This window comes from Hydrogenophaga atypica, from assembly GCF_042665215.1.
Taxonomy (GTDB): Bacteria; Pseudomonadota; Gammaproteobacteria; order Burkholderiales; family Burkholderiaceae_C; genus Hydrogenophaga; species Hydrogenophaga defluvii_A.
Window position 1 is genome coordinate 110820 of the sequence record NZ_JBHTCA010000003.1, and the last position, 226477, is coordinate 337296.

Sequence of the window (226477 nt, forward strand, 5' to 3'; positions counted from 1 at the left end):
GCCGAGCATTGGCTGGCCAACCCCTCGCTCGTGTTGTCCACCAAGGCCACCAGCCGGTCCACCGTGCACCGCCCCTCCTGGCTGGACGTGGTCAGCGTCAAACGCCTGGACGCCGCCGGCCAACTGCAGGGTGAGAGCCGTTTTCTGGGCCTCTACACCTCGGCGGCCTACGCCACCTCGGTAGAGCAGATCCCCATCGTGCGGCAGCACGTTGCGCGTGTCATTGCCAACGCGGGCGTGGTCAAGGGTGGGCACGCCCACAAGGCCTTGCAGGCCATTCTGGAGACCTACCCACGCGACGAAATGCTGCAGATCGACGCGGCCACGCTGGAGCAGCACACCATGGGCATTCTGCGGCTGCAGGAACGTCAGCGCGTGCGCCTGTTTGTCCGCCGCGACCCCCACGGCAGCATGGCCTCGCTGCTGGTTTACGTGCCACGCGACGTCTACACCACCGAGCTGCGGGTCAAGCTCGGCAGCCTGTTCACCGAGGCCTTTGATGCCGCCTCGGTGGAGTTCACCCCCATGCTGACCGACAGCGCGTTGGCGCGCATTCACTACACCGTGCGTGCCAAGGACAGGCTGCCCGAGCACGTGGACCTCGTGCAACTGGAAGCCCAGGTGGCCCAGGCCTGCAAACGCTGGGTCGATGGTGTCAACGCCGTGCTGCTGGCACAAGGCGCACCGGTGTCCAGCGGATTGCAGGACTGGGTGGCGGCTTTCCCCACCGCCTACCGCGAGCATTTCGACGCCGAAACCGCCGCCACCGACGCGGCCATCCTCAGCGGCCTGGGTGCGCAGCAGCCGCTGGCCTTGCAGCTGTACAGCCGTCAAGGGCAGTTGCGCTTCAAAACCTACGCCACCCACAAGATCACCTTGTCCGACGCCATGCCGGTGCTGGAGTCCATGGGGGCACGCGTGATCGACGAACACCCCTACCAGCTGATCGGGCGGGAATGCTGGATTCACGATTGGGGCCTGCAGTTCGATCAGCCGCTGGATGTGGCCTGGCTCAAGGCACGCTTCGAGGCCTTGTTCCTTGCGGTCTGGCGCCAGAACGTGGAGAGTGACGCCCTCAACCGCCTGGTGCTGTCCACCGAACTCGATGCCCGCGCCATCGCCGTCTTGCGTGCCTACGTGCGTTATTTCAAGCAGCTCGGATTTCCTTTCAGCCAGAGCTACATCGAAGACACGCTCAACCGCAACCCCGCCATCGCACAAGGCTTGGCCGAGCTGTTTGCTTTGCGCTTTGACCCGGCGCGCGCCGAGCAACGCGAGGCACGGGTGGCCGACCAGGTGTTGGCGCTGGAAGCCCAGCTGACCGATGTGGCCAGCCTGGAAGAGGACCGCGTGTTGCGCCAGTTTCTGGGCACGCTCAATGGCACCCTGCGCACCAACGCCTACCAGCGCGGCAAGGCCTGCATGAGCTTCAAGTTCAGCCCGCGCGACATCCCCAACGTCCCCGAACCCAAGCCCCTGTTTGAAATCTGGGTCTACTCGCCTCGGGTGGAAGGTGTGCACCTGCGCGGTGGCAAGGTGGCGCGCGGCGGTCTGCGCTGGTCCGACCGACGTGAGGACTTCCGCACCGAGATCCTGGGCCTGGTCAAGGCGCAGATGGTGAAAAACACGGTCATCGTGCCGGTGGGCTCCAAGGGCGGGTTTGTGCTCAAGAAGGCGCCGCCCGCCAGCGACCGCGAGGCCTACCTGGCCGAAGGCGTGGCCTGCTACAAAACCTTTCTGTCGGGCCTGCTCGACATCACCGACAACCTGGTCAAGGGCGCGGTGTTGCCGCCGCCCGACGTGGTGCGCCACGACGAGGACGACCCCTACCTGGTGGTGGCCGCCGACAAGGGAACGGCCACCTTCAGCGACATCGCCAACAGCGTCAGCGCCGACTACGGCTTCTGGCTGGGCGACGCCTTTGCCTCGGGTGGTTCGGTGGGCTACGACCACAAGAAGATGGGCATCACCGCGCGCGGCGCCTGGGAGTCGGTCAAACGCCATTTCCGTGGCCTGGGTGTGGACACGCAGACCCAGCCCTTCACCGTGGCCGGCATCGGCGACATGTCGGGCGATGTGTTTGGCAACGGCATGTTGTTGTCCACCCAGATCAAGCTGGTGCTGGCCTTTGACCACCGCCACATCTTCATCGACCCCAACCCCGATGTGGCGATCAGTTTCAAGGAGCGCGAGCGACTCTTCAAGCTGCCCCGCTCCAGCTGGGACGACTACAACAAAGCCCTCATCAGCGAAGGTGGTGGTGTGTACCCCCGCAGCGCCAAGTCGATCCCGCTGAGCCCGCAGGCGCGCGCCGTCATCGGCACCGTCGCCAGCGCGATGTCCCCCAACGAGTTGCTCAACGCCATCCTCAAGGCCCCAGTGGACTTGGTCTACAACGGCGGTATCGGCACCTACGTCAAGGCCAGCTTCGAGAGCCACGCCCAGGTGGGCGACAAAGCCGGCGACGCCTTCCGCGTCAATGGCAACGAACTGCGCTGCAAGGTGTTGGGCGAAGGCGGTAACCTCGGTTGCACCCAAAACGGGCGCATCGAATTTGCCCAGGCCGGTGGGCTGATCTACACCGACGCCATCGACAACTCGGCCGGTGTGGACTGCTCCGACCACGAGGTCAACATCAAGATCCTGCTGGGTGCCGTGTTGGAGGCCGGCGGCCTCACGCTGGACAGCCGCAACGCCTTGCTGGCCAGCATGACGGAGGAGGTGGGCCGCCTGGTGCTGCAGGACAACTACTACCAGACGCAGCAGATCGAGTTGGCCGCGTCGCGTCCGGTCTACCTGCTGGATGGGCAACAAACCCTGATGCGCTGGCTCGAAGGCACGGGCCTGCTCAAGCGCGGCATCGAGTTCCTGCCCAGCGACGACGAGCTGGCCCGCCGCAAACGCGAAGGGCGTGGCCTCACACGGCCTGAGAACGCCGTGCTCATGGCCTATGCCAAGATGAACCTGTTCGACGAGTTGTGCGCCAGCAGCCTGCCCGACGACCCTTTCTACGCGCGGGTGCTGACCATGTACTTCCCGGGCGTGTTGGGCGAGCGCTATGCCGATGCCATCGCAGCCCACCCGCTCAAACGCGAGATCGTCGCCACCTTCATGACCAACACCGTGGTCAACCGCGTGGGCGCCACCTTCGTCAATTTCCTGGCCAACGAGGCGTCGTGCACCGCTGCCGAGGTGGTCAGCGCCTACACCCTGGCGCGCGAGGTGTTCGGGCTCGAACCCCTCTGGGACCAGATCGACGCACTCGACAACAAGGTCACCACCGAGCTGCAACTGGGTCTGCTCACACAACTCGCTGCGGTGGCCCAGCGTGCCAGCCGCTGGATGTTGCGCCACCGTGGTCAGGGCGATCTGCCGACCCTGATCGCCAAGTACCGGCCCGCGGCTCAGACCCTGCGCCAGCACGTGGCGCAGTGGCTGCCGGCCACCGCGCTGGAGCAGTGGAAGGCCGCCAGCGCGCGCCTGGCAGCGGCGGGTGTGGATGCCCGCCTGGCCGACGATCTGACCGTGCTCGACCACCTGTACCCGGTGCTCGATCTGGTGGACGTGGCGGACAAGGCTGGCAGCAGCCTGGAGCAGGCCGCGCGCACTTACTTCACCGTTGAAAACGCGTTGGGCCTCGACCGCTGGCGTTTGCAGATCGGCCAATTGCCGACCGACACCCTGTGGCAGACCCAGGCCCGCGCCAGCGCACGCGACGATGTCTATTCGATTGCTGGCCAGGTGGTGTTGTCGCTGCTGAGCACACAACAAGCCCCGGCCCAATGGCAGGAGCGCCACGCCAAGGCCATCGAACGGATTGCGGCCATGTACGACAGCATGGCGGGGCAGGCGCCCGATCTGGCACCGGTGTCGGTCGCGCTGAGGGAACTGCGCCAGCTGGCCTGATCAGACGTTGAACTGCAGCGCCGCCAGTCCGGCGTACAGCCCGCCGTGTGCCACCAGTTCGGCGTGGCTGCCGTGTTCCACTACCCGGCCGTGGTCCATCACCACAATCACATCGGCCTTTTGCACGGTGGCCAGGCGGTGGGCGATGACGATGGTGGTGCGGCCCAGCATGGCCGTTTCCAGCGCGGCCTGCACCGCTTGTTCGCTGTGCGCGTCCAGCGCACTGGTGGCCTCGTCCAGCAGCAGCAAGGGCGCGTTCTTCAGCATGGCACGGGCAATCGCCAGGCGCTGGCGTTGACCGCCGGAAAGGCGCACGCCACGTTCGCCCAGAAAGGTGTCGTAGCCCTGCGGCAACTCGCGCAGAAAGCCGTCGGCGTGCGCCGCCTGCGCTGCGGCCACCACCTCGGCGTCGCTGGCCAGTGGGCGGCCGTAGCGGATGTTGTCCATGGCGCTGGCCGAAAAAATCACCGGCTCCTGGGGCACGATGGCGATGCGCTCGCGCAGCGCCGACAGCGACAGCTCGTGGATGGGCACCCCATCGAGCAGAATGCGCCCGGCCTGCGGGTCGTAGAAGCGCAGCAGCAGCGACAAAACGGTCGTCTTGCCGGCACCGCTGGGGCCCACCAGCGCCACCGTCTGGCCCGCCTGCACACGCAGGTCGAGCCCGCGCAACGAGGGGTGCTGTGGGCGCGAGGGGTAGTGGAAGTCCACCGCCTCAAAAGCCACGGTGCTGCCGCTGACCACCAGCGGCAGCGTGCGCGGCTGAGGCGGCGACTGCACCGGCGAGCGCTGGTGCAGCAACTCCATCAAGCGCTCGGTGGCGCCTGCCGCGCGCAGCCAGTCGCCATAGACCTCGCCCAGTACGGCAACGGCACCGGCCAGCAGAATCACATACACCACCGCCTGGCCCAGCTCGCCAGCGCTCAGGTCGCCCGCGATCACCGCCTGTGTGCCTTGGTGCAGCCCCCACAGCAGCAGCCCGGCGTTGGCGATGATGATGAAGGCCACCAGTGCCGCGCGCGCACGGCTGCGCTTGACGGCACTGTCGAACGAACGCTGGTTGGCCGCCGCGAACCGGTCGGCCTCGCGCTGTTCGGCCACGTGGCTTTGCACCACCGGCATGGCGTTGAGCACCTCGGCGGCGATGGCGCTGGAGTCGGCCATGCGGTCCTGACTGGCGCGCGAGAGGCGACGCACCCGCCGCCCAAACCACAGCGTGGGCAACACCACGCCCACCACCACCGCCACCACCTGCAACATCACATAGGGGTGGGACCACACCAGCATGATCAGTGCACCGCCGCCCATGACCAGGTTGCGCAGCCCCATGGACAAGGACGAGCCCACCAGGGTCTGCACCAGTGTGGTGTCGGTGCCCAGGCGCGACAACACCTCCCCCGTCTGCGTGGTTTCAAAAAATGCCGGGCTCTGCCGCAGCACATGAGCGTACACGGCCTGGCGCAGATCGGTCATCACGCGTTCGCCGAGCCAGCTCACCATGTAGAAGCGCAAGGCGGAGAACAGGCCCAGCGCCACCGCGATGCCAAACAGCGCCACAAAATGCTGGCCCAACAAGGCCTGACCCAGCGCGTTTTTGTCGCCTGAGAGCCCGCCATCGATCAGCTGGCGCAGCGCGACGGGAAAAAGCAAGGTGGTGGCTGCGGCCGCCACGAGAAAAACGCCCGCCCAGGCCATGCGTGCCCGGTAGGGTTTCATGAATGGCCACAGGCCGGACAGGCCCTTGGGCGGCGCAGCGGTTGGGTGGGGGTTGGCGTGCATGGATTTCAGTATCGCTCAGCGCGTTGCCACACCCTGCCTGCTGCACAAACGAAACTGGCCCATCCAAGTGGGCCAGTTGGTGGGGTTGGGGCGGCTCAGGGTTTTTTGGCCGCTGGTTCTTCGGGCTTGACCGCAACAGCAGCCGGCTTGTTGCTGGATTTGGCCGCCACCGGCGTGGTGGCTGTGTAGGTTTGGCCGTTGATGGTCAGTCCGTTGTCCGACAGTTTGGCTGCGCTGCCGGGACCAATACCGCGCACCCGCGCCACAAAGTCGGCCCAATCCTTGAAGGGGCCGGCCTTGCGGGCTTCTACGATGCGGCTGGACGTGCTCGGCCCAATGCCTTTGACGCTGTCGAGATCGGCCACGTTGGCGGTGTTGGCCTCCACCGCGGCCGCAGCCAGCACACTCCACAGGCCCCAAGCGCCGAGCAACAAACACTGGATGATGCGTTTCATGTTGAACTTCCTCCCTGCGAATGGCGCGCCACGCGCGCCTGGCGGGCAAAATCGCCCACAACCACTGTACGGCGGCGTTTGCACGCTGTGCCACCGCACAAAACGCGAAAATTGTTTCCTCGCCGGCGGCGCTCGCCACCGCGAGGGCTCTGAGCAACCCAGTTGGATTCCCCATGGCCGTGTCCATTGATCCCCGTGCCGTGCCGGTGGCCGGCACCGATGCCCACCTGTTGGCCGTGCCCGCCACGCAACTCACCGCCGAGGCATTGCGCGCTCGCTTTGCCCAGCCGCCCGTGTGGGAGCCCGAAATCTGGCGTGAACGCAAGTTCGGTGAACGTGCACCGGCCGATGCGGCGGTGCTGCTGCCCGTGGTGTTGCGCCAACGGCCCACCTTGTTGTTGACGCAGCGCACGGCGCACTTGTCTACCCACTCTGGGCAGGTCGCGTTTCCGGGCGGGCGTGTGGACGAGGAAGACACCGACGCGGTGGCCGCAGCCCTGCGCGAGGCCCATGAGGAGGTGGGCCTGTTGCCCGAGTTTGTGGAGGTGCTGGGCACCTTGCCCACCTACACCACCGGCACCGCCTTTGTGGTCACGCCGGTGGTGGCGCTGGTGCGTCCGGGCTTTGTGCTCCAGCCCAACCCGCACGAGGTGGCCGATGCCTTTGAGGTGCCGCTGGACTTCCTGATGAACCCCGCCCACCACCGCCGCCATGTGGCCGAGTGGGAAGGGGTGCGGCGGGAATGGTTCTCCATGCCTTACGACGACGCGGGGCGCGAGCGCTACATCTGGGGCGCCACCGCCGGCATGCTGCGCAATTTCTACCGCCTGTTGATCGCTTGACGCCATGCGCCGGTGGGCGCCGAGCACCGCTATCATGCCGCCATGACATTTTTCGCGATTCTTCTCGCCCTGCTGGTCGAGCAGGCGCGCCCACTGGGGTTTGACAACCCCGTGCACGCCGGGTTGCGCGGCTGGGCCCGGTGGGCGCGGCGCAGTCTGGACACCGGCCAAGCCCGTCAAGGGGCCATCGCCTGGGTCGTGGCCGTGCTGGCGCCCGCTGCGCTGGCCGCCCTGGTGTACTGGCTGCTGTGGCAGCTCAGCGTGCTGCTGGCCTTTGTGTGGACGGTGGTGGTGCTGTACCACACGGTGGGGTTTCGCCAGTTCAGCCACCACTTCACTGAAATCCGCGACGCGCTGGAGGCGGGCGACGAGGTGGCAGCACGCCAGGCGCTGGCGCGTTGGCAGCGGGTGGAGGTGAGCCAGATCGCCCGCGACGAGTTGTTGCGCCATGCCATCGAACATTCGGTGCTGGCCGCCCACCGCCATGTGTTCGGTGTGCTGGTGTGGTTTCTGGTGCTGGCTTTGCTGGGCCTGGGGCCGGCTGGAGCGGTGTTGTACCGCCTGGCCGAATACCTCTCGCGCAACTGGCAGGCGCGGCCCGATGGCACGCCCAGCGCACACCTGCAACGCGCGGCCGCCGTTGCCTGGCAATGGGTGGACCATGTGCCGGTGCGTGTGACCGCGTTGGCCTTTGCGGTGGTGGGCAATTTCGAGGATGCCGTGGCCAGTTGGCGCCAGGACGCGGCGCGTTTTCCCAATCCCAACGACGGCGTGGTGTTGGCTGCCACCGCCGGTGCCATCAACGTGCGACTGGGTGGGCGTGCTCTGGGTGAGCCGCTGCCCTTGCCCGGTCCGGGTGTCTCAACGGCCACACCGCCCGAACCTGCCGCTGCGGTGTCCACCGACGGCCGTGAGCCGCAGCTGGCCCACCTGGGCAGCGTGGTGGGCCTGGTGTGGCGCAGTGTGGTGATGTGGATGCTGCTGTTGGCGCTGCTCACGCTGGCGCGCCTGCCTTGAACAACACATTCGCCGCCGGGCCGCCCCAAGGCGAATCGGCCCCCTTGGGGGGCAGCGACCCGTGTAACGACGGAGCGTGGGGGGCCGTGCTCAGTAGCGGGTGGCCGAGAGTTCTTCGAACAAGCCTTGGTAGATCGCGTAGCGCTGTGGCGTGATGCGCGGTGCCTCCGGGCGGTTCAGTGCCTCGCGCACGGCGCAGCCCGGCTCGTGCAAGTGGGTGCAGTTGTAAAAGCGGCAGCCGCCCAGCAGCGGCGCGAAATCGCGCATCAAGGCCGGCAGCCGGGTGGCGTCGATGTGGTGCAGCCCAAATTCCTGGAAACCCGGCGAATCGATCAGCGCGGTCTGACGGCTCACATCCACCCAGTACCAGGTGGTGCTGGTGGTGGTGTGTTTGCCCGAGTTCAGGGCGCGTGAGACTTCGCCAGTCTGTGCCCCGGCTGTGGGCACCAGCCGGTTGATGAGCGTGCTTTTGCCCGCGCCTGAAGGGCCCAGCACCAGCGTGGTTTTGCCCGCCAGGCGGGCTTGCAGATCGGCCAGCGAGTCGTCGGGCGCGGCGCCGCCCTTGAGGCCTAGTTGCAGCACCGTGTGGCCCATGTCGCGGTAGGGCGCGAGGCGCGCCCAGGCGCGTGCGTAAGCCTCGCCCAGATCCATCTTGTTGAGCACCACCAGCGGCTCGATGCCTTCGGCCTCGGCGGCGATGAGGGCGCGGCTGAGCTGGCTCTCCGAAAACTCGGGGTCGGCGGCCAGCAGCACCAGCACCTGGTCGAGGTTGGCGGCGAAGGACTTGGTGCGGATTTCGTCCTGGCGGTAGAAGAGGTTGCGCCGGGCATCCACTTTTTCTACCGTGCCCTCGTCCTGGCTGGCCAGCCAGCGCACGCGGTCACCCACCACCACCTGGCTTTTTTTGCCACGCGGGTGGCAGATGAGCCGGCTGCCGTCGGGCGATTCCACCAGGCAGTGCCGGCCGTGGGCGGCCACCACCAGGCCGGGGAGCAGGGCGGGCGCGTTCAAGCCGGGCCCATCACAGCGGCGCCGGCCACGGTGCCCAGCCTCGCCAGGCGTTCGCTGGCAGGGGGGTGCGAGTAGTAAAAGCGCGCAAACACCGGGTCGGGCGTCAAGGTGCTGGCGTTGTCCTTGTACAGCTTGAGCAGCGCGCTGCCCAGGTCTGCGCCGCTGGTCTGCGCCACCGCGTAGGCGTCCGCTTCAAACTCGTGTTGGCGCGAGAGCTGCGCCGCCAGGGGCGACAGGAAATAGCTCAGCAGCGGCACGGCCAGCATGAACAGCAACAGGGCCAGCGCGTCATTGGGGGCGTCCATGGCGGGCACCACGCCCAGCCCGAAGTAAAACCAGACCTGCTGGCTGACCCAACCCAAGGCGGCAAAACCGAGCAGACTGAAGCCGAACAAGGCCACGATGCGTTTGACGATGTGGCGGTGCTTGAAGTGGCCCAGCTCGTGCGCCAGCACGGCGTCCACTTCGGCGGGGTTCAGCTGTTGCAGCAGGGTGTCGAAAAACACCACCCGCTTGGCCGCGCCAAAACCGGTGAAGTAGGCGTTCGCGTGGGCGCTGCGTCGGCTGCCGTCCATCACGAACAACCCCTTCGCCGCGAAACCGCAGCGTTGCATCAGCGCGGTCACGCGGGCTTTCAGGGTTTCGTCTTCCAGCGGTTTGAATTGGTTGAAAAGTGGTGCGATCACGGTGGGGTAGAGCACCAGCATCAGCAGGTTGAAACCCATCCACACGCCCCATGCCCACAGCCACCACACCGAACCCGCAGAGGCCATCAGCCACAGCACCAATGCCGCAATGGGCAGGCCAATGGCCGCGCCCAGCAGCGTGGACTTGACCAGGTCACTCAGCCACAGCGCCGGGGTGTTTTTGTTGAAGCCAAAACGCTGCTCCAGCCGGAAGGTGCTGTACCAGGACAGGGGCAGTTCAATCAAGCCGCCGATCAACACAAACGTGGCCAGCAGCGCCAGCTGTTGCCACATGCCCGGGCCCATCCACGACAGCAGGGTTTGGTTGAGCAGGTTCAGTCCACCCAGCAGCGTCCAGCCCAGTGTCACCGCGGCGCTCAGAGCCACATCAATGAGGCCAAGGCGTGCCTTGGCAATGGTGTAGTCGGCCGCTTTCTGGTGAGCGCTCAGGGGCACCTGATGGACAAAGGCGGCGGGCACGGCGTTGCGGTGCTGGGCAACGTGGCGCACCTGGCGGGCGGCCAGCCAGAAACGCACGGCCACCTGCAACAGCAGCAGGGCGCAAAACACCAGCGAAAAAACAAGGGCGGAAGAGGGCATGGGGTCCGAGTCTATCGAAATGGGGTGGGCAGGCGCCACATCGGCGAAAATCCCTCCCATGAACACGCAATCCCCCGAGGCGGCCAACAGCGCCCCAGCCCTTGATGCCGCGCCCACGCTGGCGCGAAGCGACCAGAACCTGGTCTGGATCGACTGTGAGATGACCGGGCTGGACCCGGAGGTTGAGCGCCTGATCGAAATCGCCGTGGTCGTGACCGGCCCCAACCTGACGCCGCGCATCGAAGGCCCGGTGATTGTCATCCACCAAAGTGATGCCGTGCTCGACGCCATGGACGCCTGGAACAAGGGCACACACGGGCGCAGTGGCCTGATCGACAAGGTCAAGGCCAGCACCGTGACCGAGGCCGAGGCCGAGGCCGAGCTCATCGCATTCATTTCGCAATACGTGCCCAAGGGCAAGTCGCCCATGTGTGGCAACACCATCGGGCAGGACCGCCGCTTCCTGGTCAAGTACATGCCCAAGCTGGAAGACTTTTTGCACTACCGCAACCTGGACGTGAGCACCTTGAAGGAACTCGCCAAACGCTGGCGGCCCGAGGCCTATGCCAGTTTCAAGAAGCGGCAGTTGCACACCGCGCTGGCCGACGTGCACGAGTCCATCGACGAACTCGAACATTACCGCGAGCATTTGCTGAAATAAAAAACGGGGCCACCAAGGCCCCGTTTTGTATGGCACGCGTGATGGCTTCTCAGAACAACGTGAAGCTGATCCAGTAGGCCACGGCCGCCACAAAGGCTGATGCGGGGATGGTCAGCACCCAGGCCCACACGATGTTACCGGCCACACCCCAGCGCACGGCACTGGCGCGCTGCACCGAACCCACGCCCACGATGGCGCCGGTGATGGTGTGGGTGGTGGACACAGGCACACCCAGCAGGGTGGCCAGGAACAGGGTCATGGCGCCGCCGGTTTCGGCGCAAAAACCGCCCACCGGCTTGAGCTTGGTGATCTTCTGGCCCATGGTCTTGACGATGCGCCAGCCGCCAAACATGGTGCCCAACGCGATGGCCGCGTAACACGCGATGATGACCCAGGTGGGTGGTGCGGAATCGCCCTGGGCCGCGTAGCCGGTCGCGATCAGCAACATCCAGATGATGCCAATCGTCTTTTGTGCATCGTTGCCCCCGTGGCCCAGGCTGTAGGCACCTGCTGACACCAGCTGCAGGCGGCGGAACCAGCCATCCACATTGGAGGGGCGGGTGCGCCGGAACAGCCAGGCCACCGCCACCATCATCAGCGAGCCCAGCGTGAAGCCCAGAAAGGGCGACACGAAGATGAAGGCCACCGTGCGCATGATGCCACTGGCCACCAGCGCACCGGCGCCGGCCTTGGCGATCACCGCGCCCACGATGCCGCCGATCAGCGCGTGCGAGGAGCTGCTGGGGATGCCGTAGTACCAGGTGATCACGTTCCAGGTGATGGCGCCGATCAGCGCGCCAAACACCACGTGCACGTCGATCACGCTCGGGTCGGCGATGCCTTTGCCCACCGTGGCCGCCACGCTGAGGTGGAACACAAAGATGGCCACAAAATTGAAGAAGGCCGCAAACACCACCGCCTGGCCCGGCTTGAGCACGCCGGTGGAGACCACCGTTGCAATCGAGTTGGCCGCGTCGTGAAAGCCGTTCATGAAGTCGAACACCAGGGCCAGGGCCACCAGCATCACCACGACCCACAGGGCCGCCTGAACCGTTGTCATGGTCGAGGCTCCGGTATCAGGCGTTTTCGAGGACGATGCCCTCGATCTCGTTGGCCACGTCTTCGCACTTGTCGGTGATGGTCTCCAGCAGCTCGTAAATGGCCTTGAGCTTGATGACCTCGCGCACGTCGGGCTCTTCGCGGAACAGCTTGCTCATGGCGGTGCGCATCACGCGGTCGGCGTCCGATTCGAGCTTGTCGATTTCCTCGCAGGTCTTGAGCGCCGCTTCGGCGGTTTTCTGGTCGCCGATCTTGCCCAGCATGCCCACCACGTCCTTGAGACGTTCACAGCATTTGACGCTTAGTTCGGTCAGGCGGGTGATCTCGACCGTCATGTGGCGCACGTCGTACAAGGCCATGGTTTCGGCCGAGTCCTGGATCAGGTCGGCCACGTCGTCCATGGTGTTGATCAGCGAGTGGATTTGCTCGCGGTCGATGGGCGTGATGAAGGTGGTGTGGATCAGGCGGTTGACCTCGGCCGTCACACGGTCGGCGGCGCGCTCGGCGGTGTCCACTTCCTGGTTGTACTTTTCGCGCAGCTCCAGGTCGGCGTAGTTCGCCACCAGTTGGGCAAACGCCTGCGCGGCCTCAACGATGTGCGTCGCATGCTGGTTGAACATCTCGAAAAAATTGCCCTCTCGGGGCAACAACTTGCCAAACAGCATGGCGACTCCATCCGGATGAATTTTGAAAATGCCGTGACAAAACAACGGCAGAAACGTGAATTTTACCCGCCGATGGCCCGGGTCTTGGTGCTTGTTTGCACAGGCTATTGTGGGAAACCCGAAGCCGTGCAATAATCGATGGCTGTCTTGTATTGAGCAAGACAGATGTGTACATCTCCTTCATGCACCTGGCCCAAGCACTGCCACGGGTGTCGTTCACGAAAAGTTGAACGGCCCAGCAGCGCAACACAAAGGCCCCACGCATACCTGCAGCTGCAGTGGCTGGTCTGTTTGACCAACACCGATGAAGTTGCCGGCGCGTTGACCGTTTGATGGTTGATGTTTTGTAACCACGAACGGATCAAGCGCCCCAGCGCCGCCTTTTTTTGGGCGGGCGCCATGCGTCTTGTTTCGATCAATTGCGCCTGATGCGCAAGGACGAACATGAGCGACTTTGAAGTCCGCGGCGAAACCGCGACCGACACCCTTTCCAGCAACTCCGTCGAGCAGATGCTCGACACCTCCAACGCCGCGTTTGACGTGGTCGCCGAGCCGATTGCCGAACCCAATGGCTTCGAGCTCCTGGGCCTGGCCCCAGAGCTCGTGCGAGCTGTGGCCGACCTGGGCTATGTGCAGCCCACGGCCGTGCAGAACGCCGTCATTCCCGACGCCATGAACCCTGGTCTGGCCGGCGGCCGCTACACCGACCTGATGGTTTCCAGCCAGACCGGCAGCGGCAAAACCGCCGCCTTCCTGTTGCCCGTGTTGCACACCCTGCTGCAGCAACAGGCCGAAGCCGAAGCCGCCGAGCGCGCCGAATTCGAACGCCTCACCGCCGAAGCCGCTGCCCGTGGCGAAGCCGCACCCAAGCGCCCCAAGCGCAAGAGCCCCCTGGACCCGCGCCATTTCAAGGCCGCCACGCCCGGCGCCCTGATCGTGTGCCCGACGCGTGAACTGGCCCAGCAGGTGGCGCACGACGCCATTGAACTGGTGGCCCATTGCCGTGGCCTGCGCGTGGCCAACGTGGTGGGCGGTATGCCCTACCAGTTGCAAATCGCCAAGCTGCAGAACGCCGATCTGGTGGTGGCCACCCCGGGCCGCCTGCTGGACCTGCAGCGCTCGATGCAGATCAAGCTCGACAAGGTGCAGTTCCTGGTGGTGGACGAAGCCGACCGCATGCTGGACCTGGGTTTCTCCGACGACCTGGCCGAAATCAACCAGCTGACCAGCGACCGCCGCCAGACCATGATGTTCAGCGCCACCTTTGCGCCGCGCATCCAGCAGCTGGCCATGCGTGTGATGCACGACGGCGGCAAACACGTCAAGCGTGTGCAGATCGACACCCCGCAGGAAAAACACGCCAACATCAAGCAGGTGCTGTTCTGGGCCGACAACGCCCAGCACAAGCGCGCGCTGCTCGACCACTGGCTGCGCGATGCCAGCATCAACCAGGCCATTGTGTTCGCCAGCACCCAGGTGGAGTGCGACGGCCTGGCCGGCGACCTGCAGCAAGCCGGTTTTGATGCCGTGGCCCTGCACGGTGCCCTGAGCCAGGGCCTGCGCAACCGCCGTCTGATGGCGCTGCGCGACGGCCGTGTGCAAATTCTGGTGGCCACCGATGTGGCGGCCCGTGGCATCGACGTGCCCACCATCACCCACGTGTTCAACTTCGGCCTGCCCATGAAGGCCGAGGACTACACCCACCGCATTGGCCGCACCGGCCGCGCCGGCCGCGATGGCCTGGCCGTGACCTTTGCCGAGTTCCGTGACCGCCGCCGCATCGGCGACATCGAGGCCTACAGCCAGCAGCGTTTCAAGGCCGAGGTGATCCCCGGCATGGAACCCAAGGAGCGTCCGCCGGCACCGGCCCGCGCCGAGCGTGGTGGCCGCCCGGGTGGTGATCGGGGTGGCCGCTTTGGTGGTCGCAACGAAGGCCGTGGTTTTGGCTCGTTTGGCCGTGCCGACAAGGGCCGTTTTGAAGGTGGTCGCCCTGAAGGCCGCTTTGAAGGTGCCCGTCCGGAAGGCCGTTTCGACAACCGCCCGGCGGGTCGTTTCGATGCGCGTCCCGACAACCGCCCTGACAACCGCTCCGACAACCGTTTTGACCCGCGTGGCGCCGCACCTTCGCCGTTTGAGCGGGGTGCCCGCCCGGCCGAGCGCGGCTTTGATCGCGGTCAAGACCGTTTTGCCGATCGCGCTGCACCGCGTTTTGACGACCGCTCACCCCGTGCCGGTGCACCGCGCCACCACGCGCCCGGTGCCCACCGAGGCGCTGAGCGCAGCGGTGCACCGGCCGGCAATGGCGGCTTTGGTGGCCGTCCTCAGGCCCGTCGCACGCCGCGCTGAAGTCTGCTGACTTTGGCCCTGTGAAAAAGCCGCTTTCGAGCGGCTTTTTTTACGCCTGTGTCTGTTGGGCTTGTTGGGCCATGTGTTCGCGCACCCAGGCCTCGAACGGCGCTGCCGCCATGGGGCGGCCCACGTGGTAGCCCTGGATTTCGTTGCAGCCCTGTTCGCGCAGCATGGCCATCTGGGCTTCGGTTTCCACGCCCTCGGCGATGGTCTTGAGCCCCAGGCTCTGGGCGAGGTTGATGATGGCGCTGACGATGGACGCATCCTCGGGGTCGGCGCACATGTCGCGCACAAAGGACATGTCGATCTTGAGCTTGTAGACGCGAAACCGCTTGAGGTAGCTCAAGCTGGAATACCCGGTGCCAAAGTCGTCCACCGACATCAGGATGCCCCTGTCGTGCAGCCGGTTCATGGTGGCAATGGCGCCTTGGGGGTCGTGCATGGCCACACTTTCGGTCAGCTCCAGCTCCAGGCATTCGGGGGGCAGCTGAGCCTCATCCAGCAAGGCCATCACCATTTCCGGCAAGTGCGGCAGGCGGAACTGCACGGCCGACAGGTTGACCGCCAGCACCATGTCGGGCAGACCGGCATCGCGCCAGGCCTTGAGTTGTTGGCATGCGGTGCGCAGCACCCATTCACCAATCTGGATGATCTGGCCGCTGCTTTCGGCCACGGGCACAAACTCGCCCGGCGTCACCGGGCCCCAATCGGGGTGGTTCCAGCGTAGCAGGGCCTCCACACCCACGATGTCGCCCGTGTCGAGCGACACCTGCGGCTGGTAGTGCAGGCTGAGCTGGTCGCGTTCCAGCGCGCGGCGCAGCGCGTTGTCCAGTTGCAGTGTGCGGATGGAGCTGGCCTGCATTTCGGCGGTGAAGAAACTGAAGCCGTTGCGCCCTTCTTGCTTGGCACGGTACATCGCCGTGTCGGCGCAGCGGTACAGCGTCTGGTAGTCGGCGCCGTCTTCCGGGTACAGCGCCATGCCGATGGACGGTGTGATGGTCAACTCGTGTTGCTCCAGCTGGTAGGGCTGCGAAATCCGATCCAGCAGGCGGCGCGCGACGTGGGTGGCTTCCTGGGCATTGGTGCCGGGCAGCACGGCCACAAATTCGTCGCCACCCAGGCGCGCCACGGTGTCCTGTTCGCGCACCACGGCGCTGATGCGCCGGCCCACCTCCACCAGCAACAAATCGCCGATGTGGTGGCCCAGCGAGTCGTTGATGTTCTTGAAGTGGTCCAGGTCCAGGAACATCAACGTCAGCGGCTGGTGCTGTCGTTTGGCCTGGCTGAGGTCGTGGTCCACCCGGTCCTTGAGCAGCGTCCGGTTGGCCAGGCCGGTCAGGGGGTCAAAGTGGGCCAGCGCGCGGATTTGTGCTTCGTGCGCTTTGCGCTGGCTGGTGTCGCTGAAGATGGCGATGTAGTGGCGCGGTTGGCCTTCGTGGTCCATCACGCGGGTGATGGACAACCACTCGGGGTAGACCTGCCCGTCCTTGCGCCGGTTCCAGACCTCGCCCTGCCACTGGCCGGTGGTGTGGAGCTCGTGCCACATGTTGGCGTAGAACTCGCGGTTCTGGTGTCCCGAGGCCAGGTGGCGGGGCGTCTTGCCCAGTATGTCCTGCACGCCATACCCGGTGATGCGGGTGAAGGCGGGGTTGACCTTGACGATGCGCTGCTGTGCATCGGTCACCAGAAAGCCTTCGCTGCTGTTTTCGAACACGGCGGCGGAGAGCTGCAGTTCCGATTCGGCCTGTTTGCGCTCGATGGCCAGCGCCACAAAACGGGCCGCCATTTCGAGCAACTGGGCGTCGTCCGCGTGGGGCTCCAGCACGGTGCGGTGGTAGACGGCAAACGTGCCCGCCACTTGGCCGTCGCGCAACAACACGGGTTGCGACCAGCAGGCCGCGAGCCCCGCCGCTTGGGCGATCTCTCTGAACGGCGCCCAGTTCGGGTGGGAGGCGATGTCTGCGACGTACACCGGCTGGCCACTGTGGGCCGACGCACCACACGAACCCACGTTGGGGCCGATGGCCACACCGTTGAAGGCATGCAGAAAACTGGCCGGCATGCTGTGGCCAAAGCCCTGCTGGATGTGTTTGTGTTCGTCGTCCAACAGCAGGATGGTGCACAGGCTGCCGGGCATCGAGGTTTCCAGCTGCGCCACCGTCTGCTCCAGCAGCTCCGGCAGGCTGAGGTCCTGGGCCAGGAGGTTGAGCAAAAAACTGCGCACCGTCTCACGGCGCTGCGCCTTGCGGATGTGGGTCAGGTCTTGGTGGGTACCCGAGACGCGCACCGGTCGGCCCTCGGCGTCGTAGTTGATCCGGGAGCGCACCAGCACCGGGATGCTGTGGCCGTCCCGGTGCAGGAGGCGAAATTCAAAGCTGTAGTGGGTTTGCTGCGCGGCGACCGCGTCGCGGAACACTTTGATGCCGATGTGTGCGTCGTCCGGATGGATGTAATTCTGGCGGAAATGGTCGTCGTTGTGGATGGTGCCGAGATCGGCTTCGCCCACCATGCGCCACCACTGCGCCGACATGTACAGCTCGTTGGTCTGCGGGTTCCAGTCCCAGGGCGCGTCGTTCGAGGCCTCGAAGGCCAGCATCAGGCGTTCCTGCAAACTGCTCTGCGCGAGCTCCGCACGTTTGCGCTCGGAAATGTCGCGCGCGAGCAGGATGTATCGGGTGGGCGCGCCGGGCTGGGTGGGCTTGATCGCCACAGACAGCTCGAACCATGCACCTTCACGCGCCTGGGGCACGGCCAGTCGGTACTGTTTGCCGGTGGAGCGGCCCCGCTCTTGGGCTTCGCTCATGGCCGCACGCACCACCTCCAGCACATCGGGTGGCAACAAACTGCCCATTTGGCGGCCCACCACTTCGTTCGCCGGCATCATCAACAGTTCGGGGTGCTGGGTGTGCACCAGGTACACATGCAGCTCATCGTCCACCTCGAACAGCAGGTCCGGCAAGGCGTCCAATGTGGCCGCCAGCTGCGTCTGGGTGGCAGCGATGTCTGCGGTGCGCTCTGCCACGGTGCGCTCCAGCCGCGCACGGTGGTGCGCCAGCGCGATCCACAGGCGCGCCACATAGGCCAGCAAGGCGCTCAGCAGCAGGCCAGCCAGCGCGCCCGTGGCCAGGCGCGGCAGGCTGTGCCAACCGTGTATGGGGGCCACGCTCAGCGTCCACTGCGCATTGGGCACGCGCAGCTGTTTGTTCACCGGGTCGTTCAGCGGCCCCGGTGCCGACGCCACGATGACCTGGCGCTGACCGCTGTCCGGGTGGGTGCGCCACAGCTCATGGTGGTAGCCCAATTCGCGCAAGGAGTGCAGGCCGGTGGCATCGAGCGCGCCAGGAAAGCGGATGGTCACATTCACCAATCCCCAAAAGGTGCGCACACCCTGGTCGTTGTTGACGAACACCGGCAACCTGCCCACCACCCCCAGACCACCTTGCACCAGATTCAGTGGCCCGGCCAAGGTGAGCTGGCCGGTGTCGCGGGCACGCAGTGCTTCCACGTTTTGCCGTGGGTCTTCAAACTGGTTGAAACCCAGCAAGCCCCGGTTGGGTTCCAGCGGCACCACATGGCGCACCACACCACCGGGCGAGACCGACAAGGCCGTGATGCCTGGGTAGAAGGGCAGAATTTCTTGTGCCAGGGTGTCAAAGTCGATCACCTTTCCCTTGTCCTTGCGCAGTGCGGCGGCCACCAGGTAGGTGGACGACAGCAGCCGGTCGATGCGGCTTTCAATGGCTTTGGCCTGGTCGGTCGCCAAGCTCAGCAGCACTGTGCGTTCGGCTTCGACCCGTTGTTGCTCCACCCGCCACACGAGGACCGAGGACAGCAGCACCCCCACCAAAAAGACCAGCAGTGGCAGGTGTCGGTGCGCCCACCAGCGTGTGGTGTCGCGGCTCATGTCATCCCGTTGCGCTGCGCCAGCGCCACAAACAGGCCGGCGTGGTCGAGGTCGCTCAAGCCGTCCTGCACGGCCTGGGCGTAGAGCGATTCGAACAAGGCGGTGATGGGGGCTTCAAACCCCATGGCCTGCGCCGTGGCCATGGCGTTGCGCATGTCCTTGAGCTGCACCGTCATGGCCGCGCGTTTGGCAAAGTCGCGCTCCACCATGCGCTGGCCGTGCAACTGCATGATGCGGCTGTCGGCAAAACCGCCCATCAGCGCCTGGCGCACCTGGGCCATGTCGGCGCCGCCCTTGGCCGCCAGCAGCAAGGCCTCTGCCACCGCGCCAATCGTGATGCCCACGATCATCTGGTTGGCCAGTTTGGCCAACTGCCCTGAGCCATGTGGCCCCACCGGGGTGCAACGGCCCAGCACGCTCAGCACCGGCTGGGCGGCGGCCACGTCCTCGGCATCGCCGCCGGCCATGATGGCCAGCGTGCCTTGCTCGGCCCCCACCGTTCCACCCGATACCGGTGCGTCAATGTGCCGCACCCCGACCGTGTCCAACTGGTGTGCGTGTGCGCGCGCTTCGTCGGGTTTGATGGAGGACATGTCGATCACCAGTGCGCCCGGTCGGTAGGCCGCCAGCGTGTCGGATGCCAACAACACCGCACCCACGGCAGGGCCATCGGTCAACAGGGTGATCACCACGTCGGCCCCGCGCACGGCCTCGGCCGGGCTGTTGGCCACCTGGGCGCCAAAAGGCAACAGGCGCTCGGCCTTCTCGCGCGAGCGGTTCCAGGCGGTCACGGTGTGGCCGGCCTCGCACAGGCGGCGCGCCATCGGAAAACCCATCAGGCCAATGCCCAGAACGGCGATGTGCTGGGGTTTGCCAGGTGGGGCAGCGTGGGTGTCGGTGGTAGAAATGTGAGTCACTGGGTCATTCTATTGACAATGTGAAACGGAACGCAAAGCACACCATGCAACACATCACCACCGTTCCTGCCGCTGCTCGCGCCTGGGCTGGACTGGGGGGCTTTGCCTGCGCCGATAGACCCTGAAACTGCTCAACCGAAGGGACAAACCATGGCCTCTCTGTTCCGCGACGGCACCGCCTTGATGGTGCAGTACGCCCACTACCACCGCGACCGCCGCAACATCGCCACCCACTTCGTGGGTATTCCCATGATCGTGTTCGCCATCGGCGTGCTGCTCAACCGGCCGCTGTGGGAGCTGGGCAGTGGCTTGTATGCCACTCCCGGCATGGTGCTGTGGTTGCTGAGCACCGCCTGGTACCTCACGCGTGGGTTGGGCCTGGTGGGGCTGGCCACCAGTGTGGTCAACCTGTGGCTGATCTGGGCGGCCCACCTGCTGATGAGCGCGCCCACCGCCACCTGGCTGGCCTGGGGTGTGGGCGCGTTTGTGCTGGGCTGGGTGTTCCAGTTTGTGGGCCACCACTGGGAAGGCCGCAAGCCCGCGTTTGCCGACGACCTGGTGGGCCTGCTGGTGGGGCCGGCCTTTGTGGTTGGGGAGGCACTGTTTGCCGCAGGCTTGTGCAAACCCATGGCCGCCACCATTGAGCGCGAGGCTGGGCCGCTGCGCAGCGGCCCAACAGCGGTCACATGAAGAGGTGTTCGCCGGCGTTGTCGCCGCCCAGGATCACGTAGTTCACCTTGCGCACGTCCATCAGCTTGGTGCCGCCGGCATAGCTGATGGAGCTCTGCACGTCCTGCTCCATTTCCACCAGCGTTTCCGCCAGCTTGCCCTTGATGGGCTCCAGGATGCGTTTGCCTTCGACGTGTTTGTACTCGCCCTTGTTGAAGTCGCTGGCCGAGCCGTAGTACTCCTTGAACAGTTCGCCATCGACTTCCACGGTCTTGCCCGGCGACTCTTCGTGGCCGGCGAACAGCGAGCCGATCATCACCATGGTGGCACCAAAGCGCACACTCTTGGCGATGTCGCCATGGCTGCGGATGCCGCCGTCGGCAATGATGGGTTTGGTGGCCACCCGCGCGCACCACTTGAGCGCGCTGAGCTGCCAGCCGCCGGTGCCAAAACCGGTTTTCAGTTTGGTGATGCAGACTTTGCCCGGGCCCACGCCCACCTTGGTGGCGTCGGCGCCCCAGTTTTCCAGGTCGATCACCGCCTCGGGTGTGGCCACGTTGCCCGCGATCACGAAGCTGCTCGGCAGCTTGCCCTTGATGTAGCCAATCATGTCGCGCACGCTGTCGGCGTGGCCGTGGGCGATGTCGATGGTGATGTACTCGGGCACCAGGCCCTCGCTGGCCAACGTGTCCACGGTGGCGCGGTCGGGGGCCTTCACGCCCAGCGAGATGGAGGCGAACACGCCGGCCGCGCGCATGTCGCGCACAAACTGCACGTTGTCCAGGTCAAAGCGGTGCATCACGTAGAAATAACCGTTCTGGGCCATCCAGAGGCAGATGTTTTCGTCCACCACGGTTTTCATGTTGGCCGGAACCACCGGCAGTTTGAAGCGGCGGCCTCCCAGCTCCACGCTGGTGTCGCACTCCGAGCGGCTTTCCACGCGGCATTTGCGTGGCAGCAGCAGGATGTTGTCGTAGTCAAAAATTTCCATAGCGCTCAAGCTCCAGAGGTGTGAAGAAGAGGGCGCTTGGCTTGGCTGCCGGTGCTTTTGTGCCGCTGGCCGGAAGGCCGGGCAAAAAAAACCGGGCGCCAAAAAACTTGGGCCCGGTGATTGATTCTACTCGGGCACGGGGAAACAGGGTCATACGGGAAATCCGATGTGCTTCATATAAAACGAAGCATGTCGCTGGGCTTCCTAAAATCGGGTCATGACTTTGCTCCATGACGCCGCCGAGACCACCTCGCCCCTGCTCCACCACCTCAACCCCGAGCAGCTCCAGGCGGTGACGCTGCCGGCCGAACACGCCCTCATCCTGGCCGGGGCCGGTTCGGGCAAAACCCGCGTGCTCACCACGCGCATCGCCTGGCTGCTGCAAACCGGGCAGGTGTCGCCGGGCGGCCTGCTGGCCGTGACCTTCACCAACAAGGCCGCCAAGGAAATGATGACCCGGCTGAGCGCCATGCTGCCGGTGAACGTACGGGGCATGTGGATCGGCACCTTCCACGGCCTGTGCAACCGCCTGCTGCGCGCCCACTGGAAAGCCGCCAACCTGCCACAAAGCTTTCAGATTCTGGACACGCAGGACCAGCTCAGCGCGGTCAAGCGTCTGTGCAAACAATTCGGTGTGGACGAGGACCGCTTTCCGCCCAAACAGCTGCAGTGGTTCATTGCCGGTTGCAAGGAAGACGGCCAGCGCCCGCGCGACGTGGTGGTGCGCGATGAGGAAACGCGCAAGAAGGTTGAGCTGTACCAGCTGTACGAAGAACAGTGCCAGCGCGAAGGGGTGGTGGATTTTGGCGAGCTGATGCTGCGCAGCTACGAGCTGCTGCGCGACAACGACCCGCTGCGCGAACACTACCAACGGCGCTTCCGCCACATCCTGGTGGACGAGTTCCAGGACACCAACCGCCTGCAGTACGCGTGGCTCAAACAGCTGGCCGGGCACGAGGAGAACGGCCGGTTCGTGAGCGGTGGCAACGCCGTGCTGGCGGTGGGCGACGACGATCAGAGCATCTACGCCTTTCGCGGCGCGCGCGTGGGCAACATGCGCGACTACGTGCGTGAGTTCAACGTCCAGCACCAGATCAAGCTGGAGGAAAACTACCGCAGCCACAGCAACATCCTCGACTCGGCCAACGCCCTCATCAGCCACAACAGCGAGCGCCTGGGCAAGAACCTGCGCACTTCGCAAGGGCCGGGCGAGCCGGTGCGTGTGATGGAAACCGCCACCGATTTCGAAGAGGCGCAGTGGCTGGTGGAAGAGATGCGCCAGCTCATCCGCAACGACGGCTATGAGCGCACCGAAATCGCTGTGCTTTACCGCAGCAATGCGCAGAGCCGGGTGATTGAAACTGCGCTGTTCAACGCGGGCGTGCCTTACCGCGTCTACGGCGGATTGCGTTTCTTTGAGCGCGCCGAAATCAAGCACGCGCTGGCCTACCTGCGCCTGTTGGAGAACCCGTTTGATGACACCAGCTTCATGCGCGTGGTCAATTTCCCGCCGCGTGGCATTGGCGGGCGCAGCGTGGAGATGCTGCAGGACGCGGCGCGGGCGGCGGGCGTGTCGCTGCACGCGGGTGTGGACAGGCTGGAAGGCGCGGCACGCACCAAGTTCAACGGTTTCATTGCCAAGATGGCGGTGTTGCGCGAAGCCACCGAAGGCAAGACGCTGCGCGAGATCGTGGAGCTGGTGCTGGACCACAGCGGCCTGATCGAACACTACCGCGCCGACCGCGACGGTGCCGACCGGGTGGAGAACCTGGAAGAACTGGTCAACGCCGCCGAGAGTTTTGTGACCCAGGAAGGCTTTGGCCGTGATGCTGTGGCCTTGCCGGTGGACGAAACCGGTGCGGTGCTCACCCAAAGCCCGGCCAGCCAGGGGCTCGATCCTTCGTTGCCTGAACTCACGGGTTTGCAGATCGACGGCATCACCCCGGATGGCGAAACGCTGAGCCCGCTGGCGGCCTTCCTCACGCACGCCGCGCTCGAATCGGGCGACAACCAGGCCCAGGCCGGCCAGGACGCGGTGCAGCTCATGACGGTGCACGCCGCCAAGGGCCTGGAGTTCGACGCGGTGTTCATCACCGGCATGGAGGAGGGCTTGTTCCCGCACGAGAACTCGCTGTCCGACCGTGCCGGGCTGGAGGAGGAGCGCCGCCTGATGTACGTGGCCATCACCCGCGCGCGCAAGCGCTTGTACCTGAGCCATTCACAAACGCGCATGCTGCACGGGCAGACGCGCTACCACCTCAAGAGCCGCTTCTTCGACGAACTGCCGGAGGAGAACCTCAAGTGGATCGCGCCACGCCCACCTGCCACCGGCAGCATGGCCGGATCACTCAAGGGTGCGCGCTGGGGCTGGAACGACCAGGCCTCACCGCGTGGCGCCTATGGCGGAGCGGGCGCGGTGGCACCTTGGGCCGAAGCGGCGGCCGCCCCCGTGCCACCCCGCAAGGACGACGGCAACGCGGTGCGCGCCGGCATGAAGGTCTTCCACAACAAGTTCGGCGAAGGCAAGGTGCTGACCGTGGAAGGCAGCGGCGCCGATGCGCGAGCCCAGATCAACTTCCCGCGCCACGGCACCAAGTGGCTGGCGCTGAGCGTGGCCAAGCTCACCCCCGTCGAGTGAACCACCAGGCAAACAGTCGGAGCGCGTGCCCCAACCCAGGACACCGCCGGGCCGGCTCTGCCGGACGGCTGGTGTCGCCCCCCTTGGGGGGTGACGCGCCCTTAGGCGCGGCGCGGGGGGTTACTCTGCGAAACTGTCGCGAAAGGTGAAGTAAAACGAGGTGAAAAACATGGCCGCCATCAACAGCGCGGCCGGGTACAGCACGACCTGCATGACCGCACCGCCCATCAGCCCGGCGATCAGGCTCACCACCACGCCACCGAGCACAAACACGCCCAACCAGCCCAGCAGGTAGACCAGCATGGCCCACTTGTTTTGCCAGCAGGCCATGAAGCTGAAGAACAGGCTTTTGATGGGCGACACGCCGTGCCAATGCACCAGCGCGGGCGCGTGCCAGAACAACAACGCCAGCGGCAGGTACAGCGTCATGCCCACCAGCATCGCGGTCTGGAAGTCGTCGCTCTGGATGGTTTCGGCGGTGACATTGCCGCCGCCCAGGTACATCTGGGCAAACTGGCCTCCGTCGAACAAAGCCGAGATGCCCATCACCAGCAAAAAACCGGCTGCGTAATAAGCGCCCAGCTGCAACATGGCGGTCAGGCGCTCCTTGCCGGCCCGGAAGGCGCTGGCCAGCACCGTGGGCATGGGAAATTTGCCCGCCGAGGCTTCACGCGCAGCGGCCATCAGGCCCAGGGTGGCGGCCGGCAGCAGGGCCAGGGCGAGGGCGGTGCCAATGAGTGGCAGCACCGAAATCACCGACACCACCGCCATGAAGAGAAAAAACAGGCCCGACATGGCCAGCGGTTGGCGCCAGAACGTCTTGATGCCTTCGCGCACCCACAGCAGGCCGGTGCGGGCGCTCACAGGATGCAGTTTCATGCGGCGACGGGCTCCAGGGCAACAACGGGCACCGGCCGTTCGACCCGCTCGCGCAGCACACGCTCAAAGTGGGTGGGATCGTGTGGCTTGAGCATGCTGGCTTCGCGCGGCAGGTGGAAGTCCCACAGACGCGACACCCAGAAGCGCAGGGCACCCGCGCGCAACATGGCGGGCAGCAGTTGGCGCTCGGCCGCTTCCAGCGGACGCACGCTCTGGTACGCGGCCACAAAAGCCTGGGCACGTTCGCCATCGTGGGCGCCGGTGGGCAGGTCGATGCACCAGTCGTTGAGGCAGACCGCCAAGTCAAACAGCCAGGTGTCCACGCCTGCGAAGTAGAAGTCGAAAAAGCCGCTGAGCTGGCCGTTGTCGAACATCACGTTGTCGCGGAACAGGTCGGCGTGCACCGGGCCTCGCGGCAGGGCGGCGTAGGCGGCGCTGGCGGCCACGTGGTTTTGGTAGGCCAGTTCGTTGCGCAGCAACTGGGCTTGTTCGGCGTCCATGTAAGGCAGCACCACGGGCACGGTTTCGTTCCACCAGGGCAGGCCGCGCAGGTTGGGCTGGTGGCGCGGGTAGTCGCGCCCAGCCAGGTGCATGCGCGCCAACATGGCACCCACTTGGGCGCAGTGGTCGGTGGTGGGGGCCAGCTCGCTGTGGCCGCTCAGGCGGTTGACCAGCGCGGCGGGTTTGCCCTTCACCTTGAGCAGGATCTCGCCCTGGGGTGTAGCCACCGGGTTCGGCACCGGGATGCCGTGTGCCGCCAGGTGTTGCATCAGGTGCAGGTAAAAGGGCAGTTGCTCGAAGCTCAGGCGCTCGAACAAGGTGAGCACGTGCCGACGCTGCGTGCCGCCCTGCGCGGACGTGAGGAAGTAGTTGGTGTTCTCTATGCCGCCGCTGATGCCTTTGAGTTCCACCAGTTCACCCAATTCCAGGGTCGTGAGCAGGGCGGTGGCATCAAGGGGGGTGACTTCGGTGAAGACGGCCATGGCGCGGGGCTCGTGGTCGGTTGAATCGCGCGGGCGCGATCAGAAGTTGAACATTCGCCAGCTGGTCTTGCCACCGCTGCCGGTGCGCTGGCCGCCCGAGGCGGGCGCCTCGTTGGCGCTGGGCGGCGTCACCTGGTAGGCGGGCACGTCGGTCTGGGTGGTGACGTCGATGCGGCGGGTTTCGCCGCCCACGCGCAATTCGTCGATCTGGCTGCCCGCATCCTTGTGCTGGATGCGCTCGGTGCGCTGCTCCACCACCTTGGGCGGCGTGGCGGTTTGGGCGAAGGCGGCGCTGCCCAGGCTGAGCAGCAGGAGGGTGGGGGCGAGGCAGGAAATTCGGCGCATGCCGGATTGTAGGTCGCGGGGCCGCCCGGCGATTGCCGCGACAATGGTGCGATGAACGAGAACAAGCCCACCCTGGTCCTGATCGACGGCTCCAGCTACCTCTACCGCGCCTTTTTTGCCGGTGGTGAAACCATGTCCACCACCCTGCCCGACGGCACGGTGCAGAAGACCGGCGCCATCCGCATCCTGATCAACATGGTGCAGGCGCTGCGCAAGCAGTACCCGGCGAACTACATCGCCTGTGTGTTCGATGCCAAGGGGCCGACCTTCCGCGACGCCATTTACCCCGAATACAAGGCCCACCGCGACCCCATGCCGGACGACCTGCGCAGCCAGATCGCGCCCATCCACGAGGTGGTGCGGCACCTGGGCTGGACGGTGCTGGACGTGCCCGGTGTGGAGGCCGACGACGTGATCGGCACGCTGGCCGTGACGGCGGCGCGCCAGGGCGTGGAGGTGATCATCTCCAGCGGTGACAAGGACCTGGCCCAGCTCGTCAACGAACACATCACCATCATCGACACCATGTCGGGCAAGACGCGCGATCTGGCCGGTGTGGAAGCCGAATTCGGCGTGCCGGCGCACCTGATGCTGGACTACCAGACCCTGGTGGGCGACGCCGTGGACAACGTGCCCGGTGTGCCCAAGGTGGGGCCCAAGACGGCGGTGAAGCTGCTCAAGGAGTACGGTTCGCTGCAGGGCGTGGTGGACAACGCGGCGAACATCAAGGGCGTGGTGGGCGAGAACCTGCGCAACACCTTGGGCTGGCTGCCCACCGGCCGCCAGCTGCTGACCATCAAGACCGATTGCGACCTGAGCGGTTGGGTGGACGGTCTGCCGGCGCTGGATGCGCTGGTCGGGCGGCCGGGCGACGTCGGGCCGCTGCGCGAGTTCTACCTGAAGTACGGCTTCAAGGGGTTGGCCAAGGCCTTGGGCGAGGGGGACGCGGCCCCCGCCCCGGCTTCGTCGCCCCGGGCATCGTCCGCCACCCCCGGCCTGTTCGATGAACCCGCCGAGGCGGCATCCGCGCCCGCCAAGCCAGCCAGCCAGCTGGCGTACGACACCGTCCTGACCTGGGACGCCTTCGACGCCTGGCTGGCCAAGCTGCAGGCCGCCGATCTGGTGGCACTGGACACCGAGACGACTTCGCTCGACGAGATGGTGGCCGAGATCGTGGGCATCTCCTTCAGCGTGGCGCCCGGTTCGGCCGCCTATGTTCCGCTCACGCACCGCTACCCCGACGCGCCCGAGCAACTGCCGCGCGACGAGGTGCTGGCGCGGCTCAAGCCCTGGCTGGAAAACCCACAGGCCAAGAAGCTCGGCCAACACATCAAGTACGACCGCCATGTGTTTGCCAACCACGGCATCGAGGTGCGGGGCTACGCACACGACACCATGCTGCAGAGCTACGTGCTCGAGGCCCACATGCCCCATGGACTGGAGAGCCTGGCGCAGCGCCACCTGGGCCGCAGCGGCATCAGCTACGAGGACCTGTGTGGCAAGGGCGCCAACCAGATCACTTTTGACCAGGTGGACATCGCGCGCGCGGCGGAATACTCGTGCGAGGACTCTGACCAGACCCTGGACGTGCACCTGGCGCTGTGGCCCCAGATCGAGGCCATTGAGAAGCTGCGCTTCATCTACGAACTCGAAATCGCCAGCAGCGAGACCCTCTACCGCGTCGAGCGCAACGGCGTGCTGATCGATGCGCCCACGCTGGCGAAGCAGAGCCACGAGCTGGGCCAGCGCATCCTGCAGTTGGAGGCCGAGGCCTACGAGATCGCCGGCCAGCCCTTCAACCTGGCCAGCCCCAAGCAGCTGGGCGAGATCTTCTTCGACAAGCTGGGCATGCCGGTGGTGAAAAAGACGGCCACCGGCGCCCGCAGCACCGACGAGGAGGTGCTGGAAAAACTCGCGGCGGACTACCCGCTGCCGGCCAAGCTGCTGGAGCACCGCAGCCTCTCCAAGCTCAAGGGCACCTACACCGACAAGCTGGCCCAACTCGCGCTGCCACGCACCGGCCGCGTGCACACGCATTACGCGCAGGCGGTGGCCGTGACCGGGCGCCTGTCCAGCAACGACCCCAACCTGCAGAACATCCCCATCCGCACGCCCGAGGGCCGGCGCGTGCGCGAGGCCTTTGTCGCCGCGCCTGGCCATGTGATCGCCAGCGCCGACTACAGCCAGATCGAGCTGCGCATCATGGCCCACATCAGCAACGACGCGGCCCTGCTCAAGGCCTTCCACGACGGCCTGGACGTGCACCGCGCCACTGCCGCCGAGGTGTTTGGTGTACCGCTTGATCAGGTCAGCAGCGAACAGCGCCGCTACGCCAAGGTCATCAACTTCGGCCTGATCTACGGCATGAGCGCCTTTGGCCTGGCGCGCAATCTGGGCATAGACAACACGGCCGCCAAAAACTACATCACGCGCTACTTCGAGCGCTACCCAGGGGTGAAGGTGTACATGGAGTCCACGCGCGAGACGGCGAAACAGCAGGGTTACGTGGAGACCGTTTTTGGCCGACGCCTACAGCTTGCTGGCATCCAGACGGCCAAGGGCGCGCAGCTTGCCGGCCTGGAGCGCGCCGCCATCAACGCCCCCATGCAGGGCACGGCGGCCGATCTCATCAAGATGAGCATGAACGCGGTGCAGGCGGTGCTGGATGCCGAGAAACCGGCCATCAAGATGGTCATGCAGGTGCACGACGAACTGGTGTTCGAGGTGCCCGAGGGCGATGTGGACTGGCTCAAGGCCGAGGTGCCGCGCCTGATGGCCGGTGTGGCCCAGCTGCGCGTGCCGCTGCTGGCCGAGGTGGGGGTGGGCGCCAACTGGGATCAGGCCCACTGATGTGTGGGCGCGTGCCCTGTGGTTCAGGGCGCTGGTGGCGCAGCGGGGTCAGAAGCTGAAGGCGTCCACGGGCGGGGCGGCAATGGCCAGTCGCGCGGTTTGAACCTCGTACCAGTCGGGCTTCAAGACCAGGGCTTGCAGGTGGCCGTTCACCGAATCGGCGCCCCTAAGCCAAATCCGGTAGAGGCCGTCAAAGCTGGTGTCGCACAGATTGACCTGTTTGTGGGCCTGGGCGATCCAGGCCGATTGCGCCAGCGATTCGGCGTCTTTTTTTACCGCTTGAACCCATTGCCAGACGGCGGCTTCGCCTGCGGGTGTCAGTTTGACAAACATCTTGTTGTTCTGGGGCGTGGCACACAGAACACCCGGCAGACGCAACCCGTTGCGCCCCGTATCCCATGCAAGCAGCCCACTCGCCTCCCTGGCTGCCCATTCTAGGTTTCATCTAATCGCCTGTGAAGCATTCGGCCACGCACACGCGGGCGAGGCGTGGCGGAATGCTCAGTGTGCCGGGCTCACTTGGTGCGCTGCAGGAAGTCCACCGCCAGCGCGGCCAGGCTGCGCGCGCCCACCGGCAGCTGGTCCTCGTCGATGTCGAACTGCGGTGAGTGGTTGGGCGGCGCCTTGGTGAAGTCCTTGCCCTTGGGCGGCGCGCCCAGGAAGTAGAAGAAGCCGGGCACCACTTTCTGGAACTCCGAGAAATCCTCGGAGCCGCTGACCTTGGGGATCACCATGGCTTTGCCGCCCATGGCGAGCTTGAGTGCGGGCAGCGAGGCTTCGGTGAGTGCCGCCGGGTTGGTGGTCACGGGGTAGGCCACCGGGCCAAACCGCACCTTGGCCTTGGCGCCGCTGGCGGCCGCAATCGACTCTGCGGTCGTGGTGATGCGCTTGAGGGCATCCTGGCGCATGTCTTCGTCGAAGGTGCGCAGCGTGCCCATCATCTCGACGTTGTCGGGAATGATGTTGTAGCGGGTTCCCCCCTGGATCTGGCCGATGGTGATGACGGCGGGCTCCTTGCTGATGTTGAGCTGGCGGCTCACCACCGTCTGCAGGCCCAGCACCACCTGGCTGGCGGCCACGATGGGGTCCACCGCCGACCAGGGCGATGAGCCGTGGCCGCCCTTGCCCTCCACATGGATGTGGATGTTGTCTGACCCCGCCATCAGCGGGCCGCTGCGGTAGCCCGCCATGCCACTGGGCAGGTTGGCGGTGATGTGCAGGCCGTAGATGGCCTGAACGTCTATCAGCACGCCGGCCTCCACCATGGCTTTGGCGCCAAAGCTGGGCACCTTGCCGTTGGCTTCGGGCTCCACCGGCGCACCTTCTTCGGCCGGCTGGAAGATGAACTTCACCGTGCCCGGCAACGTGGCTTTCATGCCGGCCAGTGCCTCCGCCGCGCCCATGAGCATGGCCACGTGGGCGTCGTGTCCACACGAATGGGTGACGGGTACCTCCTTGCCCAGGTAGGTGGACTTGGCTTTGGAGGCGAACGGCAGGCCGGTGTTTTCGGGCATGGGCAGGGCGTCCATGTCGGCGCGCAGCGCCACCACCTTGCCGGGCAGGCCGCCCTTGAGCGTGCCCACCACGCCGGTGCCACCCACGCCGGTTTGCACCTCCATGCCCAGGCGGCGCAGGTGCTCGGCCACCAACTGGGCGGTCCGCACTTCCTGGCCCGATAGCTCGGGGTGTTCATGGATGTCGCGGCGCCAGGCCACGATCTTGGGGGCGAGTGCCTGGATGGCGGTGTCCAGCTTGTGCAGGCCGGCGGCGTCCAGGGTTTGGGCATGGGCACCGGGCAGGGCGCACAGGGTCGCCGCCAACAGGCTGGCAGCGGGCAGGGGTTTCAGTGAAGCAAACATGGGCAGGCAGGGGTTGGGGTGGAACACCCGGCCATGCTAGGGGTGCGTGGGTTTCAAAGAAAAGGCAAAATCGCCAACAAACAAGCTGAAATCGCCATCACCACCATGCCGCCACCTCGCCTGTTGGGGATCGACTTTCCGGTGTTACCTACCACCGCCATGGGCCATGTGTTGCACGCGATCGAATTGCTGCGTGCCGCCAACCTGATCGCGCGGCTGCGTGTGGGGCGCACCGCGCCACGTTTGGGTTGGCGTTTGTGTGATGCACAGGGACAGCCGATGCCCGTGACGCATGGCCCCTGCCAGCCCATGTTGAGCGAAGGGGTGTTCGAGGGCCCGCCACAGGCACAGTGGGTGCTCAGCCAACACACCGCCGACGTGCCCACGTTGCGCCAGACCGTGGCGCGGCACGGCCCGCTGCGTCGGCATCTGGCGGTGGCCATTGACCAAGGCCAGCGGGTGTTGACCCTGGGCAACGGTGCCTGGTGGGCGGCAGGCAGCGGGCGTTTGAGCGGACACCGTGTGGCTTTGCCCTGGTACTGGGCGGCGGCTTTTCACCGCGATCACCCCGACGTGGTGATCGCCGCAGGCACCGAGGTGTGTGTGGACGGGCCGTGGTTCAGCGCCGCCTTGCCCCAGGACACGGGCGAGCTGGTGTTGGCCCTGGTGGCGCAGTGCTGGGACCACGACTTGCATGCCGCGTTGGCCTCCGTGTTGCGGCCCGATGCCGCGCGCCAGAAGGCGGCGCAGGAGGCTTTGCAGGCCCAGCCCCTGCCCACCACCCGCGACAGCGCGCTGGCGCGTGCCATTGAACACCTGGAAAAACAGGTGGACCAGCCTTACGCCTTGGCCGCCGTCGCGCGTGCAGCGGCGGTGAGCCCACGCACCCTGCTGCGTCACTTTCAGGAGGCACTGGGCCATTCGCCGCTGGACCACCTGCTCCGCCTGCGCTGCGAGCGCGCGCGCCTGCTGCTGGAGATCACGCTGGAGGGCATCCCGGCGATCGCGCAGGCCTGCGGTTACGCCGACCCGGCCGCGTTTCGCCGCATCTTCACCCGCCATGTGGGCCTCACGCCCCAGGCCTATCGCGAGCGCCACACGCTGCGCGCGCCCCGCCAACGTTGGCGGGTGCCGGTGTGAGGCACGCCATGTGCCGTGTGCACTCAGTCGTTTTCGCGCGGCCGTCCGCGCTGGCGTTTGATCTGCCCACGTGCCGCCTTGTGCAACAGCCGGCGTTGTTTGGACGCGTGGGTGGGTCGGGTGGCGTGGCGGGTGGGCGCCTCGTACAGCGCGCCCTCGATCAGCGTGTGCAGCCGGTGCAGGGCTTCGGCGCGGTTGCGGCCCTGGCTGCGGTGGGTCTGGGCCTTGATCACGACCACACCCGCGTCGTTGATGCGCTGGTCCGCGCAGGCCAGCAGCTTGGCCTTGACCTCACCGGGCAACGACGAGGCGCGGATGTCGAAGCGCAGGTGCACCGCGCTGGACACCTTGTTCACGTTCTGCCCGCCCGCACCTTGCGCGCGCACAGCGGTGAATTCGATTTCGTCTTCTCGCAGGCTGAAGTGGGGAGGGCTCATGCTGCGGCATGATAGGCGCTCAGATGGTCGAGGAGACTGACGATGCGATCTCTGGTGTGGGCCGGCCTGTGCGTGTGGATGGGGTCGGCGGTGGCCGGCGAAGTGGGTGGGCCGCCCACTGTTTGGGTCAACAGCCTGGGCATGCGCTTTGTGTGGGTGCCTGCGGGTGCGTTCCAGATGGGCCACGCCGAGCCCGCCGAACGCTGGCAACGCGATTACCCGTCCTACCCGTCCGAGCGGTTTGGCCTGCTGGGCGACGAGGCACCGGTGCACCGTGTGCGCATCACACGCGATTTTTGGCTTGGCCAACACGAGGTCACGGTGGGGCAGTTTCGGCGTTTTCTGGAGCGATCGGGCCATGTGCCCGAGTCCGTGCGCGACGGCACCGGCGGCTACGGCCACAACCCGGCCTACGACCCCGCCACCACGGCCCGTGGCGACGCGTTCGAGGGCCGCGATCCGCGCTATGCCTGGAGCCACCCAGGCTTTGCCCAGACCGACGAGCACCCAGTGCTCAACGTCACCTGGAACGATGCTGTGGCCCTCGCCGCCTGGCTCAGCCGCACCGAGGGCCGGCGCTACCGCCTGCCCACCGAGGCCGAGTGGGAATACGCTTGCCGCGCCGGCAGCAGCACCCGATACCCCAACGGCGACGACCCGCAGCGCTTGCTTGAGATCGCCAACACCTTTGATGCCGATGCCGCTGTGCACTGGCCGCGCTGGTCCGGTTTTGCCCTGCGCGGCAGCGACGGTTTTCCCTTCACCGCGCCGGTGGGCCGCTTCGCACCCAACGCCTGGGGTCTGCACGACATGCTGGGCAACGCCTGGGAGTGGGTGTCGGATTGGCACGCCGACGATTACTACGCCCAAGCGCCCACCAACGATCCGCAAGGGCCGGCGACCGGCGACGTGCGCGTGCGCCGGGGCGGCTCGTGGCACACCTGGAGCCTGTACGCACGCTGTGCTTACCGCAACTGGAACGCTCCCAGCACGCGCTACACCCTGGTGGGCATGCGGCTGCTGCTGGAGGTGGATTGATTCGCCGCCGGGCCGCCCCAAGGCGAATCCGCCCCCTTGGGGGCAGCGACCCGCAGGGCGGCGGAGCGTGGGGGTTAGCAGCCTGTCAACCGGCGATCCGACCCGAGGTTTGCACCAACGCCCACGCATCCTCCACCCAATCGCACAGGATGGCGCGGGTCTCGCGTGGGTCGATGATGTCCATGATCCCGAACTTCTCTGCCGTGCGGAAGGGTGAGGTCATGTTCAGGTAGAAGGCCTCCAGTTCGGCACGTTTGGCCGCTGGGTCGGGCGCGCTCTCGATCTCTGCCTTGTGTGCGGCCATCACCCCGCCTTCGATAGGGATGGAGCCCCAGCGGGCCGACGGCCAGGCGTAGCGCAGGTTGAGCGCTTCGCCGTACTTGGGGCCGTGCAGGGCGCCGGCCATGCCGAAGCAACGCCGCATGAGGATGGACACCCAGGGGGAGGCGCAGTCGTGCAGGGCCTCACCCACGCGGGTGGCGCCCAGCAAGGTGCCGGCCACCTCGGCTTCCAGGCCGGTCTGGTTGCCCGGCTGGTCCACAAAGTTGACCACCGGCAGACCGAACTGGCTGCACAACTTCACATGCCGCTCCATCTTGTAGGCGGCTTGCAGCGTCATGGCGCCGCCCTGCACCTTGGGGTCGTTGGCGATCACGCCCACCGGCACACCGTTCAGTCGGGCCAGCGCGGTGATGACCGAGCCACCTTGGTAGCGGCCTATCTCGAACACCGAGCCCTGGTCCATCACGCTGGCCAGGATCTTGCGCGGGTCGTAGATCTTGCGCCGGTCGCGTGGGATGGCGTTCTTGAGCCAGTCGTCGGCCCGTTGCGGGTCGTCGCTGGGTGGGGTGACGGGGGCCAGGTGGAACACGCTGCGCGGCAGGTAGCTCAGAAACCGTTGCACCTGGGCCAGCGCATCGGCTTCGTCTTCGGCCTCGTTGTGCACCAGCGCGCTCTTGCGGTGCACCATGTGGCCACCGAGGTCGTTCTTGTCCACGTCCTGTGCGTAGGCTTGGCGCACCACGTGGGGGCCGGCGGCCATCACCTGCGCCTGCTCGCGCACCATCACCGAGAAGTGCGACGACAACACCTTGATCGCGCCCTGACCCGCGCAGGCACCCAAGGCCACGCCCACCACGGGCACGGTCTTGAGCAGCTCGTTCGCAGGCCAGCTCGGGTACTCGGGGATCTTGGTGCCGCCGATTTGCATGAGCAGCTTCACGCTGCCCCCGGCCGAATCGACCAGGCGGATCAGTGGCAGGTGCAACTGGTGCGCCAAACGCTCGATGTAAATCCACTTGTCGGCGATGGTGGCCTCGGACGAGCCGGCGCGGATGGTGAAGTCGTCGGCGTGCAGCGCCACCTTGCGCCCCTGGATGCGGCCGGTGCCGACGATGGCATTGGTCGGGTCCAGCCGCTCAAACTGGCCTTCGCGGCTGTAGTGGCCCTTGCCGGCCAGCGCGCCCACCTCGCGAAAGCTGCCCGCGTCGATCAACTGGGCGATGCGCTCGCGCGCGTTCATGCGACCGCTGGCCTTGAACTTGGCCAGGGCCTCGGGGCCGCCCATGGCCAGCGCATGGGCGCGGCGTTGCTGCAGCTCGGCGAGTTCGGTGGCCCACTCACCCTCGGGCACCAAGTTGGGCTGGCTCATGGTGTGCCCATGCCAAGCGACGCCACCAACGCGCGCGACCCGTTCAGTTCAGCCTCCAGGTAGCGGTGCGAATCGACGTAGCCTTTGAACACCGGGCGGTTGCCCGACTTCTCCACCATGGCGCGCCACTCGGGTGATTGCGACACTTGGCGCAGCGCGTTTTCCCAGTAGCGGATTTGCTCCGCGTCCACACCACCCGGCAACAGCACGCCGTTGTAGCTGGCGTAGTCGGTAGCGATGCCCAGCTCGCGCCAGGTGGGCACCTCGGTCAGCGGGCCGCTGCCGCGTTGCGCGGCGCAGCTGACCAGCATGCGCACCTTGCTGGCTTGCGCCAGTGGCACCACGGTGGGGCCGGTGGCGGCCACGAGGTCCACATGGCCACCCAGCAATGCGGCCATCGAGTCCGCCGAGGAACGGAAAGGCACGACGGTGAGTTTGGCCACGTCCACGCCGGCCAGCTTGAGTGGCTTGGCCAGGGCCAGGTGCAGGTTGAGCCCGCGTGCCGGCGCCACCGCCAGCTTGAGGCTGGCCGGGTCGCGCTTGAGCGCTTGCAGCACGTCTTGGGCGGTTTTGAGTGGTGAATCGGCGCCCACGGCGAACAGTGTGGTTTCCTCCACCAGCATGGCCACCGGCACAAATTCGCGCAGGTCGGCCTTGAGCATGCCGCTGGCCTGCCCGGCCACGGCGCCGGTGTGGAAGGTGGAGAGGTGGTGTGCGTTGCCCCGGTTGCGCTGCAGTTGCTGCAAGGCCAGCAGGCCGGCGGCACCGGGTTTGTTCTCGGCGATCACGGTTTGCCCGTTCACCAGCTTGAGGCTGTCCAGCGCCTGTTTGATGCCACGCGCGTACAGGTCCACCGAACCGCCGGGCGCCACGCCAATCACGTAGTTGATGTTCTGGCTGGGCAACCAGCCAGTGGCGGCCTGGCCCATAGCGGGCAGGCCGCCGAGCAGGCTGGCGCCGGCCAGCAGGCACTGGCGGCGGGTGGGGTTGTGCATGGGGGTCATGGGTGTCTCCTCAGGTTGTGCTGGGCACCTTGACGGCACCGCTCTGGATCAAGGCCTGCTGGCGTGCTTCGCTCAGCTGGAGTTCATCGCTCAGGATGTCGGCACCGTCGGCCCCCAGGTCGGGGCCGCTGCGGTGCACCGCACCCGGCGTGCCCGACAGGCGTGGCACCACACCCATCTGGGTGGTGTGGCCCAGCGTGGGGTGGGGCACCTGTTGCAGCATGTGGCGGGCCGCAAAGTGGGGGTCGGCGTAGATGTCGGCAATGGTGTAGACGCGGGAGGTCGGCACCTCGGCCGCGCGCAGCATGTGCTCCAGCGTGTTGCCGTCGAAGCCGCGTGTCCAGTCGGCAATGATCTGATCGATGGCCTTCATGTTCTCCGGCCGGCCGCGCGCCTGTATGGTCTCGAACCGCGGGTCGGTCAACAGCTCGGGCATTTGCATCAAGGCCACCAGACGGCGCCAGGTGGGTTGGCTGTTGGCTGCGATCAGCACGAAGCCGCCGTCGGCCGTGGGGTAGGAGCTGTTGGGCGCCATCGAGGGCAGGTTGGAGCCCTCGCGCTGCGGCACCACGCCCAGCTTGTCGTGTGCGGGCACGATGGGCTCCATCTGGGTGAAGGCCGCCTCGTACAAGGCCACGTCCACCACCTGGCCCTTGCCGGTGGCCTGGCGCGCGTGGATGGCGGCCATGGCGCCGAAGGCGGCGTACACCGACGACAGGTAATCGGTGGTGGCCAGGGCCACGCGGGCCGGTGGGCGATCGGGGTCGCCGGTCATGTGGCGCACGCCGCCCACGGCCTCGCAGATGGCGCCGTAGCCGGGGCGTTCGCTGTAAGGGCCGTCTTGCCCGTAGCCGCTGATGCGCACCATCACCAGGCCGGGGTTGCGAGCCGACATCGCCTCATAGCCCAGGCCCAGCCGCTCCATCACGCCCGGGCGGTTGTTCTCCACCACGATGTCGGCGCGGGCGATCAGCTCGGCCGCCAGCTCGCGGCCTTCGGCGGTCTTGAGGTCGAGCGCGATGGAGCGCTTGTTGCGCAGGATGGAGGCGGCGTAGAGCGACACGTCGCCCAGGTGCTGGCCCATCTGGCGCACGGGGTCGCCTTCGGGCGGTTCGATTTTGATCACGTCGGCGCCAAAGTCGGCCAGCAGGCGGGTGCAGGCCGGGCCGGCGATGGTGGAGCAGATCTCGATGACCTTGAGGTCTTGCAGCGGGCCGCTGCGCGTGTTGGCATTCATGGCCGGCTCCGGGGTGCGCTGGCGGCCAGCAGGCGCACGGCCTCGGCGGCGGATTCATCGATGCGCTGGCGGGTGAGGGACACCAGGCGTTCCACGTCGCCGGTTTCCAGCGCTTCGGTGGCTTGTGCCCACAAGACGGCCGAGCGCTGGCGGCGTTCGATGGATGCCAAACCCAGCTTGCTGTAACGCAAGGTTTGCAGCGACAAGGCGGTCAGCATGCGTTGCAGACGGCGGTTGCCGGTCATGCGCGCGCACAAAATGAGCAGGCGGTAAGTGGTTTCGGCGTAGGCGTCGCCGGCCTCGGGGTGGGGCGCCAGGGTTTGCAGGCGCGCCACACCGGCACGCAGCATGGGCAGCAGTTCCGGGTGCTGCGAAGCGGCCAGCTTGCGCACCACCACCTCAAACAGCCCGGCGCGGATGTCCAGCAGCTCGCTCAGCTCGGTCGCGGACAGCTCGGTGACGATGGCGCCGCGCCGCGCCAGGATGGTGACCAGACCCTCGCGCTCCAGGATGCGCAGGGCTTCACGGATGGGGCCGCGGCTGACGCTGAATTCGTCCGCCAGCTCCTGCTCGCCAATCCTTTCGCCGGGCGCCATCTGACCGCCCAGGATGCGGTCGCCCAGGCGGGCGGCGATCTGCTCGGGCACGGTGAGGGTGGGGATGTCCTGGTCGGCGAACAGCCGGAAGGCCACCGCGCCTTCCCAGGTGCTGAACAGGTCGTCTTGCAGGGCAGCCAGGTCTTTGGGGTGCATGGCTTCAGTCCAGACGCACCAGCCATTGGCCGTCGGCCACGGCATCACCCTCGGCCACCAGCAGCTCGGTCACGGTGCCGCTGCTGGGGCTTTCCACCGGGATTTCCATCTTCATCGATTCGACGATCAGCAGCGTGTCACCCGCCTGCACCGATTGGCCCACCGCCACTTCCAGCTTCCAGACGCTGCCGCTGACTTCGGACAGAATTTTTTTCATGTTGTGTTCCTTTTGTGAATCATCAGATTGTTAACAATCTGAGACCAAAAATCACCCGGGTTTTCCCGGGTGGTTTGGCTGACTCAGCGGTCGGTCGGCGCCGGGGCGCGTGGCGCGCGGCCCTTGCGGGCGGCTTCCTTGGCGGCCTTGTCCGCCGCCCTTTGGGCTTCTGCGGCGTCGGCGGCGGTTTTCCACGCCATGAATGCCTCAGGCGTTTCCAGCGTCACACGGCCCAGCTGACCGCCACGGAACTCGGTCAGCACGATTTCGGCGGCCTTTTGCAGGTCCACCCGGCCTTTGCCTTGCAGGCAACCGCGCCGCGCGCCGATGGCCGAGAGCAGGGCCTCATCGTTGCCCACGTCCAGGCTGGGCAGCTTGTAGCGGGCGATGAGGCCGGCGGCGTATTGCTCGCGCAGGTAGCCCAGCAGGGCCATGGCCACGTCGCGTTCGTCGTAGGCGTTGCGGCCCACGGCGCCACTGGCGGCCAGGCGGTAACCGCTCTCGGGCACGGTGATCTTGGGCCACAACATGCCCGGCGTATCAAACAGGTAGAAGTCGTCCGCCAGCACCACGCGCTGTTCGCGCCGGGTGATGCCGGCTTCGTCACCCGTGTGGGCGGCGCGTTTTTTCACCAGGCTGTTGATGAGGGTGGACTTGCCCACGTTGGGGATGCCACAGATCAGCACCCGCATGGGCTTGACCATGCCACCGCGCTCGGGGTCCAGTTCGAAGCAGGCCTTGATCAGCTTCTGGGCAGGCGCGATTTCACTCGCGTCCAACAGCACCGCTCGGGTTTGAGGCTGCGCGTTGTAGTGGGCCAGCCAGAGGGTGTTGCGCTCGGGGTCGGCCAGGTCTTGTTTGTTCAGCACCTTGAGCGTGGGCTTGGCGCCGATGAGCGAGGCCAGCAGCGGGTTGGCGCTGGAGCCCGGCAGGCGCGCGTCCAGCAGCTCAATCACCACATCGGTGTCGTCCAGGCGCTCGGTGATGGCCTTGCGCGTGAGGTGCATGTGGCCGGGAAACCACTGGATGGACATGGGGGATGGTCTCGCTCAAAGTTTGTCAAAGTCGGCATTGTGCCGGGGCGCCGGGCTTGTGGTGCCTGTTGGTGCTGCCTACACTGTCCGCTTTCAAACTGGGGGCGCCAAGATGCAGGCACAACACAACGCGGTCGGTTGGTTTGAACTCTACGTGGACGACATGGCGCGCGCCAAAGCTTTTTACCAGGCCGTCTTTCAGCGCGACATGCTGGATCTGCCCGCTATGGGTGAGGACATGGCGATGTGCGCGTTCCAGTGGCTGGACAATGCCCCTGGCGCGGCAGGGGCGCTGGTCAAAAGTCCCCACATGCAGCCCGGTGGGGGTGGCACCATGGTGTATTTTTCCTGCGCTGACTGCGCGGTGGAAGCCGGCCGGGTGACCCAGAACGGCGGGGAGGTGTTGCAGCCCAAGTTCGCCATCGGCGAGTATGGTTTTGCCGCCGTTGTGCGCGACCCCGACGGCAACACCATCGGCCTGCACTCGATGCAGTGAACCTGATGCGGCGGCCACCCGCTCAGGCGGCCTGGGTTCTGGGCTTACCCAGGCGCTCGGCCGAGGTGTAGCGCTGCAGGTAGATGTCAAACGGTAGGCTGTCACTGGCCTCGATCTTTTTTTGCGCTTCGACCGATGCCGCCGCCATGGCCTGGAAGCGGGCCTGTTGGGTATCGCTCCAAGGGAGCGCCAGCAGGTGGTCTTGCGTGAGGTGCGAACGCTCGCGCACAAACGACACGAAGGCGTTGTTGTGTTCGCCGGTGATGGCCTGCAACACCCGGGCCGAGGGCAGCTCGTCTGGCCGGGCCAGTTTGTGCCGGGCATCGTCCACGGCGCGGCTGTAGGCGTCGGTGCCGTGGGCGGCGTCCAGCGCCTGGGCAATGGGCACACATTGCGCCACGATCTCCGCACCCCAGGCCGTCAGCGCCACCTCCTCACCGTGGCGGCGCAGCGTCAGGCCCGGCTCGCGCCCGCGCGCGGCGGTCAGGTGCTGGTTGTGCTTGAGCTCGTCGATTTCTAGCGGCGTGTCGGGCGGGCTGTCGGTTTGCAGACAGTGCAACAGGAACACGTCCAAAAATCGCAGCGTCTGGGCGTTGATACCCACAGGCTCGAACGGGTCCAGGTCCATCAAGCGCACTTCCACGTACTCCACGCCACGCTCGCGCAGCGCGTGCAGCGGGCGTTCGCCGGGATAAATCACCCGCTTGGGGCGGATGGTGCCGTAGAACTCGTTTTCGATCTGCAACAGCGTGGTGGCCAGCTGGTTGTAGTCGCCGCCGGGGTTGCGTATGCCGACCTGTTCGTAGGCCGGGTAGGGGCGGGTCAGGGCGTCGTGCAGTGAGGCGGCGTAGCCCTCCAGGCTGTTGTAGCTCACCGCCAACGTGGCTTGTGCGTCGCTCTGGTAGCCCAGGCGGCCCATGCGCAGCGAGGTGCCGTGGGGCATGTACATGCTGCCTTCGCCCAGTGGCAGCAGCTCGTGCTGGCGGCCTTCGACGAAGGTTTTGCACAGGGCGGGCGACGCGCCGAACAGCGTCAGCAGCAAAAAAGCGTGGCGGCGGAAGTTGCGGATCAGGCCGAAATAGCCCTCGCTGTCCACCCCAGGCAGCGACCAGTTGTAGTGGATGCCCGAGATGGTCTGCATGCGCCGGCCATAGCGGTGGCCGAGGCCCATGCGGTAGACGCTTTTGGCGCGGCCGACATTGGAAGAACCATAGCGCCCCAGCGGAATGGTCTCATCGGTGGGCAGGCCACAGGGCATGCTGGACACCCACAACATCTCGTCGCCCAGCTCGCGCATGGCGCGGTAGGTGAACTGGTGGATCTCGGTCAGTTCGGCCAGGCAGGCGTCCACCCCGGCGTGCACGCCGGTGATCAGTTCCAGCTGGGATTCGCTGTAGTCGGTGGTGATGTGCGGATGGGTGAGGGCGGAACCCAGCGCTGCGGGGTGCGGTGTGAGCGCCAAAGCGCCACTGGGCAAGGCGCGCAGGCTTTCTTTTTCGATGCCACGGCGAATGCCGCGCAGCGTGTCGGCCGACAGTGTGGCCCGTCCATCCATCCCGCCTGTCGTGTTCATAGGCTTTTGTACAAATTCTTTTGAAGGGCAGGGAACATACCACGAGCCGTGGCCGGCTGTCGGCGTCGGCCGGCGAGACGGACGTGCCCATGCGGGCATCGCGGTGCCGGCAGGCGAAAATGGTTTTTTTGTGCTGATTTGCACCACCGGAGGCCCCATGTCCCGCTTGACACCCTTGCCCGCCGACCACTCGCCGGAGTTGGCGGACCACTTCAATTTTTTCCTGGGCACGTTGGGCTTTACCCCCAACAGCGTGTTGACCATGCAGCGCAAGCCAGGCCTGGTGCGGGCGTTTGCACAGTTGAACGCGGCCGTCATGGACCCGTCCGGCGAGGTGGACCTGGGCCTGCGCCGCCTGATCGGGCACGTGGCGAGCAAGGCCAGCGGCTGCCTCTACTGCCAGGCGCACACGCTCTTGGGCGCGTCCAACTTTGGTGTCCCTGCCGACAAACTGGCCGCCGTGTGGCACCACGCGCACAGCCCGCTGTTCAGCCCAGCCGAACGGGTGGCGCTGGATTTCGCGCTGGCCGCTGCCAGCCAGCCCAACGCCGTCACGGACGAACTGTTTGAGGCCCTGCGCGCGCACTGGAGCGAGGCCCAGATTGTGGAGATCCTGGGTGTGGTCGCCATGTTCGGGTTTCTCAACCGCTGGAACGACAGCATGGCCACGCCGCTGGAGGCGGTGCCCGCTGCAGTGGCGCAGCGGGCGGCGGACACAGCCGGCCAAGCGTGGTCGGCAGGCAAACACGAACGCTGAAGCTTTGACCACCCCCGTCGTGCGTCCCGTTGCGTCGGGCGAACCACCACACCGCTTGCGGGTGTGCTTGTGGCCGGGTGAACCCGAAGTGGAGGTGCCGGTGCCGCCCGGCCAGACCCTGCTGCTGGCCATGCTGGCGCAGGGGGTGGCGTGGCCCCGGTCTTGCCGCAATGGCACCTGCCGCACCTGCCTGGGGCGGCTGGCCGAAGGCAGCGTGCGCCACACCGTGGACTGGCCCGGCCTCAGCGCGGAGGAAAAGGCCGAGGGCTGCATCCTGCCCTGTGTGGCCGTGCCACTGAGCGACGTGACGCTGCTGCCGCCCTAGCTCAGGTGGGTCTTGAAAAAGTCCAACGTGCGGCCCCAGGCGAGTTGTGCGGCCGCCGCGTCAAAACGGGGGGTGGTGTCGTTGTTGAAGCCGTGCTGTGTGCCGGGGTAGGTGTGCGCGGTGTAGCGCACGTTGGCGGCTTTCAGCTCTTTTTCGTAGGCTGGCCAGGCGGCGTTGATACGTTCGTCCACCGCGGCAAAGTGGATCAGCAGCGGCGACTTGACCCAGGCCGCGTCCTCGGCCGGTGGGTGGTTGCCGTAGAAGGGCACGGCCGCCGCCAGGTCGGGCACTTGGGTGGACAGCATGTGGGCGATGCCCCCGCCGTAACAAAAACCCACCACGCCCACCTTGCCGCTGCTCTCGGGCCGGGCTTTGAGCACGCTGTATGCAGCCAGGAAGTCCTCGCGGCACTTGGCCTGGTCGAGCTGCGCAAACAGCGCGCGCGCCTTGTCTTCGTCGCCGGGGTAGCCGCCCAGGGGCGTGAGCATGTCGGGCGCAAAGGCGAGGTAGCCGTCCAGCGCCATGCGGCGGGTGATGTCTTCGATGTGGGGATTCAGGCCCCGGTTTTCGTGCACCACCAACACGCTGGGCAATTTGCCGCCGGCGCTGGCCGGGCGCGCCAGATAAGCCTTGACCGTGCCGTGCCCCTTGGGTGAGGCGTAGTCGATGCGGCTGGTCACCAGGCGCGCGTCGTCCGGCTTGACCACTTGCGCTTCAGCGAACTTGGGGCTGAGCGCCGCGAGCAAACCCGCCGCTGTGAGGCCGCCCACCGCAAACTTGCGCGCGCGGTCCAGAAAGGTGCGGCGGTCGATGTCGCCATGGACATAGGCGTCAAACAGGATCAGCAGTTCCTGGTCGAAATCGGCGGCGGTTTGTTGTGGCATGGGTGTCTCCGTGGCGGTGAAGCGGCCAATTTAGGGGCAGCGTGTGGTGCTTGCCAAGTGCCGTGGCTTTACTTGGGCAGGGCCGGGGGTTACTCTGGTGCCCCACCCCACCGGAGATATCTCATGCGCCCGTTCACTTTCACCCTGTGTGTGTTGCCGTTTGTGCTGGGCGGCTGCGCCGGACACCATGAACACCACCGCCAGATGATGGGCGCTGGTATGGGGGGTGGCATGGGCGGACATGCCGGCCACGCCGTCGCAACCCCCCCGGCCCGCACCGACTCCAGCCTGGCCATGCTGCCCTCGGGCTACAAGAAGGTGGTCGCGCCGGCCGGTTCCAGGGTGTATTTCATCGACCTCAAGAACGGCGACACGGTGGCCAGCCCGCTGACGGTTCATTTTGGGCTGCAAGGTATGGGCGTGGCCCCAGCCGGCATGGAAAAAGAGGGCACCGGCCACCACCACCTGCTGGTGGATGTGGATGCCTTTGATGTGAACGCCCCCTTGCCAGCCGATGCGCGACACCGCCACTTTGGCGCCGGGCAAACCGAGGTGTCACTCACACTCACGCCAGGCACCCACACGCTGCAACTGGTGCTGGCCGATCAGAACCACATTCCCCACCACCCGCCGGTGATGAGCGAACGCATCACCGTGACGGTGAAGTGAGCAGCGCAGCGCCGACCGCCGCGCCGGGCCGCCCCGAGCAAGGACGCACGCCTTCTGGGGGCTGCGACCCATGGCAGCGGTGGCGCGTGGGGGCCAGGCTCAGTTGACCAACACCAGTTTGCCCTTGACGGAGCGCGAGCCCATCACCGCGTAGGCTGTCTTGAGCTCGCTCATGGGCAGGGTGCGGTCGATCACCGGTTTGACCTTGCCCGTGGCATACCACTGCGCCAGGGTGGCCATGTCGGCCGCGTTGGCCTTGGGTTCGCGTCTGGCGTAGTCGCCCCAGAACACGCCCACGATGGACGCGCCTTTGAGCAGCGCCAGATTGAGCGGCAAGCTGGGAATGGGGCCGCTGGCAAAACCCACCACCAGGTAGCGCCCGCGCCAGGCGATGGAGCGGAAGGCCGGCTCGGCGAAGTCGCCGCCCACGGGGTCGTAAATCACGTCGGGCCCTTTGCCGCCGGTCTGGCGCTTGATCTCGTCGCGCAGGCCGCCGGTCGGGGTGTGCACGCTGTAATTGATGACCTCGGCGGCACCTTCGGCTTTGCACAACGCGCACTTCTCCTCGGTGGAGGCGGCGGCGATCACACGCGCGCCTGCCGCTTTCGCGATCTGGATGGCCGCCGTGCCCACACCGCCGGCCGCGCCCAGGATGAGCACCGTTTCACCCGCCTTCAGCGCAGCCCGATCGATCAGTGCGTGGTAGGACGTGGCGTAGATCATGATGAAGGCCGCCGCGTCCACATGGCCAAAACCGTCGGGCAGCGGAAAACACAGGGCGGCGGGTGCCAGTGTGTGGGTGCCAAAGCCACCGGTGCCGCTGAGGCAGGCCACGTTCTGGCCCACTTTCAGGTGTGTGACACCTTCGCCCACCGCTTCGACCACCCCCGCGTACTCAGACCCCGGCACAAAAGGCAGCGGGGGCTTCATCTGGTACTTGTTCTGCACGATGAGCAGATCGGGGAAGTTCAGGCTGGCGGCCTTGATGGCGATGCGCACCTGACCGGCCTGGGGTTCCGGCGTGGGCAGCTCTTTCCAGGTCAGGGCGTCCACGCCCACGGGGTTTTCGCAAAGCCAGGCTTGCATGCTCGTCTCCGGTGGTGTCACACAAAACGGGCATCATAGGCACGCGGTTTCTGCTTGGGCAGCGCCGCTTGTCTCTGGTGCGACGCATAGAATTCCTGACAATGAAAATCCTCCTGTCCAACGACGACGGTTACCAGGCGCCCGGCATCGTCGCCCTCTACGAGGCCTTGTTGCCACTGGGTGAGGTTGAGGTGGTGGCGCCCGAGCACAACAACAGCGCCAAATCCAATGCCCTCACGCTGCATTCGCCGCTCTATGTGCACCGTGCTTCCAACGGCTTTCGTTATGTCAACGGCACGCCGGCCGACTGTGTGCACATCGCACTGACCGGCCTGCTGGGCTACAAGCCCGACCTGGTGGTATCTGGCATCAACAACGGCGCCAACATGGGCGACGACACCATTTATTCGGGCACCGTGGGCGCGGCCATGGAGGGTTTTCTGTTTGGCATTCCCGCGGTGGCTTTTTCGCAGACGGAGAAGGGCTGGAAACACCTGGACACCGCTGCCGCCAAAGCGCATGAGCTGGTGAAACACCTGATCGCCTCGTTGCCGCCCAGCGGCACGGCGCACGCCGACCCCTGGCTGCTCAACGTCAACATGCCCTGTGTGCCGGCCGATCAGATGAAGGGCTTCAAGGTCGCTCGACTGGGCCGGCGCCACGCGGCTGAGCCCGTCATCACCCAGACCAGCCCACGCGGTGAAACCATGTACTGGATTGGTGGTGCCGGTGCCGCCAAGGACGATGCCGAGGGCACCGATTTTCATGCCACTGCGCAGGGCTACGCCACCATCACGCCGCTGCATGTGGATCTGACCGACCACCAGCGCCTGCCGTACTGGGTGCAGACTGCGGCGGCCTTGTCGCACCTGCGCTGAGATGAACGCGCCCAAACCCCGGCCTGGATTCCCCGCGCGCCTGCCGTTGGGGCCCGCAGCGCCCACGCCAGCGCGCGTCAGGCCCTTGGCACCACCCGGACCGCCCGCCAGCAGCGGTGTGGGCCTGGATTCGCACGCGGTACGCCAAGCCATGGTTCGCAAACTCAGTGCCCAGGGCATTGGCCACCCACAGGTGCTGGCCGCCATGGGCACGGTGGAGCGGCACCGCTTTGTGGATTCGGCGCTGGTCAACCAGGCCTACGAAGACACCAGCCTGCCCATCGGGCTGGGCCAGACCATTTCCAAACCCAACGTGGTGGCCCGCATGCTGGAGTTGCTGTGCCATGGCCGCAGCCTGCCCCTGGGGCGGGTGTTGGAAGTGGGCACGGGTTGTGGCTACCAGGCCGCCGTGATGAGCCTGCTGGCCAAAGAGGTCTACAGCATCGAGCGCCTGCGCGGCCTGCATGACAAGGCGCGAGAGAACCTGCGCCCGTTGCGCCTGCCCAACCTGCACCTGTTGCTGGGCGATGGCATGTTGGGATTTGCCGCCGGGGCGCCTTACGCCGGCATCGTGGCGGCGGCCGGTGGGGAGGCCATTCCCGGCGCATGGACCGACCAGCTGGCGGTGGGCGGGCGTTTGGTGGCGCCTGCCGCCTTGCAGCCTGGGCGGCAGCACCTCGTGGTGATCGACAAGACACTTAACGGTCTGCAACAAACTGTGCTCGAGCCGGTGCACTTCGTGCCCCTAAAATCCGGGGTTGTTTGACCACCGCCGCGCCGCCCCAGGGCGACCCGTGGCACAGGCGAGGAAATTTGCATGAAAACAGGAACAACGCGGCTTGCGCTGCTGGCCGCGGCGCTGGTGTTGGCGGGTTGCACCACACAGCGGCTGGGCCAGAAGGCGCCGGTGGTGGACCGCAGCACCACACGCGCACCGGCCGCCGCCGACAGTGGCACCACTGGCAGCGCTGGCGTGGCGCCCGCTTTGCCCGGTGCTGAAAACGCGGGCAAACCCGGCTATTTCACCGTGCGCCCGGGCGATACGCTGATCCGCATCGGCTTGGAAACGGGCCAGAACTGGCGCGACATCCAGGCTTGGAACCAACTGGCCAACCCCAACCTCATCGAGGTCGGGCAGGTGTTGCGGGTTGCGCCTCCCGGCGTTGATCCCTCGCAGCCGGCCGCCGCGCCGGTGAGTTCGGGCACGGTGGCGGCACGTCCCTTGCCAGCCCCTGGCACCAGCGCACCGCCAGCGACCAGCCCCGCGGCTCCGGCCACCGTGCCCGCCGCAGCAGCGTCTGCGGATGCGGTGGCTTTCGTCTGGCCGGTGGCTGGCTCCGTGATCGAGACCTTCGATGAAGTCAAGAACAAGGGCGTTGACATTGCGGGCAAGCTCGGCGAGCCCGTGCTGGCCGCCGCCGATGGCCGCGTGGTGTACGCCGGTGCCGGCCTGCGTGGCTACGGCAACCTCATCATCCTCAAACACAACAACACCTACCTCACCGCCTACGCCCACAACCAGAGTTTGCTGGTGCGCGAAGACCAGGCGGTCAAGCAGGGCCAGAAGATCGCCGAGATGGGCAGCAGCGACGCCGACCGTGTGAAGCTGCACTTTGAAGTGCGCCGCCAGGGCAAGCCGGTCGATCCGCTCAAATACCTGCCGGGGCGTTGAGGGCCCCAGGCTGGCGAGGGCGCCGGCCTGAGACAATCGGGGGCATGAGTCATCTGCCCCTTCCCGAAACCGACACCCCTACCGAAGCCGCGCCCAGCGGCCTGCCCGCTGGCTGGCTGCGCATCGACGCGCTGGACATCGAAGCCCAGGGCGTCGCCCGCCGCGATGACGGCAAGGTCATCTTCATCGAAGGCGCGTTGCCGGGCGAGCTGGTCAGCGCCAGCACCCACCGCAAAAAGAACAACTGGGAACAGGCCACGCTGACGGCGCTGCACACCACCTCGTCGCAGCGTGTCACGCCCGGTTGCCCCCACTTTGGTTTGCACGCCGGGGCTTGCGGCGGTTGCAAGATGCAGCACCTGCACGTGGGTGCCCAGGTCGCCATCAAGCAGCGCGTGTTGGAGGACAACCTCTGGCACCTGGGCAAGGTCAAGGCCGAGATGGTGCTGCGGCCCATCGAAGGTCCGGCCTGGGGTTACCGCTGGCGCGCCCGGCTGTCGGTGCGCCACGTGGTCAAAAAGGGCACCGTGCTGGTGGGCTTTCACGAGCGCAAGAGCCGCTACGTGGCCGACATGAGCGAATGCCATGTGCTGCCGCCGCACGTGAGCGCCATGTTGCCCCGGCTGCGCGAACTGATCGGCGCCATGGATGCCCGTGACACCTGTCCTCAAATTGAGCTTGCTTGCGGCGACCACACCACCGCCCTGGTGCTGCGCCACCTGGAGCCGCTGAGTGACGGCGATGTGCAGAAGCTGCGCGACTTTGCCACCGCCCACGCCGAACGCGGCCTGCAGTGGTGGCTGCAACCCAAGGGGCCCGACACCGTGCACCTGCTGGACCCGGCGCCCGAAGGCCGGCAGCTGTCGTACGCCTTGCCTGAATTTGGCGTGGTCATGCCTTTCAAACCCACCGACTTCACCCAGGTGAACCCCCACATCAACCGCGTGCTGGTGGGCCGCGCGTTGCGTCTGCTGGGCGTGCAGCGCCAAGAGCGCGTGATCGACTGGTTCTGTGGCTTGGGCAACTTCACCCTGCCGCTGGCCACCCAGGCGGGCGAGGTGCTGGGCATCGAAGGCAGCGACACCCTGGTGCAGCGTGCCACCGACAACGCCGCCCGCAACCGCGCCGCTTCACCGCAGCAGCTTTGGGCGCCCACACGTTTTGTGGCGCGCAACCTGTTCGAGATGACCCCGGCCATGCTGGTGGCCGACGGCGCGGCCGACAAGTGGCTGGTGGACCCGCCACGCGAAGGCGCTTTTGCCCTGGTCAAGGCCTTGGCCGATCTGCACCAGCAGTCACTGGGGCTGGCCGAGCCAGGCACGGAGGTGGATTTGGCCGGCTGGACGCCGCCCCAGCGCATCGTCTACGTGAGTTGCAACCCTGCCACGCTGGCGCGCGACGCCGGTTTGCTGGTGCACCAGGCCGGCTACCGCTGCACGGCTGCGGGGGCGGTCAACATGTTCCCGCACACCGCGCACGTGGAAAGCGTGGCGGTGTTTGAGCGAGCTGCCTGAAAACGCTCAGTTGCTGCGTTGAGCCGGCGTGGTGGTGGGGCGCGTGCTGCCCGCACTGCCTGCGCTGCCGTTGGCCGGTCGCGTGGGTGTGGACACCGCGCCTGGCGCCGGCAACACCGGACGGATGGACGGGATGGTGCCTGCCGAGGTGGGGCGCACGGCAGAGGTTGTAGCGCTGCTGCCAGCGCGGGCGTTCTGTGTGCCGCCTTTACCGACCGGTTCACCGTCGGCTGTTTCGTCGATCATGGTTGGCTTGGGTTTGGGCGGCATGGACGCGATCTTGTTCTCGCGCATGTACTCGTCCATCTCGCGCCAGCCCGCAAACACCGCCGCCTTGTTGGCGCGGGTGTTGTTCTGGTAACACTCCTCGATGCTGCGCTCGGCATGCCGGCATCCGCTGCCAATGGCCTTGCCCTCGGCTTCCTTCTGCGCGGCGATCTGGGCGGCGGTTTCGATGCCCAGGATGCCCATGACGTCGCAACCACCCAGTGCCAGCACCAGGGGCAAAACGGCCCAGCGCAGGCGAAAGAATGGACGCGAAATGGTGCTCATGGCTTTATTGTCGGCCGACTGGGTGCAAAACTTAAAGATGTTTAAAACGAAAAAGGAGCCCGCAGGCTCCTTTTTGGGTTGGGTTTGCGCCAAATCAGGTGAATCAGTCGCGCTCGCCGCCGAAGATGCCCAGCAAGGCCAGCAGGCTCTGGAAGATGTTGAACACGCTCAGGTACAGGCCCAGGGTGGCACTGATGTAGTTGGTTTCACCACCGTCCACGATGCGCTTGAGATCGTACAGCAGGAAGCCGCTGAAGACGATGATGGCCATCACGCTCAGGACGGCCATGCCGATGGGGCTGCCCACAAACACGTTGATGATGCCGCCGATCAGGATGCCGATGGCACCGATGAACAGCCACTTGCCCATGCCCGACAGATCCTTTTTGATCACCGTGGACAGGCTGGCCATGACCAGGAAGATACCGGCCGTGCCGCCAAAGGCGGTCATGATCAGTTCGCTGCCATTCTTAAAGCCCAGCACCTGCGCCAGCAGGCGCGAGAGCATCAGGCCCATGAAGAAGGTGAAGGCCAGCAGCACCGGTACACCGGCGGCCGAGTTCTTGGTTTTTTCGATCGCGAACATGAAGCCGAACGCGCCGCCCAGGAACACGATCAGCCCCATGAAACCGGTCAGGCCGGCGGTGATGCCGGTGGACACACCCACCCAGGCACCCAACACCGTGGGCAGCATGGACAAGGCCAGCAGCCAGTAGGTGTTGCGCATGACGCGGTTGCGCTGTTCGGCACTGGCCACGCCGCCAAAGCCGTCGTAAGTTTGTGTGTTGAGGTTCATGGTGTCGCTCCTTGGGTTCATGTGGGGCGGCTGCCCGAAAAAACAAGTTCAACCTGGCTGTAGCAAGTTGGGCGCATTGTAGGGCGCTCAGAGGTCATGGGTGAATTGACCTCAATCGCCGGAATGGCTCCCCAAGCTGCTGTGGGCTGCGGTTAAGCTTGCTGCCTTCCAAAGACACCCTTCCGCAGGAAAAGTTCATGAAAAACAAAGCTGTACTCGAATTGGCCGATGTCAAGGCCGTGGCCGCCGCCGCTGAAGCCGAAGCGCTCAAGAACAACTGGGCTGTGACCATCGCCATCGTCGACGACGGTGGCCACCTGCTGTGGCTGCAGCGCCTGGACGGTGCGCCCGCCATTTCGGCCCACATCGCGCCCGCCAAAGCCCACACCGCCGCGTTGGGCCGCCGCGAAAGCAAGGTCTACGAAGACGTGATCAACCAGGGCCGCACCTCCTTCCTGAGCGCTCCCACGGTGGCCGGCATGCTCGAAGGCGGCGTGCCCGTGATGAAGGACGGCCAGTGCATTGGCGCTGTGGGCGTGAGCGGCGTCAAGTCCAACGAAGACGCGCAGATCGCACGCGCAGGCATCGCGGCCATCGGTCTCTGATTCGCCCCTTCGCAGATGTGAAAAAGCCGCCCGGCAGCGATGCCGGGCGGCTTTGTTTTGGGCGGGCCTGCGGGGCTCAGTCCAGCGTGATTTTCTGTGCCTTGATGAGCTGGTGCCAGCGCACGGTTTCGGTCTTGATCAGGTCGGCGTACAGGGCGGGCGTGCTGCCCACGGGCTCGATGCCGAAGTCGATCAGCTTTTGTTTCACGGCGGGCTGGTTGATGGCGGTGGCAATCTGTTTCTGAAGCGCGTTCACCACATCGGCCGGGGTGCCGGCCGGGGCCACCACACCCACCTGGGCCGAGGCCTCGACCTTGGCCAGGCCCAGCTCGGCAAAGGTGGGCACCTCCGGCAGTTGGGGCAGGCGCGTGGGGTTGGCCACGGCCAGCGGGCGGATTTTGCCGCCCTTGATGAAGCCGGCGCCAGCGGCCATGTCCACCATCATGGCCGGGATCTGGCCACCGGCCAGGTCGGCCAGTGCGGGCGCGGCGCCCCGGTAGGGGATGTGCACCATGTGCAGGCCCGCGTTGACCTTGAGCAACTCCATGGCCAGGTGGTGTGGGCTGCCGGCGCCTGCCGAGCCAAAGCTCACACTGCCCGGGCGGGCCTTGGCCTTGGCGATGAAGTCTTTGGCGTCCTTGGCGTCCGAACCGGGGCCGGTCACCAGGATCATGGGGAACTTGCCCATCAGGGTGACGGGCACCAGATCCTTCTCAGGGTTGTAGCTCAGCTTGCTGTAGAGCGCGGTGTTGAACACCATGGTGCCGTTGTCGGCCGAGAGAATGGTGTAGCCGTCGGCGGCCGAGCGGGCCACGTCCGAGGCGGCGATGGCGGTGTTGCCACCCGGCTTGTTGTCGACGATCACCGTCTGACCGATCTGGCTGGCCAGCTGTTGGCCGATGGTGCGGGCCAGGAAGTCGGAACCGCCACCAGCGGGGTAGGGCACCACCCAGCGAACGGACTTGTTCGGATAGGCTTGGGCCTGCGCGGCACCGGTGGCGCCCAGCAGGGCCAGGGCAGCCAGGGCGGTGGCGGCGTGACGTCGGTTCAGCATCTGTGTCTCCTTTGGTCAGAAAACGTCAATTATGCAATGATGTTACGCATTGCGTAAGTATTTCCTTTTTTCGTCACTCCCACCATGTCCGATACCACCGCCAACCGCCGCCAGCGTGTGCAATCCGCCGAAACCGGCATGTCCGTGCTCAAAGCGCTGGCCCGGTTGGGCGGCGATGCCAGCCTGACCGCCATCGCCGCCGAGGTGGACGAAAACGCCGCCAAGGTGCACCGCTACTTGCTCAGTCTGGTGCAGGAAGGCATGGTGGCGCAGAACATAGCCACCCAGCACTACCACCTGGGGCCTGAGTCGGTGCGCATCGGCCTGGCCGCCCTGCGCCAGTGCGACCCGGTGCGCATGGGTGAGATCGCCTTGTTGCGCCTGCGCGAGTCGCTGCAGGTGACCTGTTTCATCGCCGTCATGGGCAACCTGGGCCCCACGGTGCTGCGCATCGAAGAGCCCTCGTTGCCGGTGACGGTGAACATGCGCGCCGGGTCGGTGTTGCCCTGGTTGTGGTCGGCCTCCGGCCAGGCGTTTCTGGCGTTTTCGGACGACGCCGACATCCGCGCCAAGGCGCAGGCCGAATTCGATGCTGGCAACGAGGAGCAGCGTTCCATGTTGGCCGGCCCCGACCCCGTGGCGCGCCTGTGCCGGCAGGTGAAGGAGCAGGGCTGCGCCATTGTCATTGACACCTTGTTGCGAGGCATCAGCGCGGTGGCCGCGCCCATTTTTGATGCCCGAGGCCGGGTCGTGGCGGTGTTGACCGCGCTGGGCGCGAGCAACGGTTTTGATGCCCGCCCTGGCGGCAAGGTCTGCCCCCAGGTGATGCACGAGGCCGCCGCCATCAGCCACGCCATGGGCTTTGGCCCAGGGTGAGGGGCCCAGGTTGGGGTGTGGGTGTTGTGAAATTACGCATTGCGTAATAACATTACGATAGTTTCAATCCGTCTCATTTGCCATGACCTCTCCCGCTCCGCTTGCCGCTTCCCGCTGCCCCATTGACCACACCACGTTGGCCCAGCCGCGCGACCCGAACGGTTGCCCGGTGAGTGCCCGCGCCGCGGCATTCAACCCTTTCGAGCCGGCTTACATGCAGGCCCCCGGCGACTACCTGCGCTGGGCACGTGAGCAGGAACCGGTGTTCTGGAGCCCCCAACTGGGTTACTGGATCGTGACCCGCTACGAGGATGTGAAGGCGGTTTTCCGCGACAACCTCCTGTTCTCGCCTGCGGTGGCGCTGGAGAAAATCACCCCGGCCACGCCGGAGGTGATGGGCATCCTGCAGTCCTACGGTTTTGCCATGAACCGCACCATGGTCAACGAGGACGAGCCCGACCACATGGCGCGCCGCCGCCTGTTGATGGACGCCTTTCTGCCCGAGCGCCTGGCCACACTGGAGCCCATGATCCGCGCGCTGGCCCGCGAGTACATGGACCGTTTCATCGACAAAGGGCGCGCCGATCTCGTGGCTGAAATGTTCTACGAGATCCCGCTCAACATCGCGCTCAAATTCTTGGGGGTGCCCGATGAGGGGGCAGAGCAGCTGCGCCAGTTTGCCGTGGCGCACACGCTCAACACCTGGGGTCGCCCCACCGCGCAGGAGCAACTGGACATTGCCCACAACGTGGGGCGCTTCTGGCAGACGGCGCAGAACATCCTGGACGGGATGCGTGCCCAGCCCGATGGCGAGGGGTGGATGTATGAAACCATCCGCCAGCACCTCAAGCACCCCGACGTGGTGCCCGAGTCTTACCTGCGCTCGATGATGATGGCCATCCTGGCCGCCGCACATGAGACCACGTCCAACGCCACCGCCAACGCCTTCCACACGCTGCTGACGCACCGCCAATCGTGGGACGACATCTGCGCCAACCCGGCCTTGATTCCGAACGCGGTGGAGGAATGCCTGCGCGTGGCCGGCTCCATCATCGCCTGGCGCCGTCAGGCCACCGCAGACACGCAAGTGGGTGGCGTGGCCATCCCCAAGGGCGCACGTTTGTTGCTGGTCCAGGCCTCGGCCAACTTCGATCCGCGACACTTCGAGAACCCGGACGACATCGACGTGTACCGCGAGAGTGCGGTGGAACACCTCACCTTTGGCTACGGCGCCCACCAGTGCATGGGCAAGAACATCGGCCGCATGCAGATGCGCATCTTCCTGGAGGAGTTTGTGCGGCGCCTGCCCCACATGCGCCTGGTGCCGGGGCAGGCCATGAGCTACCTGTCCAACACGTCCTTCCGTGGGCCAGATGCGCTGTGGGTGGTGTGGGAGCCGGCGTTGAACCCGGAGCGCAGCGGGTCCAGGCAGTTGCCCCCGCCCGGTGCGTTTTTCATTGGCCCGCCGCCCAAGGCCTCCATCGCGCGCAGCGTGGTGCTGCGCGAAAAACACGCGGAGGGCGAGGGCCTGTTCCGCCTGGTGCTGGCCGACCCCCAAGGCGGTGTCTTGCCCGCCTGGTCGGCCGGCGCCCACGTGGACCTGATCGCCGGCGGCTTCCGCCGCAAATACTCCTTGTGTGGTGAGGCCAACGACCGCTCGACGTTGCAGGTGGTGGTGCAGCGCGAAGCCGATGGGCGCGGTGGCTCGCGCCACTTCTGCGACCAGCTTGAGGTCGGCACGGTGCTGCAGCTTTCAGGCCCCAAGAATCTGTTCAAGCTTGACGAGTCGGCGCGGCACTTCGTGCTGTTTGCGGGTGGCATCGGCATCACACCGGTGATGGCCATGGCGGACCGCCTCAAGCACCTGGGCAAGTCCTACGAGATCCATTACGCCGGGCGCTCGCGCACGCAGATGGCCTTGCTGGCGCGGCTGGAGCGTGACCACGCGGCCCACCTGCACCTGTACGTGAAGTCGCAAGGTCAGCGCTTGTCGCTGCCCGCCGTGTTGGCCGATGTGACCGCCGACACCCGCGTCTACGCCTGTGGCCCCGACCGCCTCATCAGCGAGCTGGAAAGCCTGAGCGAGCGCTGGCCGGCCGGTGTGCTGCACTTCGAGCACTTCAACGCCGAAGGCACGGCACTTGACCCCTCGAAAGAACACGCTTTTGTGGCCCAGCTCAAGGACTCCAACGTGGAGATTGCGGTGGCGGCCGATCAGACCTTGCTGCAGGCCCTGCAGAGCGCCGGTTTTGACGTGCCCTGCGACTGCAACGAAGGCCTGTGTGGCACCTGTGAGGTGGCGGTGGTCGAAGGCGATGTGGACCACCGCGACAAGGTGTTGACCAAGGGTGAGCGCCAGACCAACCGGCGTTTGATGGCCTGCTGCTCGCGCGCAGCAGGCCAGCGTATCGTGTTGGCGCTCTGAGCCGGTTCTATTTGGTGAGAATCAGCTTGCCCTGGCGCGTGGCCTGCAGGCGGTAGCGCTGGCCTTCGTGGTCGATCTCGATCACCCGCTGGCCGCGCAACAGCTCGCTGCTGGGGATGGGCGCAGGGGTGCCCGCCACCTGGCCAGCGCCGCTGGGCGGTATGTTCACCGGGGCCGGAGCGGGTGCCGGTGTCACGGGCTGGGCTCGGTGATGAAGCCGATCTTGCGCACACCCGCGCGCTGTGCCGCTGCCATGGCCTGGGCCACGCGCTCATAGCGCACGGCCTTGTCGCCCCGGATGTGCAGCTCGGGCTGCGGGTCTTGTGCGCCGGCCAGGGCCAGGCGGTTGAACACCTCGGTGTCGTCCAGTTTTTCGGCGTTCCAGTAGTAGGCGCCGTCAGCATCGACGCTCAGTCGGATGGTTTCTGGCTTGTCCTGGCTGCGCTCGTTGCTGGCGCGCGGCAGGTCGATGTTGACCGCGTGTTTCATCACCGGCACGGTGATGATGAAGACGATCAGCAGCACCAGCATCACGTCGATCAACGGGATCATGTTGATCTCGCTGAGCATCTCGTCGTTGTCGTTCTCAAAAGAAGAAAAGGCCATCGTTGTTCCTCGTTTAGGACTCGGCGCGCGTGCCTTGCCGGGGACACCGCCGGGCTGGCTTTGCCAGACGGCTGGTGTCGCCCCCTGGGGGGTGACGCGAAGCGGCGCGGGGGGAGCTCATTCAGGCTTTTTTCATGGGCACGACTTTGCCTTCGCCGCCGGCACTCACGCGGGCGCCGGTGACGAAATAGGCGTGCAGGTCGTGGCCAAAGCGGTTGAGCTTGTGCAGCACGCCCTTGTTGCCGCGCACCAGGGCGTTGTAGCCCAGCACCGCAGGGATCGCCACGGCCAAACCCAGCGCCGTCATGATCAGCGCCTCGCCGATGGGGCCGGCCACTTTGTCGATGGTGGCCTGGCCGGCGGCGCCAATGCCCAAGAGCGCGTGGTAGATGCCCCACACGGTGCCGAACAAGCCCACAAACGGCGCGGTGGAACCCACCGATGCGAGCACCGCCAGGCCGCCTTGCAGCCGCGCGGTGAAATCGTCGATCGTGTTGCGCAGCGCGCGCGTGACCCAGTCGCTCACGTCCAGCGAGTCGTGCAGCTGGGGCTTGTTCTGGCCGTCCTGGTGCAACACGTGGCGGGTGGCTTCACGACCCTGCAGCGCCAGTTGGCGGAAGGGGTTGCCTTCGTCTTCGCCGAGCTTGTTCAGGCCATCGGCAAAGTCGTTGCTGTGCCAGAAGCTTTCCACCTGCTGCGCTTGCGCACGGTGGCGGCGCAGATCCAGCGCCTTGACGATGATGACCATCCAACTCGCCAGCGACATGCCCAGCAACAGCAGCGCCACCGTGCGGGTGACCCAGTCGCCCTCGTTCCACACGTGGGCCAGACCCATAGAGGTTTCCATGACTATTTACTCCAGTACAAAGTTGATTGGTACGTTGAACCACATGGCCTCGGGCACGCCTGCGCGTTTGCCCGGCACATAGCGCCAGCGGCGCACGGTGTCGAGCGCGGTCTGGTCCAGCCGGTCGAAGCCGCTGGACTGCGCAATTTCGGCCTTGGAGGCGCTGCCGTCGGTTTCGATGAACACCCGAACCACCACCTTGCCCTGTTCGCCCAGCCGCTTGCTCAGCGGCGGGTAGGCAGGGCGCGGGTTGTTGAGGTAGTCGGCGTTGCTTGACGGCAGTTCGATGCGGGGTGGCGCGGGCGGCGCTGCAGGGGCCGGCGCCGGTGGCGCAGGCGCCACCGCCACGGTGATGGGCGGCGCGGGTGGTTGGGGCAGCGTCGTGCCCGTGGGGGCGTTGGGCGCAGGCTTGGGATCGGCGATGGCCACCGGTACCGGGGCGGGCGGCAGGGGCGCGGGTTTGACGGGCGCTTTTTGCACCGGCTGCGGTTTGGGCTGGGGCGCGGGCGGTGGTGGCGTGACGATGGGCTTGGCCGGTTCGATGAACTCCACCAGCACCTCGGCCGGCACCACCATTTCCACCGCGCGCCGCAGCAAACCGCTTTGCAGCGCCCACAAACCACCCACGTGCAGGGCCACCACGCCCAAGGCGATGGCGGTGTTGCGGGGGAGCAGGGGCGTGCGGGGCATGGAACTCGGCGCGGCCGCACCCGCAGCGGCGGGGGCGAAGGAAGTCGTGAGCGGGTTCATAGTGTAGGAAAAGCCGTGGCTGGGCGCTTTGGTGTCACGGGCGCAGCACCCAATGGGCCGCGAGCAACACCAACACCAGTCCAAGCGTCAGAAACATGTTTGCATTCTAAATGAGAATTGGTTGCATTCGCGAAAATGCCGACATCAATCGGGCAAATTCAGCAATTCTTTGCTCACGTTCGCCAAAGTGCGGCAGCCACACAAGGCCATGGCCACTTCCAGTTCGTCGCGCAACAGGCGCAGCACGTGGGCGACGCCCAAGGCTCCGGCATTGGCCAGGCCGTGCAGCACGGGGCGGCCCAGCATCACCGCGTCGGCCCCCAGGGCGATGGCCTTGAGCACGTCGGTGCCGCGCCGCAGGCCGCCGTCCACGATCAGAGGCACGCGCCCGTTGATGGTGTGGGCCATGGCCGGCAGCAGTTGCGCCGTCGCGGGCACGGTGTCCAGGGTGCGGCCACCGTGGTTGGACAAGACCACCCCATCGGCCCCCAGGTCGATGGCCAATTGCGCGTCGGCGGGGTGGGTGACGCCTTTGAGCAGCAGGGGCAGGTGGGTCTGGCTGCGCAGCCAGGCGACGTCGTCCCAGTCGGGGGCCAGGGGCAGCAGCTGATCGAAGATGCGGCTGTGGCCAGCCAAGGGTGTGGCGGCAGCGGGGGGCGGCGCCAGGTGCACGGCGTGTGTACCAGGTGGCAGGCGAAAGCCTTGGCGGCGCTCGGTGTCGCGCACACCGTTGACGGGCGCGTCCACGCTCAGCACCAGGGCTTCGAAGCCACAGGCCTCGGCGCGCCGCACCAGGGCCAACGTGGTGTCGCGTGGGGCCTGCCAGTACAGCTGAAACCACAAGGGGCCACGCCCGGCCTCGTTCAACACCAGGGGTACCACCTCTTCCATGGGCGTGTTGGACTGCGTGCTCAGCACAAAGCCTGTGCCCTGCGCCGCCGCAGCCAGGGCGGTGGCGGCTTCGCCATGGGGGTGCAGCAGCTTCTGGTGCGCCATGGGGGCCACGATGAGGGGGCTGGGCCATTCGCGCCCGAGCAGTGTGGTGCGGGTGTGGCCGCCGTCCAGGCGGCGCAGCACACGCGGGTGCAGCGGCAGGTGCTGCCAGGCGGCGGTGTTGGCCGCCAGCGTGTGTTCGTTGGCGGCGCCGCCTTGCACGTAGGCCCAGGTGGCGGGCGCCACATGCTGCTGCGCCCAGGCCTCGTGGTCGGCCAGCGAAACGATGTCACTGGGGATGCCGTGGGCGGATGGGTTCACGTCTGGCCCCACATGCGCAGCAGGTTGTGGTACGTGCCTGTGAGTGCGGTGGTTTCGGGGCTTTCGCCGTGTTGGGTGCGCAGGCGCAGCAGGTTCATGTCCATGTCGAACAGCAGACGGCGCTGTTCGTCGCTGCGCACCAGGCTTTGGACCCAGAAAAAGCTCGCCCAGCGCACGCCACGCGTGACTGGGCGGACTTCATGCAGGCTGGTGCCGGGGTAGAGCACGGCGTGGCCGGCGGGCAGCTTGACCGTGTGTTGGCCGTAGGTGTCGTGCACCACCAGTTCGCCACCGTCGTAGTCGTGGGGCTCGTTCAGGAACACGGTGCAAGACACGTCGGTGCGGATGTGCTGGCCATCGGCCAGCAGGCGCACCGCGTTGTCAATGTGGGGGCCGTAATGCTGGTCCTGTCCTTGCCCTCGTGCCTCGTAGCGGTTGATGTGGGGCGGGAACAGTTTGTTGGGCAGGGCGGCCGACAAAAACAATGCGCTGGTGTTCAAGCGCTGCAATACCAAGGCCCGGATGTGCACCGCCGCTTCGCAGTCGCGTGGCAACTGTTCGTTGTTTTTCACCTGCCGAGCTTGCGCACCCGCGCTCAAGCGGCCATCGCTCCAGGGCGCGTTGCGCAGCAGGTGTTGTGCGGAGGCGATGTCGTCGGCGCTGAGCAGTTGGGGCAGTTCAATGAGCATCGGTGGGGCTTTCAGCAAAAAAGCCGCCCCATCGCTGGGGCGGCATCAAATACCTTGGAGAAAAGCGGTGTCAGTGCATCAGAACTTGAAGCTCGCGGTGACCTGCAGCATGCGGCCCGCGCCGGGGATGTAGTGCGCGGGGTAGAGCTGGTCGGCGTAAAGCTTGTTGGTGATGTTGCTCAGATTGGCCTTGAGGACGATCTTGTCGAAGTCGAACTTGTACTCAGCCATTAGGTCGGCGGTGACGTAGCTGGGCACGTTGAAGGCCGCGCGGGTGGGCGCCTGCTTGCCACGGAAGTTCAGGCCGCCGCCCACACGCAGCTTGGGCGTGAGCTGGTAGGTGGTCCACACCGTGCCACTGTGCACCGGGGTGAGCGAGGGGCGGTCGCCCACGCGGTCGCCGATGGTCGCTTGCGAGCAACCGCCGGTGGTGGGGCAGGGCGCTGCACGGTCCACCTTGGCCACGGGCAGCCACATGTAGGAGCCGAACACCTCCCATTTGGGTGTCAGGCGGCCGCTGATGTCGGCCTCGAAACCGGCCACGTGGCGTTTGCCGCTCAAGGTGACGATGGGCAGGTCGGGGTCGGTGTTGCGCTCGTTGAGTTTGGTGGAGCGGAACAAGGCCAGGCGGGTGGTAAAGCGCTTGTCGGCCGAGTCCAGTTTGGCACCAAGTTCGATGTTGATGCTCTTTTCCGGCGGCGTGTCCACGTTGGAGGCGCCCAGCGAATAAGCGTCGCCCGAGGTGTTGAACGACGTGCCGGCCGAGAAGTGGAACGAGTGCAGCTCGTTGGGCTGGAACAGCACGCCGGCGCGCTGGCTCAGCTCAGACACTTTCATGCGGTAGCTGCTGGTGGTGATGGGGCCTGGTGCGTTGGTGGGAATGCCGTGGCTGTCGTAGTCACCCTGGAGGTTATCGTAGCGCAGGCCACCGACCAGCTTCCAGTGCGGCGCGACTTGCACCACGTCTTGCACGTAGGCGCCAAAACCCGTGGCCACGTATTCGTTGCCCACACCAAAGACGCGGGTGCTTTCGTCCACCCAGGCGCCGTCGTTGGGGGTGCCGGCGGTGGTGGTGGGTTTGGTGATGTTGACACCACCTTGTGCCGCATTCCGCGCGGCATAAACGACTTTTCGCTCCCGCGAATAGTCCACGCCCGCCATCAGCTGGTGCTTGACGCCCAGGGCCTCAAACTTGTTGCTGAAATCGCTCTGCAGGTGCACGTTTTTCATGTCCTGCACCTTGAGGTGGGTGCCACGCGTGAACACGGTGCCCGGCCCGAAGTTCTCCAGGGTGGCCGCCACACCGCCGGGTTGCTGGGCCGCGCCGGCCAGGCGGATGGCGCCCGAGCGTTGGTCGCGGTTGAAGTCGCCATAGCGGAACTGGGTTTTCAGCTCGCTCTCATGGCCGAAGCGGTGGGTGTGGGCGAAGCCCAGGATGGTGCCGCCGCTGTTGTTGTAGTCGCTGGCCGCGCCATAGTAGTTGGCCGGGTCCAGCGGCAGCAGGCGGCGGTCGGTGGCGGGGGCACCGGTGTAGGGCGCGATGAAGGGGATGCCGTAGTTGATGCCGTTGTTGTTGTCCAGGTGGAACAGGCTGGCCTGGAACTCGTCACGTTCGCCAATGCCCCAGCGGTAGGTGGCGGCCACGCCTTTTTTGTCGAGGCTGCGGCCGGTGCCATCGTTTTTGGCGGTGGTGGCCATGGCGTTGAGGCGCAGCGCGGCGCTGTCACCGGTCTTGAGGTTGAAGTCGCCGGTCACGCGGCGGTAGGCGTGGCTGCCCACCGTCACATCCACCTGGTGCTCGTCGATCAGGCGTGGCGTCTTGCTCACCTGATTCACAGCGCCGCCCGTGGAGCCACGCCCGAACAGCATGGACGCCGAACCGCGCAGAAGCTCCATGCGGTCCATGTTGAAGGTGTCGCGGTCGTAAATGGCCGGATCGCGCATGCCGTCGATGAACAGGTCGCCCGTGGCCTGCAGCGCAAAGCCGCGCAGGCGGATGTCTTCCTCGCCGCCTTCTGCGGCAAGGAAGCTGATGCCGGCGGTGTTTTTCAGCGCTTCTTTGACCGTGTCCAGGTTGCGGTCGTCGATCAGGCGCTCGGTGACCACGGTCACCGATTGGGGAATGTCGCGCAGCTGCTGGTTGCCTTTGCCGATGGTGCTTTGGGTGGCGCGCACCGCGTCTTTGCCTTCGGGGGCTTCGGCTTGTTCTTTCACGGTCACGGTGGACAGCGTGGCCGCGTTTTGCTGGGCGGGTGCGGTCTGCGCCATGGCACCCATGGAGCCGGCCAACAACATCGCGCCCAGGGGCAGCAACACGGGGGACGGTGACAGGGTGGAGGCAGGGCGGGAGGTCGCGGCGAGGGCGCTGCGGCGGGTCTTTTTGCGGGACATGCGAAGTCATTCGGCTGAGGTTGTCGGCTGGCTGGCTTCGGGTATGACTCCGCTTGCGTGGCTGGCTGGAAAGTGAAGTATAAACCAAATGCGAACTATTCGTAATAGCATGTAAAGTTGCTGCGTTGCACAACAAAAGCTATCGGGTTCATACCCACTATCAATAGCGGGCTGTCATAGAACAACCCTATACTTCAACCCATGGCGGAAACGCCTATCGACTTTCATCAACCCATAGGAGCTGACTCATGTCCATCATCAACGCCCTGTCCATCATCAACACCCCGGTGCAGCCGTTCAAGACCACGGCTTTCGTCAACCGCAGCGGCAAGGGTGAGTTCATCGAAGTGACCGAGAAAGACCTGCACGGCAAGTGGTCCGTCCTGATCTTCATGCCGGCCGCTTTCACCTTCAACTGCCCGACCGAAATCGAAGACGCGGCCGACAACTACGACGAGTTCCAGAAGGCTGGCGCCGAGGTCTACATCGTCACCACCGACACCCACTTCTCGCACAAGGTGTGGCATGAGACCAGCCCTGCCGTGGGCAAGGCCAAGTTCCCCCTGGTCGGCGACCCGACGCACCAGCTGACCCGCGCCTTTGGCGTGCACATCGAAGAAGAAGGTCTGGCCCTGCGCGGCACCTTCGTGATCAGCCCCGAAGGCGTGATCAAGACCATGGAAGTGCACTCCAACGAAATCGCCCGCGATGTGAAAGAAACCGTGCGCAAGCTCAAGGCCGCCCAGTACACCGCAGCCAACCCCGGCCAGGTGTGCCCCGCCAAGTGGAACGAAGGCGCCAAGACCCTGGCTCCCTCGCTGGACCTGGTCGGCAAGATCTGATTCGGCTCCCCCCTGCGCCGCGCCTAAAGGCGCGTCATCCCTCAGGGGGGACAACGCCAGCGGACCGGCAAAGCCGGCTCCGCGGCGTTCACGGAGGGGCTCCCCCTCCCACCCCGTTTTTTGGCAGTACCGCTGCCTCATGGGCTCAATCGGCCCATGCACCAGCGGCATTGGAAAAGTGCGCCCGTTTTTTGATTTTTCTAGGAGCCTGACATGCTTGACGACACCCTCAAATCGCAGTTGCAGCAGTACCTGGGCATGTTGCGCCAGCCCATTCAGCTGATCGCTTCGCTGGACGACAGCGCCACCGGCGTGGAGATGCGCGCGCTGCTGGAGACCATCGTCAGCCTGTCGGACAAAGTGACGCTGGACACCTCGGGCGTTGATGCCCGCAAGCCTTCGTTTGTGGTGGCACGCGCCGGTGAAACCCAGGGCGTGCGTTTTGCGGGCCTGCCGCTGGGCCACGAGTTCACCTCGCTGGTGCTTGCTTTGCTGTGGACCGGCGGTCACCCGCCCAAGGTCGAGCAAGACGTCATCGACAGCATCAAGGCCTTGGACGGCAACTTCAACTTTGAGGTCTACATGTCCCTGAGCTGCCACAACTGCCCGGACGTGGTGCAGGCGCTGTCCTTGATGGCCATCCTCAACCCCAAGGTCAAGACCGTGGTGATCGAAGGCGGCGCCTTCCAGCAAGAGGTGACCGAGCGCGAGATCATGGCCGTGCCCATGGTTTTCCTCAACGGCCAGGTGTTCGGTTCGGGCCGCATGGACGTGGCCGAGATCGTGGCCAAGCTCGACGTCAACGCCGCCCAGCGCGACGCCGCCAAGCTGCAAGCCAAGGACCCCTTCGACGTGCTCATCGTCGGTGGTGGCCCGGCCGGTGCGGCCGCAGCGGTGTACGCTGCCCGCAAGGGCATCCGCGTGGGCGTGGCGGCCGAGCGTTTTGGTGGCCAGGTCAACGACACCATGGCGATCGAGAATTACATCTCGGTGTTGGAAACCGACGGCCCCAAATTTGCCGCCGCGCTCGAGGCCCAGGTGCGCCACTACGAGGTGGACATCATGAACCTGCAGCGTGCCGACAAGCTGATTCCGGCGGCCCAGCCGGGTGGCCTGGTGGGCGTGCAAATGGCCAACGGTGCCACGCTGCAGGCACGCAGCGTCATCCTGTCCACCGGCGCGCGCTGGCGCAACGTCAACGTGCCGGGCGAGCAGGAGTACAAGAACAAAGGCGTGGCCTACTGCCCGCACTGCGATGGTCCCCTGTTCAAGGGCAAGCGTGTGGCGGTGATTGGCGGTGGCAACTCGGGCGTCGAGGCCGCGATCGACCTGGCGGGCATCGTGCAGCACGTCACCTTGATCGAATTTGCCGACCAGCTCAAGGCCGACGCGGTGCTGGTGAGCAAGCTCAAGAGCCTGCCCAACGTGACCATCCACGTGAACGCGCAGACGACCGAGATCACCGGTGCCGATGGCAAGGTCAACGGCTTGAAGTACAAGGACCGTGTGAGCGGCCAGGAGCACTTGGTGCCCCTGGAGGGCGTGTTCGTGCAGATTGGCCTGGTGCCCAACACCGAGTTCCTCAAGGGCACGGTTGAACTGAGCCGCTTTGGCGAAATTGTGGTGGACGCCAAAGGCCACACCAACGTGGAAGGGGTGTTCGCGGCCGGCGATTGCACCACCGTGCCCTACAAGCAGATCGTGATCGCCGCTGGCGAAGGCGCCAAGGCCGCCCTCAGTGCGTTTGACCACCTGATCCGCCTGCCCGTGGCGGACCCGGTCGCGGCTTGACAGCGTCGGGCCGACCGGCCCGTCAAGGGGCGGCGTGGGCCGCCGCCCCCTGTGCCTGCGCTTCTTGTGCCTGCAGTTCGCGCCACATCACCTTGCCGCTGCCACTTTTGGGCAGGGCGTCCACAAAGGTCACCAGGCGCGGGGCTTTGTAGACCGCCATGTGCTCGTGGGCCCAGGCCATCAGGTCTTCGGCGCTCAGCACGTGCCCGGGGCGCAGCACCACCACCGCTTTGACGGTCTCACCGCGTTTGCCATCGGGGGCGCCAATCACGCAGGCCTCCTGGATGGCGGGGTGGTGGTAGAGCAGCGCTTCCACCTCCGCCGGCCACACCTTGTAGCCCGACGCGTTGATCATGCGCTTGAGCCGGTCGGTCATGAAAAAGTAGCCGTCTTCGTCGATGCGGCCCATGTCGCCGGTGCGCAGAAAACGTTTGCCGTCCAGTTCAATGAAGGCCGCCGCTGTGCCGGCCTCGTCATTCCAGTAGCCCAACATCACTTGCGGGCCGTGCACCACGATCTCGCCCGAATCGCCTTGGGGGAGCTCTTCGAGCGTCATCGGGTCCACCACCCGCGCGTCCACGTCGTACACCGGTATGCCCAGGCACTGGGGCTTGGGGCTGTGCGGCGGGTTGATGTGGGTGGCGGCCATGGTCTCCGACATGCCGTAGCCTTCCACGTAGTCCAGCCCGGTGAGCTGCTTCAGGCGCAGCGCCACGGCCTCGGGCATGGCCGCGCCGCCGCCGCGTATGCCACTCAGGCTGGAGAGGTCGTATTCGCCCAGGCGCGGGTTGGCCAGAAAGTCCACCGCCATGGTGGTGATGCACTGCCACACCGTGATGCGGTATCGCTGCATGCAGGTGGCGGCGGTGTCGCGGTCCCAGCGGGGCAGGATGACGATGGTGGCGCCGATGTACAGGGGGCCGTTGAGACTGCCCGAGAGTCCGGTGACGTGGAAGAAGGGCAACACCGACAGGTACACCGCGTCCTGCGTGCGGCCAAACCAATGCACGCCCCCCACCAGCGTGCTCATCACGCTGCGGTGGGTGTGTTTGCAGCCTTTGGGCCGGCCAGTGGTGCCCGAGGTGTAGGGCATCACGCACAGGTCGTCGGGGCCGGTGGTGTGGGGGCCGGGCGCGCGCTGAGCGGTCAGCACATCGGCCCACGCGTGGGTGTTGGGGTGGGTGAGGGGCAGGGCCGGTGCGCGCACAAAGTCGGGCACGGGCAGATCGGTGGGCTGCAACAGGTAGTCGCTGTAGGTGGCCACCACCAGGTGTTGCAGCGGTGTGTCGGCGTCGTCCAGCACCGGCAGCAGGTGGGGCAGCAGTTCCTGCGCCACAAAGGCGGCGCGGGCGCCGCTGTCCTGCGCCGCATGCCGCAGCTCGTCGGTGCGGTTCATGGGATTCACCGGCACGGCCACCGCGTTGGCCCGCAAGATGGCGTAGAAGGCCAATGCCCACTGGGGGCTGTTCTGCATGTCGATGAGCACCCGGTCGCCGGCTTGCACACCACACACCTGCTGCAGGTGCCCGGCCAGGTGTTCGACCTCGCGTTTGAAGCGCGCGAAGCTGATCTGGGTGTCGTAGAAAACGATGAAGGGTTTGTCGGGGAAACGCGCGGCCGAGACCTCCAGGTTGTAGACCAGGCTGGTCTGCGGCAGCGTCAGGTGGTGGGGCAGGCCGGGCGGCCAGTGGGCCAGGTGGGCGGTGTTCAACACGGCGTGGTCTCCTTCGCCCGCATTGTCGGGGGCGCCGGGGTGGCTGGCGTTACCATGCGCGACACCATGGCCGCCTCGTCCCCGAACACCCGCCTCGTCTATTCCACCGACACCGGTCGCATCTGCCCCGACTGTGGCCAGCCCCAGGCCGCGTGTGTGTGCAAACAGCGTGTGGCGGCGGTGCCTGCGGGTGATGGGGTGGTGCGTGTGTTGCGCGAAACCAAAGGGCGCGGTGGCAAGGCCGTGACCGTGGTGCGCGGTGTGGTGCTGCCACCCGATGCGCTGGCCGCTCTGGGCAAACGCTTGCGCACCGCGTGTGGTTCTGGAGGGACGGCCAAGGACGGCGTGCTTGAAATCCAGGGCGACCACGTTGAGCGCGTGATGGCCTTGCTGACGGCCGATGGGCACCGGGTCAAACGAGCGGGCGGCTGAGTAGGCGTGGTTTTCAGCGGGCCAGCCAGAGCCGCAGACGCAGACCCCAACCGCTGCTCAGACCCACCGTGGGCCAGCGCAGTTGGCCCTGCGGCGTGATGACCGCAAACGTCGGCACCGCCCCAAAACCCAGCCCGCCCGAAACCTGCGCGCGTGGGTCCACCAACGTGTGCCAGGCCAGCCCGCGTCCGCGCAGGTAGCGGCCCACCGCCTCGGGTGGGCCCGACTGCATGGCCACGGTGAGCACCGGGTGGTCTTGTGCGATGCCGTCCACCGTGCCCTGGATGGTTTTGCAGATGGGGCACCACTCGGCCCACACGTACAGGCCCACATTGCGCCCTGGGTGGCGGGCTTGCAAGGCGGCCAGTTCGGCGCCCACGGTGCTCTGGTGTGGGCTGCCATCGGGGCGGATCACCGTCAGGGCGGTGGCCAGCACCGCGTCGGGCAGCGGGCCACCGGCCACGTGGCGGGTTTGCCAGGTCTGCACCGCCCACACCACGGCCACCAGCATGGTCACCGTGATCAGGTGGCTTTTCCAGTCCAGTGCCCAGGCCCATACCCGCTGGCGCAGGCCCTTGCTGAAGGTGTTCACGGCGCGCGGAACAGTTCCAGCAGGCGGTCCAGGCCGCCTTCGTTGATGGCCACCATGGCCTGCTCGCGCACCTTCGGCTTCGCGTGGTAGGCCACCGACAGGCCGGCCGCGCCCATCATGGGCAGGTCGTTGGCACCGTCGCCCATGGCAATACATTGGCTGGGGGCGATGTTGAGCAGTGAAGCCACCTCCAGCAGCGTGCGGCGTTTTTCGGCGCCGTCGCAGATGTCGCCCCAGCTCTGGGTGACCAACTCGCCCGTGAGCGCACCGCCCTCGGTGGCGAGGATGTTGGAGCGGCTGAAATCGATGCCCAGGCGTTCGCACACGCGTTGTGCGAAGAAGGTGAAACCACCCGAGACCAGCAGCACCTTCATGCCCACGGCTTTGCAGGCCTGAATGAGCTCGGCGGCACCCGGGTTGATGCGCAGGCGTTCTAGGTAGACACGCTCCATGTCGGCCAGGGTCACGCCCTTGAGCAAGGCCACGCGGCGGCGCAGGCTGTCCTTGAAGTCGGTGATCTCGCCGCGCATCGCGGCCTCGGTGATGGCCGCCACCTCGGCCTTGCGGCCCACGGCGTCGGCGATTTCGTCCACACACTCGATGTTGATGAGGGTCGAGTCCATGTCGAACGCGATCAGCTTGTAGTCGCGCAGGTTCAGGGGCGGCGTGAGGCCTTGGATCACGAGGCCGGGGGCAAATTCGGTGGGGGTGGTCATGGGTGGGAGAGGAGACGGGTCAGTCGTACCAGTTTTCTACGCGCAGGCCAGGCACACGGGCGAATTCCCGCGTGTTACGGGTCACCAGCGTGAGCTGGTGGGCCAGTGCGATGCCCGCGATCAGGGTGTCGGTGTTGCCGATGGGCGTGCCATGTTGCTCCAGATGGGCGCGTGCCATGGCCGCGTGGTCGGCGGCTGCTTCGTCCAGCACTTCCATGCGAAAACGCTGTCGCACGGCGTTGAGCTTGAGCAGCTGGCTTTGTGGACGTTCGGATTTGTAAGCACCGGTCAGCAACTCCCACAGCACCGGCGTACACAGGCGGATGTCGTCGTCTTTTTGTTGGCTCACGTGGGCGCGTACCGCACCCTGGTTCTTAAAAAAATAAATCAGGATGTTGGAGTCGAGCAAAAACGCCATGGCGGAACTCAAAGCGCCTCGCGCGGCAGATCAGGCACTTCATGGGCGCGAATCGATTCCAGCGTCGGAAAATCGTCGTCTCCGTCGGCCTGCAACGCGTCCAGTTCGGCAAAAAAAGCGTTCCAACTTTGGCTGCGGCGGCGCTGCTCGGCCGCAGCAAATTGGGCAAACCACTGGCTCAGTGACATATGCGCCCGCGCAGCCGCCTGCCGGGCGGCCTCCAGCGCGCTGTCTTCGACGTAGATGGTTACCTGTGCCATGGCCGGGCTCCTGTGCAAAATCGAATGAAAATTATAAGTGGGTAGCACTTATATGTGTGCCACCTGTGGATTTTCACTGACCCGATCTGGGAACGACCCGGCTCAACGCACCGATCTGTTTGCGCAAGTCATCGCCCACCAGTTCGGCCACCGACTGCTGCTCGCTGGTCACCGTGAGCCCTGCCGCTGACAGCTTGGCCCTCACCTCATCGGCGCTGGTGCCCGCCACCTGGGCCAATACGCTGATGGGCGCTTGCGCCAGGGCACGCACGGGCGGCGCAAATCCCGGCTCGCTTTTGGCACCGCCAGCGGGGATGAAGCTGAGCGCCAACACCAGCGCAAACACCCCCATCACCACCCGCGCCGTGGTTTGGGTGAAGTAGCGCTTGAAGGCATTCATGTTGAGCAACAAATGCAGCAGCACACCGATCACCATGGCCCAGCTGAGCCACTCGTGGGCGGTTTTGTTGAGCCCCGAATCCAGGTGGAAAAACATCAGCACGCCGGTGACGGCCGACAGGCCAAAAGCGCCGATCACGAGTGGGGTGATCCAGGGGCGGTGGGGGTTGAGGTTCATGGCTTCCCTTTCAATCTTCAATGGGTGGGCGCCCATCTTGGTGCCCTGGATTGAAGTTTCGTGGCCTGCGCATGAACGCCAGGTGAACGTGGGCCGGGCGGTGCCCAACAAGCGATGTGGGCTTGATCTGCGTCAAGCCGCCGCGACGGCTTTGACCGGCTGCCCCAAACTGCGCAACACATCCCGCACCATCTGCGCCCGGTCCTTGGGTTCCTTGAGTTCGCGTTCGATGCGCAACTTGTCGTTGCCCGCCAGCTTGATGTGTTTGTTCTTCTGGATGAGTTCGATGATGCGCATCGGCTCCACCGGCGGGTTGGGCCTGAAGTGGATGCTGATGACACCGGGCGCCGCATCGACCTTGACCACACCGTAGGGTGTGCTGAGCACGCGCAGGCGGTGCACGTCGATGAGCGTCTGCGTCTGCGCGGGCGGCTTGCCGAAGCGGTCCACGATTTCCTCCAGCAGCGCGTCGATCTGCTCGGTGGTTTTGGCGGTGGCCAGCTTTTTATAAAAGCTCAGGCGCAGGTGCACGTCGCCGCAGTAGTCGTCGGGCAACAGGGCGGGGGCGTGCAGGTTGATGTCGGTGGTCACGCTCAGCGGGCTGAGCAGATCGGGCTCGCGCCCGGCCTTGAGCGAGGCGACGGCCTCGCTGAGCATTTCGTTGTAGAGCTGGAAGCCCACTTCCAGCATGTTGCCGCTCTGGTTTTCGCCCAGCACCTCGCCGGCACCGCGGATTTCCAGGTCATGCATCGCCAGGTAGAAGCCGCTGCCCAGTTCTTCCATCTGCTGGATGGCGTCCAGGCGCTGCGCGGCCTGTTTGGTCAGGCCCTCGATGTCGGGCACCATGAGGTAGGCATAGGCTTGGTGGTGGCTGCGGCCCACGCGACCACGCAGCTGGTGCAGCTGCGCCAGGCCGAACTTGTCGGCGCGGCTTATCACGATGGTGTTGGCCGTGGGCACGTCGATGCCCGTCTCGATGATGGTGGAGCACAGCAGCAGGTTGTAGCGCTGCGCCACAAAGTCGCGCATCACGCGTTCCAGCTCGCGCTCGGGCATCTGGCCATGGGCCACGGCGATGCGCGCCTCGGGCAGGATTTCTTCCAGCTTCTGGCGCCGGTTTTCAATGGTCTCCACCTCGTTGTGCAGGAAGTAGACCTGCCCGCCGCGCTTGAGCTCGCGCAGCACCGCTTCGCGGATCACGCCGGTGCCCTCGTTGCGCACAAAGGTCTTGATGGCCAGGCGGCGCTGCGGCGCGGTGGCAATCACGCTGAGGTCGCGCAAGCCTTCCAGCGCCATGCCCAGGGTGCGCGGGATGGGCGTGGCGGTGAGGGTGAGCACATCCACCTCGGCACGCAGTTGTTTCATCTGCTCTTTGTGGCGCACGCCAAAGCGGTGTTCCTCGTCGATGATGAGCAGGCCGAGGTTCTTGAACTGCGTCTTTTCGCTCAGCAGCTTGTGGGTGCCGACCACGATGTCCACGCTGCCGTCCGACACGCCCTTGAGCGCGGCGTTGATTTCTTTGGCCGAACGGAAGCGGCTCATCTCCGCCACCTTCACCGGCCATTTGCTGAAGCGGTCCACCAGCGTCTGGTAGTGCTGCTCGGCCAACAAGGTGGTGGGGGCCAGAAAGGCCACCTGTTTGCCACCGGTCACCGCCACGAAGGCCGCGCGCAGGGCGACCTCGGTTTTGCCAAAGCCCACGTCGCCGCACACCAGCCGGTCCATGGGGCGGGGCGAAATCATGTCCTGGATGACGGCATGAATGGCCGCACGCTGGTCGGCGGTTTCCTCGAAGCCGAAATCGGTGGCGAACTGCTCGTAGTCCTGTGGGCTGTAGCGGAAGGCGTGGCCCTCGCGTGCGGCGCGCCGCGCGTAGATGTTGAGCAGCTCGGCGGCGGCGTCGCGCACCTGCTCGGCCGCGCGCCGCTTGGCTTTTTCCCACTGGCCGCTGCCCAGCTTGTGCAGCGGGGCTTCGTCGGCGCTCACGCCGGTGTAGCGGCTGATCTGGTGCAACTGGCTCACCGGCACGTACAGCGTGGCCTTGTCGGCGTACTCCAGGTGCAGGAACTCGGTGTTGCCGGCCCCGAGGTCCATGTTGATGAGCCCGTGGTAGCGGCCGATGCCGTGCTGCGCGTGCACCACCGGGTCGCCCACGTTGAGTTCGCTCAGGTCCTTGATCAGCGCGTCCACATCGCTGACCTGTTCCTGCTTCTTGCGCCGGCGTGTGGTGGGGCCAGCGGCAAACAGTTCGGTTTCGGTGACGAAGTCCAGCCCGCCTTCGAGCCAGCAGAAACCCACGGCCAAGGCCGAGGTGGCGATGCCCACTTTCTCGTCCGACTGTTCGAACTCGGCCAGGCTGTCGAAGGCCGGCGGGCTCAGTTGCGAGGCGCGCAGGAAGTCCAGCAGGCTTTCACGTCGGCCGTCGCTTTCGGCCAGGATGAGCACGCGTTGCTGGGTGTTGCGGATGTGGGCTTGCAGCCGAGCCAACGGCTCTTCGGCGCCGCGCACCACGGCCAGCTCGCCCAGTTTCTGGAAGTGGGCGGAGTCATCGACGTCGGCCACGCCGGGGCGCAGCGACAGCTGGGCGTGGGCGTTGGCACCGGCGTAGAACTGCTCGGTGCTCAGGAACAAGGCCTCGGGCGGCAGGGCAGGGCGCTCGGGGTCGCCTTGCACCAGTCGGAAGCGCTCCTTGGTGTCTTGCCAGAAGTGCTGGAAGGCCGGCTCCAGGTCGCCGTGCAACACCACCGTGGCCTGCTCGCCCAGGTAGTCGAACACCGTGGCCGTTTCCTCAAAGAACAGCGGCAGGTAGTACTCGATGCCGGCGGTGGCCACGCCGTTGCCCATGTCTTTGTAGATGCGGCTTTTGGTCGGGTCGCCTTCGAGCAGCTCGCGCCAGCGGCTGCGAAAACGCGCGCGCGCCGCTTCGTCCATGGGGAATTCGCGCCCAGGCAGCAGGCGCACCTGGGGCACGGGGTAGAGGCTGCGCTGGCTGTCGGGGTCGAAGGTGCGGATGCTGTCGATCTCGTCGTCGAACAGGTCCACGCGGTAGGGCACGGGCGAGCCCATGGGGAAGAGGTCGATCAGGCCGCCGCGCACCGCGTATTCGCCTGGGCTGACCACCTGGGTCACGTGGTTGTAGCCGGCCAGGGTGAGCTGGCCTTTGAGCTTGGCCTCGTCCAGCTTTTGCTTGACCTTGAATTCGAAGGTGTAGCCCGCCAGAAACGACGGCGGCGCCAGCCGGTACAGCGCGGTGGTGGCCGGCACCAGCACCACATCGGCGCCGTTGTCCTTGTTGCGCTGCTGGATGCGCCACAGTGTGGCCAGGCGCTCGGAGATCAGGTCCTGGTGCGGCGAAAAGCTGTCGTAGGGCAGGGTTTCCCAGTCGGGGAACAGGGCGCAGCGCAGCTCGGGCGCGAAGAAGCTGATTTCGTCCAGCAGGCGCTGGGCGTCGGTGGCGTCGGCGGTGACGATGGCCGTGGGCCGGCCCGCCGCTTTTTCGCGCTGGCCCAGCTGCGCCAGCAGCAAGGCGTCGGCAGAGCCAACAGGGCGGGGCAGGGCAAAACGTTTGCCAGGGCTGAGTTTGGGCAGGTCCATGGGGCGTGGCTCGACAACACCAATACAAAACACCCCAAACCGTCGGGAGTGGGGTGTGCTGCCGCGATTTTAGAATGGCGCACCCTTATGAACCTGCCCCTGCCCGAATTGCCCCCCGCCCGTGCCGGGCGTGCCCGCCTGTTGGCGCTGTTGCCTTGCGCGGGCCTGGGCAGCCGCGCCGGCACAGCCGGCCCCAAGCAATACCACCCGCTGGCCGGCCAACCTATGGTGGCGCACACCTTGTTGGCCTTGTCGCAAGTGGGTTTTGACGCGGCCTTGCTGGTGCTGGCGCCGGGTGACACCGGTGTGGGCGTGCCCTTGCCGTCGGCCTTCTTTCTGCAGGACTGCGGTGGCGCCACCCGCGCCGACAGCGTGCTCAATGGCCTGGAAGCCTTGGCCCTGGCCGGTGCCGATGCCAACGACTGGGTGCTGGTGCACGACGCGGCCCGCTGCCTCATTGACGCTGAGGACGTGAAGCGCCTGATCCGCACCTGCGAACACGACGCCGTGGGCGGCCTGCTGGCCCTGCCATTGGCCGACACCCTCAAGGCCGCCGAGACCGACGGCACGGGCGCCGCGCGCAGCAGCGCCACCTTGGCGCGTGGTGGCAAATGGCTGGCGCAGACGCCGCAGATGTTCCGTCTCGGCCTGCTGTCCGACGCGCTGCACACCGCGCGCGACAAGGGTTTCGAGCACATCACCGACGAGGCCAGCGCCATCGAGGCCCTGGGCCTCTTGCCCCGCCTGGTGCCCGGCAACCCCATGAACTTCAAGCTCACCTTTCCGGCCGACTTTGCGCTGGCCGAGGTGCTGCTGCAACACCGAAAGAACGTGTCATGAAACTGCGTGTGGGTGAAGGCTGGGATGTGCACGCCCTTGTGCCGGGGCGTCGGCTGGTGCTGGGTGGCATCGAGATTCCGCACAGCGCTGGTTTGCTGGGGCATTCGGATGCCGACGCCTTGTTGCACGCCATCACCGACGCGCTGCTGGGCGCGGCCGGCCTGGGCGACATCGGCAGCCACTTCCCCGACACCGACCCGAAGTTCAAAGGCGCCGATTCGGCCGTGCTGCTGGCCGAAGCCCTGCGCGCCGTGCAGGCCGCAGGCTGGCAACTCGTCAACGTGGACAGCACCGTGATCGCCCAGGCGCCGCGCCTGGCACCCCACCGCGAGGCCATGCGCCAGCGCGTGGCTGCGGTGCTGGGGCTGGCGCCCGATGCGGTGAACATCAAGGCCAAGACGGCCGAGAAACTGGGGCCCGTGGGCCAGGGCCTGGCGATTGAGGCGCGGGCGGTGGTGCTGCTTCAGGCGTAGCCCGCAAGTGGTCTGGCGAAGGTTTCGCCGCCGGGCCGCCCCAAGGCGAAACAGCCCCCTCGGGGGGGCAGCGACCCGCGCAGCGGCGGAGCGTGGGGGCCTGGATTCAGGCGCGCTGAAGCTTGATGTGTGCGGCCAAGCCACCCGTGCCGGTGTTGGCCAGCGCAAACTCGCCGCCCATGCGGGCGATGGTTTTCTCCACGATGGCCAGGCCCAGGCCAGCGCCCGAGGCCGAGGTGCGTGCGGTGTCGCCCCGGAAAAAGGGCTGCGTGAGGCGGGCGAGTTGTTCGGGGGCCACGCCCGGGCCGCGGTCGCGGAACTTGATCAGCACGGTTTTGTCTTTGACACGCGCGCCGATGTCCACCTCGGCCTTGTCGGTGCCGGGCGTGCGGCCATAGCGAATGGCGTTTTCCAGCAGATTGGCAAACACCCGCTGCAGTTCCACCGCGTCACCGATCACCATGAGCTCGTCCGGCAAGTCCAGCTTGACGCTGAGGTGTTCGTTGTGCTCCAGCGCAAACACCGCTGCGTCAATGGTGGCGTTCAGGCTGATGCGGGTGGTGCTCAGGTGGTCGGCGCGGGCGTAGTCAAGGAATTTGTCGATGATGGCGTTGACCTGCTCAATGTCGGCCGCCATGTGGGTTTTGGCCTGCTCGTCGGCCACACTCATCTCGGTTTCCAGCCGCAGGCGCGCCAAGGGCGTGCGCAGGTCGTGCGAAATGCCCGCCAACATCAAGGCGCGCTCCTGCTCCACCTTGCTCAGCCGCTGCGCCATGCGGTTGAAGCCGATGTTGACCGCGCGGATTTCGCTGGTGGCGACACCTTCGTCGAGGTGGCTGGCGCCGAAGTCGCCTTCGCGCACGCGGCTTGCGGCAAACGACAGGTTCTTCAGCGGCCGGTTGATCAGCCGCGCGATCAAGGCGGCGCCGGCCAGTGACAGCAGCATGGCGATCGAGAGCCACACCAGCCAGGTGGTGCCAGCCACCACGCTGATGCGGGCCGGGTCGGCCTGCAGCCAGTAGCGGTCGGCGTCGATGTTGAAGCCCACCCACAGACCGTCTGTGCCATTGACTTCGCGTGCCACCAGCGTGCCCGGGCCCATGCGTTTGGTCAGTTCTTCGCTGACGCGGCGTGACAGCGCGTCCTGGTCGTAGGGTTTGAACTGGTCCTTGGGCTCGCGTGGCACCACTTTCACGCCTTCTTCGTCCGCCAGGGTTTTGACCAAGGCCACACGTCCGATGGCGTCGGCGTTTTTGAGCGCCGCCCGACTCAGGTTGACCAGCGAGCCGAGCTGCTGCGCGCTCTGCAACGTGCGCGGCTCGAATTCCAGGGCGCGAAAGGTTTGCAGCCACGCCAGAATGCAGCCGACCAACAGGAGGGCGAGAAAAAAGAAGGTGCGCCAGAACAGGCTGATGCCATGGGGGCGTGGCATTTCAAGCGGCGCGGCCGTCGAGTCGGGGCCGCGATCGGTGTGAGGCTTGGGGCGTCCCATGGTGTGCTCCTGTTCGCTGCGGTGGTCAGGCCTGTTCGTCGGGCACAAACACATAGCCCACACCCCACACGGTCTGCAGGTAACGCGGGGCGGCGGCGTCGGCCTCAATCAGCTTGCGCAGGCGCGACATCTGCACGTCCAGGCTGCGGTCGAAGGGTTCGAATTCACGTCCCCGCGCCAGCTGCGCCAGCTTTTCACGCGACAACGGCTGGCGTGGGTGGCGCACCAAGGCCTTGAGCATGGCGAACTCGCCGGTGGTCAGCGGCACGTCCTCGCCGCTTTTGCGCAAAGTGCGCTGGCCGAGGTCAAACTCGAACGGCCCAAACTTCACCACCTGCTGCTCCAGCGACGGGGCGCCCGGCACCTCGGGCGGCGGGCGGCGGCGCAGCACAGCGTGGATGCGCGCCAGCAGCTCGCGGGGATTGAAGGGCTTGCCCAGGTAGTCGTCGGCGCCCACCTCCAGGCCCACGATGCGGTCCACGTCCTCGCTTTTGGCGGTGAGCATGATGATGGGCGTGCGGTCGTTGGCGGCACGCAGGCGGCGGCAGATGCTCAGGCCGTCTTCGCCGGGCATCATCAGGTCCAGCACGATCAGGTCCACCGAATCGCGCAGCAGCAGGCGGTTGAGGGCGCGGCCATCTTCGGCCACGGTGACTTCAAAGCCTTCTTGCGAAAGGTAGCGGCGCAGCAGGTCGCGGATGCGGGCGTCGTCGTCAACGACCACAATTTTGTTGGGACGGTGGGAGCCGGTGGCGCTCATGGAGGTCTCCTTCATTTGTAACAAAAGCGATTCTGGCAGCGCTAAGTGATTGTCACGGCTTATTTTTAAATTTTGTTTCCAAGGCTTACACATGTTGCGGTGTGAGGCATGCGGCCACCGTGTGGGTGACGCCCGCTTCACGCTGGCCGCGTATGCTGGGCGGCCGTTTCACCACCAATCCGAAGGGGATGCCATGAAAAAATTTCAAACACGCACCGCGTTGGCCGCCAGCGCCCTGCTGACTTGGGCACTGAGCGCCCAGGCCCACGAGGCGGCGTCTGTGCCAGCCAACGTGGTGCAACTCAGCGCCACCGGGCAGGTGGAGGTGGCGCAGGACATGTTGACCATGCGCCTGAGCACCCGCCGCGAAGCCACCGACGCCAACACGGTGCAAAACCAGCTCAAGGTGGCGCTGGAACAGGCCCTGGCCCTCGCACGGCCGCAAGCGCGTGCGGGCGCGCTGGAGGTGCGCACCGGTGGTTTTGGCCTCACACCGCGTTATGGGCGCGATGGGCAGATCAACGGCTGGCAAGGCACGGCAGAGTTGCTGCTGGAAGGCACCGACATCCCGCGCGTCACCGCCACGGCGGGGCAGATCCAGTCGCTGACGGTGTCCCAGGCCTACTTCGGTTTGAGCCGAGAGGCCACGCTGAAGCTGGAAACCGAGGCCCAGGCCCAGGCCATCGAGCGCTTCAAGCGCAAGGCCGATGAGGTCAGCAAGGCCTTTGGCTTCAACGGCTACAGCGTGCGCGAGGTGTCGGTGAGTTCGGCCGACCAGCCTGCCTACCGGCCCGCCCCCCGGATGATGGCCATGGAAGCCAAGGCGGCCGTGGCCGATGCGCCGGTGCCGGTGGAGGCAGGCAAAACCGCCGTGACCGTGATGGTCAACGGCGCCATTCAGATGAAGTGAGTGGTGGGCGCTGGGCGGGCTTTACTGAGCCGTCCAGCCGCCGTCCATGTTCCATGCCACACCACGGATGTTGTTGCCGGCGGCCGAGCAGAAAAACGCCGCCAGCTCGCCCAGCTCTTCGGGGGTGGTGAACTGCATGGACGGCTCTTTTTCGCCCAGCAGTTGTTTCTTCGCGTCTTCGTTGCTCAGGCCCAGCGCCGCCGCTTTGGCATCCACCTGCTTTTGCACCAGGGGCGTGAGTACCCAACCCGGGCAGATGGCGTTGCAGGTCACGCCCGAGGTGGCGGTTTCCAGCGCCGTCACCTTGGTCAGGCCGACGATGCCGTGTTTGGCCGCCACGTAGGCCGATTTTTCGGCCGAACCCACCAGCCCGTGCACCGAGGCCACGTTGATGATGCGGCCCCAGTTGGCCTTGAGCATGGCCGGCAGGGCCAGGCGCGTGGTGTGAAAGGCGCTGGTCAGGTTGATGGCGATGATGGCGTCCCAGCGTTCCACGGGGAAGTCCTGCACCTTGGCCACGTGCTGGATGCCCGCGTTGTTCACCAGAATGTCCACCTGCCCGAACTGCGCTGCGGCGGCGGCCATCATGGACTCGATCTCGGCGGGTTGGCTCATGTCGGCGCCGTGGTAGCCCACCTTCACGCCCAGGGCGGCCACTTCGCGTTGCGCCGCTTCCACGTCACCAAAGCCGTTGAGCATGATGTTGGCGCCCTGGCGCGCCAGGGCCTTGGCGATGCCCAGCCCGATTCCGCTGGTGGAGCCGGTGACGAGGGCGGTCTTGTTGGCAAGCATTCGGGTTCTCCAATTCCATTACGATCAAGTCAAAACCGCCAGCGAGCCACCTGGGGCATCGGGCGAATCTGAAACCGATTATCCGTGCCCCTCCCTTACGCCATGCCTTCTCCCGCATTGAAATATCTTGAATTGCCCAGCCCCGCAGCGACCAGTGGCAGCCCCCGCCGCCTGGCTTGGTGGGACTGGGCCGCGCAGGCGTCGGGCGACAGCGGCCACGTGGTGGTCTGTGTGCATGGGCTGAGCCGTCAGGGCCGGGATTTCGACGCCTTGGCGGGCGTGCTCACCGCCCACGCACGGGTGGTGTGTGTCGACGTGGCTGGGCGGGGCCACAGCGACTGGCTCGCCGACCCCATGGGCTACCAGATTCCCCAATACGGTGCCGACCTGATGGCCTTGCTGTTGCACCTGCGGGCCGACCCGGCGGTGCGGCATATCGACTGGGTGGGCACCAGCATGGGCGGGCTCATGGGTCTGGGGGTGGCGGCACAAGCCAACGCCGGCTTGCGCCGGCTGGTGCTCAACGATGTGGGGCCCAACGTGCGTTGGGAAGCCCTGCTTCGCATTGGCACCTACCTGGGCCAGAACCCGCTGTTTGCCACACAAGACGAGGCCGTGGCCTACCTGGCCAGCATTTCCACCGGCTTTGGCCCCCACACGCCCGCGCAGTGGCAGGCGTTGTCGTTGCCCATGCTGCGTGCGGCCGATGGGGGTTGGCGCCTGCACTACGACCCCGCCATTGCCGTGCCCTTCCGTGCCCTGGTGGGGCTGGCTGAGGAACAAGGCCAGGCCGCTGCGGCGGCCAGCGAGTCGGCCTTGTGGGCCTTGTACGACAGCTTGAGCCTGCCCACCTTGTTGTTGCGCGGCGCTGAGTCGGACCTGCTGACGGCCGAGACGGCCCAGGCCATGACACAACGTGGCCCACATGCCCTGCGGGTGGACTTCGCGGGCGTGGGGCATGCGCCCACCTTGGTGGCCGCCGATCAAATCGAGGCGGTGCGGCGTTTTCTGTTCGAGGCCACATGAAAACCTCCTTTGGTACAGAACTGCCCGCACCTTCGGCCATCGTTGCCGCCACGGCGGCCAGCCTCCCCAGCGAGGTCCACACGCTCCAGCGGGCGCGCGCGTTTGCCGAGCCGCTGATTGCCTGCGAACAACTCGATACCGGCGAAAACATCCTCGCGCACGCTGACGCGGTGGCCGACATCCTGGCGGCCATCGGCGGCTCGGAGGCCATGCGGGCGGCGGTCTACCTGGTTTACGCCAGCCCCTACCTCAATCGGCCACACGAGGTCATTGCCAAGGCGTTTGGCGAGAGCCACGCGGCGCTCGCGATAGAAACCACCAAACTGGTGCAACTGCAGCGCCAAGCGCGCGCGGCGCAGGAGGCGGCGCCCACCCCCTCGGGCAAGGCGCCGGTGTCGGAGCTGGCCGCCAGCCAGACCGAAAACGTGCGCAAGATGCTGCTCGCGTTCTCGCGCGATTTGCGGGTGGTGATGCTGCGTCTGGCCTCGCGCCTGCAGACACTGCGCTACTTTGCGCAGAACAAGCAGGTACCCGAGCAAGCCATCGCTTCCGAGGCGCTGCATGTGTTTGCTCCGCTGGCCAACCGGCTGGGCATCTGGCAGATCAAGTGGGAGCTGGAAGACCTGGCCTTCCGTTTTCTGGAGCCGCACACCTACAAGGCCATCGCCAAGCTGCTGGACGAAAAACGCACCGAACGCGAAGACCACGTGGAGCGCGTGCGCCTGGCGCTGGAACAGGACTTGTTGGCGCAAGGTGTGCGTGCCTCGGTGCAGGGCCGGCCCAAACACATCTACAGCATCGTCAAAAAGATGCGCGGCAAGTCGCTGGACTTTGACCAGGTGTTTGACATCCGCGCCTTGCGTGTGGTGGTGTCCACTGTGCCCGACTGCTACACCGCACTGGCCCATGTGCACGCGCACTACAGCCCGGTGCCGGAAGAGTTTGACGACTACATCGGCAAACCCAAGCCCAACGGCTACCAGTCGCTGCACACGGTGGTGCGCGACGACCAGGGACGCGCTTTCGAGATTCAGATACGCACCCAGGCCATGCACGACCACGCCGAACACGGTGTGGCCGCGCACTGGGCTTACAAAGAGGCCGGCACCAAAGGCTATGCCGGCGTGTCGGCCAGCTCTGAGTACGACGCCAAGATCGCCGTGTTGCGCCAGCTGCTGGCCTGGGAACGCGACCTCAGCGGTGCCGCCGAAGGCCTGTTCGACGACCGCATCTATGTGCTCACGCCCGATGCCGCCATCGTGGAGTTGCCGCGCGGCGCCACCCCGGTGGACTTTGCCTACACAGTGCACACCAGCCTGGGCCACCGCTGCCGGGGCGCCCGGGTGGACGGCGCCATGGTCACGCTCAACACCCAGTTGCAAAGCGGGCAAACGGTGGAGATCGTCGCGTCCAAGGAAGGCGGGCCTTCGCGCGACTGGATCAACCCGGAGCTGGGCTTTCTCGTCAGCCACCGCGCCAAAAGCAAGGTGCGCGCGTGGTTCAACGCCCTGGCCATGGAAGAGACCATGGCACGCGGGCGCGAGGCGATTGAAAAGCTATTGCAGCGCGAAGGCAAAACGGCGCTCAAGCTGGATGACCTCGCCGTCGCGCTGGGGCTGGATTCGGCCGCGCAATTGTTCGAAGCCGTGGGCAAGGACGAGTTGTCCTTGCGCGCGGTGGAGATGCAGCTCAAACCTGCCGAGCCTCAGCCTGAGCCCGACGAAGTGTTTTTGCTGCGCAAAAACCGGCGCCCGCAGAAAACGCCCAGTGGTGGCGTGCTGGTGGTGGGTGTCGATTCGCTGATGACACAGCTGGCCAAATGCTGCCGGCCCGCCCCGCCCGACGAGATCGGTGGTTTTGTCACACGCGGCAAGGGTGTGAGCATCCATCGTGCCGATTGCGCCGACTTTGCCCACCTGCTGCGCAAACACCCCGACCGTGTGATCGACGTGCAGTGGGGCGGGGCCCCGGGGGGCGAGCCCGCCGTCTACCCGGTGGACGTGGCGGTGGAGGCGCTGGACCGGCAAGGCCTGCTGCGGGACATCTCCGACGTGTTCGCTCGCGAGAAGATGAACGTCATCGGCGTGCAAACTCAATCGGTCAAAGGCATCGCCTGGATGACCTTCACGGTGGAAGCGGTGGACGCGTTGCGTGTTTCGCGTGTCATGGCCTCTGTGGGCGACGTGCCGGGCGTGCGGGTGGTGCGCCGCAAGTAGGCCGCTTGAGCAGGCCCAGATAAAGCTGCTATACTGCGAGGCTTCGAACGAACAACAGGCGCGTAGCTCAGTTGGTTAGAGCACCACCTTGACATGGTGGGGGTCGTTGGTTCGAATCCAATCGCGCCTACCAAACATCAACCCCTGCAAGCCCCGGCCTGCAGGGGGTTTTTGTTGTCTGTCGGCCAGGACATTCAATGGGTGACGTGCACGGCGGGTCGCCGGCCGTCATTCCATTTGCCGCCCAATGCGCGCTCAATCTGCGCCGCCAGTTGCAGCAGCAGGCCGTCGTTGGCCTGTTTGGCCTGGGCTTGTATGCCGAAGGGCAGGCCGTTCTCTTGCCGTGCCATGGGCAAAGAGATCGCGGGGATGCCACACAGGTTGGACAGCGGCGTGTAGGCGAAAAACTTCCACAGGTTGCCAAACCAGTCCAGCACGTCCGGGTTGTCGCTGGTGGTGAGGTACTCCGTGGTGCCCACGCGTGGTGTGGGCAGGGCGGTGATGGGGGTGAGGATGATGTCCCAGTCCTCAAAGAAGGCGCCAAATGCCCGCGCCGTGTGGTTGAACACGCCCTGCATCTTGTGGCGCTCGGTGTACGACATGTCCTTGCCGGCTTCCCAGATGCGGATGTTGATGGGCTCGATCAGATCGGCTGGTGGGCGCTCCAACCCACGCGACGCGAGCATGCCATTGATGACCTGGGCGAAGTTGCTGATGTAGCAGGTGGTCTGGGCGGCGAAAGCGGCGCGCAAATCGGTTTGGGGCAGCGCCCATTCGACGTGGTGGCCCAGGCCTTCCAAAAAGCGGCCGGCACGCTCCAGTTCGGCCACCATGTGGGGTGTGGCGCGGTAGTCGCCCCATTCGTGCGACAGCGCGATGCGCAGGCGGCCAGGGTCTTTCTGAATCAGCGTGCTGTAGGGCTCACTCGGGCTCCAGTAGGGCATGAACTCGCCTGGCGCGCCGCCCCGGCAGGCGTCCACAAAGGCGGCGGTGTCGCGCACGGTGCGACTTTGGCAGCCTTGGGTGGACACATAGCCGCTGATGTCTGACAGGTGGGGCGCGATGGAAAACACGCCGCGCGAGGCTTTGAGGCCGATGTTGCCGTTGAACCCGGCGGGAATACGGATGGAGCCACCGCCGTCGGTGGCGTGCGACAGCGGCACCGCGCCCGCCGCCACCATGGCCGCCGTGCCGGCCGACGAGCCGCAGGTGGTGTACTCGGTGTTCCAGGGGTTGCGGGTGACGCAGACGGCGGGATTTTCGGCCGAGCTGCAGACGCCGAACTCGGGCGTGGTGGTGCGGCCCATGAGGTTGAGGCCGGCGCGGCGCATCTGGCTGGTCAGCCAGGTGTCTTGTGTGGGGCGGTTGCCGCGCATGAACAGGGACCCTTGTTCTTGCAGTCGCCCTTTGAGGGTGGGGCCCAGGTCTTTCATGAGAAAGGGCACACCGGCCAAGGGGCCTTGGGGGTTGAGGCCATCGCGCAGCGGATCGGTCACCACGTCATCGAACACCTCCAGCACGGCGTCCAGTGCCGGGTTGGTTTGTGCGATGCCGGCAGCTGCTTGTTGGGCCAGTTCGGCGGCACTCAATTCGCCTGTTCGCACCTTCTCGGCCAAGGCACACGCGTCGTGCGAGGCCCATTCTTCCCAACTCATTGCCAAGGTCATGTGTCGTATTCCTGTGTGAAACAATGGCCGCTCACACACTGGTGCGGCCGCGTGGTGTTGAAAAGCATAACGTGGGCCATGATGCCGGCGCTCTTGTGCCAGACGCCGCTTCAGGGTAAACCCATGTCTGTGCCGTTGATGGCGGTTTTTAGAATGTCTTTTCTTCCTACAGGAGCCGACTCAGTGCAGAAATCCAAGGCCGACCCCCAGGCCGCCCGCCCGAACGGCGTTCGGGTGATCAAGAAATACCCCAACCGGCGTCTGTACGACACCGACACGTCGTCCTACATCACGCTGGTGGAAATCAAACAGCTGGTCATGGACGACGAGCGTTTTGTGGTGCGCGACGCCAAGACCAACGAAGACCTCACGCGCAGCATCTTGCTGCAGGTCATCCTGGAAGAAGAGACCGCTGGCGTGCCCATCTTCACGGAGCAGGTGTTGGCCAACATCATCCGTTTCTACGGCCACGCCATGCAGGACTTCATGGGTTCCTACCTGGAGAAAAACGTCCAGATCTTCATGGACTTGCAGAAGAAGATGACCGAACAGTCCAAGGTGCTCACGCCCGAACTGCTGCAGCAGTTTGTCAATGTGCAGTCGCCCATGATGCAGGGCATGATGGGCACCTACATGGAGCAGTCCAAGAACGCCTTTGTGCAGATGCAGGAGCAGATGCAACGCAACAGCGAGCAGATGCTGGCGGCCATGGGGCTCAAGCGCTGAGGAGGTCAGTCCAGGCGCGCCGCGGGCCGACCTGAGACAATCGGGGCTTATGAACGCTCCCGCCACCTCCGCCGCCCCCAAGGTCGGCTTTGTTTCGCTGGGCTGCCCCAAGGCGCTCACCGACTCCGAACTCATCCTCACGCAACTCAGCGCCGAGGGCTACCAAACCAGCAAGACCTTTGATGGTGCCGACTTGGTCATCGTCAACACCTGCGGTTTCATCGACGACGCGGTCAAGGAAAGCCTGGACACCATTGGCGAGGCGCTGGCCGAAAACGGCCGTGTCATCGTCACCGGCTGTCTGGGCGCACGCCAGGGCGATGATGGCGGCAACATGGTGCAGAACATCCACCCATCGGTGTTGGCCGTGACCGGCCCACACGCCACCCACGAGGTGATGGAGGCGGTGCACAAACACCTGCCCAAGCCACACGACCCCTTTGTGGATCTGGTGCCCGCCCAGGGCATCAAGCTCACGCCCCGCCACTACGCCTACCTCAAGATCAGCGAGGGCTGCAACCACCGCTGCACCTTCTGCATCATCCCGTCCATGCGCGGTGATCTGGTGAGCCGTCCGATTGGCGACGTGTTGACCGAGGCGCGCAAGTTGTTCGAGGCGGGTGTCAAAGAACTGCTTGTTGTGAGCCAGGACACCTCGGCCTACGGCGTCGATGTGAAGTACCGCACCGGCTTCTGGGACGGCAAGCCGGTCAAGACCCGCATGTTCGATCTGGTGCGCGAACTGGGCGAGTTGGCCAAGGGTTTTGGCGCCTGGGTGCGCCTGCACTACGTCTACCCCTATCCGCACGTGGACGAGGTGCTGCCGCTGATGGCCGAAGGCCTGGTGCTGCCTTACCTGGATGTGCCGCTGCAACACAGCCACCCCGATGTGCTGCGTCGCATGAAGCGCCCCGCCAGTGGCGAGCGCAACCTGGAGCGCATCCAGCAGTGGCGTGCCGTGTGCCCGGAGCTGGTGGTGCGCAGCACCTTCATCGCCGGCTTTCCTGGTGAGACCGAAGAAGAGTTTGCGCACCTCCTCGATTTTGTGCGCGAGGCGCAAATCGACCGCGCTGGCTGTTTTGCCTATTCGCCGGTGACGGGCGCGGCCGCCAACGAGCTGGCCAACCCGGTGCCCGATGAGCTGCGCGAAGAGCGCCGTGCCCGCTTCATGGCGGTGGCCGAAGCCGTTTCGGCCGAACGTCTGCAGCGCCGTGTGGGTGCCACCATGCAAGTGCTGGTGGATTCGGCGCCCGGCATGGGCAAAAAGGGCGGGGTGGGCCGCAGCTACGCCGATGCGCCTGAGATCGACGGCACCGTGCGCCTGTTGCCGCCGCAGAAGATCAGCAAGACCTTGAAGGTGGGGGAGTTCACCAAGGCGCGCATCGTGGCGGCCGAAGGGCACGATTTGGTGGCGATGCCCGTCTGATCGCAGGTCAGAACGGGGATGTTCTGGCCATGAAAAAAGCCTGCGATGGTGACATCGCAGGCTTTTCAAATTTTTGGTGCCCAAGAGAGGACTCGAACCTCCACGCCTCGCAGCGCTAGTACCTGAAACTAGTGCGTCTACCAATTCCGCCACCTGGGCATCTCAGGAAGCAAGCATTATACACCGAGAATTTGATCGATGGTGTGTGGTGACCATCTGCCTTGGGATGGTTGTCTTGGTTGGCAGTCGCCACGCCCTGTGGGCGGCGTTGCGTGGCCCAGAAAAGAAAAAAGGCCTGCAACATTCAGTTTGCAGACCTTTCAACTTTATGATGGTGCCCAAGAGAGGACTCGAACCTCCACGCCTCTCGGCGCTAGTACCTGAAACTAGTGCGTCTACCAATTCCGCCACCTGGGCATCTCAGGAAACGACTAGTATAGCACCAACAAAGAGCCAGTCTCAAACTACGTGAACGAAAAAAATCAAAACCATCTGCTGGCCGAAATCGAAGGCACCGTCTCAGGCCACCGCGATGGCCACGGCTTTGTGGCCCGCGACGACGGGCAGCCCGACATCTACCTTCCCTCCAACGAAATGCGTGCGGTGCTGCACAAGGACCGCGTCAAGGTCCGTGTCGTGCGTTATGACCGCAAGGGCCGCCCAGAGGGCCGCGTCACCGAAATCATCGAACGCTCGTCCGCCCCTTTGATCGGGCGTTTGCTGCAGGAAAGTGGCATCTGGCTGGTGGCGCCTGAAGACAAGCGCTATGGCCAGGATGTGCTCATTCCCAAAGGTGCCACCGGCTCGGCCAAGCCGGGGCAGGTGGTGGTGGTCGAGTTGACCGAGCCGCCGGCCTTGTACGGGCAACCCGTGGGGCGCGTGAAAGAGGTGCTGGGCGAGATCGACGACCCCGGCATGGAAATCGAAATCGCGGTGCGCAAGTACGGCGTGCCCCACCAGTTTTCCGATGCCGCCATGGCGCAGGCGCGTGCGCTGCCCGACAAGGTGCGAGCGGCCGACAAGAAAAACCGCATCGACCTGACCGATGTGCCGCTGGTCACCATCGACGGTGAGGACGCGCGTGACTTCGACGACGCGGTGTATTGCGAGCCCGCCAAAGTGGGGCGCGGCAAGGGTTGGCGCCTGCTGGTGGCCATCGCCGATGTGAGCCACTACGTGGAAACGGGCAGCGCCATCGACGTCGATGCCTACGACCGCGCCACCAGCGTGTACTTCCCGCGTCGCGTGATCCCCATGCTGCCCGAGAAGCTGTCCAACGGCCTGTGCTCGCTCAACCCCGACTTGGACCGCCTGTGCATGGTCTGCGACATGCTGATCAACGCCAAGGGCGAGATCCACGCCTACCAGTTTTTCCCGGCGGTGATGCACAGCCACGCGCGCTTCACCTACACCGAGGTGGCGGCCATCCTGCAAAACACGCGTGGCCCCGAGGCGCAGAGCCGCAAGCCGCTGGTGCCCTACCTGCTCAACCTGCACGACGTCTACCGGGCCTTGCTGTCGGCGCGCAACGCCCGGGGTGCGGTGGACTTTGAAACCACCGAAACCCAAATCGTCTGCGACGAATCGGGCCGAATCGAAAAAATTGTGCCCCGCACCCGCAACGATGCGCACAAGCTGATCGAAGAGGCCATGCTGGCCGCCAACGTGTGCAGCGCCGAGTTCATTGCCCAGGGCAAGCAGCCGGGCCTTTTCCGTGTGCACGAAGGCCCCACGCCCGAGAAGCAGGAAACCCTGCGCAACTACCTCAAGGCCATGGGTGTGCAGCAGACGCTGAGCGAGAACCCTTCGCCGGGCGAGTTCCAGCACATCGCCAACGCCACCAAGGACCGGCCTGAAGCGCAGCAGATCCACACCATGTTGCTGCGCTCCATGCAGCAGGCCATCTACACGCCCAGCAACAACGGCCACTTCGGCTTGGCCTTCGAGGCCTACACCCACTTCACCAGCCCCATCCGGCGTTACCCCGATCTGCTGGTGCACCGGGTGATCAAGGCTATCCTGGGTGGCAAGCGTTACCAGTTGCCGACTTTGCCCACGCCGGGCGAGGCCCATGCCAAGCTCAGCAAACGCCTGGCGTCGCGCGCGGCGCCGCCGACCGACAAACCACGCGCCAAACCCTCGGCCGACACCTTGGCCTGGCAGGCTGCCGGCCTGCACTGCAGCGCCAACGAACGCCGCGCCGACGAGGCCAGCCGCGATGTGGAGGCCTGGCTCAAGTGCAAGTACATGCGCGAGCACCTGGGCGAAGAGTTCAGCGGCGTGGTCACGGCGGTCACCGGCTTTGGCCTGTTCGTCACGCTGGACGCGATGTACGTCGAAGGTCTGGTCCACATCACCGAACTCGGTGGCGAGTACTTTCGCTTCGACGAGGCGCGTCAGGAGCTGCGCGGCGAGCGCACCGGCATCCGCTACCACCTGGGTTCGCGTGTGCAAGTGCAGGTCAGCCGGGTCGATCTGGATGGCCGGCGCATCGATTTCCGCCTGGTGAACGAGGGCGATGATGTGCTGGCGCGAGCCATGCGCGACAAGGTGGGCGGCGACAGTGGTGGTGCGGGGGCGTCGCGCAAGCGGTCCTCTGGCAACGCGGAAGCGCGCCAGGGCGTTGCCACGCCAAAAAGCGCCAAACGCGAGCGCGCCGACAAGGGCGGCGCAGCGCGCACGGCCGGCAAGCGCTCAGGTCGCGGCGGCGGGAGCGGCCGTGGAGGTGCACCGTCATCGCGCAAGGGACCTCGTTGACATGTCGGTCTTGCTTTTCCTGCTCGACACGCTGTTTTTTGCGTTGATCGCGGCCTGCCTGCTGCGCGCCTGGATGAACACCCGGCGCATACGCATGACCCAGCAGCCCGGCCCCTTTGTGATGGCGTTGACCAACTGGTTGGTGGGCCCGCTGCGCCGTGTGCTGCCGCGACGCCTGGCGCAACACGACATGGACATGGGCAGCCTGTTGGCAGCTGCCGTGTTGTCGCTGCTGTACGCGGTGGTGTTGCTCGCCTTGGTGGGCGGGTTGTCGGCCGTGATGGGGCTGGTGGGCATTCCGCTCGTGGCGATCAAGATGCTGCTGCGTTCGGCCATTCAGCTCATCATGCTGCTGGCCTTCGTCTACGCCATCCTGTCGTGGGTGCAGCCGCAGGCGCCGGTGATGCACCTGATGGGCCGCCTGGTGGAGCCCTTGTTGGCGCCCATACGCCGTGTGGTGCCGCTGATTGGCGGTGTGGATCTGTCGGTGCTGGTGCTGATCCTGCTGATGCAGGTGGGCCTGTTGGTGCTGGGCTGAGTCAGTGCCGCCCCAGGTGGCGCACCAGGCCGCTGGCGGTCAAGGTGCCGTTTCGTTGGACTGACCAATCGTCTGCCACCCGCCCATGTTGGTACACGGCATGGCAGGTGGTTTGGACGGGGGTGGCCTCCTGTGCGGCCAGACGGGCGCCCAGCCAGCCGGCCAGCACGTCACCGGTGCCTGCTGTGGCCAGGCGCGCGTTGCCGGTGGGGTTGATGACCGGCACTTGGTCTGGCATCGCGACCACGGTGCCTGAGCCTTTGAGCACGCAGATCAGCCCCAGCTCTTGCGCCAACCGCTGTGCCGCCGCCAGTCGGTCTGATTGCACGTCGTGTGTGCTGGTGCCGAGCAGCCGTGCTGCTTCCAGCGGGTGTGGGGTGATGACCGTGGCGGCAACGCCCCGCGCTTGGCTGCGTTCGCGCAGTGCCTGTTGCAAAGTGGGCGAAGCGGCCACGTGGTTGAGCGCGTCGGCGTCGAGCACCAGTGCCTGGCTGTGGGCGATGACCTGTTGCAACCAAGGGGCCACGGCGTCCCCGCCGCCACATCCGCAGACGACGGTCGTCTCCTCCAGCCATTCGGACGTGAGGTGGGCGGTGGTGCGCACCATCAGCTCGGGCGTTTCGGTGTCCCATCCCACGCTGGATGTGCCTGCCGCGTCCAGCGGCACCAGGTAGACCCTGCCGGCGCCGCCGTGCAGGGCGGCGCGTGCGGCCAGCACCGCGGCGCCCGTCATGCCGGCGCCGTTGACGTTCAGGCCCTGGCCACCGAGCACCAGCACGTCGCCGTGGCTGCCCTTGTGGTTGCTGTGCGGACGCGGGTGGTGCGGTGGTGGCGCTATGCCCAGCCAGGCGTCGGGGGCATCGGCACTGGCGCAGCCCAGGTCGTCCAGCCAGACCTCGCCGGCGGCGTCGCGCCCTGCGGCGGTGAACAGCCCGGGCTTGAGGGTCAGTAGGCTCAGGGTGTGTCGGGGGCCGTGTGTGGGTGGCAGGCCTGAGAGCGCGCCGGTGTCGGAATTCAGCCCGCTGGGCAGGTCCACACACAACACGGGGTAAGCGGCCCGGCGCAAGGCGTCCAGCCAGAGTCTGAGAGGACCGGCCATCTGGTCGGCGCGCCCGCCCAGGCCAAACAGCGCATCGATGGCGAGGTCGCAGTTGTCGGGTGGGTGATCCACCCAGTGCAGCCCGGCATGTTGTGCCGAGGCCCAGGCCCAGGCCGCATCGGCGGGCAGGCGGTTCACATCGCCCTGCCAACTGACGCTCAGTTGGGCGCCTGATGTTTTTGCCCATTCCGCCAGGTGGCAGGCAGCCACCAGGCCATCGCCCCCGTTGTTGCCCGGGCCGCAGGCCACCCACATGTGGCGGGCGTGTGGGTAGAGGGCGCGCGCCCATTGCGCCACTGCCAGCCCGGCGCGGGCCATCAAGACGTGGGGCGCAGAGGCGGCCAGCGCGGCGCCCTCTATTGCCCGGCTGCGTGTTGCGCCGAAGAGGGGCCAGGGGCGATCGGGGGTGACGCGCTGGATCATAAGAGCCTCAGGCCGACAGGCGGGCGGGGGACAGGGCCGTGGCGTCCAGGCCAGGGTTGCGACCGCCGAGTTGGTCGGCCAACACCCGCGCGCTGCCGCAGCTCAGGGCCCAGCCGCTGGAGCCGTGGCCCAGGTTCAGCCAGAGCCCAGGCACGGCGCTGGCGCCCACCAGGGGCGGGCCCTCGGGCAACATGGGGCGGGCCCCTTTCCAGGTCTGCATCTGGCCGCCGGTGCGGCCGTGTCGAGCCGAGCCTGGGAACCAGTCGTACAACACCTTGTGCAAGGTGTCGAAGGCGTGTTTGCCGTGGCGGTCGGCGCGGCCGCCGATTTCGGCGCCACCGGCCACCCGCACACGCTGGCCCATCCGCGAAATCGCCACCTTGTAGCGTTCGTCCATGACGCCGGAAACAGGGGCGTCCATGTCTTCGCGCACCGCCATGCTGATGGAGTGGCCGTAGACGGCGGTCAACGGGATGCGCACGCCCAGCGGTCGCGCCAGGCCCGCGCTGTGCACCCCCGCGCTCAGCACGATGGCGTCGAAGGTCTGCGCCTCGGCCGTGCCGTTGCCTTGGCGCGGGCGCACCCACACGCGGCTGGGTTGCGCTTCGATGCGTTCGACCTCGGTGTTGAACTCGAAGCGGCAACCCAACGCTTGGGCCTCGTCCTTGAGCAGGAGGGCAAATTGGCGGCAGTTGCCCACTTCGTCGCCGGGCACATGCACCGCGCCCACCAAAGGCGTGTCGGGGTTGAGCGCGGGCTCCACCGCGCGGGCCACGTGGCCGGGCACTTCGTGGAACGCGATGCCCAGCTCGCGCAGCACCGCCAGGCCGGGTTGCACCATGGCCTGGTCTTGTGCGTCGCGCAGCAGCACCATGAAGCCATCGCTGCGGTCGTATTGCAATTGCAGGTCGTGTGTGAGGTGGTGCAAGCGTTCGCGGCTGTAGAAGGCGAGCTGCTGCAACTGGCGCCGGGTGGCCATGTAGGTCTCGGCATCGCAGGCGCGCCACCAGCGCCACATCCAGGCCAGATCGCGTGCGCTCAAGGGCCAGGCCAGTTTGACCGGGCCATGGGCGCTGAACAGGTGCTTGAGCACCTTCTGGGGCATGCCGGGCGCGGCCCAAGGCGTGACATAGCCCGGTGCGACGATGCCGGCGTTGGCGAAGCTGGTTTCTTCGGCGGCGGCGGCGCGGCGCTCAAACACCGTGACCTCGTGGCCGTCACGGCTCAGTTCGTACGCGGTGGTCACGCCGATGATGCCGGCCCCGATGATGGCAACCCTCATGCGGCCTCCAGTGCCCGCTCGACCAGCTGTGCCGCGTGCAGCACGCTGTCGTCTCGGCCATTGCCATGCCACAGCATCAGACCCACAGGCAGTTCGCCGTCGCGGTGGCAGGGCAGCGACAGGCCACAACCGTCCAGCAGGTTGCCCAAGGCGGTGTTGCGCAGCAGGCGGGCGTTGGCGGCAAAAAAGGCCTCGTCGCGTTCGGTGCCCGGTGCCACCTCGGCCAGCGGTGGTGCGACCATGGGCACGGTGGGCGAGAGCAGGGCGTCGAACGGGGCAATCGCCTGATTGACGCGGCGCATCCAGTCGGTGCGGGCGCGTTGCAGTTCAATGTAGTCGCCGGCCAGCATGGTGCCGCCGCGCAACACGCGGGCGAGCACACGCGGGTCATAGAGCGCGGCATGGTCTTGCACCCAGGTGCGCTGCACGCTGAACGCCTCTGCGGCTGGGAAGGTGCAGCGGGCCTGCATGTCGGCCGCTTCGCCCAGTTCTGGCAGGGCGACGTCCACGATGTGCGCGCCCGCCGCCGACAGGATGCTCAGGCTGCGCTCGAACGCGCGCGCCACGGTCGCGTCCAGCCCATCGAGCACGGTGTGTTGGGGCACAGCAAAACGGCAATCGCGCAGGCCGGTGGGGCTGCGCACCACGCTGCGGGCGGCCAGCACCTCGTGCAGCAAGATGGCGTCACGCACGCTCAGCGTCATGGCGGCCACGGTGTCCAGCGTGGTGGACAGGGGAAAGGCGCCGTCGGTGGGCACCCAGTGAGCGCTGCTTTTGAACCCGACGATGCCACACAGCGCTGCGGGGATGCGGATGGAGCCGCCGGTGTCGCTGCCCAGCGCGGCCCAGGCAGCACCTGCCGCCACCGTGACGGCGCCGCCCGATGACGACCCGCCCGGAATGCGGTGGGTGGTGGCATCGCAGGGGTTGCGAGGGGTGCCGTGGTGGGGGTTGACGCCCACGCCCGAGAAAGCGAATTCGCTCATCTGGGTGCGCCCGAAGATGACGGCGCCCGCCGCACGCAGGCGGACCACGGCCGTGGCGTCCGCTTTGGCAGCCGGCAGGTTGACGCCATCCGGACCGAGCACGCGCGATCCAGCGGTGGTGACCTGGCCTGCCACGTCGAACAAGTCTTTCACCGAGACAGCCAAGCCGGCCAGCGGCGTGTGCGGCAGGTCCTGGCCGTGGCGCCTTTCCAGCGAGGCCAGTTGATCGTGGGCATCCGCGGCGGTCGGGGCCACCACCCAGGCGTGTTCGCAGGCGCTGCTTTGCGCGGCAGCGAGCGATGCGTTCAACAGTTGTGTGGCGGTGGTGTCGCCACGTTGCAGGGCGCTTTGGGTGGCGTGCAGATCGGGCGCGGGAAAGCAGGCAGGGCTCATGCTTACATTGTGTGCGAGGAGACGGGCACTTCCGATTGCCTGGGGCAAACTGTTGCGTTGCAGCAAACCTGCCTGGCCTGCTATAATCTTTGGGTTTTGCTGACGGCGCCAAGCCTTTGGTCGAACAAATCGCAAGCCGGCCCAACCGGGTGTTTCTGTTCAGGATGAACAGGGATCGGGGCCGGTTTCAGTCACAACCTCTGGAAAGAAAACCATGTCTATCTCCATGCGCGAAATGCTGGAAGCCGGTGTCCACTTCGGTCACCAAACCCGCTTCTGGAACCCCAAGATGGCTCCGTACATCTTCGGTCACCGCAACAAAATTCACATCGTCAACCTCGAAAAGACGCTGCCCCTGTTCGAAGAGGCCGCCAAATTCGTGAAGCAACTGTCCGCCAATCGTGGCACCATCCTGATGGTGGGCACCAAGCGCCAGTCGCGTGACCTGGTGGCCCAGGAAGCCCGCCGTGCTGGCGTGCCCTTCGTTGATCAGCGTTGGCTCGGCGGCATGCTGACCAACTTCAAGACGGTCAAGACCTCCATCAAGCGCCTGAAGGAAATGCAGGCCCAGCAGGAAGCCGGTCTGGACAGCATGAGCAAAAAAGAGCAGCTCATGTTCGCCCGCGAAATGGAAAAGCTGGAAAAAGACATCGGCGGCATCCAGGACATGACCGCCCTGCCTGACGCCATCTTCGTGATCGACGTCGGTTTCCACAAAATTGCCGTGCAAGAAGCGCAGAAGCTGGGCATCCCGCTGGTGGGTGTGGTCGATACCAACCACTCGCCGGTGGGCATTGACTACGTGATCCCTGGCAACGACGACTCGGCCAAGGCCGTGGCGCTGTACGCCCGTGGCATCGCTGACGCCATCCTCGAAGGCCGCGCCAACGCCGTGAACGACGTGGTCAAGGCCGTGGCCGCTGGCGGCGACGAGTTCGTGGAAGTCAAGGAAGAAGCTTCCGCCTGATCGATCGGCTGCAATCGGCCGTCGGCTGGTTCAAAGGGGCTCTTGTGGCCCCTTTTTCGTAACCGGCACGCCACATTCCTCTTTCAATATTTGTACTGGCCCGAGTGGGCCTATGGAGAACACCAAGATGGCTATCACCGCAAGCATGGTTGCTGAACTGCGCGCCAAGACCGACGCGCCGATGATGGAGTGCAAAAAAGCCCTGACCGAAGCCGATGGCGACATGGCCAAGGCCGAAGAGCTGCTGCGCGTCAAGCTGGGCACCAAGGCCGGCAAGGCCGCCAGCCGCGTGACCGCTGAAGGTGTGGTTGCCAGCTTCATCAACGGCACCACTGGTGGTCTGATCGAAGTCAACTGCGAAACCGACTTCGTGACCAAGAACGACAGCTTCCTGGCTCTGGCCAACGCCGCTGCCAAGCTGGTGGCCGAGCACAACCCGGCTTCCGTGGAAGCCCTGGGCGCCCTGGCCTACGAGCAGGACAGCTTTGGCCCCACGCTGGAAGACGTGCGCAAGGGCCTGATCGGCAAGATCGGCGAGAACATGAGCTTCCGCCGTTTCAAACAGTACAGCGCTGGCGCCCAGCTGGCCAGCTACCTGCACGGCACCCGCATTGGTGTGGTGGTGGAGTTTGACGGCAATGAGACAGCCGCCAAGGACACCGCCATGCACATCGCCGCCATGAAGCCTGTGGCCTTGTCGAGCGCCGATGTGCCCGCCGACTTGATCGCCAAAGAGCGTTCGGTGGCCGAAGCCAAAGCCGCCGAATCCGGCAAGCCGGCCGACATCGTGGCCAAGATGGTCGAAGGTTCGGTGCAGAAGTACCTCAAGGAAGTCTCGCTGCTGGACCAGGTGTTCGTGAAAGCCGCCGACGGCAAGCAGACCGTGGGCCAGTACCTGAAGTCCACCAACACCACCGTCAAGGGCTTCACCCTGTACGTGGTGGGTGAAGGCATCGAGAAGAAGGTCGACGACTTCGCGGCCGAAGTGGCTGCCCAGGTGGCTGCTGCCAAGGGCGCCTGATTCTTGCCCCCTGAAGGCGGGACCGTCGTTGACGGGGCCCGCCTTTTTTTCGCGTGTCCATGGGCGGCGTGCGCCTGCCGACAGCGGGCGGCGGCGATACACTCCACGGGCACCGTCGGATTCCAATTTTTCTTGAAACCCAAAGGTCGTACATGCCAGCACACAAGCGCATTCTCTTGAAATTGTCGGGTGAAGCCCTCATGGGCGACGATGCCTTCGGCATCAACCGGGCCACCATCGTTCGCATGGTCGAAGAGATCGCTGAGGTGACGCGTTTGGGTGTGCAGGTCGCCGTGGTGATTGGCGGCGGCAACATTTTCCGTGGCGTGGCTGGCGGCTCGGTCGGCATGGACCGTGCCACCGCCGACTACATGGGCATGTTGGCCACGGTGATGAACTCGTTGGCCCTGGCCGACACCATGGACAAGGCGGGCCTGGTGGCCCGTGTGATGTCCGCCATCTCCATCGAGCAGGTGGTCGAGCCCTATGTGCGCCCCAAGGCCTTGCAGTACCTCGAGGAAGGCAAGGTGGTGATTTTTGCCGCCGGCACCGGCAACCCCTTCTTTACCACCGACACCGCTGCAGCGCTGCGTGGTGCGGAAATTGGGGCGGAAATTGTGCTCAAGGCGACCAAGGTGGACGGTGTGTACTCGGCCGACCCCAACAAAGACCCATCGGCCACCCGCTACACCTCCATCAGCTTTGATGAGGCCATGGGCAAGAACCTGCAGGTGATGGATGCGACCGCGTTTGCCTTGTGCCGCGACCAGAAGCTGCCGGTCAAGGTGTTCAGCATTTTCAAGCACGGTGCCTTGCGCCGTGTGGTGATGGGCGAAGACGAGGGCACCCTGGTGCACGTCTGAGGCCCACGCTGTCCGTGAAGCAAAGTGAGAGGATGAGCCATGACGATTGACGAAATCAAGAAAAACACCGACCACAAGATGCAGCAGTCCATCGAGGCGTTCAAGAACGCCTTGACCCGCGTGCGCACCGGCCGCGCCAACCCGCAGTTGCTGGACACCGTTCACGTGGACTACTACGGCTCCATGGTGCCGCTGTCGCAGGTGGCCAACCTGACCCTGATCGACGCCCGCACCATCGGTGTGGCGCCTTGGGAAAAGGGCATGGGCGCCAAGATCGAAAAAGCGATCCGCGAATCCGACCTGGGCCTGAACCCGTCCAGCCAGGGCGACCTGATCCGTGTGCCCATGCCGCCCATGAGCGAAGAGCGCCGCAAGGAGCTGACCAAGGTGGTGCGCGGCGAAGGCGAAAACGCCAAAATCGCGGTGCGCAACCTGCGCCGCGACGCCAACGAATCGGTCAAGAAGTTGGTCAAGGACAAGCTGGCCTCGGAAGACGACCAGAAGCGTGCCGAAGCCGACATCCAGAAGGCCACCGACAAGCGCATCGTGGAAATCGATCACTTGGTCGCCAGCAAAGAGCAGGACATTCTGGCGGTTTGACATGTCGCCCCGCACGCTCCACCGCTGCGCGGGTCGCTGCCCCCCGTGGGGGCTGATCCGTCTTGGGGCGGTCCGGCGGCGGATCAGGCTTCGTTGTATATGACACCTCACCACATCGCCATCGTCATGGATGGCAACGGTCGCTGGGCCAACAAGCGCTTCATGCCGCGCGTGGCCGGGCATCGACAGGGGCTGGAGGCCTTGCGCCGCTGCATCCGCCTGTGCCTGGACCGTGGCGTGGGTGTGCTCACGGTGTTCGCATTTTCCTCCGAAAACTGGGCGCGGCCGGCCGATGAGGTCTCGGGCTTGATGGAGTTGCTGGCCGGCGCCTTAGCGCGGGAAGTGCCTTCGCTGAAGGACAACGGCGTGCAGCTGCATTTTGTGGGCGATCGGCGTGGTCTGTCCGACAAGGTGTGCCAGGGCTTTGAGCAGGCCCAAGGTGCGACGGCGCACAACCGGCGGCTGGTTTTGAACATCTGTTTCAACTACGGCGGTCGCTGGGACATCGCCCAGGCCGCCCAACAGGTGGCCCAAAGTGGCGAAGCGATCACGCCGGAGCGCTTGGCCGGCGCCCTGGCGCTGGCCCACGTGCCCGACCCCGATTTGCTGATCCGCACCGGCGGTGAGTTGCGCATCAGCAACTTCCTGCTCTGGCAACTGGCTTACACCGAACTGCATTTCAGCGACGTGTTGTGGCCCGACTTTGATGCACCCCACCTGGACGAGGCCATCGACGCCTTCGCCGGGCGCGAGCGTCGCTTTGGCAAGACCTCGGCCCAGGTGGCGCCAGCCGTGCACAAGACGTCGGCGGCCTGAGCGGCCAGCCCACACACCTCAGCCAGATGCTCAAACAACGCGTGATCACCGCCCTGGTGCTGTTGGCCGTGCTGTTGCCGGCCTTGTTCCACGGCGATCCCCGCGCCTTCATCGCGCTGATGCTGGTGTTCATTGCCGCCGGTGGCTGGGAGTGGGGCCGGCTGAACGGGCTTGGGCAGGGCGCGTCGCTGGTATTGGGCGGCGTCACATTTGCGGCCTGTGTGTTGAGCTGGGCGTTGGGTTTGCATGTTCAACCGCAGGCTGCGCTGTGGGTACCTGCCGGCGCGGCCTGGGTGTTGTGTGGCGCGCTCTTGCTGCGCGCGGGGGTGCCTGGCTGGCCGCAGATTGCGGCGCCGGTGCGCCTGGTGGGCGGCTTGCTGGCCTTGTGGCTCACCTGGCTGGCGGTGGCTCAGGCCCGGGTGATCGGCGTCAATTTCCTGCTGTCCACGTTGGTGCTGGTCTGGGTGGCCGACATCTTTGCCTACTTCGCCGGGCGCGCGTTTGGCACCCGGCTGGTCGCCCGCAAACTCGCGCCGTCCATCAGCCCCGGCAAGAGCTGGGAAGGCGTGATGGGGGGCATGCTGGGGGTGGTTGCCCTCGCGGCAGCCTGGGTCTGGGCCGATGCCCGCTACGCCGTACCGGTGCCCAGCCTCTACAGCTTGCTGGCGCAGGCCGGTTGGCCGGTGTTGTTGCTGGTGGTGCTGGGTTTGGCGGCCATGAGCGTGGTCGGCGACCTGGTGGAGTCGCTGATCAAGCGCAGCGTGGGCGCCAAGGACAGCAGTGGCCTGCTGCCCGGCCATGGGGGCGTGCTCGACCGGGTGGACGCCTTGCTGCCCACGTTGCCCCTGGCCTTGATGCTGTATTCCTTACTTTCGCGATGAAACAACGACTGGCCATCCTGGGCTCCACCGGATCTATTGGCACCAGCACGCTGGATGTGGTGGCGCGCCATCCCGAGCGTTTTGAGGTCTTCGCGCTGACCGCCGCGTCAAGGGTGGACGAGCTGTTGCAGCAGTGCCTGCGTTTTGCCCCGCGTTTTGCGGTGATGGTGGACGCTGCCCGCGCGGCCGACCTGGCGCAGCGACTGTCATCCCATGGTTTGGCGACACGCGTGTTGTCCACGCCTTCGGACCTGGAATGGGTGGCGGCACACGAGGACGTGGACGCGGTGATGGCGGCCATTGTCGGTGCCGCCGGCCTGGCTCCTTGCATCGCGGCCGCACGTGCTGGCAAGCGCCTGTTGTTGGCCAACAAGGAAGCCCTGGTGGTGGGGGGTGAGATGTTCATGACCGCCGTGCGCGAAGGCGGTGCCCGGCTGCTCCCCATCGACAGCGAACACTCGGCGGTGTTCCAGTCACTGCCGGACGATCCGGCCACCTGGGCCCAGCGCATCGACCGCATCATCCTGACCGCCTCTGGTGGCCCGTTCCGCACACGCGATCCGGCCACGTTGCACAGCGTCACGCCCGAAGAAGCGGTGGCCCACCCCAACTGGGTCATGGGGCGCAAGATTTCGGTCGATTCCGCCACCATGATGAACAAGGCACTCGAAGTGATCGAGGCACGTTATTTGTTCAACGTGGCGCCCGAGCAGATCGAGGTGGTGATCCATCCGCAGAGCGTGGTGCATTCCATGGTGCAGTACCGCGACGCGTCGGTGGTGGCCCAGCTGGGCACACCCGACATGCGTGTGCCCATTGCCTACGGCCTGTCGTGGCCGGAACGGATGGAAAGCGGGGCCGAACGTCTCGATTTCCGGCGCCTGGCGGCGATGACCTTTGAAACCCCTGATGACCGTCGCTTTCCTGGCCTGGCCCTCGCGTGGGACAGCTTGCGCGCCGCTCCAGGCACCACGGCCGTGCTCAACGCCGCCAACGAGGTGGCGGTGGCCGCTTTTCTGGACAGGCGGCTGCGGTTCGACCAGATTCATGTGGTGAATCTGGAAACTTTGTCTGCCCTGAGCTTCTCTGAACCCCATTCCCTGGCCGACTTGCTGGCGTTGGACAGCCAGGCCCGCACTGCCGCTGAACGGGCGGTGACACGCTTGTTGGCCTGACGTCTTTTCGGAGAACCCATGATCCTCACGGTGCTGTCCTTTGTGGTGGCCCTCGGGCTGTTGATCGCCGTCCACGAATATGGGCACTACCGCGTGGCCGTGGCCTGTGGCGTCAAGGTGCTGCGTTTTTCGGTCGGCTTCGGCAAGCCCTTGCTGCGCTGGAAGCCGCAGCGCCAGCGTCCGGGGCAGGACACCGAGTTCGTGTTGTGCGCCATACCGCTGGGTGGCTACGTGCGCATGCTCGATGAGCGCGAGGCGCCGGTGGCTGCGGATGAACGCCACTTGGCCTTCAACACCCAACCCCTGCGAGCGCGGGCCGCCATTGTGGCGGCAGGCCCTGTGGCCAATTTGGCCCTCGCGGTGCTTTTGTACGCTGCGGTTGCTTGGATAGGTGTGTCGGCGCCGCAGCCGGTGTTGTCCACCCCCACCCCCGCTTCGCTTGCTGACCGCGCGGGTTTGCGTGCTGGCGACTGGGTGACACGGGCTGCCGTGGGTGAGCAAGCACCATCGGTGGTCCGTTCTTTCGACGACCTGCGGTGGCAACTCACACAGGCTGCGCTGGACGGTGAGGACATGCGGCTGTGGGTGGCCGAGGGTGAGCATGGCACGCCACGCGCTGTGCTGTTGCCATTGTCCGACCTCGCTCGCCGGGAGGCCGACCTCGCCATGTTCCAGCAGATTGGTATTGTGTCCCCCTGGTCGGCGCCGTTGATGGGCGGGTTGCTGCCAGATGGTGCGGCCCAGGCGGCTGGGTTGCGTGCAGGTGATCGCGTGCGTGCGGTGGACGACCAGCCGGTGTCTGACGCCCAGACGCTTCGGGCCCTGATCCGACAGGGCGTGTCGGCACAAGGGCAGGGTGTTGCCCAGCGCTGGCAGATCGAACGCGACGGGGGGCGCGTCGAGCTGTTGGTCACGCCGCGCCCCGAGCAACAGAACGGGCAGTGGGTGGGGCGCGTGGGCGCGTTTGTCGGCGCACCGCCCGCCATGGTGGAGGTCAGCGAGGGGCTGTTTGGAGGCCTGCAGAACGCGGTGATTCGCACGGGTGAGGTGTCTTGGCTCACACTCAAGATGATGGCCCGCATGTTGATCGGGGAAGCCTCGCTCAAGAACATCAGCGGCCCCATCACCATCGCGGACTACGCGGGCAAGTCGGCCAGCATGGGTCTCACGTCGTACCTGACCTTCATGGCGCTGATCAGCGTCAGCCTGGGCGTGCTCAACCTGCTCCCCCTGCCCGTTTTGGACGGTGGGCACCTGATGTATTATCTTTGGGAGGGGCTGTCAGGGCGTGCCCTGTCCGACGCCTGGATGGAGCGTTTGCAGCGCGGTGGTGTGGCGGTGCTGATGCTGTTGATGGTGCTCGCCTTGTTCAATGATGTGGCCCGCTTGCTGGGCTGATGCTGACCAATACATGAAACAACTCAAAGTGGGCCTGCGTGGCCTGGTGCATGGCGTGCTTGTCTCCTCGATGCTGGCCGCTTTGCCGGCTTGGGCCGTCGATCCGTTCACCCTGCGTGACATACGGGTCGAAGGCTTGCAGCGTGTCGAGCCGGGCACCGTGTTTGGCTCGCTGCCCTTTCGCATCGGCGAAACCTACAACGACGAGAAGGGGTCGAGCGCCATCCGCGCCTTGTTCGGCCTGGGCCTGTTCTCCGACGTGCGCCTGCAGGTCAACGGCAACGAACTTGTGGTGATTGTTGAAGAACGGCCCACCGTGGCCGACGTGTCGTTCAGTGGCATCCGCGAGTTCGACAACGACACCTTGCGCAAGGCCATGCGCGATGTGGGTTTGGCCGAAGGCCGCCCCTTTGATCGCAGCTTGGCCGACCGCGCCGAGCAAGAACTCAAGCGCCAGTACATCAACAAGAGCCTGTATGCCGTGCAGGTGGTGGCCACGGTGACGCCGATGGAGCGCAACCGGGTCAACATCAATTTCAGCGTGGTCGAAGGCGACGTCGCCAAGATCAAAGACATCCGCATCGTCGGCAACCAGGCCTTCAGCGAAGGCACGCTGCGCGACCTGTTCGATCTGGACACCGGGGGCTGGCTCAGCTGGTACACCAAGTCCGACCGCTACACGCGGGCCAAGCTCAACGCCGACATCGAAGCCCTGCGCTCCTACTACCTGTCGCGCGGCTACCTGGAGTTCCGCATCGACTCCACCCAGGTGGCCATCTCGCCCGAGAAGGACGACATCACCATCACCATCAACATCACCGAAGGCAAACGTTTTGTGGTGTCCTCGGTGCGGTTGGAGGGCGACTATCTCGGGCGCGAAGACGAGTTCAAAAAACTCATCCGCTTCGATGCCGGTGAAGCATTCAACTCCGTCTTGATGGCCGACACGGTCAAGGCTTTCACGGACCGTTTCGGCGAATTCGGCTACGCGTTTGCCCGCGTCGATGCGGTGCCACAAATTGACCGCGACAACGGCCGCGTGGCTTTTGTGCTGCAAGCCGACCCCTCACGCCGCGCCTATGTGCGCCGCATCAACGTCGAAGGCAACTTGCGCACCCGTGACGAAGTCGTCCGACGCGAGTTCCGGCAGTTCGAGTCGGCCTGGTACGACGGCGAGCGCATCAAGCTGTCGCGTGATCGCATCGACCGCCTGGGTTTCTTCACTGAGGTGCGGGTGGACACCCAGGAGGTGCCCAACGCCCCCGACCAGGTGGACCTCAATGTGACCCTGGTCGAAAAACCCACCGGCAACATTTCGCTGGGCTTCGGGTACTCGCAGTCAGAAAAACTGTCGCTGTTGGCCGGCATCCAGCAAGAGAACGCGTTTGGCTCGGGCAACTACCTGGGCCTGAACGTCAACACCAGCAGCTACAACCGCCAGGTGGTGTTGACCACGGTCGACCCTTATTTCACCGCCGACGGCATTTCGCGCAGCCTGGACATCTACTACAAAACCACCCGCCCGCTGGACGCGCAGGGCGGCGACTACAGCCTAGTCACACCCGGCGCCAGTGTGCGTTTTGGGGTCCCGTTCACGGAAAGTGACACGGTCTATTTCGGCATCGGGGTGGAATCCACCCGCATCGAGGAAGGCAACCAGCTGCCCTTGGCCTACCAGCAGTACGCTGCGGTGTTTGGCGACAGTTCCTCCTCGTTGCCTTTGACGGTGGGTTGGACGCGTGACCGTCGCGACAGCGCGCTGGTGCCCAACGAAGGCCGCTACCAACGTTTCAACGCCGAGGTGGGCGTCGGCGGTGACACCCGCTACGTCAAGGCCAACTACCAGTTCCAGCAGTACATCCCGCTGAACAAGCAGTACACGCTCGCTTTCAACACCGAGCTGGGTTGGGGCAAAGGCATGAGCGGCCGTCCCTTCCCGCTGTTCAAGAACTTCTTTGGTGGTGGTCTGGGCTCGGTGCGTGGTTTTGACCAGGGCACCCTGGGCGGGCGCTCCACGTTGGTGGATGACGCCTCCCGCACGGTCTACATCGGCGGCTCCAAGATGGCGGTGCTGAACACCGAAATCCTCGCGCCGTTCCCCGGTGCAGGCAATGACCGCACCCTGCGCCTGTTTGGCTTTTTTGACATCGGCAACGTCTACACCGATGAGCAGAAATTCGACGCGGGTGAACTGCGCGCCTCGGTGGGCGTGGGCCTGAGCTGGATTTCACCCATTGGCCCGCTGCGCCTGGCGTTCGCCAAACCTGTCCGCAAAAAACCCGGCGATAAAATGCAGTCTATTCAGTTCCAGATCGGTACCGCGTTTTGATGAAACACATCTCCCGTCATTTTGTCCGTCGCACCCTGGTGGGTGTTTGTGCCGGCGTGTTGGCCTTGTCCGCCATGGCGCAGGATTTCCGCATCGGTTTTGTCAACACCGATCGGATCTTCCGCGAAGCATCGATTGCCAAGGCGGCCCAAAGCAAGCTGGAGGCAGAGTTCTCCAAGCGTGAAAAAGAAATCGATGCCATCGGCAACCAGCTCAAAACCGCCTCCGAGCGTTTTGAGCGCGACGCGCCCACGTTGTCGGAAACGCAGCGTGGTACCCGTCAGCGCCAGTTGGTCGAGCAAGACCGCGAGTTCCAGCGCAAGCGCCGTGAGTTCCAAGAGGATCTCAACGTGCGCAAAAACGAAGAGTTGCAAGCCGTGCTCGAACGTGCGAACCGTGTGATCAAGCAAGTGGCGGAAGCCGAGAAGTACGATCTGGTGATACAGGAAGCCGTCTACATCAACCCCAAACACGACATCACTGAAAAAGTGATCACCGGGTTGAACAACGCCAAGTGACGCCAGCATGACCCCAGGCGCCCGACTCGACGCCATCGTCGCGGCGCTCGGAGGTGAACTCACCGGCTCTGGCGAGACGCTGATTGCGCGGCTCGCCCCCCTCGAATCGGCAGATCACAACGCGCTTGCGTTTGTGGCGCATGCGCGTTATGCCGCTCAGATCGAAACCACACACGCTGCGGCGCTGATTGTGTCGCCTGCCTTGCGTGAGCGGGCCGCCGCACGCGGCCCCTGCATCGTCAGCGACAACCCCTACCTTTATTTCGCCCGCCTCACCCAGTGGTGGCGTGTGCACCACGATCCCCTGCCGCCAGCGGCCGTTCACCTCAGCGCCTGGGTGGACCCCTCCGCCGAGTTGGCGCCTGGTGTGTCCATCGGCCCGTTTGCGGTGGTTGAAGCCGGCGCCCGCATCGGGTTCGGCTCCCGCATCGGCGCCCATGTGACGGTCGGGCGCGGCTGTGTCATTGGGCAGCGTTGCATCTTGCACCCTGGGGTGGTCATCGGTGCCGATGGTTTTGGTTTTGCGCCCCACGATGGCCAGTGGGTCAAGATCGAGCAGCTGGGCGCTGTGCGCATTGGCGACGATGTCGAGATCGGCGCCAACAGCTGCGTGGACCGTGGCGCCTTGGACGACACCGTGATTGAAGACGGCGTCAAGCTCGACAACCTGGTGCAGATCGGTCACAACGTCCACATCGGCGCCCACACGGCCATGGCCGGTTGTGCGGGTGTGGCCGGCAGCGCGCGCATTGGGCGCGGCTGCACCGTGGGCGGCGGCGCTGTGGTGCTGGGCCACCTCTCGCTGGCCGATGGCGTGCACATCTCTGCCGCGTCGGTGGTCATGCGCTCCATCCACCAGCCCGGACAGTACAGCGGCGTGTTCCCGCTCGACGACAATGTGTCCTGGGAAAAGAACGCCGCCACGCTCAGGCAATTGCACCGCCTGCGCGAACGCATCAAGACATTGGAAAAGAACGAACGACCATGATGGACATCCACCAGATTCTCAAGCAGTTGCCCCACCGTTACCCCATCCTGCTGGTCGACCGCGTGTTGTCCGTCGAAAAGGGCAAAAGCATCCAGGCGCTGAAAAACGTCACCATCAACGAGCCGTTTTTCACCGGCCACTTCCCGCACCGCCCGGTGATGCCGGGCGTGCTGATGCTCGAAGCCATGGCCCAGGCGGCGGCGCTGCTGGCCTTTGACACGCTGGGTGTGACGCCGGACGACAAGACGGTGTACTACTTCGCGGGCATCGATGGCGCGCGCTTCAAACGCCCGGTCGAGCCGGGTGACCAGCTCGTCATGGACGTGACCTTGGAGCGCATGAAGGCCGGCATCTTCAAGTTCAAGGGCGTCACCCGCGTGGGAGGCGACATTGCTTGTGAAGCCGAGCTGATGTGCACCATGCGCACCATCGCCTGAGGTGGGCGCCATGGCAGACGCCACGCCGTTGATCCATCCCACGGCCCTCATCGATCCGGCCGCCGAACTTGATTCGAGCGTGCAGGTGGGCGCCTACAGCGTGATCGGCCCGCATGTGAAGATTGGCGCCGGCACGGTTGTTGGCCCTCATGCGGTGATCGAGGGCCACACCACCATTGGGCAGGGCAACCAGATTTTCCAGTTCACCTCGCTGGGCGCGGTGAACCAGGACAAGAAGTACAAGGGCGAGCCCTGCGAACTCATCATCGGTGACCGCAACACCATCCGTGAGTTCAGCACCTACCACATTGGCACGGTGCAGGGCGGGGGTGTCACGCGCTTGGGGCACGACAACTGGATGATGGCTTACACCCACCTGGCGCACGACTGCGTGGTGGGCAACCACACCATCTTTGCCAACAACGCGCAGATCGCCGGCCACGTGGTGGTGGGCGACTGGGTGATCCTGGGCGCCTACACCTGCGTGCACCAGTTTGTGCGCATTGGCGCGCATGGCATGACCGGTATGGGCTCGGTGCTTCTGGCCGACCAACCGCCTTTTGTGATGAGCGAGGGTCACCCTGCAGGCGCGCGGTCGATGAACTTTGAGGGATTGCGTCGGCGGGGCTTCTCGCCCGACCGCATCGCCGCCGTGAAGGCCATGCACAAGGCCTTGTACCGCGAAGGCCTGACCCTGGAGCAGGCCAAGGCCCGCATCGCAGACATCACAGCCAGCCACCCAGAAGCTGAGGCCGACGTGAACCTGATGCTGGATTTTTTGGCCGCCACGACGCCGCAGCGCGGCATCGTGCGCTGACAGTGAATCCGTCCGTTCCGCCGGACCGCCCCAAGGCGGAACGCTCCCCCCTGGGGGGCAGCGAGGACACGCCAGTGCCGAGCGCGGGGGCCTACAGTCTGGCCTTGGTCGCTGGCGAGACGTCGGGTGACCTGCTGGCAGGCCTGCTGCTGCAAGGCTGCCGTGCGCGCTGGCCTGAGCTGCGCTCCGCCGGCATTGGCGGCCCCGCCATGGCGGCCCAGGGCTTGGATGCCTGGTGGCCCAGCGAAAAGCTGGCGGTGCGCGGCTACGTGGAAGTGCTGCGCCACTACCGCGAGATCGTGGGCATACGCGAGCAGGTCAAGCAGCGCTTGTTCAAGACGCCGCCCGATCTGTTTGTGGGCGTGGACGCGCCGGATTTCAACCTCGACCTCGAAGCCACGCTCAAAGCCCGTGGCATCAAGACCTTGCATTTCGTCTGCCCGGCCATCTGGGCCTGGCGCGCCGAGCGGGTGCACAAGATCCGCACCAGCGTGGACCATGTCCTGTGCATCTTTCCCATGGAGCCAGCCTTGCTGGCGCAGCACGGCATCGCCTCCACCTATGTCGGACACCCGCTCGCCAACGTGATTCCGCTGGTGCCCGACAAGGCTGCCGCGCGTGCGCGCCTTGGCTTGCGCGACGATGACACGGTGGTGGCCTTGCTCCCGGGCAGCCGCCGCGCTGAGGTCGCCCATTTGTGTGAGCGTTTCCTGAAAGCCGGTGCGCTGCTGCAACGGGAAAAGCCGGGCCTCAAGTTGGTTTTGCCGGCGGTGCCGGCGCTGCGGGCCCAGATCGACGAGGTGGTCAGCCGTTGTGGCATGCGTGATGTGGTGTTGGTGGTGAAGGGCCAGTCGCACGACGTGATGGCGGCTTGCGACGCCACCCTGATCGCCAGCGGCACCGCCACGCTGGAGGCTGCGCTGTTCAAGCGCCCCATGGTCATCGCCTACCACATGCCCTGGTTGTCGTGGCAAATCACACAGCGCAAACGCCTGCAGCCCTGGGTGGGCCTGCCCAACATCCTCAGTGGCGAATTTGTGGTGCCCGAGCGCCTGCAGGACGACGCCCGGCCCGACCGACTGGCGCGCGACGTGCTGGACTGGTTGGATGCCCCTGAGAAAATCGGCGTTCTCCAACAACGTTTCACCGCGCTGCACCACGAGCTGCGGCGCGACACCGCCCAACTGGCCACCGATGCGATCGCGCACCTTCTTGAAAGCTGAACAGGCCCCCTTGCTGTGGGACGTGCCTGGGCTGGTCGCCGGGGTGGACGAGGCCGGGCGCGGCCCTTTGGCCGGCCCGGTGGTGGCGGCGGCCGTCATCTTGGACGATCTGCACCCCATCGCTGGCCTGGCCGATTCCAAGAAGCTGAGCCCGGCCAAGCGCGAACGCCTGTACGACGAAATCCGCGCCAAGGCCTTGTGCTGCTCGGTGGCCGAGGCCTCGGTCGAAGAGATCGACCGCCTCAACATCCTGCAGGCCACCCTGCTGGCCATGCGGCGTGCCGTGGAAGGCCTGCGTCTCAAACCTGCCAAGGTGCTGGTCGATGGCAACCGCCTGCCGCCGCTGCCCATGCTGGCCGAGGCCATCGTCAAAGGCGACAGTAAAGTGGCGGCCATCTCGGCGGCGTCCATTCTGGCCAAGGTCACGCGCGACCGCTGGTGCGCGCAGTACCACGCTGAGTTTCCGGCGTACGGCTTCGATGGCCACAAAGGTTACGGCACGGCCGAGCACCTGTCCGCTTTGCGTTTGTATGGGCCATGTCCTCAACATCGCCGCAGCTTTGCACCGGTGGCCGAATCCCTGAAGATGCATGCATGACTGAAGCCGTCCACATTTCGTCGCGCGACAACGCCCTGGTCAAGGAACTCAAACGCCTGGCCGGGGACAACGCCGCCTACCGCCGGCTCGGGCGTGTGTGGCTGGAGGGTGATCACCTGTGCCGTGCGGCGCTAGCCCGTGGCGTCAAGCCGGCCTTGGCGGTGTTCAGCGAAAGCCTGTGGCCCGCAGCCCCGGCCGAATGGCGTACCGCCGCCAGACGCAATGTGGTGCTGGCCGACGCCTTGTTCACCGACATCAGCGCGCTCGAATCGCCGGCCGCCATGGGTTTTGTGCTGGACCTGCCCGCCGCCCCGGAGCTGTTGCCGCACGTGCCCACCGTGGTGCTGGACCGCGTGCAGGACGCGGGCAACGTGGGTTCCATATTGCGCAGCGCCGGCGCTTTTGGTTTCAAGCAGCTCATTGCCATCAAGGGGTCGGCCGCTTTGTGGTCGCCCAAGGTGTTGCGTGCAGGGATGGGCGCACATTTTGGTTTGCGTCTCATCGAGTCGGCCGACGAAGCCCTGCTGAACCAACTGGCCGTGCCGTTGGTGGTGACCAGCTCGCACCTGGGTGAAGACATCCACCGCAGCACGGTGCCCATGCCTTGTGCCTGGGTGATGGGGCACGAAGGGCAGGGCGTCTCCCCAGCACTGGCGGCACGCGCGGCCATGGCGGTGCGCATACCGCAGCCCGGGGGCGAAGAATCGCTCAACGTGGCCGCTGCGGCCGCCATTTGCCTTTACGCGAGCATTGCCCAGCCATGACCACCCACCTTGCCACCGCTGCACTTGCGGTGCTCGCCGCCGTGCTCCCTGTCGGTTTGGGGGCGCAGACCGAGGCGCCGCGTTTTGTGCTGTCGGAAGACGGTGACTACGTGATCGACCTCAAGGCCAAGCTGGCCTGGCCTCGCTGTGTGGAGGGCATGGTGTGGGACGGCAAAACCTGCACTGGCCAGCCGCAGTTGTTCGACCACGCGCAGGCCTCGGCCCACGCGCTGGCGCGCTGGAAGGCCGAGAGCATACGCTGGCGGCTGCCCCACACGACCGAACTCAAGCGCCTGGTCGATCCCCGTCCAGCGCAGCAGGGGCTGGACCCGGTGCTGTTTCCTGCGGCACCGCGTGAATGGCATTGGTCAGGCACCGCCAACATCCGCGCGGGTGGCCAGGTGAACCAATACAGCTACGACAACATACAAAAAGGCCGCAACAACGACAACGCCGACCGCATGGCCTACCTGCACGGTTGGGCGGTCAACTTGGCCACCGGCGAGGCCAAGGGCGATGTGAGCAAACGCTCCACTTTGCCCCTTCGCCTCGTGCGCCCTGCCTTTTGAACAGGCCTCAGCGCCCCGGCAGCTTCACCGAGAGCAGCTCGGCGTCCAGCACACCGGCTCCCTGCGGGTGGGCGGCGGTCCGCTCCACGTGGCGCTTGACCATGCTCAGGTGGTTGCTTGGGCTGACCCACCGCGTTTCGGTTTCACCCAGCTGGTTGGTGCTCACGACCTTGTAGGCCTTGAAGGTGCCTGCGGGCACGGTCACATCGCCCCAGGATTCGACCTTCCACTGGACGGTCAGGTCCATCGTGCGGTTGTTGGCGTGCACCGTGACCTTGTGCCGGGTGCTTGCTGTTTTGCCCACTTCAAGCGGCCAAGGCAATGCCACGGCTGGCTCAAAGGTTTGGGCGGGTTTGCCGTCGCCGCCCAGCACGGCCAACACGGCATGTGTTTCTGGGTCGTGCAGGGTGGTGCCCGCCTGTGGTGCCGACACGGCCACCACGGTTTTGCCATTCCATTGCATGGTTTTCTGGCTCCACACCACGGGGCCATCAAACACGCCCAGGCTGCCCGAGCTTTTCCGATGAAAGGTGGTCACGGTCCCGTCAGGGTTGGACCCCATGCCGTTGGCCACCGGAGGGGTGGTGCTGCATGCGGCCAGCAGACCGGTGCCGAGGGTCAGACAAAGGAGTGCGCGGCGGCCAAGTCCTGGGGTGCCGATGGATCCGGCGCTGGTGGTTTGTGTCATGGTGACTCCTGGGTGGTGGGAAGGGATTGAAATCCAGTGGCTAACCGCCTTCTGACAATTCACTGTAGACCTGCGGCTGGGCGCCCGTGCTGATCTGGATCAATGGGCAATGGGGTGGATGGCCGCACTTTTTTTGGCGCACGAATCAGGGGATGTCAGAGGGGAAAACCTTTGCCGGCGTATAATTCGAAGGTTTACCCGCAACCTGCGCGCGCCCGCAGCGAGTCCCCTTCGCAACGTCCTCACTCCACCATTGCCGCTGGCTGTTCAGCCGGTTCGCGTCTGGCTGTGAGCGGCTTAAAAACCGGGTGCGCCTCCCAAGGAGTTACCCGTGTTTCCCGTACTGCCCCCCGCCATCCTCGCGCTTGCAGACGGCACGGTCTTTGTTGGTCACTCGATCGGAGCCACCGGCTCCACGGTCGGCGAGGTGGTGTTCAACACCGCGCTCACCGGCTACCAGGAAATCCTCACCGACCCCAGTTACTGCCGGCAGATCGTGACGCTCACGTACCCGCACATTGGCAACTACGGCGTCAACCTGGAAGACATCGAAGCCGACAAGGTCCACGCCGCTGGCCTGATCATCAAAAACCTGCCGCTGCTGGCGTCCAACTTCCGCTCGTCCATGACGCTGTCGGACTACCTGGTGCGCGAAAGCACGGTGGCGATTGCCGACATCGACACGCGCAAGCTGACGCGACTGCTGCGCACCAAGGGCGCACAAAACGGCTGCATTCTGGCGCTGGCCGCTGGTGAGGCCGTCACGCAGGCCGTCATCGACAAAGCGGTCGCTGCCGCCCAGGCTGCGCCCAGCATGGCCGGGCTGGACCTGGCCAAGGTGGTGTCTTCCGACAAGACCTACAGCTGGACTCAGAACGAGTGGAAACTCGGTTCGGGCTACGGCGAATTGACGGCGCAGCGTTTCCACGTGGTGGCGTACGACTTCGGTGTGAAGAAGAACATCCTGCGCATGCTGGCCGAGCGCGGCTGCAGGGTCACCGTGGTGCCGGCTCAAACGCCTGCGGCCGAGGTGCTGGCCTTGAAGCCGGATGGCATTTTCTTGTCCAACGGCCCTGGCGACCCAGAGCCGTGCGACTACGCCATCGAAGCCACGCGCACGCTGATAGACACCGGTATCCCCACCTTCGGCATCTGCCTGGGGCACCAGATCATGGCCCTCGCCTCGGGCGCCAAGACCTTCAAGATGCGGGTGGGTCACCACGGTGCCAACCACCCGGTGAAGGACCTCGACACCGGCCGCGTGAGCATCACCAGCCAGAACCACGGTTTTGCGGTGGACATGGCCGCTTTGCCAGCCAACCTGCGCGCCACCCACATCAGCCTGTTTGACAACACGCTGCAGGGCATGACCCGCACCGACAAGCCCGCGTTTGGTTTCCAGGGTCACCCGGAAGCCTCGCCTGGCCCGCACGACATCTCGTACCTGTTTGACCGCTTCACGGCACTGATGGAGCAGCACAAAAATGCCTAAGCGTTCCGATCTCAAAAGCATCCTCATCATCGGCGCCGGCCCCATCATCATTGGTCAGGCCTGTGAGTTCGACTACTCTGGCGTGCAGGCCTGCAAGGCGCTGCGCGAAGAGGGTTACAAGGTCATCCTGATCAACAGCAACCCCGCCACGATCATGACCGACCCGGCCACGGCCGACGTCACCTACATCGAGCCCATCACCTGGCAGACGGTCGAGAAGATCATTGCCAAAGAGCGCCCTGACGCCATCCTGCCCACCATGGGCGGCCAGACCGCGCTGAACTGCGCGCTCGACCTGTGGCACAACGGCGTGCTCGACAAGTACAAGGTCGAGCTGATCGGCGCCACGCCCGAGGCCATCGACAAGGCCGAGGACCGCCTGAAGTTCAAGGACGCGATGACCAAGATTGGTCTGGGCTCGGCACGCTCGGGCATTGCCCACAGCATGGAAGAAGCTTGGGCTGTGCAGAAGAGTGTGGGTTTCCCCACCGTTATCCGCCCCAGCTTCACGTTGGGCGGGACGGGTGGTGGCATCGCCTACAACCCGGAGGAATTCGAAATCATCTGCAAGCGTGGCCTGGAAGCTTCGCCCACCACCGAGCTGCTGATCGAGGAATCGTTGCTGGGCTGGAAAGAGTACGAGATGGAAGTGGTGCGCGACAAGGCGGACAACTGCATCATCGTCTGCTCCATCGAAAACCTCGACCCCATGGGCGTGCACACGGGCGATTCGATCACCGTGGCACCGGCACAGACGCTGACCGACAAGGAATACCAGATCATGCGCAACGCCTCGCTGGCGGTGCTGCGTGAAATTGGTGTGGACACCGGTGGCTCCAACGTGCAGTTCTCGGTCAATCCCAAGGACGGTCGCATGATCGTCATCGAGATGAACCCGCGTGTGTCGCGCTCCAGCGCACTGGCCTCCAAGGCCACGGGTTTTCCCATCGCCAAGGTGGCGGCCAAGCTGGCCGTGGGCTACACGCTCGATGAACTGCGCAACGAGATCACGGGGGGTGCGACCCCCGCGTCCTTCGAGCCCAGCATCGACTACGTGGTGACCAAGATCCCGCGTTTTGCCTTCGAAAAATTCCCCGCTGCCGACAGCCGCCTGACGACGCAGATGAAGTCGGTGGGTGAGGTCATGGCCATGGGCCGCACCTTCCAGGAGTCTTTCCAGAAAGCCCTGCGTGGCCTGGAAGTCGGCGTGGACGGCATGAATGAAAAGACCCAGGACCGCGAGATCCTGGAACGCGAACTCGGCGAGCCCGGCCCCGACCGCATCTGGTATGTGGGCGACGCCTTTGCCGCCGGCTGGTCGCTCGACGAGGTGCACGACATCACCAAGATCGACAAGTGGTTCCTGGTGCAGATCGAAGAGATCGTGAAGATCGAACTCGCGCTGGACAAGCTGACCGCTGAAAAAGGCGAGGGCGCTCTGGCCTCGCTGGATGCCGGCACGCTGCGCACCCTGAAACAAAAAGGTTTCTCCGACCGCCGGTTGGCCAAGCTGCTCAAGACCACCGACACCGCCGTGCGCAACGCCCGCAAGGCCTTGAACGTGCGCCCGGTCTACAAGCGCGTGGACACCTGCGCGGCCGAATTTGCCACCAACACCGCCTACCTGTACTCCAGCTACGAAGCCGAGTTCAGCGAGTGCGAGGCCGAGCCGACCACCAACAAAAAGATCATGGTGCTGGGCGGTGGCCCCAACCGCATTGGCCAGGGCATCGAGTTCGACTACTGCTGCGTGCACGCCGCGCTCGCCATGCGCGAAGACGGCTATGAGACCATCATGGTCAACTGCAACCCAGAGACCGTGTCGACCGACTACGACACCTCCGACCGCCTGTACTTCGAGCCGCTGACGCTGGAAGACGTGCTGGAGATCGTGGACAAGGAAAAGCCGGCCGGCGTGATCGTGCAATACGGCGGCCAGACGCCCTTGAAGCTGGCCCTGGGTCTGGAGGCCAACGGTGTGCCCATCATCGGCACCAGCCCCGACATGATCGATGCGGCGGAAGACCGTGAGCGCTTCCAGAAGCTGTTGTACGAGCTGGGCCTGCGCCAGCCGCCCAACGCCACCGCCCGCACCGAGGCCGAGGCGCTGGAAAAAGCCGCCGCTCTGGGCTACCCGCTGGTGGTGCGCCCCAGCTACGTGCTGGGTGGCCGCGCCATGGAAATCGTGCACGAGCAGCGCGACCTGGAGCGCTACATGCGCGAGGCCGTGAAGGTGAGCAACGATTCGCCGGTGCTGCTGGACCGCTTCCTGAACGACGCCATCGAGTGTGACGTGGACTGCTTGCGTGACCCCGAGGGCAAGACCTTCATCGGTGGCGTGATGGAGCACATCGAACAGGCCGGCGTGCACAGCGGCGACTCCGCCTGCTCGCTGCCGCCCTACAGCCTGAGCGCCGAAACGGTCAACGAGATCAAGCGCCAGAGCGCGGCCATGGCGGCATCGCTCAACGTGGTGGGCCTGATGAACGTGCAGTTCGCCATCCAGCAGGTTGATGGCAAGGACGTGATCTACGTGCTTGAAGTGAATCCGCGTGCCTCGCGCACCGTGCCCTTCGTTTCCAAGGCCACCGGCATCCAGCTGGCCAAGGTGGCGGCGCGCTGCATGGCGGGCCAGACGCTGGCCTCGCAAGGCATCACCGAAGAGGTGACCCCGCCTTACTTCAGCGTCAAGGAAGCCGTGTTCCCCTTCGTCAAGTTCCCGGGCGTGGACACGATCCTGGGCCCCGAGATGAAGTCGACCGGCGAGGTGATGGGCGTGGGCAAGACCTTTGGCGAAGCCTTCGTCAAGAGCCAGCTCGGTGCCGGCACCCACCTGCCGCGCCCATTCAAGGCCGATGGCACGCCCACCGGCAAGGTGTTCCTGACCGTCAAGAACGGCGACAAGCCGCGCGCCGTGGCCATCGCCCGCGATCTCGTGGGCATGGGCTTCGAGTTGGTGGCCACCAAGGGCACGGCAGCGGCGATCAACGCCGCCGGTGTGGCCTGCGGCACCGTCAACAAGGTGACCGAAGGGCGCCCGCACATCGTGGACATGATCAAGAACGGTGACATCGTTCTGGTCATCAACACGGTGGAAGAGCGCCGCAACGCCATCGCCGACTCGCGTGCCATCCGCACGTCTTCGTTGCTGGCCCGTGTCACCACCATCACCACCATTTTTGGTGCCGAAGCGGCCGTGGAGGGGATGAAACACCTGGGGCAGCTGGAGGTGTATTCAGTGCAGGAGTTGCACGCCCAGTTGCATTAAACTCTCGCCGAACAAGAAAAACCGAAACCGCCGCCAGGCGACTGGCGGCGGTTTCTCTTTTGACACAACGGAGATCAGATCCATGGCCAGCATTCCTGTGACCAAGCGTGGGGCAGACAAGCTCAAAAAGGAGCTGCATGAGCTCAAGACCAAAGAACGCCCCGCTGTGATCAACGCGATCGCGGAAGCGCGTGCCCAGGGCGATTTGAGCGAAAACGCCGATTACGACGCAGCCAAGGAGCGCCAAGGCTTCATCGAGGGTCGCATTGCGGAGATCGAAGGCAAGCTGTCGATTGCCCAGATCATCGATCCGTCTGCGCTGGACGCGGGTGGCCGCGTGGTGTTTGGCGCCACGGTCGAGCTGGAGGAGCAGAACTCCGGCGAGCAGGTCACCTACCAGATCGTGGGCGAAGACGAGGCCGACCTCAAGCTGGGCCTGATCAACATCAGCAGCCCCATCGCGCGGGCGCTGATTGGCAAAGAAGAGGGCGACGTGGCCGACGTGCAGGCGCCCGGTGGCCTCAAGAGCTACGAAATCATCGGCGTGCGTTACGAATGAACGCGCTGCTGCGCCACCGTTTGCTCAGCCTGGTGGCCGCACTCTGGTGGGGCGGCTCGGCCACGCTGGCGTTTGTGGCCGTCCCCACCTTGTTTGCCCACTTCGGCAACCCCGCGGTGGCGGGCCCGGCTGCGGCCAAGCTCTTCACCGCCATCGCCTGGCTGGTGGTGGCGTGTGGGCTGGCCTTGCTGTTGCTGGGGCGTGATGACCGTCAAGGTCCGGTGGGCCGTGGCCTGCCCTTCATTCTCCTGGCCATGCTGTGCATGCTGGTGCAGGAGTACGGCGTGTCTTACAAAATTCTCACCGCCCGCAGCACCGGCGCCAGCCTGGCGCTGTGGCACGGTGTGGGCAGCGCTTTGATCGTCACCCAGTGGCTGTGCGCCACGCGGGTGTTGTGGTTGCTTGGTAGCCGCTCAGATCGCTGAGTCGCCGCCGGGCCGCCCCAAGGCGACTCGCGCCCCCTCGGGGGGCAACGAGCCACACGAAGTGGGCGAGTGTGGGGGCGTTATGCCGAACGCTCGGCCGATTCCAGCGTGTTGACCATCAGCATGGTGATGGTCATGGGGCCCACACCACCGGGCACCGGGGTGATGTGGCTGGCCACGGCTTTCACGCCCTCGAAATCCACGTCGCCGCAGAGCTTGCCCTCGTCGTTGCGGTTCATGCCCACGTCGATCACCACGGCACCGGGCTTGACCATGTCGGCCGTCAGCACGTTGCGTTTGCCCACGGCGGCCACGATCACGTCGGCTTGCAGCGTCATGGCCTTCAAGTCTTTTGTGCCGCTGTGGCAGATGGTGACGGTGGCGTTCTGCTGCAGCAGCATCAGCGCCATGGGCTTGCCGACGATGTTGCTGCGCCCAATGACCACCGCGTGTTTGCCCTTGAGCGAATAGCCGATGGACGCTAGCATCTTCATGCAGCCATAGGGTGTGCAGGGCCAGAAGCCGGGCATGCCGGTCATCAGGGCACCGGCGCTGGCGATGTGGAAACCGTCCACGTCTTTGGACGGGGCGATGGCCTCAATCACCTTTTGGGCATCGATGTGCGCGGGCAGCGGCAGTTGCACCAGGATGCCGTGGATGGCGGGGTCGTTGTTCAGCGCCTCGACGCGCTTGAGCAACTCGGCTTCGCTGAGGTCGGCGGTGTAGCGCTCCAGTATGGAGTGCATGCCCGTGTCCTCGCAGGCCTTGACCTTGTTGCGCACATACACCTGGCTGGCCGGGTTGTCGCCCACCAGCACCACCGCCAGGCCGGGTGTCACGCCACGGGCCTTGAGGGCGATGACACGCTCGGTGACTTCGTGGCGGAGTTGGCGGGACAGGGCGTTGCCGTCGATCAATTGGGCGCTCATGGGGCGGTCTTTCTTCAAAACAAAACGCCCGCTGGCAGCGGGCGTGGGGATTTGGTGTGGTGGGTCAGACTTTGGCAGGCGTCTGGCCCAAGGCAATCTTGAGCAGGTCGGCCACGGTGTTGGCGTTGAGTTTTTCCATGATGTTGGCGCGGTGCGCCTCCACCGTCTTGATGCTGATGCCCAGGTCGTCCGCGATCTGCTTGTTCAGGCGGCCGGCGACGATGCGCTCCAGTACCTGGCCTTCGCGCGAGGTCAGCTTGGACAGCAGCGCGTCCCGGCTGGCGGCTTGCTGGTGGGTGGCGAAGCTGTCCTTGGCGCGGTCAAGCATGCGCTCCACCAGGTTGACGAGCTGGTCTTCGTTGAAGGGTTTCTGGATGAAGTCCAGCGCGCCTTTTTTCATCGAATCGACCGCCATGGGCACGTCACCATGGCCGGTGATGAAAACGATGGGCAGGGGCGATTGGCGTTCCACCAGTCGGTCCTGCAGTTCCATGCCAGTCATGCCGCCCATGCGGATGTCGGCGATCAGGCAGGCGACCTCGCGCGAGTCGTAGCGGCTCAGGAAAGCTTCGGCCGATTCGAAACAGCGAACCCGGTAGTCCTTGCCTTCGAGCAGCCATTGCAGCGAATCGCGCACGGCCTCGTCGTCGTCCACCACGTACACAGTGCCTTTTTTGGGTATCAGACTCATCTCGCTCTTTCTTGTGTCCCGCCCCCTTCTGGGGGGCTTGCGCTCACGCGCCGGGGTGCGGCTGTGGTGTGGGAGCCACTGGAATCCAGAAGCTGAAGCAGCAACCGCTGACCTCGGCGCCATTGTAGATATTCTCGACTTTCATCCTCCCATGGTGGGATTCCACGATGCTGCGGCACAGCTTGAGGCCGATGCCCATGCCTTCGGCCTTGGTGCTGTAGAAGGCTTCGTAGATGCGTTCCAGCATGTCGGCCGGCACGCCGCTGCCGGAGTCGGTGATGGCGAACTCGATGCAGTCGATGCCGTCCTGACGGGTGGGACCCACGCGCAACTCGATGAAGCGTTGGCCGGGGGCGCGCTGGGCTTGCTGGATGGACTCGCCGCCGTTCTTGAGCAGGTTGATGAGCACCTGTTCGATCAGGATGGGGTCCACCAGCAAGGGGGGCAGGCGGGCCGCCACGTAGGTGGTGACGCGGATCTGATGGCGGCGCAGTTCGATTTCGGCCAACTCCAGCGCGTTGCTGACCATCGTGGCCACATCCGAGACACTCGGATTGGGTTCGCTGCGTTTCACGAAGGCCTTGATGCGCTGGATGATCTGACCGGCGCGCTGGGCCTGGCGCGCGGTTTTCTCCAGCGCCCCCAGCAGGTCCTCTTCCGTGATCTGCTGCTTCTTCACCCGCGTGATCATGCCGTTGCAGTAGTTGCTGATGGCGGTCAGTGGCTGGTTCAGCTCGTGCGCCACGCTGGAAGCCATTTCGCCCATGGTGATCAGCCGGCTGGCGGTCTGCGCGCGTTCGTTCTGGCGCGCGGCCTGTTCCTCGGCGTGGCGCCGCGTGGTGATGTCGCTGGCAATCACCAGCTGCGCCAAGCGGCCGTCCACCCAGGTGAGGTAGCGCGTGCGCACCTCCAGCCACTTGCCCAGTGCCTCCATGTAGATTTCGGCGCTTTCCGCGCCCGCATCGGTGAGGGAGTCGGTGGGCATGCCGGCGAAGGCGTCCACCGCGTCGTGTTCGTCGCTCGGTGCGGAGGGCGCGATGCCGGCCAAGTCCACCAGGCTGCGGTGGCCCTCGCCGCTGATGCCAAACCAGTGGCGGTACATCTTGTTGGCGAACAGCAGCTCGTCGCTGCCCAGCGGTGCCACCGACACCGTGGCGTCCAGGCTTTCCAGCACGGTGGTGAAGCGTTCGTAGGACGCCGACAGTTCCTCGCGGATGCGCTTGGGCTCGGTGATGTCGGTCATCGAGGTCATCCAGCCGGTTTGTTGGCCGTTGGGGTCGATCAGCGGCGAGACATACATCCGCCCATCGAAGATGCTGCCGTCTTTGCGTTTCACGCGCACTTCAAACCCACCTGGCGTCGAGCGTCCGCGCAACTCGTCTTCCAGCCGCTGCCTGAGCATGTCCTGATCGTCCTCCGGCCAGTAGGGAAAAGGCGCGGTCCGCCCCACCAGCTCGCCTTCAGACCAGCCCGTCATCATGCAGAAAGCGGGGTTGACGTAGGTGATGCGGCCTTGGATGTCCAGCGCCCGCATGCCGGTGAGCATGGAGTTTTCCATGGCGCGGCGGAAATGGGTCTCGGCCACCAGCGCCTGCTGGGCCTGCACACGCCGGCGCGTGTGGCGCCAGGAGGCGATCAGCATCCACACGGTGAGTGTGCTCAGCGCGCCGATGATGAGCACAAAACCGCTGCCCACCACGTCCTGCGAGGTGCGGTAGCCCTGCGCCTTGAGGATCAAACCGTTGCCCACCGGTGACACCGGCACCTCGTGGTGCATCGCCTCGCTGGACCAGGGCAGCCATTTCAGCACGCGGCCACTGCCGGCTTGCTGCAAGCTGCCGGCCAGCACCTGCTGGCGGTCGTCCAGCAGCGCCACGGCGTAGCGGGCCATCACCTCGGGCGGGATGCCAAAACGCAGCAGGCCATCCACCAGGTATTCGCCCATGACCACGCCGCTGAAGCGCCCCTGTTCGCTGAGCGGCACTTGCAGGAGCAACACGCTCTGTTCGGGCTCGGCGGGCAACGGTCTGGAGTAGATGGGTTGGCGCAGGTCACGCGCCAGCTCGAAGGAGCCGTCGGTTTCACCCGGCAGCAGCACCTGGTTGGGGCTGCGGGTCTGGGCATTGGGTGCGCTGGGCGATGCGTAGGTGGCGACCACCTTGCGCCGGCTGTCGATCCAGGACACCGCCAGCAGCTCGGGGTACTGGCTGATCAGGCTTTCGGCCTGAAAGACGAACTCCGCTTCGTCGATTTCCCGGTTGGAAATTTCTCGCGCCAGCCGCATGAGCTGTTCCTGGCGCTCCAGCAAGCGCAAGCGCAACCGTTGTTGTGCGTATTCCACGTCGCGGGTCACGGCCTCTTGTTCGCGGTCCAGTTCCTCCAGCCGCAAATAGCTCATGGCCACCACGATGGCCCCCATGAACAGCAGCACCGCCAACAGAGGGCCCAAGGTGGCAAACCTGTCCTGGCGCGCAGGCGGCAGGCGCCGCCACCAGCGCTTCCACCACGAGGTGTGTGTGGGTGGCGCGGTCGCGGGTGAGGCGGTGGAGGCAGAGGGTGTGGCCGAGGGGGCGGATTCGGGCATTGGTTGAAGTCTAAAGGACACCATCCGCCGATGTGCCGGTGTGGGGGTGTGTGCCAAAAAACACGCAAAGGTTTTCACATTGCAAAAACAACAACTACATCTTGAAAAAATAAAGGAGAAATGGGAAACTCTGCGCCATCCGGTGCAACACGCATGACAAGCCTTGGGCGCCGGCTTAAGCTTCTTTTCACCACCGAGGAGACACCATGTCAGACAAACCCCAACAGAACCTGGGCGTCGGCACCGACATCGACGCACAGGAAACCCGTGAATGGCTGGACGCGCTGTCCGCCGTCATCGAACGTGAGGGCCCTGCGCGCGCCCACTACCTGCTGGAGCAACTGCTCGAAGAGGCGCGTCAGAACAGCATCGACATGCCGTTCTCTGCCAACACCGGTTACGTCAACACCATCGAACCCGACCAGGAGGCGCGCTGCCCCGGCAACATCGCCATCGAAAAACGCCTGCGTGCCTACATGCGCTGGAACGCCATGGCCATGGTGGTGCGCGCCAACCGCATCAACCCCGCCGACGGTGGCGACCTGGGCGGCCACATCGGCTCCTTCGCGTCGGTGGCCAGCATGTTCGGCGCCGGCTTCAACCATTTCTGGCACGCCGAGAGCGAGAACCACGGTGGCGACTTGCTGTACATCCAGGGCCACAGCGCCCCCGGCATCTACGCCCGCGCCTACCTCGAAGGCCGCCTGAACGAGCAGCAGCTCGACAGCTTCCGCCAGGAAGTGGACGGCAAGGGCCTGTCCAGCTACCCCCACCCCAAGCTGATGCCGGATTTCTGGCAGTTCCCCACGGTGTCCATGGGCCTGGGCCCGCTGATGGCCATTTACCAGGCGCGTTTCCTCAAGTACCTGCACGCCCGTGGCATCGCCGACACCGCCAACCGCAAGGTTTGGGCCTTCATGGGCGACGGTGAGATGGACGAACCCGAATCCCTGGGCGCCATCGGCTTGGCCGCCCGTGAGAACCTGGACAACCTCATCTTTGTCGTCAACTGCAACCTGCAGCGCCTGGATGGCCCGGTGCGTGGCAATGGCAAGATCGTTCAGGAGCTCGAAGGCGAGTTCCGTGGCAGCGGCTGGAACGTGATCAAGCTGCTGTGGGGCTACGGCTGGGACGAGCTGCTGGCGCGCGACAAGAGCGGCAAGCTAAAAGCATTGATGATGGAGACGCTGGACGGCGACTACCAGGCCATGAAGGCCAACGACGGTGCCTTTGTGCGCAAGAACTTCTTCGGCCGTTACCCCGAGACGCTCAAGCTGGTGGAGCACATGAGCGACGAAGAGGTGTTCGACCTGCGCCGTGGTGGCCACGAGCCGTCCAAGGTTTATGCTGCCTTCCACGCCGCCAACGAGCACAAGGGCCAGCCCACGGTGCTGCTGATCAAGACCGTCAAGGGTTATGGCATGGGCAAGGCCGGTGAAGGCAAGAACACCGTGCACCAGACCAAGAAGCTGAGCGACGAGGACATCAAGTACATCCGCGACCGCTTCAACATCCCCATCCCCGACAGCGAGCTGCCCAACATCCCTTACTACAAGCCGGCCGACGACACGCCGGAAATGAAGTACCTGCACGAGCGCCGCCAGGCCCTGGGCGGCTACCTGCCGCACCGCCGCGCCAAGGCCGACGAGAGCTTCACCGTGCCGTCGCTGGAAACCTTCAAGGCGGTGCTGGAGCCCACGGCCGAAGGCCGCGAGATCAGCACCACCCAGGCGTATGTGCGCTTCATCACCCAGCTGCTGCGTGACCAGGCCCTGGGCCCGCGTGTGGTGCCCATCCTGGTGGACGAGGCCCGCACCTTCGGCATGGAAGGCCTGTTCCGCCAGATCGGCATCTACAACCCCAAAGGCCAGCTGTACACCCCGGTCGACCGCGACCAGGTGATGTATTACAAAGAAGACAAGGCCGGTCAGATCCTGCAGGAGGGCATCAACGAAGCCGGCGGCATGGCCAGCTGGATTGCCGCGGCCACCAGCTACAGCACCAACAACCGCATCATGGTGCCGTTCTACGTGTACTACTCGATGTTCGGGTTCCAGCGCATCGGCGATCTGGCCTGGGCGGCCGGCGACATGCAGGCGCGTGGTTTCCTGCTGGGCGGCACCTCCGGGCGCACCACGCTCAACGGCGAAGGCCTGCAGCACGAGGACGGCCACAGCCACATCCTGGCCGGCACCATCCCCAACTGCATCAGCTACGACCCGACGTTTGCCCACGAAGTGGGCGTGATCCTGCACCATGGCTTGAAGCGCATGGTCGAGCGCCAGGAAAACGTCTATTACTACATCACCCTGCTCAACGAGAACTACGCCATGCCCGGCCTGACCGCCGGCACGGAAGAGCAGATCATCAAGGGCATGTACCTGTGCAAGCCGGGTGCCAAGCAGACGCCTCGCGTGCAGCTGCTGGGCTCTGGCACCATCCTGCGCGAGAGCATCGCCGCGCAAGAGCTGTTGGAAAAGGATTGGGGCGTCTCGGCCGACGTGTGGAGCTGCCCCAGCTTCAACGAACTGGCGCGCGAAGGCCAGGACTGCGAGCGCTGGAACCTGCTGCACCCGCTGGAGACGCCGCGCGTGTCCTTCGTGGGCCAGCAATTGGCCGGTCACGCCGGCCCGGTGGTCGCGTCTACCGACTACATGAAGAGCTACGCCGAACAGATCCGCTCTTTCATCCCCAAGGGCCGCAACTACAAGGTGCTGGGCACCGACGGGTATGGCCGCAGCGACTTCCGCAGCAAACTGCGCGAGCACTTCGAGATCAACCGCCACTACATCGTGGTCGCGGCCCTCAAGGCGCTGAGCGAAGACGGCACCGTGCCGGCCACCAAGGTGGCCGAGGCCATCGCCAAGTACGGCATCAACGCCGAGAAGATCAACCCGCTGTACGCCTGAGTCACACGGAGACAAGAACATGGCACTGATTGAAGTGAAGGTCCCCGACATTGGGGATTTCGACGAAGTGGCGGTCATCGAACTGCTGGTCAAACCCGGTGACACGGTCAAGGCCGAACAAAGCCTGATCACGGTCGAGTCCGACAAGGCCTCGATGGAAATCCCCTCCAGCACCGCTGGGGTGGTGAAAGAGCTGCGTGTTGCCCTGGGCGACAAGGTGAAAGAGGGCTCGGTGGTGCTGGTGGTGGAAGCAGAAGGCGCCGCAGCCGTTGCGCCGGCACCCGCTCCAGCGACCGCTGCCCCGGCCCCCGTGCCGGTGGCCGCACCACCCGTGGCGGCACCCGCCGCTGCCAGCGGCCCGGTTGAGGTGCGCGTGCCCGACATTGGCGACTTCAAGGACGTGGCCGTCATTGAGGTGTTCGTCAAACCTGGCGACAGCATCAAGGTCGAACAAAGCCTGATCACGGTCGAGAGCGACAAAGCCTCGATGGAGATTCCTTCGTCGCACGCGGGTGTGCTCAAGGAGCTCAAGGTCAAGGTGGGCGACACCGTCAACATCGGTGACCTGCTGGCCATTCTGGAAGGCAGCGTTGCCGCAGCCCCGGCGGCTGCCACACCGGTGTCCGCGCCTGCCGCCGCTCCGGCTGCTGCAGCCGTTGCAGCGTCGGTGTCCGCCAGCGTGTCGGCCCCGGCCGCACCGGCTCACAACCCCACCACCGCCCCGGTGGGCCTGCCGCACGCGTCGCCCTCGGTGCGCAAGTTTGCCCGCGAACTGGGCGTGCCGCTGGAAGAGGTCAAGGGCTCCGGCGTCAAGGGCCGCATCACGGCCGACGACATCCAGAACTTCACCAAATCCGTCATGGCAGGTGCGGTGCAGACCGCAGCGCAAAAGGCCAAGGCACCGGCGTCCACCGGTGGTGGTGGCTCCGAGCTGGGCCTGATCCCCTGGCCCAAGGTCGATTTCGCCAAGTTTGGCCCCATCGAGCGCAAGGAGATGGGCCGCATCAAGAAGATCAGCGGTGCCAACCTGCTGCGCAATGCGGTCATGATCCCGGCCGTTACCAACTTCGACGATGCCGACATCACCGAGCTCGAAGCCTTCCGCGTCTCCACGAACAAGGAGAACGAGAAGAGCGGCGTCAAGGTGACCATGCTGGCTTTCCTGATCAAGGCATGCGTGGCCGCGCTCAAGAAATTCCCCGAGTTCAACAGCAGCCTCGACGGCGATGCGTTGATCTACAAGCAGTATTTCCACATCGGTTTTGCGGCCGATACGCCCAACGGCCTGGTCGTGCCCGTCATCAAGGACGCCGACAAGAAGGGCGTGCTGCAGATCAGCAAGGAAATGAGCGAACTGGCCGCCAAGGCGCGCGACGGCAAACTCGGCCCGGCCGACATGAGCGGTGCGAGCTTCACCATCTCCAGCCTGGGCGGTATCGGTGGGCGCTATTTCACGCCCATCATCAACGCGCCCGAGGTGGCCATCCTGGGTGTGTGCAAGAGCCAGACGGAGCCGGTGTGGGACGGCAAGGCCTTCCAGCCGCGCCTGATGCTGCCGCTGTCGCTGACGTGGGACCACCGCGTGATCGACGGCGCCGCCGCGGCCCGTTTCAACGCCTACCTGGGCCAGATCCTCGGCGATTTCCGCCGTGTGCTGCTGTAAAGGAACCCGAACATGGCACTCATGGACATTCAGGTTCCCGACATTGGCGACTTCGACGAAGTCGCGGTCATCGAGCTGCTGGTCAAACCCGGCGACACGGTCAAGGCCGAGCAATCGCTGATCACCGTGGAGTCCGACAAGGCCTCGATGGAAATTCCCTCGTCTCACGCCGGCGTGGTGAAAGAGCTCAAGGTCAAGTTGGGCGACAAGGTCAAGCAGGGCACGGTGGTGTTGACGCTGGAAGCCGAGGGGGGCGCCGCTGCCCCGGCACCAACGGTTGCACCAGCCGCTGCTGCTGCACCGGCGCCGGCTGCCGCGCCCGTGGTTGCCCCCACCGCCGCCAGCTTCGGCGGCAGCGCCGATATCGATTGCGACGTGCTGGTGCTGGGCGGTGGCCCCGGCGGTTATTCGGCCGCCTTCCGCGCCGCCGATCTGGGCCTCAAGGTCGTCATCGTCGAGCGCTACGCCACCCTGGGTGGTGTCTGCCTCAACGTCGGCTGTATCCCCTCCAAGGCGCTGCTGCACGTGGCCGCCGTCATGGACGAAGTCAGCCACATGGCCGATCTGGGTGTCGAGTTCGGCCGCCCGGTGGTCAACATCGACAAGCTGCGTGGCCACAAGGAAAAGGTCATCGGCAAGCTGACCGGCGGCCTGGTCGCCATGGCCAAGATGCGCAAGGTGACCACCGTGCGTGGATACGGCGCCTTTGTCGGCCCCAACCACCTGGAAGTGGAAGAGACCACCGGCAATGGGCAGGAAAAAACCGGCAGCAAAAAGGTCGTGGCCTTCAAAAAGGCCATCATCGCGGCCGGCTCACAAGCCGTGCGCCTGCCCTTCATGCCCGACGATCCGCGTGTGGTGGATTCGACCGGCGCGCTGGCGCTCAAGGATGTCCCCAAGCGCATGCTGATCCTCGGCGGCGGCATCATCGGCCTGGAAATGGGCACGGTCTACAGCACCCTGGGCGCGCGCCTGGATGTGGTGGAAATGATGGACGGCCTGATGCAGGGCGCCGACCGCGACCTGGTCAAGATCTGGCAGAAGATGAACGCCAAGCGCTTCGACAACATCATGCTCAAGACCAAGACGGTGGGGGCCAAGGCCACGCCCGAAGGCATCGAGGTGACGTTTGCGCCAGCGGAAGAGGGCGGCACCGCGCCCGCGCCCCAGGTCTACGACCTGGTGCTGCAGGCCGTGGGCCGCACGCCCAACGGCAAGAAGATCGCTGCCGACAAGGCCGGCGTGGCCGTGACCGATCGGGGCTTCATCAACGTCGACATCCAGATGCGCACCAACGTGCCGCACATCTTCGCCATCGGCGACATCGTGGGCCAGCCCATGCTGGCGCACAAGGCGGTGCACGAGGCGCACGTGGCGGCGGAAGTCATCGCGGGCGAACTGCAGGGCAACAAAGAGCTGGCGTCCGCCGCCTTCAACGCCCGCGTGATCCCCAGCGTGGCCTACACCGACCCCGAAGTGGCCTGGGTGGGCCTCACCGAAGACCAGGCCAAGGCGCAGGGCATCAAGGTCAAGAAGGGCCTGTTCCCCTGGACGGCATCGGGCCGGGCCATTGCCAACGGTCGCGACGAGGGCGTGACCAAGCTGCTGTTCGACGACAGCCCTGAGGCGCACGGTCACGGCAAGATCCTGGGCGGCGGCATGGTGGGCACCCACGCCGGCGACATGATCGGCGAGATCGCGCTGGCCATCGAGATGGGTGCCGACGCGGTGGACATCGGCAAAACCATCCACCCGCACCCGACGCTGGGCGAAAGCATCGGCATGGCGGCGGAGGTGGCGCACGGCAGTTGCACCGACGTGCCGCCAGCCAAGAAGTAAGTCCTTTCAGCCTGCCTCACCACAACAGCCCGGACGGGTCTCCGTCTGGGCTTTTTTTGTGTTCAAAATGCGGAATGTGCGGCGACCGTATGTTGCGTGGGGCTGCGCCGTTACACTTGCCACGTCATCAAAACAGCGGTTTCCCAAGCAGAAACCGATAGGAGTCTTTATGTCGCGAGTTCGTGCCGTGGTGTCTGTGCGCTGCCTGGTCTTGGCAGCGGCGGGCGCGTCTCTCTCGGGGTGTCTGGTCACGGTGCCGACCAGCGGGGGCACGACGGCGCTTTCGCCCCGCCGTTTGGCGTCGGAGATGCCAGCGGCCTTGCCGCCACCTTCCAGCACGGAAACCGCAGCATCTGCGGCAACGCTGCCCGAGAACCCTCGACCGGAAAGCGGGTTGGCCACCCATGCTGCGGTGGTGAGCCAAATTGGTGCTCCCCCTTCGCCCAGGGCCGCCATGGGCGGTGGTGCTGGTGTTGGCGCCATCGCAGTGGCACCTCAAGCAGTGGCTGCAACACGCGAGCCTGCGCCTGGTGGCCAGGCCGGTGCTGTTGCGCAGCCTCAGCGTGCAGCGGCTGCAATGCCGGTGGTGGCAGACGCGCCCGACGCGCAGATGTGGGCCGGTATTCGCGCCGGGCAGTGTTGGGCGCAGTTGGTCAAGGAGCCCGTCACGCGACGGCAGACGGTCCAGGTCGTCACGGAGGACGGCGCTACCCGCTTGCTGGTGCAACCCCCAGAACTGCGCACACAAAGCCGCCAGGTGGTGGTCAAGGACGAGGCGCAGACTTACCGGGTCGAGCCGCCTCGGTTCCGCCAAGTGACCGAGCAGGTCAAGGTCAAGGATGAGGTACGGCGCTTGGTGGTGGTGCCAGCGCGATACGAGAACCGGGAAGAAAGCGTGCAGGTGGAGTCTGCGCGTGTGGTGCTGGAGAGTTGCCGCGCATCGGCGCAGCGGGCTGCGGGCTCGGGTGTGGCATCCCGGCAAGCCAAGTGCGCGCGCGAAATCCCGGCACAGTTCCAGACCATCACCCGGCGTGTGCTGGTGCAGCCGGAGACCACCCGCGAGGAGGTCACGCCTGCGGTGTATTCGACCATCACCAAGTGGGTGCTGGAGGCGCCCGCGCGCGCCGTACCCGAGACACTGCCGGCCAGCACCCGGGACGTGCCGCTGACCGAAGTGGCGCGACCCGCGTCGGTACAGGAACGCGAGGTGGAGGCGACGACCGCAGCCCTGCGTGTGACTCAGCACGAGGGCATGCCTCAGCTGGTCTGGCGGCGTGCTTTGTGTGAAGGCGACGCGATGCCGGACGTCGTTTCCACGATCCAGCAAGCGCTGCGCAAGCAAGGCTTGGATGTCGGCTCAGCAGATGGCAAGCTGGGACGGCGCACGATGGCGGCTTTGATGGACTACCAGCGCCGAGAGGGTCTGGCCATTGGCCTGGTCACGTTCGAAACCCTGGACAAGCTGGGCTTGCCCAAACCGCAACCCTGAATCGCTGTAGACGGGCTCAGCGCGGCAGCGGCTGGGCTGCTGTTGCGGCCACGCCGGGGTCGATCGCCACACGGCGGGCGCCATTGAAGCGGGTGTGCCAGTACGCGGTGCGCATGTCTTCCACCCGCACCTGGGCGCCGCTGCGGGGCGAGTGGATGAACTTGCCGTCACCCACATAAATGCCCACATGGCTGAAAGCCCGACGCATGGTGTTGAAGAACACCAGATCGCCCGGTTTGAGGTCCTCCCGCGCGATCATCTGTGTGGCTTGCGCCTGTTCAGCGGCACGGCGGGGCAGCACCAGCCCCACCGTTTGTTCGTACATGGCGCGCACAAAACCGCTGCAATCAAAACCGGTCTCGACGGAGTTGCCACCGCGGCGGTAGGGCACGCCCAGAAAACCCATGGCTGTGACCACCAGATCGCTCGCGGCCAAGCTCATCTGCTGGCGCATGCCGTCCAGCCGCTGCACAAGCCCCTTGCTGGCCAGCAACTCCGCCATGGCGTCGTGCGGCACGTCGGTGGGCGCTTCACCCGAAACGGCTGTTTGGGCGTGCGCGGCGACCGATAGGCTCAATAGAAAGGCGATGGCGGTTTTTCGCATTGCGCGCGAGGCTAATGGCATATGCACCACAAGTCAAGCGCGGTGGCGCCGGTGCGGCTGGGCGGTACACTGGCCCGAATCTCAACCGACTTGTGCTCACCATGCTTCTTGATGCCAGCGATTGCCAGCTTGTGCTGGTGGATTACCAACCCCGCCTGATGCCGGTCATTGCCGAAGGCGAGCAGGTGCTTGCCCGCGCCCAGCTGTTGGCGCACATGGCCCAACTGATGAAAGTGCCCACCTTTGGCACCGAACAAAACCCGGCCCGCCTGGGCGCACTGGCCCCCGGTTTGCGCAGTTTGTGCGCCAAAGTGTTGCCAAAAATGGCGTTTGACGCCTGCGCGGACGGTTTGGTGGATGTGCTGCGGGCCCCGGTCGCGGGGGCAGGCAACGCACGCAGTCTGCCCAAGCACCTGCAAAAACCGGCACCCACGCCGCGCAACACCGTGGTCATTGCCGGGGTGGAGTCCCATGTGTGTCTGCTGCAGACGGCGCTGGGCTTGATCGAGCAGGAAATGGACGTGTGGGTGGTCACTGACGCCTGTGGCTCGCGCAACCAGCGCGACCGTGATGCGGCATTCGACCGACTGGCGGGCAACGGTGCGGAACTGGTGAGCGCAGAGATGGTGGCGTTTGAGTGGCTGGGCAGCGCCGAGCACCCCAAGTTCAAGGAAGCGCTGGCACTGATCAAGTGAAACCGTGGGCCGGCGGGCGATGGCCCCGTGCGTCAGCGGCGCGCAAGACTCCTAATGAATAATTATGAATGCCAGTGCCTCGATTTCAGTTCGAGGCGTGCAGGCCCATTGCCAACCAGAGGAGACTTTCCATGTCCACGCCGTCCCGCTACGCCGAGTTTCACCGCCGTTCCATCACCGACCGCGACGGCTTCTGGCGGGAGCAGGCGGCGCTGATCGACTGGCACAAGCCCTTTGATCAGGTGTGCGACTACAGCCGCCCACCTTTTGCCACCTGGTTTGCGGGTGGCTTGACCAACCTGTGCCACAACGCGGTCGATCGCCACCTCAAAGACCGCGCCGACCAGAACGCCCTGGTCTTCGTGTCCACCGAGACCGAGACCGAAAAGGCCTACAGCTTCCGCGAACTGCACGCCGAGGTGCAGCGCATGGCGGCCATCTTGCTGCAACTGGGGGTCAAAAAAGGCGATCGTGTGCTGATTTACATGCCCATGATTGCCGAGGCCGCGTTTGCCATTTTGGCCTGCGCGCGCATTGGCGCCATCCATTCGGTGGTGTTTGGTGGTTTTGCCAGCCACAGCCTGGCCAGCCGCATCGACGACGCGCAGCCGGTGGCCATCATCAGTGCCGACGCTGGTATGCGCGGCGGTAAAGTGGTGCCCTACAAGCACTTGTTGGACGAGGCCATTGCGCTGTCCGCTCACAAGCCTGCCAAAGTGCTCATGGTCAACCGGGGCTTGGCGCCGCTGGAGGTGGTGGCCGGGCGCGATGAGGACTATGCGGCTTTGCGTCAACAACACCTCAACACCGAGGTGCCTTGTGAATGGGTGGACAGCGCCCACCCCAGCTACATCCTGTACACCAGCGGTACCACCGGCAAACCCAAGGGTGTGCAGCGCGACACCGCCGGCTACGCCGTCGCCCTGGCGGCCAGCATGCGCCACATCTACATGGCCCAGCCGGGCGAAACCTACTTCAGCACCAGCGACATCGGCTGGGTCGTGGGCCACAGCTACATCATCTACGGCCCGCTGATCAACGGCATGGCCACCATCATGTACGAAGGCCTCCCCACCCGGCCCGATGCCGGCATCTGGTGGCAACTGGTCGAAAAATACAAGGTGAGCGTGATGTTCAGCGCGCCCACCGCCGCCCGCGTGCTCAAGAAGCAGGACCCGGCCTACCTCACGAAATACGACCTCAGCAGCCTCAAGGCGCTGTTCCTGGCCGGCGAGCCCCTGGACGAGCCGACCGCCACCTGGATGTCGGACGCGATCAAGAAACCCGTCATCGACAACTACTGGCAGACCGAAACCGGCTGGCCCATCATGGCCATCTGCAACGGCATTGAGCCGGCGCCCACCAAATACGGCTCGCCCGGCAAGGCGGTGTACGGTTTTGACGTGCGCCTGATCGACGAGTCCAGCGGCGAAGAAATCACCGAGCCCAACAAGAAGGGTGTGATTGCGGTGGAAGGCCCGCTGCCACCGGGCTGCCTGCAAACGGTGTGGGGCGACGACGAGCGGTATGTGAAGACCTATTGGTCCAGCATCCACGGCAGCACCATGTACAGCACCTTCGACTGGGGCGTTCGCGACGCCGACGGTTATTTCTACATCCTGGGCCGCACCGACGACGTGATCAACGTGGCTGGTCATCGCCTCGGCACGCGCGAGATCGAGGAAAGCATCAGCAGCCACCCCAATGTGGCCGAGGTGGCCGTGGTGGGCGTGGCCGATCAGCTCAAGGGGCAGGTGGCGGTGGCGTTTGCCGTTCTCAAAGATCCGTCGCTGGCAGCCAGCGATGCCGATGCGCTCAAGCTCGAAGGCGCCATCATGAAGGTGGTGGACGACCAACTGGGCGCCGTCGCCCGCCCGGCGCGGGTGCGGTTTGTGAGCGTGTTGCCCAAGACGCGCAGTGGCAAACTGTTGCGCCGCGCCATACAGGCGGTGTGCGAAGGCCGCGATCCGGGCGACTTGACCACCATGGAAGACCCGACCGCACTCCAGCAGGTGCGTGACGCGGTCAGCGCCTGAGCGTCGGCGCTCGGCTGTCCTGCCATTTGCAGACCCTGTGCCAAACCTGCCAGGCCTGTTCACGGCCTTGGCATGGCGCTATCATGATTGCTTATATTTATCTATTGATAAAGCAAGGCAAGCATGAAGCAGATGATCGAATCCGAATCGGGCGTCGAAAAAGGACGCGTATTCGAGCTTGCTGCCGAGTTGTTCGGCGTCTTGTCCACGCCCATGCGCTTGCGCATCCTGAGCGCATTGTGCGACAAGGAAAAGTCGGTTTCGCAGTTGCTTCAGGAAATTGACACGACCCAACCCAACCTGTCGCAACACCTCAACCTGCTGTACCGTGCCGGTGTGCTGGCCAAGCGCAAAGATGGCACTCAGGTGATTTACCGTGTGCAAAGCGAAAAGGCGGTCATGTTGTGCCGTACCGTGTGTACCCAAATCGCCATCGAGATGGACGAGCCGGGCAGCGTGCCGGCGACCGAGCGCCTGTCGCCACGCATCGCGTCTTGATCTGCGTGGCCTTCTGACGGCACTGCCGTCAAGGGCATTTTCACCACACCCCAAAGGCTTCCGACCACCGGTAGCCCAATCTGTGGCCCGTGCTTCCGGCTTCGGTGGCACAATTCCGGGTTGCAGTCAGGTCCTTCCAGTCACTGTCGCATCCGCCAACCGGTTAAGCCGTGTCGCGGGAGGTTTCTTAAACCAGCTAATGTTTCCCCAAGGGAAACGGAGGTCAGCGGATTCATGAGCGAGACAAACAACGTCTACGTTGCCTACCAGGGCAACTCGTATCTTTTCGGCGGCAACGCGCCTTATGTCGAAGAGATGTACGAAAACTACCTGGCCGATCCCACCAGCGTCCCCGACACGTGGCGTGCCTACTTTGATGCGCTGCAAAACGTGCCTGCCGCCGATGGCAGCGATTCGCGTGATGTGCCGCACATGCCGGTCATCAACGCCTTCGCCGAGCGCGCCAAGGCGGGCGTCACCCAGGTGGTCATCGCCACCGGTGCCGATTCGGAAATGGGCCGCAAGCGTGTGTCCACGCAGCAGCTGATCGCTGCCTACCGCAACGTCGGTCAACGTTGGGCCGATCTCGATCCGCTCAAGCGCACCGAGCGCCCGCACATCCCTGAACTCGACCCCGCTTTCTACGGCTTCACCGATGCCGACCTGGAAACGGTGTTCAACATCAGCAACACCTTCTTCGGCAAAGAGAGCATGTCGCTGCGCGAGCTGCTCAATGCGCTGCGCGAAACCTACTGCGGCACCCTGGGTGTGGAGTTCATGCACACCAGCGACCAGGCTGAAAAGCGCTGGTGGCAACAAAAGCTGGAGAGCATCCGCAGCAAGGCCAGCTTCACCGCCGAGAAGAAAAAGCACATCCTCGACCGCCTGACCGCTGCCGAAGGCCTGGAGCGCTACCTGCACACCAAATACGTCGGCCAGAAGCGCTTCTCGCTCGAAGGTGGTGAGAGCTTCATCGCCGCCATGGACGAACTGATCCAGCAAGCCGGTGCCAAGGGCGTGCAGGAAATTGTGATCGGCATGGCCCACCGTGGCCGCCTGAACGTGCTGGTCAACGCGCTGGGCAAGATGCCGGCCGACCTCTTTGCCGAGTTCGACCACACCGCCCCCGAAGAGCTGCCCGCCGGTGACGTGAAGTACCACCAAGGCTTCAGCTCCGACGTGTCCACGCCTGGCGGTCCGGTCCACCTCTCGCTGGCCTTCAACCCGTCGCACCTGGAAATTGTGAACCCCGTGGTGGAGGGTTCGGTGCGCGCCCGCATGGACCGCCGCAACGACCCCACGGGCAGCCAGGTGCTGCCGGTGCTGGTGCACGGCGACGCCGCTTTTGGCGGCCAGGGCGTGAACCAGGAAACCCTGGCACTGGCGCAGACCCGTGGCTACACCACGGGTGGCACGGTGCACATCATCATCAACAACCAGATCGGTTTCACCACCTCCGACCCGCGCGACATGCGCTCGTCGGCCTTCTGCACCGACATCGTCAAGATGGTTGAGGCGCCGGTGTTGCACGTCAACGGTGACGACCCCGAAGCCGTGGTGCTGGCCACCCAACTGGCGCTGGAATACCGCATGGAATTCCGCCAGGACGTGGTGGTGGACATCACCTGCTTCCGCAAGCTGGGCCACAACGAGCAGGACACACCCAGCCTGACCCAGCCGCTGATGTACAAGAAGATCGCGGCCCACCCCGGCACCCGCAAGCTCTACGCCGACAAGCTGGCCGTGCAAGGCCTGGGCGAGACCCTGGGCGACGAGATGGCCAAGGCCTACCGCGCCGCACTGGACGCCGGCAAGCACACGGTGGACCCGGTGCTGACCAACTTCAAGAGCAAGTACGCGGTGGACTGGTCGCCCTACCTGGGCAAGAAGTGGACCGATGCGGGCGACACCGCCATCCCGCTGACCGAGTGGAAGCGTCTGGCCGAGAAGATCACCACCATCCCCGCCACCGTCACCCCGCACCAGTTGGTCAAGAAGGTCTACGACGACCGCGCTGCCATGGGCCGAGGCGACGTCAACGTCGACTGGGGCATGGGCGAACACATGGCATTCGCCTCGCTGGTGGCGTCGGGTTATCCCGTGCGCCTGTCGGGCGAAGACTGCGGCCGTGGCACCTTCACCCACCGCCACGCCGTCATCCACGACCAGAAGCGCGAGAAGTTCGACGAGGGCACCTACATCCCCCTGCAGAACGTTGCCGAGAACCAGGCTCCGTTTGTCGTCATCGACTCCATCCTGTCGGAAGAGGCCGTGCTGGCCTACGAGTACGGCTACGCGTCGAATGACCCCAACACACTGGTCATCTGGGAAGCCCAGTTCGGCGATTTCGCCAACGGTGCCCAGGTCGTGATCGACCAGTTCATCGCCTCCGGTGAGGTGAAGTGGGGCCGTGTCAACGGCATCACCCTGATGCTGCCACACGGCTACGAAGGCCAGGGCCCCGAGCACAGCTCGGCCCGCCTGGAGCGCTTCATGCAGTTGGCTGCCGACACCAACATGCAGATCGTGCAGCCCACCACGGCCAGCCAGATCTTCCACGTGCTGCGTCGCCAGATGGTGCGCAACCTGCGCAAGCCGCTGGTCATCATGACCCCCAAGAGCCTGCTGCGCAACAAGGACGCGACCTCGCCGCTGTCCGAGTTCACCAAGGGCAGTTTCCAGACCGTCATCCCCGAGCAGAACGCCGAGGTGGTGAAGAAGGCCGACAAGGTCAAGCGCGTGATCGCCTGCTCGGGCAAGGTTTACTACGACCTGGTCAAGCAACGCGAAGCCAAGGGCGCCGACGACGTGGCCATCATCCGCGTCGAGCAGCTCTATCCCTTCCCGCACAAGGCTTTTGGTGCCGAGCTCAAGCGCTTCCCCAACGCCACCGACATCGTGTGGTGCCAGGACGAGCCGCAAAACCAGGGTGCCTGGTTCTTTGTGCAGCACTACATCCACGAGAACATGCTCGATGGCCAGAAGCTGGGTTACGCCGGCCGCGCGGCTTCGGCATCGCCGGCTGTGGGTTACGCCCACCTGCACCAGGACCAGCAGAAGGCGCTGATCGAAGCCGCTTTCAGCAAGCTCAAGGGTTTCATCCTCACCAAGTGAATGACGCGATGACCTGGCCGCTGCGCGGCCAGGTCGTGCCGCGCAGCGGCACCTTGCGAACACCGAAACATTAGGCAGAAAACAAAATGGCAATCGTAGAAGTCAAAGTTCCGCAGCTCTCCGAATCCGTGGCCGAGGCCACCCTGCTTCAGTGGAAGAAAAAGCCCGGCGAAGCCGTGGCCATGGACGAAATCCTGATCGAGATCGAGACCGACAAGGTCGTGCTGGAAGTGCCGGCACCGGCCGCTGGCGTTCTGGCCGCCCACGTGGTGGCCGATGGCGGCACCGTGGTGTCTGACCAGCTCATCGCTCAGATCGACACCGAAGGCAAGGCCGGCGCCGCCGCCCCGGCCGCTGCTGCCGCGCCTGCCGCCCCCCCCGTGGCCGCTGTCGCTGCGCCGGCCGGCGCTTCCATGGCCGGCGTGGCCATGCCCTCCGCCGCCAAGCTGATGGCCGACAACGGCCTGGCCGCTGGTTCCGTGGCCGGCACCGGCAAGGATGGCCGCGTGACCAAGGGCGACGTGCTGGGTGCCGTGGCCGGTGGTGCCAAGCCCGCTGCCGCCGCACCGGTGGCCATTCCCACTGGTGCGCCCACCAAGGTGTTGCCGCAAGTGGCGGCCCCTGTGGCCCAGCCCAACCTGGGCGAGCGCCCCGAGCAGCGCGTGCCCATGAGCCGCCTGCGTGCCCGTGTGGCCGAGCGCCTGCTGCAGTCGCAGTCCACCAACGCCATCCTGACCACCTTCAACGAAATCAACATGGCCCCGGTCATGGACATGCGCAAGCGCATGCAAGAGCGTTTCGAGAAGGAACACGGCGTGAAGCTGGGCTTCATGAGCTTCTTCGTCAAGGCGGCTGTGCACGCCCTCAAGAAGTTCCCGGTGCTCAACGCGTCGGTCGATGGCAACGACATCGTCTACCACGGTTATTTCGACATCGGCATCGCCGTGGGTTCGCCCCGTGGCCTGGTGGTGCCCATCCTGCGCAACGCCGACCAGATGAGCTTTGCCGACATCGAGAAGAAGATCGCCGAATTCGGCCAGAAGGCCCGTGACGGCAAGCTGGGCATCGAAGAGATGACCGGTGGCACCTTCTCCATCTCCAACGGCGGCACCTTCGGCTCCATGCTGTCCACGCCCATCATCAACCCGCCGCAGTCGGCCATCCTGGGCGTGCACGCCACCAAGGACCGCGCCGTGGTCGAGAACGGCCAGGTCGTGGTGCGTCCGATGAACTACTTCGCCATGTCCTACGACCACCGCATCATCGACGGCCGCGAAGCCGTGTTGGGCCTGGTGGCCATGAAGGAAGCGCTGGAAGATCCGGCACGCCTGCTCTTCAACATCTGATTTGAGGCAAGGAAGACACCATGTCCAAATCATTTGACGTCGTCGTCATCGGCGGCGGCCCCGGTGGCTACATCGCCGCCATCCGCGCGGCCCAGCTGGGCTTCAACGTGGCCTGTGTGGACGAGTGGAAAAACGACAAGGGTGGTCCGGCACCGGGCGGCACCTGCACCAACGTCGGCTGCATCCCGTCCAAGGCGCTGCTGCAGTCGTCCGAGCACTTCGAGCACGCCAACAAGCACTTCGCCGAACACGGCATCACCGCCAGCGATGTGAAGATCGACGTGGCCAAGATGGTTGGCCGCAAGGACGCGGTCGTGAAGCAGAACAACGACGGCATCCTCTACCTGTTCAAGAAGAACAAGGTCAGCTTCTTCCACGGTCGGGGTTCCTTTGTGAAGGCGGCTGATGGCGGCTACGAAATCAAGGTGGCCGGTGCTGCCGAAGAGACGCTGGTCGGCAAACACGTCATCCTGGCGACCGGCTCCAATGCCCGTGCGCTGCCTGGCGTGGCCTTTGACGAAGAGACCATCCTGTCTAACGACGGTGCCCTGCGCATCGGCGCCACGCCCAAGAAGCTGGCCCTGATCGGCTCGGGCGTGATCGGCCTGGAAATGGGTTCGGTCTGGCGCCGCCTGGGCGCCGACGTCACCATCCTCGAAGGTCTGCCTACCTTTCTGGGCGCGGTGGACGAGCAGATCGCCAAGGAGGCCAAGAAGGCCTTCGACAAGCAGGGCCTGAAGATCGAGCTGGGCGTGAAGGTCGGCGACATCAAGACCTCCAAGAAGGGGGTGTCCATCGCCTACACCAACGCCAAGGGCGAAGCCCAGACGCTGGATGCCGACAAGCTGATTGTCTCTATCGGCCGCGTGCCGAACACCATCGGCCTGAACGCCGAAGCCGTGGGCCTGGCGCTGGACGAGCGCGGCGCCATCGTGGTCGACGGCGACTGCAAGACCAACCTGCCCAACGTGTGGGCGGTGGGCGACGTGGTGCGTGGCCCCATGCTGGCGCACAAGGCGGAAGAAGAGGGCGTGGCCGTTGCCGAGCGCATTGCCGGCCAGCACGGGCACGTCAACTTCAACACCATCCCCTGGGTCATCTACACCAGCCCCGAGATCGCCTGGGTGGGCCGTACCGAGCAGCAGCTCAAGGCCGATGGCGTCGCGTACAAGGCGGGCACCTTCCCCTTCCTGGCCAACGGCCGCGCGCGTGCGCTGGGCGACACGACCGGCATGGTCAAGTTCCTGGCCGACGCCAAGACCGACGAGATCCTGGGTGTGCACATCGTGGGCCCCATGGCCTCCGAGTTGATCAGCGAAGCCGTGGTGGCCATGGAGTTCCGTGCCAGCGCGGAAGACATCGCCCGCATCTGCCACGCGCACCCGTCGTTGAGCGAAGCGACCAAGGAAGCCGCTTTGGCCGTGGACAAGCGGACCCTCAACTTCTGATGACGGGCCCGGTGCGTGCGGCTTACGAGGCCGAACTCAAGGCGCGCGGCTACCAGAGCGACCCCGCCCAACTGCGGGCAGTGGCCGCGCTGGAGCGTTGCGCGGCCGAGTGGTCGCACTACAAGGCCAAGCGCTCGAATGCGCTCAAGAAGCTGATCAACCGCCCGGACATCCCCAAAGGGGTCTACATGTTCGGCGGGGTGGGGCGGGGCAAGAGCTTCCTGATGGACTGCTTCTTCAATGCCGTCCCGCTCAAGCGCAAGACGCGGCTCCACTTCCACGAGTTCATGCGTGAGGTGCACCGCGAACTGGCCGACCTGCAGGGCACGGTCAACCCGCTGGACGAGCTGGGCGCACGCCTGGCCAAGCGCTACAAGCTGGTCTGCTTCGACGAGTTTCACGTGGCCGATGTGACCGACGCCATGATCCTGCACCGCTTGCTGGATGCGATGGAGCGCAACGGCGTGGGCATGGTGACCACCAGCAACTTCGTGCCCGACGGGCTCTACCCCGACGGCCTGCACCGCGACCGCATCCTGCCCGCCATCGAGTTGCTCAAGCGGACCATGGAGGTCATCAACGTCGACAACGGCACCGACTACCGGCGCCGCACGCTGGAGCAGGTCAAGCTCTACCACACGCCGCTGGGCGCGGACGCCGAAGCGCAGATGGAGGACACCTTCAACCGCCTGGCCGAAGCGCACGACGAGGATCCGGTGCTGCACATCGAGTCGCGTGAGATCCGCGCCATACGCAAGGCTGGTGGCGTGGTGTGGTTCGACTTTCGCACCCTGTGTGGCGGCCCGCGTTCGCAGAACGACTACCTGGAACTGGCCAGCCAGTTCCACACCGTGATGTTGAGCAACGTGCCCCACATGCCGGTCAACATGGCCTCGCAGGCGCGGCGTTTCACCTGGTTGGTGGACGTGCTTTACGACCGCCGCGTCAAGCTCATTCTGTCGGCCGCCGTGCCGGCCGAGCAGCTCTACACCGAGGGGCCGCTGGCCCACGAATTCCCGCGCACCGTCTCGCGCCTGCATGAGATGCAGTCTGTGGAGTTTCTCGCGCTGGAACGCCGCTTGGTGGACACCTCGTTGACCTGAGGCGACCCTGCCGTTTCAGGTGGTGCTGAGCGGCTCCAGCTTGACGATGATCAGCGACAGGTTGTCGCCCGTGCCTTTGGCCCGGGTGCGGGCTTTTTGCACCAGGAACTCGCAGGCCTCGCGGGCCGACAGCATGTCCACCGCACGGGCCATTTCCTCGCTGCTGAAGTAGTGCCACAGGCCATCCGAGCAGGCGAGCAGGGCATCACCCACATCCAGCCTGTCGATGTGGTGGGTGCTGGAGGGCGGGTCGCGTTCTGTGCCGAGGCAACCCAGCAACACGTTCGCATTCGGGTGGCTCTGTGCTTGTTCTGCCGTGATCTCATGCCGGTCCACCATTTGTTGCACCAGCGAATGGTCGAGTGTGCGAAAGACCGGTTTGCCGCGCCTGAAATGGTAGATGCGGGAGTCGCCGGAGTGAAGCCAGTCGCAGGCACCGTCGGGACTCAGCAAAAAAGCGGCCAGGGTGCTGTGGGGTTCTTCTTCTGATGCGGCGGCGGTGAGTTTGATGACCAGGTGCGCTTCGTTCAGCAGCTGTTGCAGCAGTTCGGCGGGTGGGTCGCTGTCGGGGCTGTAGCGTTCAAACAGCTGGTGTGCCGACAGCATCACCTGGTCCGAGGCTTTGCGCCCGCCACTGCGCCCGCCCATGCCGTCGGCCACCACGCCCAGCAGGCAGCCTGGCACCCGAGGGTGTGTCAACAGGCAAAGTTGATCTTGTTGGTGCTCCCGGTCGCCGCGATCAAGACCGGTGGATGCAGAGATTCGATAGCCGTTGGACATGGGTTTCCAGGTTCGCGGACGGACTCCCCGGGCCGACGCTGCGCGTCTGACCAATTTTGTTCGCCCGTATTATCGGAGCAAAGGAACCCTTCTTTGAGCCCACTTGAAAACGATGTCGCGGCGTTTTTTGATGCCGCCGGCCCATTGGCGCGCGGCACCCAGCGCTTTGCCCAGCGGCAAGGTCAGCTGGACATGGCCTTGGCGGTGGCCCAGGCCATAGACCGCCGCGAGGCCCTGGTGGTGGAGGCCGGCACCGGTGTGGGCAAGACCTACGCTTACCTGGCGCCCGCATTGCTCAGCGGTGGACGCACGTTGATTTCCACCGCCACCAAAGCCTTGCAAGACCAGCTGTTCGGGCGCGATCTGCCCGCCGTGTGCCGTGCCCTGGGACTGCCTGCGCGCACCGCGTTGCTCAAGGGCCGTTCCAGTTACCTCTGCTTGCATCGCATGGAGCAGGCGCGCTACCTGCTGGAACCCCACGAGCGCTACCTGCACCAGTGGCTGGACCGCATTGAGGCCTGGTCGCGGCAAACGCAAAGCGGTGACATGGCCGAAGTGCCCGGCTTGGACGAGCGCGCGGCCATCCTGCCGCTGGTCACGTCCACCCGCGAAAATTGCCTGGGCAGCCAGTGCCCCCAGTTCCGCGCGTGCCACGTCAACCAGGCGCGACGCGAGGCCATGGCCGCAGACATCGTCGTGGTCAACCACCACTTGTTTTTTGCCGATGTGGCCGTGCGTGAGTCGGGTGTGGCCGAATTGTTGCCGGCGGTGGAATTGGTGGTCTTTGACGAGGCCCATCAGCTCAACGAAATTGGCGTGCAGTTCCTGGGGGTGCAGGTGTCCAGTGGCCACCTGCTCGATCTGGCGCGCGACACACTCGCGCACGGCCTGCAGGCAGCGCGGGGTTTGCGCGATTGGAGCGCGCTGGCCGCCGGGCTGGAGCGTGCGGCGCAGGATTTGCGCCTGGCCATCGGTGCCGACCGGCGCAGCACGGGCAAACGGCGGTGGCACAACGCGGCGCCTGAGGGCGTTGATGCGGCCGAATGGGCCGCCGCCCTCGACGCCCTGGCCGATGCTCTGGATCACCTGTGTGATGGTCTGCATGGTGTGGAGGAGCACTCGCCCGATCTGGCCCGCGTGGCGCAACGAGCCCACGAACTCGCCCAGCGCCTGCAGGCCATACGCGAGCCGGAGGCGGATGCCCGGGTGGCCCGTTGGGTCGAGCTGGGTGCGGGGTTGCGGCTGGTCCTCACCCCGCTGGACATCGCCGAGGCGTTTCAAACCAAGGTGCTGGCGCGCGACGGTGCGCCATCCACCACCTGGGTGTTCACCTCGGCCACGCTGGGCCACGACGACGCGTTGTCCTGGTTCACCGAGCCCGTGGGCCTGAAGGACGCGCGCACCCTGCGGGTGGCCAGCCCTTTTGACTACGCGGCCCAAGCGGCTTTGTATGTGCCACCCCACATGCCAGCGCCTTCTGACCCCGGCCACACCGATGCGGTGGCACACGCGGCCTGGGGCTGGGCCGGGCGCATCGGGGGGCGCACGCTGGTGTTGACGACCACCTTGCGTGCGGTCAAGCGCATTGCCGATGCCATGACGGGTTGGGCCGAGGCACAGGTGCCAGGCACGTTGGTGCTGGAGGTGCTGGTGCAGGGGCAGGCGCCCAAACGTGAGTTGCTGCGTCAGTTCGAACGTGCGGGCCTGCCGGGGGCGCGCGGTGCGGTGCTGGTGGCCTCGGCCTCGTTCTGGGAGGGGGTTGACTTGCCCGGCGATGTGTTGCAGCTGGTGGTGATCGACAAGCTGCCCTTCCCGCCGCCTGACGACCCGTTGGTGGAGGCGCGCACGCGCCAGATCGAACACGAGGGCGGCAGCGCCTTCACCCGCTACTTTTTGCCCGAAGCGGCGGTGGCGCTCAAGCAAGGCGCGGGGCGCCTGATCCGCAGCGAACACGACCGGGGCGTGCTGGTGGTGTGTGATGTGCGGCTGCGCCGCATGGGTTATGGCCGCAAGCTGCTGGCCGGCCTGCCGGCCATGCGCTCGGTGGAGAGCGACGCAGCGATGTGGGGCGAGTTGGACGCCTTGGTCACCACAACTTCCACCACGGCTCATCCACCTGTTTGAAGCCGCGGCTCAGGTAGTCGCTTTGTGGGTAGTTCTTTTCCATGACCCGCGCCGCATCGTCGCGCAGCTGGGTCATGCCCAGGGCGTCGTAGGACTTGACCATGATGTAGAGCGCCTCTTCCAGCGCGGGCGCGTCGCGGAAATCCGTCAGTGCGGCCTGGGCGCGGTTGACCGCCGCCACGTAGGCGCCACGGGAGTAGTAATAGCGGGCCACGTGGACCTCGTGCTGGGCCAACGCATTGACGATGTAGACCATGCGCTGGCGCGCGTCGGTGGTGTAGCGCGAGTCGGGAAAGCGGCTGACCAATTCACCAAACGCCTCAAAGGCGGTGCGGGCGGCTTTTTGGTCCCGTTCTGACAAGTCCTGTTTGGCGACCGCGCCGAACAGACCCAGGTTGTCGTTGAAATTGACCACACCTTTGAGGTAGAGCGCGTAGTCCAGCGCCGGGCTGGTGGGGTGCAGCTTGACGAAGCGGTCCAGGGTCACGATGGCCTGGGCTTTTTCTTCGGCCAGGTGGTGGGTGTAGGCCTTTTCCAGTTGCGCCTGCTGCGACAGCAGCGTGCCCGCAGCACGGCCTTCAAGCTTTTCGAAGTGGCTCACCGCCTTGTCGTAGTTGCGCGCATTGCGCTCGTCGATGGCTTCGGAGAACAGCTTGTTTGGACTCCAGCCCACGGTCTCGTCCTTGGGCGGGGTGGACGAACAAGCGCCCAGCAGCGTCGCCAACACCACGGCCCCGAACAGGGACAGCAGGGATAATGGAGACTTGGACATGGTGAGCAGACCCTTCAGACAGGAACAAGAGGACGTACAGGACGTGGCCGAAGAAATTATATCGACCGGGTCCTTGTGCGCCGTGGACGAGATCGAGCAGGCATCGGAACGCCGCACGCTGCGGGCCGACGCCGCCCACCACGGCGAGCGTTTGGACCGGGTGCTGGCGCTGTTGTTGCCCGAGTTTTCTCGCGCCTACCTGCAGCAGCATGTCTCCGATGGCAACGTTCAGCTCAACCAGCGTGTGGTCCTCAAGCCCGCCACCAAGCTGCGCGCAGGTGACGTCATTGACATCGAGTTGCGCCCCACCGCACAGGCTCAGGCCTTTGTGCCCGAGGCCATGGCGCTGGACGTGGTCTTCGAGGACGCCGATCTGATGGTCGTCAACAAACCCGCTGGGCTGGTGGTGCACCCGGCGGCAGGGAATTGGAGCGGCACCTTGCTCAACGGCCTGCTCGCCCACCATGCGGGGGCCGCGCGCCTGCCGCGCGCAGGCATCGTGCACCGGCTGGACAAAGACACCTCGGGCCTGATGCTGGTGGGCAAAAGCCAGCGCGCGGTGGATGCGCTGGGCCGCATGATCGCGGCGCGTGAAGTGCAGCGCCTGTACCTCGCGCTGGCCCACGGCCCCTGGCGCCACGGCGGTGGCTTGTTGGTGGACCAGCCCATGGCGCGTGACAGCCGCAACCGGCTGCGTATGGCGGTGGTGCGTGGCGAGGGTGCGGGCAAGCCTGCGCAAACCCGTTTCTTGGTGCTGGACCAGACGCCGCGCCATGTCTTGCTCGCTTGCAAGCTGCACACCGGGCGCACCCACCAGATCCGCGTGCATGCCGCCTGGCTGGGGCAGCCGCTGGTGGCCGACGTGCTGTACGGCGGGCGCCCTGATCTGGGCTTGTCGCGGCAGGCACTGCATGCGCACCGCCTGTCGCTGGCCCATCCCGTCACGGGTGACACACTGTGTTTCGACTGCCCACCACCGGCCGATCTGCTCGCGGCCATCACTGCGGCCGACCTGCAATACAATGGCGCCACTTGGTGGCAGGCCCTGGCGTCCTGACCCTTCCCAGTCTTCTTGGCAGCGCCGCAGCGCGTTGCCCCGGGTGGCACCCAGCCGCCACCCCCTCGCTTTTCAGGTAGACACCCATGAATACGGCGGATGCCCGACGCGTCCTTGAAACCGCCTTGATCTGTGCGCAGCAGCCCTTGCCCTTGCGCGAGCTGGCTGTGCTGTTCGACGGCGCGGTTTCTCCCGACAGCCTCAAGCTCATGCTGGGCGACCTCCAGCAGGAGTGGTCGCAGCGTGGCGTCGAGCTGGTGCAGGTGGCCTCAGGCTGGCGTTTCCAGAGCCGGCCCGAGTTGCGCCCGTTTCTGGACAAGTTGCACCCCGAAAAACCGCCCAAGTACACCCGAGCCACCATGGAGACGCTGGCCATCATCGCCTACCGTCAGCCCGTCACGCGGGGCGACATCGAAGACATCCGGGGTGTCACCGTCAATTCCCTGACCATCAAACAGTTGGAGGACCGGGGCTGGATCGAAGTGATCGGTCACCGCGAGACGGTGGGCCGCCCCGCCTTGTTCGCCACCACCCGCCAGTTTCTGGACGATCTGGGCCTGGCCTCGCTGGACCAGTTGCCCCCCATCGAACACCCGTCGGCCATCGCCCAGGGCCTGGATGCACTGCCGTTTGACAGTGACCCCGCCGAGCCCGAATTGCCGCTGGATGAACCCCAAGCGCCCGCTGCCCAACATCCCACGCAGCCCCACCCCGAGGAACCCGACCATGTCTGAAGCCAACACCGAGCCGACCCAGCCGATCCCGTCTGCTGATCCCGCGCTGGTCACGGACACGGGGGCACCTGGTGGTGAAACCCGTCCCGCCGGACAAGGCGGGCGGGAGGCCCGCGCGCCCGCACCCGACGCATTGCGTTTCGAAGATGTGGTGAGCGGTGAGTTCGATGCCGAGCAGGAGGTGCCAGAAGTGCCTGGCAAGCGCGTGCTCGCACCGCAGGTCGAGTCGCCCAAACTGCACAAGGTGCTGGCCCAGGCCGGCCTGGGTTCGCGTCTGGAGATGGAGCAACTGATCCTGGAAGGGCGCATCTCTGTCAACGGCGAGCCGGCCCACATCGGCCAGCGTATCCAGTTTGGCGACGTCATCAAGGTCAACGGCAAACCCATCCGTGTGCGCATGACGCCGCAGCCCCCGCGTGTGCTGGCTTATCACAAGCCCGCCGGTGAGGTGGTCACCCATGACGATCCGCAAAACCGCCCGACCGTGTTCCGTCGCCTGCCCAAACTGCTTCAGGGCAAATGGCAGTCGGTGGGCCGCTTGGACCTCAACACCGAAGGCCTGCTGCTGTTCACCAACTCGGGTGAGCTGGCCAACAAGCTGATGCACCCGCGTTTTGGCCTGGAGCGCGAATACGCGGTGCGGGTGCTGGGCGCCTTGTCCAACGAAGAGAAGAAAAAACTGCTGGATGGCGTGCAACTGGACGATGGCGTGGCCCAGTTCAGCAGCATCGAAGACGGCGGCGGCGAGGGCGCCAACTGTTGGTACCGCGTCACCATCGGTGAAGGCCGCAACCGCGAGGTGCGCCGCATGATGGAGTCGGTGGGGCACGCTGTCAGCCGCCTGATCCGCATCCGCTACGGCGCCATGTTGCTGCCGCGTGGCTTGAAGCGCGGCTTTTGGCTTGAACTGGACCAGCGCGACATCGACCGCCTGGGTGCCGCCGCCGGCATGGTGCGAACCGAACGTTCGGAGGGTGCGCCGGCGCGGCGTGGCCCGAATGCCGATGGTCCGGCGCGCACCAACCGACACCCCGCATCGCGGCGCAACAAAAAGGGTGGTGGCCCCCGGCCTTCGCGTCCCGATGCCGGGCCCCGCAACCGCGATGACCGCGATGAACGGGCCGACCGCAACGACACCGTGCCGGCCAACGTCTCGCACGAGGCGCCCAGCTACGGCGGCCGTGGTCGGGGTCAGGGCCGGCCTCAGCGGGGCTCAGGTGGCGGTGGTGGCCCCGCTGCGGGTGGGCAGCCCGATCCGATGAAAACGAGCTTTGGCTACATCGGTGCCGACTCCCTGCAGCGCAAGCGCGACAACAGCGCTGGCGGACCACGCCGCGGTGGCCAGGGTGGCGTGGGCGGTGGCGGCGGAAGCGGCGGCCGAGCAAGTGGCGCACCCCGAGGCCGGGGTGGCAACGGCGGACCGCGCCGTGGCGGTGGCCGCTGACCACAGCGCCCCATGTTTGCCACACGCTCAGGCTAAAATGCTGGGTTTTCTGGATTCCAGAGCCCTTTTGTCTTAAAAACACTCTTTCAAGGACCACCATGGCCATCGAACGCACCCTGTCCATCATCAAGCCCGACGCCGTCGCCAAGAACGTCATCGGCCAGATCTACGCCCGCTTTGAAGCCGCTGGCCTGAAGGTCATCGCCGCCCGCATGGCCCACCTGTCGCGTGGCGAAGCCGAAGCGTTTTACGCCGTGCACAAAGAGCGTCCTTTCTTCAAGGACCTGGTGGACTTCATGATCTCCGGCCCCGTGATGATCCAGGTGCTGGAAGGCGAAGGCGCCATCGCCAAGAACCGCGACCTGATGGGTGCCACCGACCCCAAGAAGGCCGCTCCCGGCACCATCCGCGCCGACTTCGCCGACAGCATCGACGCCAACGCCGTGCACGGCTCCGACGCACCCGAAACCGCCGCCGTTGAAGTGGGCTTCTTCTTCGCCGGCATGAACGTTTACGGCCGCTGAAGCGCGGCGCGTAATTCCATTTGATGACAACGGCCAACCTTCTCGATTTCGATCTCGCGGGCTTGGCCGCCTTTTGTGAGCGGCTCGGAGAAAAGCGTTTCCGGGCCGTTCAGCTTTTCCGCTGGATCCACCAGAAAGGCGCTTCGCGCTTTGACGACATGACGGATCTGGCGCGCAGCCTGCGGGAAAAACTCCCCGCCGTCTGCGAAATTCGCCCGCTCAAGGTGATGGCCCAGCAGGCGTCCACCGACGGCACCATCAAATGGCTGTTTGATGTGGGCGATGGCAATGCGGTCGAAGCGGTGTTCATTCCCGAAGACGACAGAGGCACCCTGTGTGTGTCGTCCCAGGCCGGCTGCGCCGTGGGTTGCCGCTTCTGCTCCACCGGCCACCAGGGTTTTTCGCGCAACCTGAGCACGGGCGAAATTGTGGCCCAGCTCTGGTTTGCCGAACACTTTCTGCGCAAGCACCTCAAGACCAGCGAACGTGTCATCTCCAACGTGGTGATGATGGGCATGGGTGAACCCTTGCAGAACTACAGCGCGCTGGTGCCGGCCCTGCGGGTCATGCTGGACGATCACGGCTACGGCCTGTCGCGCCGCCGCGTGACGGTGTCCACCTCGGGTGTGGTACCCATGATGGACCGTCTGGCGCAAGACGTGCCGGTGGCACTGGCGGTGTCGCTGCACGCCCCCAACGATGCCTTGCGCGACAACCTGGTGCCGCTGAACCGCAAGTACCCGCTGGCCGAGCTGATGGCCGCGTGTGGACGTTACCTGCCGGCCGCGCCGCGCGACTTCATCACCTTCGAGTACTGCATGCTCGATGGCGTGAACGACCAGCCCGAGCACGCACAACAGCTGCTGGCGTTGATTCGTGGGCACAGTCCCTACTACAGTGGCCCGGCCGTGCCCTGCAAGATCAACCTGATTCCGTTCAATCCTTTCCCCGATTCGGGCCTGCGCTGCTCGGCCCGTCCGACAGTGCTTGCATTTGCCGAAACGCTCAATGCCGCCGGCATCGTGACCACGGTGCGCAAGACCCGGGGTGATGACATCGACGCCGCTTGTGGTCAACTGGCGGGGGATGTGCTGGATCGCACCAACGCCGCGCAACGCATGGCGCAGCGGCGAACCACCGACACCCGGCCGGTGCACGTGGTGCGCCGCAATGGCTGACGCAACCACGGGTCCACAGGCATGACACGTTTTTTATCCACGCTTTGTTTGGTGTTGTTGGCCACGTTGCTGGGCGCATGCGCCGGTGGCGCCGGGCAGCCGGGCGGGGCAGGCACCCCAGCCGAACCGGTGACGGAGTTCGACGAGCCGGAAAACCGCAAGCGCGCCCGCATTCGCATCGAGCTGGCTTCTGGCTATTTTGAGCAGGGCCAGACCACGGTGGCCCTGGATGAGATCAAGCAGGCGCTGGCAGCCGACCCCAACTACGCGCCGGCCTACAACCTGCGCGGCCTTGTCTACATGCAGATGAGCGAGCCGGCCCTGGCCGAAGCCAGTTTCAACCGCGCCATCCAGCTCAACCCGCGCGACGCGGATGCCATGCACAACCTGGGCTGGATGTGGTGCCAGCAAGGGCGCCTGGCGCCCTCGCTGGAGCAGTTTGGTCGTGCGCTGGCAGTGACCGGCTATGCGAACACGGCCCGCACCTGGATGGCGCAGGGGGTCTGCCAGGTGCGCGCTGGTTTGAACACCGAGGCCGAAAAAAGCCTGACGCGCGCGTTCGAACTCGACGCGAGCAACCCCATCACCATGTACAACCTGGCCCGGCTGCTGTTGCAGCGGGGCGAGGCTTTGCGGGCCCAGTTCTACGCACGGCGCCTCAATGCGTCGCCGGATCTGGTCAACGCCGAATCGCTCTGGCTGGGGCTGCGCGTGGAGCGCCGCTTGGGCAACCCGGACGGCGTGCGGCAACTGGCCGACCAACTGCGCCAGCGTTTTCCCAATTCGCCCGAATGGGCCAGGTATTTGCGAGGGGCTTTTGATGAGTGACGTGCAGGCGCCTCAGGGTGGCGACGCAACCGACACCGTGCTGCCGCGTGATGCGGTGGCTGCCGGCCAACGCCTCAAGCAGGCGCGCGAAGCCGCGGGTTTGCATGTGGTGGCGCTGGCTGCTGCGCTCAAGGTGCCGGTGAAAAAGCTGGAGGCGCTGGAGGCCGGGCGCACCGGTGACCTGCCTGACGCGACCTTTGCCCGCGCCCTCGCGGCCAGCGTGTGCCGGCAGTTGAAAATCGATCCCACCGATGTGTTGGCGCAGTTGCCCCAGGCGGGCGGCAGCCGGCTGGGTGAAGACCCGGTGCTCAACACCCCCTTCCGCACCCCGCGCGATCCCGCCGGGGCCACACGGGCGCCACAGGGTGTGCCCAAGGCGGTCTGGATTGCCCTCGTCATTCTGCTGTCGGCGGCGGCCGTGTGGTGGTGGGTGCCACCTGCGTCGGACGACACCCCGCTGGCGCTGCCGGCCGAGCCGCTGTTGCCGGTTGCGCCGACCGAAGGTGCCACGTCCATGGGCGCGGGTGCCAACGTGGCGGAGGAAACCGCTGCGCCGCCTTCTGATGCGCCGGCGGCTGCTGTGGCAGCCAACACCCCTGCCGCCCCAATGCCGACGGGCGCGGAGGGTGTGCCTGCTGCTGTGCCCACAACAGCCCAGCCCGCCCCGGCCCCGGCGGCCCCAACGGTGCCCGCGAGCGGGGTGCTGGTCATCCGGGCGCAGGCCGACAGCTGGATCGAGGTGTCCAGCGGTGGCAAGGTTCTGGTGCAGCGCCTCATCAAAGCAGGGGATTCGGTCGCGCTGGCCGATCCCACCCCGTTGTCGGTGGTGATTGGGCGTGCCGATGCGACGGAGGTGCTGGTGCATGGCAAACCGTTTGATCTGGCGGCTGTGGCACGCAACAACGTGGCCCGTTTCGAGGTGAAATGAGCATGGACACCGTGACCCAACCCATTCCGCTGGGCCTGGCCGCCGCGCGCCGTTCGCGCCAGGGCCGCGTGGTCTGGGGTGATCATGTCGTCACGGTCGGTGGGGATGCGCCCGTGCGCGTCCAGTCGATGACCAACACCGACACCGCCGATGCCGTGGGCACAGCCATCCAGGTCAAAGAGCTGGCGCTGGCGGGCTCCGAGTTGGTCCGCATCACCGTCAACAACGACGAAGCGGCCCGTGCGGTGCCTTACATCCGCGAACAGCTTGACCGCATGGGCATCCACGTGCCCTTGATTGGCGACTTCCACTACAACGGCCACAAGTTGCTCACCGACCACCCGGACTGTGCCCAGGCGCTCTCCAAATACCGCATCAACCCCGGCAACGTGGGCCGTGGCGACAAACGCGACCGCCAGTTTGGCCAGATGATCGACGTGGCGCTGGCGCACAACAAACCGGTGCGCATTGGCGTCAACTGGGGCAGCCTCGACCAGGATTTGCTCGCCCAGCTGATGGACGAGAACGCGGGCCGTGCGCAGCCCTGGGACGCCCGCCAGGTGATGTACGAGGCCTTGATCACCTCGGCCCTCGATTCGGCTGCCCAGGCGCAGGCGTTGGGCATGGCGCCCGAGCAGATCATGTTGTCGTGCAAGGTCAGCGGCGTGCAGGATTTGATCGCCGTGTACCAGGCCTTGGCCCAGCGCTGCGATTACCCGCTGCACCTGGGCCTGACCGAGGCCGGCATGGGCACCAAAGGCACCGTGGCATCTGCGGCCGCCTTGTCGGTGCTGCTGCAACAGGGTATCGGCGACACCATACGTGTGTCGCTCACGCCGCAGCCCGGCGAGGCCCGCACCCAGGAAGTGGTGGTGGCGTCTGAAATCCTGCAGTCGCTGGGTTTGCGTGCGTTTGTGCCCAGCGTCACCGCGTGCCCCGGTTGTGGCCGCACCACCAGCACCGTGTTCCAGGACCTGGCCAAACAGATCGACGACCACCTGCGCTCCTCCATGCCGGTGTGGCGTGCCAAGTACCCGGGCGTCGAGCACCTCAAGGTGGCGGTCATGGGCTGCATCGTCAACGGCCCCGGCGAGAGCAAACATGCGGACATCGGCATCAGCCTGCCCGGCACGGGCGAGGCACCGGCCGCGCCGGTGTTCATTGATGGCGAAAAGGCGCTGACGCTGCGGGGCGAAGGCATCGCTGCCGAGTTCCAGACCATCGTCGAAAACTACATTGAAAAGCGCTTCGGCGCCTGAGCTTGCACATGGCAGAAAAACTCAGTGCCGTCAAAGGCATGAACGACATCGCTGCGCCGGAATCGGCGCACTGGGAGTGGCTGGAGGACAAGATCCGCCAGCTCATGGCGCGGTATGGCTACCGCAATTTCCGCGCGCCCATCGTGGAGCCGACGGCCCTGTTCGTGCGTGGCTTGGGCGAGGTGACGGACATCGTCGAAAAAGAGATGTACGCCTTCGAGGACAAGCTCAACGGCGAACACCTGACCCTGCGCCCTGAAGGCACGGCCGGTGTGGTGCGCGCGGCCATCGAACACAACATGTTGTACGACGGCGGCAAGCGCCTGTACTACATGGGCCCCATGTTCCGGCACGAGCGCCCGCAGCGTGGCCGCTACCGCCAGTTCCACCAGGTGGGCGCCGAGGCCCTGGGTTTTGTTGGTCCTGATGTGGATGTGGAACTCATCCTGTTGGCGTGCGACCTGTGGGACGAATTGGGCCTGACCGGCATCACGCTGGAAATCAACAGCCTGGGCCAGCCAGCCGAGCGCAAGGCGCACCGCGAGGCGCTCATTCGCCACCTGGAAGCCCACAAAGACCAACTGGATGCCGACGCCCAGCGCCGGCTCTACACCAACCCGCTGCGCATCCTCGACACCAAAAACCCCGCCATGCAGGCGCTGGTGGAAGCCGCGCCCAAGCTGATGGACTTTCTGGGCGCCGAATCCCTCAAACACTTCGACACTTGGCGCGCGCTGCTCGATGCCCAGGGCGTGACCTACCGCATCAACCCGCGTCTGGTGCGCGGCATGGACTACTACAACCTCAGCGTGTTCGAGTTCGTGACCACCGAGTTGGGTTCGCAGGGCACGGTGTGTGCGGGTGGCCGTTACGATGGCCTGTTTGAGCAGATCGGTGGCAAGCCATCGCCCGCCGTGGGCTGGGCCCTGGGAGTGGAGCGCATTCTGGAGCTGCTCAAGTCGCAGAACCGCTTGCCAACCGCCCCCGTGGCAGACGCCTACGCCATCGTGCCCGACGCGGCGGTGTTGCCCCAGGTGCTGCCGGTGCTGCGCGCCCTGCGCCGGGCCGGCGTGGCGGTGCTCATGCACACGGCCGGTGCCGAAGGCATGGGCAGCATGAAGTCCCAATTCAAAAAAGCCGACGCCAGCGGCGCCCGCTTTGCGCTGATTTTTGGCCCCGACGAAGTGGCCCAGGGCCAGGTGTCGGTCAAGCCGCTGCGCGCGGTGGACGGCCAGGTGGTGGCACAACGCGCCGAGGCCCTGGCCGACGCGGCCCACTGGGCCGCCAGTCTGCGCTGAGTTGCCGCCGGGCGGCCCCCTACAATCGACCGAACTTTTCTGATCCCATCCATGGCCACGCATCTCGACCTCGAAGAACAGGAACAACTCGACCAGCTCAAGCACTTCTGGTCGAAGTACGGCAACCTGATCACCCTCACCCTGGTGTTGGCGTTGGGCGGTGTGGCTGCCTGGAACGGCTGGCAGTACTGGCAATACCGCGGGGCCGAACAAGCCACCGTGCTGTTGGACGAGCTGGAGCGCGCCGCGCAGGCGGGTGACAGTGAACGCGTTGTGCGTGTCACCGCCGACCTGCAGGCCCAGCATGGCCGCACGCTGCAGGCGGCCCAGGCCAGCCTGCTGGCGGCACGCACCCTGCATGACGCCCAGAAGGCGGACGACGCCCGTGGTGCGCTGCAGTGGGTGGTGGACAAAGGCAGCGACGATGCCTACCAGGCCATCGCCCGTGTGCGGCTGGCTGGCCTGCTGATGGATCAAAAGGCGTACGACGAAGCCTTGAAGGTGCTGGACGCGAAGTTGCCTGCCGCCATGGCACCGCTGGCCGCCGATCGCCGGGGCGACATCCTGCTGGCGCAGGGGCAGCGAGACGGCGCGAAGGCCGCCTACCTGGCCGCCTACCGCGACATGGATGCCGATGCGGGCTACCGCCGGCTGGTCGAGGCCAAACTGGCCGCGTTGGGCGTTGTGGTGGGCGAAGATGCCGCAACAAAGGAGAAAACACCGTGATGTCTGTCGTATTGCCTCGCGGTGCCGGCCGCACTTGGCGCCTGGTGGCCGGTGCCTGCCTGTTGAGCGTGCTCGCCGCCTGTGGCAGCTCTGGCAGCAAAAAGCCTGAGCCCACACCTTTGGCACCGGTGAATGCGCTGCTGGGCGTGCGCCAAGCCTGGACCTTGTCCATCAGCGCCAGTGCGGCGCCGCTCAAACCCGCTGTGATCGGCAGCCAGGTGTGGTTGGGCAGCAGCGACGGCAGCGTGGTGGCGCTGGACGCCGCCGCCGGACGCGAACTGTGGCGCGCCCAGGTGGGTGCGCCCTTGGCGGCGGGCGTGGGCAGCGATGGCAGCACGGTGGCAGCGGTCACGGTCGCCAATGAGCTGGTGGCCATCGAGTCGGGCCGCGTGGTCTGGCGCACCCGCCTGGGCGTGGGTGTGTTCACGCCGCCCTTGGTGGCCGGGCGCCGCGTGTTTGTCTTGGGCGCAGATCGCAGCCTGAGCGCGTTTGATGCCGCCACAGGCGCACGTCTGTGGCAACAAAATCGCCCGGGCGACGCACTGTCCTTGCGTCAGGCCGGTCTGCTGATGGCCCTGGGCGACACGCTGGTGGCTGGGCAACAAGGCCGGCTGGCCGGCCTCGACCCGAACACCGGCGCGCTGCGATGGGACAGCGTGATCGCGTCGCCCCGTGGCACCAACGAAATCGAGCGCCTGGTTGAACTGGTCGCGGGCGTCAGTCGCCAGGGCAATCAGATCTGTGCCCGCGCTTTCCAGATGGCCGTGGGCTGTGTGGACACCGCGCGGGGCACCACCACCTGGACGCGCACTGCGGCCGGCTCGGAGGGCCTGGCCGGCGACGAGAGCCTGTTGTTTGGCACCGAGTCCACAGGGCGTGTACAGGCCTGGCAACGTGCCTCCGGCGAACCGGCATGGCACAGCGACCGTTTCCTGCACCGTGGCCTGACGGCACCGGTGGTGGTCGGCCGGTCGCTGGTCTTTGGCGACGCGGCGGGTTTTGTGCACATGCTGTCGCGCCAGGATGGCGCGGTGTTGAACCGCCTGAGCACCGACGGTTCCAGGCTGGCCGCTGCGCCTGTGCTGGCTGGCGATACCCTGGTGGCCGTGACCCGCAAGGGCGGGGTGTTTGGCTGGCGCCCTGAATGAGAACGTCCGACGCACCTGTTCCCCTTCCTTTTTGAAAGCAGTCTGTCTTGAAACCCGTATTGGCCCTGGTGGGCCGCCCCAATGTCGGTAAGTCCACGCTGTTCAACCGGCTGACCCAGTCGCGCGACGCCATCGTGGCCGATTTTGCCGGGCTCACCCGCGATCGCCACTACGGCAATGGCCACTTGGGTCGACGCGAGTTCATCGTCATCGACACCGGCGGCTTTGAGCCGACGGCCGAGTCAGGCATCTACAAAGAGATGGCCAAACAGACCCGGCAGGCGGTGGCCGAGTCGGACGTGGTCATTTTTGTGGTCGATGCGCGCGGTGGCATCAGCGCGCAAGACCACGACATCGCCAACTACCTGCGCAAGTTGGGCAAGCCCACGCTGCTGATCGCCAACAAGGCCGAGGGCATGCAGCAGGGCCTGCAGCTGGTCGAGTTTTTTGAGCTGGGTTTGGGCGAAGTGCTGCCGGTGTCGGCGGCGCACGGCCAGGGCGTGCGCTCCATGGTGGAAGAGGCCTTGGACAAGTTGGGCATCCCCGAACCCGACGAAGACGCCGACGACGAAGACAAAAGCGTGATCCGCCTGGCCGTGGCCGGGCGCCCCAATGTGGGCAAGTCCACGCTGATCAACGCCTGGCTGGGTGAGGAGCGCCTGGTGGCCTTTGACATGCCAGGCACCACCCGCGACGCCATTTCCGTGCCCTTCGAGCGCAACGGCCAGAAGTTTGAACTGATCGACACGGCAGGCCTGCGGCGCAAGGGCAAGGTGTTTGAGGCGATCGAAAAGTTCTCGGTCGTCAAAACCCTGCAGGCCATCGAGAAGGCCCACGTCGTGCTGTTGCTGCTGGACGCGGAGCAGGGCGTGACCGACCAGGATGCCCACATCGCAGGCTTCATCCTGGAGAGTGGCCGTTCGGTGGTGTTGGCCATCAACAAATGGGACGCGGTGGACGCCTACCAGCGCCAGACCGTGGAGCGCTCGGTTGAGCAGCGCCTGGCTTTCCTCAAGTTTGCACAGATGCACCTGATTTCGGCCAAAAAACGCCAGGGTCTGGGGCCGCTGTGGAAGTCGATTGCACAGGCCCACGCAGCGGCCAACCGCAAAATGCCCACGCCTGTGCTGACCCGTTTGCTGCAGGAGGCGGTGGCTTTCCAGCAGCCGCAGCGCAGCGGCATGTACCGCCCCAAAATGCGCTACGCCCACCAAGGTGGCATGAACCCGCCGGTGATCGTGATCCACGGCAACTCGCTGGAACACGTGAACGACAGCTACAAGCGCTTCCTGGAAGGGCGGTTCCGCAAGGCGTTCGATCTGGTGGGCACGCCTTTGCGCATCGAGTTCAAGACGTCCGACAATCCCTACAAGGACCAAGATTGACAACCCCGTCTCCGGGTTTGCCCTTCCCGCTGTGGTATGGTCGTCACTTCATCAACTTTTCTTGAACACGGAGCATATCGTGAGCAACAACAAAGGCCAACTTTTGCAAGACCCGTTCCTGAACCAGCTGCGTCGCGAGCACGTGCCGGTTTCCATCTACTTGGTGAACGGGATTAAGCTGCAAGGCCAGATCGAATCGTTTGACCAGTACGTGGTGCTGCTGCGCAACACCGTGACCCAGATGGTCTACAAACACGCCATTTCCACCATTGTGCCCGGCCGTCCGGTGCAATTTGCGGCCGTGCAAGCCGCCGATGGCGCATCTTCCTGATCCCGCGCCGCCTGGCGCCTGAGCGCCGCGCGGCGTGTCATCGCCGCCCCCACATTTGAATTCTTCTGACCCCCCATCCGCCGACCGGCCCGCTGTGGTGCTGGTGGGCGTGGATTTCGGCCACCCCCACTTCGACCATGGGCTGGAGGAGCTTGGCCTGCTGGCTGAGACCGCTGGTTTCCGTGTCACCGAGCGTGTCACCTGCAAACGCCGAGCGCCCGATCCCGCCCTGTTTGTGGGTTCGGGCAAGGCCGATGAAATCAAGGCCCTGGCCTTGGGCACGGGCGCAACCGAGGTGTTGTTCGACCAGGCCCTGAGCCCAGCCCAGCAACGCAACCTGGAGCGTCACCTGGGCTTGGCGGTCAACGACCGCACCCTGCTCATCCTGCAGATTTTTGCCCAGCGTGCGCGCAGCCACGAAGGCAAGTTGCAGGTGGAGCTGGCGCGGCTGCAATACCTGTCCACGCGCCTGGTGCGCCGCTGGAGCCACCTGGAACGCCAAAGTGGTGGTATCGGCATGCGCGGTGGCCCGGGGGAGACCCAGATCGAGCTCGACCGCCGCATGATCGGCGACGCCATCAAGCGCACCAAAGAGCGTTTGGAGAAGGTGAAGAAACAACGTGCGACCCAGCGCCGCCAGCGCGAGCGGCGTGACGCCTTCAACATCTCCTTGGTGGGCTACACCAACGCGGGCAAGTCATCACTCTTCAACGCCCTCGTCAAGGCGCGCGCCTACGCGGCCGATCAGCTGTTTGCCACGCTCGATACCACGACCCGCCAGCTTTACCTGGGTGAAGCGGGGCGCAGCGTGTCGCTGTCGGACACGGTGGGCTTCATCCGCGACCTGCCGCACGGGCTGGTCGATGCGTTTGCCGCCACCTTGCAAGAGGCGGCCGACGCCGATTTGCTCCTGCATGTGGTGGATGCGTCCAACCCGAGCCACCCCGAGCAGATCGCCGAAGTGATGCGGGTGCTGCACGACATTGGCGCAGCGCAGGTGCCCCAGTTGCTGGTTTTCAACAAGCTCGATGCCATCGATCCCGAGCGTCAGCCGCAGCGACTGCGTGACCACATGGATGTCGAAGGGCTGAGTGTGACGCGGGTGTTTGTGAGCGCACTGACCGGGCAGGGCTTGCCCGAGTTGCGGCAGGCCCTGGCCGACGTGGTGGCACAAGACCGACCGGCGGAAACTTTCTCGGATGCCGGCGATCCGTCTCAAGAGCCCCCCTTGGGTGAGTTCGACTGAGCTGTCCATGGCGCTGATTCCCTTCTCGCGCGGGCCTGATGGCCCGATTCGGCACAATAGCGCGTGTTGGTGTTTTTCCATTCATAACCTCTGCCATCCATGAGTCTCCATTTCCCGCGACTTCGACTGCCGGCCGCCTGGACGCGTGCCGCGGGCATGTTCAACCTCAACGACCCGCGCTGGGGGCGTGGCGACGATGGCAAGGACGAAGGGGCAACCCCTCCACCACCGCCACCGCCGGGGCGCGAAGAGCCGCGCAGCCAGCGGCCGCAAGGCCCCAACCAGGGCCCGCCCGATCTGGACGAGCTGTGGCGCGATTTCAACCGCAAACTGGGTGGCTTGCTGGGTGGTGGTCGAGGTGACAACAACGGTGGCGGCCGCCAGGGTGGCATGCCCCCGTTCAAACCCGATCCCAAAAGCACAGGCATTGGTGCGGGCCTGATTCTTGGTGTGGCCGCTCTGATCTGGATGGGCACCGGATTTTTCATCGTTCAGGAAGGCCAGCGCGCGGTCATCACGCAGTTTGGCAAGTATCACAGCACCGTGGGCGCGGGTTTCAACTGGCGCTTGCCATACCCCATCCAGCGCCACGAAACCGTGTTTGCCACACAAATCCGCTCGGTGGATGTGGGTCGCGACGCTATCGTGCGGGCCACCGGCCTGCGCGAATCGGCGATGCTGACCGAAGACGAGAACATCGTCGAGATCAAGTTTGCGGTGCAGTACCGCCTGAGCGACGCGCGCATGTACCTGTTTGAAAGCCGCGACCCGGACGCCGCCGTGGTCAAGGCCGCCGAGACCGCCGTGCGCGAGGTGGTGGGCAAGATGAAGATGGACGCCGCGCTGGCCGAAGAGCGCGATCAGATCGCACCGCGTGTGCGCACCCTGATGCAGACCATCCTGGACCGCTACAACGTGGGCATCGAGGTGGTCGGCATCAACATGCAGCAAGGTGGTGTGCGCCCGCCCGAGCAGGTGCAGGCCTCGTTCGACGATGTGCTCAAGGCCGGCCAGGAGCGTGAGCGCGCCAAAAACGAAGCCCAGGCCTACGCCAACGACGTGGTGCCCCGTGCCCGTGGTACGGCCTCGCGACTGATGGAGGAGGCGGAAGGTTACAAAGCCCGCATCGTGGCACAGGCACAGGGTGATGCGCAGCGCTTCCGCTCCATCCAGACCGAATACGCCAAGGCGCCGCAGGTCACGCGTGAGCGCATGTATGTGGACACCATGCAAGAGGTCTACAGCAATGTGACCAAGGTGCTGATCGACAGCAAACAGGGCTCCAACCTGCTGTACCTGCCGCTGGACAAGCTGACCCAGGCGGTGGCGCAGGGCGCTGCGGCCGCAGCACCTGCCGCTACCGGCACCGCCAGCACACCCTCGCCTGCCGGGGCTGCCAACCTGAGCGACAGCCGCAGCCGCGACGCCGAGCGCTCGCGCAGCCGTGAAACCCGTTGATGCGCCGACTGCCGTGCACGATCTGAAAGCCTTGTCATGAACAGAATCGGTTTCATTCTCTCGTCCTTGCTGGTTGCGCTTGCGCTGGCCAGTTCCATGTTGTTTGTGGTTGATCAACGCCAGTTTGGTGTGGTGTTTGCCCTGGGGCAGATCAAAACCGTGATCACCGAGCCAGGCCTCAACTTCAAGTTGCCGCCGCCGTTCCAGAACGTGTCCTACATCGACAAGCGCCTCTTGACGCTGGAGAGCACCGACACCGAGCCGACGCTCACCGCTGAAAAGCAACGGGTGGTGATCGACTGGTATGTGCGCTGGCGCATTTCCGATCCGTCGGCCTACATCCGCAACGTCGGCCTGGACGAGCGTGCCGGTGCGCTGCAACTCAACCGCGTGGTGCGCAACTCCTTCCAGCAAGAAGTCAACAAGCGCACCGTGAGCGAGTTGCTTTCGACCCGCCGCGAAGACCTGATGAACGACGTCAAGCGCGAGGTGCTGGCGGCCGTGCGCGGTGCCGAAAAGCCTTGGGGCATGGACGTGGTGGATGTGCGCATCACCCGTGTGGACTACGCCGAAACCATCACCAAGTCGGTGTACGACCGCATGGAGGCCGAGCGCAAACGGGTGGCCAACGAGCTGCGCTCCACCGGTGCGGCCGAAGGCGAAAAGATCCGAGCCGATGCCGACCGCCAACGCGAGGTGATTGTGGCCGAGGCCTACCGCAAGGCGCAGGAGGTCAAGGGCCAGGGCGATGCCGAAGCCGCGCGTGCTTACGCCGAAGCCTTTGGCCGCGACCCCGCCTTTGCCCAGTTCTACCGCAGTCTGGAAGCCTACAAGGCCAGTTTTGCCGGCAAGTCCGACGTGATGGTGGTTGATCCCTCGTCCGACTTCTTCAAGGCCATGCGCAGCAGCACCGTTCAGGGCGGCGGCAAGTGATGCCCGCGTGAGCGAGGTGTTCTGGCTGGCACTGGCCCTGATGCTGGTGCTCGAAGGCCTGCTGCCCATGCTGGCGCCCACCCGCTGGCGCCAGATGTTCAGCGAAATCCTGAAGCTGCACGATGGCCAGATCCGCTTCTTCGGCCTCTGCTGTGTGGTGGCCGGACTGCTGCTCTGGTGGTGGCTGTCACCCGCCTGATCGGCGAGCGGTCCCGCCAGGGCCGGTAGAATCACGTTTTTAACAGCCCCCACCGATGACCATGTCCGCCTGGGTCCTGCCGGATCAGATCGCCGATGTTTTGCCTTCCGAGGCCCGGCACATTGAGGAACTGCGCCGCAGCCTGCTGGACACCGCATCCGGTTATGGCTACGAGCTGGTCATGCCGCCCATGCTCGAGCACCTGGAGTCGCTGCTGACCGGCACCGGCGAGGCGCTGGATCTGCAGACCTTCAAACTTGTCGATCAACTGTCTGGGCGCAGTCTGGGTCTTCGCGCCGACAGCACGCCACAGGTGGCACGCATCGATGCCCACCTGCTCAACCGCCAAGGCGTGGCCCGTCTGTGTTACTGCGGTCCGGTGCTGCACACCCGCGCCGATCGCCCGCTGGCCACGCGCGAGCCGCTTCAGTTGGGCGCCGAAATTTACGGTCACGCCGGCCTGGAAGCCGATCTGGAAGCCATGGAACTGGCCCAGGCCTGTGTGCTGGCGGCGGGGCTGCGGCACCTCACACTGGACATGGCCGATGTGCGCGTGATCGATTCGGTGCTGGCGGGTGTGCCGCTGAGCGCCGAACAAACCCACCTCATCCACGCGGCCCTGGCCCGCAAGGACGCGGCGGAACTGAACACCCTCTCCAAAGACCTGCCGGCCGACGTGCGCGCCAGCCTGCTGGCCCTGCCGCGCCTGTACGGCGACGTGGCGGTGCTGGCCGAGGCGCGCCGCACGCTGCGCCCTTCGCCCCTGCTGAACGAGGCGCTGGATGGCCTTCAATGGTTGGCTGACCACCTGAGCGGCCTGGACGTAAGTTTTGATCTGGCCGACCTGCGCGGTTACGCCTATTACACGGGCATGCGCTTTTCCCTGTTTGCCCGCAGCGAGCGCCAGGGTGGCGCGGCCACCCACGCCGAACTGGTTCGGGGTGGCCGCTACGACGAGGTGGGCGCCATTTTTGGCCGCAAGCGACCGGCGGTGGGCTTCAGCCTCGACCTCAAGGAGTTGGTGCAGGTCAGTCCACGGCGCGCGCTCAAGGCGGCGGTGCGGGCGCCCTGGGGCAATCAACCCGGCCTGCGCGACGCCATTGCGGCTTTGCGCGCGGCGGGCGAAACAGTGGTGTGCGCCTTGCCAGGGCACGACCACGAGGTGGACGAATTCCACTGCGACCGTGTGCTGACGCAGCACGGTGGTGGTTGGTCGGTCCAGCCGGTGTGACTCTTTCTTTCAAAGCGACGACATGAGCAATTCCGATATGCGCGCCCAACCCGGGCGCAACGTGGTGGTGGTCGGTACCCAATGGGGTGACGAAGGCAAGGGCAAACTGGTCGACTGGTTGACCGAAACCGCGCGCGGCGTGGTGCGTTTCCAGGGCGGTCACAACGCCGGCCACACGCTGGTCATCAACGGCGTCAAGACCGCGCTGCACCTCATTCCCAGCGGCATCATGCGCCCGGGCGTCAAGTGCTACATCGGCAACGGTGTGGTGCTGTCCGTCACCAAGCTGCTCGAAGAGATCGAAGGCCTGGAAAAGGCCGGTGTCGAGGTGCGCTCGCGCCTGCGCATCAGCGAGGCCTGCCCGCTGATCCTGCCCTTCCACGCCGCACTGGACATCGCGCGCGAGGCCTACCGCGAAAAGGGCGGCACCGAGAAGATCGGCACCACCGGTCGGGGCATTGGCCCGGCCTATGAGGACAAGATCGCCCGCCGCGCCCTGCGTGTGCAGGATCTGAAGTTCCCCGAGCGGTTTGCCGCCAAGCTGCGCGAGCTGCTGGACCTGCACAACCACGTGCTGACCACCTACCTGCACGCCCCGGCCATCGATTTCGACACCACCTTTGCCCAGGCCATGGCCCAGGCCGAGTTGATCAAGCCGATGATGGCGGATGTGTCGCGTGAGCTGAACGAAGCCAGCAAGGCCGGTGTCAACCTGCTGTTCGAAGGCGCGCAGGGCACGCTGCTCGACGTGGACCACGGCACCTACCCGTTTGTCACGTCCAGCAACTGTGTGGCTGGCAACGCCGCCGCTGGTGCCGGTGTGGGCCCGGGCCTGCTGCACTACATCCTGGGCATCACCAAGGCCTACTGCACCCGTGTGGGCGGTGGCCCCTTCCCGACCGAACTCGAATGGGAAAAAGAGGGCACGCCGGGTTACCACATGAGCACCGTGGGCGCCGAAAAGGGCGTGACCACCGGGCGCAGCCGCCGTTGTGGCTGGTTCGATGCAGCGCTGCTCAAGCGCAGTGCGCAGGTGAACGGTTTGAGCGGCCTGTGTATCACCAAGCTCGACGTGCTGGACGGCCTGACGGAGTTGAAGCTGTGCGTGGGCTACCAGCTCGATGGCCAGTTCACCGACATCCTGCCCATGGGCGCCGATGAAATTGCGCGTTGTGTGCCCGTGTACGAAACGCTGCCCGGCTGGAGCGAGTCGTCGGTGGGTGTGACCCAGTACGACAAGCTGCCCGCCAATGCGCAGAAGTACCTCAAGCGCATTGAAGAAACCACCGGTGTGCCTGTGCACGTGATCTCGACCAGCCCGGACCGCGATCACACCATCCTGCTGCACCACCCCTACGCCGCCTGATTTCCACACCACCACGATGAGGAGCGCATCCATGCTGACTGAAGACGGCAAACACCTGTATGTGTCTTACGACGAGTACCACAACCTGATCGAAAAACTGGCGATCAAGGTGTACCAGTCGGGCTGGGAGTTCGACACCATCCTGTGCCTGGCCCGGGGTGGCATGCGCCCGGGTGACATCCTTTCGCGCATCTTCGACGTGCCCCTGGCCATCATGTCCACCAGCTCCTACCGCGCCAGTGCCGGCACGGTGCAGGGCAAACTGGACATCGCGCGCTACATCACCACGCCCAAGGGCGAGATCGCTGGCAAGGTGCTGCTGGTCGACGACCTGGCCGATTCCGGCCACACGCTCAAGGCGGTGATCGAGCAACTGCGCAACAACTACCCGCCCATTACTGAGCTGCGCAGCGCGGTGATCTGGACCAAACAGCTGTCCACCTTCACGCCCGACTATTCGGTGGAGTACCTGCCCACCAACCCGTGGATCCACCAGCCTTTCGAGGGCTACGACGCGTTGCGCCCTGCGCAATTGCTGGAAAAGTGGAAAGTCTGAACGGGTCATGAGCGACATCCGCACCCAGCTCATCCACCACCCCTACCGCGCACCGGCTGAGTTCGACGCGGTGCCGGTCGCGGTCCACAAGGCCTCGACCGTTTTTTTCAACAACGTGGCCGATTTGCGCAGCCGCCGTTGGAAAGACAAAAGCGGCTACACCTACGGCCTGCATGGCACGCCCACCACCTTCACGCTGGAGGAGCGGCTGGCCACCCTCGAAGGGGGCAGGTATTGCCTGCTGGCGCCCAGTGGCCTGGCGGCCGTGGCCCTGGTGGACACCGCCTTCCTGCAGCAGGGCGACGAGATGCTTCTGCCCGACAACGTTTACGGCCCCAACCAGACCCTGGCGGACGGTGAACTGGTGGGCTGGGGCATCACCCACCGCTTTTACGACCCGATGGACCCGGCCGACCTGGCCGCCAAGATCACGCCGGCCACCCGCCTGGTGTGGCTGGAGGCCGCTGGCTCCATCACGCTGGAGTTCCCCGATCTGCCGGCCCTGACGGCGGTGATCCGCGACGCCAATGCCGCGCGGGGCGTGGGTGCGCGGCCCATCGTCAGTGCGCTAGACAACACCTGGGGCGCCGGTATTGCGTTCAATGGCTTCGAGTTGGGGGCCGACGTGGTGATGCACGCCTTGACCAAATACCCCAGCGGTGGCGCCGACGTGTTGATGGGTTCGGTGGTCACACGCGACCCGGCTTTGCACCACATGCTGGTCGACACCCACATGCGTTTTGGCATTGGGGTGGGCGCCAACGACGCCGAACTGGTGCTGCGTGGCCTGCCCACCACGGCGTTGCGCTACGAGGCACAGGACCGCAGCACGCGTGTGCTGGCGCAGTGGATGAGCGAGCGCCCCGAGGTGGCCTGCGTGCTGCACCCGGCCTTGCCTGGCTCGCCAGGGCACCTGACCTGGAAGCGGGACGCCATGGGCGCAGCCTGCCTGTTCAGTGCCGTTTTCAAGCCCGAATTCAGCCAGCCGCAGATCGACCGTTTCTGCGACAGCCTGCAGCTCTTTCATCTGGGCTGGAGCTGGGCCGGGCCGATCAGCCTGTGCGCGCCGTATGATGTGCCCTCGATTCGCCGCCTGCCTTGGCCCCATGCCGGGGGGCTGGTGCGTTTTGCGGTGGGTCTGGAAGCGGTCGATGACTTGCGCCAGGACATCGAGCAAGCGCTCCGGGCCCTGCGCGGCTGAATCTCCTCCAACCCTGGCACACAGAAAGAACCCACGCCTTGGCCACTCCCAACTACGGATACGAAAAACGCCAGCGTGAGCTGGCCAAGAAGCAGAAGAAAGAAGAGAAGGCTCGCGCCAAAGCGCAACGCCAACACGAGCCCGGGCAGGATGGCGAGCAGCCTCAGCCGGGGGCCGATGAGGCTGCCCCCGAGAGTGGCGCTGGCGACGCAGCGGCAGACTGACCTGTGTCAGTTGCTGGCGGCGAGCAATTGCCTGGCCAGCACCTCGAAGCTGCCCGCGCCCTGGTAGGTCACGGGCCAGCGCGTGGACGTGGGGTAGGCCACAAAGTTGCGTGCCATCGATTCCTCGTAGCGCGGGTCGTAGTGGTTGGCCAGCAGGTCCTCCACCACTTCGGCCATATGGCCTGAGCGCGCCTGTGCCTGCCAGCGCCCCACGGTTTCGCGTCCGCGCAATTCGGTGAGGGTGGCGAGCCGATCACAAAAGAACTCGGCATCCTGGGCAAAAAACGCGTAGTCGTGCAGCAGCAGGGCCACGCGGTCGGGCAAGTCCATCTCCAGCGTCAGGCAGGGGCTGGCGCGCATGGCGTGGATCAGCGCCTCAGGCACCGTCACATTGCCCACCCGTTTGCTTTCCGCCTCCACGTACACCTCGCGTGCCGGGTCGAGCGCACGCAGCGCCGCCCACAGGCGTGAATCGAACAGTTTTTGGCTGGGCTGGGGTTGCCCCGGGATCAGCCCCAGTACCGAGCTGCGGTGCTGCGCCAAGGCCTCCAGGTCGAGGATTTGTGCGCCCTGGGCCGCCAGGGCTTGCAACAAATGTGTCTTGCCGGTGCCGGTGCGGCCACACACCACACGGTAGCGCAGCCGCTGTGCCATCGCAGGCAAGTCTGCCAGCACGGCGGTGCGGTAGGCTTTGTAACCCCCCTCAACCAGCGTCACCTTGAAGCCAATGGCCCCCAGGATGGTGGCCAGCGCACCGCTTCGGTTACCACCGCGCCAGCAGTACACCAGCGGCTGCCAGCTTTTGGGTGTGTCCAACAATTCGCGTTCGATGTGGGCCGCGATGTTGCGAGCCGAGATCGCCGCGCCGCGCTTCTTGGCTTCAAACGGGTTGACCTGCTTGTACAGCGTACCAATCACCCGCCGCTCCTCGTTGTTCAGCGTGGGCCAATTGACGGCGCCAGGCAGGTGGTCCTCGGCAAACTCGGCCTCGCTGCGGGCATCAATGAGGGCATCGAACGCGGCGAGGTGTTGCAGCGCTTCGGTCGCGCTGATCTTGTGGACGCTCATTTATTTCAGCAACTTCTGCAGGTTGGGCCACACATTGGCCAGCAGGGTGGGTTGGGCCTGCTCGTTGGGGTGGATGCGGTCATTCTGGAACAGGGCGAGGGGGTCGGCGGCATCGGCCACGCCCTTGAGCAGGAAGGGCACCAGTTCCGCTTTTTCCGTGCGTGCAACCTGGGCAAAGGTGTCGGCAAACCGCTGGGTGTAGGCGGCGCCGTAATTGGGCGGTACCTGCATGCCCACCACCAGCACGCGCGCGCCGGCCGCGCGGGCCGCCTGTGCCATGGCCCGGAGGTTCTGTTCCGTCATCTCCAGCGGCAGGCCACGCAACGCGTCGTTGCCGCCCAGCTCGATCACCACCACGGCCGGCTTGTGCTGGTTCAGCAGCGCCGGCAGGCGCGAACGACCGCCCGAGGTGGTGTCGCCACTGATGCTGGCGTTGACCACACGCCAGGGTCGCTTTTGTTCGACCAGGCGTTGCTCCAGCAGCGCAACCCAGCCACTGCCTCGGCGCAAGCCGTACTCGGCGCTCAGCGAATCGCCCACCACCAACACCGTTTTGGCGGGCGCGGGCGACTGCGCGGTGGCGCTGCCCGCAATCCCCCACAGCGCCAGCGCAGCGCAGGCCACGTTAAAGTGTCGCCTCATCCAGATTGGGTCACGCATGTTTCAAGAGCATCAGGTTCAGGGTTCGGGTCAGGTCAGCGCGGCGGATGCGCCTGCCATGGTGGTGGCGCGTGGCGTGGGCAAGTCGGTCACCGATTCCACCGGCACGCTGACCATTCTGCGCGATATCGATTTTTCCCTCGCGGCTGGGCAGACGGTGGCCATCGTTGGGGCATCGGGCTCGGGCAAAAGCACCTTGTTGTCGATTATCGCGGGCCTCGATACCCCCAGCACGGGCACGGTCCACCTGGCCGGTGTCGATTTGTTTGCGCTGGACGAAGACCAACGCGCTGCGTTGCGCGCGCAGAAGGTGGGTTTTGTGTTCCAGAGCTTTCAGCTGCTGGGCAACCTGACCGCGCTCGAAAACGTGATGCTGCCCCTGGAGCTGGCCGGGCGGAGCGACGCACGCAGCGCTGCCACCGACATGCTCAAACGCGTGGGCTTGGGCGAGCGCCTCGGGCACTACCCCAAGCTGCTCTCGGGTGGCGAGCAACAACGTGTGGCGTTGGCGCGGGCCTTTGTGGTGCACCCGGCGGTGTTGTTGGCCGACGAACCCACGGGCAGTCTGGACTTCGCCACCGGCGAGCGGGTGATGGAGCTGATGTTTGAGTTGAACCGTGAACTGGGCACCACCCTGGTGCTGGTGACACACGATCGCGGCATCGCCGCCCGCTGCGAGCGCCGCATCACCATCGAGGCGGGCCGCATGGCCGGCTGATCGGTTCAGAACAACTCGGCCGAGCCGAAGTGCAGGCTCGGCAAGGCGCCTTCGGACTGCAGCAGGTCGTAGCAGTAGGCGCGGTTGCGGCCGTCGCGTTTGGCTTGGTACAGCGTGCGGTCAGCCCGTGCAATGATTTCGTGGGCCGAGTACTGCGCATCAATGCGGGCTACCCCGATGCTGATGGTGACTTTGCCTACCTGTGGGAAGCGGTGGCCTTCAATGCGCAGGCGCACGCGCTCCATGACGTCCAGCACATCGGCTTCCGACGCCGCGCTGGTGATGGCCAGAAACTCTTCGCCGCCGTAGCGGTAGACCAGGTCGCTTTTGCGGAAACAATCGGCCACCATGCGCGAGACCAGCAGCAGGATTTCATCGCCCACCACGTGGCCATGTGTGTCGTTGACCACTTTGAAGTGGTCGATGTCCAGCATGGCCAGCCAGTAGTCGTATTCGGCGGTGCGGCGGCGTGACGGCGCCTGCGACTTGCCGTGTTGTGCCAGCAGCGGCCACATGCGCTCGATGCCGGTGTCCAGCGCATGGCGGTTGTACAAGCCTGTCAGTTGATCGCGTTGGCTGTCGTCGAGCAGGCTGTAGTAGTTGGCATACACCTCCAGGACGCCATGGACGATGGCGTGTTCGGTGTCACTCAGGCCGTTGGCCTTGCGAAACGCGATGTGGCCACACAAGCGACGGGCGTTCATCAGTGGCAGCACCACCAGGGTGCTGCCGTCGATCTGCCAGGTGCTGGGCTTGTGGGTCAGGCGCACGTTTTCCATCAGCGCCAGTTCGGGTGCCGGCACCTCTACGTTCTGGTAGACGGTCTCGATGCGCTCGGTGACACGCTCGACGCCTTCGCGGTCCAGCACCACCGAGCGGTGCTGGTTGAGCATGCCCACACAGCGTTGGTACTCGTCGGTCTTGTAGAGCGATACATCGTTCACGCCCAGAACGGCCCCCAAAGTCTTCAGCAGGCTTTGTTCCAGCAACTCGGTGTCGCGTATCGCGGTCATCGAACCCAGGCGTTCGAGTAAGGGGGGCAACTTGATGACGTTGCTGCTCATTTTTGACAACTCCCTTTCAAACTTCACCAGCACAGGACGTGTCTTGGTCAAGCGTTGACGGATTGTGTACAGTTTTGGCGGATGTTTGTTGGACCTTGACTATCGTTAACCGTTTCGTCGCCAATTGATACAAAAGTGCCGTGCTCGTGCGGCAGTACAAGGGTGTGCGGGGCGTTGTGTCCGTGCGGGGATAATCGGGTCATGTCTGCGCCCAAAGTCCTGTTCGGTTTCCATGCGGTGGGCGTTCGCCTGAAAACCGCCCCTACCTCCATCCTGGAGCTCTACGTCGATCCGTCGCGCCGCGACGCCCGCATGCGGCAGTTTGTCGAACGCGCCAAAGAGGCCGGCCTGCGCCTTCTGGACGCCGATGGCATGCGCTTGGCCAAGCTTTGCGGCAGCCATGGGCACCAAGGTGTGGTGGCCCGCGTCCAGGCCATCGACCTGGCGCGTTCGCTGGACGATTTGCTCGACCAGTTGGAAGCGGCCGGACAGGTGCCTTTGCTGCTGGTGCTCGATGGCGTGACCGACCCGCACAACCTGGGCGCGTGCCTGCGGGTGGCCGACGGGGCCGGTGCACACGCCGTCATTGCGCCCAAGGACCACGCCGTGGGCTTGAACGCCACCGTGGCCAAGGTGGCCAGTGGCGCGGCCGAAACCATGCCGTATTTCATGGTGACCAACCTGGCGCGCACCCTGGGTGAGCTGAAAGAACGCAACATCTGGGTCATCGGCACCAGCGGCGATGCGCCCAAGTCCTTGTACCAGATGGATTTCAAAGGCCCCACCGCCCTGGTGTTGGGCGCCGAGGGTGACGGCATGCGCCAACTCACCCGCAAAACCTGCGACGAACTCGTCAGCATCCCCATGGCGGGGGCGGTGGAGAGCCTGAACGTGTCGGTGGCCAGCGGCGTGTGCCTGTACGAGGCGCTGCGCCAGCGCTCCTGAGTCAGCCGCCCTTCACACCAGCCCAAACGCGCCCAGCAGCGCGCCGGTGCCCAGCAGCCACAGCAGGTGCAGCTTGGTGCGCCACACGATGACGGTGGCCATGGCGGTCAACAGCCACAGCCGCCAGTCGCGCGCGGGCTGGTCGTGGGCGGCGGTGAGCAGCCAGCCCGTGGCGACCAACAGCGCGATGACGATGGGCGCCATACCGGTCTTGAAGGCTCGCACCGCGCGCAATTCGCGGTTGTGGTGGGCCCAGCGGGTAGCGGTGTAGGTCAACACCGACGAGGGCAGCATGATGGCTGTCAGTGTGACCACCACGCCCAGCAGCGCCGTCCACCAGGCGATGGCACCGGCCACCGGGCCACCGGCCGCATTCAACCCGAGGTTCCAGCCCAGCAAGGCCACGAACAACACGTTGGGGCCGGGCGCTGCCTGTGACAGCGCGATGGACGATGTGAACTGGGCATCGCTCAGCCAGCCTTGCTGGTGCACCAGGTAGCGGTGCATGTCGGGCGCGGTGGTGATGGCGCCACCGACACCCAACAAGGACAGCGTGGCGAAGTGGGTGAACAACTCCAGCCAATTGGCGAAGGTGGGGGCCATGTTCATGGGCGTGCCGTGGGTGTGATGCGACCCAGCACGTGGTAGGCCCACAGGCAGGCGCCGCCGCCAACGCCCAGCAGCACCCACAGCAGGGGCCAGCGCAGCAACGCGATGGCCACGAAGGTGAGGGCGGCCAGCAGCAAGCAGGCCAGGCGGCCCATGGCGTTGTTGTCGAGTGCCGCGATCAGCTTGATGCCGGTGGCCGTGATCAGCCCGGCGGCCACCGCACCCATGCCACGCAGCGCACCCTGGGCCACCGGCTGCTCGGCCACAGTGCCGTAAAGCACGGCCAGCAGCAGCACAACCACCAGCGGCGCGGCCAACATGCCGGCCAGCGCCGCGAGCGCGCCCGACAGGCCAAAGTAGCGCCCACCAATCATCATCGACAGGTTGACCACGTTGGGGCCAGGCATGATCTGGGCGACGGCCCATTCCTCCACGAACTGGTCGCGGGTCATCCAGCGTTTTTTCTCCACCAGCTCACGTTGCACCACCGCCAACACGCCGCCAAAACCTTGCAGCGCCAGCCAGGTGAAAGAGACGAACAGGTCGGTGCGGGAGGTGGGTGCGTTGAGCGCAGGTGCGGTGGATGGGGCGGTGCCTTCAGTCATCGTGTTCGGCGGTCGCCGCGCCCAACAGGCTCTGGGCCAGGCTGTCGCAACGGTCCATCCAGGCTTGCAATTCGGTCGGGTAGCTGCCCTGGGCGCCGGCGCGCCAGCGTCTGCGCGCTTGGCGGGCCAAGGTGCGCAACTGCCAAGCGGCTTCTTTGGCCAGCAGGGACAGTTCGCGCGCCAGCATCGGATCGTTGGCACCGTCACCCAACTGTTCCAGTTGGGCAGGGGCCAGGCCGGCCTCGGCCAGGGTGCGGCGCAGTTGCGACATCTGTTCGCTGACGACGGTCAGGCCCGCTTGGCGTTCTGGCGTCAGTTCGCTCAACACCGAGAAGTCGCGTGGCCAGCCCGCCACCACCTCGTCCACCTCGATCAGGCGTTGTGCGGGCGCCTCAATCAACTCCACCGCTTCGCTGCCGGGATCGAGCTCGGGGTGCAGCAGGCCCATGATGCGTGCGATCAGCGCCGGGTCGTAGCGGTGCATGTTCATGCGCAGCAACACCGCCAGCCGCAACTCCCCGCCATCGCGTTTGCTGCCAATCATGGCGGTGACCACCTCGACCACCGACATGCAGCGCCCCAAGGGGCTGATCTGGTTGCCACTGAGGTTGCGCGGATAACCCGATGCGTTCAGGCATTCGTGGTGTTCCAGCACCGCCTGCACCACCTCTTTCGGGTAGGCGTGGTGGCGCTCGATCAGCATCATGCTGATGATGGGGTGGCTGTAGAGCTGGCGGCGCTGGCCCCGGGTCAGTTCGGCCGTCGGGTCCAGCAAGGCCGGGTCCAGGTGCAGCATGCCGATGTCGTGCAGCAGCCCCACGGCCGCCGCCTCCGACAGCTCAAACCGTTTGCCCAAGGGGTGGCTGGCCAGCCAGGCCATGGTCCACATGGCGCGCAGGCTGTGCCGGTAGACGCTGGGTTGCAGGTCCCGCGCCAGCGTCAGCTGAAACGCCATCGCGTCCGGCAGAGGCAGTTTTTCGATCACGTCCAGCCGCTTGGCGCGCTCAGTGGGCGTGGTGGTCATGCGCGCGTAGAACGGCTCGTTTTCGAGCACCAGTTCCATGTCCAGCCGGAGCGAACGCCCGGTGACGATCCCTTCGGTTGACAACGCGTCTTCCAGCGGTTCGGGCAACTTGTGGGCGTTCAACCGTTCGTAGAGGCTGGCGTTGATGGCCGTGCCTTTTTCGACGATTTTGATGCCCTGGGCGTTGAAGATGGCCTGTTTGGCCACCACGGCGCGTTTCTCCCCCAGCGCTGTGACCGCGCGGGTGAAGTGTTCGGCATCGACCTGTGGTGCGGCGGGGTTGTCGTTTGCGGTCATCGTGTGGCTGCGGGGGGGGGCTGCAGCAATATGTTTCCGCAAGTTTACATTTGCATTACACCGTCATGCCGCCCGACACCTCCAACACCGCACCGTTGACGTAGCTGGCCTCGTCGCTGGCCAGAAAGGCGTAGGCGTTGGCGATTTCCTCGGGTTTGCCCAGGCGCTTGAGGGGCACGTGGGCGCGCATCTCGTCGAGCACTTTGTCGGGGATGGTGGACAGGATGGGTGTCTCCACAAAACCGGGTGCCACGGCATTCACGCGTACGCCCTTGGGGCCCAGCTCGCGGCTCCAGGTCTTGGTGAAGCCAATGACACCGAACTTGGTGGCTGCGTAGTTGGTCTGGCCAAAGTTGCCGTAGATGCCCACCACCGAGCTGGCGTTGAGGATGACGCCACTGCCCTGGGCCACCATGGTGTCTGCAACGGCCTGCGTGCAGTGGAAAACGCCGCGCAGGTTGACGTCGATCACGCGGTCGAACTGCTCCAGCGTCATCTTCTGCAGCCGCGCGTCTTGTGTGATGCCGGCGTTGTTGACCAGCACGTCGATGCGGCCAAAGCGGTCTTTCACCTGGGCCACCACGGCGTCCACCATCTCGCGCTGGGTCACGTCCAGCACAAAGCCCACGGCGGTGGCCCCCACCGCCTGGCACTGGGCCACGGCCGCGTCCACGCCGGCCTGTTGGATGTCGCAGACGACAACGGTGGCGCCTTCCTGGGCAAACTTGAGCGCGGTGGCCAGGCCAATGCCTTGGGCGGCACCGGTGATGAGAGAGACTTTTCCTTGCAGACGGGGCATGTTCAGTAACGGGGTTGGTGTTGTCGGAGGGTGGCTTTGACGGCATCGGTCAGGACAAAGCCCGGGCCGCATTGTGCGGCCAGCTCGGCGCAGCGTTTTTCAAACGCGTCGATGCCGGTGCCGTAGATGAACTGCATGGCGCCACCGGTCCAGGCCGGGAAGCCGATGCCGAAGATGGAGCCGATGTTGGCGTCGTGCACGGTGGTGAGCACGCCTTCGGTCAGGCAGCGCGCGGTTTCCACCGCCTGGCGGTAGAGCAGGCGGTCCTTCAGGGTCAACATGTCCCAGGTGGCGCCGGGCTTTTCGAACCGGGTTTTCAGTTCCGGCCACAGCGTTTTTTTCTGCCCGGCCGGGTAGTCGTAAAAACCACCGCCGGCCGCGCGGCCCTTGCGGTGCAGCTCCTTCACCATGGTTTCCACCAGCAGCTCGCCCGGCGTGGCGGTGTAGGTTTTGCCTGCGGCGGCAAAGTCGGCGCGGGTCTGGTCGAGCACGTGCACGCTCAATGACAGCGCGGTTTCGTCCAGCACCGCCAGCGGGCCCACCGGCATGCCGGCCTGGATCCCCGCGTTTTCGATGACCGCAGCAGGGATGCCTTCGCCCAGCATGGCCGCGCCTTCCATCACGAAAGTGCCGAAGGTGCGGCTGGTGTAGAAGCCGCGCGCGTCGTTCACAACGATGGGGATCTTGCCCAGCGCCTGCACGTAGTCAAACGCACGCGCCACGGTCTCGTCGTCGGTTGTGGCACCGCGGATGATTTCCACCAGCTTCATCTTGTCCACCGGGCTGAAGAAGTGGATGCCGATGAACTTCTCCGGCCGCGCGCTGGCCGTGGCCAGACCGCTGATGGGCAGGGTGGAGGTGTTGCTGGCGAAGAAGCCGCCGGCTGCCAGCTGTGGCTCGGCCTCCTGTGTCACCCGGGCCTTGAGCGCGCGGTCTTCGAACACGGCTTCGATGATGAGGTCGCAGCCGGCCAGATCGGCCGCGTTGGCCGTGGGGGTGATGCGTGCCAGCAGCGCGGCCTGGTCGTGGGGGCTCAAACGGCCCTTGTCCACGCGCGGTTGTGTCACCTTGACGCTGTAGGCCTTGCCCGCCTCGGCCTTCTCAAGCGACACATCTTTGAGCACCGTGGCGATGCCCCGGCTGGCCTGGGCGTAGGCAATGCCGGCGCCCATCATGCCCGCGCCCAGCAGGCCAACCTTCTGCGGCTTGTAGCGCGGCACGTCCTTCGGCCTCGACTGACCGCTCTTGATGGCGTTCATGTTGAAGAAGAAGGTGTTGATCATGTTGCGCGCCACCGGCGTTGTCATGAGCTTGGCGAGGTAGCGGCTTTCGATGCGCAGGGCGGTGTCGTAGTCCACCATCGCCCCTTCGGCCATGGCGGCCAACGCGTATTCGGGCGCCGGGTACAGGCCACGCGTTTTTTGTTTGAGCATGGCCGGCGCCACGGTCAATGCGCCGGCTATCTTGGGATTGGCCGGTGTGCCGCCCGGCAGCTTGTAGGCTTTGTCGTCCCAGGGGTGCTGTGCGCTGGGGTGGGCGGCAATCCAGGCCAGGGCGGCGGGGCGCAGGGCGTCTGGGCTGTCCACCAACTCGTGTACCAGGCCCAGCGCGTGGGCTTGGGCCGGGTTGAACAACTGGCTTTCCAAAATGTAGGGCTGCGCGCCCATCAGCCCCAGCAGCCGAACCATCTTGGTGATGCCGGTGGCGCCGGGCATCAGACCCAGGGTGATCTCGGGCAGACCGAGTTGGACTTTGTTGTCGTTGACGGCAATGCGGTGGTGGCCGATGAGTGCCACCTCCCAGCCCCCGCCCAGGGCCGCGCCGTTGATGCAACTCACCACCGGTTTGCCCAGGGTTTCGAGCGCGCGGAAAGCGCGTTTCATGGTCTCGATTTCGTTGAACACGGCGGGCGCATCGGCAGCCGTCAGGCGCATGGTGGCCTTGAGGTCGGCGCCGGCAAAAAAGCTGCTCTTGGCCGATGCAAGCACGATGCCCGCGATTTGGTCTTTGTCTTGCAGCACCTGCGCGGTGACCGCCTGCAGGTCTTGCTGCCACTGCCGGCACATGGTGTTGACGGGAGAGCCTTGCTCATCAAAGGTGATCGTGGCGATGCCGTCTTGCAGCTCGTAGCGGATGGTGTGGGTGATCATGGGTGTGTCTCCGCTGGGGTTCAGATGCGTTCAACAATCGTGGCGATGCCCATGCCACCGCCCACACACAAAGTGGCCAGGCCGTAGCGCAGTTGGCGGCGGTGCAACTCGTCGATCAGGGTGCCCAAAATCATGGCACCGGTGGCCCCCAGCGGGTGGCCCATGGCGATGGCGCCGCCGTTGACGTTGACCTTCTCGTGTGGCACGCCCATGTCCTTCATGAACTTCATGGGCACGGCGGCAAAGGCCTCGTTCACTTCAAACAGGTCGATCTGATCCACCGTGAGCCCGGCCTTGGCCAAGGCCTTGCGCGCCGCTGGTGTGGGGCCGGTCAGCATGATGGTGGGGTCGGCGCCCGACACGGCGGCAGCCACGATGCGCGCGCGCGGGGTGAGGCCATGCGCTTTGGCGGCGGCGTCCGAGCCGATGAGCATGGCGGTCGCGCCATCGACGATGCCCGACGAATTGCCGGCGTGGTGCACGTGGTGGATGCGCTCCACCTGCGGGTAGCGGCCAATGGCCACCGCATCGAAGCCCATGGCGCCGAGTTGTTCAAACGCGGGCTTGAGGCCGGCCAGCGATTCCACCGTGGTGCGCGGTTTGATGAACTCGTCGTGGTCCAGAATGGTCTGGCCCAGGAAGTCTTTCACCGGCACCACCGAGCGCGCAAAGTAGCCCGCCTCGCGCGCCGCTGCGGCGCGGCGTTGTGATTCGGCGGCGTAGGCGTCCACATCGGCGCGCGTGAAGCCCTCGAGCGTGGCGATGAGGTCGGCGCCAATGCCCTGCGGCACAAAGTCGGTCTGGCTGTTGGTCTCCGGGTCTTGCGCCCAGGCGCCGCCGTCCGAGCCAATCGGCACGCGGCTCATGCTCTCCACGCCGCCCGCCACCACCAGGTCTTCCCAGCCGCTGCGCACCTTCTGCGCGGCCATGTTCACGGCCTCCAGGCCGGAGGCGCAGAAGCGGTTGAGCTGCACGCCCGAGCAGGTCCAGTCCCAGCCCGCCTTGAGCGCGGCGGTCTTGGCAATGACCGAACCCTGCTCACCCACGGGCGACACCACGCCCATCACCACGTCGTCCACCCGTGCGGTGTCAAAGCCGTTGCGGCGTTGCAGCTCGGTGAGCACGCCCGTCAGCAGGTTGATGGGCTTGACTTCGTGCAGGCTGCCGTCTTTTTTGCCCTTGCCGCGTGGGGTGCGGATGGCGTCGAACACATAGGCTTCGGTCATGGGGGTCTCCGGCGGTGTGGGATGTGGACCCAACAGTATAGTTTTGCCGAGCGATTGCTCTGTATAAATTGTGACAACCGGTGCTGCCATCCCGTCGAGTCAAAAACATCATGCAGGGGCAGGCATGAGGAGGCTGCTGTTGGGTCTCATGATGGTGTTGGCACCTTGTTCGACTGGTGTGCCCTCGCGTCGCGGGCGATGAGACCTCAAGCGAGGTCCGCCCCGGCCTCGCGCAGCAGCTCGCGCAACACCGAGCGGTGGCAGCGCGACGCGTTGTCGCAGTAGCAGCCCACCGAGAGGTCGGTGTCTTGAGACAAGCGGGCCAGCAGCGCAATGCTGTGCGCGTTCTCGGGTGTCTTCATCTCGGCGCGGTAGCGTTTGGCAAAAGCCGTCCATTGCGCTTCGGTGTCGGCCGTCTGACCCAGTTTCATGGTGTCCACGCTGGGCGCGAGGTTGGGGTACCACACGTCGTACCAGTTGCCGCTGGCAAATTCGGCCTTGGGCACGCCGCGTGGGGGGCGGCGCACCGTGCCGATGCGGGTGCCTTCGTTGGGCAGGCGTGGGCTGCCCAGTTGCACGATGCGCAGAGCCATGGGGTTCTCCTTGGGTTTGCGTCGCAGTGTGCCGCAAAGCCTGGCAGGCGGTTATAGTTTTGCAGAGCACTTGCTTGCCAAAATGATTCCAGGAGATTCCACATGATCGAACGCACCCTGTTCAGCGCCGACCACCAGGCCTTCCGCGACAGCTTCCAGCGCTTTTGCGACAAGGAGATCGCCCCGCACCACGAGGCCTGGGAGGAGCAGGGCTACGTGGACCGCGAGGTGTGGCGCAAGGCGGGGCAGAACGGCTTCTTGTGCATGACCCTGCCCGAAGCCTACGGCGGTGCCGATGCCGACAAGCTGTACTCGGTGGCGCAGATGGAGGTGTTGAGTGCCGGTGGCTTCAGCGGCATTGGCTTTGGGTTGCACAGCGAGATCGTGGCACCCTACATCCTGCACTACGGCACCGAAGCTCAGAAGCAGAAGTACCTGCCGCAACTCGCCAGTGGCGAGATGGTGGGCGCCATCGCCATGAGTGAGCCGGCCGCCGGCAGCGACCTGCAGGGTGTGAAAACCACGGCCATCAAGCAGCCCGATGGCAGCTATCTGCTCAACGGCAGCAAGACCTTCATCACCAACGGCTGGCACGCCGATCTGGTGATCGTGGTCGCCAAGACCGATCCGGCAGCCGGCGCCAAGGGCACGAGTCTTTTCCTCATCGAGCGGGGCATGCCGGGCTTTGAGAAGGGCAAGCGCCTCAAGAAGCTGGGCATGAAGGCGCAGGACACGTCGGAACTGTTTTTCGACAACGTGAAGGTGCCGGCCGAGAACCTGCTGGGCGGCGCGGCCTTTGAAGGCAAGGGTTTCATCTGCCTGATGGAGCAATTGCCCTGGGAGCGCCTGCAAATTGCGATTGGTGCGGTGGCCGCTGCGCAGGCCGCCATCGACTGGACCGTGACCTATGTGAAGGACCGCAAGGTGTTTGGCCAGCCGGTGGCCGCGTACCAGAACACCCGCTACACCCTGGCCGAGTTGCAGACCGAGGTGCAGGTGGCGCGGGTGTTTGTGGACAAGTGCTGCGAGTTGGTGGCGGTCGAGCAGCTCGATACCGCCACAGCCAGCATGGCCAAGTACTGGTGCTCGGACCTGCAATGCAAGGTCATGGACGAATGCGTGCAACTGCACGGCGGCTACGGCTACATGTGGGAGTACCCCATCACGCGGGCCTATGCCGACGCGCGCGTGCAGCGCATTTACGGCGGTACCAACGAGATCATGAAAGAGGTGATCACCCGCTCAATGGGTCTGGGTGGTCGTTGAGCCCTGGGGTTGTGCCCCAACCGTTTTGGCGGGGGGTGCCGTGGGCGGAGCCGCCGGCACAGCATCGAGTCCATAGCCTGCACGCTGGGCCGCGTTGATCGGCGAAATGGCGCGTCGCGCGCGTTGTGTCGTGAAGCGTGGGCCAGCGTAGGTGGACGGGTGTTGCATGGCGTTTCTGCCTGGTGGGGCAGTGTGGTTGCGAGGGTTTCATGCTAGGGGGGTGGCCCTGTTACGTGCGCGGCGCTTGCGCAAACCGGGTAAGCAATCGTTTCAAGTTGCGGTGCTGGCTGCGCGGCTGCTGGGTGTTGCGAGCAAGCCCACGTCACCACTGAGTTGTCCGCCTTCGGCGATGCTGATCTTGCCGTAACGCACCGTGCCGGTGACGCGGCCTGTGGGGTGGATCACAAGCCGATCGCGCACCGTGAGCGTGCCTTCGAAATGGCCGTGGATTTCGGCGATGTCGATCTCGGCCGCGCCTTTGAAGCGCCCGGGCGGTGCGATCTCCATCACACGCGAGTCCATGGTGGCTTCCACCGTGCCTTCCACAAACAAGGTGTCGCAATCGGTGATTTCCACCCCTTTGAGGTGGATCAGCGGGCCGACCTTGAGCAGACTGTCGGCGCCGGGCCGTGCGTCTTTGTCTTTGGTGGGTACAGCCGCGGGTGTCTCAGGCGGCGCCACAGTGGTTGCGGGCGTGGGTGGTGTTGCGGTCAGGGGGCCGATGCGTCCGGCCTGTGTCGGGGGGATGGTGCGAGCCGCAGGCGTTTCCGTTTCGCGTTTGCCGAAGAAAGGGGATTGCAATGCCATGGGGAAGGGGTCCTGTGTCGGAATAGGGAGGCCTTCATGCTAGGCGTGCCACTCACTTACATGTGATGCACGGCGGCAAGACGCGTAAGCAATGGTCTCGCGGGTGTGCTCACTCGGGTGTGCGCAGCCAGGCCAGGTGCCCTTGCCCTGCCTCGTTGAGGCGGTGTTGCAGCGCCGCCGCAGCGACTTCTGGCAGTTTGAAGTGCAGCGTCACGATCGCCGCATGTTCGACGGCCAGCAGGCCCGCGCCGGCCGCGTCCAGCTCGCGCCGCACCAGGCCTTCGAGCGCGTAGGGCACACAACAGGCCAGGGTTCGCATGCGTTGCAGCGGCAGCTTGTGGGCGCCCAGCAGCGCCTGCGCCACGGCGTCGGTGTAAGCGCGCACCAAACCCCCGGCACCCAGCTTGACGCCACCAAAGTAGCGCACCACCGTGGCCAGCACACCTTCCAAATCCTGGTGACGCAGCACCTCCAGCATGGGGCGCCCGGCCGTGCCGCTGGGCTCGCCGTCGTCCACCGCCGCCGACTGGCCGCCCGCCAGCAGGGCCCAGCACACGTGGGCCGCGCCTGGGTGTTGCGAACGCAGCGCTGCCACAGCGGCCTGCGCGCCCGTGCGGTCATCCATCGGCTGCACGCAGGCAATGAACCGGCTCTTCTTGATGACAAGCTCGTGGTGAACGGCGGAGGCCAATGTCTGTGCCATGGGGCGCCGAGTGTACGACCTGGTTGAATCACCCTGCGCCGTTGCCAAGCCTGTGGCGGCTTGGTATCGTGCAGGCAGGTGCGGGGCGGGCATTGCGGGCCGCCTCACCACGTTGTTCAGGGAGTGCCATGAGAGTTCCAACACCCACCAAGGTGGGACGTGTGGGCGTTGGGTTGCTGGCCTGGCTGCTGGCCGGCAGCGGTTGGGCGGGCTCGCCAGTGGAAGGTGTGTCACCGGTGAGGGGGCCGCGCATCGAATTCGCCACCTACCCGATCCCCGTTCATGTGGAGAATGCCCGAGAGGGTTTGTTTGTCGAGCTGATGCGCGAGGTGGCTGCCACCGCGGGTTTCCAGCACTTTCACATCGAGGTCATGCCACCGCCGCGTGCGCTGCGCGGTCTGATGACTTCGAAGCACGATGCGGTGTTCCCGGCACTCGACAGCTTGTTTGAGACCCACCAAGCCATGGTGCGGACCTCCGAATCCATCGACTGCAAAGAGGACTTTGTGTTCACTGCCCGGGGAACGCCTATGTTGCGCAGCCTGGCCGATTTGCGTGGCAAGGTGGTGGGCATCACCCACGGTTACCCGTATTCGCGCGAGGTCATGGCCGCCACCGGATTCACGCTGGAGGTCGCCGCTTCCGACGAACTCAACCTGCGCAAGTTGGCAGCCGGCCGCATTGATGCGTTTGTGCTCGACGAGAAGACCGGCATCAAGGCCGCGCAGGCGCTGGGTTTGGGTGCTGCTGTGCAATACGACGGCATGGCCCCGGTGTCGCGTCAGGACGTTTACGTTGCCTTTGCCCCGACCGAACGTGGGCGCGAACTGGCCGAACGCACCTCGGACGCCCTGCGCCAGCTCAAGGCCAGCGGCCGCTACCAAACCATCACCCACGGCATCACCTTCGCACGGGGGTGTGGCGGGCGTTGACGGCGCCACACGGTGCGTGTGTTTTACAGTGCGGCCTCGGGCGGGCCACGGTGGCGCCGCCAATTGCCGGAGACCACATGCCCATCCCCACCCCATCTGCCTCCCTCGAACCGACGGCCCGCCATGTGCCCGCGCAGCGGCTGGTGGTGTTGGGCACCGGCGGCACCATCGCCGGGCGCGCCCGGGCGGCGGGTGACAACGTGGGCTACACCGCCGGTGAGGTGAGCGTGGCCGATTTGTTGGCGGGCGTGTCCGACATGGCGGGGCGCTTGCCCGCACTGGCTGGGCGGGGCTTGGAAGCCGAACAGGTGGCGCAGGTTGACAGCAAAGACATGGGGCCTGCGGTGTGGCGTGCCCTGCTGGAACGTGTGGCCCACCACCTGGCCCGACCCGAGGTGGCCGGGGTGGTGGTCACCCACGGCACCGACACGCTGGAGGAAACCGCGTGGCTGCTGCAGGCGGTGCTGTCGCCCGCCAAACCGGTGGTGCTGGCTTGCGCCATGCGCCCCGCCACGGCGCTGGTGCCCGACGGCCCGCAGAACCTGATGGACGCCTTGTGTGTGGCCGTGGCGCCCGGCGCGCGTGGCGTGGTGGCGGTGTGTGCCGGTCAGGTGCACCAGGCCCGCTACGTGCAAAAGGTGCACACCTACCGGCTGGACGCCTTCGACTCGGGCGACGCCGGCCCGCTGGGCTGTGTGGAGGAAGGGCGCCTGCGCGTGTGGCAAGCCTGGCCCGAGCCCGCCGCGCCCAGCCGTGCGCTGGCACCATTGCTCGCCAGCGGAGCCTGGCCCCGCGTCGAGTTGGTCACCAGCCATGCCGGGGCCGACGGCGCGTTGGTACGTGCGCTGCTGGCCGCGTCGGACACCGGCGCCCCCTTGCGGGGACTGGTGGTGGCCGGCACCGGCAACGGCACACTGCACACCGACCTGCAGGATGCGCTGGTGCAGGCGCAGGCCGCCGGTGTGGTGGTGCGGCGAGGCACCCGCTGTGCCTACGGGCAGGTGGTGCCCGGCCCCCACGACGCCTGGCCCGACACCGGGGGCTTGTCGCCGGTCAAGGCCCGCCTGAGCCTCGTGCTCGACCTGATGGGCTGAGGCATGTTGGCCAGCCTTGCCGCCCACCCCTGGGCCTACCCGATGCTGGAAGTGCTCCATATCGTGGGCATTGCCCTGTTGCTGGGCAACCTCGTGCTGCTGGAGTTGCGCGTGTTCGGTCTGGGCGCGACTTTGCCCGCCGAGCCACTGGCGCGCCTGAGTTTGACCTTGGCCGGTGTGGGCTTTGTGCTGGCGGCCGCATCGGGCCTCACCATGTTTGGCACCATGCCCGGGGAACTGTTGGCCAACCGTGTGTTCACAGCCAAGATGCTGTTGATCACGCTGGCCGCTTGCAACGCCGCCTGGTTCCACGGTCGCGGATCGCTGCAGAAGCTGGACGGCACGGCCCGCGCGCTGATGGTGCTGTCCACCCTGATCTGGCTGCTGGTGTTGACCTGTGGCCGCTGGATTGGCTACACATGACGAAGGAGAACCTCATGCTCAGACGCGACGTGTTGCGCACCACCGGTGCGCTGGGGTTGGTGGGCAGCGTGCCCGTGGCGTGGGCGCACCACGGCTGGAGCAGCTTCGATCAGGAGCGCCCGATTTACCTGGCCGGGCGCGCGGTCGAAGTCAAGTGGCGCAACCCCCATGTGGAACTGATGCTGGAACTCCAAACCCCGCTGGCGCTGCCCACCGACCTGGCGCAACGTCCGGTGCCCGCGCAGTCTGCCCAGGTGGATGGCCGGGGCCTGCTGGCCAAGACGGTGTTGCCCACCCGCCGTGACCGTCGGTGGGAAATCGAGCTGGCGCCCCTGTCCCGAGTGGGGCAGTGGCAGGTGCCTGAAATGGGGGTGGGCACCGAGCTGGCGTTGGTCGGCTTCACCTTCACGGGCGAAAGAGGCGATCCGGTGTTGCGCGCCGAGTACCTCTTCTTGAACGGCAAGACCTACGGCATGCGCTCCAGTCCGGCGTAAAAAAAACCGGCGCGGGGCCGGTTTGTTTGGCGGTGAGACAGCCTCAGCGTGCCAGGGCCTCGAAGGCGCGCGCCGTGATGTCTTCCACCGAGCCGGTGCCGCTGATCTTGCGGTACTTCGGCGCGCTCGTCCCATCCTTGGCGGCCCACTGGCTGTAGTAATCCACCAAGGGGCGGGTTTGGGCGTCATAGACCTCCAGGCGCTTCTTGACCGTTTCTTCCTTGTCGTCGTCGCGCTGGATCAGCGGCTCGCCGGTCACGTCGTCCTGGCCGGCCACCTTGGGCGGGTTGAACTTGACGTGGTAGGTGCGGCCCGATGCGGGGTGTGAACGGCGGCCGCTCATGCGCTCGATGATGGCGTCGAAAGGCACATCGATTTCGAGCACGTAGTCGAGCTTGACGCCGGCGTCCTTCATGGCGTCGGCCTGGGGAATGGTGCGGGGGAAACCGTCGAAAAGGAAACCCTGGGCGCAGTCGGGCTGGGCGATGCGTTCCTTGACCAGGCCGATGATGATGTCGTCGCTCACCAGGGCGCCCGAGTCCATCACGGCTTTGGCTTGCAGGCCCAGTGGCGTGCCGGCCTTGACGGCGGCGCGCAGCATGTCGCCGGTGGAAATCTGGGGGATGCCGTACTTCTGGCAGATGAAAGTGGCTTGTGTGCCTTTGCCCGCGCCCGGTGCTCCCAGCAGTATCAGTCTCATCGCGTTCCTTTGTGCAAGTTTCAAAAATCGCGGCAGGCGTCTCCAGCCGGCCTGAATCCCTCGGAAAAGCTTCCGAAAGGTCAACTTTTCGAGGATAGCATGGGCTTGCCTGCGGGCCGCTTACAGCGCCCGGGTGGGGTAGGCCGGCATCAGGCGCGGGGGCCGATCAGCTGGCGCACACGTTCCAGATCCTCGGGCGTGTCCACGCCGGGGCCGGGCACGGTGTCGCTCACATGCACGGCGATGCGGTGGCCATGCCACAACACGCGCAATTGTTCCAGCGACTCCAGCTGTTCGATGGGGGCAGGCTCCAGCCGGGGAAACTGGCGCAGAAAACCCGCGCGGTAGCCGTAGGTGCCCACGTGGCGCAAGGGGGCTGGCGAGGGCAGGGTTGCCACGCCGCCCGTCCAGGCGCTGGTCATGCCGTCGCGCCACCAGGGCAGGGGTGCGCGGCTGAAGTACAAGGCGGTGCCCAGGCGGTCGAGCACCACCTTCACCACGTTGGGGTTGGTGAAGTCGGCCGTGCTGTGCAGGGCATGGGCGGCGGTGGACATCACACAGTCGGCGCGCTGGGTCAGGGCGGCGGCCACGGCGTCGATCAAGGCCGGGTCCATCAGCGGCTCGTCACCCTGCACATTGACCACGGTGGCGTCGTCCGGCAGACCCAGCAGATCGCAAGCCTCGGCCAGGCGGTCGCTGCCGCTGGGGTGGTCGGCGCGGGTGATGAGTGCACGCACGCCATGTTGGGTGCAGGCGTCGAGCACGGCTTGGCTGTCGGTGGCCACCACCACCTGGCTGGCCTGCGAGCGCGCCGCGCGCCACGCCACGTGCACCACCATGGGCAGGCCGGCGATATCGGCCAGCGGTTTGTTGGGCAGGCGGGTGGAGGCCAGGCGGGCCGGGATCAGCACCGTGAAACTCACGCCGCCAGCTCCTCGTCGGTCAGGGTGCGGGCTTCGTTTTCCAGCAGGATAGGAATGCCGTCGCGCACCGGGTAGGCCAGGCGCGCACTGCGCGAGACCAGCTCCTGTTGGTCGCGGTCGAAGGTAAGTGGGCCCTTGGTCACGGGGCACACCAGCAGTTCAAGGAGTTTGGGGTCCATGGCGGGATGATAGCTGGGCGTCCAAAGCGTCAAAAAACGCCGGCTCCGGGGTCAGTACCAGCGGCACGGCCAGCACACGCGGTGCTGTCCTGTCCAGCAGGGGCCACAGTTTGACGGCGTCTTTTTCGGTGCACAACACGGTGGCGCCCGTTGGGCACTGCACTTGCAGCGTGGGCCACAGGGTGGCGAGGTCTGCGTGGTCGGGCAGGGGCCATGTATCGGCCAGTTGCAGGCCGGCCTCGGTGAGCATGTCGAAAAACACCTCCGGCCGTGCGATGCCGGCAAGCGCGACCACGGGCGCCTGGCGGGCGGCGAGATCCGCCAGTGGGGTGCCGGCACCGGATGTGTCCACCGCGTCGCTGGACAGCGCACGTCGGGCCACAAAACCCGGGCAAAAGGGCGCGGCGGGGTGTCGCTGTTGGTGCAGCACCAGGGCTGGCACGTCGGTCTGGGGCGGCCAAGGTTCACGCAACAGGCCGGCCGGCAGGCACCAGCCGTTGCCCACGCCCCGGTCGTCAAACACCACGATCTCCAGGTCGCGCGCCAGGGCGAGGTGCTGCAAACCGTCGTCGCAGACGATCACATCGACCGTAGGGTGTGCCAGCAGCAAGGCCTGGGCGGCTTTGGCCCGATGCCGGTCCACGAACACCGGCACGCCGGTCGCGCGCTGGATCAGCAGCGGCTCGTCGCCACAGGCGCTGGCCTGGCTGTCCGGGCGCACGGCCATGGCCTGGGTGCCGTGCCGCCCATGGCCACGCGACACCACGCCGGGGTGCCAACCTTGGGCGATCAGATGGCGCACGGTGGCGATGGTGGTGGGCGTTTTGCCCGCGCCCCCCACCACCACGTTGCCCACCACCACCACGGACACCGGCAGGCGGGTGGCCTGCTTCCAGCCCGTGGCGTACAGCCACCGGCGAACGGCCACCAAGCTGCGGTAGAGCAGGCTGGGCAGATACAGCCACCGGGCCAATGGGCCACGCGCCAGCCAGGCTTGGCGCAACGCGCTTTCGGTGGCGGCGCTCACGTGACCGGGGGCTTCAGCGGCCGGCGGCCGTGCCCTGGGTGGCGAAGGTGATTTGCGCCAGGCCGCTGCGCCGCGCGGCATCCATCACATTGATGACCGACTGGTGGCTGGCGGCCGCGTCGGCGCTGACGATGACCACGGTGTCGTTGCGCCCATTGGCCGCCGTGGCCAGGGCCGAGGCCAGGGATTCGACGCTGCCGTTCTCCAGCCCTTGGCGGTCCACCGCGTAGCGGCCATCGCGCCCCACGGCCACCACAATCTCGCGCGGTTGCTGGCGTGGTGTTTCGGCGTCGGCCACGGGCAAGCGCACCTGCAACTCGGTGAACTTGCTGTAGGTTGTGGTCAGCATCAGAAAAATCAGCACCACCAGCAGCACGTCGATGAAAGGGATCAGGTTGATCTCGGGCTCATCGCTGCCGTGGCGGTTCTGGGGGCGGAAGTTCATGCCGACCTCCGCAGCCCCAGCAGGTGCCGCACCAGGGCTTCGGCCGACAGTTCGAACTGCAGCAGGTAGGCGTCCACCCGGGCGCGGAAATAACGCCAGAAGATCAGCGCCGGGATGGCCACGATGAGGCCGAAGGCGGTGTTGTAGAGCGCGATCGAGATGCCGTGCGCCAACTGCGCGGGGTTGCCACCGCCGGGCACCAGGCCACCATCTGCCCCCTGCGAGCCGAAAATCTCGATCATGCCGATCACCGTGCCCAGCAAACCCAGCAGCGGCGCGGCCGACGCGATGGTGGCCAATGCCCCGAGATAGCGCTGCAACTTGGCAGCGGCCTGGCGACCGGCGCTTTCCACGAAGGCGCGCAGGTCGTCTTCGCTCAGGCGCGGGTTGCCCTGCATGGCGCGAAAGCCGCTGGCCAACACCTCGCCCAACAGCGAGTTCTGTTCCAGCTGGTTCACCACCTCGGCGCCCGGCAGGCCGTTGCGCGACACCATGATGGCTTCGTCCAGCAATTTGGCGGGTGCGATCTTGGCGGTTTTGAGCGAGAGGAACCGTTCAATGACCAGTGCCAGGCCCAACACGGAGCAGGCGATCAAGGGCCAGATGGGCCAGCCGGCGGCTTGTATGATGTTCAGCAATGCGGGCTCCAGAGAGTGCGGGCAAGCAGGAATGTCAGCGATTATGGCCCACCCCATGCCCCTCGCCGAAGGGATGCCGGCTCCGCTGCGGTGAACCCCTTCTGGCCTTTGCCACCCCTTTCCTTCATCCACTGTTTCTGTGGATAACTTTGTGAAGAACTGAGCCCCGGCCGCCCGGCAGCCCTGATTTTGTGCGGTCTCAATCACATTGAACGTTTTGTTGGCAGTGGAAAACGCTTTGAAATCAACATCTTGGGATGCATGCCCTGCGCCGCTGTGGTGCGGCAGTCCTCATCGCAGCAACTGCGCCATGTGTGGACAGCTTTGGCCTCGGAGGCCGCATGGTTGAAGGCTTTCGCGCGGAAAACACCGCTGCAGCCGCACGTGTCTGGGCGGTTGGCGCGCTTGTGCGTGCCATTGCGGACACCTTGCAGGCTCGCTTCAACCCGGCCGCCGTGCGGGGTGAGATCTCCGGCTTCGCGCGCGCGGCCAGCGGCCATTGCTACTTTTCGCTGAAAGACGCCCAGGGGCAGATCCGCTGCGCCATGTTCCGCCGCGCGGCCCAAGGCTTGGACTTCAGCCCCGTGGAGGGCGATCTGGTGGAGGTGCAGGGCCGGCTGGATGTGTACGGCCCACGTGGCGACCTGCAGTTCATCGTCGAGAGCTTGCGTCGGGCGGGCCAGGGCGCCTTGTTCGAGCAGTTCCTGAGGCTCAAGGCCCAGCTGGAGGCCGAAGGTTGTTTTGATCCGGCCCGCAAACGCCCCTTGTCACCGCTGCCCACGTCCATCGGCGTGGTCACCTCGCTGGGGGCGGCGGCACTGCGCGATGTGGCCACGGCCTTGGCCCGGCGGGTGCCCCACCTGCCGGTGACGCTGTTCCCTGCTTCGGTGCAGGGTGTTCAGGCACCGGGCGAGTTGTGTGCGGCGCTTGATGCGGCGTTTGCGCAGCACCGCGCCACCGGCGCGCCGGCCGTGCTGTTGCTGGTGCGCGGTGGTGGTTCGCTGGAAGACCTGTGGGCCTTCAACGACCCGGCCGTGGTGCGCACCCTGACCCGTGCGCCCATGCCGGTGGTGTGTGGCGTCGGCCACGAAACCGATTTCACCCTGTGCGACTTCGCGGCCGATTTGCGGGCGCCCACGCCCACCGCTGCCGCCGAGTTGTGTGCACCGGCGCGCGCCGATTTGCTGGCCACACTCGACTGGCTGGACGAGCGCCTGCAGCGCACCGCGCACGACGGACTGGACCTGCGGGCGCAACAGCTCGACCGCCTGGGCGCGCGCCTGGGCCGCCCTTCCGGCCGCCTGACACAGGGCCAGCGCCAGCTGCAGGCCTTGCAAGCCAGCTTGGGGCACGCGGTGCAATTGGGGCTGGAGCGCCGGCGCCTGGGCCTCCAGCGTCTGGCCGAACGACTGCCCCCGAGCGTGACCAGGCACCTGCAGGGCAGCCGGCAGCGCCTGGACCACGCAGGCCAGTCCCTGGCGCTGCTCGACCCCGCCCTGGTCTTGCAGCGGGGCTACGCCTGGCTGACCGATGAGGCCGGCCACGCCATCACCCAGGTGGCCCAGGCGCAACCCGGGCAGGCGGTGCGTGCGGTGCTGGCAGACGGTGAGCTGGGTCTGAAGGTGGAGCGATTGACCGCAGGGCACTGAGGTCATCCGCTCTGCCTACAATGCGGTTTTTCTGACCACCACAACACGAGAGGATCACCTGATGGAACACACCCTGCCCGCGCTGCCCTACGCGATTGACGCTCTGGCCCCGCACTACTCCCAGGAAACCCTGGAGTTCCACCACGGCAAGCACCACAACGCCTATGTGGTCAACCTGAACAACCTGCAAAAGGGCACCGAGTTCGAGAGCAAGACCCTGGAAGAGATCGTCAAGACGTCCAGCGGTGGCATCTACAACAACGCCGCCCAGATCTGGAACCACACCTTCTTCTGGAACTGCATGAAGCCCGCTGGCGGTGGTGAACCCACCGGCGCGCTGGCCGCTGCCATCAACGCCAAGTGGGGCAGCTACGCCGCCTTCAAGGAAGCCTTCGTCAAGAGCGCCGTGGGCAACTTCGGTTCGGGCTGGACCTGGCTGGTCAAGAAGGCCGATGGCTCGGTGGACATCGTCAACACCGGCGCCGCTGGCACCCCGCTGACCACCGCCGACAAGGCCCTGTTGACCGTGGACGTGTGGGAACACGCCTACTACATCGACTACCGCAACATGCGTCCGAAGTTTGTCGAGACCTTCCTCGACAAGCTGGTCAACTGGTCGTTTGCCGAGGCCAATTTCGCCTGACCACTGTCCACCGTGACAACCCAAGAGCCCGGCCCAGTGCCGGGCTTTTTTGCGCCTGGTGCGGGCGGCCGGTCCTGCGCTGTGTCAAAAATCCGCCAAATTTTGAGAAGGAATTTTGCATGGCGGGAAAATCAGGGGAAAAACCGGTGGCAGGTCAGAGCGCAGAAAGCAAAATCGTGCACTGTCAGACGTTTGGACCGGCCGCCCCCTGGGCCGGTGGTTTTTTTCTCACAACCACATCAGGACAACCGAGATGAGTTCCCAGCAATCCACCATCATCTACACCCTGACCGACGAAGCGCCGCTGCTGGCGACCAGCGCCTTCCTCCCGGTCATCCGCACCTTTGCCGCGCCCGCTGGCGTGAACGTGGAGACCAGCGACATCTCGGTGGCCGGCCGCGTGCTCGGTCAGTTCCCTGAGTTCCTGAGCGAAGAGCAGCGTGCGCCCGACAACCTGGCCGAGCTGGGCAAGCTCACGCTCAAGCCCCACGCCAACATCATCAAGCTGCCCAACATCAGCGCGTCGGTGTCGCAGCTGTTGGCCGCCATCAAGGAGTTGCAGGCCAAGGGCTACGCCATTCCCGATTACCCCGAGAACCCGAAGGACGACAAGGAAAAAGACATCCGGGCGCGCTACAACAAGTGCATCGGCTCGGCGGTCAACCCGGTGCTGCGCGAAGGCAACTCCGATCGCCGCGCACCCAAGGCGGTGAAGGAATACGCGCGCAAGAACCCGCACAGCATGGCCGAGTGGAGCCAGGCGTCTCGTTCGCACGTGTCTCACATGCACGCCGGCGACTTCTACCATGGCGAAAAGTCCATGACCCTGGACCGCGCGCGCGATGTGAAGATGGAGCTGATCACCAAAAGTGGCAAGAGCATCGTGCTCAAGCCAAAGGTGTCGCTGCTGGACCGCGAGGTCATCGACTCGATGTTCATGAGCAAGAAGGCGCTCGTCGAGTTCTATGAAAAGGAAATCGAAGACGCACACAAGACGGGCGTGATGTTCTCGCTGCACGTCAAGGCCACCATGATGAAGGTCTCGCACCCCATCGTGTTTGGTCACTGCGTGCGCATCTTCTACAAGGCCGCGTTCGAAAAACACGCCAAGCTGTTTGAGGAGCTGGGCGTCAACGTCAACAACGGCATGGTCGATCTGTACAACAAGATCGCCACGCTGCCACAAAGCAAACAGGACGAAATCAAGCGCGACCTGCACGCTTGCCACGAAGGCCGTCCCGAGCTGGCCATGGTCGATTCGGCCAAGGGCATCACCAACTTCCACTCGCCCAACGACGTGATCGTGGACGCCTCGATGCCTGCCATGATCCGCAACGGCGGCAAGATGTGGGGAGCTGATGGCCGCCTCAAGGACGTCAAGGCCGTGATGCCCGAATCGACCTTCGCCCGCATCTACCAGGAGATGATCAACTTCTGCAAGTGGCACGGCGCCTTCGACCCCAAGACCATGGGCACGGTGCCCAACGTCGGCTTGATGGCCCAGCAGGCCGAGGAATACGGCTCGCACGACAAGACCTTCGAGATCCCCGAAGACGGCGTGGCCAACATCACCGACATCAACACCGGAGAGGTGCTGCTGAGCCAGGAGGTGGAAACCGGCGACATCTGGCGCATGTGCCAGGTCAAGGACGCCGCCATCCGCGACTGGGTCAAGCTGGCCGTCAACCGCGCCCGCAACTCCGGCATGCCGGTGGTGTTCTGGCTCGACCAGTACCGCCCCCACGAGGCGCAGCTCATCACCAAGGTCAAGATGTACCTGCACGAGCACAACACGGCTGGGCTGGACATCCAGATCATGAGCCAGGTGCGTGCCATGCGCTACACGCTGGAGCGTGTCATTCGCGGCCTGGACACCATCAGCGCCACCGGCAACATTCTGCGCGACTACCTGACCGACCTGTTCCCCATCATGGAGCTGGGCACCTCGGCCAAGATGTTGTCCATCGTGCCCCTGATGGCCGGCGGTGGCATGTACGAAACCGGTGCCGGCGGCTCGGCGCCCAAACACGTCCAGCAGCTGGTGGAAGAAAACCACTTGCGCTGGGATTCGCTGGGCGAGTTCCTGGCCCTGGCCGTGAGCCTGGAAGACCTGGGCCTCAAGACCGGCAACAACAAGGCCAAAATCCTGGCCAAGACGCTGGACGCTGCCACCGGCAAGCTGCTGGACAACAACAAAAACCCCAGCCCCAAGACCGGCCAGCTCGACAACCGCGGCAGCCAGTTCTACCTGGCCATGTACTGGGCCCAGGCCCTGGCCGAGCAGACCGAAGACGCGGCCCTGGCCGCCCAGTTTGCGCCCCTGGCCAAGGCCCTGACCGACAACGAGCAGACCATCGTGGCCGAACTGGCGGCTGTGCAGGGCAAACCGGTGGACATTGGCGGCTACTACAAGCCCGACTTCAGCAAGCTGGACGCGGTGATGCGCCCCAGCGCCACCTTCAACGCCGCACTGGCCAGCGTGAAGGCCTGAACCTTTTCAGGATGACAACAAAAAACCCGCAGGTCTTCAGGACCTGCGGGTTTTTTTATGGGCCGTTGGAGGTCAGCGTGGCACAGGGTAGGTGCCGGGCACCAGGATGGACTTGTCCACGTTCTGCAGCTGGGTGTGGCCACAGAAGGCCATGCTCACGTCCAGTTCCTTGTGGATGATTTGCAGCGCCTTGCTCACGCCCGCTTCACCCATGGCGCCCAGGCCATAGACCATGGCGCGGCCGATCATGGTGCCGCGTGCGCCCAGGGCCCAGGCCTTGAGCACGTCCTGTCCGCTGCGGATGCCGCCATCCATCCACACTTCGAGCTTGTCGCCCACGGCGTCAACGATGGCGGGCAGGGCGTGGATGCTGCTGGGCGCACCGTCCAGCTGGCGCCCGCCGTGGTTGCTCACCACAATGGCATCGGCACCGTGCTGGGCCGCCAGCACCGCGTCCTCCACCTCCATGATGCCCTTGAGGATGAGCTTGCCGCCCCATTGCTGCTTCACCCATTCCACATCGGCCCAGCTCAGGCGCGGGTCGAACTGCTCGTTGGTCCACGAGGCCAGCGAGTTCATGTCGCTCACGCCCTTCACATGGCCGACCAGGTTGCCGAAGGTGTGGCGGCGCGTGCCGGCCATCCCTAAGCACCAGCGGGGTTTGGTCATCAGGTTGATGATGTTGGCGATGGTGGGGCGGGGTGGGGCGGTGAGGCCGTTCTTCAAATCTTTGTGGCGCTGGCCAATCACCTGCAAGTCGAGCGTCAGCACCAGGGCCGAGCACTTGGCGTCCTTGCAGCGCTGGATCATGCGTGCCATCGCGTCTCGGTCGCGCATCATGTAGAGCTGGAACCAGAAGGGCGACGATGTGTGGCTGGCGATGTCCTCGATGGAGCAGATGCTCATGGTGGACAGGGTGAACGGGATGCCAAACTTCTCGGCCGCTCGCGCTGCATGGATTTCACCGTCGGCGTGCTGCATGCCCGTGAGGCCCACAGGTGCGATGGACACGGGCATCTTGGCGTCCACACCCACCATCTTCACCGCCGTGCTGCGGTTCTCCATGTTCACTGCCACCCGCTGGCGCAGCTTGATAGGCTGGAAGTCACTCTCGTTGGCACGGTAGGTGCCCTCGGTCCAGCTGCCCGAGTCGGCGTAGTCGTAGAACATGCGCGGCACGCGCTTCTCGGCCAGCACGCGCAGGTCTTCGATGTTGGTGATGACGGTCATTCGCGGGTCTCCTCTTGGGTGTGGCGCGAATGGTAGCGGAGCGCGCCCTGGGCCGGGTGTGAAAGCCGGCAACAGGACCGTGAAAAAAATTGGCTCGGGACCGCCTGCCCGATGGCAAGTGGCTTAACTGCAGCTCACGCTGCCACACCCGCTCATGGTGGCGGGACGGATGGCGCTGGGGTCGGCCAGGGTTTCGGTGCGGCTGTCGAACTGCACGGTGCGCAGGTGCATGGCCAGGCCGGCGTCCATGCTGGCGGCGTGCTGCGGGAACCACTCGGCCAATGCTTCGGCCAGGCGGGTGATGATCTCTTGGTCGCCTTTGAGGTAGTGCTCCTCCACGGCGCGCATGGTTTCCAGGATGCTGGCGTGTTGGCCCGCGTGGCAGTTGTCGGCGGTGAAGCCGGTGGCCACCATCCAGCGGTCTTCCTGGTCGAAGTGGTCTTGTGTGTGCGCCAGAAAGGTGCGGTACAGCGGCAGTTGCTGGTCGGCCGGGGTGGCGAGCAGGGTGTTGAGCTGCTCGACAAATTCGGCATGGGTTTCGTCCATGCGGCCGTCGCCGGTGTGCAATTCGCTGGTCCAGGCCAGGGGGACGGGTGCGGTGGCGGTGTTCATGGCGGGGGAGCTTAAGTGTTGCCGGGCCGCCCGGCGTTGATGAAGGTCAAGTGCTGCGTGCCTTTGGTCGCTGTTCAGTCGCCGTAGCGCACCAGCATGTAGCGGCCGGGTGCGTCGCCCAAGGCGGGGTCGGCCGGCACCCCTCGGGCGGGCACTGTCTCTGGTGTGCCTTGAACCAGCAGCCATTCGTGCCAGCTTTGCCACCAGCTGCCCTCCACGCGGGGCGCGGCAGCTTGCCACTCCTCTGGCGTGCGCCAGGGTTGTTCGGGTGGGGTGTTCAGCAGGTGGTGGTAGCGGCCCTGGTGCCCGGGCTCAGACACGATACCGGCATTGTGCCCGCCGTTGGTCAGCGCAAAGGTGACCGGGCCCGACACCAGGCGGTGCATTTTGTAGCAGGAGCGCCAGGGTGCTACGTGGTCTTTGAGGGTGCCGACACCGAACACCGGCACACGGATGTCGCGCAGCGAGATGGGGTCGTCCTCGAAAGGAAAACGGCCTTCGGCCAAGTCGTTGTTCAGAAAGCAGCGGCGCAGGTATTCGCTGTGCATCACGGCGGGCAGGCGGGTGACGTCGGCGTTCCACACCATCAGTTCGTTGCCCACCTCGTCCTCGCCGAGCAGCCAGCGTTTGGTGCGGCTGGACCACACCAGCTCGCGCGAATGCAGGAACTGGAAGGAGCCGGCCATTTGCTGCCCGGTGAGAAAGCCTTGTGCGGCCATCATGTCTTCGAGCAAGCGCACCTGGGCTTCGTCGATGAGCACGCCCATTTCACCGGGCTCGGTGAAGTCGGTTTCAGCGGCCAGCAGCGTCAGGCTCTTCAGGCAGCCGTTGCCGGCACCGCCCAGCGCGGCCGCCGCGATGGCGGCAAAGGTGCCACCCAGGCAGTAGCCACACAGGTGCACAGGCTCGTGCGTGGCACGCTGCACATGGTCCAGCGCGGCCAGCACGCCGTCGCGCACGTAGTCGTCCATGCTGAGCAGGGCATCGCTTTCATCGGGGTTGCGCCATGACACGATGTAGACCGTGTGGCCCTGTGCCACCAGCCAACGCACCATGGAGGTCTCGGGCGTGAGGTCCAAAATGTGGAACTTCATGATGCACGAGGGCACGATGAGCAGTGGCGTGCGCTGCACACGCGTGGTGGTGGGCAGGTACTGGATCAGCTCGATCAGGGCGTTGCGCATCACCACGCGGCCGGGCGTCATGGCCAGGCCGTGGCCGGGCGATGGGTCGGCCGCGCGGCTGTGCAGGGGCTCCAGGCCGTGGCGCAGCCGCAGTTCGTCCACCGCGTGACCCATGCCTTTGAGCAGGCTGGTGCCACCGCTTTGCCAGGCCGCTTGCAGCGCCTGCGGGTTGGTGGCCAGCCAGTTGCTGGGTGAAAAAGCATCGAGCACCTGCTGGCCATAAAAGCGCATTTGCTCGCGGCTGTGGTCTTGCATGCCGCGCAATTGGCTGGCGCTGTTCCACCAGCCTTCCCACGCCTTGCTGGCTGCGGCCAGGCCATGCCAGGGCCATTGTTGCCAGGTGGGGTCGGCAAACCGCGCGTCGGCGGCCACCGCCTGGCCCAGGGGCGTGGGCGCCGGTTCGGCGCGGGGTGCGCCAGCGCTGCGCACGGCATCGGTCATCCACTCGCCGGCTTGTGTCAGGGCCTGCTGGGTCAGCCGTGCCTGCGAGCCCGGTGAGCTGAGCAGGTGCAGCAACCAGTCGGTGTAGGCCAGCGTCAGCGAGATGGGCGATAGACCACCCCACGCACGTGCCATCGCGGCGCCCACGTGGGCGTCAATGGCGCTGTGGGCGCCACGCTCATCGCCGTCGGGCGCTGGGGTCATGGCGTCAGCCCAGGCGCGCGCGGTGGCGGGCCAGTTGTTGGCGCACCTGCGTGGGCGCCGTGCCACCCAGGGTATTGCGTGCGTGCAGCGAGCCTTGCAGGCTCAGGCAGTCGTACACGTCTTTTTCAATGGACGGGTGAAAGCCTTGCAGCACCGCCAGGGGCAGTTCCGACAGGTCGCACGCGTGGGCGGTGGCCGCCTTGACGGCATGCGCCACGGTTTCGTGGGCATCGCGGAAGGGCAGGCCTTTTTTCACCAGGTAGTCGGCCAGATCGGTGGCGGTGGCGTAGCCACGTTTGGCGGCTTCTTCCATGGCGACGGCGTTCACGGTGATGCCGCCCTCCTTGGCGCCGGTGGCCGGGTTCACCTGGCCACCCACCATCTCGGCAAAAATGCGCAGCGTGTCCTTCAAGGTGTCCACGGTGTCGAACAGCGGCTCCTTGTCTTCCTGGTTGTCCTTGTTGTAGGCCAGGGGCTGGCCCTTCATGAGCGTGATCAGGCCCATCAGGTGGCCCACCACGCGGCCGGTCTTGCCGCGTGCGAGTTCGGGCACGTCCGGGTTTTTCTTTTGCGGCATGATCGACGAGCCGGTGGTGAAGCGGTCGGCGATTTTGATGAAGCCGAAGTTCTGGCTCATCCAGACAATCAGCTCTTCGCTGAAGCGGCTGATGTGCACCATGATCAGCGAGGCGGCGGCGCTGAACTCGATGGCAAAGTCGCGGTCACTCACCGCATCCAGGCTGTTCTGGCACACCTGGGCCACGCCTTGCTCGTCGACCATGCCCAGGGTGCGCGCCACGCGCTCGCGGTCCAGCGGGTAGGTGGTGCCGGCCAGGGCCGCGCTGCCCAGGGGCAGGCGGTTGGTGCGGCGGCGCACGTCGCCCAGGCGCTCGGCGTCGCGCGCAAACATCTCCACATAGGCCAGCAGGTGGTGGGCAAAACTCACTGGTTGCGCCACCTGCAGGTGGGTGAAACCGGGCAGGATGACGTCCACGTTCTGTTCCGCCACATCCACCAAGGCGTTTTGCAGGTCGTCCAGCAGTGTGGTGATGAGGTCGATCTCGCCGCGCAGCCACAGGCGCACATCGGTGGCAACCTGGTCGTTGCGGCTGCGGCCGGTGTGCAGGCGTTTGCCGGCATCACCCACCAGCTGGGTCAGGCGGGCTTCGATGTTGAGGTGCACGTCCTCAAGGTCCAGCTTCCATTCAAAGCTGCCCGACTCGATTTCCTGGCGGATCTGGGCCATGCCACGCTCGATGGCCTCGCGGTCGGCGGCAGCGATGATGCCCTGAGCGGCCAGCATTTCGGCGTGCGCCAGGCTGCCCGTGATGTCGGCCAGCCACAGGCGTTTGTCAAAGAACACGCTGGCGGTGTAGCGCTTGACCAAGTCGCTCATCGGCTCGGAGAATAGGGCCGACCAGGCTTGGGATTTGGTGTCGAGTTGGTTGGAAGACATGGTGTGTGCTGGGGTTGCGCGCAAGCTGCGGGCGGCGCGCGTCCTCTGAAATGACCTGTGTGGGCCCGGATGAACGATTCGCAAATTTTATCGACCTTCGCCGACCTGCCACGACCGGGGGTGGCAGCGGCGGTTCCAGACCACGGTGCATCGGCACGCCCACTGGCATGGGACGTCTGCCAACTCGGTGTGGTGCTGCGCGCGGTGCTGTTTGTGCAGGCGGTCACAGCCGTGGGCGTGATGTTTGTGGCGCCTGCGCCGCAAGCCTGGTTGATGTCCACCGCGCTGTTGACGGCGGGCACCTTGCCTGCCACCTTGTTGTGGTTGTTGATGGCTTGTGGGGGGCGGCGGCTGTTTTCAAGCTGGCCCATGACCGCCCAGTGGCTGGTGGCTGGCGTCCTGGGCGCCCTGGCGGGTTTGGCCGGATGTGGCTTGTTGGCGTGGTCCGGACTGCTGCTGGTGGTGCCTTGGGTGGGCAGTGCCGCAGGCGGTGGTTTGATGGCGCTGGTGCTGCTGGCCGGCCTGGTCTGGCGGGCCAAGGCCACGATGCCGGCCGGTACGCAGGCGCGGCTGGTCGAGTTGCAGTCGCGCATACGGCCCCACTTTTTGTTCAACACGCTCAACAGCGCCATCGCCCTGGTGCGTGCAGAACCCAAACAGGCTGAGGCTTTGCTGGAAGACCTGAGTGAACTGTTCCGCCACGCCCTCACCGACCAGGGGCAGGCGGTGCCACTGGCTCAGGAAATTGACTTGGCGCGGCGTTATTTGGCCATCGAGCAGGTGCGTTTTGGTGAGCGCCTGAGGGTGGTGTGGGACATTGATCCCCTGGCCGATGCCGCCCGGTTGCCGCCGCTGATCCTGCAGCCGCTGGTGGAGAATGCGGTCAAACACGGTGTGGAGCCGAGCCCGGAGGGGGCCCAATTGCACATCAGCACACAACGCCGTGGCGCGGTGGTGGTGATCAAAGTGTCCAACACCGTGCCGGCGGGCAGTGGTGCACCCGGTCATGGTTTGGCGCTGGCCAATGTGCGCGAACGCTTGGCTTTGCTGCATGATGTCGAGGGGCAGTTTCGTCACAGCCTGCGCGATGGGGTCTTCCGGGTGCGGTTGGAGCTGCCGGCCTGAGATGAAAAATAGGAAGGGGAGGAAGGGCATGCAAAGGAGCTACTCATGTCGCTGAAGGTATTGGTGGTGGACGACGAGCCGCTGGCCCGCATGCGCCTGCGCGATCTGCTGTCTGACTGCGACGAGCCGGTCACCGAGTGGGTGGGCGAGGCGGCGCATGCGCAGCAGGCGCTGGACATGCTGGGCACCACCCGGTGCGACGTGGTGCTGCTCGACATCCACATGCCCGGCATGGACGGCTTGCGTCTGGCGCAGGCGATCAAGGCCTTGCCCCTGCCTCCGGCCATTGTGTTCGTCACCGCGCATGCCGAGCACGCGCTGGAGGCCTTCGATCTGGAAGCGCTGGACTACCTCACCAAGCCGGTGCGCCGCGACCGGCTCCAGCAGGCCCTCGACAAAGCGCAACGCTGGCACGCCACACGCCTGGCCACTGGCAGCGAGGCGGCAGACCACCTGCTGATCCAGGACAGGGGCCGCGTGGAGCGTGTGCCGGTGACCGACGTCGTCTATCTCAAGGCCGAACTCAAGTACGTGACCGTGCGCACGCGTGAACGCAGCCACATCTACGACGGCTCACTCAGCGACCTGGAAACGCGTTACCCCGAGCGTTTTGTGCGCGTGCACCGCAACGCCCTGGTGGCACGGCCCTGCCTGCGTGCGCTGGAGCGCCACCACGGCGGCGGCGCCGAGGCCGACGGCTGGGAGGTGGCGTTACACGGTGTGGACGAGCGCCTGAGCGTGTCGCGGCGCCAGCTGGCCTCGTTGCGCGAGGTCTTGCAGCAGACCGCCCACTGAAGCCATCGCGCGCGGCTCAGCCCGTGTTGCGCAACCCGGCCGCGATGCCGTTGATGGACAGGTGGATGCCGCGCTTGACGCGTTCGTCCCCCTCGCCCTGGCGGTGTCGGCGGATCAGTTCCACTTGCAGGTGGTGCAGCGGGTCGATGTAGGGGAAACGGTGGCGCATGGAGCGCTGCAGCGCGGCGTTGTTGGACAGGCGCTGCTTCTCGCCGGTGATGAGTGCCAACGCTTTTGCGGTGCGCTGCCACTCAGCCTCGATGGCGCTGAACACCTTTTTGCGCAGCCGCGTGTTGTCCACCAGCTCGGCGTAACGCGAGGCCAGGGCCAGGTCGCTCTTGGCCAACACCATGTCCATGTTGGACAGCAGGGTGCGGAAAAACGGCCACTGCCGGTACATGCGCTGCAGCAAGGCCTCGCGCTTTTTCACGTCGCCCGCGCCGCCTGCCTTCACAAAAGCCTCCACCGCCGAGCCGAAACCGTACCAACCTGGCAGCGTGAGGCGGCACTGGCCCCAGCTGAAGCCCCACGGAATCGCCCGCAGGTCTTCGATACGCTGTGTGGCCTTGCGTGAGGCCGGACGCGAGCCAATCTGCAACTCCGCGATCTCGCGGATGGGCGTGGCGCTGAAGAAATAGTCGGCGAACCCGGTCGTCCCGTAGACCAGCGCGCGGTAGGCACCCATGCTGGTGTCGGACAGTTGCGCTGCGGCTTCGAGAAAGGTTTTGGGTGCGGTCTGGGCGGGCGGCAGCAACGTCGCTTCCAGCGTGGCGGCCACCAGGGTCTCCAGGTTGCGCCGCCCGATGTCGGGGTTGGCGTATTTGGAGGCGATGACCTCGCCTTGTTCGGTCAGGCGGATTTGCCCACGCACCGTGCCGGGGGGCTGCGCGAGGATGGCTTGGTAGCTCGGGCCACCGCCTCGACCCACCGTGCCGCCACGGCCGTGGAACATGCGAAGCCGGATCGGTTTGTCGGCCGTGCCGAGTTGGTCAAACAGGGCGACCAGCGCGACTTCGGCGCGGTACAACGACCAGTTGCTGGTGAAGATGCCGCCGTCCTTGTTGCTGTCGGAGTAGCCCAGCATCACGTCCTGTTCGCTGTACTGGTGTGCCCCGCCGTTCTGCACCATGGCCAACACGCCGGGCAGGGCGTAGAAGTCGCGCATGATGTGATCGCTCTGCCCCAGGTCGGGGATGGTCTCGAACAGGGGCACGACGATGAGGTCGGCGCGTGCGTCCTCGCCCAACAGGCCGTGCATCAGCCCACATTCTTTTTGTAGCAGCAACACCTCCAGCAGGTCACTCACGGTTTCGGTGTGGCTGATGATGTAGTGGCGCAGCGCCTGCGCGCCGTACCGGGCACGGCCCTCGCGCGCGGCCTCGAAGATGGCCAGCTCGCTTTGCGCATGGGCGCTGTAGTTGGCACCGGGCACACGCAGTGGGCGGGCGTCTTGCAGGCATTGCAACAGCAGGGCCTGGCGTTCGTTTTCATCCAGCGCGCTGTAGTCGGCGCAGAGGCGGGCGTGTTGGAGCAGCTCGGTCACCACCAGTTCGTGCTGGTCCGAACTTTGGCGCAAATCCACCGTGGCGAGGTGAAAGCCAAACACCTCGACCGTGCGGATCAGCGGGCGCAGGCGCTGCTGCGCCAGGGCCTGACCGTGGTGGGCACACAGCGACGCATCGATCGTACGCAGGTCGGCCAGAAAGTCCTCCGCGCTGTCGTAGGGGTTCTGGGGCGCCACCGCATGGCGTGCCGCTTCGCCGCCGGTCAGCTCGTGCAGCGTCGCGGCCAGCCGGGCGTAGATGCCGGTGAGGGCGCGCCGGTAGGGCTCGTCCTGGCGGTGCTCGTTGGTGTCGGGCGAGCGCTCGGCCAAGGCCGCCATCGCGGGCGTCACACTGGTGAGCATGGCCGACATGGACAGCTCGCCGCCCAGCAGGTGCACCTCGGTGAGGTGGTGGCGCAGCACCATCTCGGCCTGGCGCGACAAGGCCACGCGCAGCGTGCTGGCCGTCACGAAGGGGTTGCCATCGCGGTCGCCGCCAATCCACTGGCCCATGCGCAGGAACGGGGCCACCGGTGTGGGCACGTCCAGGCGCTGCTCCAGCTCGCGGTACAGGCGCGGGATCTGGCGCAAAAAGGTGCTTTCGTAGTAACTCAGCGCGTTCTCGATTTCGTCGCTCACCGTGAGTTTGGTGAAACGCAGCAAGCGCGTTTGCCAGAGTTGTGCGACGCGGGCACGCATTTGCAGTTCGATGTCGGCGCGCGCCAGCGGTGTGGCCTCTTCGCGCTGAGCCAGCAACTGCGCAATGCCACGCTCGGCGTCGAGGATGCTTTTGCGCTGCACCTCGGTGGGGTGGGCGGTGAGCACGGGCGACACATGGCACTGCGCCAACTCGGCCGCGATGGTGTGGTTGGCGATGCCGGCGGCGGCCAGGCGCTGCAGCGTCATGGCCAGGCTGCCTTCCTGGTGGCTGCCGGCGCGTTCGTGCACGGCGCGGCGGCGCACGTGGTGGCGGTCCTCGGCCAGGTTGACCAGGTGGCTGAAATAGGTGAAGGCGCGGATCACGCTGACCGCCTGGTCGCCGCTCAAGCTTTTGAGCAGGCGTTTGAGGGCTTGCTGGGCGGCCGCGTCGGCGTCGCGGTGGAAGGCCACCGACATTTGCCGGATGCGCTCGATGAGTTCAAAAGCGGCGTTGCCCTCCTGTTCGCGGATCACATCGCCCAACATGCGGCCCAGCAGGCGGATGTCGTCGAGCAGGGGTTGGTCCTTGTCGGGGCGGCGGGCGGTCGAGGCGGTGGGCTTCATGGTGTCGCAGGGCGTTGGGGCAGGGGGCTCGGGCGGGCGCCATGCTAGCATCCGCGCGACCCCGCCCGTTACCACCGAGTTACCGCCAAGTTGGCGTTCTGCATGGCTTCCTTCCCCGCTTCCACTCCCCTGTCCCTGACCATTGCTACCCGCGAAAGCCGGTTGGCGTTGTGGCAGGCCGAACACGTCAAAGCCTGCCTGCAAGCCCAGGGCCACAGCGTGACCTTGCTGGGCATGACCACGCTGGGCGACCAGATTCTGGACCGCACGCTGAGCAAGGTGGGAGGCAAGGGCTTGTTCGTCAAAGAACTGGAAACCGCTTTGGAAGATGGCCGCGCCGACCTGGCCGTGCATTCGCTCAAGGACGTGCCCATGGAATTGCCGCCTGGTTTTGAGCTGGCGGCCGTGATGGAGCGCGAAGACCCGCGCGACGCCTGGGTGTCGCCCGACTGCGCCGGCCTGGCCGATTTGCCGCCGGGTGCGGTGGTGGGTACCTCCAGCCTGCGCCGCCAGGTGCTGCTGCAGGACGCCTTGCGCGAGCTGGACCGCAGCGACGTGCGCATCGAACCCCTGCGCGGCAACCTCGACACCCGCCTGCGCAAGCTCGACGAAGGCCAGTACCACGCCATCGTGTTGGCCGCCGCTGGCTTGAAGCGCCTGGGCCTGGGCGATCGCATCCGCCACGTGTTCGAACCCGAAACCATGTTGCCTGCGGCCGGGCAGGGTGCGCTGGGCATCGAAATCCGTTCGGGTCGCCCCGAGCTGCGCGCCGCGCTGGCGCCGCTGTGCCATGCCCGCAGCTGGGCTGCGGTGGCGGCCGAACGTGCGGTGTCGCGTGCCATGGGCGGCAGTTGCTCCATGCCACTGGCCGCGCACGCGGTGCTGACCGATGGCAACGTATTCTTGCGCGCCGCCTGGGGCGACGTGGAGTTGGGCGGACCGCTGGTGCGTGCGCAGGACAGCCTGGTGCTGAGCGACCTGGCTGATCTGGCTGCGGCCGAGGCATTGGGCACCCGGGTGGCTGCGGCCTTGCGCGCCGGTGGCGCGGGCTGAAGCGGGCGCCGCCCGGTGAAGTCGCCAGCCCAACGCGTCGTCGTCACACGCCCGGCCGATGAGGCTGGGCCTTGGCAGACTGCTTTGGAGCAGCACGGGTTCATGACCTTGATGCTGCCCTTGATCGATGTGGCGGGTATGCCTGACGTGGCGATGCCGCCGCTGGCAGGCTTCGATGCCGTGATGTGGGTCAGTGGCAACGCGGTGCGGTTTTTTCTGCCTGCGGTGGTTGCTCGGTGGCCCAGTGGGTTGCGCTGCTGGGCGCCCGGGCCCGGCACCGCACAGGCGCTGCGCGTGGGGGGCGTGCCGGCCCATCTCATCGACGAGCCGGCGGTTGATGCGCCCCAATTCGATTCCGAGGCCCTGTGGGCCGTGGTTTCCCACCAAATGGCGCCAGGCAAACGTGTGCTGCTGGTGCGCGGGCGCAGCCAGGGCGTGGCGGCCGCATCTTCCGGCAGAGAGTGGTTGTTGCAGCAATGTGCGGCGGCCAGCGCCGAGGTGGTGGTCCTGCCGGTGTACGAACGGCGTTGCCCAGTCTGGCGTGCCGAAGAGGCTGCCGAAGCGGCGTTGGCGGCTGTGGATGGCAGCGTCTGGCTGTTCAGCAGCGGCGAAGCGGTGGGCTATTTGCAGACACTGCTGCCCGGGCAGGATTGGCGTCAGACGCCGGCCGTGGCGACCCACCCGCGCATCACGCTGGCGCTGGAAAAAGCGGGCTTTGCTCGGGTGCGTACCGTTCGCCCCACGGTGCAAAGCGTTGTTGAGGCGCTGTCCCCTGCCTGATCGGGTCCGCAGGGCGCCTAGAATCGGCGTGACATGAGTGCCGAATCGCCCACTTCAAGCCCCCAGGTCGCCGACGAGCGACCTCCTGCGCCACGCGCCAGTGCCGGTGCAGGCGGCGCCTTGCTCATGCTGACCCTGGTGGTGGCACTGGTGGCCTTGTTGATGTCCGGCATCCTGTGGCAAAAGCTGGAGCAGACCCAGAAGGAACTGGCCCGCCAGAGTGCGGAAAGTGCCAGCGACGCCAAGGACGCCCGCTCGGTGGCCACCGAAACCGAATCACAGTTCCAGGAATTGCAGGCGCGCCTGAGCGTGGCCGAAGTGCGGCTCTCCGAAGTGAGTCTGCAGCGCAGCCAGCTGGAAGAGCTGATGGTCAGCGTGTCCCGGTCGCGCGACGACCACCTGGTGCAGGAGCTGGAATCCACCCTCAAACTGGCCCAGCAACAGGCCCAGCTCACCGGCAGCGCGCAACTGCTGATCTCGGCATTGCAGTCGGCTGACAACCGCATTTCGCGGGCCGTGCAACCCCGCCTCAACCCGGTGCAGCGGGCCATTGCACGCGACATCGAGCGCATCAAGGGCGCGGCCTTGACCGACATTCCGGCCTTGGCCAACCGCCTGGATGAGTTGATCAAGGTGGTGGACGAATTGCCCATGGCGAACGCGGTGGGTGCGCTCGGGCGGCCTGTGCCACCGGCTGGCGCGGCGCGGCGCGAGGCGGCAGATCTGCCGACGGAACCTGCCATGGACCCAGGTTGGTGGGCGCGCGTGCGCCATACCGCTGAAGTGCTGTGGGCCCGTGTGTGGGCCGATGTGCGAGAAGAAGCCAGCGACCTGCTGCGGGTCACCCGCATCGATCAGCCAGAGGCCCTGTTGCTGGCGCCCGAACAAGCCTTCATGCTGCGGCAAAACCTCAAAATGCAGCTCCTCAATGCCCGTCTGGCGCTGCTGGCGCGTCAGATTCCGCAGGCCCAGGCCGATGTACTGACCGCTTCCGCCGCCGTGCGACGCTACTTTGACGAAGAGGCGGCGCCCACGCGCCACGTGCTCAAGGCCCTGGCGCAGGTGCAGTCGGAGATGACTTCGACCGACCTGCCTCGACCGACCGAGACGCTGGCCGCTCTGGCCACGGCGGCCGGCGGGCGGTGAGAGAGGCACGCCGATGTTCCGTCATGTGTTCTGGTTCCTGGCATGGGCGGCGGTGGCCGTGGCGCTGGCCTTGCTGGTGGGGCAGAACCATGCCAGTGTGACGGTGTTCTGGCCCCCCTACCGCATCGACCTGTCCTTCAACCTGGTGTTGTTTGGCGTGGCGGCCGTGTTTGTGTTGCTGCACCTGAGCTGGCGCGGCGCCAGCAGCCTGGCCGCCATGCCCGGGCGGGCCCGGCGCTGGCGTGCGCGGCAGCTTGAGCGCGCCGCGATGTCGGGCGTCATGGACGCCTTGTCCAACCAGCTTGCCGGGCGTTTTGTGCGCGCCCAGACCGCTGCCCAAGAGGCCTTGGATCACCTGAAACAGTTGCCCGACCACGACCTGCCCCGGCACGGCCAGTTGACGGCGCTGGCGCACCTGCTGGTGGCTGAAAGTGCCCACGCTTTGCAGAACCGCGACACCCGCGACCACCACCAGCGTTTGGCGATCGCGCCGGGTCTGGTGCGCCAGGGCAACGAAACCCGCGAAGGTGCGCTGTTGCGCGCGGCCCGCTGGGCGGTGGAAGACCGCGATGCCAACGCCGCTGCCGCGTGGCTGGGCGAACTGCCACAAGGCGCGGCGCGCCGCATCGTGGCGCTGCGCCTGCGCTTGCGTGTGGCGCGCATGCAGCGTGATGCGACGGCCGCGCTTGAGATGGCCCGTGTGCTGGCCAAACACCGGGCCTTCTCCAGCGACGCCGCACCCGCCGTGTTGCGGGGGTTGGTGCTCGATGCGTTCAAAGGCGCGCGCGACCTGCCGCAACTGCAGGCCATCTGGCGCCAGCTGGACCCGGCCGAACAGGCCATGCCGGAACTGGCGATCGCGGCGGCAGAACGCCTGCATGCCCTTGCTGCCTCCCAGGGGCGGGATGGGGGCTCACCTGACGGCGGGGCCGATGAAGCGGCACTCGTGGCGCGGGACATGGTGCTGGGCGTGTGGTCTCAATACGCGGCGCTGGATGCCCATTGGCGCGCCCGCTTGGTCAAGGTGCTCGCACGTCGTATGGACGTGAACGACACCGGCTGGCTCGCACGCATCGAGCAGATGCAGCGCCAACTGCCCAACGATCCGTTCCTGCAGTACCTGGGCGGGCACGTCTGCCTGCAGCGTCAGCTGTGGGGCAAAGCGGCACAGCTGTTGTCTCAGGCCAGCACCGGCTTGGTCGACGCCGAGCTGTTGCGCCAGACGTGGTGTGGCCTGGCGCTGTTGGCCGAGGAGCGGGGCGACGCCACGGCAGCGCAGGCGGCCTGGAGAAAAGCCGCTCAAACCGTTTAAGCGTCTCTCGACATCAACACCCGGAACCGACCATAAAAAAACCCGCCGTATTGGCGGGTTTTTTTATGGTCCGAGCCTGTCTTCAGGCTCAGGGCTTGCGTCAGTGGGCGCTCTGCGTTGGCTGCTGTTCAAACGGCAACACCATGTTGCGCAGGTCGCGGCGGGTTTCTACCAGCACCAGCGGGCCGTCGTCCATGGCCACCACGGGCTTGGGCTCGCGCGGCACGTGGATGGGCTTGGGCTCGGCAGCGATGGCGGCCTGTGCTTGCTGCACCTTGTCGTCATCGGAATGCACCCACACCAGCCCAGAAGCTTGGGCGATGCTGGCCAGTGCGTCGATTTCGAGTGTGAACGGCTGCACCTTGGGCAGGCCCGCTTCGGCCACTGGCGCCACGGCAGGCGTTGCGACGGTTTTCTCGACAGGCGCGGGTCGTGGTTGGGGCGCGGGGGCTTCGGTCTGGGGCGCGATGTCGGTGGGCTGTTCAGCCGCCACCTCATCCGACGCGACCGACACCGGTTCGGCCGCCTGGGTCCGGGTGAAGTAGCTCCGCACCGGTGCGTCGATGTCCACCGCCGGGGCAGCCGGCGATGCAGTGTCGGCGCCATCGCTGGCCACCTCGGTGGAGGCAACCGGGCTGTCGCCCTGGCCTGCGTCGGCGCTGTCGCCTCGGCCACGGCGTTCGCGGCCGTAGCGGTCGCGGCTGCGGCGCTGACCACCATTGCGAGCCGGTTCCTGGCCGTCTTGTGGGGCATCGGCAGCGGCGCCATCGGTGGCGGCGCTGTTGTCGCTGGCCACTTGTGCATTGCCTTCGGCGGTGTCGTCGGCGGGGCGGCGTTCGTTGCGGCGGCCACCACGCTCGCGGCGGGCGCCTTCGCCACGTTCACCACCACGTTCGCTGCGCTCGCGGCGCGGTGCATCGCTGGTGCTGTCCACCGCTGCTTCGATCGCGACGTTGTCGTTCACGGTCGCCTGGGCCACAGCGCCCAGTTCCTGTTGTTCGCGGGCACCTTCGCGCTGGCCGTCACGTTGGCCGCCACGGCCACCTCGGCTGCCGCGTGCCCCACGTTCTTCACCGCGACCTTCGCTGCGACGGCCTTCGGCGTTGCCACGCTCGCTGCCTTCGGGGCGCGGGCCACGGCCGCCTCGACCACCTTCTCGTGCGCCGTCACGGCCACCTTCGCGGCCGCCGTCTCGTCCCGCATCGCGCTGACCGCCACGGCCACCACGGCCACCGTCACGGCGGCCTTCTTTGGCAGGGGCGCTGTCGGCAGCGGCGGCGGGCTTGGCGGGCGTTGGCGCCGGGGCGGCGGCGGGTTCACCGCCAAGCAAACGCTTGAGCCAGCCGAAGAAGCCGCCGGTGGCTGCCACCGGGGCCGCGGCCACGGGGCGCGCTGCCGGTGTGGCAACGGGGGCCTCTTTGGCCTTGGCGTGTTCGGCCGGTGCGGCTTCTGCGCGAGCGGCCACCGGGGCCGGGCCGTCAGGCAATACGCCCTTGATGACCGGCTCTTGCTTGTTGGTGCGCTCCTGGCTGCGGCGGGTGACCGAGGTCACGTCCTCCACTTCCTCGGCCATCTTGTAGCTGGCGTCGAGGTTGTCCAGGCGCGGGTCGTCGTGCTTGATGCGCTCCAGCTTGTAGTGCGGGGTGTCCAGCGACTTGTTGGGCACCAGCAGCACGTTGATGCGCTGCTTGAGTTCGATCTTGGTGATCTCGGTGCGCTTCTCATTCAGCAGGAAGCTGGCGACTTCAACCGGCACCTGCACGAACACGGCGGCCGTGCTGTCCTTGAGCGACTCTTCCTGGATGATGCGCAGGATCTGCAGTGCCGAGCTTTCCGTGTCGCGGATGTGGCCCGAGCCGCCGCAGCGCGGGCAGGGGATGGACGCACCTTCGCTGAGCATGGGCTTCAGGCGCTGGCGGCTCATTTCCAGCAGGCCGAACTTGCTGATGGCGCCGAACTGCACGCGGGCACGGTCCTGGCGCAGGGCGTCGCGCAGGCGGTTTTCCACCTCGCGGCGGTTCTTGCTCTCCTCCATGTCGATGAAGTCGATCACGATCAGGCCGCCGAGGTCGCGCAAACGGGCCTGGCGTGCCACCTCGTCGGCAGCTTCCAGGTTGGTGCGGGTGGCGGTTTCCTCGATGTCGCCGCCCTTGATGGCGCGTGCCGAGTTCACGTCCACCGCTACCAAGGCTTCGGTCTGGTCGATCACGATGGCGCCGCCGCTGGGCAGCTGGACGGTGCGGCTGTAGGCGGTTTCGATCTGGTGCTCGATCTGGAAGCGGCTGAACAGCGGCGCGTCGTCGCGGTAGCGCTTCACGCGGTGCCCGTGTTCGGGCATCACGTGGCTCATGAACTGATGAGCCTGCTCATAGATGTCATCGGTGTCGATCAGGATCTCGCCGATGTTGCTGTTGAAGTAGTCGCGGATGGCGCGGATCACCAGGCTGGATTCCTGGTAGATCAGGAAGGCGCCCTTGCCGGCTTTGGACGCGCCGTCGATGGCGGTCCACAGCTTGAGCAGGTAGTTCAAGTCCCACTGCAGCTCGGGCGCTTCGCGGCCAATGCCGGCGGTCCGCGCGATGATGCTCATGCCATTGGGGTATTCGAGCTGGTCCAGGGCCTGCTTCAGCTCCTGGCGCTCTTCGCCCTCGATGCGGCGGCTCACGCCACCGCCGCGCGGGTTGTTGGGCATCAGCACCACGTAGCGGCCGGCCAGACTGACAAAGGTGGTCAGGGCAGCGCCCTTGTTGCCGCGCTCTTCCTTTTCGACCTGGACCAGCAGCTCCTGGCCTTCCTTGATCACATCATTGATGCGGGCCTGCGAGGGCGAGGTGTTGCCCTGGAAGTACTGGCGCGAGATTTCCTTGAACGGCAGGAACCCGTGGCGCTCCTCGCCGTAGTCCACAAAACAGGCTTCGAGCGAGGGTTCGACACGGGTGACCACCGCCTTGTAGATGTTGCCCTTGCGCTGCTCGCGCCCCTCGATTTCGATTTCGTAGTCCAGCAGTTTCTGGCCGTCCACGATGGCCAGGCGGCGCTCTTCGGCCTGCGTGGCGTTGATCAACATACGCTTCATGTGCGTTTTCCTCGTTGCAAACAATGCACAACGTGCACGACCACCCAGGCCCTTGAGGCGCGGGCGGTCGCTCACTCCGTGGCCTGGTCTTCAGGCCAGTGCCGTGAGCCGAGCGCGTGCTGCGAACGAGGAGGGAATTGCCGGAGAGCGCGGAGCGGTCAGGCGCTGGTGGCACACAGGTGCCACGACACTGACCCGGACCGGGCGTAGGCGCGTGGAGGTGGGCGAAACATCAAAGAGGGCAGCCATCGGCGGTGACGCGGACTCGTCTGCGTTGTCTCTGGGTTCACTTGGGTCCTCGACCAGCCCGCTCCTGCGGTCTGGTCGATTGGGGTATTCCGTTTTCGGGTTCGCAATTCAACACTGGGCTCATCCGCCGGCCTGGCACCCGGGAGCCGGACAGACTCGTCCGTTGCTCGGGGGTGCGCCGGTGGATGTCGGCACGCTCCGGCCGGGCCATGTGGGCTTGACTGCCTTAAACTGGCGGCAAATCAAACACTTATACACGCGCGACGGGAACGGACCATTATAGGGCCGACCTCGCGCCCTGCAGCGATTGTGGTTCATTCATGGCGTCAGCCGAAGTTCGTCACCTGCGTGTCGATGAAGAGTCCGCCGGTCAGCGGCTGGACAATTTCCTGATCCGGGAACTCAAAGGGGCGCCCAAAACCCTGGTTTATCGGATCATTCGCTCCGGCGAAGTCCGGGTCAACAAAGGGCGGGCCAGCGCAGAAACGCGTATTCAGGCGGGTGACGATATCCGTGTGCCACCTTTGCGGCTGTCAGAGAAACCGCAGGAAAAAGCCGAACAAACGGTGCCAGGCCGTGAATTTCCCGTCCTGTTCGAGGATGGATGGTTTCTGGCAATTGACAAACCGGCCGGTGTGGCCGTGCACGGCGGCAGCGGCGTGTCGTTCGGCGTGATCGAGCAGTTGCGCCGCGCCAGACCCCAGGCGCCTTTGCTGGAATTGGTGCACCGGCTGGACCGTGAAACCAGTGGCGTGTTGCTGGTGGCGAAGAAAAAAAGTGCGCTGAAGTCTCTGCAAAATCAATTCCGTGAACGCGAAACCGCCAAAACCTACCTGGCGCTGGTCAAAGGCGCGTGGCCACAACGGTTGAAAGTGATTGACCTGCCCTTGCACAAGTACCTGCTCGCCGATGGCGAACGTCGGGTCAAGGTGGTGCCGGCCGATCACCCCGACGGCCAGCGTTCATTGACACTGGTGAAGGTGAGGGCTTCGGGTGTGCTGCCGGGACTGGCGGGCACGCCCGATGCCGCCACCGTGTTCAGTCTGTTGGAGGTCACCATCAAGACCGGGCGCACCCACCAGATCCGCGTTCACCTGTCCCATTCTGGCCACCCGATTGTGGGCGATGACAAATACGGCGATTTCGATCTGAACCGCAGAATGCAGCGGGCCGGCCTCAAGCGCATGTTCCTGCATGCGTGGCGCCTCGGATTGGTGCATCCGACCACGTTGGAAATGCTGGAGCTGAAATCTGAGTTGCCTTCCGAATTGTCCGCGTGGTCTGAATTCACTTGATTTTTACAATGATTTTGAAGTGATGCCTGAAATCACCCACCATTGTGTGTAAACTGTTCGGCGTTTATTCATTCTTTTTGAGGAAATTCGATGTCCAGTTATTCCGAACTCATGAACCAGGCGCAGGCATTGATGGCCCAGGCCGAACAGGTGCGCAAGCAGGAGCTGGCGGCAGTGATTGCCGACATCAAGGCAAAAATGAAGGAATACGGCATCACCGTGTCCGATTTGGGTGGCGCGGCAGCTGCGGTGCGCAAGTCGCCCAAATCCAAGGTGGCCCGCGAGGTCAAATACCGTGGTCCCAATGGTGAAACCTGGGCCGGTGGCCTGGGCCGCAAGCCCGAGTGGGTGCGGGCGATTCTGGCCGCAGGCAAGAACATCGAAGATTTCCGCATCTGACCTCCCGTTACCGGGCCTGTCACACCAGGGGCGCACAATGCGCCCCTTGTCTTTTCCGTCCGCCGCCATGTCCACACGCCATTTTGACCTGATCGCTTTCGACTGGGATGGCACCCTGTTCGATTCCACCGCCATCATCACCCAGTCCATCCAGGCGGCCGTGCGCGACGTGGGGGGGCGTGAGCCCAGCCGGGAGCAGGCCAGCTATGTGATTGGCATGGGGCTGATGCAGGCGCTGGCCCATGCCGCGCCCGATGTGCCGCCCGAAAAATACCCCGAACTGGGCGCACGTTACCGGCACCACTACGCCAGCCGGGCTGACGAGCTGAACCTCTTTGAAGGCGTGCTGCCGCTGCTGGCTGACCTCAAAGCGCGCCAGCATTGGTTGGCGGTGGCCACAGGCAAAAGCCGGCGTGGCCTCGATGATTGCCTGCGCAGCGTTCCGCTGCAGGGCGTGTTTGACGACTCGCGCACCGCCGATGAAACGGCGGGCAAGCCCCATCCGCTCATGCTGCAGGAGTTGATGGCGGTGTGGGGCGTGCCGCCCGAGCGCACGCTGATGATCGGCGACACCACCCACGACCTATTGATGGCACAAAACGCGGGTTGCCCCAGCGTGGGGGTGGCCTACGGTGCCCACCACCACGCCGGTTTCGAGGCGCATGGCCCGCTGTTTGTGGCGCACACGGTGCGCGAGCTGCACGACTGGTTGCTCGCCAACGGCTGACGTTTCAGCGGGCGTGGGTCACACCGCCGTCCACCACCAGGGTTTCGCCCACCACATAGTCGCCCGCGCGCGACGCGAGGTAAATGGCCGCTGCCGCCAGGTCTTCGGGTTGCCCCACCCGCCCAGCCGGAATGCGTTGGCGGGTGGTTTCTTCCTCGTCGCGGGCGGCGCGGTTCATGTCGGTCGGAAAGGCGCCGGGGGCAATGGCGCTGACCACGATCTGTTCGCGAACCAACTGCAGCGCCATGCGTTTGGTCAGGTGGATCAGCCCGGCCTTGCTGGCCGCGTAGGGGTAGGTTTCCAGCATGTTCACCGACAGCCCGTCGATGGACGCGATGTGGATGACCTTGGCTGGGCGCCCGCTGGCGGCCACCGAGGCACGCAGGGCCGGGGCCAGGGCCTGCGTGAGGAAAAACGGTGTTTTCAGGTTGAGGTCCACGACCTTGTCCCAGCCGGCTTCTGGAAATGCGTCGAACGGCGCTGCCCAGGCGGCGCCGGCGTTGTTCACCAGGATGTCCAGCGTGGGCTCGTGTGCCAAATAGGCTTGTTTGAGCGCCGCGATGCCGGCCGGGTGGGACACATCGGCCGGCAACGAGATGCAATGCCCCAGCGCTGAAAGGTCTTGCGCCGTCGCGTCGCAGGCCTCTGCCTTGCGTGCGCTGATGTAGACACGGGCGCCTTGGGCCAGAAAACCTTCGGCAATCATGCGGCCGATGCCGCGAGAGCCGCCGGTGATCAGCGCGGTGCGCCCTTTCAGGGAAAACAGGTCGGTGGTGTTCATGTGGCCGGGTGCCTTCTCATTGAAAAACGCCAGCCTACGTGGGATCGCCTTTGGCGCCGGTCACCTGGGTGGCACCGCTGCGCTGAGCCAGCCGCCGGCGCCGGGTCCAACGGGTTTTCAGTACCCACAGCAGGCTGGCCAAAAAATAGACCAACACGCCGCAGACAGAGGCCACGATGGCCAGGCCCACCACCAAGGGCTTGCCCACCGTGCTCAGGTAGGTCCACCAGTGCGCCAGTTGCGCCCGCAGACCCTGGGCCTGCGACGGCTCGGCCTGCGATGTCTCAAGCGCCTGGGCAGCCGCGGTTTCACTGAGTTGCGGTTCGTGCAACACCCAGCGGCCCAGGCGGTAGGCGCCGTAGTACACCGGGCCGAAGGTGACCGGGTTGGTGACCAGGGTGCTCGCCACCGCCACCGGCAGGTTGGCGCGCAACAGCACCGCCAGCGTGGCCGAGGCGGGGATTTGCGCCACCGGTATCAGTAAACCAAAGAAGATGCCCAGCGCCAGGCCCAGCGCCAGACCTTTGCGGCTCATGTGCCACAGGCGCGGGTGGTGCAGTGCGGGCCCCATCCAGCGCAGCCAGCGGTTGTTGTGCAGAGACTCCCGTGTGGGCAGCCAGCGGGCAAAGCGGTGGTTCATGGGGCAACGGCGATCGAACGGTTGGCGCCAGGGGGTTGTTTGGCAAGGCTTGGAGTATGCTCGCGCCCTCTCAGTTCAGCCGCCTTCGCCCCACACCATGCTGCCGTTGCAGGAAATTCTGTTCTCCCAGGGATTTGGCACCCGCCGCGTCTGTTGTGGGCTGGTGCAACAGGGCCTGGTGCAGGTGGGCGCTGAGCGCAGCCCCTGCACCGATCCGTGGGCCGAGTTTGACACCCACGGCCTGTTGTTCACCGTCCAGGGGCAGGACTGGGCTTTTCACGAACGAGCCTATCTGATGCTGCACAAGCCGGCGGGCCACGAGTGCTCGCAAAAACCCAGCAACCACCCCAGCATCTATTCGCTCCTGCCCGCCCCTTTGCGCGCGCGCGGTGGTGGCGCCGCTGCCGGTGTGCAGGCGGTGGGGCGGCTGGACCAGGACACCACCGGGCTGCTGCTGATGTCGGACGACGGCGCTTTCATCCACCGCCTGACATCGCCCCGCCACCACGTGCCCAAGGTGTACGAAGTGGGGGTGAAACACCCGCTGGATGACAAGCAGGTGCAACGTTTGTTGGACGGTGTGGTGCTCGACGACGACCCCAAGCCGGTGCGCGCGGCCGCCTGCGAGGCGGTGGCCCCCCATCACCTGCGCCTGACCTTGACGGAAGGCAAGTACCACCAGGTCAAACGCATGGTGGCGGCCGTGGGCAACCGGGTGGAAACGCTGCACCGTTCTCGCATCGGTGACCTGGTGTTGCCGCCCGATCTGGCGCCCGGCGCCTGGCGCTGGCTCACCGCCGACGAGGTGGCCAGTTTGTACAAAAAACCCGCCAACGCATCCGCTTGAACGGCCCCTCGTGGGCGGTCACGCCTTGCGTGTATTCTTTGACCATGGGTTTGATCTTCGATTCGTTCTGGCGCGCGGTGGCCTACTGTCTGCACCCGCGGGTGATTGCCTTGTCGGTGTTGCCGCTCATCCTGATGGTGGCGTTGTCGTTTGCGCTCGGCTATTTTTTCTGGGAACCGGCGGTGGCGGCGGTGGCGGCTTGGCTGCAGAACTACGAGCTGGTCGGCGCGTTTCTCAACTGGCTGGATCAGGTCGGCGCGGGTGCTTTTCGCACCGTGTTCGCGCCTTTGCTGGTGTTGGTCGTGGCCACACCGGCCATCGTGTTTCTCACCCTCTTGTTGGTGGCCGTGACCATGACGCCACAAATGGTGGCGCTGGTGGCGCAGCGGCGCTTTGCCGCGCTGGAGCGCAAACGCGGCGGCAGTTTGCTGGCCAGCGTTTTCTGGTCGTTGGGCTCGACCTTGCTGGCCCTGGTGGTGATGGTGTTGACCATGCCGCTGTGGCTGATCCCGCCTTTGGTGCTGTTGTTGCCGCCCCTGATCTGGGGTTGGCTCACCTACCGCGTGTTCGCGTTTGACGCACTGGCCGACCACGCCAGCAAAGAGGAGCGCACCGGTCTGATCCAGACGCACCGTGCGCCGCTGCTGGTGATGGGGGTGTTGACCGGTTTCCTGGGCGCGGCGCCCAGCCTGATCTGGGCTTCGGGCGCCATGTTCATTGTGGCCGCGCCCTTGCTGGTGCCACTGGCCATCTGGATCTACACCCTGGTGTTCGCCTTTGCCTCGTTGTGGTTTGCCCATTACCTGTTGGCGGCGTTGGAGCGCACGCGGGCTGCTGCCGCGCCGGTCAGACCGGTGTCAGACGCAGCGCCGACCATGGCATCTCAATCGCAGAACGTGGAAGACGTGTTGCCCAAGCCACTGCCAGGCACGACACCCACACTGCCCGGACCCAACCCACCCACCACGCCATGAACTCGCCCCTGTCCGACAACGTGTCACCCGTGCCCGACATCGGCCTCATCATCGTGGGCGATGAAATCCTGTCGGGCAAACGGGCGGACAAACACCTGAGCAAAACCATAGAACTGCTGGGCGAGCGGGGTTTGACCTTGAGCTGGGCGCGCTACGTCGGCGACGACCGGCGGCAGATCACGGCCGCGTTGCGCGATGCGTTTGCCCAGCCTGGCATCGTGTTTTCGTGTGGCGGCATAGGCGCCACCCCCGACGACCACACGCGCCAGTGTGCGGCGGCTGCGCTGGAACGCTCTCTGGTGCTGCACCCGCAGGCGCGCGAGCTGATTCTGGAGCGCATGCGCGATGTGGCGGCCGAGCAGAACCTGCCCTACGAGCCTGAACGCGCCGACAACGTGCACCGGCTGAACATGGGGGTGTTTCCCGAAGGCGCGGACATTGTGCCCAACCCCTACAACAAAATCCCCGGCTTCGACTGCACCGGCAGCGGTGGTGGCCGGGTGTTTTTCCTGCCCGGCTTCCCGGTCATGGCCTGGCCCATGATGGCTTGGGCGCTCGACACCCATTGCCACACTTGGTTCCACCGCCAAACCTGGGTGGAGCGTTCCGTGATCGTTTTTGGTGCGATGGAGGCCAGCCTCACGCCGCTGATGGAGCGCATCGAGGCCGAGCACGCGGGGGTCAAAGTGTTCAGCCTGCCCAGTGTGGACCACCCCGAATATGGGCGCCACATCGAATTGGGCGTCAAAGGTGAAGAGGGTGCCACCCAACCCGCTTTTGACGCACTCAAACAAGGCTTGTCGGCTTTTGGTGCACCAATGGGCCCTGAAATGGTGCGCTGATTGCCAATCTGCTCTATTTATGCACCTGTTAAGTGCGTCCGTTCCGGGTGCACAATATTGAGCTGAACACTGCGTCGGTTGTGCCACACCTCGGTGCGTGCTGGCACAAAAGCTGCTTAATCGTTTTCCGTCACCCTTTTTACCCAACCCGTACCAGGAGAGTTTCTGATGGCCAAAAGCGTCGCCGACGTCATGAGCATGGTCAAGGACAACGACGTCAAGTTCGTTGACTTCCGTTTTACCGACACCCGTGGCAAGTGGCAGCACATCACCATTCCCGTGTCCCAGTTCGAAGAAGACAAGTTCGAACAAGGCCAGGCTTTCGACGGTTCGTCCATCGCTGGCTGGAAGGGCATTGAAGCGTCGGACATGTTGCTGATGCCCGACGCCGCCACCGCCTTCATCGACCCCTTCGTCGAAGAAGTCACCCTGGTGCTGGTCTGCGACGTGATCGAACCCACCGATGGCAAAGCTTACGAGCGCGACCCGCGTTCCATCGCCAAGCGCGCCGAAGCCTACCTGAAGGCCTCTGGCCTGGGCGACACCGCTTTCTTCGGTCCGGAACCCGAGTTCTTCCTGTTTGATGAAGTGCGCTGGAGCAACGAACCTGGCCACAGCTTCTACCAGATCGAAGAGTACGAAGCCCCCTGGAACAGCGGCGCCAAGCTCGAAGGTGGCAACCGTGGTCACCGTCCGCGCGTCAAGGGCGGCTATTTCCCCGTGCCCCCGGTGGACAGCACCATGGACATGCGCAACGAGATGTGCGAAATCCTGGAAGCCGTCGGCATTCCCGTTGAAGTGCATCACCACGAAGTGGCCGGTGCTGGCCAGTGCGAAATCGGCACCAAGTTCTCGACCCTGGTCGAGCGCGCCGACTGGACCCTGCTGCAGAAGTACGTGATCCAGAACGTGGCCAACGCCTACGGCAAGACCGCCACCTTCATGCCCAAGCCCTACCATGGCGACAACGGCTCGGGCATGCACGTGCACCAGTCGGTCTGGAAGGACGGCAAGAACCTGTTTGCTGGCAGCGGCTACGCCGGTCTGTCCGAGTTCGCGCTGTACTACATCGGCGGCGTGATCAAGCACGCACGTGCCCTGAACGCCATCACCAACCCCGGCACCAACAGCTACAAGCGCCTGGTGCCCCACTTCGAAGCCCCGGTCAAGCTGGCCTACTCGGCCAAAAACCGCTCGGCATCGATCCGCATCCCCAACGTCGCATCCGACAAGGCCCGTCGCGTGGAAGCCCGCTTCCCCGATCCCCTGTGCAACCCCTACCTGGGTTTTGCCGCCTTGCTGATGGCCGGTCTGGACGGCGTTGAGAACAAGATCCACCCGGGCGAAGCCGCCTCCAAGGACCTGTATCACCTGCCGCCCGAAGAGGACAAGCTGGTCCCCACCGTGTGCGCCAGCCTGGATGAAGCCCTGGCCCACCTGGACAAGGACCGCGCCTTCCTGACCAAGGGCGGCGTGTTCACCGACGCCTGGATCGACGCCTACATCGAGCTGAAGATGCAGGAAGTGACCCGCTCGCGCGTGGAAGTGTCGCCTGTCGAGTACGACATGTACTACAGCCTGTAATCCAGGTAACCGATGTGTGAAGGGACGGCTTTGGCCGTCCCTTTTTGCTTGTGGGCGGCCAGCGACCGGGCACTTTTGGGCGATACTGGAAATCACAGGCCCATGCCGTTCTGGAGGCCATGCCTCTTGCCTGGAGTGCCGACATGTTCGATGCCGCAATGAAATCCTTTGTTTCTGTTCCCGTATCCCATCTGGTGTGTCTGTTGATGCTGGGCGCCGCAGCCGTGCCTGCCGTGGCGCAGGACCGCATTTACCGCTGCGGCAACGAATACACCAACGACCCCGGCGACGCAAAAGCGCGTGGCTGCCGCGTGATTGAAGGTGGCAACGTGACGGTGATCCAGGGGCTCAAGCCGGCACCTTCATCAACGGCTGGCGCGCCCGCGCGCACCCCTGCGCCTGCGGCCAGCTCGGGTAGCCCGCGCAATGGCAACGACCGGGTTGACGCTGCTGCCCAGCGTGCCCGCGATGCCGACGCGCGCACCATTTTGGAGGCCGAACTGCGCAAGGCGGAAAACCGCCTGAATGGCCTGAGCCAGGAGTACAACAACGGCGAACCGGAGAAACGCGGACCTGAGTTCCGCAACCACCAGATGTACCTGGACCGAGTGGCCGAACTCAAGGCCGGCGTGGCCCGCGCGCAGAGCGATGTGGACGGCATCAAACGCGAACTTGCCCGCCTGGGGCCGGCGTCGGCGGCCCAGCGCTGAAAAGCCCATGATTGGGTTGAAAAAACGAAAGGTGTCACCTGCCCAGCGGTTTCAGTCGCTGGACCTGTTGGCCACCCTGGTGGCGGTGGTGGATGCCCAGGGCCAGGTGCTGTTTGCCAACGCGGCGTTGGAAGACGCGCTGGGCATGTCCCGGCGCAGCATCACCGGCACCCATTTCCCCGACTGTTTCACCGAGCCGCATCTGTTGAACAATGCGCTGGCCGGCGCGCGTGGCAACGAATTTGCCGCCTTGCGTTATGACGCCCGCCTCAAACGACTGGCACATGAGGTGCTGCCCGTGCACGTGGTGGTGGCGCAGACCGACGTGGCTGGCGAGGTGGTGGTGGAACTGCTGCCGCAGGAGCAACAGGCGCGGCAGGAGCGCGAGGAGCGCTTAATCGACCAGGCGCAGGCCAACAAGGAGCTGATCCGCAACCTGGCGCACGAGATCAAGAACCCGCTGGGGGGCATCCGTGGCGCGGCCCAGTTGCTGCAGATGGACTTGGAGTCCAAGGACCTGATCGAGTACACCCAGGTCATCATCCACGAGGCCGATCGCCTGCAGTCGTTGGTGGACCGCCTGCTGGCGCCACACCGCCGTCCGCACGTGGTGGGCGACGTCAACATCCACGAGGTGTGTGAGCGCGTGCGTTCGCTCATCCTGGCCGAGTTTCCCAAGGGCCTGCGCGTGGTGCGCGATTACGACACGTCCATCCCCGAGTTTCGGGGCGACCGCGAGCAGCTGATCCAGGCCGTGCTCAACATCGCACACAACGCGGCGCAGGCCTTGGCCACGCGCATCGCGGCCGGTGACGCGCAGATTGTTTTCAAGACCCGCGTGGGCCGCCAGGTGACCTTTGGCAAACAGCGCTACCGCCTGGCACTGGAATTGCATGTGATTGACAACGGGCCCGGCGTGCCGGACTCGATCAAGGACCGCATCTTTTTTCCCCTGGTGTCAGGGCGGGATGGCGGCTCCGGCCTGGGGCTGACGCTGGCACAAACCTTTGTGCAGCAACACCACGGTCTGATCGAGTGCGACAGCGTTCCAGGCCAGACCGACTTCAAGCTGCTCATCCCATTGCCTTGAAGCCGGTGTTGATCAACACAATGAGGCGACTCGAAAGGCAGGGCACACGCGCATGAAACCCATCTGGATCGTGGATGACGACCAATCCATCCGGTTTGTGCTGGAGAAGGCGCTGGCGCGCGAAGAACTGCCCACCCGCAGCTTCACCCATCCGCAGGAGGTGATTGCCGCCCTCGATGACGCCAGCGACAGCGAAGGGCCACAAATCCTGGTGAGCGACATCCGCATGCCCGGTGGTTCTGGTCTCGACCTGCTGGAGCAGGTGAAAAAGCGCCTGCCCGGTTTGCCGGTCATCATCATGACCGCCTTCTCCGACCTGGACAGCGCGGTGTCGGCGTTTCAGGGCGGTGCTTTCGAGTACCTGCCCAAACCCTTCGATTTGCCCAAAGCGGTGGAGCTGATCCGCCGCGCCGTGGACGAAAGCCAGCGCGAGGAAGTGGCCGAAGAGCGCCTGGGCGCCGTGCCCGAGATGCTGGGCCAGGCGCCCGCCATGCAGGACGTGTTCCGCGCCATTGGCCGCTTGTCGCAAAGCAACGTCACGGTGCTCATCACCGGTGAATCCGGCGCCGGCAAGGAGCTGGTGGCACACGCCCTGCACAAACATTCCCCGCGCTCGGGGGGGCCTTTTGTGGCCATCAACACGGCGGCCATACCCAAAGACTTGCTGGAAAGCGAACTCTTCGGCCACGAGCGCGGCGCGTTCACCGGCGCGCAGACCATGCGCCGAGGCCGCTTCGAGCAGGCCGAGGGCGGCACGCTGTTTCTCGACGAGATCGGCGATATGCCCTTCGACCTTCAGACGCGCCTGCTGCGCGTGTTGTCCGACGGAAACTTCTACCGCGTGGGTGGCCACAGTGCCGTCAAAGCCCACGTGCGCGTGATCGCCGCCACCCACCAGAACCTGGAGCAGCGCGTCAAGGAAGGCAGCTTCCGCGAGGATTTGTTCCACCGCCTCAACGTCATCCGCCTGCGCCTGCCCGCGTTGCGCGAACGGCGCGAGGACGTGCCCATGCTCACGCGCTACTTCCTGCAGCAAAGTGCCACCCAGTTGGGCGTCGAGCCCAAGCGCATTTCAGACGCCGCCTTGCAGGTGCTGAGCGGCTTTGACTACCCCGGCAACGTGCGCCAGTTGCAGAACATCTGCCATTGGTTGACCGTGATGGCGCCGGCGCAAGTGGTGGACGTGAAAGACCTGCCGCCCGAGGTGATGGGCGGTGTGCCCGCGCCCACCGTCGGGGCCGCCGTGCCGGCCGCAGCACCATTGGCCATGCCGGTGGACATGCCACATGCGCCTGCACCAGTCGCCACGGTGCCGGCGGTGTCAGACGGCGCGGGCGATTGGGAGCAGGACTTGCAGGCCGAGGCCCAGCGCCTGCTGGCCCAAGGCCGCACCGATGTGTGGGACGTGTTGACGCGACGCTTTGAAACCCGCCTGATTCAGACCGCACTGGCCAGCACACGGGGCCGTCGCATCGAGGCCGCCCACAAACTCGGCATCGGTCGCAACACCATCACCCGCAAAATTCAAGAACTCCATTTGGAGGAGTGATCGCCCCGATCAGCCCAGCGTCATCACCACCGGTGCGTGGTCGCTGGGCCGCTCGTTCTTGCGTGGGGTTTTGTCGATCTCGCACGCGGTGGCGCGGGCCTTCACCGCGTCGCTGACCAGGATGTGGTCGATGCGCAGCCCACGGTTGCGGCGGAAGGCGAAGTCGCGGTAGTCCCACCACGAGTAACTCTTGGGCGGTTGAGGGAAGAGGCGCAGGCCATCGTGCAGCCCGAGCGCGATCAACGCGCGCAGGTGGTAGCGCTCTTCCTCGGTGCAGTGGATGGTGTCGCGCAGGCCTTCGGGGTCCCACACGTCGTCGTCGTCGAAGGTGATGTTGTAGTCGCCCATCAGCACCAGCTGCGGGTGCTGCGCCAGTTCGTCACGCACCCAGGCGCGCAGCGCTTCGAGCCAGTGCATCTTGTAGTCGAACTTCTCGCTGCCTGGCTCCTGGCCGTTGGGGAAGTAGGCACCGATCACCCGCACACCGTCCACCGTGGCGCACAACACACGCGACTGGTCATCGTCAAAGCCCGGGATGTTGCGGACCACGTCCTGCGCCGGCGCCTTGGTCAGCAGTGCCACACCGTTGTAGGTCTTCTGCCCGAACACCTGGGCCTGGTAGCCCAAGGCTGAAAACGCTTCGTGCGGGAACTTGTCGTCGGTGAGCTTGAGTTCCTGCAGTGCCAGCACATCCACCGGGTGGGCTTGCAGCCAGTCCAGCACCTGAGGCAGGCGCACGTTGAGGGAGTTGACGTTCCAGGTGGCAAGTTGCATGGTGGGGCGATGGGTCTGAACGTTGTGGTGGATTCGATCACCGCGTACCGCCTAGGCGTGCGCTTTCACTGAAGGGTTGCTTGCGTCAGTGGGCTGGTGCACCCGCCTGAAGTCGCGTTTGCGCCCATTCCAACCGCTTTGACGCGGTGTGGAGGAAGCGCAAAAGGAGCTTGTTGGCCAGTCGTGGAAAGGTCAAAAGCAAATCTTTGTAGGCGCTGCGCGTGATCAGCAAGAAGTCTACCGGCTCGGTGGTGACACAAGTGGCCGAGACCGGTTCGCCGTTGAGGAGCGCGAGTTCGCCCCAGCTGTCGCCGGGCGCCAGCGACAGGCGCGAGCACACGGAACCATCGTGGTTGGTCTGCACGGCTTCGGCCGCGCCGGTCAACACAATCAGCAGGTGGTTGGTGAGCTCGCCTTGCTGCATCAGCCTGGTGTGCCGTCCGGCCGAATACACCGCCATGTAGCGGCACAACGCGGTGGTCTCCGCCAGGTCCAGGCGGTCGAGCACCGGCGTGTTGCCGAAAATCTCATGAATTTCTGCGGCGTGGTCTTGCGCGCCGCCAAGAAGTTCAAAGTGTGTCGAGTTCACACAGTCCCCGATGTTTATTTGCAAAAGAATGCAAACGATGCTAACCGCGCCGCACCGGGTTTGGGTGGTGTCGGGCGGAAGTTTGGCTACAAGCGACTAAGCACTCCTCCAAGTGGCTGTGGGGCTCGAGGTGCATCCCAAAAACACGGCTTCGGAATGGGTGCGTTCGGACCATGGCAGGCCACAGATTCCGGGCCATTCTGATCAGGGGGTGCCTCAGATAATCCGCCCCACTGTCAAAACCCATGCAAGTTCACCGTTTTTTTTCCTCTGCCAGGGGCAGGGATGGCTGCCCGTGTTGTCGCCTTGTTGAGCGAGGCCCGCGTGCGGGTGCTTGGCAGGGGGTGGTTCAGGATCACACATGCTGCATTTGAACGGCCAGCGCTCGGTGCTCCAGCGCCGCAGCAACATCAGCAACGCCTTGCAGGCCCTGCTGGATGGCACGGCGGTGTTGGGCATCGCCTATTGGCTGATTGATCGCCATCTGGGGTTTGTCAGCGCACCCTATACCTTCATGGTGGTGCTGTTGCTGGGCATGCTGGGCCTGCTTTACGACCAGTTGGCGCTTTACCGCAGCAACGCCAACTTCACCACCAAGGCGTTGAAGATTTTCCAGGCCTGGACCCTGGCGTTTGCGATGCTGCTGGCACTGGGTTTTTTGACCAAGCAGACCGAGACCTTCTCGCGCCTTCTGGTCGGGCAGCTCTATGTGCTGGGTTTCTTCGCTCAGCTGCTGCTGCACCTGTTGTTGCGTGTCTTGCAGCGGCAGTTTCTGAAACATGCGGTCGAGCCTGAGAACGTGCTGGTGGTGGGCACCGGTTCGCTGGCGTCGTACCTGCACCAAAAAATCACGCAGAACCCGTGGCTTTCTGAGCGTGTGGTGGGCTGCGTGGGCTTGCCAGGCCACCAACCCAACGCAGCGGCCGATGGGCGCCATCTGCCGCCTTTGCTCGGCACGCTGGACGACCTGATGGCGCTGTTGGACCAGCACCAGATACGCACGGTGTATTTCGCTATCCCGCTGGACGCGTCCAGCGTGATCGAGAGCCTTTACTTCCGCCTTTTGGACCGGCACATCGCTGTGCATTGGGTGCCGGACATCTTCTCACTGCGATTGGTCAACCACAGCGTGCGCGAGATTGCGGGGGTGCCTGTGCTCACCCTGTCGGAGACGCCGCTGACTGGAACCCGGCGCTTGATCAAGTCGCTGGAAGATGTGGTGCTGTCGGCCCTCATCCTGCTGGTGATCTTGCCGCTGTTGCTTGTCATTGCGGTCGCCATTCGTTTGGACAGTCCGGGCCCGGTGTTTTTCAGGCAGCCGCGCATGGGCTGGAATGGCAAGACCTTTCGGATCTGGAAATTCCGCAGCATGTTTGTGCACCGCACCGAGAGCAACACCGTGCAGCAGGCCACCAAAAACGACCCGCGCATCACCCGGGTGGGCGCGTTTCTGCGCAAAACCAGCCTGGATGAACTGCCCCAGCTCTTCAATGTGCTGACGGGCGACATGTCGCTGGTTGGTCCCAGGCCCCACGCGGTTCAGCATGATCTGGAGTATTCACAGCGCATCGAGCAGTACTTTGCGCGGCACAACATCAAGCCCGGTATCACGGGCCTGGCGCAGGTGCGCGGCCACCGCGGCGAAACGCGCGACCTGGATCAGATGATCCAGCGTGTCGAGTCCGACATCGAATACATCAACAACTGGTCGTTGTGGCTGGACTTGTTCATCTTGGCCAGAACGACCATGGCGTTCAGCGGGAAAAACGCCTACTGAACGCTTGTGCGTGGGCGCCTAGCCCCATTGGCTCATTGTGCAGCGCGGTATCGGTGACTATTCTCAAGCAGCGTCTATCGCAATCTTGCCATTCAAATATTCAGGGGTTCAATATGAAATTCATGCCTGCTCTGCGCACAACGGCCGTCGCTGCTGTTCTGGGCGTTTCCAGCCTGGCCAACGCGGCCACGTTGGTCCAAAACGGTTCTTTCGAAGACACGGTGCTTGCCAATGGCACGTTCGCCATTTTCGACAGCCTGCCCGGTTGGACCACCACCACTGGCAACGGGATCGAGGTGCGCAACAATGCCGTGGGTGCTGCTCAAGACGGCAACAACTTTGTGGAACTGGACACCCGCGCCAATAGCAGCATGCTCCAGACCATCAGCACCGTGCTGGGCCAGGTCTACGAGCTGACCTTCTGGTACTCGCCGCGCATCAACATGCCGGCCAACACCAACGGCATTGAAGCGTGGTGGGGCAACACCCTGCTGACCACGCCGGCCATCACGGGCATCGGTGGCACGAGCAACAACTGGACCTCCTACACCTTCTCCGTGGTGGGCACCGGTTCCGACGTGCTCAAGTTCTCTGCTGTGGGTACCAGCGATACCTTTGGCGGCAACATCGACAACGTGTCCCTCAGCGCTGTGCCGCTGCCGGGCGCTGCGTTGTTGTTCGGCTCGGCCTTGTTGGGCTTTATGGGTTTCTCCAACCGCCGCAAGGTCTGATCACGGCCAACGCAAGGTTTGAATACCTGAGAGGGGCCTCGTGCCCCTTTTTCAATTCTCCGCGCGCGTTTCATTCGTCCACACGCCGTCCCTTCAAGACTTTTACTCGCCTCACGCATGAACAAGCTGTTTTCGCCCAAGTCCCTTTTGATGCTGGTGGTCACCAGTCTGGTGAGCGTGTCTGTCTGGGCTCAGGTCCCCGCGCCGATGTACAAGCTTCGTGCGGCCGACCGGCTCCAAATTTCGATCTGGCGCGAGGAGGCGTTGCAGCGCGAGGTCCGTGTGCTGCCCGACGGCAGCATTTCTTTCCCTCTGGTGGGGCGCCTGCCGGTGGCGGGGCTGGATGTGGAGCAGGTTGAAAAGCGCATCGCGGAACGCCTCAAGGCCTACATCCCCGATCCCATCGTGACCGTTGCCGTCTCAGGCACCGAGGGCAACGTGGTCTACGTTTTGGGTAAGGTAAACAAGCCCGGTGTGGTGCCCTTGAGCACCAACACCACCAGTGTGTTGCAGGTGCTCAGCCAGGCCGGCGGCTTGGATCGCTTCGCTGACGGCAACGCGGTGCATGTGCTGCGCGAGGAGGACGGGCCCCGCACCGCGCTGCCCGTGCGCTACAACGACCTCATCAAGGGTGACAGCCTGCAGACCAACGTGCGCATGCGCGCGGGCGACATTGTGTTGGTGCCTTGAACATGCTGACCCGAATGGTTTGTGTGGCGGCAGGGGTGGCCGCGAGTTTGCCGGGCATCGGGCTGGCGCAATCGTTGTACCAACACCGCATCACAGCGCCGGTGGGGCTGTCGTATGACGCCAACCCGGGTTTGAGCGAAACGGATGCCGGTGGTGTGTACCGCGTGCATGTCTCGCCCAGTTACACCCTGTCGCGCAACGCGGGGGGCGATGAATTCCAACTCAAGTTGGGTGCGGTCATCGAGCAAAGCAGCAACACCGCTCTCAGCCGCAACCGGCAAGACGGCAACGCGCGGCTGAGCTGGCGCACCGCGTCCGACACCACAAGCTGGGGTTGGCATGCTGCGTACGAGCAAAGCGCCGCCCGCGCGGCCCTGCTCGAAGAAACCGGCCAACTCAGCGACGACGGCACCCGCACCACCCGGGGTCTGGGGGCGCAGCTGGCGCACGAGTTGGACGAGCGTCACATGCTCAGTGTGCTGGCTGATGTGAAATGGCATGCCTACGATTTTGGTCACACACCCGATCACCGCCTCAGCAGCGCCCAGGTGGAGCTGAGCCGTGCCGCGTCGCCCGGCCAGGATTGGTTTGTGTCGGCGGGTGTGTCGCAGTACGCACCCGACACCGTCGCCTCAACGGGCGCCGTCCATGGCACGGCCCCCCAAAGCTTGCAGCGTGGCTTGCTGCTGGGCTACCGCAGTCAAGTTGACGGCAGTCCATGGGACTGGGAGATCCGAGCCGGCGTGGCCCGCTTCACCGGCGCTTTCAGCGACACCATGCCACAAGGCGAAGCAAAGCTGGGGTACCAAAGCCCGCGCTGGCACTACAGTGCCTCGTTGTCTCGGCTGCCCGTCGCCAACAACTTGCTCGGGTCATTTGCCCCCAACACCCAGGCCCGTTTGCGGGCCGAATACCAGTTGACCGAGTACACCACGGTCGCGGTGGACGCCTTGCACAACCGCACACAAGCCAGCCAGACCGAGGCCACACGCCAGCTGGGCATGCAGGTATCGACGGACCTGAGTCCGCTCTGGCGCATGACGGCCCAGCTGCGTGGCACACGGGCCGAGCGTCACATCGCTGGCCTGCCGACGCAGGCCAGCAACCGCAGTGCCAGCCTGGTGTTCACCTACCTCCACCCCGATTTCTGACCCCCACAGGCAGAAGCGCATCCGATCACCACGGCATGTCCCCAGACGACCACCAGCTTTCCCTGTCCGACTACCTCGCGATTCTCAAGCGCCGTGCCCTGCTCATCATCGCCACCTTTGGCGGGGTGTTTGCCGTGGCCGTGGCGGTGGCCTTGCTCATCCCGCCGGTATACCAGTCCACCGGCACCATCATGATCGAGTCGCAGCAGATCCCGAACGATCTGGTGCAGGCCACCGTCACGAGCTACGCCGACGAGCGCATTGAGATCATCAAACAGCGCGTGATGACCCGCGAAAACCTGCTGCGCATCATCGACAAGTACCAACTCTTCAAAGACCGCGGGCTGACCTTCACCCCGTCAGAACAAATCGACGAAATGCGCCAGCTCATTGGCGTGCAGTTGGTCAACGCCAACATGCGCCAAGGTCAGCGCGGATCGGCCACCATCGCATTCCGCGTTTCGTTCGAGCACCGCCGCCCCGACATCGCGCAGCGTGTGGCCAACGAGCTGGTCACCCTGTTCCTCAGCGAAAACGTAAAAGTGCGCAGCGAACGCGCCACGCAGACGACGGAGTTTTTGACCCAGGAGGCCAACAAGCTCAAGACCGAACTTGATGCGTTGGAAAGCCAGATTGCCAGCTACAAGCAGGAGAACGGCGCGGCGCTGCCCCAAAACATGACGCTGAGCATGAACGCCATCCAGCGGCTGGAAGGCGAACTGCGCGACACCGAACGCGACCACCGCGCCGCCGAAGAAGAGGCGCGCTACCTCGAAGTGGAGCTGGCGGGCGCCAAAGCCGCCGTGACCAACGCCGCGGTCCTCGCGGGAGTGGGGTCGCCCGCCGCCATGGCCGATACCAATGAAGCCGAACTTCAAAAAGCCCGCGCCCTCCTGGCGCGCATGGCCACCACCTACACCGACAACCACCCCGATGTGCGCGCCACCAAGCGCCGCATCGCGGCTCTTGAAAAAGCACTTGCTGAGGCCAGCAGCGCCCCGGCGGCGAGCACCCCTGTCGCCGTGCCCGGTGCGTCCAAGTCACCCACGGTGGCGGCGGCCGAATTGGTGGTCGCCAAGGTCGAATCCCGCTTGGTGGCCGCCCGCTCGCGCATGCAATTGCTCCAGGGCCAACAAGGTGGCTTGCGTGCGCGCTTGGCCCAAGCCGAAAGCCAACTGTTGCAGGCCCCGCAGGTGGAGCGTGGCCTGGCCGCCCTGATGCGCGACCACGAAGGTGCCAAGCGCAAATACGAAGAGATTCGTGCCAAACAAATGACCGCCCAGGTGGCCGAAAACCTCGAAGACGATCAGAAGGCCGAACGCTTCTCGCTGCTGGAGCCGCCGCTCACGCCCGATCGTCCCATCAAACCGGACCGCAAAAAAATGATCGCCTTGGGCTTTGTGCTGGCGGGCGTGGCTGCCGCCGGCTTGGTCATGCTGCTCGAAACCCTGCATGGCACGGTGCGTGGGGCTGACGCCGTGGCGGCCATCACCGGCCACCGGCCGCTGGTGTTGGTGCCCTACATCACCATCGCAGAAGAGGCTGCACAACGCCGCAAGCTGCTGCTGCGCTTGCTGGGCGCAGCCGTGGCGCTGCTGTTGGTGGCCTTGGTGGCCATCCATTTTCTGTACATGCCGCTCGACGTGCTGATCGTCAAAGTCATGCTCCGCCTTTCCTGAACCCGGGCGCCCCATGGAACGCATCAAACAAGCCATTGACAAAGCGCGGCAACAGGCCGCTCACGCCCCGGCGTCGGGGGCCTCACCCAGGCCATTGCGGCCCAACCACGTGAAGCCGGCCGGCGGCGGTGTGGCACAAGCGGCATCGTCAAGCCCGTCAGGACCGTCTGCTCTGGACGCCGACCATCAGATCGAGGTCAGTTACACGCACACCGAGGTTGTGGAACTGGACCCCGTGCACTTGGAGCAGCGTCGCGTGGTGGCCTTCAACAAGGCCAACCCCAACAACTGGGCTTTTGACGTCTTGCGCACCCAGGTGCTGCAAAAGATGGATGAAAAAGGCTGGCGTACCCTGGCCATCACCTCGCCCACCCAGGAATCGGGCAAAACCGTGTTGGCCATCAACCTGGCCATGAGCATGGCCCACCACACGCAGCGCACCGCCGTGCTGGTGGATTTTGATTTGCGACGTCCCCGTGTGGCCAGCTACCTGGGCATCCAGAAAACCCCCTCACTCAACGAGGTGTTCAGCGGCGATGCCGAGTTGCCGGATGCCCTGGTCAATCCCAATTTGCCAAGGCTGGTGGTGTTGCCCACCAACCGGCCCGTGCCCAAGGCGGCCGAGTTGCTGTCTTCGAAAAAAATCGCCCACATGATTCGCGACCTGCGCGAACGCTACCAAGACCGCATCGTCATTTTTGACCTGCCACCCATGAT

The 226477-nt window shown here is 65.4% G+C and carries 205 protein-coding genes and 3 tRNA genes (2 of these 208 only partly in view); 121 read left to right on the top strand and 87 right to left on the bottom strand.

The features are described 5' to 3' along the window. A protein-coding gene (locus ACFQPB_RS05100) for an NAD-glutamate dehydrogenase (protein WP_382220300.1) crosses the window boundary here: on the top strand, positions 1–3906 show its 3' portion. Its footprint begins 699 nt before the window's first position; 3906 of the gene's 4605 nt are visible here — the last part of the coding sequence; the start codon falls outside the window, past its left edge; the stop codon is at positions 3904–3906. Here the strand turns inward: ACFQPB_RS05100 and ACFQPB_RS05105 are convergent, their stop codons facing one another. Further along, positions 3907–5685, bottom strand: a complete 1779-nt coding sequence (locus ACFQPB_RS05105) for an ABC transporter transmembrane domain-containing protein (RefSeq protein ID WP_382220302.1) — start codon at positions 5683–5685, stop codon at positions 3907–3909. A gap of 95 nt (positions 5686–5780) precedes the next feature. Further along, positions 5781–6140 (bottom strand): ComEA family DNA-binding protein, encoded by a 360-nt coding sequence (locus ACFQPB_RS05110; RefSeq protein WP_382220304.1) that lies wholly within the window; start codon positions 6138–6140, stop codon positions 5781–5783. Positions 6141–6313: 173 nt separating this feature from the next. Here ACFQPB_RS05110 and ACFQPB_RS05115 point away from each other — a divergent pair, with 173 nt between their 5' ends. Together ACFQPB_RS05115 and ACFQPB_RS05120 are read left to right on the top strand one after the other, a co-directional pair. Next, on the top strand, positions 6314–6982 hold the full coding sequence (locus ACFQPB_RS05115; protein ID WP_382204305.1) for a CoA pyrophosphatase: 669 nt from the start codon (positions 6314–6316) through the stop codon (positions 6980–6982). 42 nt (positions 6983–7024) lie between these two features. Then, positions 7025–7999: a CobD/CbiB family protein gene (locus ACFQPB_RS05120; protein ID WP_382220306.1), complete on the top strand. Its 975-nt coding sequence runs from the start codon at positions 7025–7027 to the stop codon at positions 7997–7999. A gap of 90 nt (positions 8000–8089) precedes the next feature. Here the strand turns inward: ACFQPB_RS05120 and rsgA are convergent, their stop codons facing one another. Both rsgA and ACFQPB_RS05130 read right to left on the bottom strand, forming a co-directional pair. Then, positions 8090–9010 carry a ribosome small subunit-dependent GTPase A gene (rsgA, locus tag ACFQPB_RS05125; RefSeq protein WP_382220308.1) on the bottom strand — a complete coding sequence of 307 codons (921 nt, stop codon included), beginning with the start codon at positions 9008–9010 and terminating at the stop codon, positions 8090–8092. Continuing rightward, a complete protein-coding gene (locus tag ACFQPB_RS05130) occupies positions 9007–10296 on the bottom strand; it encodes a M48 family metallopeptidase (RefSeq protein WP_382220310.1) in 1290 nt (429 codons plus the stop codon). The genes rsgA and ACFQPB_RS05130 overlap by 4 nt, the downstream gene beginning before the upstream one ends. A 58-nt stretch (positions 10297–10354) precedes the next feature. On the opposite strand from ACFQPB_RS05130, the gene orn reads away from it, so the two are divergent. Further along, the gene (gene orn, locus ACFQPB_RS05135) at positions 10355–10957 is read left to right on the top strand and encodes an oligoribonuclease (protein WP_382220311.1); all 603 of its coding nucleotides are present in this window, start codon (positions 10355–10357) and stop codon (positions 10955–10957) included. Positions 10958–11006: 49 nt separating this feature from the next. Here orn and ACFQPB_RS05140 read toward each other — a convergent pair whose 3' ends face one another. The 3 genes from ACFQPB_RS05140 to ACFQPB_RS05150 form a co-directional block, all read right to left on the bottom strand. Beyond that, positions 11007–12017 carry an inorganic phosphate transporter gene (locus tag ACFQPB_RS05140; protein ID WP_382204315.1) on the bottom strand — a complete coding sequence of 337 codons (1011 nt, stop codon included), beginning with the start codon at positions 12015–12017 and terminating at the stop codon, positions 11007–11009. A gap of 16 nt (positions 12018–12033) precedes the next feature. Next, the gene (locus ACFQPB_RS05145) at positions 12034–12681 is read right to left on the bottom strand and encodes a DUF47 domain-containing protein (RefSeq protein ID WP_382204317.1); all 648 of its coding nucleotides are present in this window, start codon (positions 12679–12681) and stop codon (positions 12034–12036) included. Between the two features lie 104 nt (positions 12682–12785). Beyond that, on the bottom strand, positions 12786–13127 hold the full coding sequence (locus ACFQPB_RS05150; RefSeq protein ID WP_382220313.1) for a hypothetical protein: 342 nt from the start codon (positions 13125–13127) through the stop codon (positions 12786–12788). Here ACFQPB_RS05150 and ACFQPB_RS05155 point away from each other — a divergent pair. Next, a complete protein-coding gene (locus ACFQPB_RS05155; RefSeq protein ID WP_382220315.1) occupies positions 13126–15027 on the top strand; it encodes a DEAD/DEAH box helicase in 1902 nt (633 codons plus the stop codon). The two genes, ACFQPB_RS05150 and ACFQPB_RS05155, sit on opposite strands and share 2 nt — an antisense overlap. Positions 15028–15076: 49 nt before the next feature. On the opposite strand, the gene ACFQPB_RS05160 is transcribed toward ACFQPB_RS05155, so the two are convergent. Together ACFQPB_RS05160 and ACFQPB_RS05165 are read right to left on the bottom strand one after the other, a co-directional pair. Beyond that, a complete protein-coding gene (locus ACFQPB_RS05160; RefSeq protein ID WP_382220317.1) occupies positions 15077–18934 on the bottom strand; it encodes a bifunctional diguanylate cyclase/phosphodiesterase in 3858 nt (1285 codons plus the stop codon). Beyond that, a complete protein-coding gene (locus tag ACFQPB_RS05165; RefSeq protein ID WP_382220319.1) occupies positions 18931–19851 on the bottom strand; it encodes an NAD(P)-dependent oxidoreductase in 921 nt (306 codons plus the stop codon). The genes ACFQPB_RS05160 and ACFQPB_RS05165 overlap by 4 nt, the downstream gene beginning before the upstream one ends. Positions 19852–20001: 150 nt before the next feature. On the opposite strand from ACFQPB_RS05165, the gene ACFQPB_RS05170 reads away from it, so the two are divergent. After that, positions 20002–20541 carry an Mpo1 family 2-hydroxy fatty acid dioxygenase gene (locus tag ACFQPB_RS05170; RefSeq protein WP_382204325.1) on the top strand — a complete coding sequence of 180 codons (540 nt, stop codon included), beginning with the start codon at positions 20002–20004 and terminating at the stop codon, positions 20539–20541. Here the strand turns inward: ACFQPB_RS05170 and ACFQPB_RS05175 are convergent. After that, positions 20534–21511, bottom strand: coding sequence for a GMP reductase (locus tag ACFQPB_RS05175; RefSeq protein ID WP_382220321.1), 978 nt, complete (start codon positions 21509–21511; stop codon positions 20534–20536). The two genes, ACFQPB_RS05170 and ACFQPB_RS05175, sit on opposite strands and share 8 nt — an antisense overlap. Beyond that, on the bottom strand, positions 21498–21665 hold the full coding sequence (locus ACFQPB_RS05180; protein ID WP_382220323.1) for a hypothetical protein: 168 nt from the start codon (positions 21663–21665) through the stop codon (positions 21498–21500). Before ACFQPB_RS05180 ends, ACFQPB_RS05175 begins: the two co-directional genes overlap by 14 nt. 63 nt (positions 21666–21728) lie before the next feature. Here ACFQPB_RS05180 and ACFQPB_RS05185 point away from each other — a divergent pair, with 63 nt between their 5' ends. After that, positions 21729–24149, top strand: a complete 2421-nt coding sequence (locus ACFQPB_RS05185; RefSeq protein WP_382220325.1) for a UvrD-helicase domain-containing protein — start codon at positions 21729–21731, stop codon at positions 24147–24149. A 120-nt stretch (positions 24150–24269) separates the two neighbouring features. Here ACFQPB_RS05185 and ACFQPB_RS05190 read toward each other — a convergent pair whose 3' ends face one another. Genes ACFQPB_RS05190 through ACFQPB_RS05200 form a run of 3 tightly spaced genes read right to left on the bottom strand, consistent with a single transcriptional unit; the run spans position 24270 to position 26356 of the window. Next, the gene (locus tag ACFQPB_RS05190) at positions 24270–25028 is read right to left on the bottom strand and encodes a BPSS1780 family membrane protein (RefSeq protein WP_382220327.1); all 759 of its coding nucleotides are present in this window, start codon (positions 25026–25028) and stop codon (positions 24270–24272) included. Then, positions 25025–26011, bottom strand: a complete 987-nt coding sequence (locus ACFQPB_RS05195) for a homoserine kinase (protein ID WP_382220329.1) — start codon at positions 26009–26011, stop codon at positions 25025–25027. Before ACFQPB_RS05195 ends, ACFQPB_RS05190 begins: the two co-directional genes overlap by 4 nt. Positions 26012–26050: 39 nt before the next feature. Continuing rightward, entirely contained in the window at positions 26051–26356 is a 306-nt protein-coding gene (locus ACFQPB_RS05200) for a hypothetical protein (protein WP_382204334.1), read from the bottom strand. Between the two features lie 51 nt (positions 26357–26407). Here ACFQPB_RS05200 and polA point away from each other — a divergent pair, with 51 nt between their 5' ends. Beyond that, positions 26408–29206 carry a DNA polymerase I gene (gene polA, locus ACFQPB_RS05205; RefSeq protein WP_382220331.1) on the top strand — a complete coding sequence of 933 codons (2799 nt, stop codon included), beginning with the start codon at positions 26408–26410 and terminating at the stop codon, positions 29204–29206. Between the two features lie 48 nt (positions 29207–29254). Here the strand turns inward: polA and ACFQPB_RS05210 are convergent, their stop codons facing one another. Continuing rightward, the gene (locus ACFQPB_RS05210; RefSeq protein WP_382204338.1) at positions 29255–29539 is read right to left on the bottom strand and encodes a hypothetical protein; all 285 of its coding nucleotides are present in this window, start codon (positions 29537–29539) and stop codon (positions 29255–29257) included. A 182-nt stretch (positions 29540–29721) separates the two neighbouring features. Beyond that, a complete protein-coding gene (locus tag ACFQPB_RS05215) occupies positions 29722–31065 on the bottom strand; it encodes an amidohydrolase (protein ID WP_382220333.1) in 1344 nt (447 codons plus the stop codon). A 105-nt stretch (positions 31066–31170) separates the two neighbouring features. On the opposite strand from ACFQPB_RS05215, the gene ACFQPB_RS05220 reads away from it, so the two are divergent. Next, the gene (locus ACFQPB_RS05220) at positions 31171–32205 is read left to right on the top strand and encodes a GlxA family transcriptional regulator (protein WP_382220335.1); all 1035 of its coding nucleotides are present in this window, start codon (positions 31171–31173) and stop codon (positions 32203–32205) included. Between the two features lie 23 nt (positions 32206–32228). On the opposite strand, the gene arfB is transcribed toward ACFQPB_RS05220, so the two are convergent. Then, positions 32229–32642 carry an alternative ribosome rescue aminoacyl-tRNA hydrolase ArfB gene (arfB, locus tag ACFQPB_RS05225; RefSeq protein WP_382220336.1) on the bottom strand — a complete coding sequence of 138 codons (414 nt, stop codon included), beginning with the start codon at positions 32640–32642 and terminating at the stop codon, positions 32229–32231. Positions 32643–32684: 42 nt separating this feature from the next. Here arfB and ACFQPB_RS05230 point away from each other — a divergent pair, with 42 nt between their 5' ends. Further along, on the top strand, positions 32685–33680 hold the full coding sequence (locus ACFQPB_RS05230; RefSeq protein WP_382220338.1) for a formylglycine-generating enzyme family protein: 996 nt from the start codon (positions 32685–32687) through the stop codon (positions 33678–33680). An 85-nt stretch (positions 33681–33765) separates the two neighbouring features. Here the strand turns inward: ACFQPB_RS05230 and ACFQPB_RS05235 are convergent, their stop codons facing one another. The 6 genes from ACFQPB_RS05235 to ylqF all read right to left on the bottom strand — a co-directional run bounded on the left by ACFQPB_RS05235 (position 33766) and on the right by ylqF (position 39575). Then, the gene (locus ACFQPB_RS05235) at positions 33766–35331 is read right to left on the bottom strand and encodes an acyl-CoA carboxylase subunit beta (RefSeq protein ID WP_382220339.1); all 1566 of its coding nucleotides are present in this window, start codon (positions 35329–35331) and stop codon (positions 33766–33768) included. Next, the gene (locus ACFQPB_RS05240) at positions 35328–36335 is read right to left on the bottom strand and encodes a Bug family tripartite tricarboxylate transporter substrate binding protein (protein ID WP_382220341.1); all 1008 of its coding nucleotides are present in this window, start codon (positions 36333–36335) and stop codon (positions 35328–35330) included. Before ACFQPB_RS05240 ends, ACFQPB_RS05235 begins: the two co-directional genes overlap by 4 nt. 10 nt (positions 36336–36345) lie before the next feature. After that, a complete protein-coding gene (locus tag ACFQPB_RS05245) occupies positions 36346–37572 on the bottom strand; it encodes a CaiB/BaiF CoA transferase family protein (RefSeq protein WP_382220343.1) in 1227 nt (408 codons plus the stop codon). Next, positions 37569–38324, bottom strand: coding sequence for a GntR family transcriptional regulator (locus tag ACFQPB_RS05250; protein WP_382220344.1), 756 nt, complete (start codon positions 38322–38324; stop codon positions 37569–37571). Before ACFQPB_RS05250 ends, ACFQPB_RS05245 begins: the two co-directional genes overlap by 4 nt. A gap of 4 nt (positions 38325–38328) precedes the next feature. Then, positions 38329–38541, bottom strand: coding sequence for a biotin/lipoyl-binding carrier protein (locus ACFQPB_RS05255; RefSeq protein ID WP_382204353.1), 213 nt, complete (start codon positions 38539–38541; stop codon positions 38329–38331). Between the two features lie 83 nt (positions 38542–38624). Further along, complete coding sequence (ylqF, locus tag ACFQPB_RS05260) at positions 38625–39575, bottom strand: ribosome biogenesis GTPase YlqF (RefSeq protein ID WP_382220346.1); 951 nt, start codon at positions 39573–39575, stop codon at positions 38625–38627. Between the two features lie 112 nt (positions 39576–39687). Between ylqF and ACFQPB_RS05265 the strand changes: the two genes are divergently transcribed. Further along, complete coding sequence (locus ACFQPB_RS05265; RefSeq protein ID WP_382220347.1) at positions 39688–40071, top strand: VOC family protein; 384 nt, start codon at positions 39688–39690, stop codon at positions 40069–40071. Positions 40072–40093: 22 nt separating this feature from the next. Here the strand turns inward: ACFQPB_RS05265 and gshA are convergent, their stop codons facing one another. Beyond that, on the bottom strand, positions 40094–41644 hold the full coding sequence (gene gshA / locus ACFQPB_RS05270; protein WP_382220349.1) for a glutamate--cysteine ligase: 1551 nt from the start codon (positions 41642–41644) through the stop codon (positions 40094–40096). A gap of 157 nt (positions 41645–41801) precedes the next feature. Between gshA and ACFQPB_RS05275 the strand changes: the two genes are divergently transcribed. Both ACFQPB_RS05275 and ACFQPB_RS05280 read left to right on the top strand, forming a co-directional pair. Then, positions 41802–42401, top strand: coding sequence for a carboxymuconolactone decarboxylase family protein (locus ACFQPB_RS05275; RefSeq protein ID WP_382220351.1), 600 nt, complete (start codon positions 41802–41804; stop codon positions 42399–42401). A 55-nt stretch (positions 42402–42456) separates the two neighbouring features. Further along, positions 42457–42726, top strand: a complete 270-nt coding sequence (locus tag ACFQPB_RS05280; protein WP_382220934.1) for a 2Fe-2S iron-sulfur cluster-binding protein — start codon at positions 42457–42459, stop codon at positions 42724–42726. Here the strand turns inward: ACFQPB_RS05280 and ACFQPB_RS05285 are convergent. Further along, complete coding sequence (locus ACFQPB_RS05285) at positions 42723–43610, bottom strand: dienelactone hydrolase family protein (protein ID WP_382204360.1); 888 nt, start codon at positions 43608–43610, stop codon at positions 42723–42725. The two genes, ACFQPB_RS05280 and ACFQPB_RS05285, sit on opposite strands and share 4 nt — an antisense overlap. Positions 43611–43733: 123 nt before the next feature. Between ACFQPB_RS05285 and ACFQPB_RS05290 the strand changes: the two genes are divergently transcribed. Continuing rightward, positions 43734–44279 carry a DUF4399 domain-containing protein gene (locus tag ACFQPB_RS05290; protein WP_382204362.1) on the top strand — a complete coding sequence of 182 codons (546 nt, stop codon included), beginning with the start codon at positions 43734–43736 and terminating at the stop codon, positions 44277–44279. Positions 44280–44378: 99 nt separating this feature from the next. On the opposite strand, the gene ACFQPB_RS05295 is transcribed toward ACFQPB_RS05290, so the two are convergent. Then, entirely contained in the window at positions 44379–45365 is a 987-nt protein-coding gene (locus tag ACFQPB_RS05295; RefSeq protein WP_382220353.1) for an NADPH:quinone oxidoreductase family protein, read from the bottom strand. Between the two features lie 101 nt (positions 45366–45466). Between ACFQPB_RS05295 and surE the strand changes: the two genes are divergently transcribed. Genes surE through rlmD form a run of 4 tightly spaced genes read left to right on the top strand, consistent with a single transcriptional unit; the run spans position 45467 to position 49429 of the window. Then, a complete protein-coding gene (gene surE / locus ACFQPB_RS05300; protein WP_382220354.1) occupies positions 45467–46243 on the top strand; it encodes a 5'/3'-nucleotidase SurE in 777 nt (258 codons plus the stop codon). A 1-nt stretch (position 46244) separates the two neighbouring features. Further along, positions 46245–47009: a protein-L-isoaspartate(D-aspartate) O-methyltransferase gene (locus ACFQPB_RS05305; protein ID WP_382220356.1), complete on the top strand. Its 765-nt coding sequence runs from the start codon at positions 46245–46247 to the stop codon at positions 47007–47009. Positions 47010–47060: 51 nt separating this feature from the next. Then, positions 47061–47915, top strand: a complete 855-nt coding sequence (locus ACFQPB_RS05310) for a peptidoglycan DD-metalloendopeptidase family protein (RefSeq protein WP_382220358.1) — start codon at positions 47061–47063, stop codon at positions 47913–47915. 44 nt (positions 47916–47959) lie between these two features. Continuing rightward, positions 47960–49429, top strand: a complete 1470-nt coding sequence (gene rlmD, locus ACFQPB_RS05315; protein ID WP_382220359.1) for a 23S rRNA (uracil(1939)-C(5))-methyltransferase RlmD — start codon at positions 47960–47962, stop codon at positions 49427–49429. A gap of 6 nt (positions 49430–49435) precedes the next feature. Here the strand turns inward: rlmD and ACFQPB_RS05320 are convergent, their stop codons facing one another. Further along, positions 49436–49981, bottom strand: a complete 546-nt coding sequence (locus tag ACFQPB_RS05320; protein WP_382220361.1) for a hypothetical protein — start codon at positions 49979–49981, stop codon at positions 49436–49438. Between the two features lie 103 nt (positions 49982–50084). Then, positions 50085–50777 (bottom strand): Bax inhibitor-1 family protein, encoded by a 693-nt coding sequence (locus ACFQPB_RS05325; RefSeq protein ID WP_382220363.1) that lies wholly within the window; start codon positions 50775–50777, stop codon positions 50085–50087. Positions 50778–50974: 197 nt separating this feature from the next. Between ACFQPB_RS05325 and ACFQPB_RS05330 the strand changes: the two genes are divergently transcribed. Further along, entirely contained in the window at positions 50975–51382 is a 408-nt protein-coding gene (locus tag ACFQPB_RS05330) for a GlcG/HbpS family heme-binding protein (RefSeq protein ID WP_382220365.1), read from the top strand. A 76-nt stretch (positions 51383–51458) separates the two neighbouring features. Here the strand turns inward: ACFQPB_RS05330 and ACFQPB_RS05335 are convergent, their stop codons facing one another. After that, a complete protein-coding gene (locus ACFQPB_RS05335; RefSeq protein WP_382220367.1) occupies positions 51459–52436 on the bottom strand; it encodes a Bug family tripartite tricarboxylate transporter substrate binding protein in 978 nt (325 codons plus the stop codon). Positions 52437–52520: 84 nt separating this feature from the next. Here ACFQPB_RS05335 and ACFQPB_RS05340 point away from each other — a divergent pair, with 84 nt between their 5' ends. After that, entirely contained in the window at positions 52521–53312 is a 792-nt protein-coding gene (locus ACFQPB_RS05340; RefSeq protein ID WP_382220369.1) for an IclR family transcriptional regulator, read from the top strand. Positions 53313–53394: 82 nt separating this feature from the next. Continuing rightward, on the top strand, positions 53395–55737 hold the full coding sequence (locus ACFQPB_RS05345) for a cytochrome P450/oxidoreductase (RefSeq protein WP_382220371.1): 2343 nt from the start codon (positions 53395–53397) through the stop codon (positions 55735–55737). A 7-nt stretch (positions 55738–55744) separates the two neighbouring features. Here ACFQPB_RS05345 and ACFQPB_RS05350 read toward each other — a convergent pair whose 3' ends face one another. The 7 genes from ACFQPB_RS05350 to ACFQPB_RS05380 form a co-directional block, all read right to left on the bottom strand. Then, positions 55745–55933 carry a hemin uptake protein HemP gene (locus ACFQPB_RS05350; protein WP_382220373.1) on the bottom strand — a complete coding sequence of 63 codons (189 nt, stop codon included), beginning with the start codon at positions 55931–55933 and terminating at the stop codon, positions 55745–55747. Continuing rightward, entirely contained in the window at positions 55930–56343 is a 414-nt protein-coding gene (locus tag ACFQPB_RS05355; RefSeq protein WP_382220374.1) for an ExbD/TolR family protein, read from the bottom strand. The genes ACFQPB_RS05350 and ACFQPB_RS05355 overlap by 4 nt, the downstream gene beginning before the upstream one ends. Positions 56344–56464: 121 nt before the next feature. Continuing rightward, positions 56465–57190 carry a MotA/TolQ/ExbB proton channel family protein gene (locus ACFQPB_RS05360; protein ID WP_382200424.1) on the bottom strand — a complete coding sequence of 242 codons (726 nt, stop codon included), beginning with the start codon at positions 57188–57190 and terminating at the stop codon, positions 56465–56467. A 6-nt stretch (positions 57191–57196) separates the two neighbouring features. Continuing rightward, positions 57197–57880, bottom strand: coding sequence for an energy transducer TonB (locus ACFQPB_RS05365; RefSeq protein WP_382220937.1), 684 nt, complete (start codon positions 57878–57880; stop codon positions 57197–57199). Positions 57881–58084: 204 nt separating this feature from the next. Beyond that, positions 58085–59194, bottom strand: a complete 1110-nt coding sequence (locus ACFQPB_RS05370) for an alpha-hydroxy acid oxidase (RefSeq protein ID WP_382220376.1) — start codon at positions 59192–59194, stop codon at positions 58085–58087. Next, entirely contained in the window at positions 59191–59883 is a 693-nt protein-coding gene (locus tag ACFQPB_RS05375; RefSeq protein ID WP_382220378.1) for a Fe2+-dependent dioxygenase, read from the bottom strand. The genes ACFQPB_RS05370 and ACFQPB_RS05375 overlap by 4 nt, the downstream gene beginning before the upstream one ends. A 78-nt stretch (positions 59884–59961) precedes the next feature. Then, positions 59962–62274 (bottom strand): TonB-dependent receptor, encoded by a 2313-nt coding sequence (locus ACFQPB_RS05380; protein WP_382220380.1) that lies wholly within the window; start codon positions 62272–62274, stop codon positions 59962–59964. A 266-nt stretch (positions 62275–62540) separates the two neighbouring features. On the opposite strand from ACFQPB_RS05380, the gene ahpC reads away from it, so the two are divergent. Continuing rightward, positions 62541–63116 carry an alkyl hydroperoxide reductase subunit C gene (gene ahpC, locus ACFQPB_RS05385; RefSeq protein WP_382220940.1) on the top strand — a complete coding sequence of 192 codons (576 nt, stop codon included), beginning with the start codon at positions 62541–62543 and terminating at the stop codon, positions 63114–63116. A 213-nt stretch (positions 63117–63329) separates the two neighbouring features. Further along, the gene (gene ahpF, locus ACFQPB_RS05390) at positions 63330–64907 is read left to right on the top strand and encodes an alkyl hydroperoxide reductase subunit F (protein ID WP_382220382.1); all 1578 of its coding nucleotides are present in this window, start codon (positions 63330–63332) and stop codon (positions 64905–64907) included. A 22-nt stretch (positions 64908–64929) separates the two neighbouring features. Here ahpF and ACFQPB_RS05395 read toward each other — a convergent pair whose 3' ends face one another. Then, positions 64930–66618, bottom strand: coding sequence for a long-chain fatty acid--CoA ligase (locus tag ACFQPB_RS05395; protein WP_382220943.1), 1689 nt, complete (start codon positions 66616–66618; stop codon positions 64930–64932). A gap of 57 nt (positions 66619–66675) precedes the next feature. Here ACFQPB_RS05395 and ACFQPB_RS05400 point away from each other — a divergent pair, with 57 nt between their 5' ends. After that, complete coding sequence (locus ACFQPB_RS05400) at positions 66676–67053, top strand: translation initiation factor Sui1 (RefSeq protein WP_382220384.1); 378 nt, start codon at positions 66676–66678, stop codon at positions 67051–67053. Between the two features lie 13 nt (positions 67054–67066). On the opposite strand, the gene ACFQPB_RS05405 is transcribed toward ACFQPB_RS05400, so the two are convergent. The 6 genes from ACFQPB_RS05405 to mfd form a co-directional block, all read right to left on the bottom strand. Then, positions 67067–67645, bottom strand: coding sequence for a thioredoxin domain-containing protein (locus ACFQPB_RS05405; protein ID WP_382220385.1), 579 nt, complete (start codon positions 67643–67645; stop codon positions 67067–67069). Then, complete coding sequence (gene serB / locus ACFQPB_RS05410; RefSeq protein ID WP_382220387.1) at positions 67642–68361, bottom strand: phosphoserine phosphatase SerB; 720 nt, start codon at positions 68359–68361, stop codon at positions 67642–67644. The genes ACFQPB_RS05405 and serB overlap by 4 nt, the downstream gene beginning before the upstream one ends. Before the next feature lie 19 nt (positions 68362–68380). Further along, positions 68381–68779 (bottom strand): PIN domain-containing protein, encoded by a 399-nt coding sequence (locus ACFQPB_RS05415; protein WP_382220389.1) that lies wholly within the window; start codon positions 68777–68779, stop codon positions 68381–68383. An 8-nt stretch (positions 68780–68787) separates the two neighbouring features. Next, positions 68788–69039 carry a hypothetical protein gene (locus ACFQPB_RS05420; protein ID WP_382220391.1) on the bottom strand — a complete coding sequence of 84 codons (252 nt, stop codon included), beginning with the start codon at positions 69037–69039 and terminating at the stop codon, positions 68788–68790. Positions 69040–69112: 73 nt separating this feature from the next. After that, positions 69113–69616 carry a DUF4405 domain-containing protein gene (locus ACFQPB_RS05425; RefSeq protein ID WP_382220393.1) on the bottom strand — a complete coding sequence of 168 codons (504 nt, stop codon included), beginning with the start codon at positions 69614–69616 and terminating at the stop codon, positions 69113–69115. A gap of 132 nt (positions 69617–69748) precedes the next feature. After that, positions 69749–73210, bottom strand: coding sequence for a transcription-repair coupling factor (gene mfd / locus ACFQPB_RS05430; protein WP_382220395.1), 3462 nt, complete (start codon positions 73208–73210; stop codon positions 69749–69751). 87 nt (positions 73211–73297) lie between these two features. Between mfd and ispD the strand changes: the two genes are divergently transcribed. Both ispD and ispF read left to right on the top strand, forming a co-directional pair. Next, complete coding sequence (gene ispD, locus ACFQPB_RS05435; RefSeq protein WP_382220397.1) at positions 73298–74050, top strand: 2-C-methyl-D-erythritol 4-phosphate cytidylyltransferase; 753 nt, start codon at positions 73298–73300, stop codon at positions 74048–74050. Next, the gene (gene ispF / locus ACFQPB_RS05440) at positions 74047–74523 is read left to right on the top strand and encodes a 2-C-methyl-D-erythritol 2,4-cyclodiphosphate synthase (protein WP_382220399.1); all 477 of its coding nucleotides are present in this window, start codon (positions 74047–74049) and stop codon (positions 74521–74523) included. Before ispD ends, ispF begins: the two co-directional genes overlap by 4 nt. A gap of 106 nt (positions 74524–74629) precedes the next feature. Here ispF and ACFQPB_RS05445 read toward each other — a convergent pair whose 3' ends face one another. Together ACFQPB_RS05445 and ompR are read right to left on the bottom strand one after the other, a co-directional pair. Then, positions 74630–76015 (bottom strand): sensor histidine kinase, encoded by a 1386-nt coding sequence (locus tag ACFQPB_RS05445; protein WP_382200398.1) that lies wholly within the window; start codon positions 76013–76015, stop codon positions 74630–74632. Between the two features lie 25 nt (positions 76016–76040). Further along, the gene (ompR, locus tag ACFQPB_RS05450) at positions 76041–76775 is read right to left on the bottom strand and encodes an osmolarity response regulator transcription factor OmpR (protein WP_382220401.1); all 735 of its coding nucleotides are present in this window, start codon (positions 76773–76775) and stop codon (positions 76041–76043) included. Between the two features lie 193 nt (positions 76776–76968). On the opposite strand from ompR, the gene ACFQPB_RS05455 reads away from it, so the two are divergent. Next, on the top strand, positions 76969–77685 hold the full coding sequence (locus tag ACFQPB_RS05455; protein ID WP_382220403.1) for an SIMPL domain-containing protein: 717 nt from the start codon (positions 76969–76971) through the stop codon (positions 77683–77685). 21 nt (positions 77686–77706) lie between these two features. Here the strand turns inward: ACFQPB_RS05455 and ACFQPB_RS05460 are convergent, their stop codons facing one another. Then, positions 77707–78477, bottom strand: coding sequence for a 3-hydroxybutyrate dehydrogenase (locus ACFQPB_RS05460; protein ID WP_382220405.1), 771 nt, complete (start codon positions 78475–78477; stop codon positions 77707–77709). 102 nt (positions 78478–78579) lie between these two features. On the opposite strand from ACFQPB_RS05460, the gene ACFQPB_RS05465 reads away from it, so the two are divergent. The 3 genes from ACFQPB_RS05465 (at position 78580) to ACFQPB_RS05475 (ending at position 81852) form a co-directional block, all read left to right on the top strand. Next, positions 78580–79503, top strand: coding sequence for an alpha/beta fold hydrolase (locus tag ACFQPB_RS05465; protein WP_382220946.1), 924 nt, complete (start codon positions 78580–78582; stop codon positions 79501–79503). Next, the gene (locus ACFQPB_RS05470; protein WP_382200388.1) at positions 79500–81719 is read left to right on the top strand and encodes a RelA/SpoT family protein; all 2220 of its coding nucleotides are present in this window, start codon (positions 79500–79502) and stop codon (positions 81717–81719) included. The genes ACFQPB_RS05465 and ACFQPB_RS05470 overlap by 4 nt, the downstream gene beginning before the upstream one ends. 56 nt (positions 81720–81775) lie before the next feature. Continuing rightward, positions 81776–81852, top strand: a tRNA-Val gene (locus tag ACFQPB_RS05475). 61 nt (positions 81853–81913) lie between these two features. Here ACFQPB_RS05475 and ACFQPB_RS05480 read toward each other — a convergent pair. Then, complete coding sequence (locus tag ACFQPB_RS05480; RefSeq protein ID WP_382220408.1) at positions 81914–83386, bottom strand: amidase; 1473 nt, start codon at positions 83384–83386, stop codon at positions 81914–81916. 153 nt (positions 83387–83539) lie between these two features. Between ACFQPB_RS05480 and phaR the strand changes: the two genes are divergently transcribed. Further along, the gene (gene phaR, locus ACFQPB_RS05485; protein WP_382200272.1) at positions 83540–84112 is read left to right on the top strand and encodes a polyhydroxyalkanoate synthesis repressor PhaR; all 573 of its coding nucleotides are present in this window, start codon (positions 83540–83542) and stop codon (positions 84110–84112) included. Positions 84113–84161: 49 nt separating this feature from the next. Beyond that, positions 84162–85538 (top strand): 30S ribosomal protein S12 methylthiotransferase RimO, encoded by a 1377-nt coding sequence (gene rimO, locus ACFQPB_RS05490; protein ID WP_382220410.1) that lies wholly within the window; start codon positions 84162–84164, stop codon positions 85536–85538. 74 nt (positions 85539–85612) lie between these two features. On the opposite strand, the gene ACFQPB_RS05495 is transcribed toward rimO, so the two are convergent. Then, positions 85613–85697, bottom strand: a tRNA-Leu gene (locus tag ACFQPB_RS05495). Between the two features lie 173 nt (positions 85698–85870). After that, a tRNA-Leu gene (locus tag ACFQPB_RS05500) sits at positions 85871–85955 on the bottom strand. A 51-nt stretch (positions 85956–86006) separates the two neighbouring features. On the opposite strand from ACFQPB_RS05500, the gene rnr reads away from it, so the two are divergent. Both rnr and ACFQPB_RS05510 read left to right on the top strand, forming a co-directional pair. After that, positions 86007–88295, top strand: coding sequence for a ribonuclease R (gene rnr / locus ACFQPB_RS05505; protein ID WP_382220413.1), 2289 nt, complete (start codon positions 86007–86009; stop codon positions 88293–88295). Between the two features lies 1 nt (position 88296). Then, complete coding sequence (locus ACFQPB_RS05510; protein WP_382220416.1) at positions 88297–88833, top strand: YggT family protein; 537 nt, start codon at positions 88297–88299, stop codon at positions 88831–88833. A gap of 1 nt (position 88834) precedes the next feature. On the opposite strand, the gene ACFQPB_RS05515 is transcribed toward ACFQPB_RS05510, so the two are convergent. The 3 genes from ACFQPB_RS05515 to ACFQPB_RS05525 are packed head-to-tail and all read right to left on the bottom strand — an operon-like array spanning position 88835 to position 93016. Next, the gene (locus ACFQPB_RS05515; RefSeq protein ID WP_382220418.1) at positions 88835–90355 is read right to left on the bottom strand and encodes an NAD(P)H-hydrate dehydratase; all 1521 of its coding nucleotides are present in this window, start codon (positions 90353–90355) and stop codon (positions 88835–88837) included. 7 nt (positions 90356–90362) lie between these two features. Beyond that, on the bottom strand, positions 90363–91637 hold the full coding sequence (locus ACFQPB_RS05520) for a D-amino acid dehydrogenase (RefSeq protein WP_382220421.1): 1275 nt from the start codon (positions 91635–91637) through the stop codon (positions 90363–90365). Then, a complete protein-coding gene (locus ACFQPB_RS05525; protein ID WP_382220422.1) occupies positions 91634–93016 on the bottom strand; it encodes an amidase in 1383 nt (460 codons plus the stop codon). Before ACFQPB_RS05525 ends, ACFQPB_RS05520 begins: the two co-directional genes overlap by 4 nt. Positions 93017–93230: 214 nt before the next feature. On the opposite strand from ACFQPB_RS05525, the gene rpsB reads away from it, so the two are divergent. The 17 genes from rpsB (at position 93231) to ACFQPB_RS05610 (ending at position 108980) form a co-directional block, all read left to right on the top strand. Further along, positions 93231–93983: a 30S ribosomal protein S2 gene (gene rpsB, locus ACFQPB_RS05530; protein WP_382200258.1), complete on the top strand. Its 753-nt coding sequence runs from the start codon at positions 93231–93233 to the stop codon at positions 93981–93983. Between the two features lie 127 nt (positions 93984–94110). Next, positions 94111–95004 carry a translation elongation factor Ts gene (gene tsf, locus ACFQPB_RS05535; protein ID WP_382220424.1) on the top strand — a complete coding sequence of 298 codons (894 nt, stop codon included), beginning with the start codon at positions 94111–94113 and terminating at the stop codon, positions 95002–95004. Positions 95005–95156: 152 nt separating this feature from the next. Further along, positions 95157–95867 (top strand): UMP kinase, encoded by a 711-nt coding sequence (pyrH, locus tag ACFQPB_RS05540; protein WP_382200254.1) that lies wholly within the window; start codon positions 95157–95159, stop codon positions 95865–95867. 39 nt (positions 95868–95906) lie between these two features. After that, a complete protein-coding gene (gene frr / locus ACFQPB_RS05545) occupies positions 95907–96467 on the top strand; it encodes a ribosome recycling factor (protein WP_382200252.1) in 561 nt (186 codons plus the stop codon). A 99-nt stretch (positions 96468–96566) separates the two neighbouring features. Then, on the top strand, positions 96567–97283 hold the full coding sequence (gene uppS, locus ACFQPB_RS05550) for a polyprenyl diphosphate synthase (RefSeq protein ID WP_382220427.1): 717 nt from the start codon (positions 96567–96569) through the stop codon (positions 97281–97283). A gap of 26 nt (positions 97284–97309) precedes the next feature. Beyond that, positions 97310–98164 (top strand): phosphatidate cytidylyltransferase, encoded by an 855-nt coding sequence (locus ACFQPB_RS05555; protein WP_382220430.1) that lies wholly within the window; start codon positions 97310–97312, stop codon positions 98162–98164. Then, complete coding sequence (ispC, locus tag ACFQPB_RS05560; RefSeq protein WP_382220432.1) at positions 98161–99339, top strand: 1-deoxy-D-xylulose-5-phosphate reductoisomerase; 1179 nt, start codon at positions 98161–98163, stop codon at positions 99337–99339. Before ACFQPB_RS05555 ends, ispC begins: the two co-directional genes overlap by 4 nt. An 18-nt stretch (positions 99340–99357) precedes the next feature. Then, positions 99358–100737, top strand: a complete 1380-nt coding sequence (gene rseP, locus ACFQPB_RS05565) for an RIP metalloprotease RseP (protein WP_382220435.1) — start codon at positions 99358–99360, stop codon at positions 100735–100737. Between the two features lie 13 nt (positions 100738–100750). Beyond that, positions 100751–103066 carry an outer membrane protein assembly factor BamA gene (gene bamA, locus ACFQPB_RS05570; protein WP_382220438.1) on the top strand — a complete coding sequence of 772 codons (2316 nt, stop codon included), beginning with the start codon at positions 100751–100753 and terminating at the stop codon, positions 103064–103066. Then, on the top strand, positions 103066–103584 hold the full coding sequence (locus tag ACFQPB_RS05575) for an OmpH/Skp family outer membrane protein (protein ID WP_382200241.1): 519 nt from the start codon (positions 103066–103068) through the stop codon (positions 103582–103584). The genes bamA and ACFQPB_RS05575 overlap by 1 nt, the downstream gene beginning before the upstream one ends. Positions 103585–103591: 7 nt before the next feature. Continuing rightward, complete coding sequence (locus ACFQPB_RS05580) at positions 103592–104572, top strand: UDP-3-O-(3-hydroxymyristoyl)glucosamine N-acyltransferase (protein WP_382220440.1); 981 nt, start codon at positions 103592–103594, stop codon at positions 104570–104572. After that, a complete protein-coding gene (gene fabZ / locus ACFQPB_RS05585; protein WP_382220443.1) occupies positions 104569–105009 on the top strand; it encodes a 3-hydroxyacyl-ACP dehydratase FabZ in 441 nt (146 codons plus the stop codon). Before ACFQPB_RS05580 ends, fabZ begins: the two co-directional genes overlap by 4 nt. A gap of 10 nt (positions 105010–105019) precedes the next feature. Continuing rightward, positions 105020–105826, top strand: a complete 807-nt coding sequence (lpxA, locus tag ACFQPB_RS05590) for an acyl-ACP--UDP-N-acetylglucosamine O-acyltransferase (protein ID WP_382220445.1) — start codon at positions 105020–105022, stop codon at positions 105824–105826. Between the two features lie 104 nt (positions 105827–105930). Beyond that, on the top strand, positions 105931–107049 hold the full coding sequence (lpxB, locus tag ACFQPB_RS05595; protein ID WP_382220949.1) for a lipid-A-disaccharide synthase: 1119 nt from the start codon (positions 105931–105933) through the stop codon (positions 107047–107049). Further along, the gene (gene rnhB, locus ACFQPB_RS05600) at positions 107021–107647 is read left to right on the top strand and encodes a ribonuclease HII (protein WP_382220448.1); all 627 of its coding nucleotides are present in this window, start codon (positions 107021–107023) and stop codon (positions 107645–107647) included. The genes lpxB and rnhB overlap by 29 nt, the downstream gene beginning before the upstream one ends. After that, positions 107644–108411 carry a TrmH family RNA methyltransferase gene (locus ACFQPB_RS05605; RefSeq protein ID WP_382220451.1) on the top strand — a complete coding sequence of 256 codons (768 nt, stop codon included), beginning with the start codon at positions 107644–107646 and terminating at the stop codon, positions 108409–108411. Before rnhB ends, ACFQPB_RS05605 begins: the two co-directional genes overlap by 4 nt. Then, entirely contained in the window at positions 108408–108980 is a 573-nt protein-coding gene (locus ACFQPB_RS05610) for an Lcl C-terminal domain-containing protein (protein WP_382220454.1), read from the top strand. Before ACFQPB_RS05605 ends, ACFQPB_RS05610 begins: the two co-directional genes overlap by 4 nt. A gap of 7 nt (positions 108981–108987) precedes the next feature. Here the strand turns inward: ACFQPB_RS05610 and ACFQPB_RS05615 are convergent, their stop codons facing one another. Then, positions 108988–109668 carry a hypothetical protein gene (locus ACFQPB_RS05615; RefSeq protein WP_382220457.1) on the bottom strand — a complete coding sequence of 227 codons (681 nt, stop codon included), beginning with the start codon at positions 109666–109668 and terminating at the stop codon, positions 108988–108990. Between the two features lie 331 nt (positions 109669–109999). On the opposite strand from ACFQPB_RS05615, the gene carA reads away from it, so the two are divergent. The 4 genes from carA (at position 110000) to ACFQPB_RS05635 (ending at position 115412) form a co-directional block, all read left to right on the top strand. Continuing rightward, a complete protein-coding gene (gene carA / locus ACFQPB_RS05620; RefSeq protein ID WP_382220460.1) occupies positions 110000–111160 on the top strand; it encodes a glutamine-hydrolyzing carbamoyl-phosphate synthase small subunit in 1161 nt (386 codons plus the stop codon). Then, complete coding sequence (carB, locus tag ACFQPB_RS05625) at positions 111153–114428, top strand: carbamoyl-phosphate synthase large subunit (protein ID WP_382220462.1); 3276 nt, start codon at positions 111153–111155, stop codon at positions 114426–114428. Before carA ends, carB begins: the two co-directional genes overlap by 8 nt. Before the next feature lie 82 nt (positions 114429–114510). After that, the gene (gene greA / locus ACFQPB_RS05630) at positions 114511–114987 is read left to right on the top strand and encodes a transcription elongation factor GreA (protein WP_382200221.1); all 477 of its coding nucleotides are present in this window, start codon (positions 114511–114513) and stop codon (positions 114985–114987) included. Beyond that, positions 114984–115412 (top strand): DUF4149 domain-containing protein, encoded by a 429-nt coding sequence (locus ACFQPB_RS05635; RefSeq protein WP_382220465.1) that lies wholly within the window; start codon positions 114984–114986, stop codon positions 115410–115412. The genes greA and ACFQPB_RS05635 overlap by 4 nt, the downstream gene beginning before the upstream one ends. 80 nt (positions 115413–115492) lie before the next feature. Here the strand turns inward: ACFQPB_RS05635 and folD are convergent, their stop codons facing one another. The 3 genes from folD to ACFQPB_RS05650 all read right to left on the bottom strand — a co-directional run bounded on the left by folD (position 115493) and on the right by ACFQPB_RS05650 (position 119616). Then, complete coding sequence (gene folD / locus ACFQPB_RS05640; protein ID WP_382220468.1) at positions 115493–116341, bottom strand: bifunctional methylenetetrahydrofolate dehydrogenase/methenyltetrahydrofolate cyclohydrolase FolD; 849 nt, start codon at positions 116339–116341, stop codon at positions 115493–115495. Between the two features lie 64 nt (positions 116342–116405). Further along, a complete protein-coding gene (locus tag ACFQPB_RS05645; protein ID WP_382200215.1) occupies positions 116406–117032 on the bottom strand; it encodes a response regulator transcription factor in 627 nt (208 codons plus the stop codon). Between the two features lie 43 nt (positions 117033–117075). Then, a complete protein-coding gene (locus ACFQPB_RS05650) occupies positions 117076–119616 on the bottom strand; it encodes a PAS domain-containing sensor histidine kinase (protein WP_382220471.1) in 2541 nt (846 codons plus the stop codon). Between the two features lie 206 nt (positions 119617–119822). Here ACFQPB_RS05650 and aceE point away from each other — a divergent pair, with 206 nt between their 5' ends. The 4 genes from aceE to ACFQPB_RS05670 all read left to right on the top strand — a co-directional run bounded on the left by aceE (position 119823) and on the right by ACFQPB_RS05670 (position 127516). Then, a complete protein-coding gene (gene aceE / locus ACFQPB_RS05655) occupies positions 119823–122525 on the top strand; it encodes a pyruvate dehydrogenase (acetyl-transferring), homodimeric type (RefSeq protein WP_382220474.1) in 2703 nt (900 codons plus the stop codon). A 19-nt stretch (positions 122526–122544) separates the two neighbouring features. After that, a complete protein-coding gene (gene aceF / locus ACFQPB_RS05660; protein ID WP_382220476.1) occupies positions 122545–124188 on the top strand; it encodes a dihydrolipoyllysine-residue acetyltransferase in 1644 nt (547 codons plus the stop codon). A 12-nt stretch (positions 124189–124200) separates the two neighbouring features. After that, complete coding sequence (lpdA, locus tag ACFQPB_RS05665) at positions 124201–126027, top strand: dihydrolipoyl dehydrogenase (RefSeq protein WP_382220479.1); 1827 nt, start codon at positions 124201–124203, stop codon at positions 126025–126027. A gap of 487 nt (positions 126028–126514) precedes the next feature. Continuing rightward, on the top strand, positions 126515–127516 hold the full coding sequence (locus tag ACFQPB_RS05670) for a peptidoglycan-binding domain-containing protein (RefSeq protein WP_382220482.1): 1002 nt from the start codon (positions 126515–126517) through the stop codon (positions 127514–127516). Between the two features lie 16 nt (positions 127517–127532). Here the strand turns inward: ACFQPB_RS05670 and ACFQPB_RS05675 are convergent, their stop codons facing one another. After that, positions 127533–128120, bottom strand: coding sequence for a C40 family peptidase (locus ACFQPB_RS05675; protein WP_382220485.1), 588 nt, complete (start codon positions 128118–128120; stop codon positions 127533–127535). A 101-nt stretch (positions 128121–128221) separates the two neighbouring features. On the opposite strand from ACFQPB_RS05675, the gene ACFQPB_RS05680 reads away from it, so the two are divergent. The 7 genes from ACFQPB_RS05680 (at position 128222) to zapE (ending at position 138360) form a co-directional block, all read left to right on the top strand. Then, on the top strand, positions 128222–128815 hold the full coding sequence (locus ACFQPB_RS05680) for an isochorismatase family protein (protein ID WP_382220488.1): 594 nt from the start codon (positions 128222–128224) through the stop codon (positions 128813–128815). A 131-nt stretch (positions 128816–128946) separates the two neighbouring features. After that, complete coding sequence (locus ACFQPB_RS05685; RefSeq protein WP_382220491.1) at positions 128947–130851, top strand: propionate--CoA ligase; 1905 nt, start codon at positions 128947–128949, stop codon at positions 130849–130851. Positions 130852–130974: 123 nt separating this feature from the next. Next, complete coding sequence (locus tag ACFQPB_RS05690) at positions 130975–131349, top strand: ArsR/SmtB family transcription factor (protein ID WP_382200197.1); 375 nt, start codon at positions 130975–130977, stop codon at positions 131347–131349. Positions 131350–131583: 234 nt separating this feature from the next. Next, positions 131584–134463: a 2-oxoglutarate dehydrogenase E1 component gene (locus tag ACFQPB_RS05695; RefSeq protein ID WP_382220494.1), complete on the top strand. Its 2880-nt coding sequence runs from the start codon at positions 131584–131586 to the stop codon at positions 134461–134463. An 86-nt stretch (positions 134464–134549) separates the two neighbouring features. Beyond that, complete coding sequence (gene odhB, locus ACFQPB_RS05700) at positions 134550–135809, top strand: 2-oxoglutarate dehydrogenase complex dihydrolipoyllysine-residue succinyltransferase (protein WP_382220496.1); 1260 nt, start codon at positions 134550–134552, stop codon at positions 135807–135809. 20 nt (positions 135810–135829) lie between these two features. Next, positions 135830–137257 carry a dihydrolipoyl dehydrogenase gene (lpdA, locus tag ACFQPB_RS05705; protein WP_382220499.1) on the top strand — a complete coding sequence of 476 codons (1428 nt, stop codon included), beginning with the start codon at positions 135830–135832 and terminating at the stop codon, positions 137255–137257. Beyond that, positions 137257–138360 (top strand): cell division protein ZapE, encoded by a 1104-nt coding sequence (gene zapE, locus ACFQPB_RS05710; RefSeq protein WP_382220502.1) that lies wholly within the window; start codon positions 137257–137259, stop codon positions 138358–138360. The genes lpdA (ACFQPB_RS05705) and zapE overlap by 1 nt, the downstream gene beginning before the upstream one ends. A gap of 15 nt (positions 138361–138375) precedes the next feature. Here the strand turns inward: zapE and ACFQPB_RS05715 are convergent, their stop codons facing one another. Continuing rightward, positions 138376–139140 (bottom strand): PP2C family protein-serine/threonine phosphatase, encoded by a 765-nt coding sequence (locus ACFQPB_RS05715; protein WP_382200185.1) that lies wholly within the window; start codon positions 139138–139140, stop codon positions 138376–138378. A 93-nt stretch (positions 139141–139233) separates the two neighbouring features. Here ACFQPB_RS05715 and ACFQPB_RS05720 point away from each other — a divergent pair, with 93 nt between their 5' ends. Continuing rightward, positions 139234–141264: an ATP-dependent DNA helicase gene (locus ACFQPB_RS05720; protein WP_465262270.1), complete on the top strand. Its 2031-nt coding sequence runs from the start codon at positions 139234–139236 to the stop codon at positions 141262–141264. Here ACFQPB_RS05720 and ACFQPB_RS05725 read toward each other — a convergent pair. Continuing rightward, a complete protein-coding gene (locus ACFQPB_RS05725; protein WP_382220505.1) occupies positions 141227–142036 on the bottom strand; it encodes an outer membrane protein assembly factor BamD in 810 nt (269 codons plus the stop codon). The genes ACFQPB_RS05720 and ACFQPB_RS05725 overlap by 38 nt on opposite strands. Between ACFQPB_RS05725 and ACFQPB_RS05730 the strand changes: the two genes are divergently transcribed. The 22 genes from ACFQPB_RS05730 (at position 142035) to ACFQPB_RS05835 (ending at position 163290) form a co-directional block, all read left to right on the top strand. Further along, a complete protein-coding gene (locus tag ACFQPB_RS05730; protein ID WP_382220508.1) occupies positions 142035–143093 on the top strand; it encodes an RluA family pseudouridine synthase in 1059 nt (352 codons plus the stop codon). The two genes, ACFQPB_RS05725 and ACFQPB_RS05730, sit on opposite strands and share 2 nt — an antisense overlap. An 86-nt stretch (positions 143094–143179) precedes the next feature. Further along, positions 143180–143827 carry an SMC-Scp complex subunit ScpB gene (gene scpB, locus ACFQPB_RS05735; RefSeq protein WP_382200179.1) on the top strand — a complete coding sequence of 216 codons (648 nt, stop codon included), beginning with the start codon at positions 143180–143182 and terminating at the stop codon, positions 143825–143827. Then, positions 143820–145271, top strand: a complete 1452-nt coding sequence (locus ACFQPB_RS05740) for a pseudouridine synthase (protein ID WP_382220510.1) — start codon at positions 143820–143822, stop codon at positions 145269–145271. Before scpB ends, ACFQPB_RS05740 begins: the two co-directional genes overlap by 8 nt. A gap of 98 nt (positions 145272–145369) precedes the next feature. Then, positions 145370–145795, top strand: coding sequence for a nucleoside-diphosphate kinase (gene ndk, locus ACFQPB_RS05745; protein ID WP_382200175.1), 426 nt, complete (start codon positions 145370–145372; stop codon positions 145793–145795). Positions 145796–145818: 23 nt separating this feature from the next. Beyond that, positions 145819–146973 (top strand): dual-specificity RNA methyltransferase RlmN, encoded by a 1155-nt coding sequence (gene rlmN / locus ACFQPB_RS05750; protein ID WP_382220513.1) that lies wholly within the window; start codon positions 145819–145821, stop codon positions 146971–146973. Between the two features lie 21 nt (positions 146974–146994). Next, entirely contained in the window at positions 146995–147801 is an 807-nt protein-coding gene (pilW, locus tag ACFQPB_RS05755) for a type IV pilus biogenesis/stability protein PilW (protein WP_382200171.1), read from the top strand. Beyond that, positions 147794–148729: a helix-turn-helix domain-containing protein gene (locus ACFQPB_RS05760; protein WP_382220516.1), complete on the top strand. Its 936-nt coding sequence runs from the start codon at positions 147794–147796 to the stop codon at positions 148727–148729. The genes pilW and ACFQPB_RS05760 overlap by 8 nt, the downstream gene beginning before the upstream one ends. Positions 148730–148731: 2 nt before the next feature. Then, positions 148732–149988, top strand: a complete 1257-nt coding sequence (gene ispG / locus ACFQPB_RS05765; protein WP_382220519.1) for a flavodoxin-dependent (E)-4-hydroxy-3-methylbut-2-enyl-diphosphate synthase — start codon at positions 148732–148734, stop codon at positions 149986–149988. Between the two features lie 8 nt (positions 149989–149996). Next, positions 149997–151286: a histidine--tRNA ligase gene (hisS, locus tag ACFQPB_RS05770; RefSeq protein WP_382220522.1), complete on the top strand. Its 1290-nt coding sequence runs from the start codon at positions 149997–149999 to the stop codon at positions 151284–151286. 51 nt (positions 151287–151337) lie between these two features. Beyond that, a complete protein-coding gene (locus tag ACFQPB_RS05775) occupies positions 151338–152012 on the top strand; it encodes a YfgM family protein (RefSeq protein WP_382220525.1) in 675 nt (224 codons plus the stop codon). After that, positions 152012–153160, top strand: coding sequence for an outer membrane protein assembly factor BamB (gene bamB / locus ACFQPB_RS05780; RefSeq protein ID WP_382220955.1), 1149 nt, complete (start codon positions 152012–152014; stop codon positions 153158–153160). The genes ACFQPB_RS05775 and bamB overlap by 1 nt, the downstream gene beginning before the upstream one ends. A gap of 47 nt (positions 153161–153207) precedes the next feature. Further along, positions 153208–154545, top strand: a complete 1338-nt coding sequence (der, locus tag ACFQPB_RS05785) for a ribosome biogenesis GTPase Der (protein ID WP_382200161.1) — start codon at positions 153208–153210, stop codon at positions 154543–154545. Between the two features lie 79 nt (positions 154546–154624). Then, complete coding sequence (gene hfq, locus ACFQPB_RS05790) at positions 154625–154876, top strand: RNA chaperone Hfq (protein WP_417451843.1); 252 nt, start codon at positions 154625–154627, stop codon at positions 154874–154876. 94 nt (positions 154877–154970) lie between these two features. Further along, entirely contained in the window at positions 154971–156122 is a 1152-nt protein-coding gene (gene hflX / locus ACFQPB_RS05795; RefSeq protein WP_382220958.1) for a GTPase HflX, read from the top strand. A gap of 99 nt (positions 156123–156221) precedes the next feature. After that, on the top strand, positions 156222–157580 hold the full coding sequence (gene hflK, locus ACFQPB_RS05800) for an FtsH protease activity modulator HflK (RefSeq protein WP_382220527.1): 1359 nt from the start codon (positions 156222–156224) through the stop codon (positions 157578–157580). 36 nt (positions 157581–157616) lie between these two features. Beyond that, on the top strand, positions 157617–158513 hold the full coding sequence (gene hflC / locus ACFQPB_RS05805) for a protease modulator HflC (RefSeq protein ID WP_382200155.1): 897 nt from the start codon (positions 157617–157619) through the stop codon (positions 158511–158513). 7 nt (positions 158514–158520) lie between these two features. Next, entirely contained in the window at positions 158521–158712 is a 192-nt protein-coding gene (locus tag ACFQPB_RS05810; RefSeq protein ID WP_382220529.1) for a DUF2065 domain-containing protein, read from the top strand. A 61-nt stretch (positions 158713–158773) separates the two neighbouring features. Continuing rightward, complete coding sequence (locus tag ACFQPB_RS05815; protein WP_382220532.1) at positions 158774–159943, top strand: ATP phosphoribosyltransferase regulatory subunit; 1170 nt, start codon at positions 158774–158776, stop codon at positions 159941–159943. Positions 159944–159980: 37 nt separating this feature from the next. After that, the gene (locus tag ACFQPB_RS05820; RefSeq protein ID WP_382200434.1) at positions 159981–161309 is read left to right on the top strand and encodes an adenylosuccinate synthase; all 1329 of its coding nucleotides are present in this window, start codon (positions 159981–159983) and stop codon (positions 161307–161309) included. 31 nt (positions 161310–161340) lie between these two features. Then, the gene (locus tag ACFQPB_RS05825; RefSeq protein WP_382200149.1) at positions 161341–161865 is read left to right on the top strand and encodes a phosphoribosyltransferase; all 525 of its coding nucleotides are present in this window, start codon (positions 161341–161343) and stop codon (positions 161863–161865) included. A 7-nt stretch (positions 161866–161872) separates the two neighbouring features. Next, the gene (locus ACFQPB_RS05830) at positions 161873–163066 is read left to right on the top strand and encodes a PLP-dependent transferase (protein WP_382220535.1); all 1194 of its coding nucleotides are present in this window, start codon (positions 161873–161875) and stop codon (positions 163064–163066) included. A 38-nt stretch (positions 163067–163104) separates the two neighbouring features. Continuing rightward, on the top strand, positions 163105–163290 hold the full coding sequence (locus tag ACFQPB_RS05835; protein ID WP_382200145.1) for a hypothetical protein: 186 nt from the start codon (positions 163105–163107) through the stop codon (positions 163288–163290). Between the two features lie 6 nt (positions 163291–163296). Here ACFQPB_RS05835 and mnmH read toward each other — a convergent pair whose 3' ends face one another. Continuing rightward, positions 163297–164358: a tRNA 2-selenouridine(34) synthase MnmH gene (gene mnmH, locus ACFQPB_RS05840; protein ID WP_382220537.1), complete on the bottom strand. Its 1062-nt coding sequence runs from the start codon at positions 164356–164358 to the stop codon at positions 163297–163299. Next, positions 164359–165000 (bottom strand): arylesterase, encoded by a 642-nt coding sequence (locus ACFQPB_RS05845; RefSeq protein WP_382200141.1) that lies wholly within the window; start codon positions 164998–165000, stop codon positions 164359–164361. Between the two features lie 76 nt (positions 165001–165076). On the opposite strand from ACFQPB_RS05845, the gene ACFQPB_RS05850 reads away from it, so the two are divergent. Next, positions 165077–165736 (top strand): ABC transporter ATP-binding protein, encoded by a 660-nt coding sequence (locus ACFQPB_RS05850; protein ID WP_382220961.1) that lies wholly within the window; start codon positions 165077–165079, stop codon positions 165734–165736. A gap of 5 nt (positions 165737–165741) precedes the next feature. Here the strand turns inward: ACFQPB_RS05850 and ACFQPB_RS05855 are convergent, their stop codons facing one another. Next, complete coding sequence (locus ACFQPB_RS05855; protein ID WP_382220540.1) at positions 165742–166800, bottom strand: GGDEF domain-containing protein; 1059 nt, start codon at positions 166798–166800, stop codon at positions 165742–165744. A 201-nt stretch (positions 166801–167001) separates the two neighbouring features. On the opposite strand from ACFQPB_RS05855, the gene rlmB reads away from it, so the two are divergent. Next, the gene (gene rlmB, locus ACFQPB_RS05860; protein ID WP_382200137.1) at positions 167002–167745 is read left to right on the top strand and encodes a 23S rRNA (guanosine(2251)-2'-O)-methyltransferase RlmB; all 744 of its coding nucleotides are present in this window, start codon (positions 167002–167004) and stop codon (positions 167743–167745) included. A gap of 12 nt (positions 167746–167757) precedes the next feature. Here rlmB and ACFQPB_RS05865 read toward each other — a convergent pair whose 3' ends face one another. The 7 genes from ACFQPB_RS05865 to ACFQPB_RS05895 form a co-directional block, all read right to left on the bottom strand. Further along, on the bottom strand, positions 167758–168354 hold the full coding sequence (locus ACFQPB_RS05865) for a chromate transporter (protein WP_382220543.1): 597 nt from the start codon (positions 168352–168354) through the stop codon (positions 167758–167760). Continuing rightward, complete coding sequence (locus ACFQPB_RS05870) at positions 168351–168959, bottom strand: chromate transporter (RefSeq protein ID WP_382220546.1); 609 nt, start codon at positions 168957–168959, stop codon at positions 168351–168353. The genes ACFQPB_RS05865 and ACFQPB_RS05870 overlap by 4 nt, the downstream gene beginning before the upstream one ends. Continuing rightward, entirely contained in the window at positions 168952–170280 is a 1329-nt protein-coding gene (locus ACFQPB_RS05875) for an HD-GYP domain-containing protein (protein WP_382220549.1), read from the bottom strand. Before ACFQPB_RS05875 ends, ACFQPB_RS05870 begins: the two co-directional genes overlap by 8 nt. Before the next feature lie 55 nt (positions 170281–170335). Continuing rightward, the gene (gene fabG / locus ACFQPB_RS05880) at positions 170336–171079 is read right to left on the bottom strand and encodes a 3-oxoacyl-ACP reductase FabG (protein ID WP_382220552.1); all 744 of its coding nucleotides are present in this window, start codon (positions 171077–171079) and stop codon (positions 170336–170338) included. A 2-nt stretch (positions 171080–171081) separates the two neighbouring features. Next, positions 171082–173229 carry a 3-hydroxyacyl-CoA dehydrogenase NAD-binding domain-containing protein gene (locus tag ACFQPB_RS05885; RefSeq protein ID WP_382220555.1) on the bottom strand — a complete coding sequence of 716 codons (2148 nt, stop codon included), beginning with the start codon at positions 173227–173229 and terminating at the stop codon, positions 171082–171084. 20 nt (positions 173230–173249) lie between these two features. Then, entirely contained in the window at positions 173250–174455 is a 1206-nt protein-coding gene (locus tag ACFQPB_RS05890; protein WP_382220558.1) for an acetyl-CoA C-acetyltransferase, read from the bottom strand. Between the two features lie 206 nt (positions 174456–174661). Then, positions 174662–175048, bottom strand: a complete 387-nt coding sequence (locus tag ACFQPB_RS05895) for a DUF488 domain-containing protein (RefSeq protein WP_382220561.1) — start codon at positions 175046–175048, stop codon at positions 174662–174664. A gap of 102 nt (positions 175049–175150) precedes the next feature. On the opposite strand from ACFQPB_RS05895, the gene ACFQPB_RS05900 reads away from it, so the two are divergent. Next, complete coding sequence (locus ACFQPB_RS05900) at positions 175151–176314, top strand: acyl-CoA dehydrogenase family protein (protein ID WP_382220563.1); 1164 nt, start codon at positions 175151–175153, stop codon at positions 176312–176314. Between the two features lie 270 nt (positions 176315–176584). Here the strand turns inward: ACFQPB_RS05900 and ACFQPB_RS05905 are convergent, their stop codons facing one another. Together ACFQPB_RS05905 and ACFQPB_RS05910 are read right to left on the bottom strand one after the other, a co-directional pair. After that, on the bottom strand, positions 176585–177121 hold the full coding sequence (locus ACFQPB_RS05905) for a bactofilin family protein (RefSeq protein ID WP_382220566.1): 537 nt from the start codon (positions 177119–177121) through the stop codon (positions 176585–176587). Positions 177122–177230: 109 nt separating this feature from the next. After that, the gene (locus ACFQPB_RS05910; protein WP_382220569.1) at positions 177231–177824 is read right to left on the bottom strand and encodes an IMPACT family protein; all 594 of its coding nucleotides are present in this window, start codon (positions 177822–177824) and stop codon (positions 177231–177233) included. Positions 177825–177952: 128 nt separating this feature from the next. Between ACFQPB_RS05910 and ACFQPB_RS05915 the strand changes: the two genes are divergently transcribed. The 4 genes from ACFQPB_RS05915 to ACFQPB_RS05930 all read left to right on the top strand — a co-directional run bounded on the left by ACFQPB_RS05915 (position 177953) and on the right by ACFQPB_RS05930 (position 180767). Then, entirely contained in the window at positions 177953–178756 is an 804-nt protein-coding gene (locus ACFQPB_RS05915) for a substrate-binding periplasmic protein (RefSeq protein ID WP_382220571.1), read from the top strand. Between the two features lie 77 nt (positions 178757–178833). After that, the gene (locus ACFQPB_RS05920) at positions 178834–179850 is read left to right on the top strand and encodes an asparaginase (RefSeq protein WP_382220574.1); all 1017 of its coding nucleotides are present in this window, start codon (positions 178834–178836) and stop codon (positions 179848–179850) included. Between the two features lie 3 nt (positions 179851–179853). Continuing rightward, on the top strand, positions 179854–180273 hold the full coding sequence (locus ACFQPB_RS05925) for a hypothetical protein (protein ID WP_382220576.1): 420 nt from the start codon (positions 179854–179856) through the stop codon (positions 180271–180273). Beyond that, on the top strand, positions 180270–180767 hold the full coding sequence (locus tag ACFQPB_RS05930) for a DUF6152 family protein (protein ID WP_382220578.1): 498 nt from the start codon (positions 180270–180272) through the stop codon (positions 180765–180767). Before ACFQPB_RS05925 ends, ACFQPB_RS05930 begins: the two co-directional genes overlap by 4 nt. 43 nt (positions 180768–180810) lie before the next feature. On the opposite strand, the gene adk is transcribed toward ACFQPB_RS05930, so the two are convergent. The 6 genes from adk to ACFQPB_RS05960 form a co-directional block, all read right to left on the bottom strand. Beyond that, positions 180811–181467: an adenylate kinase gene (adk, locus tag ACFQPB_RS05935; RefSeq protein WP_382220581.1), complete on the bottom strand. Its 657-nt coding sequence runs from the start codon at positions 181465–181467 to the stop codon at positions 180811–180813. A 149-nt stretch (positions 181468–181616) separates the two neighbouring features. Next, positions 181617–182390, bottom strand: coding sequence for a 3-deoxy-manno-octulosonate cytidylyltransferase (gene kdsB, locus ACFQPB_RS05940; protein ID WP_382220583.1), 774 nt, complete (start codon positions 182388–182390; stop codon positions 181617–181619). After that, on the bottom strand, positions 182387–182569 hold the full coding sequence (locus ACFQPB_RS05945) for a Trm112 family protein (RefSeq protein WP_382220586.1): 183 nt from the start codon (positions 182567–182569) through the stop codon (positions 182387–182389). Before ACFQPB_RS05945 ends, kdsB begins: the two co-directional genes overlap by 4 nt. Then, positions 182550–183596 carry a tetraacyldisaccharide 4'-kinase gene (gene lpxK, locus ACFQPB_RS05950; protein ID WP_382220589.1) on the bottom strand — a complete coding sequence of 349 codons (1047 nt, stop codon included), beginning with the start codon at positions 183594–183596 and terminating at the stop codon, positions 182550–182552. Before lpxK ends, ACFQPB_RS05945 begins: the two co-directional genes overlap by 20 nt. Positions 183597–183609: 13 nt before the next feature. Next, on the bottom strand, positions 183610–184041 hold the full coding sequence (locus tag ACFQPB_RS05955) for an ExbD/TolR family protein (protein ID WP_382220592.1): 432 nt from the start codon (positions 184039–184041) through the stop codon (positions 183610–183612). Next, positions 184038–184679: a MotA/TolQ/ExbB proton channel family protein gene (locus ACFQPB_RS05960; RefSeq protein ID WP_382200093.1), complete on the bottom strand. Its 642-nt coding sequence runs from the start codon at positions 184677–184679 to the stop codon at positions 184038–184040. Before ACFQPB_RS05960 ends, ACFQPB_RS05955 begins: the two co-directional genes overlap by 4 nt. Positions 184680–185020: 341 nt before the next feature. On the opposite strand from ACFQPB_RS05960, the gene xseA reads away from it, so the two are divergent. From xseA to ACFQPB_RS05975, 3 genes are all read left to right on the top strand, one after another. Next, on the top strand, positions 185021–186328 hold the full coding sequence (xseA, locus tag ACFQPB_RS05965) for an exodeoxyribonuclease VII large subunit (RefSeq protein ID WP_382220595.1): 1308 nt from the start codon (positions 185021–185023) through the stop codon (positions 186326–186328). A 61-nt stretch (positions 186329–186389) separates the two neighbouring features. Further along, entirely contained in the window at positions 186390–186971 is a 582-nt protein-coding gene (locus tag ACFQPB_RS05970) for a Fe-Mn family superoxide dismutase (RefSeq protein ID WP_382200089.1), read from the top strand. Positions 186972–187224: 253 nt separating this feature from the next. Then, entirely contained in the window at positions 187225–189462 is a 2238-nt protein-coding gene (locus ACFQPB_RS05975) for an NADP-dependent isocitrate dehydrogenase (RefSeq protein WP_382220598.1), read from the top strand. Positions 189463–189534: 72 nt separating this feature from the next. On the opposite strand, the gene ACFQPB_RS05980 is transcribed toward ACFQPB_RS05975, so the two are convergent. From ACFQPB_RS05980 to argH, 4 genes are all read right to left on the bottom strand, one after another. Next, entirely contained in the window at positions 189535–190692 is a 1158-nt protein-coding gene (locus ACFQPB_RS05980) for an alpha-hydroxy acid oxidase (protein ID WP_382220601.1), read from the bottom strand. A 123-nt stretch (positions 190693–190815) separates the two neighbouring features. Next, on the bottom strand, positions 190816–191304 hold the full coding sequence (locus ACFQPB_RS05985) for a hemerythrin domain-containing protein (protein ID WP_382220604.1): 489 nt from the start codon (positions 191302–191304) through the stop codon (positions 190816–190818). Positions 191305–191378: 74 nt separating this feature from the next. Beyond that, positions 191379–193133: a PHA/PHB synthase family protein gene (locus ACFQPB_RS05990; protein WP_382220607.1), complete on the bottom strand. Its 1755-nt coding sequence runs from the start codon at positions 193131–193133 to the stop codon at positions 191379–191381. Positions 193134–193137: 4 nt separating this feature from the next. Continuing rightward, positions 193138–194589, bottom strand: coding sequence for an argininosuccinate lyase (gene argH, locus ACFQPB_RS05995; protein ID WP_382220610.1), 1452 nt, complete (start codon positions 194587–194589; stop codon positions 193138–193140). A gap of 69 nt (positions 194590–194658) precedes the next feature. Between argH and ACFQPB_RS06000 the strand changes: the two genes are divergently transcribed. Then, positions 194659–195714, top strand: coding sequence for a sensor histidine kinase (locus ACFQPB_RS06000; RefSeq protein ID WP_382220613.1), 1056 nt, complete (start codon positions 194659–194661; stop codon positions 195712–195714). Between the two features lie 45 nt (positions 195715–195759). Then, positions 195760–196509: a LytR/AlgR family response regulator transcription factor gene (locus ACFQPB_RS06005; protein ID WP_382220616.1), complete on the top strand. Its 750-nt coding sequence runs from the start codon at positions 195760–195762 to the stop codon at positions 196507–196509. 16 nt (positions 196510–196525) lie between these two features. Here the strand turns inward: ACFQPB_RS06005 and ppc are convergent, their stop codons facing one another. Further along, complete coding sequence (gene ppc / locus ACFQPB_RS06010; RefSeq protein WP_382220619.1) at positions 196526–199315, bottom strand: phosphoenolpyruvate carboxylase; 2790 nt, start codon at positions 199313–199315, stop codon at positions 196526–196528. A gap of 102 nt (positions 199316–199417) precedes the next feature. Between ppc and hemC the strand changes: the two genes are divergently transcribed. From hemC to ACFQPB_RS06030, 4 genes are read left to right on the top strand one after another with little or no spacing between them, the layout of a single operon-like run. Next, positions 199418–200368 carry a hydroxymethylbilane synthase gene (gene hemC, locus ACFQPB_RS06015; protein ID WP_382220622.1) on the top strand — a complete coding sequence of 317 codons (951 nt, stop codon included), beginning with the start codon at positions 199418–199420 and terminating at the stop codon, positions 200366–200368. A 15-nt stretch (positions 200369–200383) separates the two neighbouring features. Continuing rightward, the gene (locus ACFQPB_RS06020) at positions 200384–201148 is read left to right on the top strand and encodes a uroporphyrinogen-III synthase (RefSeq protein WP_382220625.1); all 765 of its coding nucleotides are present in this window, start codon (positions 200384–200386) and stop codon (positions 201146–201148) included. 33 nt (positions 201149–201181) lie between these two features. Then, positions 201182–202294, top strand: a complete 1113-nt coding sequence (locus ACFQPB_RS06025; RefSeq protein ID WP_382220627.1) for a uroporphyrinogen-III C-methyltransferase — start codon at positions 201182–201184, stop codon at positions 202292–202294. 13 nt (positions 202295–202307) lie between these two features. Continuing rightward, the gene (locus ACFQPB_RS06030; protein ID WP_382220629.1) at positions 202308–203606 is read left to right on the top strand and encodes a heme biosynthesis HemY N-terminal domain-containing protein; all 1299 of its coding nucleotides are present in this window, start codon (positions 202308–202310) and stop codon (positions 203604–203606) included. 100 nt (positions 203607–203706) lie between these two features. Here ACFQPB_RS06030 and ACFQPB_RS06035 read toward each other — a convergent pair whose 3' ends face one another. Next, positions 203707–206682, bottom strand: coding sequence for an Rne/Rng family ribonuclease (locus tag ACFQPB_RS06035; RefSeq protein ID WP_382220631.1), 2976 nt, complete (start codon positions 206680–206682; stop codon positions 203707–203709). A gap of 569 nt (positions 206683–207251) precedes the next feature. On the opposite strand from ACFQPB_RS06035, the gene ACFQPB_RS06040 reads away from it, so the two are divergent. The 3 genes from ACFQPB_RS06040 (at position 207252) to ACFQPB_RS06050 (ending at position 209352) form a co-directional block, all read left to right on the top strand. Further along, positions 207252–208226, top strand: coding sequence for an RluA family pseudouridine synthase (locus tag ACFQPB_RS06040; protein ID WP_382220634.1), 975 nt, complete (start codon positions 207252–207254; stop codon positions 208224–208226). A gap of 90 nt (positions 208227–208316) precedes the next feature. Beyond that, the gene (locus ACFQPB_RS06045) at positions 208317–208625 is read left to right on the top strand and encodes an H-NS histone family protein (RefSeq protein ID WP_382220637.1); all 309 of its coding nucleotides are present in this window, start codon (positions 208317–208319) and stop codon (positions 208623–208625) included. Positions 208626–208692: 67 nt separating this feature from the next. Continuing rightward, on the top strand, positions 208693–209352 hold the full coding sequence (locus ACFQPB_RS06050; protein WP_382220638.1) for an HAD family hydrolase: 660 nt from the start codon (positions 208693–208695) through the stop codon (positions 209350–209352). Positions 209353–209356: 4 nt separating this feature from the next. Here ACFQPB_RS06050 and ACFQPB_RS06055 read toward each other — a convergent pair whose 3' ends face one another. After that, the gene (locus ACFQPB_RS06055) at positions 209357–210133 is read right to left on the bottom strand and encodes an SDR family oxidoreductase (protein ID WP_382220641.1); all 777 of its coding nucleotides are present in this window, start codon (positions 210131–210133) and stop codon (positions 209357–209359) included. A gap of 34 nt (positions 210134–210167) precedes the next feature. After that, the gene (locus ACFQPB_RS06060) at positions 210168–210773 is read right to left on the bottom strand and encodes a DUF2062 domain-containing protein (protein ID WP_382220644.1); all 606 of its coding nucleotides are present in this window, start codon (positions 210771–210773) and stop codon (positions 210168–210170) included. Between the two features lie 100 nt (positions 210774–210873). Between ACFQPB_RS06060 and ACFQPB_RS06065 the strand changes: the two genes are divergently transcribed. From ACFQPB_RS06065 to ntrC, 7 genes are all read left to right on the top strand, one after another. Continuing rightward, a complete protein-coding gene (locus ACFQPB_RS06065) occupies positions 210874–211620 on the top strand; it encodes a 16S rRNA pseudouridine(516) synthase (protein WP_382220964.1) in 747 nt (248 codons plus the stop codon). Positions 211621–211664: 44 nt separating this feature from the next. Then, positions 211665–212594, top strand: coding sequence for an EI24 domain-containing protein (locus ACFQPB_RS06070; RefSeq protein ID WP_382220646.1), 930 nt, complete (start codon positions 211665–211667; stop codon positions 212592–212594). Further along, positions 212591–213436, top strand: a complete 846-nt coding sequence (locus ACFQPB_RS06075) for a competence/damage-inducible protein A (RefSeq protein WP_382220649.1) — start codon at positions 212591–212593, stop codon at positions 213434–213436. The genes ACFQPB_RS06070 and ACFQPB_RS06075 overlap by 4 nt, the downstream gene beginning before the upstream one ends. Before the next feature lie 168 nt (positions 213437–213604). Beyond that, the gene (glnA, locus tag ACFQPB_RS06080; RefSeq protein WP_382220652.1) at positions 213605–215020 is read left to right on the top strand and encodes a type I glutamate--ammonia ligase; all 1416 of its coding nucleotides are present in this window, start codon (positions 213605–213607) and stop codon (positions 215018–215020) included. A gap of 143 nt (positions 215021–215163) precedes the next feature. Continuing rightward, on the top strand, positions 215164–215730 hold the full coding sequence (locus tag ACFQPB_RS06085) for a hypothetical protein (RefSeq protein ID WP_382220655.1): 567 nt from the start codon (positions 215164–215166) through the stop codon (positions 215728–215730). A gap of 7 nt (positions 215731–215737) precedes the next feature. Beyond that, positions 215738–216820 (top strand): nitrogen regulation protein NR(II), encoded by a 1083-nt coding sequence (glnL, locus tag ACFQPB_RS06090; protein ID WP_382203137.1) that lies wholly within the window; start codon positions 215738–215740, stop codon positions 216818–216820. A 52-nt stretch (positions 216821–216872) separates the two neighbouring features. After that, positions 216873–218369 (top strand): nitrogen regulation protein NR(I), encoded by a 1497-nt coding sequence (gene ntrC, locus ACFQPB_RS06095; protein ID WP_382220657.1) that lies wholly within the window; start codon positions 216873–216875, stop codon positions 218367–218369. Between the two features lie 9 nt (positions 218370–218378). Here the strand turns inward: ntrC and ACFQPB_RS06100 are convergent, their stop codons facing one another. Both ACFQPB_RS06100 and ACFQPB_RS06105 read right to left on the bottom strand, forming a co-directional pair. Continuing rightward, positions 218379–219143 carry an exodeoxyribonuclease III gene (locus ACFQPB_RS06100; protein WP_382220660.1) on the bottom strand — a complete coding sequence of 255 codons (765 nt, stop codon included), beginning with the start codon at positions 219141–219143 and terminating at the stop codon, positions 218379–218381. Positions 219144–219228: 85 nt separating this feature from the next. Beyond that, positions 219229–219732: a cyclic nucleotide-binding domain-containing protein gene (locus tag ACFQPB_RS06105; RefSeq protein WP_382220663.1), complete on the bottom strand. Its 504-nt coding sequence runs from the start codon at positions 219730–219732 to the stop codon at positions 219229–219231. A gap of 361 nt (positions 219733–220093) precedes the next feature. Between ACFQPB_RS06105 and ACFQPB_RS06110 the strand changes: the two genes are divergently transcribed. The 6 genes from ACFQPB_RS06110 to ACFQPB_RS06135 form a co-directional block, all read left to right on the top strand. Then, positions 220094–221509, top strand: a complete 1416-nt coding sequence (locus ACFQPB_RS06110; RefSeq protein ID WP_382220666.1) for an undecaprenyl-phosphate glucose phosphotransferase — start codon at positions 220094–220096, stop codon at positions 221507–221509. Positions 221510–221631: 122 nt separating this feature from the next. Beyond that, positions 221632–222240 (top strand): carbohydrate binding domain-containing protein, encoded by a 609-nt coding sequence (locus tag ACFQPB_RS06115; protein WP_382220668.1) that lies wholly within the window; start codon positions 221632–221634, stop codon positions 222238–222240. A gap of 117 nt (positions 222241–222357) precedes the next feature. Continuing rightward, entirely contained in the window at positions 222358–222930 is a 573-nt protein-coding gene (locus tag ACFQPB_RS06120) for a polysaccharide biosynthesis/export family protein (RefSeq protein ID WP_382220671.1), read from the top strand. 2 nt (positions 222931–222932) lie between these two features. Beyond that, the gene (locus ACFQPB_RS06125; protein ID WP_382220674.1) at positions 222933–224081 is read left to right on the top strand and encodes a hypothetical protein; all 1149 of its coding nucleotides are present in this window, start codon (positions 222933–222935) and stop codon (positions 224079–224081) included. A 35-nt stretch (positions 224082–224116) separates the two neighbouring features. After that, positions 224117–225760 carry a GumC family protein gene (locus ACFQPB_RS06130; RefSeq protein WP_382220676.1) on the top strand — a complete coding sequence of 548 codons (1644 nt, stop codon included), beginning with the start codon at positions 224117–224119 and terminating at the stop codon, positions 225758–225760. 13 nt (positions 225761–225773) lie between these two features. After that, positions 225774–226477, top strand: partial view of a CpsD/CapB family tyrosine-protein kinase gene (locus ACFQPB_RS06135; RefSeq protein WP_382220679.1) — the 5' portion only. 178 nt of this gene lie beyond the right edge of the window; 704 of the gene's 882 nt are visible here — the first part of the coding sequence; it begins with the start codon at positions 225774–225776; its stop codon lies off the right edge, out of view.

Excerpts from the sequence above, each read along its gene's own strand:
- zapE (WP_382220502.1), top strand. The coding sequence starts at position 137,257 with ATGACGGGCCCGGTGCGTGCGGCTTACGAGGCCGAACTCAAGGCGCGC.
- rpsB (WP_382200258.1), top strand. The coding sequence starts at position 93,231 with ATGTCTATCTCCATGCGCGAAATGCTGGAAGCCGGTGTCCACTTCGGT.
- ACFQPB_RS05375 (WP_382220378.1), bottom strand. The coding sequence starts at position 59,883 with ATGCTCATTGAACTGCCCCAACTGCTCAGCGCCGACGACATCGCCTCC.
- ACFQPB_RS05895 (WP_382220561.1), bottom strand. The coding sequence starts at position 175,048 with ATGGCTCTGCGCATCGTGCAACTGGGCAGCCCACGCCTGCCCAACGAA.
- ACFQPB_RS05980 (WP_382220601.1), bottom strand. The coding sequence starts at position 190,692 with ATGACCGTCATCACCAACATCGAAGACCTGCGCGTGCTGGCCGAGAAG.
- ACFQPB_RS05415 (WP_382220389.1), bottom strand. The coding sequence starts at position 68,779 with ATGGCGTTTTTGCTCGACTCCAACATCCTGATTTATTTTTTTAAGAAC.
- ACFQPB_RS05250 (WP_382220344.1), bottom strand. The coding sequence starts at position 38,324 with ATGCACCCCAAAGACCTGGCTGCCCTGCAAGACGACCTGTTCAGCACC.
- ACFQPB_RS05130 (WP_382220310.1), bottom strand. The coding sequence starts at position 10,296 with ATGCCCTCTTCCGCCCTTGTTTTTTCGCTGGTGTTTTGCGCCCTGCTG.
- ACFQPB_RS05775 (WP_382220525.1), top strand. The coding sequence starts at position 151,338 with ATGGCCACGCATCTCGACCTCGAAGAACAGGAACAACTCGACCAGCTC.
- ppc (WP_382220619.1), bottom strand. The coding sequence starts at position 199,315 with ATGAAGCCCACCGCCTCGACCGCCCGCCGCCCCGACAAGGACCAACCC.
- ACFQPB_RS05870 (WP_382220546.1), bottom strand. The coding sequence starts at position 168,959 with ATGACTGAAGGCACCGCCCCATCCACCGCACCTGCGCTCAACGCACCC.
- ACFQPB_RS06035 (WP_382220631.1), bottom strand. The coding sequence starts at position 206,682 with ATGAAGCGTATGTTGATCAACGCCACGCAGGCCGAAGAGCGCCGCCTG.
- ACFQPB_RS05875 (WP_382220549.1), bottom strand. The coding sequence starts at position 170,280 with ATGACCGCAAACGACAACCCCGCCGCACCACAGGTCGATGCCGAACAC.
- ACFQPB_RS05150 (WP_382220313.1), bottom strand. The coding sequence starts at position 13,127 with ATGTTCGTCCTTGCGCATCAGGCGCAATTGATCGAAACAAGACGCATG.
- ACFQPB_RS05180 (WP_382220323.1), bottom strand. The coding sequence starts at position 21,665 with ATGACCCTGTTTCCCCGTGCCCGAGTAGAATCAATCACCGGGCCCAAG.
- ACFQPB_RS06000 (WP_382220613.1), top strand. The coding sequence starts at position 194,659 with ATGAACGATTCGCAAATTTTATCGACCTTCGCCGACCTGCCACGACCG.
- ACFQPB_RS06085 (WP_382220655.1), top strand. The coding sequence starts at position 215,164 with ATGTTCGATGCCGCAATGAAATCCTTTGTTTCTGTTCCCGTATCCCAT.
- ACFQPB_RS06120 (WP_382220671.1), top strand. The coding sequence starts at position 222,358 with ATGAACAAGCTGTTTTCGCCCAAGTCCCTTTTGATGCTGGTGGTCACC.
- ACFQPB_RS05945 (WP_382220586.1), bottom strand. The coding sequence starts at position 182,569 with ATGGACCCCAAACTCCTTGAACTGCTGGTGTGCCCCGTGACCAAGGGC.
- ACFQPB_RS05855 (WP_382220540.1), bottom strand. The coding sequence starts at position 166,800 with ATGAGCAGCAACGTCATCAAGTTGCCCCCCTTACTCGAACGCCTGGGT.
- ACFQPB_RS05610 (WP_382220454.1), top strand. The coding sequence starts at position 108,408 with ATGACCACCCACCTTGCCACCGCTGCACTTGCGGTGCTCGCCGCCGTG.
- ACFQPB_RS06005 (WP_382220616.1), top strand. The coding sequence starts at position 195,760 with ATGTCGCTGAAGGTATTGGTGGTGGACGACGAGCCGCTGGCCCGCATG.
- ndk (WP_382200175.1), top strand. The coding sequence starts at position 145,370 with ATGGCCATCGAACGCACCCTGTCCATCATCAAGCCCGACGCCGTCGCC.
- ACFQPB_RS05830 (WP_382220535.1), top strand. The coding sequence starts at position 161,873 with ATGAGCGACATCCGCACCCAGCTCATCCACCACCCCTACCGCGCACCG.
- ACFQPB_RS06060 (WP_382220644.1), bottom strand. The coding sequence starts at position 210,773 with ATGAACCACCGCTTTGCCCGCTGGCTGCCCACACGGGAGTCTCTGCAC.
- ispG (WP_382220519.1), top strand. The coding sequence starts at position 148,732 with ATGGACACCGTGACCCAACCCATTCCGCTGGGCCTGGCCGCCGCGCGC.
- ACFQPB_RS05985 (WP_382220604.1), bottom strand. The coding sequence starts at position 191,304 with ATGAACACCGCCACCGCACCCGTCCCCCTGGCCTGGACCAGCGAATTG.
- folD (WP_382220468.1), bottom strand. The coding sequence starts at position 116,341 with ATGAGCGCCCAATTGATCGACGGCAACGCCCTGTCCCGCCAACTCCGC.
- ACFQPB_RS05890 (WP_382220558.1), bottom strand. The coding sequence starts at position 174,455 with ATGACCGAAGCCTATGTGTTCGACGCCATCCGCACCCCACGCGGCAAG.
- tsf (WP_382220424.1), top strand. The coding sequence starts at position 94,111 with ATGGCTATCACCGCAAGCATGGTTGCTGAACTGCGCGCCAAGACCGAC.
- ACFQPB_RS05310 (WP_382220358.1), top strand. The coding sequence starts at position 47,061 with ATGAAAACAGGAACAACGCGGCTTGCGCTGCTGGCCGCGGCGCTGGTG.
- ACFQPB_RS05815 (WP_382220532.1), top strand. The coding sequence starts at position 158,774 with ATGTCCGCCTGGGTCCTGCCGGATCAGATCGCCGATGTTTTGCCTTCC.
- scpB (WP_382200179.1), top strand. The coding sequence starts at position 143,180 with ATGAATACGGCGGATGCCCGACGCGTCCTTGAAACCGCCTTGATCTGT.
- glnL (WP_382203137.1), top strand. The coding sequence starts at position 215,738 with ATGATTGGGTTGAAAAAACGAAAGGTGTCACCTGCCCAGCGGTTTCAG.
- ACFQPB_RS05955 (WP_382220592.1), bottom strand. The coding sequence starts at position 184,041 with ATGAACTTCCGCCCCCAGAACCGCCACGGCAGCGATGAGCCCGAGATC.
- ACFQPB_RS05615 (WP_382220457.1), bottom strand. The coding sequence starts at position 109,668 with ATGACACAAACCACCAGCGCCGGATCCATCGGCACCCCAGGACTTGGC.
- ACFQPB_RS05975 (WP_382220598.1), top strand. The coding sequence starts at position 187,225 with ATGAGTTCCCAGCAATCCACCATCATCTACACCCTGACCGACGAAGCG.
- ACFQPB_RS05470 (WP_382200388.1), top strand. The coding sequence starts at position 79,500 with ATGAAAACCTCCTTTGGTACAGAACTGCCCGCACCTTCGGCCATCGTT.
- ACFQPB_RS05730 (WP_382220508.1), top strand. The coding sequence starts at position 142,035 with ATGGTGAGCAGACCCTTCAGACAGGAACAAGAGGACGTACAGGACGTG.
- lpdA (WP_382220499.1), top strand. The coding sequence starts at position 135,830 with ATGTCCAAATCATTTGACGTCGTCGTCATCGGCGGCGGCCCCGGTGGC.
- ACFQPB_RS05320 (WP_382220361.1), bottom strand. The coding sequence starts at position 49,981 with ATGAGCACCATTTCGCGTCCATTCTTTCGCCTGCGCTGGGCCGTTTTG.
- ACFQPB_RS05105 (WP_382220302.1), bottom strand. The coding sequence starts at position 5,685 with ATGCACGCCAACCCCCACCCAACCGCTGCGCCGCCCAAGGGCCTGTCC.
- ACFQPB_RS05365 (WP_382220937.1), bottom strand. The coding sequence starts at position 57,880 with ATGCCCCGCACGCCCCTGCTCCCCCGCAACACCGCCATCGCCTTGGGC.
- lpxA (WP_382220445.1), top strand. The coding sequence starts at position 105,020 with ATGGCAGACGCCACGCCGTTGATCCATCCCACGGCCCTCATCGATCCG.
- ACFQPB_RS05850 (WP_382220961.1), top strand. The coding sequence starts at position 165,077 with ATGGTGGTGGCGCGTGGCGTGGGCAAGTCGGTCACCGATTCCACCGGC.
- hemC (WP_382220622.1), top strand. The coding sequence starts at position 199,418 with ATGGCTTCCTTCCCCGCTTCCACTCCCCTGTCCCTGACCATTGCTACC.
- ACFQPB_RS05305 (WP_382220356.1), top strand. The coding sequence starts at position 46,245 with ATGAACGCGCCCAAACCCCGGCCTGGATTCCCCGCGCGCCTGCCGTTG.
- rseP (WP_382220435.1), top strand. The coding sequence starts at position 99,358 with ATGATCCTCACGGTGCTGTCCTTTGTGGTGGCCCTCGGGCTGTTGATC.
- ACFQPB_RS05650 (WP_382220471.1), bottom strand. The coding sequence starts at position 119,616 with ATGCCCGAATCCGCCCCCTCGGCCACACCCTCTGCCTCCACCGCCTCA.
- fabZ (WP_382220443.1), top strand. The coding sequence starts at position 104,569 with ATGATGGACATCCACCAGATTCTCAAGCAGTTGCCCCACCGTTACCCC.
- mfd (WP_382220395.1), bottom strand. The coding sequence starts at position 73,210 with ATGGACCTGCCCAAACTCAGCCCTGGCAAACGTTTTGCCCTGCCCCGC.
- ACFQPB_RS06070 (WP_382220646.1), top strand. The coding sequence starts at position 211,665 with ATGGGTTTGATCTTCGATTCGTTCTGGCGCGCGGTGGCCTACTGTCTG.
- ACFQPB_RS05175 (WP_382220321.1), bottom strand. The coding sequence starts at position 21,511 with ATGGAAATTTTTGACTACGACAACATCCTGCTGCTGCCACGCAAATGC.
- ispD (WP_382220397.1), top strand. The coding sequence starts at position 73,298 with ATGAACCTGCCCCTGCCCGAATTGCCCCCCGCCCGTGCCGGGCGTGCC.
- rnhB (WP_382220448.1), top strand. The coding sequence starts at position 107,021 with ATGCGATCGCGCACCTTCTTGAAAGCTGAACAGGCCCCCTTGCTGTGG.
- ACFQPB_RS05265 (WP_382220347.1), top strand. The coding sequence starts at position 39,688 with ATGCAGGCACAACACAACGCGGTCGGTTGGTTTGAACTCTACGTGGAC.
- ACFQPB_RS05820 (WP_382200434.1), top strand. The coding sequence starts at position 159,981 with ATGCGCGCCCAACCCGGGCGCAACGTGGTGGTGGTCGGTACCCAATGG.
- ACFQPB_RS05520 (WP_382220421.1), bottom strand. The coding sequence starts at position 91,637 with ATGAGGGTTGCCATCATCGGGGCCGGCATCATCGGCGTGACCACCGCG.
- ACFQPB_RS05355 (WP_382220374.1), bottom strand. The coding sequence starts at position 56,343 with ATGGCCTTTTCTTCTTTTGAGAACGACAACGACGAGATGCTCAGCGAG.
- ispF (WP_382220399.1), top strand. The coding sequence starts at position 74,047 with ATGAAACTGCGTGTGGGTGAAGGCTGGGATGTGCACGCCCTTGTGCCG.
- surE (WP_382220354.1), top strand. The coding sequence starts at position 45,467 with ATGAAAATCCTCCTGTCCAACGACGACGGTTACCAGGCGCCCGGCATC.
- bamA (WP_382220438.1), top strand. The coding sequence starts at position 100,751 with ATGAAACAACTCAAAGTGGGCCTGCGTGGCCTGGTGCATGGCGTGCTT.
- ACFQPB_RS05420 (WP_382220391.1), bottom strand. The coding sequence starts at position 69,039 with ATGGCACAGGTAACCATCTACGTCGAAGACAGCGCGCTGGAGGCCGCC.
- ACFQPB_RS05515 (WP_382220418.1), bottom strand. The coding sequence starts at position 90,355 with ATGATCCAGCGCGTCACCCCCGATCGCCCCTGGCCCCTCTTCGGCGCA.
- aceE (WP_382220474.1), top strand. The coding sequence starts at position 119,823 with ATGTCAGACAAACCCCAACAGAACCTGGGCGTCGGCACCGACATCGAC.
- aceF (WP_382220476.1), top strand. The coding sequence starts at position 122,545 with ATGGCACTGATTGAAGTGAAGGTCCCCGACATTGGGGATTTCGACGAA.
- fabG (WP_382220552.1), bottom strand. The coding sequence starts at position 171,079 with ATGCCCCGTCTGCAAGGAAAAGTCTCTCTCATCACCGGTGCCGCCCAA.
- ACFQPB_RS05215 (WP_382220333.1), bottom strand. The coding sequence starts at position 31,065 with ATGTTTGCTTCACTGAAACCCCTGCCCGCTGCCAGCCTGTTGGCGGCG.
- ACFQPB_RS05190 (WP_382220327.1), bottom strand. The coding sequence starts at position 25,028 with ATGAAACTGCATCCTGTGAGCGCCCGCACCGGCCTGCTGTGGGTGCGC.
- ACFQPB_RS05335 (WP_382220367.1), bottom strand. The coding sequence starts at position 52,436 with ATGCTGAACCGACGTCACGCCGCCACCGCCCTGGCTGCCCTGGCCCTG.
- ACFQPB_RS05155 (WP_382220315.1), top strand. The coding sequence starts at position 13,126 with ATGAGCGACTTTGAAGTCCGCGGCGAAACCGCGACCGACACCCTTTCC.
- ACFQPB_RS05380 (WP_382220380.1), bottom strand. The coding sequence starts at position 62,274 with ATGTCCCGCAAAAAGACCCGCCGCAGCGCCCTCGCCGCGACCTCCCGC.
- rlmD (WP_382220359.1), top strand. The coding sequence starts at position 47,960 with ATGAGTCATCTGCCCCTTCCCGAAACCGACACCCCTACCGAAGCCGCG.
- ACFQPB_RS05675 (WP_382220485.1), bottom strand. The coding sequence starts at position 128,120 with ATGCGAAAAACCGCCATCGCCTTTCTATTGAGCCTATCGGTCGCCGCG.
- hflK (WP_382220527.1), top strand. The coding sequence starts at position 156,222 with ATGAGTCTCCATTTCCCGCGACTTCGACTGCCGGCCGCCTGGACGCGT.
- xseA (WP_382220595.1), top strand. The coding sequence starts at position 185,021 with ATGGTTGAAGGCTTTCGCGCGGAAAACACCGCTGCAGCCGCACGTGTC.
- ACFQPB_RS05200 (WP_382204334.1), bottom strand. The coding sequence starts at position 26,356 with ATGCGCCGAATTTCCTGCCTCGCCCCCACCCTCCTGCTGCTCAGCCTG.
- ACFQPB_RS06045 (WP_382220637.1), top strand. The coding sequence starts at position 208,317 with ATGTCCAGTTATTCCGAACTCATGAACCAGGCGCAGGCATTGATGGCC.
- ACFQPB_RS06055 (WP_382220641.1), bottom strand. The coding sequence starts at position 210,133 with ATGAACACCACCGACCTGTTTTCCCTGAAAGGGCGCACCGCGCTGATC.
- ACFQPB_RS05445 (WP_382200398.1), bottom strand. The coding sequence starts at position 76,015 with ATGGGACGCCCCAAGCCTCACACCGATCGCGGCCCCGACTCGACGGCC.
- ACFQPB_RS05990 (WP_382220607.1), bottom strand. The coding sequence starts at position 193,133 with ATGACCCCAGCGCCCGACGGCGATGAGCGTGGCGCCCACAGCGCCATT.
- ACFQPB_RS06130 (WP_382220676.1), top strand. The coding sequence starts at position 224,117 with ATGTCCCCAGACGACCACCAGCTTTCCCTGTCCGACTACCTCGCGATT.
- ACFQPB_RS05465 (WP_382220946.1), top strand. The coding sequence starts at position 78,580 with ATGCCTTCTCCCGCATTGAAATATCTTGAATTGCCCAGCCCCGCAGCG.
- ACFQPB_RS05580 (WP_382220440.1), top strand. The coding sequence starts at position 103,592 with ATGACCCCAGGCGCCCGACTCGACGCCATCGTCGCGGCGCTCGGAGGT.
- ACFQPB_RS05575 (WP_382200241.1), top strand. The coding sequence starts at position 103,066 with ATGAAACACATCTCCCGTCATTTTGTCCGTCGCACCCTGGTGGGTGTT.
- ACFQPB_RS05510 (WP_382220416.1), top strand. The coding sequence starts at position 88,297 with ATGTCGGTCTTGCTTTTCCTGCTCGACACGCTGTTTTTTGCGTTGATC.
- ACFQPB_RS05220 (WP_382220335.1), top strand. The coding sequence starts at position 31,171 with ATGCCGCCACCTCGCCTGTTGGGGATCGACTTTCCGGTGTTACCTACC.
- ACFQPB_RS05345 (WP_382220371.1), top strand. The coding sequence starts at position 53,395 with ATGACCTCTCCCGCTCCGCTTGCCGCTTCCCGCTGCCCCATTGACCAC.
- odhB (WP_382220496.1), top strand. The coding sequence starts at position 134,550 with ATGGCAATCGTAGAAGTCAAAGTTCCGCAGCTCTCCGAATCCGTGGCC.
- ACFQPB_RS05970 (WP_382200089.1), top strand. The coding sequence starts at position 186,390 with ATGGAACACACCCTGCCCGCGCTGCCCTACGCGATTGACGCTCTGGCC.
- ACFQPB_RS06050 (WP_382220638.1), top strand. The coding sequence starts at position 208,693 with ATGTCCACACGCCATTTTGACCTGATCGCTTTCGACTGGGATGGCACC.
- ACFQPB_RS05920 (WP_382220574.1), top strand. The coding sequence starts at position 178,834 with ATGCCCATCCCCACCCCATCTGCCTCCCTCGAACCGACGGCCCGCCAT.
- ACFQPB_RS05240 (WP_382220341.1), bottom strand. The coding sequence starts at position 36,335 with ATGACCCCCATGCACAACCCCACCCGCCGCCAGTGCCTGCTGGCCGGC.
- ispC (WP_382220432.1), top strand. The coding sequence starts at position 98,161 with ATGAAACAACGACTGGCCATCCTGGGCTCCACCGGATCTATTGGCACC.
- ACFQPB_RS05685 (WP_382220491.1), top strand. The coding sequence starts at position 128,947 with ATGTCCACGCCGTCCCGCTACGCCGAGTTTCACCGCCGTTCCATCACC.
- ACFQPB_RS05460 (WP_382220405.1), bottom strand. The coding sequence starts at position 78,477 with ATGCTTGCCAACAAGACCGCCCTCGTCACCGGCTCCACCAGCGGAATC.
- ACFQPB_RS05255 (WP_382204353.1), bottom strand. The coding sequence starts at position 38,541 with ATGAAAAAAATTCTGTCCGAAGTCAGCGGCAGCGTCTGGAAGCTGGAA.
- ACFQPB_RS05160 (WP_382220317.1), bottom strand. The coding sequence starts at position 18,934 with ATGAGCCGCGACACCACACGCTGGTGGGCGCACCGACACCTGCCACTG.
- ACFQPB_RS05690 (WP_382200197.1), top strand. The coding sequence starts at position 130,975 with ATGAAGCAGATGATCGAATCCGAATCGGGCGTCGAAAAAGGACGCGTA.
- phaR (WP_382200272.1), top strand. The coding sequence starts at position 83,540 with ATGTCTTTTCTTCCTACAGGAGCCGACTCAGTGCAGAAATCCAAGGCC.
- ACFQPB_RS05925 (WP_382220576.1), top strand. The coding sequence starts at position 179,854 with ATGTTGGCCAGCCTTGCCGCCCACCCCTGGGCCTACCCGATGCTGGAA.
- ACFQPB_RS05680 (WP_382220488.1), top strand. The coding sequence starts at position 128,222 with ATGCTTCTTGATGCCAGCGATTGCCAGCTTGTGCTGGTGGATTACCAA.
- ACFQPB_RS06100 (WP_382220660.1), bottom strand. The coding sequence starts at position 219,143 with ATGCAACTTGCCACCTGGAACGTCAACTCCCTCAACGTGCGCCTGCCT.
- argH (WP_382220610.1), bottom strand. The coding sequence starts at position 194,589 with ATGTCTTCCAACCAACTCGACACCAAATCCCAAGCCTGGTCGGCCCTA.
- mnmH (WP_382220537.1), bottom strand. The coding sequence starts at position 164,358 with ATGAGCGTCCACAAGATCAGCGCGACCGAAGCGCTGCAACACCTCGCC.
- ACFQPB_RS05210 (WP_382204338.1), bottom strand. The coding sequence starts at position 29,539 with ATGTTTGTCAAACTGACACCCGCAGGCGAAGCCGCCGTCTGGCAATGG.
- gshA (WP_382220349.1), bottom strand. The coding sequence starts at position 41,644 with ATGAACACGACAGGCGGGATGGATGGACGGGCCACACTGTCGGCCGAC.
- ACFQPB_RS05910 (WP_382220569.1), bottom strand. The coding sequence starts at position 177,824 with ATGGCACAGACATTGGCCTCCGCCGTTCACCACGAGCTTGTCATCAAG.
- ACFQPB_RS05695 (WP_382220494.1), top strand. The coding sequence starts at position 131,584 with ATGAGCGAGACAAACAACGTCTACGTTGCCTACCAGGGCAACTCGTAT.
- ACFQPB_RS05905 (WP_382220566.1), bottom strand. The coding sequence starts at position 177,121 with ATGGCATTGCAATCCCCTTTCTTCGGCAAACGCGAAACGGAAACGCCT.
- ACFQPB_RS05760 (WP_382220516.1), top strand. The coding sequence starts at position 147,794 with ATGAGTGACGTGCAGGCGCCTCAGGGTGGCGACGCAACCGACACCGTG.
- arfB (WP_382220336.1), bottom strand. The coding sequence starts at position 32,642 with ATGAGCCCTCCCCACTTCAGCCTGCGAGAAGACGAAATCGAATTCACC.
- greA (WP_382200221.1), top strand. The coding sequence starts at position 114,511 with ATGGCCAGCATTCCTGTGACCAAGCGTGGGGCAGACAAGCTCAAAAAG.
- frr (WP_382200252.1), top strand. The coding sequence starts at position 95,907 with ATGACGATTGACGAAATCAAGAAAAACACCGACCACAAGATGCAGCAG.
- carB (WP_382220462.1), top strand. The coding sequence starts at position 111,153 with ATGCCTAAGCGTTCCGATCTCAAAAGCATCCTCATCATCGGCGCCGGC.
- rimO (WP_382220410.1), top strand. The coding sequence starts at position 84,162 with ATGAACGCTCCCGCCACCTCCGCCGCCCCCAAGGTCGGCTTTGTTTCG.
- ACFQPB_RS06115 (WP_382220668.1), top strand. The coding sequence starts at position 221,632 with ATGCCTGCTCTGCGCACAACGGCCGTCGCTGCTGTTCTGGGCGTTTCC.
- ACFQPB_RS05930 (WP_382220578.1), top strand. The coding sequence starts at position 180,270 with ATGACGAAGGAGAACCTCATGCTCAGACGCGACGTGTTGCGCACCACC.
- ACFQPB_RS05900 (WP_382220563.1), top strand. The coding sequence starts at position 175,151 with ATGATCGAACGCACCCTGTTCAGCGCCGACCACCAGGCCTTCCGCGAC.
- ACFQPB_RS05645 (WP_382200215.1), bottom strand. The coding sequence starts at position 117,032 with ATGAGTCTGATACCCAAAAAAGGCACTGTGTACGTGGTGGACGACGAC.
- ACFQPB_RS05455 (WP_382220403.1), top strand. The coding sequence starts at position 76,969 with ATGAAAAAATTTCAAACACGCACCGCGTTGGCCGCCAGCGCCCTGCTG.
- ACFQPB_RS06030 (WP_382220629.1), top strand. The coding sequence starts at position 202,308 with ATGTTCCGTCATGTGTTCTGGTTCCTGGCATGGGCGGCGGTGGCCGTG.
- pilW (WP_382200171.1), top strand. The coding sequence starts at position 146,995 with ATGACACGTTTTTTATCCACGCTTTGTTTGGTGTTGTTGGCCACGTTG.
- ACFQPB_RS05715 (WP_382200185.1), bottom strand. The coding sequence starts at position 139,140 with ATGTCCAACGGCTATCGAATCTCTGCATCCACCGGTCTTGATCGCGGC.
- bamB (WP_382220955.1), top strand. The coding sequence starts at position 152,012 with ATGTCTGTCGTATTGCCTCGCGGTGCCGGCCGCACTTGGCGCCTGGTG.
- ACFQPB_RS05285 (WP_382204360.1), bottom strand. The coding sequence starts at position 43,610 with ATGCCACAACAAACCGCCGCCGATTTCGACCAGGAACTGCTGATCCTG.
- ACFQPB_RS05235 (WP_382220339.1), bottom strand. The coding sequence starts at position 35,331 with ATGAGCCAGCCCAACTTGGTGCCCGAGGGTGAGTGGGCCACCGAACTC.
- hflC (WP_382200155.1), top strand. The coding sequence starts at position 157,617 with ATGAACAGAATCGGTTTCATTCTCTCGTCCTTGCTGGTTGCGCTTGCG.
- ACFQPB_RS05110 (WP_382220304.1), bottom strand. The coding sequence starts at position 6,140 with ATGAAACGCATCATCCAGTGTTTGTTGCTCGGCGCTTGGGGCCTGTGG.
- ACFQPB_RS05275 (WP_382220351.1), top strand. The coding sequence starts at position 41,802 with ATGTCCCGCTTGACACCCTTGCCCGCCGACCACTCGCCGGAGTTGGCG.
- ACFQPB_RS05825 (WP_382200149.1), top strand. The coding sequence starts at position 161,341 with ATGCTGACTGAAGACGGCAAACACCTGTATGTGTCTTACGACGAGTAC.
- rlmB (WP_382200137.1), top strand. The coding sequence starts at position 167,002 with ATGTCTGCGCCCAAAGTCCTGTTCGGTTTCCATGCGGTGGGCGTTCGC.
- rlmN (WP_382220513.1), top strand. The coding sequence starts at position 145,819 with ATGACAACGGCCAACCTTCTCGATTTCGATCTCGCGGGCTTGGCCGCC.
- ACFQPB_RS06110 (WP_382220666.1), top strand. The coding sequence starts at position 220,094 with ATGCTGCATTTGAACGGCCAGCGCTCGGTGCTCCAGCGCCGCAGCAAC.
- ACFQPB_RS05340 (WP_382220369.1), top strand. The coding sequence starts at position 52,521 with ATGTCCGATACCACCGCCAACCGCCGCCAGCGTGTGCAATCCGCCGAA.
- ACFQPB_RS05290 (WP_382204362.1), top strand. The coding sequence starts at position 43,734 with ATGCGCCCGTTCACTTTCACCCTGTGTGTGTTGCCGTTTGTGCTGGGC.
- ntrC (WP_382220657.1), top strand. The coding sequence starts at position 216,873 with ATGAAACCCATCTGGATCGTGGATGACGACCAATCCATCCGGTTTGTG.
- ACFQPB_RS06075 (WP_382220649.1), top strand. The coding sequence starts at position 212,591 with ATGAACTCGCCCCTGTCCGACAACGTGTCACCCGTGCCCGACATCGGC.
- ACFQPB_RS05230 (WP_382220338.1), top strand. The coding sequence starts at position 32,685 with ATGCGATCTCTGGTGTGGGCCGGCCTGTGCGTGTGGATGGGGTCGGCG.
- ACFQPB_RS06025 (WP_382220627.1), top strand. The coding sequence starts at position 201,182 with ATGAGTGCCGAATCGCCCACTTCAAGCCCCCAGGTCGCCGACGAGCGA.
- adk (WP_382220581.1), bottom strand. The coding sequence starts at position 181,467 with ATGAGACTGATACTGCTGGGAGCACCGGGCGCGGGCAAAGGCACACAA.
- ACFQPB_RS05115 (WP_382204305.1), top strand. The coding sequence starts at position 6,314 with ATGGCCGTGTCCATTGATCCCCGTGCCGTGCCGGTGGCCGGCACCGAT.
- serB (WP_382220387.1), bottom strand. The coding sequence starts at position 68,361 with ATGACCACCCCCACCGAATTTGCCCCCGGCCTCGTGATCCAAGGCCTC.
- pyrH (WP_382200254.1), top strand. The coding sequence starts at position 95,157 with ATGCCAGCACACAAGCGCATTCTCTTGAAATTGTCGGGTGAAGCCCTC.
- orn (WP_382220311.1), top strand. The coding sequence starts at position 10,355 with ATGAACACGCAATCCCCCGAGGCGGCCAACAGCGCCCCAGCCCTTGAT.
- hisS (WP_382220522.1), top strand. The coding sequence starts at position 149,997 with ATGGCAGAAAAACTCAGTGCCGTCAAAGGCATGAACGACATCGCTGCG.
- ACFQPB_RS05400 (WP_382220384.1), top strand. The coding sequence starts at position 66,676 with ATGCGCGACACCATGGCCGCCTCGTCCCCGAACACCCGCCTCGTCTAT.
- glnA (WP_382220652.1), top strand. The coding sequence starts at position 213,605 with ATGGCCAAAAGCGTCGCCGACGTCATGAGCATGGTCAAGGACAACGAC.
- ACFQPB_RS05525 (WP_382220422.1), bottom strand. The coding sequence starts at position 93,016 with ATGAGCCCTGCCTGCTTTCCCGCGCCCGATCTGCACGCCACCCAAAGC.
- ACFQPB_RS05425 (WP_382220393.1), bottom strand. The coding sequence starts at position 69,616 with ATGAACCTCAACCCCCACCGCCCCTGGATCACCCCACTCGTGATCGGC.
- ACFQPB_RS05325 (WP_382220363.1), bottom strand. The coding sequence starts at position 50,777 with ATGAACCTCAACACACAAACTTACGACGGCTTTGGCGGCGTGGCCAGT.
- ACFQPB_RS06125 (WP_382220674.1), top strand. The coding sequence starts at position 222,933 with ATGCTGACCCGAATGGTTTGTGTGGCGGCAGGGGTGGCCGCGAGTTTG.
- ACFQPB_RS05480 (WP_382220408.1), bottom strand. The coding sequence starts at position 83,386 with ATGACCTTGGCAATGAGTTGGGAAGAATGGGCCTCGCACGACGCGTGT.
- ACFQPB_RS05360 (WP_382200424.1), bottom strand. The coding sequence starts at position 57,190 with ATGGAAACCTCTATGGGTCTGGCCCACGTGTGGAACGAGGGCGACTGG.
- ACFQPB_RS05170 (WP_382204325.1), top strand. The coding sequence starts at position 20,002 with ATGGCCTCTCTGTTCCGCGACGGCACCGCCTTGATGGTGCAGTACGCC.
- ACFQPB_RS05605 (WP_382220451.1), top strand. The coding sequence starts at position 107,644 with ATGACTGAAGCCGTCCACATTTCGTCGCGCGACAACGCCCTGGTCAAG.
- ACFQPB_RS05185 (WP_382220325.1), top strand. The coding sequence starts at position 21,729 with ATGACTTTGCTCCATGACGCCGCCGAGACCACCTCGCCCCTGCTCCAC.
- ACFQPB_RS05140 (WP_382204315.1), bottom strand. The coding sequence starts at position 12,017 with ATGACAACGGTTCAGGCGGCCCTGTGGGTCGTGGTGATGCTGGTGGCC.
- ACFQPB_RS05915 (WP_382220571.1), top strand. The coding sequence starts at position 177,953 with ATGAGAGTTCCAACACCCACCAAGGTGGGACGTGTGGGCGTTGGGTTG.
- ylqF (WP_382220346.1), bottom strand. The coding sequence starts at position 39,575 with ATGTCCATCCAGTGGTTTCCCGGCCACATGCACCTCACGCGCAAGGCC.
- ACFQPB_RS05120 (WP_382220306.1), top strand. The coding sequence starts at position 7,025 with ATGACATTTTTCGCGATTCTTCTCGCCCTGCTGGTCGAGCAGGCGCGC.
- ACFQPB_RS05145 (WP_382204317.1), bottom strand. The coding sequence starts at position 12,681 with ATGCTGTTTGGCAAGTTGTTGCCCCGAGAGGGCAATTTTTTCGAGATG.
- ACFQPB_RS05845 (WP_382200141.1), bottom strand. The coding sequence starts at position 165,000 with ATGAGGCGACACTTTAACGTGGCCTGCGCTGCGCTGGCGCTGTGGGGG.
- ACFQPB_RS05865 (WP_382220543.1), bottom strand. The coding sequence starts at position 168,354 with ATGAACATGGCCCCCACCTTCGCCAATTGGCTGGAGTTGTTCACCCAC.
- ACFQPB_RS05725 (WP_382220505.1), bottom strand. The coding sequence starts at position 142,036 with ATGTCCAAGTCTCCATTATCCCTGCTGTCCCTGTTCGGGGCCGTGGTG.
- ACFQPB_RS05635 (WP_382220465.1), top strand. The coding sequence starts at position 114,984 with ATGAACGCGCTGCTGCGCCACCGTTTGCTCAGCCTGGTGGCCGCACTC.
- ACFQPB_RS06040 (WP_382220634.1), top strand. The coding sequence starts at position 207,252 with ATGGCGTCAGCCGAAGTTCGTCACCTGCGTGTCGATGAAGAGTCCGCC.
- ACFQPB_RS05740 (WP_382220510.1), top strand. The coding sequence starts at position 143,820 with ATGTCTGAAGCCAACACCGAGCCGACCCAGCCGATCCCGTCTGCTGAT.
- ACFQPB_RS05885 (WP_382220555.1), bottom strand. The coding sequence starts at position 173,229 with ATGATCACCCACACCATCCGCTACGAGCTGCAAGACGGCATCGCCACG.
- polA (WP_382220331.1), top strand. The coding sequence starts at position 26,408 with ATGAACGAGAACAAGCCCACCCTGGTCCTGATCGACGGCTCCAGCTAC.
- lpdA (WP_382220479.1), top strand. The coding sequence starts at position 124,201 with ATGGCACTCATGGACATTCAGGTTCCCGACATTGGCGACTTCGACGAA.
- ACFQPB_RS05195 (WP_382220329.1), bottom strand. The coding sequence starts at position 26,011 with ATGGCCGTCTTCACCGAAGTCACCCCCCTTGATGCCACCGCCCTGCTC.
- ACFQPB_RS05330 (WP_382220365.1), top strand. The coding sequence starts at position 50,975 with ATGAAAAACAAAGCTGTACTCGAATTGGCCGATGTCAAGGCCGTGGCC.
- uppS (WP_382220427.1), top strand. The coding sequence starts at position 96,567 with ATGACACCTCACCACATCGCCATCGTCATGGATGGCAACGGTCGCTGG.
- ompR (WP_382220401.1), bottom strand. The coding sequence starts at position 76,775 with ATGAGCGCCACCGGCTCCCACCGTCCCAACAAAATTGTGGTCGTTGAC.
- ahpF (WP_382220382.1), top strand. The coding sequence starts at position 63,330 with ATGCTTGACGACACCCTCAAATCGCAGTTGCAGCAGTACCTGGGCATG.
- ACFQPB_RS05245 (WP_382220343.1), bottom strand. The coding sequence starts at position 37,572 with ATGAATGCCAACACGCGCAGCGGCCCGCTGCAAGACCTCAAGGTCATC.
- ACFQPB_RS05295 (WP_382220353.1), bottom strand. The coding sequence starts at position 45,365 with ATGCAAGCCTGGCTTTGCGAAAACCCCGTGGGCGTGGACGCCCTGACC.
- ACFQPB_RS05555 (WP_382220430.1), top strand. The coding sequence starts at position 97,310 with ATGCTCAAACAACGCGTGATCACCGCCCTGGTGCTGTTGGCCGTGCTG.